This is a genomic window from Streptomyces sp. NPDC048018, from assembly GCF_043202995.1.
Classification (GTDB): Bacteria; Actinomycetota; Actinomycetes; order Streptomycetales; family Streptomycetaceae; genus Streptomyces.
In genome coordinates this window covers 57672-223854 of the sequence record NZ_JBIDBK010000010.1, presented here as the reverse complement: position 1 = coordinate 223854, position 166183 = coordinate 57672, and the positions used below count along the sequence as shown (strand labels likewise).

The 166183-nt window shown below is 72.6% G+C and carries 143 protein-coding genes and 4 pseudogenes (1 of these 147 running past the window's edge); 70 read left to right on the top strand and 77 right to left on the bottom strand.

Going from position 1 to position 166183, the window contains the following annotated elements; genetic code table 11:
* The 3 genes from ACGF1Z_RS31005 to ACGF1Z_RS30995 all read left to right on the top strand — a co-directional run.
* Nucleotides 1–95: acyl-CoA dehydrogenase family protein (locus tag ACGF1Z_RS31005; protein ID WP_132919430.1), on the top strand; the 95-nt coding region annotated here is incomplete at its 5' end.
* A gap of 36 nt (nt 96–131) precedes the next feature.
* A complete protein-coding gene (locus ACGF1Z_RS31000; RefSeq protein WP_393009349.1) occupies nt 132–917 on the top strand; it encodes an electron transfer flavoprotein subunit beta/FixA family protein in 786 nt (261 codons plus the stop codon).
* 33 nt (nt 918–950) lie between these two features.
* The gene (locus ACGF1Z_RS30995) at nt 951–1907 is read left to right on the top strand and encodes an electron transfer flavoprotein subunit alpha/FixB family protein (protein WP_393009348.1); all 957 of its coding nucleotides are present in this window, start codon (nt 951–953) and stop codon (nt 1905–1907) included.
* Nucleotides 1908–1973: 66 nt separating this feature from the next.
* Here the strand turns inward: ACGF1Z_RS30995 and ACGF1Z_RS30990 are convergent, their stop codons facing one another.
* The 4 genes from ACGF1Z_RS30990 to ACGF1Z_RS30975 form a co-directional block, all read right to left on the bottom strand.
* Complete coding sequence (locus ACGF1Z_RS30990; RefSeq protein ID WP_393009347.1) at nt 1974–2369, bottom strand: Zn-ribbon domain-containing OB-fold protein; 396 nt, start codon at nt 2367–2369, stop codon at nt 1974–1976.
* Nucleotides 2370–2497: 128 nt separating this feature from the next.
* A complete protein-coding gene (locus ACGF1Z_RS30985) occupies nt 2498–3202 on the bottom strand; it encodes a TetR/AcrR family transcriptional regulator (RefSeq protein WP_393009346.1) in 705 nt (234 codons plus the stop codon).
* A gap of 57 nt (nt 3203–3259) precedes the next feature.
* Entirely contained in the window at nt 3260–4021 is a 762-nt protein-coding gene (locus ACGF1Z_RS30980; protein ID WP_393009345.1) for an SDR family NAD(P)-dependent oxidoreductase, read from the bottom strand.
* 125 nt (nt 4022–4146) lie between these two features.
* Nucleotides 4147–5301, bottom strand: coding sequence for an acyl-CoA dehydrogenase family protein (locus tag ACGF1Z_RS30975; protein WP_393009344.1), 1155 nt, complete (start codon nt 5299–5301; stop codon nt 4147–4149).
* 125 nt (nt 5302–5426) lie between these two features.
* Here ACGF1Z_RS30975 and ACGF1Z_RS30970 point away from each other — a divergent pair, with 125 nt between their 5' ends.
* Nucleotides 5427–6032 (top strand): TetR/AcrR family transcriptional regulator, encoded by a 606-nt coding sequence (locus ACGF1Z_RS30970; RefSeq protein ID WP_393009343.1) that lies wholly within the window; start codon nt 5427–5429, stop codon nt 6030–6032.
* Nucleotides 6033–6115: 83 nt separating this feature from the next.
* On the opposite strand, the gene ACGF1Z_RS30965 is transcribed toward ACGF1Z_RS30970, so the two are convergent.
* Entirely contained in the window at nt 6116–7027 is a 912-nt protein-coding gene (locus tag ACGF1Z_RS30965) for a GlxA family transcriptional regulator (RefSeq protein ID WP_393009356.1), read from the bottom strand.
* A 138-nt stretch (nt 7028–7165) separates the two neighbouring features.
* Between ACGF1Z_RS30965 and ACGF1Z_RS30960 the strand changes: the two genes are divergently transcribed.
* On the top strand, nt 7166–7759 hold the full coding sequence (locus tag ACGF1Z_RS30960) for an MBL fold metallo-hydrolase (protein ID WP_393009342.1): 594 nt from the start codon (nt 7166–7168) through the stop codon (nt 7757–7759).
* 640 nt (nt 7760–8399) lie between these two features.
* Here ACGF1Z_RS30960 and ACGF1Z_RS30955 read toward each other — a convergent pair.
* Nucleotides 8400–9866, bottom strand: coding sequence for an NCS2 family permease (locus ACGF1Z_RS30955; RefSeq protein WP_393009341.1), 1467 nt, complete (start codon nt 9864–9866; stop codon nt 8400–8402).
* A gap of 487 nt (nt 9867–10353) precedes the next feature.
* Here ACGF1Z_RS30955 and ACGF1Z_RS30950 point away from each other — a divergent pair, with 487 nt between their 5' ends.
* Complete coding sequence (locus ACGF1Z_RS30950; RefSeq protein WP_393009340.1) at nt 10354–12048, top strand: PucR family transcriptional regulator; 1695 nt, start codon at nt 10354–10356, stop codon at nt 12046–12048.
* A gap of 178 nt (nt 12049–12226) precedes the next feature.
* Nucleotides 12227–12994 (top strand): hypothetical protein, encoded by a 768-nt coding sequence (locus tag ACGF1Z_RS30945; protein WP_393009355.1) that lies wholly within the window; start codon nt 12227–12229, stop codon nt 12992–12994.
* Nucleotides 12995–13106: 112 nt separating this feature from the next.
* On the opposite strand, the gene ACGF1Z_RS30940 is transcribed toward ACGF1Z_RS30945, so the two are convergent.
* Both ACGF1Z_RS30940 and ACGF1Z_RS30935 read right to left on the bottom strand, forming a co-directional pair.
* On the bottom strand, nt 13107–14633 hold the full coding sequence (locus ACGF1Z_RS30940) for a WD40 repeat domain-containing protein (protein WP_393009339.1): 1527 nt from the start codon (nt 14631–14633) through the stop codon (nt 13107–13109).
* A 61-nt stretch (nt 14634–14694) separates the two neighbouring features.
* Nucleotides 14695–15675, bottom strand: a complete 981-nt coding sequence (locus ACGF1Z_RS30935; RefSeq protein WP_393009338.1) for an FCD domain-containing protein — start codon at nt 15673–15675, stop codon at nt 14695–14697.
* Between the two features lie 148 nt (nt 15676–15823).
* Here ACGF1Z_RS30935 and ACGF1Z_RS30930 point away from each other — a divergent pair, with 148 nt between their 5' ends.
* Nucleotides 15824–16690: a (2Fe-2S)-binding protein gene (locus tag ACGF1Z_RS30930; RefSeq protein WP_393009337.1), complete on the top strand. Its 867-nt coding sequence runs from the start codon at nt 15824–15826 to the stop codon at nt 16688–16690.
* 289 nt (nt 16691–16979) lie between these two features.
* Nucleotides 16980–18053, top strand: a complete 1074-nt coding sequence (locus ACGF1Z_RS30925; RefSeq protein ID WP_393009336.1) for a DUF2637 domain-containing protein — start codon at nt 16980–16982, stop codon at nt 18051–18053.
* A gap of 45 nt (nt 18054–18098) precedes the next feature.
* Here the strand turns inward: ACGF1Z_RS30925 and ACGF1Z_RS30920 are convergent, their stop codons facing one another.
* The 4 genes from ACGF1Z_RS30920 to ACGF1Z_RS30905 all read right to left on the bottom strand — a co-directional run bounded on the left by ACGF1Z_RS30920 (nt 18099) and on the right by ACGF1Z_RS30905 (nt 25712).
* A complete protein-coding gene (locus tag ACGF1Z_RS30920) occupies nt 18099–18500 on the bottom strand; it encodes an ATP-binding protein (RefSeq protein WP_393009335.1) in 402 nt (133 codons plus the stop codon).
* Nucleotides 18501–18585: 85 nt separating this feature from the next.
* The gene (locus ACGF1Z_RS30915; protein ID WP_393009334.1) at nt 18586–20328 is read right to left on the bottom strand and encodes a pyruvate dehydrogenase; all 1743 of its coding nucleotides are present in this window, start codon (nt 20326–20328) and stop codon (nt 18586–18588) included.
* A 27-nt stretch (nt 20329–20355) separates the two neighbouring features.
* Nucleotides 20356–21750, bottom strand: a complete 1395-nt coding sequence (locus ACGF1Z_RS30910) for a protein phosphatase 2C domain-containing protein (RefSeq protein WP_393009333.1) — start codon at nt 21748–21750, stop codon at nt 20356–20358.
* Nucleotides 21751–21884: 134 nt separating this feature from the next.
* Nucleotides 21885–25712, bottom strand: coding sequence for a S8 family serine peptidase (locus ACGF1Z_RS30905; RefSeq protein WP_393009332.1), 3828 nt, complete (start codon nt 25710–25712; stop codon nt 21885–21887).
* Nucleotides 25713–25947: 235 nt separating this feature from the next.
* On the opposite strand from ACGF1Z_RS30905, the gene ACGF1Z_RS30900 reads away from it, so the two are divergent.
* The 4 genes from ACGF1Z_RS30900 (at nt 25948) to ACGF1Z_RS30885 (ending at nt 28427) form a co-directional block, all read left to right on the top strand.
* Entirely contained in the window at nt 25948–26931 is a 984-nt protein-coding gene (locus tag ACGF1Z_RS30900) for a helix-turn-helix domain-containing protein (protein WP_393009331.1), read from the top strand.
* Between the two features lie 76 nt (nt 26932–27007).
* Nucleotides 27008–27442, top strand: a complete 435-nt coding sequence (locus ACGF1Z_RS30895; protein ID WP_393009330.1) for a hypothetical protein — start codon at nt 27008–27010, stop codon at nt 27440–27442.
* Nucleotides 27443–27507: 65 nt separating this feature from the next.
* Nucleotides 27508–27990 (top strand): DUF456 domain-containing protein, encoded by a 483-nt coding sequence (locus ACGF1Z_RS30890; RefSeq protein WP_393009329.1) that lies wholly within the window; start codon nt 27508–27510, stop codon nt 27988–27990.
* A gap of 56 nt (nt 27991–28046) precedes the next feature.
* A complete protein-coding gene (locus tag ACGF1Z_RS30885; protein ID WP_393009328.1) occupies nt 28047–28427 on the top strand; it encodes a PPOX class F420-dependent oxidoreductase in 381 nt (126 codons plus the stop codon).
* Nucleotides 28428–28544: 117 nt separating this feature from the next.
* Here ACGF1Z_RS30885 and ACGF1Z_RS30880 read toward each other — a convergent pair whose 3' ends face one another.
* The 3 genes from ACGF1Z_RS30880 to ACGF1Z_RS30870 all read right to left on the bottom strand — a co-directional run bounded on the left by ACGF1Z_RS30880 (nt 28545) and on the right by ACGF1Z_RS30870 (nt 32372).
* Nucleotides 28545–30002 (bottom strand): AlkA N-terminal domain-containing protein, encoded by a 1458-nt coding sequence (locus tag ACGF1Z_RS30880; protein WP_393009327.1) that lies wholly within the window; start codon nt 30000–30002, stop codon nt 28545–28547.
* 181 nt (nt 30003–30183) lie between these two features.
* A complete protein-coding gene (rsgA, locus tag ACGF1Z_RS30875) occupies nt 30184–31293 on the bottom strand; it encodes a ribosome small subunit-dependent GTPase A (protein WP_393009326.1) in 1110 nt (369 codons plus the stop codon).
* Between the two features lie 260 nt (nt 31294–31553).
* Nucleotides 31554–32372 carry an SDR family NAD(P)-dependent oxidoreductase gene (locus ACGF1Z_RS30870; protein ID WP_393009325.1) on the bottom strand — a complete coding sequence of 273 codons (819 nt, stop codon included), beginning with the start codon at nt 32370–32372 and terminating at the stop codon, nt 31554–31556.
* Nucleotides 32373–32573: 201 nt separating this feature from the next.
* Here ACGF1Z_RS30870 and ACGF1Z_RS30865 point away from each other — a divergent pair.
* Nucleotides 32574–32791, top strand: a pseudogene (locus ACGF1Z_RS30865) (IS5/IS1182 family transposase); the annotation flags it as partial.
* Here the strand turns inward: ACGF1Z_RS30865 and ACGF1Z_RS30860 are convergent.
* The 5 genes from ACGF1Z_RS30860 to ACGF1Z_RS30840 form a co-directional block, all read right to left on the bottom strand.
* Nucleotides 32785–33534 (bottom strand): anti-sigma factor domain-containing protein, encoded by a 750-nt coding sequence (locus ACGF1Z_RS30860; RefSeq protein ID WP_393009324.1) that lies wholly within the window; start codon nt 33532–33534, stop codon nt 32785–32787. The pseudogene ACGF1Z_RS30865 and the gene ACGF1Z_RS30860 overlap by 7 nt on opposite strands.
* Nucleotides 33531–34124, bottom strand: coding sequence for an ECF RNA polymerase sigma factor SigK (gene sigK / locus ACGF1Z_RS30855; protein ID WP_393009323.1), 594 nt, complete (start codon nt 34122–34124; stop codon nt 33531–33533). The genes ACGF1Z_RS30860 and sigK (ACGF1Z_RS30855) overlap by 4 nt, the downstream gene beginning before the upstream one ends.
* 404 nt (nt 34125–34528) lie before the next feature.
* Complete coding sequence (locus tag ACGF1Z_RS30850) at nt 34529–35278, bottom strand: anti-sigma factor domain-containing protein (RefSeq protein WP_393009322.1); 750 nt, start codon at nt 35276–35278, stop codon at nt 34529–34531.
* A complete protein-coding gene (gene sigK / locus ACGF1Z_RS30845) occupies nt 35275–35841 on the bottom strand; it encodes an ECF RNA polymerase sigma factor SigK (RefSeq protein WP_393009321.1) in 567 nt (188 codons plus the stop codon). Before sigK (ACGF1Z_RS30845) ends, ACGF1Z_RS30850 begins: the two co-directional genes overlap by 4 nt.
* 90 nt (nt 35842–35931) lie before the next feature.
* Nucleotides 35932–36462, bottom strand: a complete 531-nt coding sequence (locus ACGF1Z_RS30840) for an ATP-binding protein (RefSeq protein ID WP_393009320.1) — start codon at nt 36460–36462, stop codon at nt 35932–35934.
* 283 nt (nt 36463–36745) lie between these two features.
* Between ACGF1Z_RS30840 and ACGF1Z_RS30835 the strand changes: the two genes are divergently transcribed.
* Nucleotides 36746–37132: a hypothetical protein gene (locus ACGF1Z_RS30835; RefSeq protein ID WP_393009319.1), complete on the top strand. Its 387-nt coding sequence runs from the start codon at nt 36746–36748 to the stop codon at nt 37130–37132.
* Nucleotides 37133–37281: 149 nt separating this feature from the next.
* Here the strand turns inward: ACGF1Z_RS30835 and ACGF1Z_RS30830 are convergent, their stop codons facing one another.
* Both ACGF1Z_RS30830 and ACGF1Z_RS30825 read right to left on the bottom strand, forming a co-directional pair.
* On the bottom strand, nt 37282–38073 hold the full coding sequence (locus tag ACGF1Z_RS30830; protein WP_393009318.1) for a DUF2071 domain-containing protein: 792 nt from the start codon (nt 38071–38073) through the stop codon (nt 37282–37284).
* A 457-nt stretch (nt 38074–38530) separates the two neighbouring features.
* On the bottom strand, nt 38531–39655 hold the full coding sequence (locus ACGF1Z_RS30825; protein WP_393009317.1) for a YihY/virulence factor BrkB family protein: 1125 nt from the start codon (nt 39653–39655) through the stop codon (nt 38531–38533).
* A gap of 17 nt (nt 39656–39672) precedes the next feature.
* On the opposite strand from ACGF1Z_RS30825, the gene ACGF1Z_RS30820 reads away from it, so the two are divergent.
* From ACGF1Z_RS30820 to ACGF1Z_RS30755, 14 genes are all read left to right on the top strand, one after another.
* On the top strand, nt 39673–41346 hold the full coding sequence (locus tag ACGF1Z_RS30820) for an acyl-CoA dehydrogenase family protein (RefSeq protein WP_393009316.1): 1674 nt from the start codon (nt 39673–39675) through the stop codon (nt 41344–41346).
* 757 nt (nt 41347–42103) lie between these two features.
* Nucleotides 42104–43405, top strand: coding sequence for a GAF domain-containing protein (locus ACGF1Z_RS30815; protein ID WP_393009315.1), 1302 nt, complete (start codon nt 42104–42106; stop codon nt 43403–43405).
* Between the two features lie 392 nt (nt 43406–43797).
* A complete protein-coding gene (locus ACGF1Z_RS30810; protein ID WP_393009314.1) occupies nt 43798–44367 on the top strand; it encodes a GNAT family N-acetyltransferase in 570 nt (189 codons plus the stop codon).
* 185 nt (nt 44368–44552) lie between these two features.
* Nucleotides 44553–44636 carry a putative leader peptide gene (locus ACGF1Z_RS30805; protein ID WP_351188065.1) on the top strand — a complete coding sequence of 28 codons (84 nt, stop codon included), beginning with the start codon at nt 44553–44555 and terminating at the stop codon, nt 44634–44636.
* Nucleotides 44637–44762: 126 nt separating this feature from the next.
* Complete coding sequence (locus ACGF1Z_RS30800) at nt 44763–46460, top strand: nitrite/sulfite reductase (RefSeq protein WP_393009313.1); 1698 nt, start codon at nt 44763–44765, stop codon at nt 46458–46460.
* Nucleotides 46457–46636, top strand: a complete 180-nt coding sequence (locus ACGF1Z_RS30795) for a hypothetical protein (protein WP_393009312.1) — start codon at nt 46457–46459, stop codon at nt 46634–46636. Before ACGF1Z_RS30800 ends, ACGF1Z_RS30795 begins: the two co-directional genes overlap by 4 nt.
* Nucleotides 46633–47340 (top strand): phosphoadenylyl-sulfate reductase, encoded by a 708-nt coding sequence (locus tag ACGF1Z_RS30790; protein ID WP_393009311.1) that lies wholly within the window; start codon nt 46633–46635, stop codon nt 47338–47340. Before ACGF1Z_RS30795 ends, ACGF1Z_RS30790 begins: the two co-directional genes overlap by 4 nt.
* Entirely contained in the window at nt 47340–47909 is a 570-nt protein-coding gene (gene cysC, locus ACGF1Z_RS30785) for an adenylyl-sulfate kinase (RefSeq protein WP_393009310.1), read from the top strand. Before ACGF1Z_RS30790 ends, cysC begins: the two co-directional genes overlap by 1 nt.
* A complete protein-coding gene (gene cysD / locus ACGF1Z_RS30780; protein ID WP_393009309.1) occupies nt 47906–48841 on the top strand; it encodes a sulfate adenylyltransferase subunit CysD in 936 nt (311 codons plus the stop codon). Before cysC ends, cysD begins: the two co-directional genes overlap by 4 nt.
* Nucleotides 48841–50187: a sulfate adenylyltransferase subunit 1 gene (locus ACGF1Z_RS30775; RefSeq protein ID WP_393009308.1), complete on the top strand. Its 1347-nt coding sequence runs from the start codon at nt 48841–48843 to the stop codon at nt 50185–50187. The genes cysD and ACGF1Z_RS30775 overlap by 1 nt, the downstream gene beginning before the upstream one ends.
* Before the next feature lie 205 nt (nt 50188–50392).
* Nucleotides 50393–51502 carry an aliphatic sulfonate ABC transporter substrate-binding protein gene (locus ACGF1Z_RS30770; RefSeq protein WP_393009307.1) on the top strand — a complete coding sequence of 370 codons (1110 nt, stop codon included), beginning with the start codon at nt 50393–50395 and terminating at the stop codon, nt 51500–51502.
* 34 nt (nt 51503–51536) lie between these two features.
* Complete coding sequence (locus ACGF1Z_RS30765) at nt 51537–52334, top strand: ABC transporter ATP-binding protein (protein ID WP_393009306.1); 798 nt, start codon at nt 51537–51539, stop codon at nt 52332–52334.
* Nucleotides 52321–53214 (top strand): ABC transporter permease, encoded by an 894-nt coding sequence (locus ACGF1Z_RS30760; protein WP_393009305.1) that lies wholly within the window; start codon nt 52321–52323, stop codon nt 53212–53214. Before ACGF1Z_RS30765 ends, ACGF1Z_RS30760 begins: the two co-directional genes overlap by 14 nt.
* Nucleotides 53215–53216: 2 nt before the next feature.
* Entirely contained in the window at nt 53217–53960 is a 744-nt protein-coding gene (locus tag ACGF1Z_RS30755) for a sirohydrochlorin chelatase (RefSeq protein ID WP_393009304.1), read from the top strand.
* Here ACGF1Z_RS30755 and ACGF1Z_RS30750 read toward each other — a convergent pair.
* The 7 genes from ACGF1Z_RS30750 to ACGF1Z_RS30720 form a co-directional block, all read right to left on the bottom strand.
* Nucleotides 53957–54523, bottom strand: a complete 567-nt coding sequence (locus ACGF1Z_RS30750; protein WP_393009303.1) for a TIGR03086 family metal-binding protein — start codon at nt 54521–54523, stop codon at nt 53957–53959. The two genes, ACGF1Z_RS30755 and ACGF1Z_RS30750, sit on opposite strands and share 4 nt — an antisense overlap.
* A gap of 86 nt (nt 54524–54609) precedes the next feature.
* Nucleotides 54610–55215, bottom strand: coding sequence for a DsbA family protein (locus ACGF1Z_RS30745; protein ID WP_393009302.1), 606 nt, complete (start codon nt 55213–55215; stop codon nt 54610–54612).
* Nucleotides 55216–55282: 67 nt separating this feature from the next.
* Entirely contained in the window at nt 55283–55840 is a 558-nt protein-coding gene (locus ACGF1Z_RS30740) for a DUF1697 domain-containing protein (RefSeq protein ID WP_393009301.1), read from the bottom strand.
* A 74-nt stretch (nt 55841–55914) separates the two neighbouring features.
* The gene (locus ACGF1Z_RS30735) at nt 55915–57120 is read right to left on the bottom strand and encodes a S8 family serine peptidase (RefSeq protein WP_393009300.1); all 1206 of its coding nucleotides are present in this window, start codon (nt 57118–57120) and stop codon (nt 55915–55917) included.
* Between the two features lie 424 nt (nt 57121–57544).
* On the bottom strand, nt 57545–58891 hold the full coding sequence (locus tag ACGF1Z_RS30730) for an ABC transporter substrate-binding protein (protein WP_393009299.1): 1347 nt from the start codon (nt 58889–58891) through the stop codon (nt 57545–57547).
* Entirely contained in the window at nt 58888–59730 is an 843-nt protein-coding gene (locus ACGF1Z_RS30725; protein WP_393009298.1) for a carbohydrate ABC transporter permease, read from the bottom strand. The genes ACGF1Z_RS30730 and ACGF1Z_RS30725 overlap by 4 nt, the downstream gene beginning before the upstream one ends.
* Nucleotides 59731–59740: 10 nt before the next feature.
* Entirely contained in the window at nt 59741–60667 is a 927-nt protein-coding gene (locus tag ACGF1Z_RS30720; RefSeq protein ID WP_393009297.1) for a carbohydrate ABC transporter permease, read from the bottom strand.
* Between the two features lie 153 nt (nt 60668–60820).
* On the opposite strand from ACGF1Z_RS30720, the gene ACGF1Z_RS30715 reads away from it, so the two are divergent.
* Entirely contained in the window at nt 60821–61678 is an 858-nt protein-coding gene (locus ACGF1Z_RS30715; RefSeq protein ID WP_393009296.1) for a phosphotransferase enzyme family protein, read from the top strand.
* A 52-nt stretch (nt 61679–61730) separates the two neighbouring features.
* A complete protein-coding gene (locus ACGF1Z_RS30710; RefSeq protein WP_393009295.1) occupies nt 61731–62552 on the top strand; it encodes an alpha/beta fold hydrolase in 822 nt (273 codons plus the stop codon).
* 5 nt (nt 62553–62557) lie between these two features.
* Here the strand turns inward: ACGF1Z_RS30710 and ACGF1Z_RS30705 are convergent, their stop codons facing one another.
* From ACGF1Z_RS30705 to ACGF1Z_RS30690, 4 genes are all read right to left on the bottom strand, one after another.
* Entirely contained in the window at nt 62558–63280 is a 723-nt protein-coding gene (locus tag ACGF1Z_RS30705) for a 3'-5' exonuclease (RefSeq protein WP_393009294.1), read from the bottom strand.
* A gap of 76 nt (nt 63281–63356) precedes the next feature.
* Nucleotides 63357–64610, bottom strand: coding sequence for an SAV2148 family HEPN domain-containing protein (locus tag ACGF1Z_RS30700; protein ID WP_393009293.1), 1254 nt, complete (start codon nt 64608–64610; stop codon nt 63357–63359).
* A gap of 140 nt (nt 64611–64750) precedes the next feature.
* Nucleotides 64751–66058, bottom strand: a complete 1308-nt coding sequence (locus ACGF1Z_RS30695; protein WP_393009292.1) for a copper amine oxidase — start codon at nt 66056–66058, stop codon at nt 64751–64753.
* A gap of 51 nt (nt 66059–66109) precedes the next feature.
* Entirely contained in the window at nt 66110–66928 is an 819-nt protein-coding gene (locus tag ACGF1Z_RS30690; RefSeq protein WP_393009291.1) for a Tat pathway signal sequence domain protein, read from the bottom strand.
* Between the two features lie 151 nt (nt 66929–67079).
* Between ACGF1Z_RS30690 and glgX the strand changes: the two genes are divergently transcribed.
* The 3 genes from glgX to ACGF1Z_RS30675 all read left to right on the top strand — a co-directional run bounded on the left by glgX (nt 67080) and on the right by ACGF1Z_RS30675 (nt 72849).
* Nucleotides 67080–69200: a glycogen debranching protein GlgX gene (glgX, locus tag ACGF1Z_RS30685; protein ID WP_393009290.1), complete on the top strand. Its 2121-nt coding sequence runs from the start codon at nt 67080–67082 to the stop codon at nt 69198–69200.
* A 414-nt stretch (nt 69201–69614) separates the two neighbouring features.
* A complete protein-coding gene (gene treY, locus ACGF1Z_RS30680; protein WP_393009289.1) occupies nt 69615–71978 on the top strand; it encodes a malto-oligosyltrehalose synthase in 2364 nt (787 codons plus the stop codon).
* A gap of 394 nt (nt 71979–72372) precedes the next feature.
* Nucleotides 72373–72849 (top strand): SsgA family sporulation/cell division regulator, encoded by a 477-nt coding sequence (locus ACGF1Z_RS30675; RefSeq protein ID WP_393009288.1) that lies wholly within the window; start codon nt 72373–72375, stop codon nt 72847–72849.
* A gap of 206 nt (nt 72850–73055) precedes the next feature.
* Here ACGF1Z_RS30675 and ACGF1Z_RS30670 read toward each other — a convergent pair whose 3' ends face one another.
* The 4 genes from ACGF1Z_RS30670 to ACGF1Z_RS30655 all read right to left on the bottom strand — a co-directional run bounded on the left by ACGF1Z_RS30670 (nt 73056) and on the right by ACGF1Z_RS30655 (nt 76609).
* Nucleotides 73056–73727, bottom strand: coding sequence for a hypothetical protein (locus ACGF1Z_RS30670; protein ID WP_393009287.1), 672 nt, complete (start codon nt 73725–73727; stop codon nt 73056–73058).
* Entirely contained in the window at nt 73724–74302 is a 579-nt protein-coding gene (locus ACGF1Z_RS30665) for an RNA polymerase sigma factor (protein WP_393009286.1), read from the bottom strand. The genes ACGF1Z_RS30670 and ACGF1Z_RS30665 overlap by 4 nt, the downstream gene beginning before the upstream one ends.
* A gap of 222 nt (nt 74303–74524) precedes the next feature.
* Nucleotides 74525–75556 carry a cytochrome P450 gene (locus ACGF1Z_RS30660; protein ID WP_393009285.1) on the bottom strand — a complete coding sequence of 344 codons (1032 nt, stop codon included), beginning with the start codon at nt 75554–75556 and terminating at the stop codon, nt 74525–74527.
* Nucleotides 75557–76051: 495 nt separating this feature from the next.
* Nucleotides 76052–76609, bottom strand: a complete 558-nt coding sequence (locus tag ACGF1Z_RS30655; protein ID WP_393009284.1) for an FHA domain-containing protein — start codon at nt 76607–76609, stop codon at nt 76052–76054.
* Nucleotides 76610–76726: 117 nt separating this feature from the next.
* Here ACGF1Z_RS30655 and ACGF1Z_RS30650 point away from each other — a divergent pair, with 117 nt between their 5' ends.
* Both ACGF1Z_RS30650 and treZ read left to right on the top strand, forming a co-directional pair.
* On the top strand, nt 76727–77698 hold the full coding sequence (locus tag ACGF1Z_RS30650; RefSeq protein WP_393009283.1) for a GNAT family N-acetyltransferase: 972 nt from the start codon (nt 76727–76729) through the stop codon (nt 77696–77698).
* 74 nt (nt 77699–77772) lie between these two features.
* Nucleotides 77773–79545, top strand: a pseudogene (gene treZ / locus ACGF1Z_RS30645) (malto-oligosyltrehalose trehalohydrolase); the annotation flags it as partial.
* A gap of 63 nt (nt 79546–79608) precedes the next feature.
* Here treZ and ACGF1Z_RS30640 read toward each other — a convergent pair.
* The 4 genes from ACGF1Z_RS30640 to ACGF1Z_RS30625 are packed head-to-tail and all read right to left on the bottom strand — an operon-like array spanning nt 79609 to nt 83243.
* Nucleotides 79609–80742 carry an aminopeptidase P family protein gene (locus tag ACGF1Z_RS30640; protein WP_393009282.1) on the bottom strand — a complete coding sequence of 378 codons (1134 nt, stop codon included), beginning with the start codon at nt 80740–80742 and terminating at the stop codon, nt 79609–79611.
* Nucleotides 80743–80799: 57 nt separating this feature from the next.
* Nucleotides 80800–81762 carry a hypothetical protein gene (locus tag ACGF1Z_RS30635; RefSeq protein WP_393009281.1) on the bottom strand — a complete coding sequence of 321 codons (963 nt, stop codon included), beginning with the start codon at nt 81760–81762 and terminating at the stop codon, nt 80800–80802.
* A 52-nt stretch (nt 81763–81814) separates the two neighbouring features.
* Nucleotides 81815–82705: a LysR family transcriptional regulator gene (locus ACGF1Z_RS30630; RefSeq protein ID WP_393009280.1), complete on the bottom strand. Its 891-nt coding sequence runs from the start codon at nt 82703–82705 to the stop codon at nt 81815–81817.
* 4 nt (nt 82706–82709) lie between these two features.
* On the bottom strand, nt 82710–83243 hold the full coding sequence (locus ACGF1Z_RS30625) for a tetratricopeptide repeat protein (RefSeq protein WP_393009279.1): 534 nt from the start codon (nt 83241–83243) through the stop codon (nt 82710–82712).
* 96 nt (nt 83244–83339) lie between these two features.
* On the opposite strand from ACGF1Z_RS30625, the gene ACGF1Z_RS30620 reads away from it, so the two are divergent.
* Entirely contained in the window at nt 83340–84131 is a 792-nt protein-coding gene (locus ACGF1Z_RS30620) for a hypothetical protein (protein ID WP_393009278.1), read from the top strand.
* 50 nt (nt 84132–84181) lie between these two features.
* Here the strand turns inward: ACGF1Z_RS30620 and ACGF1Z_RS30615 are convergent, their stop codons facing one another.
* Nucleotides 84182–84808 carry a nucleoside/nucleotide kinase family protein gene (locus ACGF1Z_RS30615; protein WP_393009277.1) on the bottom strand — a complete coding sequence of 209 codons (627 nt, stop codon included), beginning with the start codon at nt 84806–84808 and terminating at the stop codon, nt 84182–84184.
* Between the two features lie 629 nt (nt 84809–85437).
* Here ACGF1Z_RS30615 and ACGF1Z_RS30610 point away from each other — a divergent pair.
* Together ACGF1Z_RS30610 and ACGF1Z_RS30605 are read left to right on the top strand one after the other, a co-directional pair.
* Nucleotides 85438–86010 carry a GNAT family N-acetyltransferase gene (locus ACGF1Z_RS30610; RefSeq protein ID WP_393009276.1) on the top strand — a complete coding sequence of 191 codons (573 nt, stop codon included), beginning with the start codon at nt 85438–85440 and terminating at the stop codon, nt 86008–86010.
* 301 nt (nt 86011–86311) lie between these two features.
* Nucleotides 86312–86728, top strand: a complete 417-nt coding sequence (locus tag ACGF1Z_RS30605; protein WP_393009275.1) for a VOC family protein — start codon at nt 86312–86314, stop codon at nt 86726–86728.
* Nucleotides 86729–86882: 154 nt separating this feature from the next.
* Here ACGF1Z_RS30605 and ACGF1Z_RS30600 read toward each other — a convergent pair whose 3' ends face one another.
* Nucleotides 86883–87473 (bottom strand): TetR/AcrR family transcriptional regulator, encoded by a 591-nt coding sequence (locus tag ACGF1Z_RS30600; protein ID WP_393009274.1) that lies wholly within the window; start codon nt 87471–87473, stop codon nt 86883–86885.
* Between the two features lie 99 nt (nt 87474–87572).
* Here ACGF1Z_RS30600 and ACGF1Z_RS30595 point away from each other — a divergent pair, with 99 nt between their 5' ends.
* A complete protein-coding gene (locus ACGF1Z_RS30595; RefSeq protein ID WP_393009273.1) occupies nt 87573–88688 on the top strand; it encodes an NAD(P)-dependent alcohol dehydrogenase in 1116 nt (371 codons plus the stop codon).
* A 50-nt stretch (nt 88689–88738) separates the two neighbouring features.
* Here ACGF1Z_RS30595 and ACGF1Z_RS30590 read toward each other — a convergent pair whose 3' ends face one another.
* Together ACGF1Z_RS30590 and ACGF1Z_RS30585 are read right to left on the bottom strand one after the other, a co-directional pair.
* Nucleotides 88739–89488 carry an SDR family oxidoreductase gene (locus tag ACGF1Z_RS30590; protein WP_393009272.1) on the bottom strand — a complete coding sequence of 250 codons (750 nt, stop codon included), beginning with the start codon at nt 89486–89488 and terminating at the stop codon, nt 88739–88741.
* A 281-nt stretch (nt 89489–89769) separates the two neighbouring features.
* Complete coding sequence (locus ACGF1Z_RS30585; protein WP_393009271.1) at nt 89770–90219, bottom strand: ATP-binding protein; 450 nt, start codon at nt 90217–90219, stop codon at nt 89770–89772.
* A gap of 129 nt (nt 90220–90348) precedes the next feature.
* Between ACGF1Z_RS30585 and ACGF1Z_RS30580 the strand changes: the two genes are divergently transcribed.
* The 3 genes from ACGF1Z_RS30580 to ACGF1Z_RS30570 are packed head-to-tail and all read left to right on the top strand — an operon-like array spanning nt 90349 to nt 92188.
* Complete coding sequence (locus ACGF1Z_RS30580) at nt 90349–91176, top strand: Scr1 family TA system antitoxin-like transcriptional regulator (RefSeq protein ID WP_393009270.1); 828 nt, start codon at nt 90349–90351, stop codon at nt 91174–91176.
* Entirely contained in the window at nt 91173–91418 is a 246-nt protein-coding gene (locus ACGF1Z_RS30575) for a DUF397 domain-containing protein (protein ID WP_393009269.1), read from the top strand. The genes ACGF1Z_RS30580 and ACGF1Z_RS30575 overlap by 4 nt, the downstream gene beginning before the upstream one ends.
* A complete protein-coding gene (locus ACGF1Z_RS30570) occupies nt 91418–92188 on the top strand; it encodes an SDR family NAD(P)-dependent oxidoreductase (RefSeq protein ID WP_393009268.1) in 771 nt (256 codons plus the stop codon). Before ACGF1Z_RS30575 ends, ACGF1Z_RS30570 begins: the two co-directional genes overlap by 1 nt.
* 18 nt (nt 92189–92206) lie before the next feature.
* On the opposite strand, the gene ACGF1Z_RS30565 is transcribed toward ACGF1Z_RS30570, so the two are convergent.
* Nucleotides 92207–92644 (bottom strand): hypothetical protein, encoded by a 438-nt coding sequence (locus ACGF1Z_RS30565; protein WP_393009267.1) that lies wholly within the window; start codon nt 92642–92644, stop codon nt 92207–92209.
* A 153-nt stretch (nt 92645–92797) separates the two neighbouring features.
* Between ACGF1Z_RS30565 and ACGF1Z_RS30560 the strand changes: the two genes are divergently transcribed.
* Entirely contained in the window at nt 92798–94042 is a 1245-nt protein-coding gene (locus ACGF1Z_RS30560; protein ID WP_393009266.1) for a serine hydrolase domain-containing protein, read from the top strand.
* Nucleotides 94043–94153: 111 nt separating this feature from the next.
* On the opposite strand, the gene katG is transcribed toward ACGF1Z_RS30560, so the two are convergent.
* On the bottom strand, nt 94154–96379 hold the full coding sequence (katG, locus tag ACGF1Z_RS30555) for a catalase/peroxidase HPI (protein ID WP_393009265.1): 2226 nt from the start codon (nt 96377–96379) through the stop codon (nt 94154–94156).
* Between the two features lie 187 nt (nt 96380–96566).
* Here katG and ACGF1Z_RS30550 point away from each other — a divergent pair, with 187 nt between their 5' ends.
* Entirely contained in the window at nt 96567–97004 is a 438-nt protein-coding gene (locus ACGF1Z_RS30550) for a Fur family transcriptional regulator (RefSeq protein WP_393009264.1), read from the top strand.
* 57 nt (nt 97005–97061) lie between these two features.
* Here the strand turns inward: ACGF1Z_RS30550 and msrB are convergent, their stop codons facing one another.
* From msrB to ACGF1Z_RS30530, 4 genes are all read right to left on the bottom strand, one after another.
* Nucleotides 97062–97469, bottom strand: coding sequence for a peptide-methionine (R)-S-oxide reductase MsrB (gene msrB / locus ACGF1Z_RS30545; protein ID WP_393009263.1), 408 nt, complete (start codon nt 97467–97469; stop codon nt 97062–97064).
* A 44-nt stretch (nt 97470–97513) separates the two neighbouring features.
* Nucleotides 97514–98905, bottom strand: coding sequence for a UDP-N-acetylmuramate--L-alanine ligase (gene murC, locus ACGF1Z_RS30540; RefSeq protein WP_393009262.1), 1392 nt, complete (start codon nt 98903–98905; stop codon nt 97514–97516).
* A gap of 238 nt (nt 98906–99143) precedes the next feature.
* A complete protein-coding gene (locus ACGF1Z_RS30535; RefSeq protein ID WP_393009261.1) occupies nt 99144–99614 on the bottom strand; it encodes an indole-3-glycerol phosphate synthase in 471 nt (156 codons plus the stop codon).
* A gap of 106 nt (nt 99615–99720) precedes the next feature.
* Nucleotides 99721–100515 (bottom strand): pyrimidine reductase family protein, encoded by a 795-nt coding sequence (locus ACGF1Z_RS30530; RefSeq protein ID WP_393009260.1) that lies wholly within the window; start codon nt 100513–100515, stop codon nt 99721–99723.
* Between the two features lie 36 nt (nt 100516–100551).
* Between ACGF1Z_RS30530 and zapE the strand changes: the two genes are divergently transcribed.
* The 3 genes from zapE to ACGF1Z_RS30515 all read left to right on the top strand — a co-directional run bounded on the left by zapE (nt 100552) and on the right by ACGF1Z_RS30515 (nt 103613).
* Nucleotides 100552–101643 carry a cell division protein ZapE gene (gene zapE, locus ACGF1Z_RS30525; RefSeq protein WP_393009259.1) on the top strand — a complete coding sequence of 364 codons (1092 nt, stop codon included), beginning with the start codon at nt 100552–100554 and terminating at the stop codon, nt 101641–101643.
* Nucleotides 101644–101677: 34 nt separating this feature from the next.
* The gene (locus ACGF1Z_RS30520; protein WP_393009258.1) at nt 101678–102103 is read left to right on the top strand and encodes an OsmC family protein; all 426 of its coding nucleotides are present in this window, start codon (nt 101678–101680) and stop codon (nt 102101–102103) included.
* Between the two features lie 136 nt (nt 102104–102239).
* On the top strand, nt 102240–103613 hold the full coding sequence (locus ACGF1Z_RS30515; RefSeq protein ID WP_393009257.1) for an alkaline phosphatase PhoX: 1374 nt from the start codon (nt 102240–102242) through the stop codon (nt 103611–103613).
* A 71-nt stretch (nt 103614–103684) separates the two neighbouring features.
* Here ACGF1Z_RS30515 and ACGF1Z_RS30510 read toward each other — a convergent pair whose 3' ends face one another.
* Complete coding sequence (locus ACGF1Z_RS30510) at nt 103685–104617, bottom strand: oxidoreductase (RefSeq protein WP_393009256.1); 933 nt, start codon at nt 104615–104617, stop codon at nt 103685–103687.
* Between the two features lie 77 nt (nt 104618–104694).
* Here ACGF1Z_RS30510 and ACGF1Z_RS30505 point away from each other — a divergent pair, with 77 nt between their 5' ends.
* The 3 genes from ACGF1Z_RS30505 to ACGF1Z_RS30495 all read left to right on the top strand — a co-directional run bounded on the left by ACGF1Z_RS30505 (nt 104695) and on the right by ACGF1Z_RS30495 (nt 107240).
* A complete protein-coding gene (locus ACGF1Z_RS30505; protein WP_393009255.1) occupies nt 104695–105315 on the top strand; it encodes a TetR family transcriptional regulator in 621 nt (206 codons plus the stop codon).
* 28 nt (nt 105316–105343) lie between these two features.
* Entirely contained in the window at nt 105344–106198 is an 855-nt protein-coding gene (locus ACGF1Z_RS30500; protein WP_393009254.1) for a PPK2 family polyphosphate kinase, read from the top strand.
* A gap of 100 nt (nt 106199–106298) precedes the next feature.
* Nucleotides 106299–107240, top strand: coding sequence for a polysaccharide deacetylase family protein (locus ACGF1Z_RS30495; protein ID WP_393009253.1), 942 nt, complete (start codon nt 106299–106301; stop codon nt 107238–107240).
* Between the two features lie 6 nt (nt 107241–107246).
* Here the strand turns inward: ACGF1Z_RS30495 and ACGF1Z_RS30490 are convergent, their stop codons facing one another.
* The 3 genes from ACGF1Z_RS30490 to ACGF1Z_RS30480 form a co-directional block, all read right to left on the bottom strand.
* A complete protein-coding gene (locus ACGF1Z_RS30490; RefSeq protein WP_393009252.1) occupies nt 107247–108905 on the bottom strand; it encodes a hypothetical protein in 1659 nt (552 codons plus the stop codon).
* A gap of 447 nt (nt 108906–109352) precedes the next feature.
* Nucleotides 109353–109574, bottom strand: coding sequence for a hypothetical protein (locus ACGF1Z_RS30485; protein WP_393009251.1), 222 nt, complete (start codon nt 109572–109574; stop codon nt 109353–109355).
* A complete protein-coding gene (locus ACGF1Z_RS30480; RefSeq protein WP_393009250.1) occupies nt 109571–109807 on the bottom strand; it encodes a hypothetical protein in 237 nt (78 codons plus the stop codon). Before ACGF1Z_RS30480 ends, ACGF1Z_RS30485 begins: the two co-directional genes overlap by 4 nt.
* A 307-nt stretch (nt 109808–110114) precedes the next feature.
* Between ACGF1Z_RS30480 and ACGF1Z_RS30475 the strand changes: the two are divergent.
* Nucleotides 110115–110640, top strand: a pseudogene (locus ACGF1Z_RS30475) (site-specific integrase); the annotation flags it as partial.
* 780 nt (nt 110641–111420) lie between these two features.
* Here ACGF1Z_RS30475 and ACGF1Z_RS30470 read toward each other — a convergent pair.
* Nucleotides 111421–111891, bottom strand: coding sequence for an NUDIX domain-containing protein (locus tag ACGF1Z_RS30470; RefSeq protein ID WP_360378268.1), 471 nt, complete (start codon nt 111889–111891; stop codon nt 111421–111423).
* Nucleotides 111892–111893: 2 nt separating this feature from the next.
* On the bottom strand, nt 111894–112613 hold the full coding sequence (locus ACGF1Z_RS30465; protein WP_393009354.1) for an XRE family transcriptional regulator: 720 nt from the start codon (nt 112611–112613) through the stop codon (nt 111894–111896).
* A 273-nt stretch (nt 112614–112886) separates the two neighbouring features.
* Here ACGF1Z_RS30465 and ACGF1Z_RS30460 point away from each other — a divergent pair, with 273 nt between their 5' ends.
* From ACGF1Z_RS30460 to ACGF1Z_RS30450, 3 genes and pseudogenes are all read left to right on the top strand, one after another.
* Nucleotides 112887–113138, top strand: coding sequence for a hypothetical protein (locus ACGF1Z_RS30460; protein ID WP_393009249.1), 252 nt, complete (start codon nt 112887–112889; stop codon nt 113136–113138).
* Nucleotides 113126–113371, top strand: a complete 246-nt coding sequence (locus ACGF1Z_RS30455) for a hypothetical protein (protein ID WP_393009248.1) — start codon at nt 113126–113128, stop codon at nt 113369–113371. Before ACGF1Z_RS30460 ends, ACGF1Z_RS30455 begins: the two co-directional genes overlap by 13 nt.
* Before the next feature lie 605 nt (nt 113372–113976).
* Nucleotides 113977–114331 (top strand): annotated as a pseudogene (locus tag ACGF1Z_RS30450) (replication initiator); the annotation flags it as partial.
* 94 nt (nt 114332–114425) lie between these two features.
* Here the strand turns inward: ACGF1Z_RS30450 and ACGF1Z_RS30445 are convergent.
* From ACGF1Z_RS30445 to ACGF1Z_RS30410, 8 genes are all read right to left on the bottom strand, one after another.
* Nucleotides 114426–114935, bottom strand: a complete 510-nt coding sequence (locus ACGF1Z_RS30445; protein WP_393009247.1) for an SUKH-3 domain-containing protein — start codon at nt 114933–114935, stop codon at nt 114426–114428.
* 191 nt (nt 114936–115126) lie between these two features.
* Complete coding sequence (locus ACGF1Z_RS30440) at nt 115127–115570, bottom strand: hypothetical protein (protein ID WP_393009246.1); 444 nt, start codon at nt 115568–115570, stop codon at nt 115127–115129.
* On the bottom strand, nt 115570–122532 hold the full coding sequence (locus ACGF1Z_RS30435; protein ID WP_393009245.1) for an RHS repeat-associated core domain-containing protein: 6963 nt from the start codon (nt 122530–122532) through the stop codon (nt 115570–115572). The genes ACGF1Z_RS30440 and ACGF1Z_RS30435 overlap by 1 nt, the downstream gene beginning before the upstream one ends.
* Before the next feature lie 136 nt (nt 122533–122668).
* Nucleotides 122669–127081 (bottom strand): LamG-like jellyroll fold domain-containing protein, encoded by a 4413-nt coding sequence (locus ACGF1Z_RS30430; RefSeq protein ID WP_393009244.1) that lies wholly within the window; start codon nt 127079–127081, stop codon nt 122669–122671.
* A 172-nt stretch (nt 127082–127253) separates the two neighbouring features.
* The gene (locus tag ACGF1Z_RS30425) at nt 127254–128381 is read right to left on the bottom strand and encodes an acyltransferase family protein (protein ID WP_393009243.1); all 1128 of its coding nucleotides are present in this window, start codon (nt 128379–128381) and stop codon (nt 127254–127256) included.
* 148 nt (nt 128382–128529) lie between these two features.
* The gene (locus tag ACGF1Z_RS30420) at nt 128530–129180 is read right to left on the bottom strand and encodes an ABC transporter (protein WP_393009353.1); all 651 of its coding nucleotides are present in this window, start codon (nt 129178–129180) and stop codon (nt 128530–128532) included.
* Between the two features lie 5 nt (nt 129181–129185).
* A complete protein-coding gene (locus ACGF1Z_RS30415) occupies nt 129186–130091 on the bottom strand; it encodes an ATP-binding cassette domain-containing protein (protein ID WP_393009242.1) in 906 nt (301 codons plus the stop codon).
* A gap of 13 nt (nt 130092–130104) precedes the next feature.
* On the bottom strand, nt 130105–130779 hold the full coding sequence (locus ACGF1Z_RS30410; protein WP_393009241.1) for an AIM24 family protein: 675 nt from the start codon (nt 130777–130779) through the stop codon (nt 130105–130107).
* An 81-nt stretch (nt 130780–130860) separates the two neighbouring features.
* Here ACGF1Z_RS30410 and ACGF1Z_RS30405 point away from each other — a divergent pair, with 81 nt between their 5' ends.
* The 5 genes from ACGF1Z_RS30405 (at nt 130861) to ACGF1Z_RS30385 (ending at nt 137231) form a co-directional block, all read left to right on the top strand.
* The gene (locus ACGF1Z_RS30405; RefSeq protein ID WP_393009240.1) at nt 130861–131595 is read left to right on the top strand and encodes an aminoacyl-tRNA hydrolase; all 735 of its coding nucleotides are present in this window, start codon (nt 130861–130863) and stop codon (nt 131593–131595) included.
* Between the two features lie 236 nt (nt 131596–131831).
* Nucleotides 131832–133529 carry a DUF692 family multinuclear iron-containing protein gene (locus tag ACGF1Z_RS30400; RefSeq protein ID WP_393009239.1) on the top strand — a complete coding sequence of 566 codons (1698 nt, stop codon included), beginning with the start codon at nt 131832–131834 and terminating at the stop codon, nt 133527–133529.
* Nucleotides 133530–133536: 7 nt separating this feature from the next.
* A complete protein-coding gene (locus ACGF1Z_RS30395; protein ID WP_393009238.1) occupies nt 133537–134583 on the top strand; it encodes a TIGR04222 domain-containing membrane protein in 1047 nt (348 codons plus the stop codon).
* A gap of 31 nt (nt 134584–134614) precedes the next feature.
* Nucleotides 134615–135385: a TIGR04222 domain-containing membrane protein gene (locus ACGF1Z_RS30390; RefSeq protein WP_393009237.1), complete on the top strand. Its 771-nt coding sequence runs from the start codon at nt 134615–134617 to the stop codon at nt 135383–135385.
* Between the two features lie 76 nt (nt 135386–135461).
* Nucleotides 135462–137231, top strand: a complete 1770-nt coding sequence (locus ACGF1Z_RS30385) for an alpha/beta hydrolase (RefSeq protein ID WP_393009236.1) — start codon at nt 135462–135464, stop codon at nt 137229–137231.
* A gap of 22 nt (nt 137232–137253) precedes the next feature.
* On the opposite strand, the gene hemQ is transcribed toward ACGF1Z_RS30385, so the two are convergent.
* Both hemQ and hemG read right to left on the bottom strand, forming a co-directional pair.
* The gene (hemQ, locus tag ACGF1Z_RS30380; RefSeq protein WP_376628940.1) at nt 137254–137967 is read right to left on the bottom strand and encodes a hydrogen peroxide-dependent heme synthase; all 714 of its coding nucleotides are present in this window, start codon (nt 137965–137967) and stop codon (nt 137254–137256) included.
* A 17-nt stretch (nt 137968–137984) separates the two neighbouring features.
* A complete protein-coding gene (hemG, locus tag ACGF1Z_RS30375) occupies nt 137985–139652 on the bottom strand; it encodes a protoporphyrinogen oxidase (RefSeq protein ID WP_393009235.1) in 1668 nt (555 codons plus the stop codon).
* Nucleotides 139653–139790: 138 nt separating this feature from the next.
* Here hemG and ACGF1Z_RS30370 point away from each other — a divergent pair, with 138 nt between their 5' ends.
* On the top strand, nt 139791–140807 hold the full coding sequence (locus ACGF1Z_RS30370) for a DUF4349 domain-containing protein (RefSeq protein WP_393009234.1): 1017 nt from the start codon (nt 139791–139793) through the stop codon (nt 140805–140807).
* Nucleotides 140808–140812: 5 nt separating this feature from the next.
* Nucleotides 140813–142186 carry an FAD-dependent oxidoreductase gene (locus ACGF1Z_RS30365; protein WP_393009233.1) on the top strand — a complete coding sequence of 458 codons (1374 nt, stop codon included), beginning with the start codon at nt 140813–140815 and terminating at the stop codon, nt 142184–142186.
* A gap of 444 nt (nt 142187–142630) precedes the next feature.
* Here the strand turns inward: ACGF1Z_RS30365 and hemE are convergent, their stop codons facing one another.
* The gene (hemE, locus tag ACGF1Z_RS30360; RefSeq protein WP_393009232.1) at nt 142631–143707 is read right to left on the bottom strand and encodes a uroporphyrinogen decarboxylase; all 1077 of its coding nucleotides are present in this window, start codon (nt 143705–143707) and stop codon (nt 142631–142633) included.
* Between the two features lie 91 nt (nt 143708–143798).
* Between hemE and ACGF1Z_RS30355 the strand changes: the two genes are divergently transcribed.
* From ACGF1Z_RS30355 to ACGF1Z_RS30325, 7 genes are all read left to right on the top strand, one after another.
* Nucleotides 143799–144530: a DUF3000 domain-containing protein gene (locus tag ACGF1Z_RS30355; RefSeq protein WP_393009231.1), complete on the top strand. Its 732-nt coding sequence runs from the start codon at nt 143799–143801 to the stop codon at nt 144528–144530.
* A 447-nt stretch (nt 144531–144977) separates the two neighbouring features.
* Nucleotides 144978–145643 carry a response regulator transcription factor gene (locus ACGF1Z_RS30350; protein WP_017242457.1) on the top strand — a complete coding sequence of 222 codons (666 nt, stop codon included), beginning with the start codon at nt 144978–144980 and terminating at the stop codon, nt 145641–145643.
* A 144-nt stretch (nt 145644–145787) separates the two neighbouring features.
* Nucleotides 145788–147071: an HRDC domain-containing protein gene (locus ACGF1Z_RS30345; protein WP_393009230.1), complete on the top strand. Its 1284-nt coding sequence runs from the start codon at nt 145788–145790 to the stop codon at nt 147069–147071.
* Between the two features lie 467 nt (nt 147072–147538).
* Nucleotides 147539–148753, top strand: a complete 1215-nt coding sequence (locus ACGF1Z_RS30340; protein WP_393009229.1) for a thiolase family protein — start codon at nt 147539–147541, stop codon at nt 148751–148753.
* Nucleotides 148750–150888, top strand: coding sequence for a 3-hydroxyacyl-CoA dehydrogenase NAD-binding domain-containing protein (locus ACGF1Z_RS30335; RefSeq protein ID WP_376628924.1), 2139 nt, complete (start codon nt 148750–148752; stop codon nt 150886–150888). The genes ACGF1Z_RS30340 and ACGF1Z_RS30335 overlap by 4 nt, the downstream gene beginning before the upstream one ends.
* Nucleotides 150889–150958: 70 nt before the next feature.
* Nucleotides 150959–151315, top strand: a complete 357-nt coding sequence (locus ACGF1Z_RS30330; RefSeq protein ID WP_393009228.1) for an NTP pyrophosphohydrolase — start codon at nt 150959–150961, stop codon at nt 151313–151315.
* A gap of 117 nt (nt 151316–151432) precedes the next feature.
* Complete coding sequence (locus ACGF1Z_RS30325) at nt 151433–152752, top strand: phospholipase D-like domain-containing protein (protein WP_393009227.1); 1320 nt, start codon at nt 151433–151435, stop codon at nt 152750–152752.
* A gap of 64 nt (nt 152753–152816) precedes the next feature.
* Here the strand turns inward: ACGF1Z_RS30325 and ACGF1Z_RS30320 are convergent, their stop codons facing one another.
* The 9 genes from ACGF1Z_RS30320 to ngcE all read right to left on the bottom strand — a co-directional run bounded on the left by ACGF1Z_RS30320 (nt 152817) and on the right by ngcE (nt 164894).
* Nucleotides 152817–154295, bottom strand: coding sequence for an amino acid permease (locus ACGF1Z_RS30320; protein WP_393009352.1), 1479 nt, complete (start codon nt 154293–154295; stop codon nt 152817–152819).
* 158 nt (nt 154296–154453) lie between these two features.
* Nucleotides 154454–156373 (bottom strand): 1-deoxy-D-xylulose-5-phosphate synthase, encoded by a 1920-nt coding sequence (dxs, locus tag ACGF1Z_RS30315; protein ID WP_393009226.1) that lies wholly within the window; start codon nt 156371–156373, stop codon nt 154454–154456.
* A 218-nt stretch (nt 156374–156591) separates the two neighbouring features.
* A complete protein-coding gene (locus tag ACGF1Z_RS30310; RefSeq protein ID WP_393009225.1) occupies nt 156592–157902 on the bottom strand; it encodes a sugar ABC transporter permease in 1311 nt (436 codons plus the stop codon).
* A complete protein-coding gene (locus tag ACGF1Z_RS30305; RefSeq protein WP_393009224.1) occupies nt 157899–158714 on the bottom strand; it encodes an ATP-binding cassette domain-containing protein in 816 nt (271 codons plus the stop codon). Before ACGF1Z_RS30305 ends, ACGF1Z_RS30310 begins: the two co-directional genes overlap by 4 nt.
* A gap of 181 nt (nt 158715–158895) precedes the next feature.
* On the bottom strand, nt 158896–159996 hold the full coding sequence (locus ACGF1Z_RS30300; protein WP_393009223.1) for a sugar ABC transporter substrate-binding protein: 1101 nt from the start codon (nt 159994–159996) through the stop codon (nt 158896–158898).
* A 122-nt stretch (nt 159997–160118) separates the two neighbouring features.
* On the bottom strand, nt 160119–161357 hold the full coding sequence (locus tag ACGF1Z_RS30295) for an ROK family protein (RefSeq protein ID WP_393009222.1): 1239 nt from the start codon (nt 161355–161357) through the stop codon (nt 160119–160121).
* 155 nt (nt 161358–161512) lie between these two features.
* Complete coding sequence (locus tag ACGF1Z_RS30290) at nt 161513–162454, bottom strand: carbohydrate ABC transporter permease (RefSeq protein WP_393009221.1); 942 nt, start codon at nt 162452–162454, stop codon at nt 161513–161515.
* A gap of 15 nt (nt 162455–162469) precedes the next feature.
* Complete coding sequence (locus ACGF1Z_RS30285) at nt 162470–163399, bottom strand: carbohydrate ABC transporter permease (RefSeq protein ID WP_393009220.1); 930 nt, start codon at nt 163397–163399, stop codon at nt 162470–162472.
* 55 nt (nt 163400–163454) lie between these two features.
* The gene (gene ngcE / locus ACGF1Z_RS30280) at nt 163455–164894 is read right to left on the bottom strand and encodes an N-acetylglucosamine/diacetylchitobiose ABC transporter substrate-binding protein (protein WP_393009219.1); all 1440 of its coding nucleotides are present in this window, start codon (nt 164892–164894) and stop codon (nt 163455–163457) included.
* A gap of 381 nt (nt 164895–165275) precedes the next feature.
* Here ngcE and ACGF1Z_RS30275 point away from each other — a divergent pair, with 381 nt between their 5' ends.
* Nucleotides 165276–166183, top strand: partial view of a GH92 family glycosyl hydrolase gene (locus tag ACGF1Z_RS30275; protein WP_393009218.1) — the 5' portion only. The gene runs 2908 nt beyond the window's last position; the window shows 908 of its 3816 coding nt (coding positions 1–908); the start codon lies at nt 165276–165278; its stop codon lies off the right edge, out of view.

Here is a 166183-nt window from a genome sequence, read left to right as displayed (position 1 = left end):
CCGTCGAGCGCATGATGCGCGACGCCAAGATCACCCAGATCTACGAGGGCACCAACCAGGTCCAGCGCATCGTCATGGCCCGCAACCTCCCGTAACCGTCTGCCACTCGCGCCTCTTGAAAGGAGACAGGGGTGACCCTGAAGATCGCTGTCTGTGTGAAGTACGTTCCCGACGCCACCGGCGACCGCGGTTTCGCCGATGACCTCACCACCGACCGCGAGGCCGTCGACGGCCTCCTGTCGGAGCTCGACGAGTACGGCGTGGAGCAGGCGCTGCGGATCGCCGAGGAGGCGGACGACGCCGAGGTCACCGTCATCACGGTCGGCCCGGACGACGCCAAGGACGCGCTGCGCAAGGCGCTGTCGATGGGCGCCGACAAGGCCGTGCACGTCAACGACGAGGACATCCACGGCACCGACGTCATGGGCACCTCGGCGATCCTCGCCAAGGCCCTGGAGAAGACCGGCTTCGACCTGGTCGTCTGCGGCATGGCCTCGACGGACGGCACCATGGGCGTGCTCCCCGCGCTGCTCGCCGAGCGTCTGAACCTCCCCCAGGTGACGCTGCTGTCCGAGGTCACGGTGGAGGACGGCCTCGTGAAGGGCCGCCGTGACGGCGACGCCGCCAGCGAGCAGCTGGAGGCCCCGCTGCCGGCCGTCGTGTCGGTCACCGACCAGTCCGGCGAGGCCCGTTACCCCTCCTTCAAGGGGATCATGGCGGCCAAGAAGAAGCCGGTCGAGGAGCTGGACCTGGACGACCTCGGCATCGACGCCGACGAGGTCGGCCTCGGCGGCTCCTGGACCCGGGTCGAGTCGGCCGCGGCGCGCCCGGCCCGCACCCAGGGCACGATCGTCACGGACGAGGGCGACGGCGGCAAGCAGCTGGCCGCGTTCCTCACCACCCAGAAGTTCATCTGACCGACCGTCACCACACCTCAGGAGCAAGGAATCATGGCTGAGATCCTGGTTCTCGTGGACCACGCCGACGGTGCGGTCCGCAAGCCGGCCCTCGAACTGCTGACCCTGGCCCGCCGGATCGGCGAGCCGACGGCCGTCGTCCTCGGCGCCGGCGAGGCCGCCGCCGCCATCGCCGCCAAGGCCGGCGAGTACGGCGCGGCCACCGTGTACGTCGCCGACGGCGCCGAGTTCGCCGAGCAGCTCGTCGTGCCGAAGGTCGACGCGCTCACCCAGATCGCCCAGGACAAGGGCGTCGCCGCCGTCCTGGTGACCTCCTCGGGCGAGGGCAAGGAGGTCGCGGCGCGCGTGGCGCTGCGCCTGGGCTCCGGTCTGATCACGGACGCGGTGGAGCTGGAGGCCGGCGAGAACGGCCCGGTCGCCACCCAGTCGGTGTTCGCCGCGTCGTACCAGACCAAGTCGACCGTCTCGCACGGCGTGCCGGTCATCACCGTCAAGCCGAACTCGGCGGCGCCGGAGGCGGCTCCGGCCGCGGGCGCGGTCGAGAACGTGACCGTGGCCTTCACCGGCAACGCGGCCAGGGTCGTCTCGCGCACCCCGCGGGTCTCCACCGGACGTCCGGAGCTGACCGAGTCGGCGATCGTGGTCTCGGGCGGCCGCGGTGTCGGCGCGGCCGAGGGCTTCGGGGTCGTCGAGAAGCTGGCCGACTCGCTCGGCGCGGCCGTCGGCGCCTCGCGCGCCGCGGTGGACGCGGGCTGGTACCCGCACGCCAACCAGGTCGGTCAGACCGGCAAGCAGGTCTCCCCGCAGCTGTACATCGCGGCGGGCATCTCCGGCGCGATCCAGCACCGGGCCGGCATGCAGACGTCGAAGACGATCGTCGCGGTCAACAAGGACCCGGAGGCCCCGATCTTCGACCTGGTGGACTACGGCGTGGTCGGCGACCTCTTCGAGGTCCTGCCGCAGCTGACGGACGAGATCGGCACCCGCTGATCCGAAAAGCGAAGGGGCGGGTGGCACTCTGTGCCACCGCCCCTTCCGTTCGCCCTCGGGCCGCGCTCAGAACCAGCCGTCGAGCGCGACCTCCTCGCAGAGCCGGACGACCGGCCGGCGCCCGGGGCCGGAGCCGTCCTGGGACAGCCGCACCCGGACCCCGGGGCGCACCGCGTGCGGCGGCCCGTCCACCCGGCAGCGCACCACGAAGCCCTCGGCCATGTGCACCGGCCAGAGGTCGGCCTGGGCGGCCGTGAAGGCCCTGCGTACGGAGATCACGCCCTCCCCCGCGCTGAGTTCGGGGTTGAGGTCCGTCGACCCGCAGGTCGGACAGAGCAGGCGCTGGAAGGTGGTGGTGGCGCACCAGCGGCAGCGCTGGAAGTAGAGCTCGGGCTCGGCGGCCGACTCGTCGGCCAGGACGGCGGTCCCGTTCCTCATGCCCGTGGATCCGGTGTGGAACACGATGCTTCTCCTCGCACTCGGCGGCTCAACCGTGCATGGAGCAAACATATGGCACTGAGTGCCAGCAAATAAAGACCTGAGTTCCCTCAATTGACGATACTGAGATCCCCCCGTGTCCCCGGAGTCACTCAGACGTCCCCGAGGCTCGCCTCGACCTCGCGCACCACACGCCACATCGGGGTGGACCGCTTGGCGATGACCACGACCACGTCGTCGTCCTCCTGCTCCGCCGCCGCACCGGCCGCGCCGCCCCCGGGGCTCCAGTTCTCCCGGACGAACTCCAGGGCCCGGTCGACCTCCGCCAGCGGGTCGCCCTCGCCCCCGGAGCGCAGCCAGCGGCGCAGGCAGTGATTGTGCGCGGCCACCACGGACGCCGCGACGACGTTGGCCCGCAGGGTGCCGTCGCGCCGGTCGGCGAACCGCGTGCGCAGGTAGTCGCCGAGGGTCTTCTCGTACCGCCAGACCACGGAGAGCTCGTACGTCCGCAGACCGGTCACCTCGCGGGTGAGCCGGTAGCGCTGGACGGAGAAGGTGGGGTTCTCGGCGTACATCCGCATGACGAGCCGGGTGGCCTCGCAGACCCGGGCCAGCGGATCGTCGCCGTCCTCGCTCGCGGCGAGGAACGCGGTCATGTCGGCGAGGCTCTGCTCGTGGTCGGGGAAGACCACGTCCTCCTTGGACGGGAAGTACCGGAAGAAGGACCTCCGGCCGACCCCGGCCGTGCGGACGATGTCGTCGATCGTCGTCTGCTCGTAGCCGCGCTCCAGGAAGAGCTGGAAGGCCGCCGCGACGAGGGAGTCACGCATCGAGGGCTTGGCGGGCTGGGTGCTCATGTCCCGAACCTAGCACTCGGATCCCTCACGCGGCGGCACTTGGTGCCATACCGCAGGTCAGCGGGCTGCCATCCGCAGGGCGCCGTCCATCCGGATGGTCTCACCGTTGAGGTAGTCGTGCTCGGCGATCATCGTGACGAGGCGGGCGTACTCCTCGGGACGGGCCAGCCGCTGCGGGAAGGTGACACTGGCGGCGAGCCCGGCCCGGATGTCGTCGCTGAAGCCGGCCATCATCGGGGTGTCGACGATGCCGGGGGCGACGGTCACCACCCGGATGCCGAACTGCGCGAGGTCACGGGCGGCGGTGACGGTCATCCCGGCGACGCCGGCCTTGGAGGCCGCGTAGGCGATCTGGCCGACCTGGCCCTCGAAGGCCGCGATGGAGGCGGTGTTGACGACGAGCCCGCGCTGGCCGTGCGCGTCGGGCTCCTGCCGGGCGATGACCTCGGCGGCGAGCCGCATCACGTTGAAGGTGCCGACCAGGTTGACGTCGAGGACCGTACGGAACAGGGCCAGATCGTGCGGGCCCTTGCGGCCGAGCACCCGCGCGGAGGGCGCGATGCCGGCACAGTTCACCGCGAGCCGCAGTTCGGCGCCGTCCTCCTCGATCCGCGCGAGCGCGGCCCGTACCTGGTCCTCGTCGGTGACGTCGGCGCCGAGGAGGGTGACCCCGTCCGCGGGGGCCTCGGCGCCCGCGACCGCCTTGTCCAGGTCGAGGCCGTAGACGGTGGCCCCCTTCGCGGCGAGCGCGGCGGCGGTGGCGGCGCCGAGCCCGGAGGCGGCACCGGTGACGAGCGCGGCGGAACCTGCGATGTCCATGAAACTCCTCGTACGAGATTGCCTTCGGCGGAACTGTCTGCTGCGGCCGGCCGGACCCTCCGCCGTGACGGATCGGGCCCGGCTTCCGGAGTACGCCCCGGGGCCCGGCCGGGCAACCGGAGCGGTCAGGCGGTGAGCCCGCGGCTGATGACGAGGCGCTGGATCTGGTTGGTGCCTTCGAAGATCTGCATGATCTTGGCCTCGCGCATGTAGCGCTCGACCGGGAAGTCACGCGTGTAGCCGTAGCCCCCGAGCACCTGGACGGCGTCCGTGGTGACCTTCATGGCGGTGTCGGTGGCGATGAGCTTGGCCGCGCTGGCCTGCCGGCTGAAGGGCCGGCCGAGGTCGCGGCGGCGGGCTGCGTCCAGGTACGTGGCGCGGGCCGCGTCGACGGCGGCGGCCATGTCGGCGAGCAGGAAGCCGAGGCCCTGGTGGTCGATGATCTTCCGGCCGAAGGTGCTGCGCTCGTTGGCGTACGCGACGGCGGCGCTCAGCGCGGCCTGGGCGAGGCCGGTCGCGCAGGCGGCGATGCCGAGCCGTCCGGAGTCGAGGGCGCTGAAGGCGATCTGCAGGCCCTGGCCCTCGTCGCCGATGCGGCGGTCGGCCTCGATCAGGGCTCCGTCCCAGTGGGCGGAGGTGGTGGGGACGGCCTGGAGGCCCATCTTGCGCTCGGGCCTGCCGAAGCTGAGGCCCTCGGTGGCCCCGGGGGCGAGGAAGCAGGAGATGCCGTGGCTGCCGGGCGCGGTGCGGGCGAAGAGGGCGTAGAAGCCGGCCTTGCCGCCGTGGGTGATCCACGCCTTGTTGCCGGTGATGCGGTAGGCGTCGGCGCCCGTGGCGTCGGTGGTCGCCTCGGCCTTGCAGGCGAGGGCCGCGGCGTCGGAGCCGGCCTGCGGCTCCGAGAGGCTGTAACCGCCGACGAGCCTGCCCTCCAGCATCTCCGGCAGCCAGCGTTCCTTCTGCTCGGCGGTGCCGAAGGAGTGCAGCGGGTGGCAGGCGAGGGTGTGGACGCTGGTGGCGACGGCGACGGCGGCCCAGCGGGCGGCGAGCTCCTCGAGGGCCTGGAGGTACACCTCGTAGGGCTGGCCCCCGCCCCCGAACTCCTCGGGGTACGGAAGGCCGAGCAGACCGGCCTGGCCGAGGGTCGCGAACAGACCCTCCGGGTAGGTCTCGGCGGCCTCGAACTCGTCGGCGCGGGGGGCGAGCTCCTTGTCGGCGATCTCCCGCGTGAGAGCGATGAGGTCCGCTGCCTCGGGGGTGGGAAGCAGGCGGTCGACATCCATGGCGACTCCATCACGACGCGTACGGTGCTGCGAAACGGTACTGCGAAGGGTACGGCAGTACCGCTTAGCGTAGCGCAGGAGGGTGCTCCCGCAACCCCGCGCGGGTCGCCCGGCATACTGTTCGGGTGATCGAGACCTCCGCCGTCGGCGTCCCCAAGCTCACGGGCCGGGGCGCCGCCCGGCGCTCCGAGCTCTTCGAGGACCTGGTGGCGCTGCTCGTCGGCGAGGGCTTCGCCCAGCTGACCCTCGACGACCTCGCCGCCCGGCTGCACTGCTCCAAGCGGACCCTCTACGGCCTCGCCGGCAGCAAGGAGCAGCTGGTGCGGGCCGCCGTCGTGCACTTCTTCCGGCGCGCCACCGGGCGGGTCGAGGCGGTGCTCGCGGCGGCGACCGGCCCCGCCGAGCGCCTCGCCGCCTATCTGCGCGCCGTCTCCGCCGAACTCGCCCCGGTGTCCCCGCAGTTCTTCGACGACGTGGCCGCCTTCGAGCCCGCCGCCGAGGTCTACGAGCGCAATACCCGGGCGGCCGCGGGGCGGGTGCAGCAGCTCATCGAGGAGGGCGTGACCGCCGGGGTGTTCCGCGAGGTCCACGTGACCTTCGCGGCGGACGTGATCGCCTCGGTCATGGTCCGCATCCAGCGGCGGCAGGTGGCCGCCGCGACCGGGCTGGCCGACGCGGCGGCGTACGAGCAGCTCTCCGAACTGCTGCTGCACGGCCTGCGCAAGGGCTGAGGCCGCCGGGGACGCCGCCGCGCCCGCGGATCCGGCGTCGCCCCGGCCGGGGTCGCGTCGCCCCGCGTGTTCCGGAGGGCTCCCTAACCGGGCGTGGCGGTGAAGGCGCGCCGGTAGGAGCGGGGCGGAACGCCCCGGCGCCGGACGAACCGCTCGCGCAGGACGGCCGCGCTGGCGTAGCCCACCCGGTGGGCGATCTCCTCGACCGGGAGGTCGGTGGTCTCCAGGAGCTCCTCGGCCCGGCTCAGCCGCAGCTCGCGCAGCCAGGCGTGCGGGGTGCTGCCGGTCGCGGCGGTGAAGCGGCGGGCGAAGGTGCGCCGGCTCATCATGGCGCGGCGCGCGAGCTCGGTGACGGGCAGCGGCTCGTGCAGGTGGGCGCGGGCCCAGCCGAGGACCTCGGCGAGGCGTTCGTCCTGGCCGTCGGCGGGGACGGGCGCGGCCAGGTACTGGGCCTGTCCGCCGTCCCGGTGCGCGGGCAGCACCATGTCGCGGGAGACGCCGTTGGCCCGTGCCGCGCCGTACTCGCGCCGCAGCAGGTGCAGACACAGGTCGAAGCCCGCGGCCGCGCCCGCGCCGGTGACGACGTTCCCCTCGTCGACGTAGAGCGCGTCGGCCTCCACGGTGACGGAGGGGTGGCGCTCGGCGAGGAGTCCGGCGAACCGCCAGTGGGTGGTCGCCCGCAGTCCGTCGAGCAGTCCGGCGGCGGCGAGCGCGAAGGCGCCCACGCAGTGGGCCGCGACGACCGCGCCGCGTCCGTGCGCCGCCCGCAGCGCCTCGACGACGGCCGGGCCCGGCGGGGTCCGGAAACCGGCTCCGGGCAGGGCCATGACGAGGTCGGCCTCGGCGAGCCGGTCGAGACCGTGCGCGACGGACAGCGGCACCCCGCAGTCGGTGGGCACCGGGCCCGGTTCCTCGGCGCACAGGGCGAGGTCGAAGCCGGGCAGCGCCGGCCCGTGCGGGCCGAACACCTCGGTGACGACACCGACGGCGAGCATGCCGACGCCCGGCGGGGCGTAAGCGGCGACGGTCCTGAAGGGCGGCACGGCCACAGTCTCGCACGCGTGGCACGAATCCTGCGATAGTCGGCAGCCGTGCCACTCGTGAGCGCCCTTCGTGGTCGGAAGGATGGAGGCATGACAGACGCACCGCTCGGCCGCAGCGCCGTGTACAAGGTCCTGACCACCGGTTACGTAGGCTCCACCGGCCCCGGCGTGGCCGCCACCGTCTCCTATGTCTCCGACGCGGGACGGCACGTGATCTTCGACCCCGGCATGGTCGCGAGCCCCGACCGCATCCTCGGCCCGCTCGCCGCACTGGGCCTGGGCCCGGGCGACATCACCGATGTGGTGCTCAGCCACCACCACCCGGACAACACCATGAACGTGGGCCTCTTCCCCGCCGCCCGGGTGCACGACCACCAGGTGGAGTACCGGGGCGACCAGTGGAGCAACCGGGACGCGGAGGGCTACGAGCTCACCCCGTCGCTGCGCCTGATCCGCACCCCGGGCCACAGCCGCGAGGACATCACGCTGCTCGCCGGTACGGACACGGGCGTGGTGGCCTTCGCCGGCGACCTGTGGTGGCACGCGCAGGGCCCGGCGGACGACCCGGTCGCCCCGGACCGCGCGGTGCTGCGCGCCTCCCGGCTGCGCGTGCTGGCCGCGGCGGACCTGATCGTGCCGGGCCACGGCGCCCCGTTCGAGGGCGGCGAGAGCACCCCGCTCTAGAGGCGGCTCCGAGCACGCCGGTCCAGGCCACGGAGCCGGGCCGGCCGGCGGGTGCGGCCCGCGTCCAGCAGGGCGCGCGCCGCGGCGGCGATGGGGTCCGGCTCGGGCGGACGTCGGGGGGCGCGGCCGCGATGGGGTCCGGCTCGGGCGGACGCCGGGGCCGCCCCTCGTACGAGCCGCCTGGGCGGGCCGTACCGCCCGGCCGAGGAGCCTCGGGTCCGGCGCCGCCCCGGGCCCGGGGCCGCCGCCTCAGTGGGGACGGCGGCCAGGCCTGCGGGGTGGCACCGCCGCGGACCGGGGGGACGAGGACGCCGGTGGCGCCGCCGCGTCTCGGGCCGACGGCGTAGGCGTTCCCGTCGCTGGGGCCGAAGGCCTCCACGGCGGTCCTGCCGTCCTGGCGGGCCTCCCGGCACGGTGCGCATGCGGCGCCCTCCGTCTCCGGAGACGGCACGGGTCGCCTCCCCTCGGCGCCGAGGGCGGGGAGACTCCCGGGGCCGCCGGGAAACGCCGTCGCCGTCGCCACGACCGTGGCGACGGCGACCTCACGTCCCTGCCGGACCCGCCGGTGCGGTCCGCGGCGCCGCCTGGCGGCCCGTGCTCCCCGGGAAGAGGGCGTGGAGGGGACGGGCGTCCGGGGCCGTCAGCCGACGCCCAGCCAGCTCTCGATCGGGTGGATGGCGAAGTAGATGACGAACACGCCGGTCAGCGCCCACATGAAGCCGCCGATCTCCCTCGCCTTGCCCTGCGCGAGCTTGATCGCCACGTAGGAGATCACACCCGCCGCCACACCCGTGGTGATGGTGTACGTGAAGGGCATCAGGACCACGGTCAGGAAGACCGGGATCGCCACGGAGCGGTCGCTCCAGTCGACGTGCTTGGCGTTCTGCATCATCATCGAGCCGATGACGACCAGGGCCGCGGCGGCGACCTCCTGCGGCACGATCGCGGTCAGCGGCGTGAAGAAGAGGCACAGGGCGAAGAAGCCGCCGGTGACCACGGAGGCCAGACCGGTGCGGGCGCCCTCGCCGACGCCGGTGGCGGACTCGACGAAGACCGTCTGGCCGGAGGCACCGCCCGCACCGCCGAGGACGCCGCCGGCGCCGTCGATGAACAGGGCCTTGGACAGGCCGGGCATGCGGCCCTGCTCGTCCGCGAGCTTGGCCTCGGTGCCGACGCCCAGGATGGTCGCCATGGCGTCGAAGAAGCCGGCCAGCACCAGGGTGAAGACGATCATCGTGACCGTGATGTAGCCGACGTCTCCCCACCCGCTGAAGGACACGTCCCCGATCAGGGAGAAGTCCGGTGCGGAGACCGCGCTGCCGTCCAGCTCCGGCGGACCGGAGAACCAGGCCTTGCCCGGGATGTCCGCCACCGCGTTCAGGACGACCGCGACGAGCGTGCCGACGACGATGCCGATGAGGATGGCGCCGGGAACGTTGCGGGCCTGCAGAGCGAAGATCAGCAGCAGGGTGACCGCGAAGATCAGGACGGGCCAGCCCTGGAGCTCACCGGCCGGGCCGAGCGTGACGGGACCGCCGCCGGGAGCGGGGTTCTCGTGCACGAAGCCGGCCTTCACGAAGCCGATGATCGCGATGAAGAGACCGATGCCGATGGTGATGGCGTGCTTGAGCGCGAGGGGGATCGCGTTCATGATCATCTCGCGGAGGCCGGTGACGACCAGGAGACAGATCACGGCGCCGTACGCCACCGACATGCCCATGGCCTGCGGCCAGGTCATGACGGGGACGACCTGGGAGGCCATCACGCCGGAGACGCTGAGACCGGCGGCGAGTGCCAGCGGCACCTTGCCCCAGAAGCCCATCAGGAGGGTCGTGGCGGCCGCGCAGAGCGCCGTTGCCGTGATCAGCGCGGGCTGGCTGAGGACGTTGCCGTCCACATCCTTGCCGGAGAGGATCAGGGGGTTGAGCAGGAGAATGTACGCCATCGCCATGAAGGTGGTGACGCCGCCGCGAATCTCCGTCGCGACGGTGGATCCTCTCTCCGAGATGTGAAAGTACCGGTCGAGCCAAGACCTGCCGGCGGGGTTGCGCGAGCCGTTGCCCGCGTCCTCCGAGGTGGTCTTGGGCTCCACTGACGACTGGGTCATGGGGCCTACTCCCAAGGTTCAAAGGGGCACCCGCATCAATCACTGGGGACTGCGGGATTTGGGATTTCCAGTTGGCTGCACGACCCGGGGGACGGCCCGAGACGAACGGGTGAAGCGGTACTGCGGTCCTGCGGCCTCCCCGTGGAGGGGAGCCCCGGACGGGCGGCGGGAGGGAAGTGTGACGTTCCCGGAAGGCACGCACCGTCCGGAGGGTCTGGGCGAGGTGAAGGAGAGCGGTCGGTGGCCCAGGATCTCTTCACGTGCTGTTAACGCGATGTTGTGTCGCCTAGTACACAAGCCCGGCTCGGCCCGTGTGCAGCCACCGAACACATGAAGGAGTTGGCTGGCGACCGTCACCGTCTTGTAGATTCGAACGAAGAGCGCGGGAACAGTCATCTCACTGTTCCCCCGTGGAAACCGTGGCACCACGCCACCGACCACATCGCGACACCCATCCACCACCACGAGAAGGAACGGCGGCGACATCATGCGGCTGCGCGCATTGCTGGAGAACGACGCGCTGGGGCTGCGCCTGCTCGGCGGCGACGACGAGCTGGACCGGACCGTGCGTGGCGTGATGACGACGGACCTCAAGGACCCCAGCCGCTACCTTTCCGGGGGCGAGCTGGTCCTCACCGGGCTCGCCTGGCTCCATGAGCCGGCCGACGCCGAACCCTTCGTGCGCATCCTGACGGGGGCCGGGGTGGCCGCCCTGGCGGTCGGCGAGGCGGAACTCGGCGACATCCCCGGCGATCTCGTGGAGGCGTGTTCTCGCCATCGCCTGCCGCTCTTCGCGGTGAACGAGTCCGTTGCGTTCGCGACGATCACCGAACACGTTGTTCGACAGGTCTCCGGCGAGCGGGCGGGCGACCTGGCGGCCGTGGTCGACCGGCACCGGCGCCTGATGACCTCCGGCCCGGCCGGCGGCGGCCCCGAGGTCGTCCTCGACCTGCTCGGCTCCGACCTGGACCTCCGGGCCTGGGTGCTCTCTCCCACCGGCCGCCAGATCGCGGGCGCCGGGGAAGCCCTCGACGCCTCGCTCGCCGCCACCCTCGCGGGCGAACACCTGGCCGCCACCCGTACCGGCCGGCGCGGCCCGCACCGGCTGACCGCGAGCGGAAGCACCTACTCGCTCTTCCCGATCCGCAACACCGGCCGCGGCGCCGCCCCCGCCTCGCGCGACGTGCGCGAGACCGTGCTCTCCGACTGGCTGCTCGCCGTCGAGGCCGACGCCGGCGACTGGCCGGCCGCCCGCCTCGACCTGCTGCAGGGCGTCACCCAGCTGATCGCCGTCGAGCGGGACCGCCGCGACGCGGCCCGGACGGTACGCCGCCGGCTGGCCCAGGAGGTCCTGGAGCTGGTCCAGACGGGCGCCGCGCCCGCCGAGATCGCCGCCCGCCTGCGCGTCGCGGCGCCGGTGCTGCTGCCCGGCCTGGGCACCGCCCCGCACTGGCAGGTCGTGGTCGCGCGCGTCGAGTGGGACCAGGAGGCCGGCCAGAACCCGATCGACAGCGGGCCGGTCGCCCAGGCCCTGCTGGAGGAGATCCTGGTCGACCCGGCGGCCTCCGGCGCCGAGTCCGCGGACCGGATCGCCGTCGCCCACAGCGGCGACGAGGCCATCGCCCTGGTGCCGCTGGCCGCCGCGCCGCTGCCGGACAGCGAGGACGAGCTGCCTCCCGTGGCGGTGGGCCTGCACGCCGACGCGCTGCTCGCCGCCGTCCGCGCCCCGCTGTCCGCCGGACTCTCCGACGACGGCCGGCTCACCCTGGGCGTCAGCGCCGCGGTGCACTCCGCGGAGGGCCTGCGCGGGGCCCTGGAGGAGGCCCGGCACGCCCGCCGGGTCGCCGCCGCCCGTCCGGGCCGGGTCTGCGCCGCCGGGCACCACGAGCTGGCCTCGCACGTCCTGCTGCTGCCCTTCGTGCCGGACGACGTCCGCCGGGCCTTCACGGCCCGTCTGCTGGACCCGCTGCGCGACTACGACCGCCGGCACCGGGCGGAGCTCATCCCGACCCTGGAGGCCTTCCTGGACTGCGACGGCTCCTGGACCCGCTGCGCGAGCCGGCTGCACCTGCACGTGAACACGCTCCGCTACCGGGTGGGCCGCATCGAGCAGCTCACGAGCCGGGACCTGTCCCGCCTGGAGGACAAGCTCGACTTCTTCCTGGCCCTGCGGATGAGCTGACCTCCCGGTTCATCTCTTCGGGTGATCGCGGGAACTGACGGGGCGGCAGGCGACTGCCGCCCCGTTGCGGCCTCGGGCCCGTCCCGAGCGCCCCTCCCCTTGTGAATTCTTTCACCCGACCCCTTGGCCCCCGCCCCGCGCGCGTGCTGAGATGCCGTCCTACTCACAGCTCGATGGCGTGCTCGGGGAGGGCAATGTGGCGTACGGCCGGGAAACCCCACTGGAGACCGCGGTGTGGAGACTTCGCTCCCGCGGCTGCTGGACGGACGCCGCCGAACTCCTCGCCCCCCGGGCGGCCGAACCGGCCGCGGCTCTGGAGCGGGCGGCCCTGCTGATCGAGCGCTGCCTGTACACCGAGCAGGGCTGGGCCGAGGCGGAGGAGGCCCTGCGGGCGGCGGAGGCGGTGGCGAGGACCGACGAGGAGCGCGGGGCGGCGGCGTGCGAGCGCGGCTATCTCGCCTACGCCTCCACCCTGCTGGGCGTACGGGACAGGGCGGACGAGGCGCGGGCCGCGCTGGGCCGCGCGGCGGCGCTCATCGGGCCGGAGACGCCGGGCCGGGCCGTACTGGACTTCCGGCGCGGACTGATCGCGCAGAACCTGGGCGACTCGCCCCAGGCGGCCCGCGCCGCCTACCGCCGCGCCCACGCGGCGGCCACCGCCCACGACGACGCCCTGCTGCTGTCGTTCACCTGGCGGCATCTGGCCGGACTCGCCCTGCGCGAGGGCGAGTTGGCGGAGGCGCGCCACGGCTTCGCCGAATCCCTGCGCATCCGCGAGGAGTTGGGCTATCTGGTCGGGACGGCCCCGGCCCTCGCATCACTCGCCGAGGCGGAGACCGAACCCGAGGCGGGCCGCCTCCGCGCCGAGGCCACCCGCCTCTTCCGTCTGCTGGGCGGCGTCCCGACCTGGTTGGCGAGCCAGTTGACGCCCCGTCCGGCCATCTGAGGGACCCGCCTCCGACGGAGCCGGCGGTCGGCCCGGGCGGGCCGCGGACCGGCGGCCGACGCCGGTCCGCGGCCCGTGGCGGCGGGAGACGGGCGGCCGGCCGGACCCCGGCTCAGCCGGTCCGTCGCTCCAGGCGGATCAGCGCGTCCTCCAGGCCGACCACGAGGGCGCCGTCCGCCGTGACCGCGACCGCCCGGACCGGCGGCCCGGGGCGGTAGGTCAGGTGGTCGGCCTGCTCCACACGGTGGAGTTCGACCGTGCCGTCGGCCCAGGCGACGCCGAGGACCGGGCCGTGCGGGGTCTCGGTCGCGGCCAGCGAGACGACCGGCGAAGGGCGCTCCGCGAGCGGGGCCGGGTCGGGGTCACGGCCCGGCGTCCAGCGGCGGACCGCCCCGTCGGCGCCGCCGCTGCACACGAAGGGCGTGGCCGACTCGACGGCCGCCACGGCCGTGACCCGCCCGCTGTGCAGCGCCGCCTGGTGCAGCCCGGTCAGTCCGAAGGCGTGCACGGAGCCGAGCCGGTCGCCGACCACCACGGAGCCCGCGATGGCGGCGAGGGCCGTGCCGGGGTGCCGGGTCAAGGTGGCCGAGACCGCCTCCGTGAGGCGTCGCAGATACGGCGGCCGCGGCTCCCTTCCCCGTACGGTGTGCAGCCGCCCGCGTTCGTCGAGCAGCAGCACCGTGCCGTCCGGCGCCGGCGCCAGCGCGGTCACCCGTCCGGTCACCGGGTGGTCGAGCCGGCCCAGCGGGCGCGCGTCGGCGGCCGCGAGCAGCCGCACGGTACCGCCGAGGTCGGCGACGAGCAGCGTCCCGTCCTGTGCGGCGAGCGCGGCGACCGGACCGGGCCACGGCGGGGCGACGTCGCCCGTGACCCGGGTCCACCGCATCCGCCAGGCGGCCTGGGCGGACAGGTCCTCGAGCGCGGGCCGCAGCCGTGGGTCGGCGCCGTCGCCGAGGACGGCGAGCAGTCCGAGGGCCCGGTCCGCGGGGTCGGCGGCCGCGCACAGGGCCTGGCCGGCGCGCAGCCAGGCCGCGCGCAGGCCGCCGTGGGCCTCGCCCGGCTCCCGTACGTAGCCGGTGGTGACGGCCACCGGGTCGGCGGCGCACACGGCGGCGGGGTCCGAGAGTTCCACGGCGGGGCGCTCCGGCGGCTCCTGCTCGGCGGCGGACTCGTCGGCGTCCACCTCCGAGAAGCGGCCCTCGGCGAGGAGCGCGTACTCCGGGGTTCCGGGCCGCACCTCGACGACCAGCCGCACCCGCCCGAGCCGCGCCAGGTCGGCGAGCAGCGCGGCGACGGCCCCGGGCTCGGCGGCCGCGTGCAGGGCGGGGAGCAGCAGCACCGTGCGTGCGGCGCGGCCGTTGTCGGTGGTGGCGAGGGCGCGGACGAGGTCGGCGGGTGACGCGGCGACGACGCCGAGGTGGTCGGCCAGGGCCCATGCCGTGCCGAGCGCGGTGCGCCCGGTCAGCGGGACGAGCGCGCGGGCGCTGCGGTGGCGGCCGGCGGCCCGGGGCCCGTGCGCGGCGAGCCAGCCGAGCAGCCCGGGGGCTCCGGTGACGAGGCAGAGGCGGGGAGCCTCGGGGTCGGTGAGCCACCCGAGCAGGGCCGAGGCTCCGGGGCGCTCCGCGCGGACGGACGGCATGGGCACCTCTCGGTCGGCGCGGCTGGGACGGAAAGCGGGCTGACGCTGTCGACCTTAGTCGTCAGTCCTGCGCTCCGGTGAAGTGCTCCCGTACGAGTGAGGAAACCACCGGGAGATCCTGGGCGACGAGGGCGTCGAGGAGGGCGGTGTGCTCGGCGGCGTCGGCGACGAGTTCGCCGTGCCGGGTGGCCGGGGCGCTGACGAGCGGCCACTGGGAGCGCCGGTGGAGGTCGTCGGCGATGACCAGGAGCTGCTCGTTGCCGGCGAGGGAGAGGACGGCGCGGTGGAAGGCGCGGTCGGCCTCGGCGTAGTGGGCGCGGTCGCCGCGTGCGGCGGCGGTGGCGGTGGCCTCGGCGAGCGGCCGCAGCTCGGCCCAGCGGGCGGCGGGCACGGTGCGGGCGAGCCGGAGCATGACGGGCACCTCGATGAGCGCGCGCACCTCCGCCAGTTCGGCCAGTTCGCGGGGGGTCCGTTCGGTGACGCGGAAGCCGCGGTTGGGCACGACCTCGACGGCGCCCTCGGTGGCGAGCTGCTGCATGGCCTCGCGGACCGGGGTGGCGGACACGCCGAAGCGATCGCCGAGGGCGGGGGCGGAGTAGACCTCGCCGGGGACGAGCTCGCCGCCGACGAGGGCGGTGCGCAGGGCCTGGAGGATCTGTCCGCGCACGGAGTGCCGCCGCACGGTCCGGGGCGCGAGCCCGGGCAGGGGCTCCTCGCCGTGCACGTGCTCGCCGCGGACCTCGTGCCCGCGGGCCTGCTCGGGGACGCGCGCGGCGTCGCGGTGCGCCCGGGAGGCCTCGGGGGCGGGCGGACCCGGTGGGGACCGGCGGTCGCGGGAGGCCGGGGCGCGGAACGCGGAGGGGCGGGAGGGCGCGTCGCGGGTGGGCGGGCCGGGTGCTGCCGGTCCGTGATCTGCCGGGGCCGGCCCGGCCGCGTCACGGGAGGCGGGATCGCGGGGAGCGGCGCCGGGGTCCGCCTCGCCGCCCTCCGCCTGCGGGGCGGACGGTCCTGTCGTCCGCCCGCGCGTGCTGCCCTGCTCCACCCGGGTCCTCCTGCGCCTTCGTACCGGGCCCGGCTCGCGGTTCCCGGGTCCCCCGTGCACGATAGGCGGACGGCGTCGCAGTTCACACATCGAAAGCATCGGGTAAGGTAAGGCTAACCTGCCAACGATCGCGATTCGGTGGTCCCGTATGGCCCTGCCCACCCTGCTGCCGGCTCCCCCCTCCCCGCCCGCCTCGCCCGTCGCCGCCGCCTACGCCCGGCTCGCCGAGGTCTTCCCCGGACTGCACGTCGACGAACGCGCCCGGGACGCGCGGCTGCCGGACGGCGCGGACTGGATCGGCACGGAGCGGATGGCGGCCGGCGGGGCGGACCTGGACGCCTTCCTGGCCTGGGACGAGGAGCAGGTGCGACGGGACTACCAGGCCGCCGCCCGCCCCGACGTGGTGGCGAGCTTCGGACTGCACCGGTACGCATGGCCCGTCTGCCTCCTGGTGACGCTCCCCTGGTTCCTGCACCGCCGGGTGCCCCGGCTGCCCGCCCGGAACGTGGCCTTCCACCGTCCGCTGGGCCGCCTCGCGGTCCGGGTGGAGGAGTTCGCCTGCCTGCCGGGCGACCCGGCCGCCGCCCTTCCGGGAGCGCGGGTGGTCGCGGACGAGGAGGCGCTGCGGGCGGAGGTGCGGGACGCGCTGGCGGAGCACTTCGAGGAACTGCTGGTCGGCTTCGGCCCCCGGATGCGACGCGGCCGGCGCGCCCTGTGGGGCATGGTGACCGACGAGATCGTCGAGGGCCTGTGGTACATCGCGTCACTGCTCGGCGAGGAGGGCCGGGCACTCGCCGAGCTCGAACGCCTGTTGCCGGGCACGGCGAAGCCGTACGTGGGGACGGCCGGCTTCCGCGAGCTCGCCGGCTCGGCCGAGGTGTGCGGAACGACCCGCTCGACCCGCGACCGGGCGACCTGCTGCCTCTTCTACACGCTGCGCCCCGAGGACACCTGCCTCACCTGCCCCCGCACCTCCGACGCGGAGCGGGTCCACCGTCTGGCCGCGACCGCCTGACCGTCCGGTGGCACGAAGGGGCGCCGGGCCGTTCGCTCCGGCGACACCCGCGCTCCGGTCGGCTCCGTGAGACCCGCCGCGGATACGCCACCCGCCCGGGCGGTGTGAATCGAACACAACTCCCCTTCTTCGGGATCCAGTTCGAGCAGATCGCCCCTCTTCGCCCGCCGTACGGCCCCGATGGCGTGCTCTTGCCCCGAAACCCCCTGCCCGCCGCGCACGGTCGGCCAATATGGGCGGCCGTATCGCCCTAATTGCGAGGCACTACTGCGAGGCAAGGGACACCGCAATGAGACTGACCGACATATCGCTGGACTGGCTGCTTCCGGGCGGCGTGATGGTGGCGGGGGTCCTGACGGCGGTGGCGGTGCTCGCGCGCGGGAAGCGCGCCGGTGACCAGACCGCGGCCGAGGACTCCTGGGAGCGCAGCGAGGAGCGCCGCAGACGCAAGGAGGCCGTCTACGGCACCGCCTCGTACGTCCTGCTCTTCTGCTGCGCCGCGGTCGCGGCGGCACTCTCCTTCCACGGGCTGGTCGGCTTCGGCCGGCAGAACCTCAACCTCACCGGAGGCTGGGAGTATCTGGTGCCCTTCGGCCTCGACGGGGCCGCGATGTTCTGCTCGGTGCTCGCCGTCCGCGAGGCCAGCCACGGCGACGCGGCCCTCGGCTCGCGCCTCCTCGTGTGGACCTTCGCGGGCGCGGCGGCCTGGTTCAACTGGGTGCACGCCCCGCGCGGCCTGGGCCACGCGGGCGCCCCGCAGTTCTTCGCGGGCATGTCGCTGTCGGCGGCGGTGCTCTTCGACCGGGCCCTCAAGCAGACCAGGCGGGCCGCGCTGCGCGAACAGGGCCTGATCCCGAGGCCGCTGCCGCAGATCCGCATGGTCCGCTGGCTGCGGGCGCCACGGGAGACCTTCGGCGCCTGGTCGCTGATGCTCCTGGAAGGCGTGCGGACCCTGGACGAGGCCGTCGACGAGGTGCGCGAGGACCGGCGGGAGAAGGAGCAGCACCGGATCCGCCGGAGGGAGCAGGCCAAGCTGGACCGGGCGCGGCTGAAGGCGCTCAACCGGCAGCACCGCGCCTTCGGGCGGGGCGGCCGTCAGGTCGAGGTGGCGGCGCTGGGCGCCGCCCCGGGTGCGGGCTCCGCGTCGGGGCCGGTGCCGGCCGCCGTCGCGGAGCCCGCCATAGCCGACCCCGGACAGCTGCCGCTTCGACCCCGGCCCTCCCTGCAGGCCGTGAAGGGGACTGACACCCGCACGGGCGAGCCCCGGACGGTGGACCTCACCGCCGAGGACGACACCCAGACGCTGCCCCGCCTGGACTCCCTGGAGCGCAAGCTCGCGGATCTGGAGCAGCAGTTCGGCTGACAGTGCCCCTTTTTCACGGTCCGGCGGGGCCGCCCGGGGAGATCCTCAGGCGGCCCCGCCGTTCAGTTCGAACCAGACCACCTTGCCCACGCCGTGGTTCTCCACCCCCCAGGAGTCGGCGAGGGCCTGCACCAGGACGAGGCCCCGGCCGTGCGTACCGTCGTCGGCGTGCGGTACGCGCCGGCCGAGTCCGGAGACGAAGTCCCGCACCTCGACCCGGAGTTGTGCGGGGACGACGGTGGCGGTCACGACCGCCCCGTGGTCGGTGTGGAGGAGGGCGTTGGTCACGAGCTCACTGGTCAGCAGTTCCGCGACGTCGGTGGCACCGGGCTCGCCCCAGGCCCCCAGCATCGCGCGTAAGGCGTGCCGGACCTCCGGCACCGCGGTGAGATCCGCGCATCCCACCTTTCTGTGCAGTTGAGTCGGCTGTCTCGCCTCCCCGGCCATAACCCCCACCCCGTCGTCGATCGAACAGGCTCCCGGGGATGCATGCCCAAGCGCGGGGCCCGCATTCATCGGTGGGCACGGACCGTCAGGGCCGCGGCACGTTCCGCAGGTTCGACCGGGCCATCTGGAGCATCCGCCCCACTCCCCCGTCGAGCACGATCTTGCTCGCGGAGAGCGCGAATCCGGTGACCATCTCGGCGCTGATCTTCGGCGGGATGGAGAGCGCGTTGGGGTCGGTGACGACGTCCACGAGCGCCGGACCCTTGTGCTTGAAGGCGTCCTTCAGGGCGCCCGCGAGCTGCCTGGGCTTCTCCACACGAACTCCGTAGGCGCCGGCGGCGCGCGCGACGGCGGCGAAGTCGGGGTTCTTGTTCGTGGTTCCGTACGAGGGAAGTCCGGCCACCAGCATCTCCAACTCGACCATGCCGAGCGCGGAGTTGTCGAAGAGCACGACCTTCACCGGCAGGTCGTACTGGACGAGCGTGAGGAAGTCGCCCATCAGCATGGAGAACCCGCCGTCACCGGACATCGACACGACCTGCCGCCCGCGGTCGACGAACTGCGCGCCGATGGCCTGCGGCAGGGCGTTGGCCATGGAGCCGTGACTGAAGGAACCGATGATCCTGCGCCGCCCGTTGGGCGTGAGGTAGCGGGCGGCCCAGACGTTGCACATGCCCGTGTCGACGGTGAACACGGCGTCTTCGTCGGCCAGTTCGTCGAGGACCGCGGCCACGTACTCGGGGTGGATCGGGACGTGCTTCTCGACCTTGCGGGTGTAGGCCCTGACCACGCCCTCCAGGGCGTCGGCGTGCTTCTTCAGCATCCGGTCGAGGAAGCGCCGGTCGGTCTTGGCCCGTACGCGGGGAACGACACAGCGCAGGGTCTCGCGGACGTCGCCCCACACCGCGAGGTCGAGCTTGGACCGCCGGCCGAGCCGTTCCGGCCGCACGTCGATCTGCACGATCTTCACGTCGTCCGGTAGGAAGGCGTTGTAGGGGAAGTCGGTGCCGAGCAGGATCAGCAGATCGCACTCGTGGGTGGCCTCGTAGGCGGCGCCGTAGCCGAGGAGGCCGCTCATCCCGACGTCGTACGGATTGGCGTACTGGATCCACTCCTTGCCGCGCAGCGCGTGCCCGACGGGCGACTTGACCCGTTCGGCGAACTGCATGACCTCGGCGTGCGCGCCCGCGGTGCCGCTGCCGCAGAACAGTGTCACCCGTTCGGCCTCGTCGATCATCCGGACCAGGGCGTCGATCTCCCCGTCACCCGGCCGGACGGTGGGCCGTGAGGTGACGAGCGCGGTCTCGGCCGGCTTGTCGGGGGCGGGCTGCGAAGCGATGTCGCCCGGTAGGGAGACCACGCTGACGCCGCCCTGTCCGACCGCGTGCTGGATCGCGGTCTGCAGCAGTCGGGGCATCTGCCGGGGGTTGGAGATCAGCTCGCTGTAATGGCTGCACTCGCGGAACAGCTGGTCCGGGTGGGTCTCCTGGAAGTAGCCGAGGCCGATCTCGCTGGAGGGGATCTGGGAGGCGAGGGCGAGCACCGGGGCCATCGAGCGGTGGGCGTCGTACAGGCCGTTGACGAGGTGCAGATTGCCCGGACCGCAGGAGCCCGCGCAGGCCGCGAGCTTCCCGGTGATCTGTGCCTCGGCGCCCGCGGCGAAGGCGGCCGTCTCCTCGTGCCGGACCTGGATCCAGTCGATGGCGGGTTCACGGCGGATCGCGTCGACGACGGGATTCAGGCTGTCGCCGACCACTCCGTAGAGGCGCTGGACGCCCGCGCGCACGAGGATGTCGACGAACTGTTCTGCGACATTCTGTCTGCCCATGGGTCCATCAACCCATGGGCGGGGAGGTTACGCCTCCCAGACGGCCACCCCCGTACGGTCGTCGGCGTAACCGGTGACCCGCAGTTGGGTGTCGGCGAGGAAGGCGGCGAGGCCGGGTGGTTCGGCGGCCGGCGCCCAGCGGGCGGCGAGCTCGCGGGCGAGCGCCGGTTCGCCGCGCAGGGGGGCTGCCAGGCCGGGCGAGGCGAGCAGCAGGGTGTCGCCCGCCCGGGCGACGGAGGCGCGGAAGCGGAAGGGTTCGGCGGGCGGCGGCAGCGGGTCCTCGACGAAGGGCCGGCCGGGGGCGTCGGTGACGCCGAGCCGCATGGTGTGCCGGTCGCCGTCCGCACCGGCCTCGGGCACGTCGGGGACCTCGGGGGCGTGCGACGCCGCCGCCCGCGGTCCGGCACTCGGGGGCGGGGAGCCGAAGCCGACGACGGGCGCGCCGACGGTCGCCGAGGGTTCGGGCAGGAGTGGCTCGATGTCCTGCCAGGAGCCGTCGCGGAGCCGGAAAAGCCCGCCGGGCCCGATGCCGAAGAAGACCCGGGTGCGGCACTCGGGATCGGCGGAGAGCAGCAGGCAGCGCAGCCCGGCCGTGTACTCCTCGGGGTCGAGGCCGCGTTCGACGGCGCGGGAGCGGAGTCGGCCGTAGGTGCGGTCGGTGAGCCGGTGGAGGCCGGACTTGAGGTCGCCCCGGCGGCCGGAGCGGATGTCCTCGGAGAGCCGGGCGTGGCTGCGGCCCACGGCCTCGCCGATCCAGCGGCAGACGTCGGCGGCGGCGAGGTGGCTGCGTTCGGCGGCCCGCCTCCCGGCGGCGACGGCGACGAGCACGAGGGCGGCCTCGTCCTGGCCGAAGCGGGCGGTGAGGAGGGCGTCGCGGCGGGGTTCGCCGCGGAAGCGGGCGGAGTCCCCGCGGACGGACGCGGCGCGCAGGGTGTAGGCGCCGTAGCGGGCACCGTCGAGGACGGTGTCGGCGACGAGTGCTTCGAGCTCGCCGGGGTGGGCGGCGGGCAGGTGGGTGGGCTCGGCCTCGTAGGTCGGCGGCCGGGTGCCGACGTGTCCGCTCCGGGGCCTGGGCGCGGGGACCTGCACGGTGGGTGTCTCGCCGGACGCGCTCGCGGCAGGCGGGCTCCCGGCGGACGCGCCGGCGACGGGCGGGCTGCCGGCGGGCGTCGGCGCGGCTGTCCGGGCGGCCGGCCCGGGCAGCTCGGCCTCGACGGCCGGCGCCGGCGGCCGCGGGGGCGGCGGGGGTGCTTCGGCGGGCCGGGCGGGCGCCTCGGCCGTGCCCGCCGGTTCTGCCGCGGTGGTCCGGGCGGCGGAGTCGTAGCGCTCGTCGAGGCTGTCGCCGGTCGGGACGGGCCCGGTGTCGGGCGCCGCCTCGTCGTAGAGCTCGTCCCACCAGCTGGTGTCCCCCTGCTGCGTCATGCCCCTATTGTCCACCGCACGGGCCGTCGGAAAACGGGACATCCACAAAAGTGTCGCGGTGAATCGGGGGCACGAAAGGGGTCCGCCGGACGACCCCACCCCCCACGGGAAGGACGCCCGGCGGACCGGCGTGATCAGCGCACGTCGTAAGCGCGGACCACGGTCTGGGTGACGGAGTTGCCGTTGGCGTCCGTCAGTTCGGACTTCAGGGTGACCTGCTTGCCGGTGGCGCCCGCGTGGTTCACGGTCGCGGTCCAGGCGTCGCCCTGGTGGGAGACCCGTGCATCGGTCCAGGTCGTGCCGCCGTCGTAGGAGTACGAGAGCCTGACCGAGGTGAGGGCGGCGGCCTGGTAGCCCGCGTGGCCCGTCACGCCGAGGCCGATCTGCTGGCCGTCGGTCGCCGCGAGGGTCTTGAGTCCGTCCTCCGGAAGGTCGTACCGGGGGAAGAGAATCGGGATGCCTTGAGAATAGACGTTCTCGTCGAGCTTGGAGGTGAATCTCCAAACAGAGTTGACCGAGACCGAGCGGGCCCACACCTTGCTGCCGATCTTCATGGTGTTCTGCTCGAGGGTGTACGTGCCCGGCTCGGCCGGCACCTCGAAGACCCCGAACGGCCAGCCGGTCTCACCGATCTCGACTCCGTCCCTGCTCAGCCGCAGGCTGCCGATGTCGCCGAAGGAACCGGGCTCGGCTTGGTGCGTGGCGTCGCCCCACATGGCGTCGGCGAAGCCGATGAGGTTGCCCTGCCGCTCGGAGACCAGCACGGGCCGGCCGGCGGCGTCGCGCGGGGCGGTCGGGGCGATGACGCCGTCGTACCAGTTCTCGGTGCGGCGCTCGCCGGGGGTGTAGGCGTGGCGTTCGCCGACCATCAGCTCGCCGAAGGGGAAGCTGCTGCCGACGAACGACTGCCAGGCGATGTCGCCGGCGGTGTGGTACGCGGTGCGGGTGCCGGGGGCGGGGACGGTCTCCAGGGACCCGAAGCTGACGACGGTGCCGTCGGGCCGGTAGGCGGCGGGGAACTCGACGAAGTCGGTGTCGATGCCGGAGGAGCCGTAGCGGGAGTCCGTCCGGCCCAGGCCCCGGTCCTCGACCCGGTAGGTCCGGTCGTCGTGGAGGCCCCGGGTCTCCGGGAAGGCCAGGTTGTAGACGTACGGGCTCTTCGCCGTGGCCTTCCAGGCGAGCGTGACCTCGCCGGCGGCCAGCCTCCCGAGCAGCTGCGTGGCTTCCGCCGCGGGCACCGAGAGGACCGGCAGGCCGATTCCGGTGAAGCCGCCGCTCGGGTACCAGCGGCCGTCGGCCCGGTGGTACGCGAGCACGGCGACGGCGCCTGCCGCCTTGGCGTTGCGGGCGAGGACGCTCGCGCCGGTGCTGTCGTCGGGCAGGCGGACCAGGGCGACCCGGCCCTTGACCTGGGCGGCGACGAGCTCCTCGGGGGTGCCGGTGCCCGCGTCGACGAGCCGGGCGGAGCCGGTGCCGTCGAGGTTGTCGGAGGCCAGGGAGCCGGTCAGCGGGTGCAGGCGCAGCCCGTCGGACGTCCTGAGCTCGCTGATCTGGGGGGCGGCGGCCCGCCAGTAGCTGCCGAACTCGAAGGTGCCGTCCTCGGCGCGGCCTTCGACGGAGGCGTAGTAGCCGCGGATGGTGCGCGGTCCGGCGGCGGTGCCGGCGTGCAGCCAGGTGCCGTCCCAGGCCCGGCTGAACGCGAGTGTGGCGCCCCGGAGTTCGGAGGGCTGCTGGGTGCGGACCTGCAGGCGGTGGGCCCGGCGGGCGTCGAGGACGACGGTGGTGTCCTTCTTCAGCTCCAGCTGCGGGCGGGCGAGGTAGCTCACCGAGTCGTTGAGCGTGGCGCCCTGGCCCGCGTCGGGGGTGGTGACGAAGGAGGAGAGGAAGTAGCTGCCGGCGCGCAGCCGGTAGACCTGGTCGGCGGAGCCCTCGTTGAAGCGGCGCTCGCCGCGGGCGTCGTCGGTGCCGATGACGTCCAGCGAGGAGGCGCCGTCGGCGGCCTTGCCCTGACGGTCGATCAACTTGACGCGGAGGGTGAGGGTTTCGGGCTCGACGTAGAGCGCGAACGGGGTGGACACGTGGATGCCCTTGCCGGCGGCGCTGCCGGTGGCCACCACGCGTCCGGTGACGTCGCCGTACTGGGCGCGCTCCAGGCGGGCGGTGGGGTCGAGCTTGAGCGGGACCTCGACGGTGGCCCCGGCCGGAACGGTCACGGTCCGCCGGGCGAGGCGGGCGACGGGGGAACGAACGGCGGAGCCGTCGTTGCCGGTCACCTTCTCGACGGCGAGGCCGAGGGTGACGGGCGCGTCGCCGGTGTTGGTGTAGGGGACGGCGACGGTGGTGCGGTCGCTCCTGTCCTGCGGCCAGGCGAAGGTGCCGCCCTGGACGGCGGGTGCGCCGAGGACCGTCTGGTCGATCGCGGCCTTGACGTCGAGGCGGCCGCCGCCGACCTCGCGGGCGTCACCGGGGACGCCGCTGTCGGCGGAGGAGACGAGCGCGGCCTTGATCTGCTGGGCGGTCCAGTCGGGGTGGCGCTGCTTGACCACGGCGGCGGCGCCCGCGACGTGCGGGGTGGCCATCGAGGTGCCGGACATCGACCGGTAGGCGTAGACGCCGCGGCCGCCGGCCGCGGCGGCGGAGATACCGACGCCGGGGGCGGCGATCTCCGGCTTGAGGGTGTGGGCGGCGTCGGCCGCGGGCCCGCGGCTGGAGAAGGGGGCCGTGGAGTCGTCGCGGTCGGTGGCGCCGACGGTGAGGACGCTCGGCGCGCAGCCGGGCGAGGAGACCGTGTTGGTGGCGGGGCCCGTGTTGCCGGCGGCTATGACGAACAACGTTCCCTTGTTCTGGGCGAGTTGTTCGGCGGCGACGCTCATCGGGTCGGTGCAGTCGGTCTCGGAGGGATTGCCGAGACTCATGGAGACGACGTCGGCGCCCTGGGCGACGGCCCACTCCATGCCGGCGATGATCCAGGAGGTGGCGCCGGACCCGGAGTCGTTGAGGACCTTGCCGTTGAGGAGGGCCGCGCCGGGGGCGACGCCCTTCTTCCTGCCGCCGCTCGCGGCGCCGCTGCCGCCGACGGTGGAGCTGGTGTGGGTGCCGTGGCCCTGGCGGTCGTCCGCGCTGTCGGAGTCGGTGAAGTTCTCCGCGGCGACGATCCGGCCCTTGAGGTCGGGGTGCTCGGCGTCGGCGCCCGTGTCGAGGACGGCGACCTTGGTACCGGTGCCGTCGAAACCGGCGGCCCAGGCCTCGGGGGCGTGGACCTGGGCGGTCGAACGCTCCAGGGTGGCCTGCACCTTGCGGTCGAGCCACAGCTTCTTCGGGCCACCGGCGGCCGACCGGCCGGCCGCGGGGCCGGTGACGTCGGCCCAGAAGGCGGCGGCCTGCTTCTTGTCGGCCTTCAGCGCGACCGCGTCGACGCTCTTCAGGACCGGCCCGCGGGTGGCACCGCGCGGGGCGGCCGGCACCGCGCGGGCGGTGGCCAGGTCCGTGCCGTAGACGGCGATGAGGGGCAGGGTGGCCGAACCGGCGTCGTCGTAGCCCTGACGGATGAGGCCGGTGACGTTGAAGAGCTCCTCGTCGACCCGGCCGGCCGCCAGCGCGGCGGTGGCGCCCTCGGGATAGACGTAGAGGTCCCGGCCGGACCGGCGGGTCTGCAGGAACGGCACGGTGCCGTCCTCGCGGGGCAGCGCGGCGGCGGCCGCGGCGCCCGCGGCGTCGCGGGTCACCATGACCCGGTCGCCGGTCACGAGGGTGACCGTGGCGGTCCTCCTCCAGCCTTCGGCCGGGGGGACCCCCATCTCGCTTCGCTGGCCGGCGCGGGCGGCTGCCTCGCTGCCCACCAGCGGTCGCTTGCCGGTCGCCGGGTCGTCCTGCGGCGCTGCTGCCGCGGACGCCGAGACCGCGGTGACGGCCAGGACGGCGGCGGTCGCCGCCCCCAGGGCCGTACGCGAAAACGGGCGCATCGCTCTCCCCATCTGAATCCGGGCATGACGGCACAAGCTGCCCATGTCCGGAGGCTGTTGGTGCTGCGGTGGCGCCACATTGGCAGAGGTGAGGGTGGTGCAGGCAGGATGGGCGCGGCGGGAATGCGCCGTGGCCGATTCCCGCCACAGCACCAACGGAACGAATGCGTCCGGTGGGGGCCCGGGAAATGTCCCGGGTCGTCCGGGGACGTCCGCGCGAGGGGTGGGGTCAGCGATGCTGGGAGCGATAGGTCTCGACGAACGGCAGGAGTCCGCCTACCGCGCGCTGGTCGCGATGGGCGCGGCCGAGGTCTCCGACCTGGCCCATCGGCTCGCCCTGCCCGAGGGCGACACCGAACGGGCACTGCGCCGCCTGGAGGCCCAGGGCCTGGCCGCCCAGTCCTCGGCCCGCACCGGCCGCTGGGTCGCCGCCCCGCCCGGGGTGGCGCTCGGCGCGCTGCTCACCCAGCAGCGGCACGAGCTGGAGCAGGCCGAGCTGGCGGCGGCGCTGCTCGCCCAGGAGTTCCGCGCCGAGGCCACGGAGCCGGCCGTGCACGACCTGGTCGAGGTGGTGACCGGCGCGAGCGCCGTCACGCACCGTTTCCTGCAGCTCCAGCTCGGCGCGACGGAGGAGGTCTGCGCGCTGGTGACCGGCAAGCCGATCGCCGTGTCCGGCCTGGAGAACACCGCGGAGGCGCTGGCCGTCGAGCGGGGCGTCCACTACCGCGTGGTGATCGAGCGCGAGGTGCTCGGCCTGCCCTCCGGCCTGGCCGAGCTGTCCGCGGCGCTCGGCCGCCACGAGCAGATCCGCGTGGTGGACCGGGTGCCCACCAAGCTCGTGGTCGCCGACCGCACCCTGGCGATGGTTCCGCTCACCGGCCGTGGCGCCGAGCCGGCGGCGCTCGTGGTGCACGCGAGCGGCCTGCTCGAATCGCTCATGGGCCTCTTCGAGTCGGTCTGGCGCGACGCCCTGCCGCTGCGGCTCGGCGCGGGCGCGCAGGTGACCGAGGAGGAGACCGCGGGCCCCGACCCCACGGACCTGGAGATCCTCAGCCTGCTGCTCGCCGGCATGACGGACGCGAGCGTGGCCAAGCAGCTCGACCTGGGCCTGCGGACGGTGCAGAGACGGGTGAAGGGCCTGATGGAACTGACCGGGGTGACGACCCGGCTGCAGCTGGGCTGGCACGCCTACGAGAAGGGATGGGTGGCCCGCCGCTGAGCCGCGCGGGGCCGTATGGCAGGGTGAGCGCCCGGTTTTCGTCCGAGTCCACCGACGCCCCCCAGGAGCACCGCCCATGAACGGAAGGCGCCGCCGCGCCCTGCTGACCGCCGTCACCCCGATGCTGGAGCCCGGGGAGAGGGTGGAGGTCACCTCGCTCGTCAACCTGAGCTCGGTGTCGGTGCGCCGGACGGCCGCGTTCGGGATCGCGTCGGCGATCGCGAGCGGCGGCGCGCTCGCCGTGGTCCCCGTGCCGACGCCGATGTACCTGGCGATGACGGACCGCCGGATCTTCGTCTTCCGGGCGGACCCGGTGTTCGCGAAGCCGGTCGAGCACACCATGACGATCCAGCGGGAGGGCCTGTTCCGCTCGGAGATCAAGGAGCGGATCCTGAACTCCTCCTTCGTGCTCTCCTCGCCCTACAGCGAGACCACCGTGAAGGTCGTCTTCCCGCTGATCGACCGCAAGGCGCGCAATCTGGTCGCCGCGGCCCTGCCGATCGCCCGCTGACCGGCCCGTCCCCCGTCCGCCCCGCTTGACCTGCGAGAACACCGCCCGTCCTGCACCCTTGGCAGATGGGTGTGTGGCAGCTCCTGCTGATCGCGATGGTGATGCTGCTCGGCCTGTTCGGGGTCCTGACGCCCGGCGTGCCGGGAACGTGGCTGGTGTGGGCGGCGATGCTGTGGTGGTCGCTGCACGAGCAGACCGGCCTCGCCTGGATCCTCCTCGTCTCCTCCACCGGCCTGCTGCTCCTCACCCAGGTGGTCGTGTGGCAGCTGCCGCCCCGCCGCTTCCGGGGCGTCGGCATCACCCGGCGGATGGTGGCGTACGCCGGCATCGGCGCGTTGCTGGGCTTCTTCCTGATCCCGGTGCTCGGCGCGATCCCCGGCTTCGTCGGCGGCATCTACCTCTCCGAACGCCTCCGCCTGGGCGGCCACGGCCAGGCACGGGCGGCCACCCGCGCGGTGATGCGCGCCGCGGGGACGAGCGTGCTGGTGGAACTGTTCGCCTGTCTGCTGATCGTGGGGGCGTGGGCGGGGGCGGTGATCTGGGGCTGAGCGCAGTCCGCCGCGCCGCTGCACCGGGGCGGTGCCCGCGGCGCGATGCTGGGGGTATGAGGGATTTCGACGGTTTCAGCGAGGCCGAGCAGGCGTATCTGCGGACGCAGCGGCTCGGCCGGATGGCCACGGTCGACCCCACCGGGCAGCCGCAGGCCAACCCGGTGGGCTTCTTCCCGCAGGACGACGGCACGGTCCTGGTCGGCGGGCGGGCCATGGGCGGGACGAAGAAGTGGCGCAACCTCCGGACCAATCCGAAGGTCGCGCTGGTCGTCGACGACCTGGCGAGCGTCCGCCCCTGGCAGGTGCGCGGCCTGGAGATCCGCGGCGAGGCGGAGCTCCTGGTGGGCCCGCACCTCCTGGGCCCGTACTTCAGCGAGGAGGTGATCCGCATCCACCCGCGCCGGATCCACAGCTGGGGGCTCGACGAGGTCTAGGGCCTGTCCGTCTCCGGGTGGCCCGGCGCGTCGGCAGACGACCGGCAGGGTGTCCCCGGGAGTGTCCGGTCCGCCGTCCGGCGACCGGCAGGGCATCCCCCCGGGGGGTCGGGCCCGTCACGCCGGGCGCGGGCCCCGGTCGGTGCGGCCTCCCTGGCAGACCCCGAGATAGCGGCCCGCGTACGAGCGCCAGGGGCGCCATTCCGGGTGGTCGGGGAGGCCTGGGGGCGCGACGTCCGGGTCGCCGAGGGCGCGCGTGCGGATGACGGCGGCGGCCTGCGGGGTGACCCCGGGGACCGCGGCGAGGGCCGCTGCGGAGGCGTCCCGGTCCGCGCCCGGGTCGAGCCGGAGGGTCCCGTCGGCGAGCGCCGCGGCCAGCGGGCCGGCGACCGGGTGGCCGGTGAGCGCACCGGGCTCGGGGAAGACGCTGCGCAGCGTGCCGCAGGGGGTCTCCAGGGGCGTGCCGTACCGCGCGACCAGCCGCGCGGCCTCCTCCGGTCCGACGACCGTCCGCAGGGCGAACTCCTCCGGTTCGGCCGTGCCGGGTGAGCGTACGCCGGGCCGCTCGGCGACCTCGGCGGCCAGGGCCGGGTCGGCGCCGAGGCGTTCCGCGACGGCGTACGGGTCGGCGTCCAGGTCGAGCAGCCGCCGCAGCCGCTGGACGGCGGTGGTGAGGTCGCGGAGCTCGGTCAGGTGGATGCGGGCCTCCAGCCAGCGGCCCGGGGAGCGCTCGTCGACGGACACGATCCCGATGCCGTACGGGAGCCGGAGCGTGCGCCGGTACGTGCGGGCTCCGCGCGCGCCGACGACCTCCTCGATGCCCGGCACCGCCTCGGCGGCCAGCAGGTCGAAGACCTCCCCGGCGGCGTACGGCCCCCGGTGCGCGAGCCGCAGCGGGACCCCGGCGGCGAGCGCGGTGCGCGGGCCCGCGCCGGTGCCGGACTCGGTGCGCAGCTCGGTCGGGGTGCGGGCGTAGACGGCGCGCATGGTGTCGTTGAACTGCCGGACGCTGGCGAAGCCGGACGCGAAGGCGATCTCGGTGACGGGCAGCCCGGTGGTCTGCAACAGCAGCCGCGCGGTGTGTGCGCGCTGGGCGCGGGCGAGCGCGACGGGGCCCGCCCCGAGCTCGGCGGTGAGCTGCCGCTGCACCTGCCGGGCGCTGTATCCGAGGCGTACGGCGAGACCCGGCACGCCCTCACGGTCCACGACCCCGTCGCCGATCATGCGCATGGCCCGTGCGACGACGTCGGCCCGCACGTTCCACTCCGCGGAGCCGGGCACGGCGTCGGGCCGGCACCGCCGGCAGGCCCGGAAGCCGTGCCCCTGCGCGGCCGCGGCGGTGGGGAAGAAGCTGACGTTGCGCCGCTTGGGGGTGACGGCGGGGCAGCTGGGCCGGCAGTAGATGCCGGTGGTGGCGACGGCGAAGAAGAACACTCCGTCGAACCGCGCGTCCCTGCTGCTGACCGCCTCGTACCGGGTGTCCTCGTCCGGGCTCGGGCCTGCCGCCGTGTCCGGCGTCGCAGGGCCGGCCGCCGTCGCGGTCTCCTTCTCGCTCGCCGTCGCCGTGTCCGTCATGCCTCCAGTCTGCGGGAGTGCAGGGGGCCCGGCTGGCGGATTTCGGACACGGAGACGGGGGCGAGGCCGGGTGCGGGCGGCGGGAGCGGGCGGCCCCGGAGCACGCCCGCCATCCGTCAGCCGTCCCCTGCCACCCGTCAGCGCCCGGCTGCCCGCGCGGACGCGAGCAGCCGGCAACGGCTCAGCGGACGCGGCCCCGCTTGAGGGCCAGCGCCGCGCGGCCCTCGGCGCCCTTACGCTTCCAGTCCTTGAGGATCTCGGCGCGGACGCGTGCGTCGGTCTTGGCGACCAGCCGCTGGTTCTCCCGGAGGAGCTTCTGGTAGCTCTCCAGTCGCCGCTCGGGAAGGGACCCGTCGGCGATGGCGGCGGTGACCGCACAGCCGGGCTCCGACGCATGGCCGCAGTCCTGGAAGCGGCACCGCGCCGCCAGGTCCTCGATCTCGGCGAAGACCTGCCCCACCCCGGCCTCGGCGTCCCAGAGCCCCACGCCCCGCAGGCCCGGCGTGTCGATGAGCACGCCGCCGCCGGGGAGGACGAGCAGATTGCGGGTGGTCGTGGTGTGCCGGCCCTTGCCGTCCACGTCACGCGCGGCGCGGACGTCCATGACGTCGTCGCCGAGCAGGGTGTTGGCGAGGGTCGACTTGCCGGCGCCGGAGACGCCGAGCAGCACGCTCGTGCCGCCCGCCGCGACCGCGCGGAACACGTCGAGTCCCGCGCCGGTGTGGGAGCTGACGGGCAGGACCTGGACGCCGGGGGCGACCGTCTCGACGTCCTCGACCAGATAGGACAGGCCGACGGGGTCGGGCACCAGATCGGCCTTGCTGAGGACGACGAGCGGGTGCGCGCCGGACTCCCAGGCGAGCGCCAGGAAGCGCTCGATCCGGCCGAGGTCGAGCTCGACGGCCAGTGAGACGGTGATGATCGCGTTGTCGACGTTGGCGGCGAGGATCTGGCCCTCAGACCGCTTGGACGAGGTGGATCGGGCGAAAGCCGTACGGCGCGGCAGGCATGCCCGGACGTAGCGGGGGTCGCCGGCGCCGTCGGGGTCGACGGCGGCCCAGTCGCCGGTGCAGATGACACGCAGCGGATCGTGCGGGGTGACGAACGCGGTGTCGGCGCGCACGAGCCCCTCGGGGGTCACGAGATCGCACTGCCCGCGGTCGACCCGGACGACCCGCCCGGGCAGCAGTCCCTGAGCGGCGTAGGGGGCGAACTCGGCCTCCCAGCCCTCGTCCCAGCCGTAGGTACGCAGGGAGGAGAAGGAGGAAGAAGAGGAAAGCGAGGAAGACAAGGGGAGCCCTTCACAGGGTGGCCCCGGCGCTGCGCGCAGGCAGCTGGAAGAAGAGGTCAGCCGGTGGCCACGGAGGTGGAGTGAACGATCATCTGGATGCGGGCACGGCCCTTCGTGACGACAGCCATCGGTCACACCTCCTGGTCTCTGCGGTCTTCCGGACCACGGCCTTCCGGGGCCGCGGTCTTCGTGAGCGTTCACCGTAGCGCGGCCCCGGCGGGGACCGCCACGTATTTGTTCCTCCCCCGGTCCTCCTCCCTTCAGCGCCGGATCAGGCGGTGCGTCAGCTCCGTCAACCGGGCCCGGGCTTCGGTGTCGTATGCCTGCTCGTGGGCCCGGCTGTCGGTGAACCGGTCGAAGTAGCGCCCGGTGGTGCCGGCGAGTTCGGGGGCGAGGAGCAGGCGCACGGTCGGCCGGACCCCTTCCCCGGTGCCGACGGCGGGCGTCAGCCCGTACGCGCGGACGCCGGGCGTGTCCATGAGATGGGCGGGGTGCAGGGCGTTCACCGTCACCCCGGTGCCCCGCAGTTCGGCGGCGAGCTCGAAGGTGGCCATGATCAGGGCCAGCTTGCTGCGGCAGTAGGCGCGCAGGCCCTCGTAGCCGCGCTCCAGCATGACATCGTCGAAGTCGACGGCTTCCTGGCCGATGGACGCGACGTTGACGACGCGGGCGGGAGCCGAGGCCGTGAGCAGCGGCAGCAGGCCGCGGGTGAGGGCATAGGGCGCCAAGTGGTTGACGGCGAAGCGGAGTTCGTGGCCCTGGGCGCTGAGCTCACGCACCAGCGGGCGGGCTCCGCCGCCGGCCACGGCGTTGTTGATCAGACCGTCGAGACGCGGTTCCGTCGCGCGGACGCGCTCGGCGAGGGCGTGCACCTGGTCGAGGTCGGCCAGATCGGCGGCGTACGTGCGGACCGTGGTGCCCGGTGCGGCGACGGCCCGCGCCTCGGCGGCCACGGCCTCCAGCCGGTCGCGGTCCCGGCCGTGCAGCAGGAGCGTGCCGCCGCGCCCGGCCAGGTCGAGGGCGAGGGCGCGGCCCATGCCGGAGGTGGCGCCGGTGACGAGGGTGGTGCGCTGGTTCATGGCGCCGACGTTGTCAGGGCGCGGCGCGGAGTGGGGAGTGGGTGGCGCACCTGGTGTCGGCACCACCAGCCTGGACACGCTGTGCGGGGCGGGTGCGCAGGGCAAGGTGCGAGGTGGATCCAGCCCTGAAACCGGAAGCACTGCGCGCCTCGCATGGCACCACCCCCCGCGCTTACGCGCCCGGCGCCACCGATGAGCTGGGAGAACTTCCGGTACTCGGCGAATCACCAGATCGTCATCGGCGCCGACACCGGAGTGGTGGTCGCGGTCGCCCGGCCACCGCCGGGCAACCGCACGGCTGCGGGGCGCAGGAGCTGTCCGGGGCGAAGGCGGCCGCCGGGAACGCCGCAGCGATCGCCGGCGGCGGCTGTCGAGGTACCGGACTCGTCAACGGGTCGGTGAGGGCGGCCGGTCAGGCGGGAAGGGCCATCAGAAGCAGGGGGTCGGTGCTGGGCCGGGGCGAGCCTCCGGTGGGTTCGAGGGTGAGACCGACGGCGCCCGCGTTCGCAGGGCTACCGGTGAGGAGCACGGTGCCGTCGTGGTCGATGAGTCCTGCCGGGCGCATGGTGCCGTCGTGGTCGAGCCACAGCTGGTACGTCTTCCCGGCACCCGGTGCGGGCAGGTTGGCGGCGGTGAAGACCGCCTTGTCCTGCTGGTGGGAGGAGACGACCGTGGTCAAGGCTCCGTTGGCGGCCTTGCCGTGGACGGTCCGCGCATCCGGGGCGGCCAGCACGGCGCCGACCGCGTCGAGCTGCTGCTGGGCCTGGCGGGCCTGCTGCTGGAGGTCCCGTCCGTTCTGCGTCTGCCACACCGCCACTCCGCCCAGCGCGGCCGCGGCCACGCCGGCGGCCAGCGCCAGAGGCATCGCCCGGCGGCGGAGAGGGCCGCCGAGGGCGGGCGCGGGGCCGGGGTTGGCGATGCGCGGGGGCAGCTGGCGTACGCCGTCGATGGCCGCCATGACCTGTGCCTTGGCTGCCGCGGGGGGAGCCTGGGCGACGGCTGCTGCCAGACGCGTCGTGGTCGCCCGGAACTCGGCGGCTTCCTGCCGGCATGCCTCGCACAGGCGCAGGTGGGCGTCGAAGTCCAGACGTTCGGTGTCGTCGAGGGCCCCGAGGGCATAGGCGGCGACGAGGGTGTGGGCGTCGGTGGCGTGGTGGTTCATGTGGTCACCCCCATGCAGTCGCGGAGCCGGATGAGCCCGTCGCGCATGCGTGTCTTGATGGTGGGAAGGGGCGTGCGCAGGGCTTCGGCGACCTCGCGGTAGGTCAGACCCTGGTAGAAGGCCAGGGTCACGGCCTGGCGCTGGAGCTCGGTCAGGCCCCGCAGACAGCGGCGTACCTGCTCGGACTCCAGCCGGGTTTCGACCTGCTCGGCCACCTCGTCGAAGGCGGTGGTGTGCTCGCGGGCGGCCTGTGCGTGCTCCCGGTCGGATGCGGCCTGGGCGGAGCGGACCCGGTCCACGGCCCGGCGGTGGGCGATGGTGGCCGCCCAGGTCCTGACGGACCCGGCGTAGGGGCGGTAGCGGGAGGCCTGGCGCCACAGGTCGATCATGACCTCCTGCGCGACCTCCTCGGACTGTGCCCGGTCGCGCACGACTTTGATCACGATGCCGAAGACCAAGGGTGCGAGAGCATCGTAGAGAGCCGAGAAGGCCTCCTTGTCGCCGTGGGCGACCTGTTGCATGACGGCGGTGAGGTCGTTGCGTCCGGTGTGGGCGGGACTGCCGGCGCTCAAGGGGATGGGTCGGTTCACCTGTGCCACTCCGGCCGCGGGGAGAAGGCGAAGGGGAGGCCCGGGACGGCCGTCGGCGTGTGGGGCGTCCATCGCATGCCGCTCCTCATGTCGTCGCTCGTGCAGGAACGGACCGCCCCCGGCGACGTCTGCTGTAGGGAATCCGTTCGCGTGTCGCATGTTCTTCGGAGCGGACGGCCCTGCGGATGGGAGAACAGTTCGTGGGCCGCACCCTCACCGCCCCCCACCATGCCGCGGCACTCCTACCTGAGGGGGCGGCCCGGCCACCGAGGTGACGACCGGTATCCGGGTCCGTCGTGAAAGTTCGGGACGAACCGCGCCGTGGATCGGGTGAGGGGACCCGTCCGGAAGATTCCACCGCCTGGGTGATGTCGGGGCCGGGCACGGCGAACGCCACCCGGGGATCACCTCGTGAGGGGGATGATGCCGACGGGTTCGGTGGTGGGCCGCGCGGAGCCGCCGGCGGGCTCGACCGTGATGCCGACGGCCACGGCGCCGTCGAGCTGTCCCTCGAGAAGGCGGGTGTCCCGGTGGCCGGTCCCGGGCAGCAGACCGGCGGGGCGGAGGTCACCGCTTGCGGTCGCGTACCAGAGTTCGTATACGCGGGCACCGCTGAGGTCGGGCAGCTGACGGGCGGTGAAAGCCGCCCTGTTCTGGCTGCGTGAGACGACTACGGCGGCGCTGGCCCCGTCGGGCAGCCGCTCGGTGTGGAGGGTGGCGTCCGGTGCGGTGAGCACGGCGGCGACGGCAGAATTGTCATCGCGCGCCCGTTCCTCGGCCCGGACGGCCCTGGCCTGGGCGTCCTCGGCCTCGCGATGCTGCCACAGGGCGACGCCGCCGAGCGCGACAGCCGCCGCGAGGGACGCGGCCAGGGCCATGCTCGTCGCGCGGCCGCGGCGCTGCCGCGGGGGACGGAGCACGTGTTCCTGCGGGGTCGTCCTGGCCTTTTCGAGGGTGCGCCGCCGAAGCGCGGGGGACGCGGTCATGGTCTCGGCGCCGGCCAGCCGGGCCGTCACCCGCCGCAGTTCCCCGACTTCGCGCCGGCACGCCTCGCAGCCCGCGAGGTGGTCTGCGAAAGCCGCCTGTTCGGCTGGGGGAAGGGCGTGCAGGACATACGCGCCGACAGCGTCGTGCGGGTGCTCGGCAGACGTCATGATCCGCCCTCCAGACAAGCACGGAGCTTTCGCAGGGCCGTGCGCATCCTCGACTTGACCGTACCCGGCGCGGTGGAGAGGGACTCGGCCACCTCGAGGTAGGTCAGTCCCTCGTAGTAGGCGAGGACGAGAGGCACGCGGTGGGCGGGAGCAAGCTGAGCCAGGCAGCGATGGACCCGGGTGCGCTCGTCCCGGCTCTCCACGGCTTCCACGACCTCGTCGAAGGGGCGCTGTGCGGACAGCATCGCCGCACGCCGCTCCCGTTCGGCGCTCGACTGCGCGCTACGGACCCGGTCCACGGCCCGTCGGTGGGCGACGGTGAGGACCCATGCCCTGGCCGTGCCCCTCTCCGGCTGGAAGCGGTCCGCCGTCCGCCAGATCTCGATCATGACGTCCTGTGTCACCTCCTCGGCCTGCGCGATGTTCCGCAGGATCCGGAAGGTCAGGCCCATCACCGCGCCGGCGAGCGCGTCGTACACGCCGGTGAAGGCCTCGTGGTCTCCGTGGGCCGAACGGACCAGCAGCTCTTCCACCACCGTTTCGTCCGGGTGTCCCTGCGGCAAGAGCTCCTCACCGTCCTCCGTGTCCGTCGTCCGCCGGGCCCAAGGCCTGAACCTGATGCCTTGTGCAGTCCCTCTGCGCGACTCTGCCCGTCATCGCGTGAGCCTGTCGGGCCTCGGGGGCAATCGGGTGAAGCTCCGGCCGGTCCGAAACGGATGGTCCACCAGGGTCTCGTTCGTCGCCTGCCGGCCCACACCGGCGCGATGGCCGGCGCCGGAGTCCAGATCGAACACGACGTGCACGGTCTTGCCGCCGAGGGCTGGGACCACCTTGACCCGGCCCCCGAGTGCCCGGATCAACGGGAATCCCAGCCCGCCCGGCTCGTCGATCGGGGACTCCCAGGACGTCTGCGGCAGTTCTTCGCTCTGATCCGCGACGGCGATGTCCAGGAGCGTCCCGTGCAAGGTCAGCGTCAGCTCACAGGGCCCCCGCGTATGCCGAACGGCGTTCGTGACCAGCTCCGAGACGACCAGAACGGCGTCCGCGGTCCGGCCCGGCCGGCCCTGGAGGTCGTCGAGCCAGCGCGCGGCCACACGGCGGGCGCTGGCAGGTGCCCTCCAGTCGAAGGGCAACGCGATGGTGTGACGTGTCACGGCGCAGGCCGGCACGGTGCTCGTGGTCATGACCGCCCCCTGGACGGCTCGTGCTCGATGAGTCCTTTATGAGTGTTCGGAGCGGCATCGAACGGAGATGACCCAGACGTGCGCGGACAAGGGGATTCACGAAGAATGCGGTTTTCTTCATGATTCGGTTCATCCGTGGCGCATGCGGTTGCGAATGCCCTACGACGTGCACAGCGGAACGGTCCCTCTCCCGGAACCGTCGCTTCGGGCGGATTCTCCCGGGCGGCTGCCGCTCCCCCGACGTGCGCGCCCACGCCGATCCGACAGAAGGAGGTGTGTTCCCATGACCACGTCCATGCGCGTCCGCCGTCTGGTGGCCGGCGCGGCGGCGTCCGGCCTGCTGGCCGGCGGTGCAGCGCTCGGCATGTCCGGCACGGCGACAGCGGCACCCGCCGCGCCGTCGATCGCCACGACCACCGTGGCAGGTGACCACCACGACCACCACGACCGGTGCCAGTGGAAGCACGGCCACTGGGAGAAGAAGTGGGTCAAGGGCCACTGGGAGAAGAAGCGGGTCCTTCACAAGACCTGGCACCAGGGCCACAAGGACCACCACGGCAAGTGGCACCACGGCTACTGGGACGAGAGCCACATCTACAAGTGGGTGTACGTCCCGGCACACTGGGAGCACGTGTGGGTGAAGGGCCACTGGGACTGCCACCACCGGTGACGGGCGATCCCGAGGCGGGGACCGGGCAAGGTCCCCGCCTCCTCACGTCTCCCCCACGGTGGCCAGGGTCGACGGGCGCCCGAACCGCTGACCGCACCCTCTCCCGCCCGCGCGCACTGTCCCAGGGCCGGAGGGCCCGTCGCGGTCACCTAATGGATCCAGGACGGACGGCCGAAGCGTACGGACAGGCCCTGCGAGTACAGCAGGCTCGCCGGGGAGGACGCAGCGACCGTGAGACCCGTGGCGGCCTCGACGAGTTCGTCCTCCAGCAGGAGCAGCGCCGCATCCTGGAAGCGCCACGGCTCGTGGTACAGCGGCCAGTAGTACGTGCGCCCCCAGGCCCGGGCATGGAGACCCCATCTGGCGGTCAGGAAGTTCTCCAACGCGTTCGGGCCGCGCTCCTCGCCCTCGACGGCCGCCCAGAGGCGGGAGCGAGGACCTCGCCGGCTCTGACGTCGTCGAACGGCGTAGAGGATCCTCTCTTCGAAGCGGTCGCAGCGGGCGGACGCCCAGCGGTAGGGAAGCCGGAACATTCCGTTCGCGGCGATGACGGGAAGCAGCCGGTCGCAGTCCAGGCTCAGGAACAGCACCCCGCGCCGGCCGGCGGCATCGACGCTGTAGAGCCGTACGTTGATCTCCTCGAACCGGCCGGCGAAGGGCAGGACGGGACCGCGCGCCAGACGGAGATCCCGCATGCCGAAGAACACGAGGCCCACATAGGTCTTCCCGTCGAGCACGTCCGGCCGCGTTCCCGGCGGAAACAGACCGGCGACGACGTCGGGCGACACCTCCCAGTGCACGAACACCAGATCGGTCCACCGCTGGCGGAAGATGCTGCCGGAAGACAACTCGGGACCCGCCTCCGACACCGGCTGCGGCGCCGCGTCACGCGTCCCCCGGCGGACGGGCGGGCCCTCGGAACCGCGGCAGGACGTCGCCATGGCTTCCTTCTCCTCTCCACCCGACAACGCAGACACAGGCCGACCCCGGCCCCAGGGCGCAGGGACCTCCGCCTCCACCCAGCGTTCGGCAAGCACGATGCACCGACAAGTCGCATCGGTAATGCATTGAAGTCGCCAGCCCTTCGGGGGCCGGACCGGCCCGGCGCGGCCCGGGCAGCGTTCGCCAGTCGCTAGGAGTTGGTGTCAGAGCGCCAGGCCCACATCACGAGTGAGGCGAGGGTGACGGCCGCCGGGTAGGACCGGGCCGTCCTGTCGTAGCGGGTGGCGATGCCTCGCCACTGCTCGAGGCGGTTGAATCAAGGTCGTTCCCGTCAGCGTGCGCGTCTCGCGGGCCCGGTGGGCCCGGCGCGCGCAGTCCGCGCGGTCCGCCGCCTCCGCGTGGTGCACCCCGGCCGCGGACCGTCGCCTCGGCGCGCGCCCGGCGCGGTGCGGGCGGTCAGTCCTTCTCCCACCCCGAGTGCAGCCGCGACTTCACGTCGTCCGGCGGCAGGAACTTCGACCAGCGTTCCGGGAACTCCGAGGGCATGTCGGGGTCGTCCTCGTCCACGTCGTCCGCCTCCGCACGCAGGCGGGCGACCAGGTCGGCGGCCTGGGCGGCGCGGGCGCGTTCGCTGGCCTCGCGGGCGGCGGCGGTGGCGACGGAGGGCCAGACGCGGTCGATGGCCGCGTTCACCGCGGCGCCGACGAGGACGGCGAAGGCGGAGATGCCGATCCAGAGGAGGACGGCGATGGGTGCGGCCAGCGAGCCGTAGATGGTGGGGCCCTCGACCTGGCTGGTCAGGTAGATGCGGAGCAGGAAGCTGCCGAGCACCCACATCGCGAGGGCGACGAGGGCGCCGGGAATGTCCTCGATCCAGGGGGAGCGGACGGGGACGGAGACGTGGTAGAGCGTCGTCAGGAAGGCGATGGACAGAAGGATGACCGTCGGCCAGTAGAGGACCGAGACGACTTCCGTGCCCCAGGGGACGATCTCGACGATCCGGTCGGGGCCGACGACCGCGAGCGGGAGCACGACGGCGCCGATGAGCAGGGCGACGATGTAGAGCAGGAAGGCGAGGAGCCGGGTCTTCACGATGCCGCGGTGCCCGTCGAGGCCGTACATGACGGTGATCGTGTCGATGAAGACGTTGACCGCGCGGGAGCCGGACCACAGGGCGATGGCGAAGCCGAGGGAGATGAGGTCGGGGCGTTTGCCCTGGGTGACGTCCTCCAGGAGGGGGCGGGCGATCTCCCGGACACCCCGGTCGGACAGGACGGTCCCGGCGGCGTGAAGGATGTTCTCCTCGATGCTGGCGACGGTGTCGGTGTTGGTCCACTCGTCGGCGTAGCCGAGGAGGGCGATCAGGCCGAGCAGCAGCGGCGGCAGCGACAGCAGGGTGAAGAACGCGGCTTCGGCGGCGAGGCCGAGGATGCGGTACTCGATGCACGAGTTGACCGTGTCCTTGAGAAGCAGCCAGACCATCTTCCGCTTGGAGACGTTGCGGTAGAGGACGCGCGCGCGGTGGAGCCTGCTCCAGGGCCGCCGCTCGGGCCGTTCGGGTGTTTCGTTTGCTGCCTGCACCTCCTTACCGTATCGGCATGGCACCCGGCACCCACACCGTGACCAATCAGGCTCCACCCCTGGTGGGGTACGACATGTTCTCGTCCGACGCGGCCCTCACGGAGGCCGTGGAGCGGCACCTGCCGCCGGACGTCCACGACGAGGCGCGCGAGGAGCTGACGGCCTTCGGGGTCTCGGCGGGCTCGGCGCAGGCGCAGGAGTGGGGGCGGCTCGCGAACGAGCACCCGCCGCGGCTGCGGACCCACGACCGGTACGGGAACCGGATCGACGAGGTGGAGTTCCATCCGGCCTGGCACCGGCTGCTCGGCCGCGGGGTCGGCGCGGGGCTGGCGGGCGCGGCATGGGGCCGTCCGGGTGGACACGTGCGCCGGGCGGCGGGCTTCCTGCTCGCCTCCCAGGTCGAGGCGGGGCACGGCTGTCCGCTGTCGATGACCCACGCGGCGGTGCCGGCGCTCCGGGCGGAGCCCGAGCTGGCGGCCGCATGGGAGCCGCTGCTCGCCTCGCGGGTGTACGAACAGGGCCTGCGACCGCCGCTGGAGAAGTCCGGCGTGCTGCTCGGGATGGGCATGACGGAGAAGCAGGGCGGCAGCGACGTACGGGCGATCACGACCCGGGCGGAGCCGCTGGAGGCCGACGGGGAATACGTCCTGACGGGGCACAAGTGGTTCTGCTCGGCTCCGATGTCGGACGGCTTCCTGGTGCTCGCGCAGGCCTCCCCGGCCGCGGGAGGAGAGGGTCCGACCTGCTTCCTCGTCCCGCGGGTACTGCCGGACGGGAGCCGCAACGCCTTCGCGGTCCAGCGGCTGAAGGACAAGCTCGGCAACCGCTCGAACGCGTCCGCCGAGGTGGAGTTCGACGGGTCGACGTGGGCGCGCAGGGTCGGCGAGGAGGGGCGCGGGATCCGCACGATCATCGAGATGGTGGCGGCCACCCGGCTGGACTGCGTGCTGGGCTCGGCGGCGCTCATGCGGCAGGCGGTGACGCAGGCCGTCCACCACGCCTCGTACCGCGGCGCGTTCGGCGGCCTCCTCGTCGACAAGCCGCTGATGCGCAACGTGCTGGCGGATCTGGCGCTCGAGTCGGAGGCGGCGACGGTGCTGGGTCTGCGGCTGGCGGCGGCCTACGACGCCGGCACGGACGCGGAGCGGGCGCTGCTGCGGATCGCGGTGCCGGCGGCGAAGTACTGGGTGACGAAGCGGTGCACGCCGGTGGTGGCGGAGGCCCTGGAGTGCCTGGGCGGGAACGGGTACGTGGAGGAGTCGGGGCTGCCGCGGCTGCTGCGCGAGTCGCCGCTGAACTCGATCTGGGAAGGCGCGGGCAACGTGCAGGCGCTCGACGTGCTGCGGGCGCTCCGGCGGGAGCCGCAGGCCCTGAACGCCTTCCTGATGGAGGTGGGGCGGGCGCGCGGCGCGGACCACCGGCTGGACCGGGCGATCCGCGACCTGCTGACCGAACTCGCCGACCTGGAGGGCATCGAGGCCCGGGCGCGCCGGCTGGTGGAGCGGATGGCCCGGGTGCTGCAGGGTGCGCTGCTGGTGCGATGGGCGCCGCCGGCGGTCGCGGACGCGTTCTGCGCGTCGCGGCTGGGCGGCGACTGGGGCGCGGCCTTCGGAACGCTGCCGCACACGCTGGACCTGGCGACGGTGGTGGAGCGCGCGCGGGTGGTCGTCCGGGACGAGGCGGGCGCGTAGGGCGCGGGCGGGCGGCGCGGGGGCGCGGGCGGGCGACCCGGGGGCGCGGCCCGGGGGCCCGGGCGGCCAGGGTGGCCAGGGGGCGCGGGCGGCCCGGGTGGCCAGGGGGCGCGGGCGGCCCGGGTGGCCAGGGGGCGCGGGCGGGCGACCGTCCGGAGGGGCGCGCAGGAGGCGGGCACCCGGGGGCGCGGCCCGGGGGCCCGGGCGGCCAGGGTGGCCAGGGGGCGCGGGCGGCCCGGGTGGCCAGGGGGCGCGGGCGGGCGACCGTCCGGAGGGGCGCGCAGGAGGCGGGCACCCGGGAGCGCGGACCGTCGGCCAGGACGCCACGGGCGCACAGGATGGGGACGACCGGGGCGGGCGCGGGCAGAGGTACGCGGGCGACCGCTGTCGGCCCGACCGCCGCCGGGGAGGTCCCGGCCGCCGGGCACTCCGGCCGCCGAACATCGTTTCGAGAAGCCCGTCGTGCGAGTGACGCGGGGGACGGGTGGGGCGAGTGGCCGCGCGTACCAGGGGTGGACCTGAGGGGGTCGGCACGCGCGGAGAAAGCCGAGGGTGGTGCTGCGCCGACACGGCACCACCCTCCGCTTCGGGTCCACCCTCGTGGACGGGGCCGGGGGTCGCCAGAGTTGCAAAGGGTTGCAGGATTACCCGAAGCGCCCCGCGCGTGACGCTGCGGAGCGCACCATGGGCGCCTGGACTCGCACAGTGCAGAACCGATACAGCACCGATACAGCACCACGGGGGCTGGGAGGGACCGATGAACAACACTCAGCTCGACCTGAACCGGCTGGCAGCCATGGATTCCGCCCAGGCGACCCGTCTGCTGCACAAGGTCCGGGAGGAGACCCTGGCCGGCCGGACCCCTCCGGTGGCGCCCCGGCCGGTGATCGACGCGTCCTGGCAGCGGATGGCCCGGATCGGCCTCGACCCCGACCACGGGACGAGCAGCGTGCTGCTGCGCCGCGACGAGCTGGAGGAGCGGCGCCGTGCGACCGTGCTGGGCGAGGTGATGCGGACGCTCAGCGCGGGGCTCGCGGGCATCGCGGACGCCTCGATGCAGATCATGGTGGTGACGGACGAGCTGGGCCGGGTGCTGTGGCGCGAGGGCAACCTGGCCGTGATGCGCCAGGCCAACGGCATCTGTCTGGAGGAGGGCGCGGCCTGGAGCGAGCAGACCACGGGGACCAACGCGGTGGGGACGGCGCTCGCCATGGACAAGGCCGTCCAGGTCCACTCGGCGGAGCACTACGTCCAGACGCTGCACAACTGGACCTGCGCCGCGGCCCCCGTCCACGACCCGCGTGACCAGCGCCTGCTGGGCATCGTGGACGTCAGCGGCCCGGCCTCCAGCTTCCACCCGGCGACGCTCGCGCTGGTCGCGTCGGTGGCACAGCTGGCGGAGGCGGAGATGCGCCAGCGCCATCTGCGGTCGATCGAACGGCTGCGGTCGGTGGCCGCGCCGATCCTGTGCCGGGTGGGCGGCCGTGCCGTGGCCGTGGACACGCACGGCTGGACGGCGGCGGTGACCGGCCTGGCACCGGTGGACCGGCTGACGCTGCCCAAGTCCTTCCGCGCGGGCCGGGTCTGGCTGCCGTCGCTCGGCATGTGCGCGGTCGAGCCGCTCCCGGGCGGCTGGCTGCTGCGGGTCGAGGAGGAGGCCCGCCCGGCCGACGCCGCCTCGGGCGCGGCGAGCCGCGTGGTGCTCGACCTGAGCCGGCCGCGCCGCTGGACGGTCGCGGTCTCGGGCGCGGCCGGCAGCTGGTCCCAGGAGCTGAGCCCGCGGCATGCCGAACTCCTCTATCTCCTCGCGCTCCACCCGGAGGGGCGTACGGCGGCGGACCTGGCGGAGGACGTCTTCGGCGACCGGAGCCGTACGGTCACGGTCCGCGCGGAGCTGTCGCGCATCCGCCGCAACCTGGCCGGCGTCCTCGCGCACCGCCCGTACCGGTTCCGCGAGGAGGTGGCCGTGGAGCTCCGTCACCCCGCCCACCCCTCGGACCTCCTCCCCCGGTCGACGGCGCCGGCGATCCGGGCGGCCCGGGCGGTGACGACGGCGTGACCCGCCGCCGGGCGGCGGGCGGGCCCCGCGGCAGAGGCGGGAGTCGGGACCGGACCTCTTCGAGGTCCCCGGCTCGGCCGAGCAGCCGCTGTACGCCGACCCGGGCGGACACGGGGAGGTGCCATCATCCGAGATCGACGACTCTCCGGAGTTCCTCGCCCGGCATCTCGTACGGGGTGGCGGCCGCGGGAGGACCTGGGCCACGGTGGCCCGGTGCGCCCGGTGCGCCCGGTGCACCCGGTGCACCCGGTGGCCACGGTGCGCCCGGTGCGCCCGGTGCGGCAGGAGGGGGGCGCGGGGCGCGGCGTCCAGCCGTGTCCGTATGCCGGACAGCCTGTCCGCCAGGACCGAACACGGTGGGAATCCCGCGCTCCGCATGATGCGATAAGCCCATGAGCATCACTCTCACCACCTGGTCCCTGGAACAGACCTCGCCCGCCGATCTGCGTCGGGTCCCCGCCCCGGAGGGCCGGGACGTCACGATCGTGCGGGCCGGGGTGCCCTCGGCGGAGTTCAGCCGCTTCCTCTATACAGCGGTCGGCGGCGACATCCGCTGGACCGACCGCCTGTCCCTGACGTACGCGCAGTGGCAGGAGATCGTGGAGAAGCCGGGCGCCGAGATCTGGGTGGCGTACGAGCGGGGGACGCCGGCCGGGTACGTGGAGCTGGACCCGCAGGACGACGGCGTGGTCGAGATCGTCTACTTCGGGCTCGTCCCGGGCTTCCGGGGGCGCGGCATCGGCGGCCACCTGCTGTCGTACGGGGTGGAGCGCGCCTGGGACCTCGCGGAGCGCTGGCCGGACCGCGAGCCCACCAAGCGGGTGTGGCTGCACACGTGCTCCCTCGACGGGGAGCACGCGATGGCCAACTACGAGCGCCGCGGCTTCCGGCTCTTCGACACGAAGGTCGAGCAGGTCGAGGAGGTCGAGACCCCGGGTCCCTGGCCCGGCGCCCACGGCTGAGGCGGCGCAGGTCGCGCGCCGGCGCGCGGGACGTGCCACCGCACCCTCGTTCGACCCGCCGAAGGGGCCCTGAACTGGGCCCCTTTCGCGTGACCCACGCCACACCATCTCGCACAGCGAGACCACCTTGTCCACATCCTGGACGAAGCTGGACTGGGTCCAAAGTCCCGTGACACGCTTCCGTCATGTCTGGAACTGGAATTGCCTTGGTGAGTCGGCGGCACGTCGACCTAGGCCGCATGTCCAGCGCCATCTGTTCGGCGCGCTGAGCACTTCAGCACCGCCGCGCATTCTCCTGACGTCCCGTTCTCTGCGCACTGCCGCGCCACCCTCACATCCGAGCGCGAGTGTGCAGGTCAGAGCCGCCCTCCCGCAGTCCCGAAGGACATATCGCCATGGCCGCCACCCCGGAAAACCCCACTCCCGCCACCACCCGCCGCAAGGCCGGGCGGCACCGTGGCGAGGGTCAGTGGGCCGTGGGGCACTTCACCCCGCTGAACGGCAATGAGCAGTTCAAGAAGGATGACGACGGTCTCAATGTGCGGACACGTATTGAGACGATCTACTCCAAGCGCGGATTCGACTCCATCGACCCCAACGACCTGCGGGGACGCATGCGCTGGTGGGGTCTCTACACCCAGCGTCGCGAGGGCCTCGACGGCACCAAGACCGGGGTCCTGGAGCCGGAGGAGCTGGACGCCGAGTACTTCATGCTCCGGGTCCGCATCGACGGCGGCCGCCTGACCACCGAGCAGCTGCGGGTCATCGGCGAGATCTCCGAGGAGTTCGCGCGCGGCACGGCCGACATCACCGACCGGCAGAACGTCCAGTACCACTGGATCCGGATCGAGGACGTCCCGGAGATCTGGAACCGCCTGGAGGCCGTCGGCCTGTCGACGACCGAGGCCTGCGGTGACACCCCCCGCGTCATCCTCGGCTCGCCGGTCGCCGGGATCGCCGAGGACGAGATCATCGACGGCACCCCCGCCATCGAGGAGATCTACCGACGGATCGTCGGCAACAAGGACTTCTCCAACCTGCCCCGCAAGTTCAAGTCGGCGGTCTCCGGCTCGCCGCTGCTCGACGTGGCGCACGAGATCAACGACATCGCCTTCGTCGGCGTGGAGCACCCCGAGCACGGTCCCGGCTTCGACGTCTGGGTCGGCGGCGGTCTGTCCACCAACCCCAAGCTGGGCGTCCGGCTGGGCACCTGGGTCTCCCTCGACGAGGTGCCGGACGTCTACGAGGGCGTCATCTCGATCTTCCGCGACTACGGTTACCGCCGGCTGCGCAACCGCGCGCGCCTGAAGTTCCTCGTCGCCGACTGGGGCCCGGAGAAGTTCCGCCAGGTCCTGGAGGACGAGTACCTGCGGCGCAAGCTGACGGACGGGCCCGCCCCCGCGGAGCCCGCCGGCCGGTGGCGCGACCACGTGGGCGTCCACCGGCAGAAGGACGGGCGCTTCTACGTGGGCTTCGCCCCCCGCGTCGGCCGGGTCGACGGCGCCACCCTGACGAAGATCGCCGAGATCGCCGAGGAGCACGGCTCGGGCCGGGTGCGCACCACGGCCGAGCAGAAGATGATCGTCCTGGACATCGAGGAGTCGAAGGTCGAGTCGATCGTCTCCGCCCTGGAGTCGCTCGACCTGCGGGTCACCCCCTCGCCCTTCCGCCGCGGCACGATGGCCTGCACCGGCATCGAGTTCTGCAAGCTGGCCATCGTCGAGACCAAGGGCCGGGGCTCCTCGCTCATCGACGAACTGGAGCGCCGCGTCCCGGACTTCGACGAGCCGCTCACCATCAACATCAACGGCTGCCCGAACGCCTGCGCCCGCATCCAGGTCGCCGACATCGGTCTCAAGGGCCAGCTGGTCCTGGACGACGACGGCAACCGGGTCGAGGGCTACCAGGTCCACCTGGGCGGCGCGCTCGGTCTGGAGGCGGGCTTCGGCCGCAAGGTGCGGGGCCTGAAGGTCACCTCGGCCGAACTGCCGGACTACGTCGAGCGGCTGCTCAAGCGCTTCCAGGCGGAGCGCGAGGACGGCGAGCGCTTCGCCACCTGGGCGGCGCGTGCATCGGAAGAGGCCCTGTCATGAGCGAGCGGGCGGCCCCGTTCCACTGCCCGTACTGCGGCGACGAGGACCTGCGGCCGAACGAGCAGGGCCACGGCGCCTGGGAATGCGCCGCGTGCAGCCGAGCCTTCCAGCTGAGGTTCCTGGGGCTGCTCGCCCCGGGCACTTCAAGCAACTCTGGTGGAGGGAAACAGATATGACGGTCACTCAGGACGCGACCGCGGCCGACCTGAAGGCACTCGCCGAGCAGGCCGGCCGCGAGCTGGAGGACGCCTCCGCGCTGGAGATCCTCCAGTGGGCGGTCGACACCTTCGGCGAGCGCTTCTGCGTCACCTCCTCCATGGAGGACGCGGTGGTCGCCCATCTCGCCTCGCGGGCCCGGCCCGGCGTGGACGTCGTCTTCCTCGACACGGGCTACCACTTCGAGGAGACCATCGGCACCCGTGACGCGGTCGACGCCGTCATGGACGTCAACGTCATCACCCTGACCCCGCGTCAGACCGTGGCCGAGCAGGACGCCGAGTACGGCCCGGCGCTGCACGACCGCGACCCCGACCTGTGCTGCGCGCTGCGCAAGGTCAAGCCCCTCGAAGAGGGCCTGACCGCCTACACCGCGTGGGCGACCGGCCTGCGCCGCGACGAGTCCCCGACCCGGGCGAACACCCCGGTGGTCGGCTGGGACGAGAAGCGGCAGAAGGTGAAGGTCTCCCCCATCGCCCGCTGGACGCAGGACGACGTCGAGGCCTACGTCCTGGAGCACGGGGTGCTCACCAACCCGCTCCTCATGGACGGTTACGCCTCCGTCGGCTGCGCGCCCTGCACCCGCCGGGTCGCCGAGGGCGAGGACGCCCGGGCCGGCCGCTGGGCCGGCCGCGCCAAGACCGAATGCGGGCTGCACGGCTGATGACCACCACCCACCCGACCTTCCAGGAGAACCACGTGACCGGTGCCACCATCTGGCTCACGGGCCTGCCCAGCGCCGGCAAGACGACGATCGCGTACGAGCTGGCCGGCCGGCTGCGCGAGGAGGGGCAGCGCGTCGAGGTCCTCGACGGCGACGAGATCCGCGAGTTCCTGTCCGCGGGCCTCGGCTTCTCCCGCGAGGACCGCCACACCAACGTGCAGCGGATCGGCTTCGTCGCGGAGCTGCTCGCCTCGCACGGGGTGAAGGTGCTGGTCCCCGTGATCGCCCCGTACGCCGACAGCCGCGAGGCCGTCCGCAAGCGCCACCAGGCCGAGGGCACCGCCTTCGTCGAGGTGCACGTGGCCACTCCGGTGGAGGTGTGCTCGGTCCGCGACGTGAAGGGCCTGTACGCCAAGCAGGCGGCGGGCGAGATCAGCGGGCTCACCGGCGTCGACGACCCGTACGAGGCACCCGAGGCACCCGATCTCCGGATCGAGTCCCAGAACCAGACCGTGCAGGAGTCCGCGGCGCAGCTGTACGCGCTGCTCACCGAGAGGGGTCTGCTGTGACCACCGTCGCTCATGCTCACGACACCACGGACAGTCCGTTCGCGCTGTCGCACCTCGACTCCCTGGAGTCCGAGGCCGTCCACATCTTCCGCGAGGTGGCGGGCGAGTTCGAGCGGCCGGTGATCCTCTTCTCCGGCGGCAAGGACTCCATCGTCATGCTGCACCTGGCGCTGAAGGCCTTCGCCCCGGCGCCGGTCCCCTTCACGCTGCTGCACGTCGACACCGGGCACAACTTCCCGGAGGTCATCGAGTACCGCGACCGCGTGGTCGCCGAGCACGGGCTGCGGCTGCACGTCGCCTCCGTGCAGGACTACATCGACGCGGGCAAGCTGCGCGAGCGTCCGGACGGTACCCGCAACCCGCTGCAGACCGTCCCGCTGACCGAGGCGATCCAGCAGCACCGCTTCGACGCCGTGTTCGGCGGCGGCCGCCGCGACGAGGAGAAGGCCCGCGCCAAGGAGCGGGTGTTCAGCCTCCGGGACGAGTTCTCCCAGTGGGACCCGCGCCGTCAGCGTCCCGAGCTGTGGCAGCTGTACAACGGCCGGCACGCCCCCGGTGAGCACGTGCGCGTGTTCCCGCTGTCCAACTGGACCGAGCTGGACGTGTGGCAGTACATCCAGCGCGAGCGGATCGCGCTCCCGGACATCTACTTCGCGCACGAGCGCGACGTGTTCCAGCGCAACGGCATGTGGCTGACGGCCGGCGAGTGGGGCGGTCCGAAGGAGTCGGAGACCGTCGAGACCCGGCTGATCCGCTACCGCACGGTCGGCGACATGTCCTGCACCGGCGCGGTGGACTCCGACGCCACCACGCTGGATGCCGTGATCGCCGAGATCGCCGCGTCCCGGCTCACCGAGCGGGGCGCCACCCGGGCGGACGACAAGCTGTCCGAGGCCGCGATGGAAGACCGCAAGCGCGAGGGGTACTTCTAATGAGCACGTCCACCGAACAGCAGCCGACCGCCGAACTGGCGGCCACCACCCTGCTGCGCTTCGCCACCGCCGGTTCCGTCGACGACGGCAAGTCCACCCTGGTGGGCCGGCTCCTGCACGACTCCAAGTCGGTTCTCGCCGACCAGCTGGAGGCCGTGGAGCACGCCTCGCGTTCGCGCGGCCAGGAGGCCCCGGACCTCGCGCTGCTCACCGACGGCCTGCGGGCCGAACGGGAGCAGGGCATCACCATCGACGTGGCGTACCGCTACTTCGCGACCCCGCGGCGCCGGTTCATCCTGGCCGACACCCCCGGGCACGTGCAGTACACCCGCAACATGGTGACGGGCGCCTCGACGGCCGAGCTGGCCGTGGTCCTGGTCGACGCCCGCAACGGTGTCGTCGAGCAGACCCGCCGGCACGCCGCCGTCGCCGCCCTGCTGCGCGTCCCGCACGTGGTCCTGGCCGTGAACAAGATGGACCTGGTCGACTACCGGGAGTCCGTCTTCGCCGCGATCGCCGAGGAGTTCACGACCTACGCGTCGGAGCTAGGCGTCCCCGAGATCACCGCGATCCCGATCTCCGCGCTCGCCGGCGACAACGTCGTGGAGCCGTCCGCGAACATGGACTGGTACGGCGGCCCCACCGTCCTGGAGCACCTGGAGACCGTCCCGGTCAGCCATGACCTGACGGCCTGCCACGCGCGCTTCCCGGTGCAGTACGTGATCCGCCCTCAGACGTCCGAGCACCCCGACTACCGCGGCTACGCGGGCCAGATCGCGGCCGGCGCCTTCCGGGTCGGCGAGGAGATCACCGTCCTGCCCTCCGGCAGGACGTCGACGATCACCGCCATCGACGCGCTCGGCGAGCCCGTGGACATCGCCTGGGCCCCGCAGTCGGTCACCATCCGGCTCGCCGACGACATCGACATCTCGCGCGGCGACCTGCTCGCCCCGAGCGGCGACGCCCCGGCGACCAGCCAGGACGTCGAGGCGACCGTGTGCCACGTGGCGGACCAGCCGCTCTCCGTGGGCCAGCGGGTGCTGCTCAAGCACACGACCCGTACGGTCAAGGCGATCGTGAAGGAGATCCCGTCCCGGCTCACCCTGGACGACCTCTCCCAGCACCCGGACCCGGGGCAGCTCGTCGCCAACGACATCGGCCGGGTCAGGGTCCGCACCGCCGAGCCGCTCGCGCTCGACGCGTACGCCGACTCCCGCCGTACGGGCTCGTTCCTGCTGATCGACCCCGCGGACGGCACCACGCTGGCCGCGGGCATGGCGGGCGAGTCGTTCGCCACGCACAAGACCGTCACCGCGGTCGAGGACGAGGAAGGGTGGGACTTCTGAGCATGGTCGAGAACGTGTACTCCACCTTCGCCAAGGAGGGCGGCCGGGTGGGCTCCGGCGCCCTCGGGGCCGGCATGGGAGGTGTCGCGCGATGTGCGTGCTGACCTCCGTGCGCCGCTGCGGCGGCGCGATGCCGCTCCACCCGCTCCACCCCGAAAGACATAGACACCGACTGCGAAGTCGCTGAACCGAGGGGAACCCTCCCGTGCCTGCCACCACCCGTACCACCCTGCGCCGCGGCCTGGCCGCCGCCGCCGCTCTGCCGCTGCTGGTCGGGGCGCTCGCCTCGTGCGGTTACGGCTCCGAGGCCAAGAACGACGAGAAGAAGGTGGCGGCCGAGGGCAAGAAGCTCTCCGCCGACACCGTACGGCTCGGGTACTTCCCCAATCTGACGCACGCCACGGCCCTGGTCGGCGACCAGGAGGGCATCTTCCAGAAGGAACTGGGCGGCACCGCGCTGCAGTCCACCACCTTCAACGCCGGCCCGTCCGAGATCGAGGCGCTCAACGCCGGTGCGATCGACATCGGTTTCATCGGCCCCTCGCCGTCCATCAACGGCTACACCAAGTCCAAGGGCACCAACCTGCGCATCGTCGGCGGCTCGGCCTCCGGCGGCGTGAAGCTCGTGGTCAACCCCGAGAAGATCAAGACCCTGGACGACGTGAAGGGCAAGCGGATCGCCACCCCGCAGCTCGGCAACACCCAGGACGTGGCCTTCCTCAACTGGGTCGCCGAGAAGGGCTGGAAGGTCGACTCGCAGAGCGGCAAGGGCGACGTCTCCGTGCTCCGCACGGACAACAAGATCACCCCGGACGCCTACAAGTCCGGCTCCATCGACGGCGCCTGGGTGCCGGAGCCGACCGCGTCGAAGCTGGTCGCCGAGGGCGGAAAGGTCCTGCTCGACGAGTCCGACCTGTGGCCGGACAAGAAGTTCGTCATCACCAACATCATCGTGTCGCAGAAGTTCCTCACGGAGCACCCCGACGTGGTGGAGGCGGTGCTGCGCGGCTCGGTGAAGACCAACGCGTGGATCAACGCCAACCCGGAGCAGGCGAAGGCCTCGGCCAACGCCAAGCTGAAGAAGCTCTCCGGCAAGGCCCTCGGTGACAAGGTGATCAACAGCGCCTGGCCGTCGATCCAGTTCATCGACGACCCGCTGGCCGCCACCCTCCAGGCGCAGGCCGACCACGCCGTGAAGGCCGGTCTGCTCAAGCAGCCCGACCTGAAGGGGATCTACGACCTGACGGCCCTCAACAAGGTCCTGAAGGCCGCGGGCAAGCCCGAGGTCTCCGACGCCGGCCTCGGCGTCAAGTAACACAGTCCGCAGCCCAACCCAGGAGGTGACGACCATGGCCACGACCACCACGCTCGCCAAGGCCGAGGACCGCGTCCGCGCGGCCGGGCACGCCGCGCGCCTCGAGCACGTCTCGAAGTCCTTCGGCGGTCCCGCCGGCGGCCAGCTCGTCCTCGACGACATCTCCCTCGATGTCGCCCCGGGCGAGTTCGTCACCCTCCTGGGAGCCTCCGGCTGCGGCAAGTCCACCCTGCTCAACCTGGTCGCCGGGCTCGACCGGCCGTCCGCGGGGTCCATCGAGACCCCCGGCGGCCGGCCGGCCCTGATGTTCCAGGAGCACGCCCTGTTCCCGTGGCTCACCGCGGGCAAGAACATCGAACTCGCCCTGAAGCTGCGCGGCCTGCCCAAGGCGGAGCGTCGCCCGGAGGCCGAGCGGCTGCTCGAACTCGTGCGGCTCGCCGGCTCGTACGACAAGCGCGTGCACGAGCTGTCCGGCGGCATGCGGCAGCGCGTGGCGCTGGCCCGGGCGCTCGCCCAGGACAGCGACCTGCTGCTGATGGACGAGCCGTTCGCGGCGCTCGACGCGATCACCCGCGACGTGCTGCACGACGAGCTGACCCGGATCTGGCGCGAGACGCGCCTGTCGGTCCTGTTCGTCACCCACAACGTGCGCGAGGCCGTGCGGCTGGCCGAACGTGTCGTCCTGCTCTCCTCCCGGCCCGGCCGGATCGCCCGGGAGTGGACCATCGACATCCCGCAGCCGCGCCGCATCGAGGACGCCGCCGTGGCGGAGCTGTCCGTCGAGATCACCGAAGAACTGCGTGGGGAGATCCGCCGTCATGGCCAGCACTGACACCACCGCCGACGCGGTGAAGAGCGACGACCTCGCCGGCCTGGAGGCCGGGCTCGACGCCCTGGACAGCGTGCAGGTCCGCCGGACCCCGGTGCGCGAGGTCCTCCTGAAGAAGGTCCTGCCGCCGGTCCTGGCGGTCGTGCTGGTCGTCGTGGTCTGGCAGCTGCTCGTGACCGCGAAGGTCGCCGACGAGGGCAAGCTGCCCTCGCCCGGGGCGGTCTGGGACAGCCTGTCCGCCATGTGGCTGGAGGGCACCCTCCTCGACGTGCTGTGGACCAGCGTGTCCCGCGCGCTGCTCGGCTTCCTGCTCGCGCTGGCGATCGGCACCCCGCTGGGGCTGATCGTCGCCCGGGTGGGTGTCGTCCGCACCGCGATCGGCCCGATCCTGTCCGGTCTGCAGTCGCTGCCCTCGGTCGCCTGGGTCGCACCGGCGGTGCTGTGGCTGGGCCTCAACGACAGCATGATGTACGCGGTCATCCTGCTCGGCGCGGTGCCGTCGATCGCCAACGGCCTGGTGGCCGGCGTGGACCAGGTGCCGCCGCTGTTCCTGCGGGCGGGCCGGACGCTCGGCGCGACCGGGCTCAGGGGCGCCTGGCACATCGTGATGCCGGCCGCGCTGCCGGGCTATCTCGCGGGTCTGAAGCAGGGCTGGGCGTTCTCGTGGCGCTCGCTGATGGCGGCGGAGATCATCGCCTCCTCCCCCGACCTGGGTCTCGGCCTCGGCCAGCTCCTGGAGAACGGCCGCAACAACTTCGACATGCCGGGGATCTTCCTGGCGATCATCCTGATCCTGCTCGTCGGTGTCGCCATCGACCTGCTGTTCTTCAGCCCCCTGGAGCGCGCGGTGCTGCGCCGCCGCGGCCTGCTGGTGAAGGCCTGACCATGAGTGCCCCCACCCTTCTCGTCATCGCCCACGGCAGCCGCGACCCGCGGCACGCGGCGACCGTCCAGGCGCTCGTGCGCAGGGCCGGGCTGCTGCGGCCGGGGCTGCGGGTGGAGACGGCGTTCCTCGACTTCACCCTGCCGTCCGTCACGGGCGTGCTCGACCGGCTCGCCGCGGACGGGGTGCGGGAGGTCGTGGCGCTGCCGCTGCTCCTCACCCGCGCCTTCCACGCCAAGGCGGACGTCCCCGCCGTCCTGCGCCGGGCCCCCGCCTCGCTGCGGGTGCGGCAGGCGGCGGTCCTCGGCCCGTCCCCGCTGCTCCTGGCGGCGGTGGAGCGGCGCCTGTACGAGGCCGGGCTGACGCCCGGCGACAAGAGCACGACCGGGGTCGTCCTGGCCTCGGCGGGCTCCACCGACCCGGAGGCGATCGCAGTGATCGCAGAAACGGCGCGGGAGCTGCGGCGCACCGGTTGGTGCTCCGTGCGGCCTGCGTTCGCCTCCGCATCCCTTCCCCGCACGGAGGACGTGGTCCGCGCCCTGCGCGCCGAGCCCGGGGTCGGCCGCGTGGCGGTGTCCCCGTACGTGATCGCCCCGGGCCGCCTCCCGGACCGCATCGCCGGCGGCGCGGCGGAGGCCGACGTCCTCGCGGACGTCCTCGGCCCGTCCCCCGAACTGGCCCGGCTGCTGGTGGAGCGCTACGAGCAGGCCGTACGGGCCCCGGAGCGGGTGGCGGTCGCGGGTTAGGGCGTCCGGCCGCTCGCAGCGAGGGCCCGCGTGAAGGCGCCGGCCCCGGCGGGGACGGTGACCGGGGCGGCGAAGCCCTGGTACTCGCGGTACATCTCGGCGTAGCGCTCGACGACGCCGAGCAGATGCCGGCCGGTCTCCTCGGGCACGGTGAACTGCTGGTCCGTGGCGCGCGCCAGGTCCCAGCCGTGCAGGGCGAGTTCTGCCAGGAGCATGGCGGCGATCTCGGGCGCGGGCAGGGCGCTGCCGCCGAGGTCGACGTCCCCTTCCCACGCCTCGGGCTTCGCCCAGGCGGCGAGCGCCCGGTCCAGCTGGGCCGCGTACCGTTCGGACCAGTCGGCGTCCGCGGTGAAGTCGCGCCGGACGGTCTCGTCGGGGAGCTCGGTGCGCAGGGCGCGGTGTTCGAGGCCGTGGGCGGTGTAGAGGACCAGGTGGTTGGCCAGCTCGCGGACGGTCCAGTCGGTGCAGCCGGTGGGCCCGGCGAGCTGCTCGGCGGTGATCCCGCGGCTGACGCGGGCGGCTTCGGCGGCGCAGGCGGTGAGGTGAGCGTGGATCTCGTTCATGCCACCCACGGTAGGGAGCACCCCGTGGGCCGGTCTTGAAGTTTCGCGACACCCCGCACCGGCGGACTCCGCGAGCCTGACACGCCCTAGCTGAAGTCGAGCCCGCCGGTGCGGGTGCGCTTCATCTCGAAGAAGTCGGGGTGACGGGCGAGGACGCGGAAGGCGTCGAAGAGTTCGGCGGCCTCCTCCCCGCGCGGGACGGCGCGCAGGACCGGCCCGAACCAGGCGGTGCCGTCGACGTGGAGGGTGGGCGTGCCGACGTAGGCGCCGGCCTCGGGGTCCTTGCCGGCGTCGTGCCGGCGGCGGACGGCCTCGTCGTAGGCCGGGTCCTGGGCCGCGTCGGCGAGCTCGGCGGGGAGGCCGAGTTCGGCGAGGGACTCGGCGATCACGGCGTCGAAGTCCTGGTTCTTCCGCTCGTGGATGCGGGTGCCGTACGCGGTGTAGAGCGGGCGCAGGATCTCCTCGCCGGCCTTGTCGGCCGCGGCGGCGGCGACCCGGACGGGGCCGATGGAGGCGTCGACGAGGGCGCGGTACCAGTCGGGCAGGTCGTTGCCCTCGTTGTGGAGGTGGAGGCTCATGAGCCGGAAGCGGAGATCGATGTCGCGGTGCCGCTCGACTTCGAGGATCCAGCGGGAGGTGATCCAGGCGAAGGGGCAGGCGGGGTCGAAGGAGAAGTCCACGGTCGTCGTCATGAGGGAAGCGTAGTTCTGCTTTGGCCCGTCGTTCCGGGCCAATCGCGCACTCTTCCACTGGGCCACTTCAGGCGTGGGGGCCGGTCATCTCGACGAGCTTGACGACGGTGTTCCAGTTCCGCGCGGTGACCGTGAGGCCCTTGAAGAGCGCGGGCCGGGAGAGGGCCTCGCCGAGCTTGGAGCGGCCCAGTCCCTCGGGGGCGTAGAGGTAGAGCACGCGATCGCCGAGCGCGAAGTCCTCGGGCAGGTAGGCCGCCCGGTCGAGCCCGGCGAGGCGCTGCTCGTCCGGGGGACCGGAGAGGTAGAAGGCGTGCAGCTGCCTGCCCTCCAGCTCGGCGGCGGGGAAGGGGCAGTTCTCGGCGACGGCGGCGAGCCGCTCGTGGTCGAGGACGAGGCAGTCGACGTGGAAACCGAACCGCTCCTCGATCGCCCCTTCGAGTGCCGCGGTGAGTTCCTCGGGGGTGGTGTCGCCGTCGGTGGTGAAGACCGCGTTGCCGCTCTGCAGGTAGGTCCTCACGTCCCGGTGGCCGAGCTCCTCCAGGAGGGAACGGAGCTGTGCCATGGGGACCTTGCGGTGGCCGCCGACATTGATCCCGCGCAGCAGCAGCGCATAGCTCGTCGTCATGGGCACACGATAGGGCGGCCGCCGTGCCCCGTGGGGGAGGGCACGGCGGCCGCCGCATCAGGGGATCGCCGTCGCTACTCGACGATCTTCAGGAGCTTGTTGGCGGTGCCGGGGCTGGCGTTGCCGATCTTGTCGGGGGTGGCCCCCGACGTCAGCGCCTCGGCGACCTGGTCCGGGGTGGCGTCCTTGTGGGCCGCGAGGTACACGGCCGCGGCGCCCACGACGTGCGGGGTGGCCATCGAGGTGCCGGAGATGGTCTTGGTCCCGGTGTCGCTGTCGTTCCAGGCCGAGGTGATCTCCGAGCCCGGGGCGTAGAGGTCCACGACCGAGCCGAAGTTGGAGAAGTCGGACTGCTGGTCGTCCTTCGTGGACGAGGCGACGGTGATCGCCTCGGGCACCCGGGACGGCGAGCCCTGTCCGGCGTCCGCCGACTCGTTGCCGGCGGCGACGGCGAAGGTGACACCGGAGGCGATGGCCTTCTTGACGGCGTCGTCGAGGGCCGGGTCGGCGCCCCCGCCGAGGCTCATGTTGGCGACGGACGGGCCCTGGTGGTTCTTGGTGACCCAGTCGATGCCGGCGACGACCTGCTCGGTGGTGCCGGAGCCGGCGTCGTCCAGGACGCGAACGGCGACGATCTTGGCCTTCTTGGCGATGCCGTGCTCGGTGCCGGCGATGGTGCCGGCCACGTGCGTGCCGTGGCCGTTGCCGTCCTGGGCGGTGTCGTCGTTGTCGACCGCGTCGAAGCCGTTCGCGGCGCGGCCGCCGAAGTCCTTGTGGCTGATGCGGACGCCGGTGTCGATGACGTACGCGGTGACGCCCTCGCCGGCGGCGTCGGGATAGGTGTACTTGGAGTCGCCGGCCGTGTCGGCCTGGTCGACCCGGTCCAGGCCCCACGAGGGCGGGTTCTCCTGGGTGGCGCTGATGGAGAACGTGCGGTTCTGGACGACCTTGGCGACGGCCGGGTCCGCGGCGAGGCGCTTGGCCTCGGTCTCGGTGAGGCCGTTGACGGAGAAGCCGTTGACGCTGGAGTCGTAGCTGCGACGCAGGGTGCCGCCGTACTCCTTCGCCAGGTCGCCCTTGTTCGCCTTCTCGTCGAGCAGCACGACGTAGCTGCCCGCGACTGCGCCTTCGACACCGAGTCCGTAGACCGTTCCTTCGGCGGGCGTGGGGGCCGCGCCGGCGAACGGACCGGTGAGGACGGTGATTCCGGCCGCCGCGGCGATCGCGGTGGCGACGGCGATGATCCGGACGTGCTTGCGGTCACGCTTGTGTATTGCCATGAAGAGGGGTCTCCTCGTCAGGATTTGTGGGGGGTTGGGCCGTTGGAAGAAAACCTTCCGGCGACCCGTTCGAAACCCTGACCGATTGACGAGTGCAAATCAAGGCCTTCACAGAGTCATGACTTTTTCAGCAAGGTTTCTTAATAAGAAAAGGGGCGAGTCACCCCAACTCGCCCCGCCCACGTGCACGTTTGCCCGGTCCCGATTCCGCCGGCTCCGCCTCGATCAGGTCAGCGGCACGCTTGGTTACCCCTTCAATCATCATCCCTTCCGCTATCTCCCGTGCCCTGCAGACGACTTCGGGATCGCTGGAGGGGGCGGGCCCGTGCCTCGCGCAGCCGTCGCCGGGGAACGACGCAATGGCGTCGCCGAGTTCGCCGCCCCCGGCATCGGGGCGCCGTCGGCCGGGGAGCGTCGTGGAGGATCAGTCCCGTTGGTAGCGGGCGAGGACCCGGTTGCCGTCCACCACCAGCCGGTGCCTCAGCTCCGCCGTTCCGATGGCGCCGCTGTAGTACTCCTGGAACGCAGGCGTGGCGACCTTGTCCTTCCACTCCGGATAGCCGCGCACCGACTGGGCCGGGGCCGGGCGCAGGTGCCGGGCCACGGCCGCGCCGGTGGCCCAGCCGTACGCCGGGGTGTGCAGGGCGGGGTCGGCGAGGGCGGCCGTGGAGGTGGGCAGCATCCAGTCGCCGAGGGCGAGCCGGACCATGTTGCGGGGCTGGAGGAAGAAGTCGAGGAACCGCGCGGCCTCCCGCTTGTGCGGGCTGTCCTCGGCGATGGACAGGGTCTGCGGGCTGACCCCCTGCGCCGGCCCGCCCGCCCCGGCCGGGGCGGGCAGCACGGTCCAGTCGAAGCCCTCGGGTGCCTGCTGCACGATCTGCTGACGGTACGAGAAGCCCAGCGGGACCATCGCGTACCTGCCGCCGAAGAAGCCGGGCAGCGTGTCGGAGCCGCCGCTGCCGAGGGTGGCCCGGGAGGCGCTGCGGTCGGTGTCGATCATGGCCCGGATGGTGCCGGGGACGACCGCGTCGGCGTCGGTGAAGCGGAGGGTGGTCCGGCCGTCCGCGCCGCGGTGGAAGAGCCGGCCGCCCGCCGACAGGCCCAGGTTGAGCGAGACGGAGACCGGCTCCTTGAGCGGCCAGGCGACGGCGTACCGGCCCTCCCCCATCCGGGCCGTCAGGTCCCGGGCGACCTGCCGGAACTCCGGCCAGGTCCACGGGCGTTCGGCGGTCGGGATCCGGACTCCGGCGTCGGCGAGGATCCTCCGGTCGGCCATGATCACGCGCGGTTCCTGGAGGAACGGCACGCCGTAGACCCCGTCCCCGAAGGTGGTGCTGCTCCAGCTGTGCGCGGGGATGTCGGCGCGCAGCCGTTCGGGCAGCAGCGTACGCAGGTCGGCGAGGTACCCGCCGTAGGCGAAGTCCGCGAGGTCGTCGGAGGCGTCGTGGACGATGTCGGGTGCCTCGCCGCCCTCGAAGGAGGTGAGCAGCTGGTCGTGGACGGAGTCCCAGCTGCCCTGGACGTAGTCGACCTGGATGTCCGGGTGGGCCGCGTTCCACTCCCGTACGAGCTCCTTGTTGGCGTCGACCGACTCCTGCTGCCAGGCGAGCGACTGGAAGCGGAGCCGGATCACGCCGTCGCCGGCGTCGCGCGCGCCGCCGCCGGTGCAGCCGCCGAGCAGCAGGACGAGGGCGGCGGCGAGCGGGGCGAGGGTCCGCAGGCGACCGGTCCGGGCTCGGCGACCGGCGCGACCGGGCCGGGCGCGCCTCATGACTTCACCGCCCCGGCCTGCAGGCCGCCGGTGATCCGCCGCTGGACGATCGCGAAGACGACGAGCGAGGGAAGGGTAGCGAGGAAGGCCGCGGCGGCGAGCGGACCGAGGTCGGCGGCGCCCTCCGCGCCGAGGAAGTGGGTGAGGACCACGGGAAGCGTCTGTTTCTCCGGGCTCTTCAGGAGGACCAGGGCGAAGAAGAACTCGTTCCACGCGGTGACGAAGGCGAAGAGGGCGGTGGCGACGATGCCGGGGGCGAGCAGCGGGCCGGTGACCGAGACGAGGGTGCGCAGCCGCCCGGCTCCGTCGACGGCGGCGGCCTCCTCCAGTTCGGCGGGGACGGCCCGCACGTAGCCGGTGAGCATCCACAGCGCGAAGGGCAGCGACCACACCACGTACACCAGCGTCAGGCCCGCGAGGCTGTTGACGAGGTGGAGGTTCTTCAGGACCAGGAACAGCGGGATGATCAGGAGCACGAACGGGAAGGCCTGGCTGACCACGACCCAGCCGCTCGCGGCGCCGGTGAGCCGGGAGCGGTGGCGGGCGAGGACATAGGCCATGGGGGTGGCGACGAGGACCGCGACGAGGGCGGCGGCGAGCGCCGCCAGCAGGCTGTTGCCGGCGGCTCTCAGCAGGGGCTGCTCGTCGAAGGCCTGCCGGAAGTTGTCGAGGGTGGGGTCCCTCGGGATCCAGGTGGGGTGCAGCGAGCCGAGCTCCGGGGCGGGCTTGAAGGCGGTCGAGACCAGCCACAGGAACGGGAAGGCGAGGAAGGCCAGGTACGCGAGGAGTGCCGCGTACTGGCCGGCGCGGGCGGACCCGCTGGTACGGAAGGCGCTCACCGGCTCTCCCTCACTGTTCCTCCTTGAGCCGACCGACGAGATACAGGGCGAGCAGCACGGAGACGACGGCGACGAGCACACAGCCCATGGCGGCCGCGTAACCGAACTGCCCGTAGCGGAAGGCCTCCTCGTAGGCGAAGAGCATGGGGAGCCGGGTGCGGCCGCCCGGTCCGCCGTTGGTCAGCACGTAGACCAGGGCGAAGGAGTTGACGTTCCAGATGAGGTTGAGCGCGGTGACGGCGAGGGCGACCGGGCGCAGCGCGGGCCAGGTGACGGTGCGGAAGCGGCGCCAGGCGCCGGCGCCGTCCAGGGCGGCGGCCTCGTGGAGTTCGCGCGGGGTGTTCTGCACGCCGGCCAGCAGGGCGACCGTGGTCTGCGGCATGCCCGCCCAGACGCCGACCACGATCACGGCGGGCAGGGCGGTGCCCAGGCCGCTGAGCCAGGCCCTGCCGTCGCCGAGGCCGAGGTCGTGGAGGGTCTCGTTGAGGAGGCCCGCGTCGGGGTTGTAGACCAGCCGCCACATGATGCCGACGACGACCTCGGGCATCGCCCAGGGGAGGATCGCGAGCGCCCGGGCGAGCCAGCGCAGCCGGAGCCGCTGGTTCAGGAGCAGGGCGAGGCCGAGGGAGAGCAGGAACTGCGGGACGGTGACGCCGACCGCCCACAGCAGCCCGATGCGGAAGGAGTCCCAGAACAGGGTGTCGTGCAACAGGTCCTGGAAGTTGAGGGTGCCGGTCCAGCGGGTGGCCTGGGTGCGGCCGGACTGGGCGTCGGTGAAGGCCAGCGCGATGCCGTAGAGGAGGGGCCCGACGCTGAGGACCAGGATCGGCAGCAGCGCGGGCAGGACCAGGAACCAGGCGCCGAAGTCGCGGCCGGGGCCGCCGGGGGCCCGGCCCGGGGTGGTGCGCTCCGCGGACCGCCCGGGCGCGGTCGTCACACTCGCCAATGCTCCCCCTGTGCGCGGTGTGCCACCTTGCCTGGGACCCGGTCATCGTCCTGAGGGCCACCGGGTTCGTCAAGGTGACCTGCACGGATGCGAGACTTTGGCGGAATCGCATCCGCTGTGCGCACCTGCTGTGGGGAGAGAACGATGGACGAGGCCCGGGCCCGGGAGATCCTGGCCGCCGCGGGACTGCGGGCGGCCGACGCGAGCCTGCTCGCGCTGGGCGAGAACGCCGTCTTCGCGCTCGGCGACCTGGTCGTGAAGGTCGGCCGCGACCCCGATGTGCTGCCGCGCGCCGCACACGAACTGACCCTCGCGGCCTGGCTGGCATCGGCCGGTGTCCCGGCCGTCCGGGCCGCCGAGGTCGAGCCGCTGGTGGCCGAGGGGCACCCGGTCACGCTGTGGCACCGGCTGCCCGAGGCCGTGCGGCCCGCCGAACCCCGTGACCTGGCCCCGCTGCTGCGCCGGATCCACGCCCTGCCCGAGCCGGCCGGGCTCACCCTGCCGCGCCGCGAACTGCTCGGCGGGGTGGAACGCTGGCTGCGGCTCGCCGGTGACGCGATCGACCCGGCCGACGCCGCCTTCCTGCGCGAGCGCCGCGACTCCTTCGCCCCGGCGGCGGCCGCGCTCACGCCGCACCTCACGCCCGGACCGATCCACGGGGACGCGCTCCCCCGCAACGTCCACGTCGGCCCCGAGGGGCCGGTCCTGGTGGACCTGGAGACCTTCTCCTCCGATCTGCGCGAGCACGATCTCGTGGTGCTCGCGCTGTCGCGGGACCGGTACGGCCTCGACCCGGCGGCCTACGACGCCTTCACCGAGGCCTACGGCTGGGACGTCCGGGAGTGGGAGGGCTGCGCGGTGCTGCGCGGGGCGCGGGAGACGGCGAGCTGTGCCTGGGTGGCCCAGCACGCGCCGGCGAACCCGAAGGCGCGCGCCGAGTTCGAACGGCGGGTGGCCTCGCTCCGGGACGGCGATACCGAGGTGCGCTGGTACCCCTTCTGACATCATGAGCCCTGGCGAACCGGCCGGTAATGAACGGGGTGTGGGGATGCGGATGGAACTGTCGGAGGTCACGCTCGACGTCGAGGTCAGCGGTGAGGGGCCGGCCGTGCTGCTGCTGCACGGATTTCCGGACTCGCACGCGCTGTGGCGCCACCAGATCCCGGCTCTGAACGCGGCCGGCTTCCGGACCTTCACCCCGACGCTGCGCGGCTTCGGCGGCTCGGACCGGCCGGAGGGCGGCGTCCAGGCGTACCACCCGGCGAAGCACGTCGGCGACATGCTGGAGCTGCTCGCCCGTCTCGAGGTCGACCGCTGCCACGTGGTGGGCCACGACTGGGGCTCGGGGGTGGCGCAGGGCCTCGCGCAGTTCGCCGCCGAGCGGGTGGCGAGCCTGACGGTGATGTCGGTGGGCGACATCACGGCGGTCCTCGGGCCGGACGGCTGGCTGGAGCGCCAGCGCATGTGGCACATGACGATGTTCCAGTTCGAGGGGCTCGCCGAGGAGTGGCTGTCCCGCGACGACTTCGCGAACCTGCGCCAGATGCTCACCGGCCACGCCGACCTCGACGAGGTGCTGGAGCCGTTGCGCGCGCCCGGCGCCCTCACCGCGGCCCTGAGCATCTACCGGGCCGCCCTGCCCATGGAGGTCCAGCTGGGCGTGCCCCCGACGCCGTCGGCGTTCACCATGCCGGTGATGGGCGTCTGGTCCACCGGCGACCGCTTCCTCACCGAGCGCCAGATGACCGCCATGGCCGCGCGCGCCGTCGGGCACTGGCGCTACGAGCGGGTCGAGGACGCCGGTCACTGGCTCCAGCTGGACCAGCCGGAGAGGGTGAACGAGTTGCTGCTCTCCTTCCTGAAGGAGAACGGCTGACCGGCTCAGGGAGCCACGGTCACCGCGGAGCGCACCGGCCACACCGGGTCGACGACCGCGTCCGCCTCGCCCTTGCGGCGCAGGAAGGACTGGAAGTCCTCGGCCCACTCCCGGTACCAGTCGATCTGGCGCTCGTGCAGCGCCGCCGGGTCGAGCGCCGCGACCGAGGCGTGCCGCTCGGCTATCGCGATCGCGACGCGGACGGCGGCGAGCGCGTCGGCGGCCGCCTGGTGGGCGGCGGTGAGCTCCACGCCGTACTCCGCGCAGACGGCTTCCAGGGTGCGCTTGCCCCGCCGGTAGCGGTCGACGGCCCGGTCGATGGTGTACGGGTCGACGACCGGGCCGATGCCCCTGCCGCCGAGCCGCTCGTCCAGCGAGGGCAGTCCGTGCCGCCGCAGTTCGGCGGTGAGCAGGGTGAGGTCGAACGAGGCGTTGTACGCCACGACCGGGACGCCCTGGGCCCAGTAGCCGGTCAGGGTCTCGGCGACCTCGTCGGCCACCTCGCGCACCGGGCGTCCCTCGGCGGCGGCGCGCTCGTTGCTGATGCCGTGGATCGCGGACGCCTGGGCGGGGATGCGGATGCCCGGGTCGGCGAGCCAGTCGCGCTGCCGGAACACCCGGCCGCCGTGGACGCCGACGATCGAGGCCGTGACGATGCGGGCCTCCAGCGGGTCGGTGCCGGTCGTCTCCAGGTCGAAGCCGACCAGCGGTTCCCCATGCCAAGCCATCGGGTCCTCCTTACGTGATCTCCCCCGTGGTGAGGGACACCCTCGCACGGCGCACTGACAATCCGGTCCGGGGGCGTCAGGAGACCGGCCGGGAGTCGAGCCACACCGACTCGAACTCCTCCCTATATGTGGCGAAAAGTCCGGTTTCACCGTCTCGGTCGAAGCCCTGCCCGGCCCGCACCACGTTCCGTCCGCCCCCGCGCAGCACCAGCACCGGCGCCTCCATGCCGCGGGCCTTGCGGAGGTAGGACTGCACGACCCCGACCCCGTCCGGCCCGTCGCCGTCGACCAGGTAGGCGGTGAACCGCGGCGTCTCGTCGAAGACGTGGATCTGGAAGGCGCCGGGGTCGCGGAGCTTGGAGCGCACCCGGCGCATGTGCAGGATGTTCATCTCGACCGAGCGGCTGAGCTCGCCCTTCTTCAGGCCCAGTTCCCGCTCGCGCCGCTTGACGGCGCTGCTGGCCGGGTTGAGGAAGAGCAGCCTCGTGCGGCAGCCGGACTCGGCGAGCCGGACCATGCGCCGCCCGGAGAAGTTCTGCACGAGCAGATTGAGGCCTATGCCGGTGGCGTCGAGGCGGCGGGCCCCGCCGAACAGGTCCTCGGCCGGCAGCTGCCGCTGGAGCCGGACCCGGTCGGGATGGACCGAGACGACGTCCGCGTACCGGTCGCCGACCAGGTCCTCGACGGCGTCGACCGGGAGCCGCTCGGCCGAGGGCACCCCCGCCCCGCTGCCGAGGATGTCCAGGAGCCGCGCGGAGGCCCGCTCGGACTGGGCGAGCACGGTCAGCGACAGCGCACGGTTGCGGGAGACGACGTTGCGGGCCACCTCCAGCTCGTCCAGCGCCAGTTCGACCTCGCGCCGGTCGTCGAAGTAGGGCTCGAAGCAGGGCCAGTGCTGGACCACCAGCTCCCGGAGCTGCGGGAGCGTGAGGAAGCTGAGGACGTTGTCGTCCGCCGGGTCGAGGAGATAGCCCTTGCGGCGCGAGACCTCACGGACGGCCACCGCCCGCTGGACCCATTCCTGTCCGGCCGGCCCGGCCGCCGCCACGACCCAGTCCTCGCCGTGCACCGGCTCGTAGACCGGCCGCAGCACCGCCGCGACGACGGCCCGCAGCCGCTGCTCGACGAGATTCAGCCAGATGTAGGCGCGGCCGGCCCGCTGGGCCCGGGTGCGCACCTCGCTCCACGCCTCCGCGCCCCACTCCAGCTCGGCGCCGATCTCCACCGGCCGCGCCACGGAGACCGCGCCGGGCGGACCCTCCGCGGGCTCGGCCGGTCCCCCGTCGTGACCCGCCTCGCCTGGGGGCAGCTCCAGACCTCCCGAGCTCACCCGCGCACCGCCTTCTGCTCCCGGACATCCGGTCCGGCCGACTGGACGACCAGCCGACAAATCTGACAATGATCGGCAACGATCAAGGAAGGGTACTCCGGGAGCGGGAGGCGGTGCAGCAGGATCGACCGGCCCGTTGCTCAACTCCCCTGGGCGGGCTTGCCGTTCTGGCCGGCGAGATCGGCCGGAGTGAGCGGATTCATAGCGGTTACGTCCCGGGGCGCGAGCTGGAAGCCCTGCCAGTGCACGGGCATCGGCTGCTGGTCCTCGTCCCGGGCGACGTGGTGGAACCCGATGTTGACCCACACGGCCGGGTTGGTCAGCGTCTCCCCGTTGACCCACTTGTCCACGCTGTCGGGGGCGTTGCGCCCGCAGTCGAGGATGTTGTTGCTGGCGAACTGCTCGCAGGCCCGGGCCTGGGTGAAGTAGACGTCGTGCCGGGTGAAGCCGCGGCCCGCGTAGGTGTTGGTGTGGCCGGGCACGATCTCGTACGAACGGGCGTGGCCGTCCTTGTTCTTGCCGGTCGCGCTCACCACCCGCCACCAGCGCATGTTCCTGGCGTCCCCGGCGAGCTCCTTGGTGACCGGGGTGCGCTTGGTCGTCACGGTCGGGCTGCCGTCGCGGGCCGGCGGGGTGACCGTGGAGTCGTACTGCTCGACGCGGCCCTTGTCGCTGCCGTCGAGGCCGAAGTCCAGCTTCCAGAAGACGTTGTGGGCGTGGCTGGTCGCGTAGTCGCGGGCGCCCTTGCCGATGGGCCAGCCGCGTCCGTCGGTGGCGTTGTAGTCGCCGGGCGACAGGCTGCCGGTGGCGCCGACGTTGGCGGCGATGGCGCCGTCGGAGGAGAAGCGCCACTCGGTGATGTACTCGTACCAGCCGACCTTGTTGACGCTGTAGACGAGCAGGTCCTTGCCCTGGGCCTGCCAGACCTTGGTGCCCTCGTCGTTGGCCATGCGGTAGGCGTGGCCGCGGGCGCGGGTGGTGGTGCACAGGCCCTTGACCTGCCCCACGTCGGGCACCTTCACGGAGGTGATGGTGCCGCCGGGGCACTCCCCCGGCTTGAGGTTCTGCAGGCCCCAGCCGAAGCCGGCGCCGGTGAGGTCGTCGTACTCGGCGTTGCCGTCGTCGTACGGGACGTGGATCTGGGCCAGCTTGGCGCTGTTGAGGACCCGGATGGGGGCGGGCTCCCCCGGCGGCTGGTAGGTCACCTTGTCCAGGACCAGCCCGGAGTCGGTGGAGTAGCGCCAGCACATGCGCCACACGGTGCCGCCGTCGAGCTTCTGCTCGATGCGGTACGCGGCGGAGCAGTCGGCGGGCGCGGGCGCGGCAGGTGCGGCGGGGGCGGCGCTGACGGGCGTGGCGCCGCTCGTGGTGGCGACGGTGCCGAACAGGGCGCCGGCGGCGAGGACGGTGCCCGCGGTGCGGGCATGCCGAAGTCGCGGAGAGGTCATGGCGAACGTACTCCCTCGGTACGGACGTGCGGGGTGGGACCGGGCCGGTGGTCAGCCGACGCGGGTGACGCTCCTGGCGCTGAGGTCGACGATCAGGTTGCGGGTGTCGATCCAGGAGCCGTTGAGGATCTTGGTGACGAGCCGGAGGCACCGGTGCTCGCCGCACTTCCGCAGCTGCGCGGGGACGTCCGCCTCGCGGTAGGTGCGGTAGACGTCGCCGTTGAACCAGAGCTGCCGGGTGGAGGTGAGCTCCTTGCCGGTGGCGTCCTGGTAGTCCTCCTTGACGCCCTTGCCGAGCGGGCTCGCCAGGATGAGCTCCAGGGCCGCGCGCAGTTCCTCGGGGTGGGCGGAGGGCTGCACCCCGCGCTGCACGCCGGACTGCTCGATCCGGCCGGTGCCGAGGTTGACCGTGCGGGTGACGAGCTCGTCGCGCCGGTAGTCGTAGAGGCGGACGAGGGCGCGGCGCGGGCCGTCCGCCCGGTCGCCGGGGAGCGGGTCGGCGAGCTCGGTGCCGAGGCGCTGGGGACCGCGACCGCCTTCGGCGTTCCTCTGTGCGGCGGCTCCCGGCGGGGTCAGGGCCAGGGCCTCCGCCCGCTTCAGCTCGTCGTCGGTGAGCGGGTCGGTGCCGATGCCCTTCGCGCCCTCGGGCTGTGCGGAGGCGAGGGTCGCGGGGCCGGGCTCGGGTCCCTCCGTGCGCGGCGCGCCCGGGCTCCCGGGGGCCGTGCCGCCGGTGGCGGCGGCGCCGCGAGGCACCTCGTCGGCCCCGGCGTTCCCGGGCAGGGCGACCGCGACCGCGACGGCGGTTCCGGTGATCGCCATGGCCGTGCCCGCCACCACCTTCCCCAGGTGACGCCGCACTATTTCGTACATATTTCCCCCCAGTTCTTCAATTTTCCCCCTATTGAGATGAGTGGTCACCCGGTAGGACGGGTCGAAGTCCTAGGAGGTTGCGCCTGTTTCGGGCAGGATCTGGCCGAAGAACCCCCCTTACCCCCGGATCAGAAGTGGAAGAGTTTCGCCTATGCAGGTCTGGCCGGGACAGGCGTATCCCCTGGGCGCCACCTATGACGGCGCCGGTACCAACTTCGCGGTCTTCTCGGAGGCCGCCCACAGGATCGAGCTGTGTCTGCTCCATGACGACGGCTCGGAGACGGCGGTGGAGCTCCGCGAGACCGACGCGTTCGTGCGGCATGCCTATCTGCCGGGTGTGATGCCCGGCCAGCGCTACGGCTTCCGGGTGCACGGCCCGTACGCGCCGGAGCACGGGCAGCGGTGCAATCCCGCCAAGCTGCTCCTCGATCCGTACGCACGTGCGATCTCGGGCCGGGTGACGTGGGGAGAGGCGGTGTACGGCTACCACTTCGGACGGCCGGACTCGCGCAACGACCTCGACTCGGCACCGCACACGATGACCTCCGTCGTGGTCAACCCGTACTTCGACTGGGGCGACGACCGGCGCCCGCGCACCGAGTACCACCACACGGTGATCTACGAGGCCCACGTGAAGGGCCTGACCATGCTCCACCCGGACCTCCCGGAGGAGCTGCGCGGCACCTACGCGGGACTCGCGCACCCGGCCGTCATCGGCCACCTGAAGGAACTGGGCGTCACCGCACTGGAGTTGATGCCGGTCCATCAGTTCGTGAACGACCACCGGCTGTCCGACGCGGGGCTCTCCAACTACTGGGGCTACAACACCATCGGCTTCTTCGCCCCGCACAACGCCTACGCCTCCTGGGGCGACCGCGGACAGCAGGTCCTGGAGTTCAAGTCCGCCGTACGGGCCCTGCACCAGGCCGGCATCGAGGTGATCCTCGACGTGGTCTACAACCACACCGCCGAGGGCAACCACCTGGGCCCGACGCTCTCCTTCCGCGGCCTGGACAACCCCTCGTACTACCGGCTCGCCGAGGACCCCCGCTACTACACGGACACCACGGGCACCGGGAACTCGCTGCTCATGCGGTCCCCGCACGTGCTCCAGATGATCATGGACAGCCTGCGCTACTGGGTCACCGAGATGCACGTCGACGGCTTCCGCTTCGACCTGGCGGCCACCCTGGCCCGCCAGTTCCACGAGGTGGACCGGCTGTCCTCGTTCTTCGACCTGGTGCAGCAGGACCCCGTGGTCAGCCAGGTCAAACTGATCGCCGAGCCGTGGGACCTGGGCGAGGGCGGCTACCAGGTGGGCAACTTCCCGCCCCAGTGGGCCGAGTGGAACGGCAAGTACCGGGACTGCGTCCGCGACCTGTGGCGCGGCGAGCCGCGCACGCTCGCGGAGTTCGCCTCCCGGCTCACCGGGTCCTCGGACCTCTACCAGGACGACGGGCGCCGCCCGCTCGCCTCGGTCAACTTCGTGACCTGCCACGACGGGTTCACGCTGCACGACCTCGTCTCGTACAACGACAAGCACAACGAGGCCAACGGCGAGGGCAACCGGGACGGCGAGAGCTACAACCGTTCGTGGAACTGCGGAGCCGAGGGCGACACGGACGACATCGGGATCCTCGAACTGAGGGCCCGCCAGATGCGCAACTTCCTGGCCACGCTGATGCTGTCGCAGGGGGTGCCCATGCTGGCCCACGGCGACGAGTTCGGGCGCACCCAGGGAGGCAACAACAACGCCTACTGCCAGGACAACGAGGTCGCGTGGGTGCGCTGGCCGAAGTCCGGCAGCGCACCGGAGGCGACGCTCCTGGAGTTCACCCGGGCGATGGTGCGACTGCGCCGCGAACACCCGGTGTTCCGGCGGCGCCGCTTCTTCCACGGGCGGCCGGTGGAGGGCACCCACGACGAGCTCACCGACATCGCCTGGTTCACGCCCCAGGGCGAGGAGATGACCGCCCGCGACTGGCAGGCGGCCCACGCGGGGGCGCTGACGGTCTTCCTCAACGGCAACGCGATCTCCGAACCCGGCCCGCAGGGCGAGCGGATCGCCGACGACTCCTTCCTCCTGATGTTCAACGCCTCGTCGGAGGAGCTGGAGTTCGAGGTGCCCGACAGCCACGGCGAGTGCTGGAAGGTGGTCGTGGACACCTCCCACCCGGAGGGCATGCCACCGGAGCACGGCCCGGAGGTGGACGCGGGCGAGCGCGTGACCCTCGCCCCGCTCACGCTGACGGTGCTGCGCCGCCCGGCCTGAGCGGCCCGGCGGCGGGCGGCCGCGCGCTGCCGGCGGGCTCGCCCGGCGCGGCTGCCTCCGCCGGCGCCCGCCCGGGCCGCGGCGGACCGCGGCCGGGCGCACCGGTGCCGGCAGCCGGGCTGCGCGCGACCCGGTGCCGGGTCGCGGGCGGCCCGGCACCCGCCGCCGAGACCGGCGCCGACATCTTCCGGCCATGCGGCGGCGGCACGAGGGGAGGCCCCGCGCCGGGTCCGCCCGGCACCGGCAGACGGACGCCCCGGACGGGCACGTCCGTTCGGCGGCACTCGTACGGGTGATCCTCGGCCCGCTGCCGCCCAGGTCGGCCCCGGGCCGCACCCCCGCGTAACGCGCGCCACACGAACGGACGCGGAGGGCGATGACACAGACGCCTCCGAGCGGGGTACGTACGTTCGCATGACGTCCTCCTCGGAACGGGCGCTGCCCACCGCCACCTACCGGCTCCAACTCGGCCCGGAGTTCCCGTTCGCCGCGGCCGAGCAGGCCGTGCCGCATCTCGCGGAGCTCGGGATCTCGCACCTCCACCTGTCCCCGGTCCTGGAGGCGGTGCCCGGCTCCTCGCACGGCTACGACGTGACCGACCACCGCTCCGTACGGGCCGAGCTGGGCGGCGAGAGCGGACTGCGGGCGCTCGCCGCCACGGCCCGGGCGCACGGCCTCGGCCTGGTCCTCGACCTGGTGCCCAACCACATGGCGGCCTCGCCCCGGCACAACCAAGCCCTGCGCGCCGTGCTGCGCGAGGGCCCGGAATCGCCGTACGCCCGCTGGTTCGACATCGACTGGGCGGCGGGGGACGGGCGGATGCTGCTGCCGGTGCTGCCGGCCCGGCTGTCCGAGGTGCGCGAGCGGATGCGGGTCGCCGACGGGGTCCTCACCCTCGACGGACAGGAGTTCCCGCTGCGCGAGGGCACCGGGGACCTGCCGCTGGACGAGCTGCTCGACGCCCAGTGGTACCGGCTCGGCTGGTGGCGGCTGGCCCGCACCGAGCTCAACTACCGCCGGTTCTTCACCATCTCCGACCTCATCGGGGTGCGGGTCGAGGACCCGGAGGTGTTCGCCGCGACCCACGAGAAGGTCCTGGAGCTGGTCGCGGACGGGGTGGTGGCGGGGCTGCGGATCGACCATCCGGACGGGCTCGCCGACCCGGAGGGATATCTGGAGCGCCTGGAGGAGGCCACCGGCGGGCGGTGCTGGACGGTGGTGGAGAAGATCCTCACCGGCGCCGAGCCCCTGCCCCCGTCCTGGCCGGTGGCCGGCACCACCGGCTACGACGCCCTGCGCCACGTGGACGGGGTCTTCACCGACCCGGTGGGCGCCGACGAACTCGCTGACGTCTACCGCGGGTTCGTCGGCCGGGCCGGGGACCGCGGCGGCTACTGGGAGGCGACCGCACGCCGGGCCGCGTACAAGGTGGTGACGCACGAGCTGGCCGCCGAGACGGCCGCGTTGACCCGCATCGCCGACCGGATCTGCACCGCGGACCCACGGCTGCGCGACCACGCCCCCTGGGCGCTGCACACCGCGATCCGCGAACTCCTCGTCCGGGTGCCGGTGTACCGGCCGTACCGCACCGGCGGCGAGCTGGTCCTCACCCCGGAGGCGGCGCGCGGGGCGAAGGCCGCGTTCGCGGTGCCGGAGGAGGCGGCGGCGGTGGACACGGTCCGCGACCTGGCCCTCGGCGGGTGCGGGGACGGTCCGGAGCACCGGGCGTTCCGGGCCCGCTTCGCCCAGACCTCGTCGGCGCTGCGGGCCAAGTCCGTGGAGGACACGGCCTTCTACCGCTACACCCCGCTGCTCTCGGCGAACGAGGTGGGCGGCGACCCGGGCCGCCCCGCGACCACCCCCGACGAGTTCCACGCCTACTGCGCGCGGCTCGCCCGCGACTGGCCGTCCACCGGGACCGTGCTCACCACCCACGACACCAAGCGCAGCGCGGACGTACGGGCCGGGATCGCGGTCCTCGCGCAGTGCCCGCAGCGCTGGGCGGAGCTCCTGGAGGAGGTCTCCGGGGTGCCCGCGCCCGATCCGCACCTGGCGTGGACGGCCTGGCAGACGGCGTTCGGCTTCGGCAGCCCGGACGCGGCGCGGCTCGGGCCCGCGATCCTCAAGTCCGTGCGGGAGGCGGGGCTGCACACCAGCTGGACGGAGCCGGACGCCGGGTACGAGCGGGCCGTGGCGGAGTTCGTGGCGGCCGGACCGGGCCGGATCCCGCTGCGCAACGCCTCGGAGGCCGCGTTCGCCCTGGAGCCCCACATCCGGGCGCAGGTCCTCGGCGCCGCGCTCGTCCAGTTGACGATGCCGGGCGTGCCCGAGCTCTACCAGGGCACCGAGCGGGAGTACCGGGCCCTGGTCGACCCGGACAACCGGGCGCCGTTCGCGATCGGCGCGGACGACGACAAGACGGCCCTGGTCCGCGCGGCCCTGCGGCTGCGCCGCGCCCACCCGGAGTGCTTCGGCCCCGCGGGCACGTACGCCCCGCTGTCCGCGACCGGCCCGGCGGCCCCGCACTGCCTGGCCTTCGGCCGCGCGGACCGGGTCCTGACGGCCGTCACCCGGCTCTCGCTGCGGCTCGCGGAGGCCGGCGGCTGGCAGGACACCTCGCTCGCGCTGCCGGCGGGCCGCTGGCTCGACGCCCTGGACGGCATCCGGGAGTTCACGGGTGGGCCGGACACGCCGGTGAAGCTTGCGGAGCTGTTCGAGGAGCGGCCGGTGGCGCTGCTCGTGCGGGACTCCGGCGCGCCCGGCGGGGAGCCCCGTTGACGGGATGACGATCACGAGAAGTGACCGGATCGGCCGGCTCGTCGGCACGGCGTTCGGGCTCCCTTGGGGCGTCGGTCGCGCGTCGTCCTCCCCTCGCGGGCGGACGAGGCGCGCCGAGAGCGTGAGACCCCAGGGCCATCGGGCCACGTCGAACTGCCGTACGGCGGGGCCCCCTTCGCCGTCGGCCGGCTCGCCGCCCGGGACCGCCAGGCGGAGGGCGCGTCGGACGACCGGGCGTCCGGGAGCGGGACGGAGGGGTCCGGACGCGGGGTCCGGACGCAGGGGTCCGCACCCCGCCGCACGGATTCCGCCAGGTGCGCGCCGGCACGCATAGGTCGGGCGACAGCGGTTACGCGCAGAGCAGACGAGTGCAGGTGTCGAAGGGAGAACGGACATGTCGGAAGCGCGGCGACGCGGCGACCGCGCCGGGCACACGGCGGCGGCCCCGGCCGGCCCCTGGCGGACGACGGGGCGACGGGTCTACGCCGACCTGGAGTTCCCGATCGACGTGACGTTCTCCTACGATCCCGACGATCCGTGGGCGGTCCGCGCCTCCTTCGGGGAGATCGGCCGCCCGGTCGACTGGACGCTCTCCCGCGAGCTGCTCCACACCGGGACCCGGGCCTCCTGCGGGGAGGGCGACGTGCAGTTGTGGCCGCTGCGGTCCGGCGGCCGCGCCGGCCTGCTGCGGATCCGCCTCGGCGGTACGGGCGTCCCGGTGATGGTCGACGTCGACGGCACGGCGCTCCGCCAGTGGCTGTCGACGACCTTCGACACGGTGCCGGCCGGGACCGAGGCGGACCGGATCGACTGGGCGGCCGAGGCGGTCCACATCGGGCCCGGGGTGGCTCCGGTGCCTCCGGCGGACTAGGACCGGCGTTCGCCCCGGCGGCATGTCCCGGGAGGAGGCCCCACCTCGCCCCCGGGCCGTAGCCCCGTCCGCCCGTGCCGTATCCCTGGCGAGCCCCACCTCGGCCCGTGCCGCTCTCCTCCTCCCTCCCCCGTGCCGTGTCCCGGGAGAGGGCCCCGCCTCCGCCCCGGCCGTGACGCTTCGGCCCGGGGCGCAGGGGGACGGGACTACGGTCGGGTGCCCGGGGCCACGTAGCCCGCACCGATGCCGTTGTCGGACTCCGGGACGCACGCGGGGACCTCGCGCACCACCGACATCTGCAGCGTGCCGATCCGCCCGTGGCGCCCCGTCGTCGCCACGAACAGCAGGTGGTCCCCCTCCGGAACGGCATCCGGCCTGATCAGCGAGAGGCGCCCGTCGGTCGCGGCGCCCGCGCCGTCCCGGGGGAACACCTTCGTGGAGTCGGCGCGCGGGTCGTAGAGCACCGTGGCGCGGCACGAGGCGGAGAAGGTCGTCACCACCGCGGGGATGCCCGCCTCCCGCAGGGCGGCCTGCAGTCCCGGGATGCCCCTGGGGCTCATCACCTCGACGGCGATCGTGTCGCCGGGAAGGGTCTTCACCACGTAGTCGGCGGTGACGATGTCGAGGCCGGCGCTCCCGGTGCGGTGCGGAGCCGGCCGGGCCGACGGGCCGCCGGGGACCTCGCCGCCGGCGCTCCCGCCGGCCAGGGGAACGGCGACGGCCGCGGCGACGGCGGCCGCGACGGCGCCCAGGGCGAGGACCGGCCGACGGCGGACGGCGCGGACCCGGGCGGGCCGGCCGGCCGAGGCGGCCAGAGTGGTGGCGCGGGCGTCGAGTTCGGCCGCGAGCTGCTGCTTGAAGTGCAGGGGTGCGTTCACTGGGTGGCCTCCAGAACGGCTTCGCGTCGGTCGGTACGGATCTGTCCGGTGGCTCGCAGCGCCTTGCGGGCGCGGTGCAGCCTGACCCGGGCGGAGGCCGAGGTGATCCCCAGGGCCCGTGCCGCCTCGCGCGTGGTCAGCCCGTCCAGGACGACGAGGTCCAGCACCTCGCGCAGGGGGTCGGACAGTGCCGCGTGTGCGGCCGCCATCCGGCGGGCGGCGCGGGCGGCGTCGATCCGGCCCTCGATGGCGCTGATGTCCTCGTCGTCCAGGAGTCGCCGGCCGGTGATCCGGGCGACCGCGTGCGACTCGCGGGTGCTGCCCCGGAAGTGCGCGGAGATGACGTTGCGGGCTATGCCGTACAGCCAGGCGACGGGTGCGCCGCGACGGGCGTCGTAGGTGTGCGCGTTCTCCAGGGCGGCCAGGAAGATGTCGGCCGTGAGGTCGGCGGCGAGGTGCGGGCTGTCGACGCGCCGGGTGACGAAGCCGAGCACTGCGTCGAACTGCTGCTCGTAGAAGGCGGCGAACCCGGCGGGGTCACGCACGGGTGGTGCTGTCGAATGCTCCGCTGGCACGGATGACTCCTTGGGGCAGGGCGGCGTGTGGTGCCTTACACCTCTACTTGGCCGCACCGCCCCGAAGCGTTACACGCCGCTGCCCGGTGATCCGCCCTGCGGCCCCTGCCGGTCGGCGTCGGTTCCCCCGCCGGGGGCCGTCGGCGCCCTGCGCGCGGCATCTCCGCCGACCGCACGCTCCGACGCCTCCGGGGCCCGGCCTGACCCCGGGGACGCGCGCCCCTAGCCGCCCGGCCGGACGATCAGGCTCCGGGGTGCCCGGGTGATCACGCCCGTGCGCTCGGGGCGGAAGCCGTCGGCGAGGCGGAGGCGGGGCATGGCCTGGAAGAGGGCGCGCAGCGCGTACTCGGCCTCCAGGCCGGCCAGGGTGACGGCCGGGCAGAGGCCGCTGCCGTAGGTGAGCTGGCCCGGGTCGTCGCGCAGCGGGTCGTAGCGGTCCGGGTCGCGGAAGCGCTCGGGGTCTCGGCCCGCGGCGCCGATGAGCAGGGCCACGGGGGCACCGGAGGGAAGGGTGCCGCCGGACACCCGGATGTCGCCGTGGGCACGGCGCATGACGACCTGGACCGGCGGGTCGCGTCGCAGGGACTCCGTCCAGGCGCGGGCGACGAGTTCGGCGGGTGCGTCGCGGAGCGCGGCGACCTGGTCGGGGTCGGCGAGGACGTCGGCGAGGAAGCCGGCCAGGGCCTTCTCGCGGACCGCGATCTGGGCCGTGCACTGGCCGGTGAGCGCCGAGACGGCCCGGCCGCGGACCAGCCGCATCATGTCCCGGTAGGGGACGCCGACCGCGGCGGCGACGGTGCCGGCGGGCAGCCAGTGACAGAAGTCGGCGACGAGGTCGGCCCGGGGGCGGTCGGCGAGGCGGCGGGCGAGGACGAACGCGGTGCGTTCGGCGACGGCCCGCAGTTCGGCCTCGTCCACGTCCGCGTGGGTCTCGGCGCACGGCGGGTCGCCGGGCCGGTGCCCGTGGGTGAACCGGGCGTCGGTGAGCGCGCCCGCCACGTCCGCGTACCGGCTGAGCACCCAGGACCGCAGCAGCGGGTCGTAGGTGAGCGGGAACTCCTCCCGGAGCACCCGGTAGGTGCGGTACGGGTCCCGGGTGGCGCCCGGCTCCAGCGGGCTGGGCGCGACCCGGCGGGCGGTGTGGTCCGCCCCGGCGGTCGCCGCCCGGCTCCCGGCCGGTGCCATGGCGGGCACCCTGGCCCATGGGCCGCGCCACGGAGCGCGGTGCGGCGGGTGCTTCGGCTCGTCGCTCATCTGGCCCCCTCCTCGGTCAGCCGGGCGTCTGCCCAGCCCACCACCGGGTGGACCCGGTTGCAGCAGGTATACCGCCGAACGGGTGGTTCCAGGAGGCGAAGGTGCGCCACTTCGCGCCGCCGCCGGGACCGGCCGGTTCCCGGCGCGACGGGCCGGGCCGGAGCGTGGGCGCGTCGGCAGCCGGGTCCGTCGCGGGCAGCGTCGGAAGCCATCGTGGGCCCGCGCCGCCCGAGCGTGCCGGAGGAGCGCAGGGACGGGACGCAGGGCGCACCAGGTGCACGGGGCGATCGCGTGGGCGGAGACCGACCGGACCGCGCAAGACCGGACCGAGCGGGACCGAGCAGGACCGGACCGGGCGGCCGACCAGGACCGGACCGAGCAGGACCGGACCACGTACGCGAGGCGAGCGCGCCCGAGCGCGTCCGCCCACCACGCCGCCCGCCCACGCCGCCCGCCCACGCCCACGCGGCCCGCCGCGCGCCCGAGCGGCTCCGGTCAGTTCAGCGAGAGCCGGAACGCCATCTGTCCGAAGGACACCGCGTCCCCCGCCCGTACGACCACCGCGCCCGTGACCCGGCGCCCGTTGACCGTCGTACCGTTCGTGGACCCGAGGTCCCGCAGCACCCACAGGCCGCTCTGCAGCGACAGTTCCGCGTGCAGCCGGGAGACCGTCTCGTGGCTGAGCCGCAGTCCGTTCACCGGGTCGCGCCCGATCCGCAGCGGATACGGGCCCGGTTGCGGGAGCAGCAGCTTCGGCAGCCGCTCGGCCTGCCAGGCGCGCCCCAGCTTCGCCGTGAACGCGGACATCCGCTCGACCGCGTTCACGACCTTCCGCGTCCACGTCGACTCGGTGGCGAGATCGGCGGTGAGCAGCGCGAGTTCGTCGGAGCGGCGGGCGACGAGCGCCCGTTCCATCCGGAAGAGGAAGGTGTCGTGCGACAGACGTCCCTGTGCGGCGCCCTCGCGGAGCACGGCGAGCGCGCGCTCCCGCTCGGCGTCGGTCAGCCGAGGAGAGTCCGGCGGGTTCGCCGGCAGCTCGTAAGGGGTCGTCACATCCGTGATTGTCGGCCGGAAGGGGCCGGGGTGTCCAGAAGGGCCCCGACAACCCGGGTGCCTCCCGGCGTGATCGTTGCTACGGTCTGCGCCTTCGACTACCTGGGGGATCCCCGTATGACCGCTGAACCTGCGCTCGTCGTCCGGCCGCTCTCCGGACCGCAGGAGCTCGACCTGTTCACGCGTCTCCACTACGTCCTCGACCACGAGCTCGAGGACGACCTCACCACCGGCCGCCGCGTCCCGGAGTGGATGTGGGTGGCGCTGCGCGGCGACCGGCTCGTCGGCCGCCTCTCGTGGTGGACCTCACGCGCCGGAACCGGCCCGCAGGCCCTGGACTTCTTCGACCTCGATCCGGCGCTCGGGGCCGACGAGGCCGCGGAGACCGGCCGCGGCCTCCTGGAGACGGCGTCCACGGCGGTCCTCGGCGCCGGCGCGCGCCCCGAGTACGGGCGCTTCATGCCGGCGGACTGGCGCGAGGTGCCGGAGACCCGCGCGTATCTGGAGACGCTCTTCGGGGTGCTGGAGGCCTCCGGCGCCCGCCCGCTCGTCGAGCGGCTGCGCCTGGAGTGGCGGCCGGGCGCCCCGGTCCCCGAGCCGGGTGGCCGCCTGGTCTTCCGGCCGGTCCGGGACCGCGAGGACCTGCTCGCGCTGATGACCCCGGTGATGGAGGGCACCCTCGATGCCCACGGGCAGGCCGACCTGGCGTCGGGGCTCTCACCGCGCGAGGCGGCCGAGCAGTACTTCGACGAGGAGCTCGCCCACTACACCACGCCCCGCGCGTGGTGGCGGATCGCCGAGCTGCCGGGGACCGGGGAGCCGGTCGGCTTCGTCGTGCCCGCGCGCAACAACTATCACCCGATCATCGCCTACATCGGCGTCCTGCCGGACCACCGCGGCCACGGCTACGTCGACGACATCCTGGCCGAGGGCACCCGGGTGCTCGCCGCGCAGGACGTGCCGCGGATCCGGGCGGCGACCGACCTCGGCAACGTGCCGATGGCGAAATCCTTCGCCCGGGCCGGTTACGTGGCCTTCGAGCGGGCGATCAACTTCGTGTGGGACGTGCCGGGCACGCCGGGCGACTGACTGCCAGGATGGTCCCGTAGCCGTGTCCAGGCGCACGGACACCGGACCCGGGACCTGGGTCCGGTGCCCACGCGCCCTCGACGAGGGGACTTCGCGTGCTGTTCGAGGTGTGGGCGCCGCACGCCCGTGACCGGGTGACGCTGGAGCTGAACGGCGTACGGCATCCGATGGAACGGGACGCCGAGCGGCCCGGCTGGTGGACGGGGGTCGTTCCCGCCGCCGACGGCGACCGTTACGGCTTCGCCCTCGACGACGGGCCGCTGCTGCCCGACCCGCGCTCCCGGCGCCTCCCGGACGGCCCGGACGGCCTGAGCGCCGTCCTCGACCACGACACGTACACCTGGCGCCACGACACCCCGCGGCTGCGCCTGCGCAGCGGCGTCCTGTACGAGCTGCACGTGGGCACCTTCACCCCCGAGGGCACCCTCGACGCGGCCGCGGAGCGGCTGGGGGAGCTGGCGGGGCTCGGCATCACCCATGTGGAGCTGATGCCGCTGTGTCCGTTCCCCGGGGTGAACGGCTGGGGCTACGACGGGGTCGCCCCCTGGGCGGTGCACGAGCCGTACGGGGGACCCCAGGCGCTCAAGCGCTTCGTGGACACCGCCCACGGGCTCGGCCTCGGCGTGGTCCTGGACGTGGTGCACAACCACCTGGGCCCGGACGGCAACCATCTGCCCTCCTTCGGCCCCTACTTCACCGAGACCCACCACACGCCGTGGGGTGCGGCGGTGAACCTGGACGCGCCCGGCTCGGACGAGGTCCGGGCGTACTTCCTGGGCAGTGCGCTCGCCTGGCTGCGGGACTACCGGATCGACGGGCTGCGGCTGGACGCGGTGCACGCGCTCGCCGACACCCGGGCGCTGACCTTCCTGGAGGAACTGTCGGCGGCCGTCGACGCGCTGGCCGGGGAGCAGGGCCGGCAGCACTTCCTGATCGCCGAGTCCGATCTCGCCGACCCGCGCACCACCACCCCGCGCGCGGCCGGCGGGCTCGGCGTCCACGCCCAGTGGAACGACGACTTCCACCACGCCCTGCACGCCGCCCTCACCGGCGAGTCCCAGGGCTACTACGCGGACTTCGCGCGCGCCCCGATGGCCGCGCTCGCCAAGACCCTCACCCGGGTCTTCTTCCACGACGGCACCTGGTCCGGCTTCCGCGGCCGGCGCCACGGACGCCCCGTGGACCGCGAGCGCACCCCCGCGCACCGCTTCCTCGGCTACGCCCAGACCCACGACCAGATCGGCAACAGGGCGACGGGCGACCGCCTTTCGGCCACCCTCTCCCCCGGTCTGCTCGCCTGCGCGGCGGCCCTGGTCCTGACCGGCCCGTCGGTGCCGATGCTGTTCATGGGCGAGGAGTGGGGGGCGAGCACGCCGTGGATGTACTTCACCGACCACACCGACCCGGAGCTCGCCGAGGCGGTCCGGCGCGGCCGGCGGCGGGAGTTCGCGGCACACGGCTGGGCCGAGGAGGACGTGCCCGACCCGCAGGAGCAGGCGACCCGGGACCGCTCGGTCCTGGACCGCTCGGAGCGCGAACGCGATCCGCACAAGCGCCTGCTGGCCTGGCACCGGGAGCTGATCGCACTGCGCCGCACCCAGCCGGACCTCACCGACCCGGATCTGGCCGGGGTGAGGGTGGCGTACGACGAGGAGGCCCGCTGGCTGGTGTTCCGGCGCGGCTACCTCCGGGTCGCGGTCAACCTGGGCGGGGAACCCGCGGACATCGCGCTCGGCTCCAACGGCCGCGACCGGGTGCTCGCCGCGTGGGAGCGGACGGAGGCGCCCGGCCGGGACGGTCTGCTGCGGCTGCCCGCGGAGTCGGCGGTCGTCCTGGCGGACGGCTGAGGGGGCCGGGGCGCGGTGGCCCGTGCCGGCCGGCACGGCTGCCGGGCGGCCGCCCGGGTACGGCTACTCGACGATCGCCATCTCCCGCGAGGTGTTGTTGAAGCGGCGCCCGGTGCCGTCCTCGGCCAGGGTCACGATGTCCTCGATGCGCACGCCGAAGCGGCCGGGCAGATAGACGCCCGGCTCGATGGAGAAGCACATGCCGGGGACGATCCCGCGCTCCTCGCCCTCGACCATGTACGGGGGCTCGTGGGTGGTGACGCCGATGCCGTGGCCGGTGCGGTGGATGAAGTACTCGCCGTAGCCCGCGTCCGTGATGACCTTGCGGGCCGCGCGGTCCACGTCCTGGCACGCGGCCCCGGACCGTACGGCCTCGAAGCCGGCCTGCTGCGCCGCCCGGACGAGTTCGTGGACACTGCGCTCATCGTCGGTCGGCTCGCCCACGTGCACCGTGCGGGTGGTGTCGGAGCCGTAGCCGTGCTTGAGGCCCCCGAAGTCGAGGACGACCATGTCGCCGTGCCCGATGACCCGGTCGCCGGCCTCGTGGTGCGGGTTGGCGCCGTTGGGGCCGGAGCCGACGACGGTGAAGTCGACCTGGGAGTGGCCGAAGTCCAGGAGCAGCGTGGCCAGGTCGGCGGCCACCTCGGTCTCCTTGCGGCCGGCGAAGCGGACCTTCACGATCTCGCCGTACGCCTGGTCGGCGGCGGCGCCGGCGGCCTCGATCCGGGCGAGCTCGTGCGCGTCCTTGACGGCGCGGAGCATCGGCAGGGCCTCGGTGAGCGAGACGTAGGAGGTGCCGGGCAGGGCCTTCTGGAGCCCGAGCAGGTGCATGGCCCAGGCGTTGTCGCTGACGCCGAAGCGCCCGGCGGCGTCGAGCAGCGGGGCCGTGACCGCGTACGGGTCCGTGCCGTCGGTCCAGTCGCGCAGGCTGAGCGCGGCGGCCCCCGCGGCCTTCTCGGCGTCCGGGGCCTCCAGCGTGGGCACGACGAGGACCGGGTCCCGGCCGGGTGCGAGGACGAGGACGGTGAGCCGCTCGGTGATCGCGGTGGGCTGGTAGCCGGTGAGATGGACCAGGTCGGGTCCGGGGGCGACGAGGACGCCGGCGAGGCCCGCCTCGGCGGCGGATTCGGCGGCACGGTCCATCCGGGCCCGGTAGTCGTCGGCGGTGAAGGGGGCGGGTGCGGTGCTCTCGGGCATGGGGTCTCCTCCTCGACGTACGCCATCCTGCCCGGCGGCCGCCGGGGGCGCGACCCGTCAGTCGCGGCCGTCGGGGTGCCGCACGATGAGGCGTTCCAGGAGGTCCTGGAAGTCGTCGCCGACGACGATCCGCAGCTGCCCGTCCTCCTCTCCGTGCTCGCTGAGCTGGGTGAGCGTGCCGGCCCGCCACCAGAAGACGTACGGGCTGATCGCGCCGGGCGTGTCCTCGTAGCCGGAGGCGGCGAAGGAGGCCATCGCGCCGAGCGCGGGCACGATGGTGGTGTCCCGGATCGGGTGGAAGGCCAGCTGGTGCCGGAAGGGCATGGCGACGAGGGCGCCGTCCTCGGTCAGCGGCCGGCCGGTGACGCGCCGGACGACGGCGTCGAGGTCGAGGACGCGGCTCGCGGTGTAGAAGGAGTCGCCGAGGATGACCTCGAAGCGCATGCCGTCGGAGTCCTTGACGGTCTCGTGGCCCTCGACGGGCAGGTCGCGCAGATTGTGCAGGGCGCGCTCGCGCAGCCTGACCGGGTCGCCGAGCCGTTCCAGGGCCTCGTCGGTGAGCGTCATCACGCTCTCCGGCAGATCGAGGGCGAGGACCTCGTAGAGCCCGGGGGCGACGGTTCGCGCGTAGCCGAAGGCGTCGGGGTCGATGCCCTCGCCGCTGACCACCCGCGGATAGAGCTGGGCGCGGATCTGCTCGGGGGGCAGGGTGTCGAGGGCGGACGGCCCGTCGAGGGCCCGGACCACGAGCCGCACGTGGCGGGAGATCAGCTGGGGCCAGATGCGGGTGCCGCGCGGGTCCTGGTGGCAGACGGCCGCCAGATTGCCGAGGCCGAAGCGGCGCCCGGCGTCGTCGGTCACGGAGTCGGCGTAGACGGTGACTTCGAGGCCCATCTCCGCGAAGGCCGTGCGGACCCGGCCGCGGAAGAGGGCGGCCTCGCGCTCGGAGAAGTACGTGAACTCCGGGTCCCGCGGCGCGTCCTCGACATCCCGCCTGGGCCCTCGCCGGAACCACCCCACGTCGTCCCGCCTTTCGTCGCCGTTCCCGCCGCATACCCCGCCGGGGGCCAGATTAGCGACCGGCCGTGGGGCGGGTGGCGAGACGCCGGGCCAACTCGGCCGCCGGACCCTCCGGTTCGCGGCCGGGGTGGAGCAGCTCGGTGCGGTGCACCAGCCGGGGCGCGGCCAGCGGGACGGGCACCGCACCGGGGACGCCCGCGACGGCGAAGGCCGGCAGCAGCGCGAGGCCGTGCCCCGCGGCGGCCAGGGTGGCGAGGGTGCGGGCGTCGGTGCCCTCGTAGCGCAGGGCGGTACGGAAGCCGTGCCCGGCCGGACCGCCGTGGGCGGCGCGCAACCGGTCGAGGGGGAGCCCGGCGGCGGGGGCGTCGAGCCAGCGGGCGTCCACGAGGTCGGCGAGATCGAGCCCGGTGCGCCCGGCGAGCGGATGACCGGCGGGCAGGACGACGGCGAGCGGTTCCTCGGCGACCCGCCGGGCGGTGAGCGGGGCGACGTCGGGCAGCCGCAGCGGGTCGCTGGGCGCGGTGAGGCCGTCCACGAGCCCGAGGTCGGCCTCGCCGACGGCGACGGTCGCGGGGATCTCGTCGCGGGGCAGGGTGCGCAGCGTGACGCCGGTCGCGGGCAGCGCGGTGAGGACGTCGGGGTGGACGGCCAGCGGCGCGGCGGCGAGGGTGAGCGTCTCCCGGGGCGCGGCGGCGAAGCGGTCGAGGTCGGCGCGGGCCGCGTCGAGACGCAGCAGCAGCGATCCGGCGTGTTCGAGCAGGCGCTCGCCGGCCGCGGTGGGGGCGACGGGCCTGCGGGTGAGCAGGGGCAGGCCGAGGTCGGCCTCCAGGGCGGCGACGTGCTGGGAGACGGCGGACTGGGTGTAGCCGAGGTCCCGGGCCGCTTCCGAGAAGGAGGCGTTCCGCGCGACGGCGACGTACGTGCGGAGCAGGTGCGGGTCCACCGCCTCAGGACCCCTGGGGGGTCTTCAGGACGTCCTGCGCGTAGTGGGCGAGGGAGCGGTTGTAGCGGGGCAGCAGCGGGGCGAGGGCGCCGAGGGCGAGCGCCAGGGCCTCCCGGTCGCGGCCGGTGTCGGCGAGGGCGAGGGCGAGGAAGGCGTCGACGGCCGGGGCGAGGGCGGTCTCGTCGGCGTCGAGCCGCTCGGCGGGGATCGCCCGCTCCTCGGTGAGGAGTTCGACGCTCCGGTCCGGGCGGCCCAGGTTGCGCAGGCTGCTGGCGAGCTGGATGACGGCGCGGCGTCGGCGCAGTCCGGTGAGGCCGCCGTCGAGCGCCCGCCGGTAGAGGCGCACGGCCTGCTCGGGCTCGCCGGTGGAGTCGTGCGCGGCGCCCTGCTCGAAGAGGCCGGCGGGGTCGTCGGCGGGCCGCTCGGCGGCGAGTTCGGCGATGCGGGCGCGGAACGCGGCGGGGTCCTCGTGGGTGTCGAGTCCGTCCCAAGCGGCGGCGATCCGCCGTTCCCAGCCGGGGGTGTCACTGGTGGTCATGACGGCAGCCTATCGAGAGCGGGATAAGCGTTCGTGATGGCGAGTGCAGGAATCATCGTTGGACGTGAACGGGCGGGCCCGCGAAGGATGGAGGCCATGAACACGCACCCCGATCCTTCTGCGCCGGCGCCCGGTACGACGGCCCGCGCGGTCTCCCGCGTCCCCCGGATCGCCCTGGTCGGCGACCGCTCCCCGCACGTCAGGTCCCACGTCCGGATCCCCATGCTGCTGGACGCGCTGGCCGAGCGCGACGGGCTCGTCCTCGACGCCTACTGGATCCCCAGCGGCGATGCGGAGGCGCCCGGCGCGGTCGAGGGCTTCGACGCCGTGTGGCTCATCCCGGGCAGTCCGTACGCGAGCGAGGCGGGCGCGCTGGCCGCGGTCCGCACGGCCCGCGAGCGGCGGATCCCCTTCCTCGGGACGTGCGCGGGCTTCCAGCACGCGATGATCGAGTACGCGCGGGACGTCTGCGGCCTGACCCGCGCCGCGCACGCCGAGAACGACCCCGCCGCCGACCCCGGCGACCTCCTGATCGCCCCGCTCGCCTGCTCGCTCGTCGGTCACGAGGGGGCGGTGCGCGTGACGCCCGGCTCGCTCGCGGAGGCGGTCCTCGGCGCCGAGCGGACGACCGAGCGCTACCACTGCGACTACGGCCCGGACAGCCGTCATCTGAGCACGCTGCGGGCGCACGGGATGCGGTTCAGCGGCGAGGACGAGGACGGCGGGATCCGCATTCTGGAGCTGCCCGGCCACCCCTTCTTCCTGGCCACCCTCTTCCAGCCGGAGCTGGCGGGCGACGGCCGCCGCCCGCACCCGGTCGTCCTGGCCCTGGCGCGGGCGGCGGCCGCGAAGGCGGCTCTCGCGCCGGCGGCGGCCGGTCCGGCGTGACCGCCGCGGCCGGCGGGCGGAGGTCCACGTCGGCGGCGGCCCCGGCGGCTTCAGCTCATCCGGACGACGAGGTGCGCGCGATCGCGACTCCGGGCCACCAGGCGGGCGTTGGCCTCGTCGGACTCGGCGACCCAGCGTGCGGCGCGCGCCGGGTCCTTGCCGAAGCGCACGTGGCGGGCGACGAGCCTCGGGACGCGGCGCCGGTCGTCGAGGTCCAGGTACCAGGCCTCGTCGAGCAAGGGGAGCACGTGCGCCCAGGGCCCTCCCTCGTGCAGCAGGTAGTTCCCCTCGGTGATGACGAGCGGAACGTCGGGCGGCACGGGTATCGACCCGGCGACGGGCTCCTCCAGGGCGCGGTCGAAGGCGGGGGCGTAGACCGTGACGCCGGGCTCGGCGGCGCGGAGCCGGACGAGGAGGGCGGTGTAGCCCGCCGCGTCGAAGGTGTCGGGGGCGCCCTTGCGCCCGGCGCGGCCGAGCCGTTCCAGCTCGGCCTGGGCCAGGTGGAAGCCGTCCATGGGGACGAGGGCGGCGAGCCCGTCGAGGCGGGCGGCGAGCCGGGCGGCGAGCGTGGACTTCCCGGCCCCGGGCGGCCCGGCGATCCCGAGCACCCGCCGCTCCCCGCCCGCGACGAGCGCCCGCGCCCGCTCGACGAGGAGCCCCAGTTCCCGCGTGTCCATGGGGGGCATTCTCCCACCCGTACACGTGAACGACAGGGGGCGTCAGCCAAGTCGACCGGTTGGGGACGGGCGCAAACGCCGGGGCGGGGGCATGCGGGACCGGCGCGTGCTGCCGGGCCGGATGGGACGGGGTAAGGCGCGTACGCCGGGGTGGGGGGCATGCGGGACCGGCGCGTGCGCCCGGGCGGGCCGGGACGGGGCTCGGGCGCGTACGCCGGGTCCGGCCGGGACGGGGCGGGGGCGCCTGCGCCCGGGCCGGCTGAGGCGGGGGCAGGTCGCGTACGCCGTGTCGGGCCGGGACGGGGTTCGGGCGCTGGCGCCGGGTCCGGCCGAGAGCGGGCGGGGGCGCCTGCGCCCGGGCCGGCCGGGACGGGGCAGGACGCAAACGCCGGGACGGGACACGGGCGCTGGCGCGGGGTCGGGCCGAGACCGGGCGGGGGCGCCTGCGCCCGGGCCGGATGGCACGGGGCAGGACGCAAACGCCGGGGCGGGGCACGGGCGGTGGCGGCGGGTCCGGCCGGGGAGGCCGGGGGGTACGCCGAGTCGGCTGCCGCGGGGACCGGCGTGTCCGCCGGGGTCGGCCGGCGGAACAGGGGCCGTGCGTGGGCCGGCCGTGACATCGTGGGGTCATGAGCATCGACGTCCGCCCGGCCTCCGTCTTCGAGGACGTCCGCGCCGTGATCGGTCCGAAGTCGCCGACGGCCAACGTCTGTTTCTGCCTGAGCTACCGGATCGGTTCCAAGCTCAACACCTCGCTCGTCGGCCCGGCCCGCGGCGCGTACGTCGCCGAGCTGTGCCGCGCCGACCCCCCGCCGGGGGTGCTCGCCTACGACGGCGACGAGCCGGTCGGCTGGGCCGCCGTGGCGCCGCGCGCGGAGACGTCGTTCGCCCGCAGCCGCAAGATCCCCCACGTCGACGACCTGCCGGTCTGGTCCCTGTGGTGCGTCCGGGTCCGCCCCGGCCACCGCGGACAGGGCGTCTCGCACGCCCTGATCGCGGGCGCCGTCGCCTTCGCCCGTGAGCACGGCGCCCCGGTCGTCGAGGCCTATCCCCTGGACAACGGGGACGCCAGGGTCGACCTGACGATGGCGTACCCCGGCCTCCGCAAGAACTTCGCACGCGCGGGCTTCGTGCACACCGCGGACACGGCGTCGGTGCTGGCGGGGCATCCACGGATCCTGATGCGGCTGGATCTGCGCTGAGCGGGGCGCGTCGGCGCACCCGCCCGGCGCGTACGCACCAGCCGGACACACCGCATGCCCGGGGCGAGCGGCTCCCCCGGCCCGGGCCGGGCGACACCGACGGGCGACCGCGCACGGGCAGGCACACCCGGCAGGCACAACGGCAGGTACACCTGGCAGCCGCACCGGTCGCGCTCACGCCACGCCGCACGCCCGCGCCGCACGCCACGCCGCACGCCCGCGCCGGGCGCCGTGCCACCGCCGGGCACCCGCGCCGCGCGTCCGTTGGCACGGCACCCGTCATACGTATTACCTTGGCCTCATGTCCGGCACCCCGCAGCTCCCCACGCTCGCCCTGGTCACCCTCGTCGTCGACGACTACGACGAGGCCGTCGACTTCTACACCCGCGCCCTCGGCTTCGACCTCGCCGAGGACACCGACCGCGGGGACGGAAGCCGCTGGGTGGTGGTGCGCCCGCGCGGCGGGCAGGGCACGGGACTGCTGCTGGCCAAGGCGAAGGGCGAGGCACAGGCCGCGGCGGTCGGCGCCCAGACCGGCGGCCGGGTCGGCTTCTTCCTGTACACCGACGACTTCGCCCGCGATCACGCGCACATGACGGCCGAGGGCGTCCGCTTCCTGGAGGAGCCGCGCCACGAGCCGTACGGCTCGGTCGCGGTCTTCGAGGACCTCTACGGCAACCGCTGGGACCTCCTCCAGCCCGCCACCGCCACCGTCTGACCCCGCCCCCGGCGGTCGCCCCGTGACGCCGGGCGGCACGACCGAGGGCGACGACGCGCCGGCGAGGGGCCGGCCCGGGCAGGGCCGGCCCCTCGCCGGCGCCTGGGGGCCGACACGCGCTCCGCCGGGGCTCGCGGCGGCGCCGCGTCCCGGCTCAGGCCTCCGAGAGGATCATCTCCGCCAGCTCCCGCGCCGCGCCGGCCGGGTCCGCGCCGGGGCGGGTGGCCCCGACCGCGAGGACGCCGTCGACGACGAGGAGGAGCTGGGTGGCGGCGCGGGCCGGGCGGGGGTGGCCGAGGCGGGTCAGCTCGCCCTCGAAGAGGCCGCTCACGTGCGCGCGGTACGCGCGGGTGACCGCGCGTCCGGGGTGCTCCGGGTCGGGCAGGGCCAGGTCCGCCGCGAGGTAGCGGCAGCCGCGGAAGTCCGGCGCCGCGACGATGCGCCCCAGCTCGTCGAACACGGCCAGCAGCCGCGCCCGCGGGTCGTCGCCCGCCGCGTCCAGGGTCCGCGCGTACGCGGCCTCGTCCTCGTCGGCACTGCGCCGCAGCACCTCCGCGATCAGGCCGTCCTTGCCCCCGAAGTGCTCGTACAGGGAGCGGCGCGCGACGTTCGCCTCCTTCAGGAGCGCGTCGACCCCCACACCGACGCCCTGCTGATACGTCAACCGCTGCGCCGCGTCCAGGAGTCGGTCACGCGGGCCTGGTCCGGTACGGGTTCCGGTGCGGGGTCCGGTGCGGGTGTTCATGGCGCCAGTGTGCCCACCGTTGACGGGTAGATCAACCGGTCTATATATTCGCGGCATCGCACGAGTAGACCGACCGTTCTATCTCTCTGGAGCCGGATCATGACGTCGTTCAGCACCGCTCCCACCGACGCGCACCTCTCCGCCGCCACCGCCCCCCGCACCGCCTCCTCGAACGGAGCCCGGAAAGTGCGCAGTTACCACGTCGACAGCGGCGCCGGCCTCGACGGTCTCGTGCTCCGCGAGCACCCCGCCGTCCCCTCCCCCGGCCCCGGGCAGGCTCTCGTCGCCGTGCGCGCGGCCTCGCTGAGCCGTCGCGACCTGCTGGTCCTCCGCGGCACCTACGTCCTGCCCGTGAAGCCCGACGTCGTCCCGCTCGCGGACGGCGCCGGCCAGGTCGTCGCGGTGGGGCCCGGCGTCGAGTCCGTACGGGTCGGGGACCGCGTGGCGGCCTGCGTCTTCCCGAGCTGGCGGGACGGCCCCTTCGGCGTCCGGCACCTGGCCCAGCTCGGCGGCTCGCTGGACGGCCTGCTCACCGAGTTCGCCGTGCTCGACGCGGAGGCGCTGGTGCCGGTCCCCGAGCACCTGTCGTACGAGGAGGCCGCGACGCTCCCCGTCGCCGCCGTCACCGCCTGGAACGCCCTGACCGGCGACGGGGCCGGCGGACTGCGTCCCGGGCAGACGCTCGTCACCCTCGGCTCGGGGGGCGTGTCCCTCTTCGCCCTCCTGCTCGGCAAGGCCCTCGGCGCCCGCGTGATCGCCACCACCAGCGGTCCGGCCAAGGCCGCGCGCCTCCACGAGCTCGGGGCGGACGAGGTGATCGACTACCGGGCCACGCCCGACTGGCACGAGGCCGTGAGGGGATTGACGGGCGGCGAGGGTGCCGACCGCGTGGTCGACGTCGCCGGCTCGCTCGACGCGTCCCTCCGGGCGGTACGGATGGGGGGCCACGTCGCCTGCGTCGGCTTCGTCGGCGACTCCGCACCACCCCTCGACCCCCGGGTGCTGTTCGGCTCCGGCGCCACCGTGCGCGCGCTCGCCGTCGGCAGCCGCGCCCAGTTCCTGGAGATGAACGAGGTCGTCGGGCGGGAGCGGATCCGCCCGGTCCTGGACCGCACCTTCCGGTTCGACCGGGCTCCGGAGGCCTTCCGGCACTACGCCTCCGGAGCCTCCTTCGGAAAGGTCGTGATCAGCATGGCGGGCGCCGGCGACGCGTGAGCCCGCGCGCAGGCGCCCCGCGGTCCCGCCCCGGTGGCCGCCCCCGCGGGTCAGACCCGCGCGCCCGGCCGGCTCGACAGGTACTGCTCGAAGGTGATGCCGCCCTCCGTGCGCTCGGGCACGAGATGCCCGCCCTCGCGGAAGGCCCGGTACGCCTTGCCCGCGAGGGGCACGTTCAGGAGGCCGCGGCGGCGGCCGCTCGCGCGGAGATAGGCGCGGGCCAGGTCGGGGAGGGCGCGGACCTCCGGGCCGCCCATGTCGGGGACACGCCCCGCCGGGTCCCCGAGGGCCAGCGCGGACAGCCGGTCGGCGACCTCGCCCACGTCGACCGGCTGGTCGGAGACGCCGGCCGGGAGCAGCATGACGGGCAGCTTGGCCGCGTACTCGAAGACCTGCAGGACGAGGTCGTGGAACTGCGTCGCGCGCAGGACCGTCCAGCCGAGTCCCGACTCCTCGACGATCCGCTCGACGGCCAGCTTGGTGGTGTAGTAGCCGAACGGCACGCGGTCGACGCCGCAGATCGAGATGTACACCAGGTGTCCCACGCCCGCCCGGCGGGCCGCCTCGACCAGATGGCGCGCCGCCTGCTCGTCGCCGCCGCGCGGGGTGCTGGCGCAGTGCACGACGGTGTCCACGCCGTCCAGGGCCGCGTCGAGCCCCGGGCCGCCCTCGCGCAGGTCGACGGCGTACGGCTGGGCGTGCCGGCTCAGCACCCGCACCTCGTGCCCGGCCGCGCGCAGCCGCTCCGTGACGAGCCGGCCGAGGGTGCCGGTGCCGCCGGTCACCAGGATCGTGGTCATCTCGGTCGTGTCCCTTCGGTACGCGGGGCCCCCGGTGGGGCACCCGTCACCGGATAAGACCGGTGGGCGCCCGGGAATGTGACATCGGGGCGCGCTGCCGCCCCGCGAGGACCAGCTTGTCGGCGTTCGCGCCGATCCGCACCCCGGCTCTGCCGCCGTGTCCGCCCGCCCGGGGCGGCAGCAGCGCGGGGCGGGTGGCCGCCGGCGCCCGTCTGCCGCGGTCGCGTGGCGCCGCCGGGCCGGGGCGGGGGGCTCCCGCGGTCTCGCCGGTGCCGCCGGCGTCAGGCGCCGAGGGACGAGAGGTCGAGTTCGGCCCGGACCGTCTTGCCGACGGGAAGGCGGTCCAGGATCTCCCAGCGGGTCGCGAGCGCCTCGACGAGGAGGAGGCCCCGGCCGCGGTCGGAGAGCGGGGCCGCCGGCCGTACGGGGCCGGGACGGCGTTCCGTACGGGTGTCGGAGACGTCGATGCGCAGTCCCTCGCCCTGCCGGTACGACAGCGCCAGCTCGAAGTCCCGGCCGGGCACGCGGCCGTGGGTGACCGCGTTCGCCGCGAGCTCGGCGACGATCTGCGCGGCGGTGTCGGAGACGGCGCTGCCGTGCGGGACGCCCCACCGGTCCAGCTGGTGGAGTGCGAGCCGGCGGGCGAGCCGGGCGCCGCGCGGCGTCGAGCTGAAGCGCTGGGTGAACACACGTACGGTGACCGGATCTCGGTGGGTCTGCTGCGTCGTCATGGGGCCAAGGTGACGGCACCGGGAGCGGGTTCCCAGGTCAGAAACTCGTACGCTGTGTCAGCGTACGAGTGCGGAGGGTGGACAGTACTGCTCACGGCCCGTGACGATGCGGGGTGGGAGGTGCGCGTGATGACGACGGACGGAATCGCGGAACCGGAGACCTCGGACAGCCTGAAGGCGTTCGGCGAGGTGGTCAAGGCGTTCCGCAGACGGGCGGGACTCACCCAGGAGGAGTTCGCCGCGCAGGTGCGGTATTCGAGGGAGACGATCGCCTCGGTCGAGCAGGGGCGGCGCTTCCCGTCGCCCACGTTCGTCGACCGGGCGGAGCATCTGCTGGACGCGTTCGGGGTGGTGCGGGCGGCGGCGAAACACCTGTCGCGGCAGCCGGGGCTGGCCAGTTGGTTCCAGCGGTGGGCCAGGCTGGAGGCGACGGCGCTGTGTCTGTACACGTACGAGAACCGGCTGGTTCCGGGGCTGTTACAGATCGAGCCGTACGCGAAGACCCTGTTCGAGCAGCAGTTGCCGCCGCTCGGGGACGGGGAGGTCGAGGAGAAGCTCGCCGCCCGGATGGAACGGCGCGAACTGCTCCTGGAACGCCCCAACACCGCCTACAGCTTCATCATCGAGGAGCACGTGCTCCGGAGGCGGACGGGCGGGACCGAGGTGCACCGCGCACAGATCGAGCACATCCTGCGGATGTCCGAGCGGCGGAACATCGAGATCCAGGTGATGGAGCAGGGGCGGGGGCATCACGCGGGACTCGGCGGGCCCCTGCGACTGGTGGAGACGCCGGAGAACCGCTGGTACGGATACTGCGAGGGGCAGGAGAGCGGGCTGTTGATGAGCGAGGCCAAAGTCGTCGGCATCCTCCAGATGCGGTATGCCAGGATGCGCTCACAGGCTCTTACCCTGGAAGACTCCCAGAGCCTGTTGCGGCAGATGCGAGGAGCGACATGAGCACCCCAGACCTGGCCTGGTTCAAGAGCAGCTACAGCAGCAGCGGCAGCGGCGACTGTGTCGAAGTGGCGCTCTCCTGGCACAAGTCCACCTACAGCAGCGGCTCCGGCGACGACTGCGTCGAGGTCGCCTCCTGCCCCACCACCGTCCACGTCCGCGACTCCAAGCGCCCCGAGGACGCCCAGCTGGCGCTCGCGCCCGCCGCCTGGGGCGCCTTCGTCGCGCACTGCGAGCAGCTGTAATGGCTTACCTGGACGACCTGTTCTCCCTCTCCGGACGTACCGCCCTGGTCACGGGCGGCAGTTCGGGGATCGGCAAGGCCATCGCCCGCGCCCTGGCGCGGGCCGGGGCGAAGGTCGTGATCGTCGCCCGACGCGAGGCCGAGCTGAAGGCGGCCGTCGACGAGCTGACCGGGTTCGGCGCGACCGCGGCCTGGGTCAGCGGCGACCTCGGCACCCGCGAGGGCGTCCGGGCGGTCGCCGAGGAGGTCGCGGCCCTCCACGGCGAGCCGGACATCCTCGTCAACTCGGCCGGGATCAACGTGCGTCCGCCGATGTCCGACCTCTCGGACGAGGTCTGGGACCGGACGATGGCCGTGAACCTGGAGGCGCCGTTCCTGCTCGGGCAGCGCTTCGGGCCCGGCATGGCCGAGCGCGGCTTCGGACGGATCATCCACGTGACCTCGCAGCAGGCGCACCGGGCGTTCGTGCAGTCCGGGGCGTACGGCGTGTCGAAGGGCGCGCTGGAGTCGCTCGCGCGGTCGCAGGCCGAGGCCTGGTCGCCGTACGGCGTCACCGCCAACACCCTGGTGCCGGGCTTCGTGATGACCCCGCTCAACGAGCGCCTGTCGTCCGACGCCGCGAAGGTCGCCGAGCTCGCCGCGCGCACGATGGCCGGGCGCAACGGGCTCGCCGAGGACCTCGAGGGGGCCGCCGTGTTCCTGGCGAGCCGGGCCTCCGCCTACGTCACCGGACAGGCGCTCTTCGTGGACGGCGGCCTGTCCGTCCACTGACGGCGCGGGGAGCGGGCGCTACGCCGCCGGCTCCCCCGGCACGCCCGAGAACCACTGCTCCCCACCGCCGGCGGCGTCACGGGCGGGGTCGGCGGGTATGTCGGCGGGCGCCTCCTGCGGCGGGGGCACCGGGGCGGACAGCCGCGCCTTGAGGGCGGCGTTCTCGGACTCCAGGGCGACGATCCGCTTGCGCGCGAAATAGAGCTCGACGACCGCCTCCTGGAACTCCGCGACCAACTCGTCCGGGGTGAGCTGCACCATCTGTTCTTCTCTCTCTTCCTGTGCCGGGGCCATGCGGGTACGGGTGCCGGCCGAGCCGCGCCACCACAGCTCGCCGTTCCGGGCGTAGAGGGTGCCGCCGCCGGCCGCCGAGACGGTGCCGGCGGGCGCGGTCGCGGTGTTGCCGACCTCGACGCTCCCGTCGACGAGGAGGCCCGGCCTCGCCGTGCGCTGCACGACGTGGACCTGGGCGCGCGGGGTGGCGCCGCGGTCGACCCCTCCCCTTGATCCCTCTCTGCCGCGTCATTCTGACAGGACGTCCGGGTGACGTTCATGCGCGTCGGACGCCACGGGGCGGGCGTACGGAGGCGGCCCCCCGATACTCCGGCCATGAGCCCAGCCCGTCTGCCGTCGCGGCCGCGCCTCGCCGCCGCGACCGCGTTCACCGCCCTCGCCGTCCTCCTCGCCCTCGGCTCGCCCGTCCCGGCCGCGGGCGCCGCCGGGGACGGCGGAGGGCACCACCGCGGGAACTGCGTCGGTTCCCCCCGGCCCGCGCGCGGCCCGGCGCGGGAGGTCCTGCGGGTCGCCGAGCGGGCCAGGGCGGAGATGGACCTGAAGTCGGTGACCGTGCGGGTCACCGTCGGCGGACGCGAGCTCGTCACCTCCGCGCTCGGGGAGTCGATGACGGGCGTCCCGGCCGAGCCCGCCATGCACTTCCGCAACGGCAACATCGCCATCAGCTACCTGGGCACGGCGCTGCTGCGCCTGGTCGACCAGGGCAGGGTCCGGCTCGACGACCCCGTGGCGCGCTGGCTGCCCGGCCTGCCGGACGGCGAAAGGATCACCCTGCGCATGCTGGGGGCGTCCACCACCGGTCTCGTCGACTACGTCCCGCTGCCCGAGTTCCAGCGGGCCGTCACCGCCGACCCGTTCCGGCAGTGGACGCCGAAGGAGCTGGTGGATCTCGCGGCCTCCAAGCCCCGGTGGTACGAGCCGGGGACGAACTGGAGCTACTCGCACGCCAACTTCCTCCTCCTCGGTGCCGCCCTGGAGGCGATCACCCACACCCGGCTCGACGTCCTGCTGCAGCGCGAGATCACGGGCCCGCTCGGCCTGCGCGAGACCCGCAACAGCTTCACGCCCGACATCCCGCGCCCGGTGCTGCATGCGTTCACCGCCGACCGCGGGCCGTACGAGGAGTCGACCTTCTGGAACCCCTCCTGGACCACCGCTCCCGGCGCCGTGCAGACCACCGACATCTGTGACCTGGAGCGTTCGGCGGTCGCCGTCGGCTCGGGCGAGCTGCTCTCCCCGGAGTCCTACCGGGAGCTGCTGAACCCCGGCACGGTCGGCCTCGGCCACGCCACCGAGCGGTGCCCCGCGCAGGTCTGCCGGGAGCAGACCGAGGCCACCCACGACGGCCTGGGCGTGCTGGTCCTGGGCGACTGGGTCTCCCAGCACCCGCTGTTCTTCGGCTACTCCGCCTCGATGGCCTACCTGCCCTCCGAGCGGCTGGCCGTCGCGGTGTCGACCACCCAGGGCCCCGGCACGCCGCCCGGCCACACCGCCCACACCATCCTGCAGCGCATCGCCGCCGCCCTGACGCCGGACCACCCCGTGCCCGACTTCGGCTGACGGGCACGGCCGCGCCCCCACCGCCGGTGCGGCGGGGCACGGGAGACGGGAACGGGCCCCGGGCGGAGGAACCGCCCGGGGCCCGTACACGCGCCGTCAGGCGCGAGCCGTTCAGCGCAGGTCGAACCGGTCCAGGTCCATGACCTTGGCCCAGGCCGCGACGAAGTCCTGCACGAACTTCTCCTTGGCGTCGTCGGAGGCGTACACCTCGGCGACGGCGCGCAGCTCGGCGTTGGCGCCGAAGACCAGGTCGGCACGGGTGCCGGTCCACCTGACCTTGCCGGAGGCGTCGTGGGCCTCGAACGTGGTCTGGTCGTCGGAGGTGGACTTCCAGACGGTGTCCAGGTCGAGCAGGTTGACGAAGAAGTCGTTCGTCAGCTTGCCCGGGGTCTCGGTGAGGACACCGAGGGAGGACTGCGGCTGGGTGACGCCCAGGGCGCGCAGACCGCCGACGAGGACCGTCATCTCCGGGGCGGACAGGGTGAGCAGGTTCGCCTTGTCGACGAGCAGGTACTCGGCGGGGAGGCGGTGGCCCTTGCCCAGGTAGTTGCGGAAGCCGTCCGCGGTCGGCTCCAGGGCGGCGAAGGAGTCGACGTCCGTCTGCTCCTGGGAGGCGTCGACGCGGCCCGGGGAGAACGGGACCTGGACGTCGAAGCCGGCGTCCTTGGCGGCCTTCTCGACGGCCGCCGTGCCCGCGAGGACGACGAGGTCGGCGATCGAGACCTGCTTGCCGCCGGCCGCGTTGAAGGACTGCTGGACACCCTCCAGGACGCGCAGCACCTGGGCCAGCTCGTCCGGGTTGTTGACCTCCCAGCCGCGCTGCGGCTCCAGGCGGATGCGGCCGCCGTTGGCGCCACCGCGCTTGTCGCTGCCCCGGAAGGAGGAGGCGGCGGCCCAGGCGGCGGAGACCAGCTGGGTCACCGAGAGGTCGGAACCGAGGATCTGCTCCTTGAGGGAGGCGGCGTCCGCGGCGTCGATCGTCTCGCCCTGGCGCGCCGGCAGCGGGTCCTGCCAGAGCAGCTCCTCGCTCGGGACCTCGGGGCCGAGGTAGCGCACGACGGGGCCCATGTCGCGGTGGGTGAGCTTGTACCAGGCGCGGGCGAAGGCGTCCGCGAACTGGTCCGGGTTCTCGTAGAAGCGGCGCGAGATCGGCCCGTAGACCGGGTCGAGCTTGAGCGACAGGTCGGTGGTGAGCATCGTCGGCAGGTGCTTCTTGGACGCGTCGTAGGCGTCGGGGATGACCGGCTCGGCGTTCTTCGCGACCCACTGGTGGGCCCCGGCCGGGCTCTTGGTGAGCTCGTACTCGTACTCGAAGAGGTTCTTGAAGAAGCCGTTGCCCCACCGGGTCGGCGTCTCGGTCCAGGTGACCTCCAGGCCGGACGTGATGGCGTCCTTGCCGACGCCCGTGCCGTAGGAGCTCTTCCAGCCGAGGCCGAGCTGCTCGATCGGCGCGGCCTCCGGGTCCTCACCCACGTGGTCGGCGGGGCCGGCGCCGTGGGTCTTGCCGAAGGTGTGGCCGCCGGCGATGAGGGCGACGGTCTCCTCGTCGTTCATCGCCATGCGCGCGAAGGTCTCGCGGATGTCGCGGGCCGCGGCGATCGGGTCCGGGTTACCGTTGGGGCCCTCGGGGTTGACGTAGATGAGGCCCATCTGGACGGCGGCGAGCGGGTTCTCCAGCTCGCGGTCGCCGGAGTAGCGCTCGTCGGCCAGCCACTCCGTCTCGGGGCCCCAGTAGACGTCCTCGTCCGGCTCCCACTCGTCGACGCGGCCGCCGCCGAAGCCGAAGGTCTCGAAGCCCATCGTCTCCAGGGCCACGTTGCCGGTGAGGACCATCAGGTCGGCCCAGGAGATGGCCTTGCCGTACTTCTTCTTGACCGGCCACAGCAGGCGGCGGGCCTTGTCCAGGCTCGCGTTGTCCGGCCAGCTGTTCAGCGGGGCGAAGCGCTGCTGACCGCCGCCGGCGCCGCCGCGGCCGTCGCTGATGCGGTAGGTGCCGGCGCTGTGCCAGGCCATGCGGATCATCAGCGGGCCGTAGTTGCCGAAGTCGGCGGGCCACCAGTCCTGCGAGGTGGTGAGCACCTCGGCGATGTCCCGCTTGACGGCGGCGAGGTCGAGGGCCTTGAAGGCCTCCGCGTAGTCGAACTCCTCACCGAGGGGGTTCGCCACGGCGGGGTTCTTGGCGAGGATCTTCAGATTGAGCCGCTCCGGCCACCACTGGCGGTTGCCCCCGCCCTGCGTGGGGTGCGCGGCACGGCCGTGCGCGACCGGGCAGCCGCCGGTGCCTTCCGCCGCCGCCTCGTTCTCGGTGACAAGGGGATCGTGCTTCTGCTCAGACATCGGTCTTTCCTTCCGAACCATTCGGATCGCGGAGCTCGGGAACTACTGAGGCGTCGGGGTGACGACACCGGTGTGACCGGCGTACACCCTCTTGGCTACTACTGGAGTCGATCCTATGGTGGACCCAGTCCAAGTCAATACGACAGCCGGACTCATACGGATTACTCGCACAGCAAGGCTGGTGACCATGAGCAATCTGCTGGAACGGCTTCGCCGACGTGGCTGGCGGATGACCGCCCAGCGCCGCGTGGTCGCCGAGGTCCTCGACGGCGAGCACATCCACCTGACCGCGGACGAGGTGCTCTCCCGCGCCACGGCGAGACTGCCGGAGATCTCGCGCGCCACGGTGTACAACACGCTGGGCGAGCTCGTCTCGCTCGGCGAGGTGCTGGAGGTGTCGAGCGTCGGCCGCGCCAAGCGCTACGACCCCAACGCCCACCGGGCGCACCAGCACCTGGTCTGCGCGGGCTGCGGCACCGTCCGCGACGTCCACCCGGAGGGCGATCCGCTGGACGGACTTCCGGAGGCGGAACGCTACGGCTTCACGGTGACGGCGGTGGAGGTCACCTACCGCGGGGTCTGCCCGGCGTGCGGGTCCGCCGAGGAGGTGGCCGGGAACGGCTGAGCCGGCCGGCGCTCGGGGCGCCGGCCGGCTCAGGTGCGTGTCCATGGTGCGTACCGCTCAGCTCTCGTCCGGCTCCAGCCGCAGCGAGATCGAGTTGATGCAGTACCGCTGGTCGGTCGGGGTCGGGTAGCCCTCGCCCTCGAAGACGTGGCCCAGGTGGGAGCCGCAGCGGGCACAGCGCACCTCGGTGCGGACCATGCCGTGGGAGGTGTCCGCGACCAGCTCGACGGCGGAGCTGTCCTTCGGGTCGTAGAAGGACGGCCAGCCGCAGTGCGACTCGAACTTCTCCGTCGACGTGAAGAGCTCGGCGCCGCAGGCCCGGCAGGAGTAGACGCCCTTGGTCTTCGTGTCCGTGTACTCACCGCGGAAGGCGGGCTCGGTGCCGGCCAGCCGGAGCACCTGGTACTCCGACGGCGTCAGCTCCGCCTGCCATTCCTCGTCGGTCTTCTCGACCTCGTACGCCATCGTTCGCTCCCTCGGCGGTCCGGACGGCTCCGGTCCGCCCTCGATCAGCTCGACAGGTGGGCGAGGATCTTCGGACCCAGGTCCGTGACGTCACCCGCCCCCATGGTGAGAACCAGGTCACCGGGCTTCGCCATTCCCGCGACGGCCCCGGGGACGGCGGCCTTGTCGCCCACGGGCGTGACGTCGGCGCCGGCCGCCCGGGCCGCGGCGATGATCAGCTCGCTCGTGACGCCCGGGATCGGGTCCTCGCGGGCCGGATAGATGTCCAGCACCACCGAGGCGTCGGCCAGCGCGAGGGCCTCGCCCATCTCCCGGCCCAGCTCCTGGGTGCGGGAGAAGAGGTGCGGCTGGAAGACGACCAGCAGCCGTGAGGCACCGGCGGCGCCGCGCATGGCCTCCAGGTCGGCGGTCATCTCGGTGGGGTGGTGCGCGTAGGAGTCGATGACCTGGACGCCCGCGGCCTCGCCCTTGAGCTGGAGGCGCCGGCCGACACCGGTGTAGGCGGTGAGGGCCTGGGCGAGCTCGGCCGGGTCGATGCCCACGCGGGAGCCGGCGGCGAGGGCCGCGGCGGCGTTGTGGGCGTAGTGACGGCCGGGGACGGAGACGGTGAAGGTGTGCTCGGTCCCGTCGAGCGCGACGGTGACCTCGCTCTTCATGCCGTTCGGCACGATCTTCAGGATGCGGGCGTCGGAGTCCTCGGACTCGCCGACGGTGAGCACCGTCAGCCCCTCGCGGCCGGCCACCCGGCGGGCCAGCTCACGGGCGCCGGAGTGCTCGCCGACGACGAGGGTGCCGCCCGGGCGGATCTTGGCGGCGAAGGCCTCGAAGGACTCGTAGATCTCGTCCATCGACGCGTAGTTCGCGTGGTGGTCCAGCTCGACGTTGAGGACGATCGCGACCTCGGGGTCGTACTTCTGGAAGCTGCGGTCGCTCTCGTCCGCCTCGGCCACGAAGACCCGGCCGTCACCGTGCCGGGCGTTGGTGCCGGGCCCGGCGAGGTCGCCGCCGATCGCGTACGAGGGGTCGAGGCCCAGCTCGGTGAGGGCGACGGCCAGCATCGAGGTGGTCGTCGTCTTGCCGTGCGTACCGGCGACCGCGATCGCGCTCAGGCCGTCCATGAGGGAGGCGAGCGCGTCGGAGCGGTGCACGACCGGGATGCCGAGCTCCGCGGCGCGGGCCAGCTCCGGGTTGTCGGCGCGGATCGCGCTGGAGACGACGACGGCGGAGGCGTCGTCGGCCAGGTGCTCGGCGGCGTGACCGATGTGCACCGTGGCGCCCAGGGCGCGCAGCGACTCGGCGGTCGCGGAATCCCTGGCGTCACTGCCCGCGACCTTGGCGCCGCGCTGGGCGAGGATCTTCGCGATGCCCGACATTCCGGCACCGCCGATGCCGATGAAGTGCGGCCGTTCCATGGCGGCAGGGATGGCGGGTGCCATGCGGTTCTCTCCCCGGAAGTACGTGTGGATGTCGAGACTCCAGCCTAGTGGCTGCCACCGCCACCCCCGGGCGGCACGCCCTCGGGGGCGGGGCGGGGGGGGCGGGGCCTCGGCGGAGGGGGTGGCCGGAGGGCGGCAGTGCGGTCCGGCCGGGGGCCGGGCCGGGGACCCGACCGGGGCGGGGTGCCGTGCTGCCCGGGGCCGGGGGTGCGCGGGCGGCGGGCCGGCCGGTGCGCGTTTACTCGCTGTGCGCGAACAGCTTCAGGACGGGCACCCCGACCTTGTGGCGGGCCCGGGACGCCCAGTCGCGGTGGAAGAACTCCTCCACGTAGTGCGGGGCGGTCAGGACGATCACCTCGTCGGCGTTCACCTCGTCCACGACGGACCTCATCTTGTCCAGGGGATGGTCCTCGACCACCTGCCCGACGGCCTCGCAGCCCGCGTTCCTCAGTGCCTGGAGCGAGACCTCCAGGGCCTGCTCGGCGAGCGGCCGCGCCTCCTTGCCCTCGGGCTCCTCGCCCTCGCGGGTCGCTTCCTTCAGTTCGCCCATGGCGACGTCGTCGATGGCACGCAGCAGTACATCGGCCTGGTCACCGCGCGGCTGCATCAGCACGATGAAGGACACGCCCTCGTCGCCGTGCAGCGTGGTGACGAAATCCACGTCGACGGACGTGAGGGGCTTCTCGATCATCAGAACGCTTGTGAACACCTCAGGAGCCCTTCTGCGGAAACCATCCTTCCCCGTGCCCGCACGGGGACTGCGAGAGTAAGTCTGCCCAGCGGACGCTAAGCGGAACGACAAATTCCGCGGATTGTCAGATCCGACGGTAGCGGGTGAAGAGGAAGCCGTCCTGCTCCAGCACCGACGCCACGGCGAAGCGTTTCGGAACCGCCACGGCAGGGCCTCCGGCGATCCGCTGGGCGGTGCCCGCGGTCATGGTCGGCGAGACGGTGAGGCACAGCTCGTCGAGCACCCCCGCGGCCACGAACTGGCCGAGGAGACGGGGCCCGCCCTCGGTCAGCTGGCGCCGCAGACCGCGCGCCGCGAGGGCCGTGACGGCCCGTTCCGGATCGATCCCCGGGCCGTCGCCGGCGATGAGCACCTCGGCGCCCGCCCGCTCGGCCTCCGCCCGCCGCTCCGGGGAGGACGCGGCGCCCGTCAGGATCAGGGTCGGCACCAGCGGCCCGGTGAAAAGCGGAAGCGAGAAGTCCAGGTCCAGCGAGGCCGTCACGACGGCGATCACCGGCGCCGGACCCTGCCCCGCGGCCTCGCGCCGGGCCGCGAAGGCCTCCCGCGCCCGGGCCGGGCGGTAGCCCTCGCTCCGTACGGTCTCGGCGCCGACGACGACCACGTCCGCCAGACCCCGCAGGGTCCCGAAGATCCGCATGTCGGTGTCGGAGGAGAGCGGCTGGGACCGGCCCTCGTGCTGGCCGGCCCCGTCGAGCGAGGAGACCATGTTGGCGCGCAGCCAGCGCGAGCCGGCGGCGTCCGCCGGGTAGGCGTAGGCGTCGGCGAGCTCGTCGAGGGACCACTCCCGGTCGGAGGCGTCCGCCGTGCCCGCGGCACCGTCGGTGGCTGTCATGTCCGTCACAGGGAACAGGCGTCGCATCCCCGCAGTCTGACATGGCGCTTACAGTGGGGAACTGTGTCGACCCGTGCCATAACCGAAGCGGCTTCCACCGAAGCGGCCCCGCTCTCGCTGTGCTCCCGAGAGCCCCACGTCCCCGCCGACCGCCTGGTGGCGGAGATGGTGCCGCCGCCCCGGTTCGACTCCGTGCGCTTCGACACGTACATCCCGGACCCGAACCAGCCCAGCCAGACCGAGGCCGTCACGGTGCTCAGCGGCTTCGCCGAGGGTCTCGGCGGCGCCCACGCCTCCGGCGCGGGCAGGCGCCGCTGGTTCGCCAGGGCCCCGAAGAAGCCGGCCGCGACCGGCCCGCGCGGCGTCTACCTCGACGGCGGCTACGGCGTCGGCAAGACCCACCTGCTCGCCTCCCTCTGGCACGCCACCCCGGCCGAGCCCTCGCTCAAGGCCTTCGGCACCTTCGTGGAGCTCACCAACCTGGTGGGCGCCCTCGGCTTCCAGCAGACCGTGCAGACCCTGAGCGGGCACCGGCTGCTGTGCATCGACGAGTTCGAGCTGGACGACCCGGGCGACACGGTGCTCGTGTCCACCCTGCTCGGCAAGCTGGTCGACGCGGGCGTCGCACTCGCCGCCACCTCCAACACCCTGCCCGGCAAGCTCGGCGAGGGCCGGTTCGCCGCGGCCGACTTCCTGCGCGAGATCCAGGGCCTGTCGGCGCACTTCCGGCCGCTGCGGATCGACGGCGAGGACTACCGCCACCGCGGCCTGCCCGAGGCCCCCGCCCCGTACTCCGACGAGATCGTCACGAAGGCCGCGTACGCGACCCCGGGCGCCTCCCTCGACGACTTCCCGCACCTGCTCGACCACCTGGCCCGGGTGCACCCGAGCCGTTACGGCGCGCTCACCGACGACCTCACCGCGGTCTGCCTCACCGACGTGCGGCCGGTCCCCGACCAGTCGACCGCACTGCGCCTCGTCGTGCTCGCCGACCGGCTCTACGACCGCGAGATACCCGTGCTCGCCTCGGGACTGCCGTTCGACCGCCTGTTCAGCGAGGAGATGCTGAACGGCGGCTACCGGAAGAAGTACTTCCGGGCGATCTCGCGGCTCACCGCGCTCGCGCGGGACGCGAAGGGACTGGTCGCGCAGTAGCTTGGGGGCCATACCCGATCGAAAGGGATACACCATGGCCACCGTGCGTCACGCCCACACCGTCTGGGAGGGCGACCTCCTCAAGGGCAAGGGCGTCGTCACGCTCGACTCCTCCGGCATCGGTTCCTACGAGGTCTCCTGGCCCGCGCGGGCCGAGGAGCCCAACGGCAGGACCAGCCCCGAGGAGCTCATCGCCGCCGCGCACTCGTCCTGCTTCTCGATGGCCTTCTCCAACGGCCTGGCCAAGGCCGGCAACCCGCCGACCCGCCTGGAGACCAAGGCGGACGTGACCTTCCAGCCGGGCGAGGGCATCACCGGCATCCACCTGACCGTGCGCGGCGAGGTGCCGGGCCTGGACGCCGAGCAGTTCCAGGCGCTCGCCGAGGACGCCAAGAAGAACTGCCCCGTCAGCCAGGCGCTGACCGGCACGACGATCACGCTGACGGCCGAACTGGCCTGAGCGGCCGCCCCCTGAGGCACCGCGTGACCCGCACGGTTCCCGTGCCACCCCTGTGCGTGGTACACACGTGCGGGTCACGCGTCACACCACGCTCGTGCGAGTCCTGTCCGCCAACAGGAAGTGGGTCGGTCGCCTCATGTCCGCAACACGACGTCAGATCCTCGCCGGCATCGTCTTCTCCGGCGCCCTCTCCGAACTCTTCGCCGGCACCGCGGTCGCCGCACCGACGACCGGCCGCCACGCCGGGTACGGCCCCCTGGTCCCCGACCCCGACGGCCTGCTCGACCTCCCCGCCGGCTTCCGCTACAAGGTCCTGTCCCGGCAGGGCGACCCGCTCCGCTCGGGCGAGGGCCTCGTCCCCGGCAACCACGACGGCATGGGCGCCTTCGCCGGCCGCCGCGGCCGGGTGCACCTCGTACGCAACCACGAGAACCGCGTCACGGCGCCGTCCGCCGTACCCACCGTCGAGGGCCTCACGTACGATCCCGCGGCCAAGGGCGGCTGCACGGCCCTCGAACTCGACGGCCGGAACGACGTCCGGGGCGAACGGGTCGCCATCGCCGGCACCGCCGTCAACTGCGCCGGCGGGCCCACTCCCTGGAACACCTGGCTGACCTGCGAGGAGACCGAGGACCGGGCCGGCACCAACGGCTACACCAAGGACCACGGCTTCGTCTTCGAGGTCGACGGCGCCGACCCGCGCCGCACGGGCGCGGTGCCGCTCACCGCGATGGGCCGCTTCCAGCACGAGGCCGTCGCGATCGACCCGCGGAGCGGGATCGTCTACGAGACGGAGGACGCCTTCCAGCAGCCCTTCGGTCTCTTCTACCGCTTCCTGCCGAACAGACCGCTCGGCGGCACCGGTTCGCTGCGCGCCGGCGGCACCCTGGAGGCGATGCGGGTGCCGGGCGTGCCGGACCTGTCGGCGGTCCAGGAGACGGGCGCGCGCTTCGACGGCGTCGAGTGGGTGCCCGTACCGGATCCGCTGGCCACGCAGACCCCCGTCCGCCTCCAGGACTTCGGCCCGAAGGGCATCACGCACGCGCAGAAGCTGGAGGGCTGCTACTGGGGCGGGAACGGCGGCGGCCCGGGAGCGGTGTACTTCGTGTCCTCCTTCGCCCGCGCCGGGGACGGCTCCGCGGCCACCCACTTCGGGCAGGTGTGGAAGTACGAGCCGCACCGGCGCCGCCTCACCCTCGTCGTCGTCTTCGGTCCGGACACCGACGTGCGGCTGCCGGGCGAGTCCCCCGACAACATCTGTCTGGCGCCGGCCGGCGGCCTGATGGTCTGCGAGGACGGGGACGGCGCGCAGCACGTCTTCGGCGTGAGCCGGAAGGGCGAGGTGTACGCGATGGCCCGCAACGCCCAGGCGCTCGCATCGGCCACCGGCGCGGCCACGGAGTGGGGCGAGTTCGCGGGCGTCACGTTCTCGCCGGACGCGTCGACGATGTACGTGAACTGCTACACCCCGGGGACGACGTTCGCGGTGACGGGCCCATGGGGCCGGTAAGGGGCCCATGGCGCCGGTGAAGGCCGCCCGCGGGCCGGGAGCCGACGGGCCGGACCCGGCCCGGCGCCTGATCAGCCCAGCGGGTACCGCACGCCGGTGAGCCGCTCGGACAGGTCCCACAGGCGGCGGCCGGTCTCCGGGTCGGTCGCCGCCGGTGCGTAGGCGACCGGCTTGGGCGCGCCGCGCAGTTCGCCGGGGCCGTCCGGCCCGAGGAACGCGCCGCCGTCCACGCCCGGGGCGGTCGCCGCGTACAGCTGGGGCCGGGCGCCGGACTCCGGTGACTGGGCGAGCAGCGGGCCGAGGACCTTCCCGTACACCCACCGGATCAGGGCGACGGGCGTGTCGTTCTGGAGGTTGGTGGCGGTGTAGCCGGGGTGGGCGAGGACGCTGCGCACCGGGCTGCCGGCGGCGGTGAGGCGCAGGTGCAGCTCGTGACCGAAGACGGTGTTGGCGAGCTTGGCCTGGTTGTAGTGCCCCATGGGCGAGTAGCGACGGGCCCCGTCGATGTCGTCGAAGTCGATGCGCCCCTTGCGGTGCTGGAGGCTGCTGACGGTGACGACCCGCGGGTCCCGGCCGGCCGCGAGGCGGTCGAGCAGCAGCCCGGTGAGGGCGAAGTGGCCGAGGTGGTTGGCGGCGAACTGGAGCTCGTGGCCCTGGGCGCTGAGCGTGCGCGGCGGCGCCATGACACCGGCGTTGTTGACGAGCACGTCGATCCGCGGGTGCTCGGCGCGCAGCTTGTCGGCGCATTCCCGTACGGAGTCGAGGTCGGCGAGGTCGACCCGCCGGACGTCGAGCCGGGCGCCGGGGACCTGCCCGGCGATGCGCTGCGCGGCGGCGCGTCCCCTGCCCTCGTCGCGGACGGCGAGGACGACGTGCCCGCCGTGGCGGGCGAGCTCCCGGGTGGTGGCGAGGCCGAGGCCGCTGTTGGCCCCGGTGACGACGAAGATCCGCCCGGTGAGGTCGGGGATGCGGTCGGCGTTCCACTGCTCTGTCGCATGGGTCATGTGACACACGCTGCCGCCCATGACACTCGGTGTCAAGAGCTGCCCCGAGTGTCAGCACGTCGGGCTAGGATCACCGCATGACCTCCGACAACCTCTCGCTGGCCGAGCGCAAACGCCTCCTCGTGGCGACGGAGCTGACCGAGGCGGCACTCCAACTCCTCGCCCGGCGCGGCTTCGACGCCGTGACGGTGGACGAGATCGTGGCCGAGGCCGGGGTGTCGAAGCGGACCTTCTTCCGCTATTTCGCGTCCAAGGAGGACGTGATCGTCCAGTTCCTCTCCGGCATGGGCACCGAGATCCACGCGGCGCTCGCGGAGCGCCCGGCCGACGAGCCGCCGTCCGCGTCACTGCGGCACGCCGTCGCCGTACCGCTCGCCGCCTGCACCCTGGACACGCCCGAGCACGCGGCCCGCGCGCTGCGTGTGGTCCAGCTGATCCTGCGCACCCCGGCGCTGCTCGGGCGCCTGCTGGAACGGCAGGCCGAGTGGCGCGAGACCCTCGCGACCGAGCTGGCCCGCCGTCAGGGCCTGGACGCGGCCACCGACCTCTACCCGCGGCTCGCGGCCGGGACGGCCCTGGTCGCCTTCCACACGGCGCTCCAGCGGTGGGCCGACAGCGAGGCGGCGGAGGACCCGCTGCTGCTGCTCGACCGGGCCTTCGGGGTGGTGCGCCCGGCGCTCGACGCGCAGGATCGGTGAAGAGACCGCCGTACGGGAGGGCCGAGAGATGCCGAAGGACAAGAAGCGTCCGCTGAGGGACCGGCTCAGGCTCCCGGTCGGCGAGCGCGTCGACCTCGCCTCGTACGCCGCCGCCGCGACCCCGGGCGGCCCCGGCGGCAAGGCTGCCGGTCTGGCCGCCACCGCCGAGCTGGGCCCCCGGCTCGCGGACCTCCAGGAACGCCTGTACGCGGCGAGCACCGCGGGCGACCGGCGCCGGCTGCTCCTGGTGCTCCAGGGCATGGACACCAGCGGCAAGGGCGGCACGGTCAAGCACGTCATCGGCCACTTCAACCCGTCGGGCTGCCGCATCCGCGCCTTCAAGGCCCCGACGGAGGAGGAGCGCGGGCACCCCTTCCTGTGGCGCGTGACGAACGCGCTCCCCGAGGCGGGCGAGATCGGCATCTTCGACCGGTCGCACTACGAGGACGTCCTCATCGCCCGCGTGCGCGAGCTGGCCCCGCGGAGCGAGATCGAGGACCGTTACGGCGAGATCGCGGGGTTCGAGAAGGGGCTGGCGGACGGCGGCGTCACCGTCGTGAAGGTCTTCCTCCACATCTCGTACGAGGAGCAGCGCAAGAGGCTCCTGCAACGCCTGGACAACCCGGAGAAGCACTGGAAGTTCAACACGGGCGACATCGAGGAACGCGCCCTGTGGCCCGCCTACCAGGACGCCTACGAGGTGGCCCTGGAGCGCTGCGCGACCGACCGCACGCCCTGGTACCTGGTCCCCGCCGACCGCAAGTGGTACCGCAACTGGGCGATCAGCACCCTGCTGCTGGAACACCTGACGGAACTGGACCCGCAGTACCCGAGGGGCGACTTCGACGTGGCGGAGTGCCGCAGGCGGCTCCTGGAGTCGTGAGGCGCACCGGGGCGGCCCGGCGGCTCCTGAGGGCCCTCCCGTCCGAGGCGGCGCGTCGAGCCGCGCACGATGACGAAGTTCGATCGGCTAATTTCACCGAGTGACCATTTCTGCACGAAAACTATCGGCACTGGCTCTTCTGGGTGCCGTACTGGTCGGCTGCGGCGGGGGCACGGCCGACACGGCCCGGCCCGGCGACGCCACGCCCCCCGCCAGGCCTTCCGGCACCAGCGCCGGCACCACCCCCGGCGCCGAGCCGACGGGGAAGCCCGGCGGGCAGCCCAGCGCGAAGGCGGGCGCGCCACCCGCGCCGGGCCACCAGGCGGCCCCCGCGCGAAAGGCGCCGCCGACGCTCGCACCGGCCGCGGGCGGCCTGACCCCGGTCTACAGCCACCGGGCGAAGAGCACCGAGAAGGTCGTGGCGCTCACCTTCGACGCCGACATGACGGCCGACCAGGGACCGCGCGCGGCCCGCGGCGAGCACTTCGACAACCCGCAGCTGATCGCGACCCTGCGCCGGCTGAAGGTCGACGCGACCGTGTTCATGACGGGCCGCTGGGCCGAGGAGTACCCGGACCAGGCGAGGTCGATCGGCAACGACGCCCGCTTCGAGATCGCCAACCACTCGTTCAGCCACTACGCCTTCGCGAACCCCTGCTACGGGCTCCCGACCGTCGCCCGGCCCGACATGGCGGCCGACGTCCAGCGCGCCTTCGACGCCTTCCGCGACGCCGGGGCCACCAACGTCGTGCCGTACTTCCGCTTCCCCGGCGGCTGCTACGACGACGAGGCCCGCCGCGCCCTCGCCCCGGCCGGCGTCACCGCGGTGCAGTGGGACGTGGTGAGCGGCGACGCCTTCGCCAAGGACGCGGACGCGGTCGCGGACCAGGTCCTCGACGGCGTGAGGCCCGGTTCCCTCGTCGTCATGCACTGCACCCGCAGCGCGGCCCCGGTGACCGAGCGGGCGATCCGCCGGATCGTCCCGGAACTGCGCGCGAAGGGCTACCGCTTCGTGAAGGTGTCGGAACTGATGAGCCGGTAGGCGGGCCTACGGCCTGGCGAGACGGTTGAGGACGATCCACCCCTGGGGGGTCGCCTTCCGCCACGGGTACTCGCACACCATCCGGTCGACCTCGGTGAAGTTCTCGGCCACGGTGCGCGTGGGGAAGGGCTTGCACGTGCCCTTGTCGGCGTACTTCGGGCAGGAGCCGTCCGGCTTGCGGAACTGGTGGGCCTGCCAGGCCAGCGTGCCCGCGAGCTTCTCGTCGGGATGGGTCGGCAGGTACTGGTTGCTGAAGAAGGACCCGATCATGCCGCCCGCGAGCGCCATGGCGAGGAGCACACCGACCGCGGTGAACCGCTGCGGCGGCGCCTGGCACGGCCTCTCCTCGGCCCTCAGCCGCTTGACGAGGGGCACGAGCCGCTGGGCGGCGAGCACGCAGGCGAGGACGGTGAGGGCGGTGAGCGTCACCTGGATCTGGATCATGGTCCGCGGGAAGAGCTGCACCTGCTGGTCCGCCTCCATGTGGCCGGCCAGCCAGAAACGGATGAGCCAGGCGCTGCCGAAGCAGGCGAGCGGGGCGACCACCACGGCCTTGCGCAGGCCGAGCGCGACGGCGAAGCCGAGGCCGATCAGCACGATCACGGCGTACATGTGCAGCCCGGAGAACTCGCCGAAGCCCGGGTACTCGCCGGGCTCGTCCCAGGCGCGGCTGCTCAGCGGGGTGGTGCCGATGTACGCGGGCTCGGTGAGCGTGTAGCCGGAACACCACTGGTCACGCGTGCTGGTCGCCCCCAGCAGCACCCGCAGGTAGACCCCGGCGACGAGCAGGAATCCACCGAGCGCGCTGCCGAGGAGGACGAGCCCGCGCAGCGGCCCGGTCCGCCAGGGGTAGAAGAAGAGCACGGCGACGACCACGCCCGGCAGGGACCACAGGTGCCAGCCGGAGTAGACGAGGAAGAGCAGCCCGAAGAGCAGCCCGAGGAAACCGCCGCGCAGGACCGTGCCGCGCGCGGTGAAGCGCGGCGAGGCCCGCAGCCACAGCAGCAGCTTCGCGAGGAGCGGCAGGAGCAGGACGAGGACGAAGGGGCTGTAGGGCTTGTGCGGGAGCGTCTGCTGGAGGGCGGGCAGCAGGCCGAGGGCGAGCGCGGGCAGCGGCGTGAGGCACATGCGCCACAGCAGATACGCGGCGGGGCCGGTGAGGGCCACGATGGCGATGAAGACCCACTTGAACGCGAGGGCGGGCTCGCCGTCGAAGAGCCCGGCCTTGGCGAGGTAGCCGATGGTGTAGGGCACGGCCGGCGGGTAGAAGGCGTCCATGGCACCGGTGTGCAGCACCTCCTCGGCCCAGCCGAGGATGCGGTTGTTGTCACCGTAGGGACCGTTCAGCGGCCAGGGCGTGCCCCGCAGAGCGAAGACCTGCCCGGCCCCGAGGAAACCGGTGCTGAGCCCGGCGACGGCCGCGGCGGCGAGGCGGGTGGTGATCTGCCTGACCCGGTCGCTCCCCCGGACGGTGACCCACCCGACGACGGCGAGGACCACGAGCACGACGACCGCGAACCGCAACTGAAGGCTGGAGAGCCCACTGACCTGCCCCACCCGCGTGACGGGGCTGTTGTCGATGCTCAAGCCCCAGTAGGTGAAGCCGAGCGCGGCGACCCCTGCGACCAGGATCTCCCCGGCGGCGGGTCCCCAGCGACGGGCCACCCTTCTGAGCAGGTCCTGCGGCGCCGCGCGCCGGGGTCTCTGATGGGCACCGGAAACGGGCTCCGCCGCCTCCAGCGTCGTGGCTGTCTTCAACTGTCTCTCCAGAACGGCGGCCGGGCCCGGGCCCGGCGTCGCGACCGCTTATATCAAGGGGAGGCGCCGCTCAGGGCACCAGAAGTCCAGAAGTCAGATGATCCTCCACGCCGTTGGGTTGCCATCCACTGGGGTGACCTTCGCCACGCGTCACAGAGGTCAACGTCATCCTGCCGTGAGTCCGCCTCGGCATCGTTCCTCCACGCCACCACCACTCCGGCCGACAACAGCCTCCAGGCAGCACCCCCCGCTTCCCGCCGCAGCCGTGCAAACGGAGACGGCTCTGCCTACAAGCGCAAACGAGCTCCGCACCACCTGCCAGTGCTGCGCCCGCAGCATCGACGCCCTCCGCGATCAGCCCCGTTGCTGCGCCGCTGGGGCGTGCTGCTCCAAGAGGAACGCCGCTGCGACCTGGGGCCAGCGCTCGAGGAGCCAGCAGACCTCGGTCATGACCGGGCTGGGCAGCATACGGCGGCCGATCAGAGAGGTCAGCAGGGAGGCGCACTCGGGGTGGCGCCGGTCCGCCGCGTTGAACGCGGCGGCCAGGGGGCCGGTGTCCAGGACTGTGGCGATCACGCCAAGGCGCCGAAGCGCTCGCGCATCCGCTCGCGGATGTAGTCGTCGTGCCGTTCGGCGAGATCCTCTGGGCCGTTCACGCTGCCGATCAGGGCCAGCAGCCCGGCCGGGACCGACTCCTCGGTCTCGTTCGCGTCGAATGCCAGCAGCGACTGGGCGACCTGGGACCGTCCCTCATCCTGGGTGACGAGCAGGCGCAGGCGTCGCACCTGGGTCGGGGTGAGCCGGTCCACCAGGGGTCTGGCCCTTCCCCCGGCGGCCGTTCGCCGGGCAGGCCGTCCGAGGGCATCGCGGCGGGGTGGGTGCGATTGCCGGTCGGCGGCGCGGAGGCCGGGTGGGGAGGGGGGCCGCCGCGAGGGTGGGCCGCTGGGGGTCCAGCTCCCCGTTGGTGCCGGCCACCGCCCTCGGTGAGCCTGCGCGACGCACATGAAGGGTCGGTCCCCTGGTCGGCCCTTGCCTGCGATCCGGCCGTAGGACGGTCGCAGGCGATAGCTTGCAGCCAGCGCCCGCTCCAGCGCCTCGACGCGGGCGGCCGTCCCGCGCAAGGGCGAACTCCTGGGCCCCTCCACTGGGAAGATCTCGACCTCACCACCGGAACGGCCAGCATCCGGCGCTCGCTCCAGCGCACCCGAAGCGGCGGCCTCACTCACCTGCCCACCAAGACCCGCGCGTCCGAACGCCGAATCGCCCTCCCGACCGAATGCCTCCACTCCCTCAAGAAGCGCCAGGAGCGGGAAACCGCAGGGTCGGCTTGGACAGACAGCGGCCTCGTCTTCTCTACGCCCACTGGCCGCCCTCTCGACCCTGCCAACCTCATCCGCCGCTTCCTCAACCAGGCCGGGCTCCGGCGCATCCGCTTCCACACCCTCCGCCACTCGACCGCCACCCTGTTACTGGAACAAGGCGTGGACCTCATCGTCATCAAGGAACTCCTTGGCCACATCGGCGTCACTGCCTACGTCTACGCCCACATACGACTCCGCCTCCAGCACCAGCCGTCTACATCTTGGGCGATGTCCTTGGCTCGACCGACGGCGACCCACCCGCCGCGGCCGTCGTCCGCTGACGTCAGCGTTGCCGTCAAACGCCCTAGAGGCCCCACCGAATAGCTATTCGGTGGGGCCTCTCGAAATGTCTACAGAATGTTATGACCTGAGGCCGACTTACCGAGTCGCCTGAAGGTGCTCCTCCAGTGTTTCCAGTGAAATCTCACCGTGCACCCATGCCGTGACGTATTGCAGGTCATGAACCGAAAGACCGAAGGCCGATCGAAGAACTTGGGCCAGCCGGAACGGCGCCGACCTTGCTGGAAGTCCCCGTCGAGCCTCGGAACTGCGTCATCGATCCTCGCACGAGTGAAGCCATATCTGGCTGCTTGCCTTCCAGTCCAGGTTCCCTTGGCTGCCGACACAAGGCTCGCACCACCACGGACAGCTTCATTGAAGCCCCCAAGGTTATCTCCGTACACCCAGATCCCCTGGACGCCCTGAACTCGGTCCCCGAAGTGGCCCATGACCTCGTCGAACATCGCCTTACCCCGCAGCGGCGAACCCTTGTCGGGATTGTTGTGCATCATCATGGTCAGAATGCCGTCACTACAAGGTCGGCAATCACACCACTTCCACTCGCATCATGCGAAATAGAGTAAGTGCTTTCGTTTCCGCCACGCGTAACTCCGCAGTTGTGAACGAGGACCGGCGTGGCCCCCGCCAGCACATAGTACGTGTGCTACGCGCCCCCCTCTATCTGCGTATTCGCAGATCAGCGGCGGTTTCGGGTTCCGCTGGTGTCCGTGGCTGTGCGGGGAAATCCGTGGGTGTTGCCGTCGCTACTGCCGTCAGGCGGTTCAGCCCAGGTACGGCTTCTCGCGGTGTTCCAGGAAGTGCTGGAGCCTGAGTCGTTGGGTGTGGTGCATCGGCAACTGCTCGATCTCGTCCGGAGGCACGAACCGGAGCTCGGTCGACTCGTCGGAAATCTCCAGCCGGCCGCCGGTGATGCGGGCGGTGAAGCAGACGTTGAACTGTCGCCGGACCTCGCCGTCGGTGTAGGCGATGATGTGTTTCGGGTCGGTGTAGGTGCCGACCAGGCCCGTGATCTCCACGTCGAGGCCGGTCTCCTCTTTGACCTCGCGGACGGCCGTGCCTGGCAGGGAGTCGGTGAGATCCATGCCGCCGCCGGGCAGTGCCCATAGGTCGTTGTCGCGGCGGCGCTGGAGGAGGATGTGCCCGTGGTCGTCGGTGACGACGGCGGAGGCGGCGACGACCATGCTGTTCGGCTTGGGCGCGTTCGGGTCGTCGTAGTACTCGGTGCGGGCCACGGTCAGCCTTCCTCTCGCACGGGCGTTGCCGTCATCCACACAGCGTCGAAGCTCTCGGCGTAGGTGTCGAACATGCCGCCTGTCTCGTGTCGGCGAAGATGCCATACGGGGGCGGCGTAGGCGTTGACGCCCCAGACGTGTGCGTTGACGAGTTGCTGGTCGTCGGCGCGGTAGAGGGAGTTGTAGAGCGTGGTGGCGTGGGTGCGGACTTCGATGCCGGGTGTGGCGGCGAGCGGCTTGTAGTGCATGAGCGCGAGGCGGCAGCGGGATTCGATGCCGTGGCCGAACCGCTCCCCCTGGCCGCGAGCTTGGACGTTGTCGCTGTCGGCGTCCCCGATCGCGATGCGGACGGTGCAGCCTTCGGCGGCGCGCTCGGTGAGGAGTTCGTTCAGCCGCGGGTACGCCTCGTGGAGGAAGACAGCCGCGTAGACGAGGATGTCGATCCGTTCCCGGGCCTGGGCCATCAGGTCGGTGAACGCCGAGACGGGGAGGTCGGCCCGCTGCTCGTAGAGCGCCACCAACTCAGGGCTGATGGCGCGGGCAGGGCGGGCCTGGCGGAGCGCCGGCCAGAGAGCGTGCACGTCTTCTCCCAGGGCCTTGGCCGCCTGGAGGGCGGTGGCACGACGTGGGATACGCCCGAGATTCACCCAGCGCTCGACCGACTTGGGGTCGACCTCGACCTGCTGAGCGAGTGCGGCGTACGTCCAACCTCCCGCCGCCATGACGGCTCGTAGTCTCTCGTTCGGCACGAGTCTCCCCCTTCGCCTCAGGACGACACTAGGGACGTTCTACACGGTGCAGGACGTCCCGAAGTGGGGTTTGGTGGAGGTACCTTCGTCCTGGTGACCGGCGTGAGGATCGGTGCCGACCCTGCGGCACCAACAGGCCCTGGGACACGCATCAACGCCGCCGAGGAGCGTCACCGTGCGAAAGAGCACCACCCCACGTGTTCCTGCCCCGCGACTGAACGCCCGGTCACGCGCCGCCTCGCCGGGGTGGTCACGATGACGGCCCCCACCCCTGATGCCGACGGGCACACCGTCTCGCCCGATGCCAGCGCCCTGGTGGTCGACCGGCGGAACAGCAAGGTGGGCGTGGTGATGGGGCACGTGGGGCCGTACGTGCAGCTTCGGCCACCGCGCGGCGGCCGGGAGTGGGACGTGCCGCCCGGGGACGTACATCCACCGACTCCGACGGAGGAGTTGAGCGCGAAGGTGGCCGTGGCCAACCGGAGGTGGGGACGGTGACCCCTCGCTCGGTCCTGCGCTACGAGACCTGGACGCTCCAGCCCGACCGCGAGCCGGACGCGGAGCCGGTCCTGTACGCGATGCAGTGCGCCGTGGACGGAGAGACCTCACCGGCAAGCGAGGAGTTCACCGAACCGCAGGAGTGGGTGCTGCGGCACTGCGGTCAGAACCCGTCCAACCACACCTACCGGGAGATCATCACCCGCCCCTGGCGGACCTGGCGCCAGACGTGACCCGCCTCGCTCGCCCCGGCGCCGCAGCGCGCTGACCCACCTGTCTCCCGTCCCTGCCGGGCGCAGCCGATCGAGGCTCCCCCGCACTCGTCAGCCCCGGCAGGGACGGGCCCTCCGTGCGTGCCGTGCCCATGACTGTGGGGGTTCTGACCTCTGCCACAGAAAGTCAGCCACGACGGCGGGCGCGCCGACCGACCACCCGCCACGTGTGTCTCGCTCAACCCCGCACGGGCATCAGCCCAGTTATCTCCATCGTCACGGCCCCCAGTCAGGCAGCAAGCATGGGCGTCCGGGACGGCGCGAGCCCGCCGGGCAGCCTCTCAGGTGCCCGGCCACCACTGCTGCTGAGTGGTCGGGGCCGGGGCTTCCGATTGGTGGTCCGGCCTATGCTCCCGGGCTCTGCGCGCCGAGTGGTCGGCGGCCGTCGCCAGCGGGGCGGCAGACGGGAGCGGGCGGCGGTCACCGACCGCCGGCGCGCGGCGGCCCGCGTCAGCGGGACGCCCTTGATCAAGTAAAGAAACTCTGAACAGCTCACCCCGTCGAACCCGTCGAACCCACCGGTTGGGCTGCCGGGTCGAGGTCAGGGCCGCTGTTGCCGACGCTTTTTCGATTCGGCCAGCGCGGTCAACGCCCACGCAGGAGCCTTGTGGGCCCGCTTCACGATCTACCTGCGCCGGGAGATCGCCAACCCGGCTCGGTATGACGCAGAAGGCCGCCCGCGCCGTGCTGCGGGTGTCCTTCGCGAAGGTCGCCGAGTACCAGAAGCGTGGCCTGGTCCACTTCCACGCCGTGATCCGCCTCGACGGACCCGACGGCAGCACCCAGCCCCCGCCCCCGTATGTCACCGACGCCATCCGCGCTGCCGCGCCGCGCGCCCGCATCTCCGTCGACTCCGACGCGGTCGGGGAACGCGAACTCGGCTGGGGTCAGCAGCTCCCTGACATACGTACGGCAACGGCGGCGGACACTGGGTGTCCGCCGCCGTTGCCGTCAACTACTGCCGTCACCCCGGCCAGAAGCCTCGTTGCATGAAGCTCTACGCGGCCGAGATTCACTAACGAGAATCAGGTCTCGGCCAAGGATCGAGTCCCAGATCGGAGTGCAGACAGTTCAGTGGGCGATTCGCGCAGACCGCCAACTCTAGGGAGTCTTCAAAGGTGGAACCAAGCTCCCAGATCCAACCCATGCCAGCAGCAACCACCCTCCCCCCAGCTTCTACGAAAACGCTTGAATAACTGAGCCATTCACCTATGGGGAAATAGTCCCCACCGAGAACACTTTCCACCTCTGCGGCTAGATCACGCTGCCCTGATCCAGCAGCAATGGGATCGAAATTGTAAGGCTCGTCATTACTGAAGTTCGGGCCGACTCGATTTACCGGCTCGATTGAGAGCCCTCCCACCGCCGCGAGGATTTCCTTTGCCAAGGGATGGGACCGGTAGCCTTCACCCTCAAGCGGCAAGACCCATTGACCTGGGTCAACCTTCCTGTCTGCGCTCCATCCGGACGCAACAAGCGCCCCGAGCAGATCCTCGCTGAGCGAGTCGAAGCGAATCAGGGACATCAGTTGATCTCCAGGTCTTCCAGCAGTCGGCCACAACGACCACAGGGGTGAGCCGGTTCACCATGCCCATCCGTATTCGATGTCGGCATGGAGTTACATGGTTCCGCCCGTCACGCCGCACAGAAGCCCCGTCAGAATAACTCCGACGGGGCTTCATTTCTGCGATGGCTATCGCAATCGCTCTGCCACTCCTACCTCAACTCGCCTCCAAAACGCGCTCGGAGCTCTTCTGTAAGCCTGGAGCCGGCGTCGATATCACCACCTACGGCCACTTCCCAAGAACCGCTATCAATTGCCGCGAGGGTTATCAGACAGCCCCCGAAGTCATCCACAGCAAACCGATCCGGTGCCAGGTCGTCGCGCTCCTTGACCGCCACAGCTAGCAGATCGAAAAACTGACGGATTCCAGCCGCGAAACCCTGAAGCTGAGGCCACGACATTACATAGCCCTCGCGCGTTGCGAGCACCTTATCTCTGAAGTCGTGATAGTCAAGACCGTCAGGGCAGCGACCGACCCCGTCAAAATCCAGGATGCTCCACACCCAGTCGTTTTCTGGGATCACGGCCAGTACATCAGCAAGGCCTACGATTCCGCCGTGCCCATCATGCATGCGGAACTTAACTATTCCACTCACTAGTAGTCCCACCCTTCCAATGGCTCAGCTTCACCACGGCTTCGGGAGCCGCCGGTTGAATTTTCGTTGTAGGGGTGCTGGTGCGGATCGTCGTGATCCCGGGGGCGCCCGTGATCAGTGAAGTCTACGTCCTTGACGGGCTTGCCTTCCGCATCAAACTCCCGGGCCTGAGCATATGTTTCCCGCCGCCCCTTCTTCTGCCCGAGCACCGTGTGAGGGTATCCGTCAGCAGCAGGGTCGCCTACAGGCTCTCCGTGCTTGTTCCTGGGAAGTGACCTTGCCGGAAAGCCTCGCGGCCCTGTATTGCAATTGTGAACGAGTACCGGCGTGGCCCCCGCCAGCACATAGTACGTGTGCAGTTCACTGACGGTGAGATTGCGGACGTTCGCATCCGGGTTGGTCCAACGCTCGACCGCCGTGACCTGGACGAAGGTGCCTGCGCTGGTACGGAGCCACTGGCCCGGCTTCAGGTCGGTGGCCTTGATCCAGGCCTGCAGCTCCGGGACCCAGAAAGGGTGCCCCTCAGTGGCAGTGACCTTCGCCGTCTTGGAGCCGGCCTTGCCGTCGACGTCGATCGTGACCTTGACCAGGTGCTTGAGGCCTTGGCCCTTGATCTCCGCCGTTACCGTCTCGACCCGTGTCTCCCCGGTCTCGGCGTCGGTCGCAACGACCTTGTCGCCGACACGCACGTCCTCGATCGGCTTGCTCGTGCCGTCGGCGAGGAGGACTTCGGTGCCCTCGGTGAAGCTGTTCGGACACGAGGGGAGGGCCTTCTTGGTCGCCTTGGCCGCGCCCTTGCCCGCGCCCCCCACTCCAGTGAAAACCAGACCGACCGCGGTCGCGAGACCCTCGCCGTCCTCGTACGCCGGGTCGCTGGTGTCGCCGCCGACGAGGTTCACGAAGGCGTCGTAGGACTCGGTCGCCGACGGACCGAACGGTGTCGGCCGCACCAGGTCAAGACTGGACACGACACTGCGGAGCGCCCCCAGGGCCGTGTTCACGTTCCACTTGATCTTGCGCGGGGTCAGGTCGACGACCGTCCCCCAGTTGACGCCACCGTAGGTGTAGTACCGCTTGCCCTTCTTGTTCTCGACGTAGTTGCTCCACTTCCAGCCGGAGCCCGTGGGCTGCCACGATTCGTGGTAGGTCACCGACATCTCGTTGCCGGAGTCACTCGGCCGGCACGTGCTCGAGTTGCCGCCGCAGATCCCGTCCGGGCGCAGGCCCGAAGGGTCCGACAGGGTCATCGGGTTGTTGTTCGAGTACGCGTAGCCGTTGAGGGACTGGATGTCCCCCGTGGCCAGGACCGGGTCGATGCTGATGAAGCGGCCGGTGGTCGGGTCGTACTCGCGGGCTCCGAGATGTGTGAGGCCCGTCGGGTCCATCGTTCCGCCGACGAAGCCGCGCGAGCCGGCCCAGCCGCTCGGAGCGGCGCCGCGCTGTTCGCCGAAGGGCGTCATGCGGCGCTGGTCGACGACGGCCCCGGAGGCGTCGATGTCGAGGGTGCCGGTGTTGTGGTGGTCGGTGACCTGGAAGGACACCCGGTTGTCGTCGGTGCGGACCGCGACCGCCGTGCCGAGGTCGTAGTAGCGCGTCGCCGTCGGCTTCGCCGCGCCCTTGGTCAGCTTGAGTTCGGTGGTCCCGAGGTAGAGCGTCGTGGACTCCGTCTCGGGCGTCGCCGAGTCGACGTCGTGGCTCAGCAGCCGACCGCCGTCGGGCCCGTAGACGTAGTCGCTCGTCCTGGCCGTGGTGACGGTCAGACCGTCGGCCGTCCGCTTGACGGTGTCGGTGAGCTTGGTGAGCTTGCCCTGGTAGTCCCAGTCGAGGATCTGGTCACTGGTGGTGCCGGCTTCGGGCTTCAGATGTCGCTCGGTCGTGTTGCCGCCGGCGTCATACGCGTACGACTCGGTGACCGGATCGCCCGCACCACCGGTGACCGTGCTGGTGCCGAGCAGGGAGTGACGTCGCGGCTCGCCCGTCGCCGGGTAGGCGTACGTGCGGACCTTGTCGGCGGCGGCGTTGCCGGTCGGATCGTGCTCCGTCTCCGTTTTCCGGGTGCCGTCGGTGTTGTACGTCCAGCTCGTCCAGTACGGCGCCGGACCGCCGAGGTCGGAGGCCGAGGGCTGGGCCGGGCACGGCGTGCTCTTGGACGTGTACGCCTCGGTCAGCCGCGCCACGTAGTCGTACGCGAAGCACTGGCGGTCCTCGCCGTACCGGGAGATGTCGCTCAGCGACGTGACGTTGCCCGCCTCGTCGTACGTGTAGCCGGCCGCGCGCTCCGCGCCGTTACCGCCCTCCAGATCCGTCCGGCTGCCCGTGAGGCGCTGCGTGCCCCACTCCCACTCGTTGCTGATCCAGATGTTCTTGCCGCCCGCGTTGAGCGTGGACTGCAAGGGCTTGCCGGTGAGGCTGTACGTCTGGTTCGCCAGGTAGCCCGACGCCAGGCTGCTCGCGGTGACCCGACGGCGCAGCGCGTCGTAGGTGAACGCGAGGGTCTCGGCGGGAAGGCTGCCCGCGGCCGGATAGGCCAGGGATTTCACCGACCCGTCGAAGGAGTACTGGACACCGGTGACGTAGCTTCCGGCGAGGGCCTCCTGCCCCGGGACCGACGGCACGTTCAGGGTGGTACGGGTGGGGCGGTACAGAGCGTCGTAGACGTTGACGGTCGACTTGTATTCATACGTGCCGGCGCCGACCTTCACGTAACGGCTGGCACTGCCCAGCTTCCCCTTGTTGCCCGTGGGATCCCAGGTCTGGGAGGTGAGCAGGGGGCCGGTAGAACTGTCCTCTCGCGATTCGATCTGGCGTGAGAGGTTGTCGTAGCGGAAGGCGGTGGTCTTCCTCCTACCGTCCTCGCTGCTGGTCAGCTCACCCCGGTCGTTGTAGTACTTGGTCGAGGTGCCGCTGTCGGGATCGGTCGACTTACGCTGCCGCCCGAGCTGGTCGTAGGTCCAGGTCCAGTCGTTCTTCGACGGATCGGTGAGCTTGACCAGGTGACCCGCCGGGTCGTACTCGTAGGTCGTGCTGTCGGCCGGGCCCGCGGGCTCGCGGCTCCGGTACTGGAGGAGTTCGGTGACACGGCCGGCCGCGTCGGAGATCGACGTGGTGGTGGTGCCGCCCTGCGGCGGGGTCACGGTGACCCGGTCGCCACCGTAGACGGTGCTCGTCGTCGAGAGGACCTTGCCACCGATGCCGCTGCCGGTGAGCTGGGTGACCCTCGTCGGACGGCTCAGACCGTCGTATTCGGTCGTCGTCTGGGTCTCGACCCCGGTGGCGTCCTCGAGCTTGAACAGCTCGCCCGAAGGAGCCTTGGTGGCGTAGTACGTGGCGTGCGAGCGCTCCACGTTCCCGCGTGCGTCGTAGAAGTTGTCGGTGAGAAGCCTGCCGCCGTTGTCACCCGGCGCCTGGGTCTGGCGCTCGCGGCCGAATCCGTCGTAGAGGACCCAGCTCGACGCTTGCGACGCGTCGCTGTTGAGGGTGAGCGCCTCGACCGAGCGGATCTGGCCGGCGTCGTCGTGGTAGCGGTACTCGATGTTGGGCGTCTGATTGCTCGCCTTCGAGCGGTCCGGCTTCCACAGCTTGAGGTCTCGGCCGAGCGCGTCGTAAACGACCGAGGTGCGCAAGCCGTTGGTGTCATCCTCCGTCGTGGGCAGGCCGCGGACGGTGTCGTAGTACGTCGTGGACGTCTGTGCCGTGCCTGCGGCGCCCACCGTGGCGGGAGGCGTGGTCACGACCGTCTTGGTGAGGCGTCCCGTCGCCGGGGTGTAGGCCGTGGTCGTGGTCCGGGCGCCGGCGTGCGCCGTGGTGACCGGGGCCGCGGTTCCTTCGGCGGGGTCGAAGACACTGGTGGATGCGAGCTCCGTCGCGGTCAGCGGGCGTCCGTAGCCGTCGAAGGTCGCGGCGCTGTCGAGGTAGGTCGCCTTGGTACCGGTGCGCTGCTTGAGGGTCTCCACCATCGTGGGGAGGCCCTTGGTGGGCGCCACACCGTAGGCCTGGCCGTCGTAGCGCGTACGGACGTCGGACAGGACGGCCGACGTGCCGTCGGGCTGGGTGTCACGGTCGACCGTCGCGGAGCAGTTCGCCGCCACCGTCTCCTTACGGACCACACCGGTCAGGATCCACGCGCTCGTGTTGTCCGCGTACGTGGTGCGGGTGCAGGTGTCGTCCGCCGCGACGGCTACGTCACCGGAGTTCTCCGTCTTGGTGACCCGACCGTACGCGTCGAAGAAGTTCTTCGAGCGCACCTCGCGCCAGTCGGCGCCGGCTCCGCCGTCGAGCGAGGTGTACGAGCGGCTCGTCTCGGTGCTGGTGATGTTGGCGGTCGTGGTGCCCCAGTCGCGGACCCGCTTGGCGGTCTCCTTCTTCCAGGGCGTGCTGACCGTCTTGGAGAGGATCTTGCCGCCGGGAGCGTCGTACGTCTCGACCCGGTACTCGTAGCCCGCCCACGCCTGGTCGTCCGTGATCGTGCCGCCGACGCCGTCCGACGCCGTGACGGTCCGGGTCTTGCTCTTGTCCGCGGGGTCATCGCGGTCGCCGTCCATGCCCCGAAGGAACCAGTGGTCCGCCTGCGAGAGCATCTGCAGCGTGCCGCCCGTCTGCACGCGGGTGTGCTGGTAGCCGCGCCACTGCGACCAGGTCTTCAGCTTCTCCTTGGTCAGGCCGTCGTCGTCGTCGAACGCCCAGGCCGCGTCACCGAGGTAGGTGTACCGCGTGACCATGTCGGGAGAACCGCCGGTGAGGTCGGTCCCGATCACCGAGTCGACCACGTACTTGTTGAACCACTCCGTGGTCACCGGCATCTTGTTGCTCGGCTGGTACTGCTGCGGGAAGCACCGCGTGGTGTTGTTCTGAGGAGTGGGAAGAGCGCTCCAGGAGCATGCCGCGGCGGAGTAGTTGACGTCGATCTGACCGCCGGCCTCGTCGGTGACGGAAGAGAGACGTTCCTTGATGAACGGCGCCCGGCCGTCGTTCTGCTTGTCGAGACGGTTGGGCAGCTGGTCGTAGCCCAGGACGGTCGCCGGCAGGGTGATCGGGGTGGTACCCGCGAGTCCCTTGCGCACGATCGAGGAGAGGATGAGCTGGTAGTCGATGTCGGAGGAACCCCACCGGTGCTTCAGGGTCCAGGCGTCGATGTCCTTGTACGTGCCGTCCGACTGCAGCGTCTGGGTGGTGACCGCGGCGAGCCGGGTGCGGGTGAAGAAGGTCGGCGAGAAGCGGCCCGCATCGCAGTCCGTGCCCGCCTTGCAGTTCATGTCCCACGGCGTGTCGTACCAGTACTGCCGGTTCGCATCGATCTTCGCGGGGTCGCAGAGCGCGGTGTCCGTCTCCAGGCAGCGCTCGGCGGTCGCGAAGTTGACCCGGGCCATCGGCTTCGCGGTCGCCGAGTAGATGTCCGTGGCCTTCTGGCCGTACTCGATGTGGTCGAGCGTCCCGCCGCGCACGTAGGGGGTGTCGTCGGCCGCGGTCAGATAGCGGCCGTACGAGTTCGCCTCCTGGTTGTACCAGTAGGTGATGACGTTGCCCTTGGTGTCGACGGCCTTGTCGAGGTTCCAGCGCCAACCCTGCTGGCACCAGGCGCTCTTGATGTCGGCGTTGTAGCACTGTTCGCCGGCGTTGTTGCCGTAGACGGGCACGGTGAAGACGGACTTGGTCTCCGGCTTGCCCGTGGCCCAGTTGTCGAGCCGGTTGGAGCCGAACCAGTACGTGGTGCCGTCCGAGGTGACGGCCTTGAAGTACTCGCCGTCGTTGTCCCCGTTCCCGCGGGTGGTGTCCTTGACCCGGGTGACCTTGGTGCTGTCATCCCCCTTCAGCCGCCACTCGTCCGCGCCGACGGGGATCAGCTCACCGGAGTGGCCGGCGAAGCTGATGGTCGCGTTGTCGTACCCCCAGCACAGGTCGCCGATCTCGATGTCGTCCTTCTTGACGCCCTCGTCGGCGCAGGGCTTGTACGCCCGCTCGACGAAGCCGGGAGACATGTCGAAGCCGTCACCGGCCCAGGAGGCCTGGTTGTTGCTGTTGGAAGTGCGCCCGTCGAGGGTCCCGGAGGAGTAGTTCAGGGACACCTTGGGCACGAAGGAGCCCGGTACGGACGGGACGGCCATGCCGTAGGAGGTGGTGAACGTACCGGTGTTGAGCTCGGTGTTCCAGGACGAGGACGGCGCGAGCGGGCTCGCCTTGAAGTCACCGGCGAGGCTGGCGGACCCGGCCGTGGCCGCGAGTACGGTCGCCGTGGCTCCGCCCAGCTGCGCCTGCATTCCGGCGGGCGCGGCCGGGGGCACCGCAACGGCGTCGGCCGTGACGGTCTTGGCCTCGGCGTCGTTGCGGCCCGCGAGCGGGGTAGGTATGCGGCACTCGGGCTTCTCCGGAGTGGTCAGAACGCAGTCCGGCATCCTGACCAGTTGGAGACGAGAGCCGTAGTCGCCGCCCGCGGCCCTGGCGAAGCCGCTGTAGTCGACGGTGACCCTGGTCTTCAGCGGTGCCGCGGTGGTGCCGGCAGTCGCGTTGCCGAGGGTCAGCAGTACGCCGTCGATCCCGGCACGCTCCGCCGCGGAGCGGTCGAGGAGGCGCAGGTCGGCCTCGGCGGCGCGGGACGCCGCCCGGTCCGCCGAGGCGCCCCGCGCCGGGACGGCGGTGCCCAGCGTCACCGCCGTCTTCCCGGCCCGCACCGACGTCTTCGCCGCGGCGCCGCCCGACGGCAGCCGCACCCGCAGGGTGCCGGGCTTCGGCCAGTCGACCTTCGGCCGGGTGGCCCTGGAACGCTGTTCGTCACGGGCCGGCTTGGGCTTCGCAGACGAGCCCTTCGCCGGGCGCTCGGAGGAGACAGGGGCCGGGCGGTTGTCGTCGGCGGACGCCGCTGTGACGGCGGCCGGCAGGCCTTGGAGGAGCGTGCCCAGCAGGGCTCCGCTCACGACGACGGACATCCGGGCCGAGGCCCGTATCCGTCCTGATCTGTTGGGACGCACTACGGAAACTCCTCGGGTCGTCGATGAGGGAATTGAGCGAGCCCGGCGCGGAAGCCGGGCGGAGAGGGCGGGCGAGCAGTCCACCTGGTGAGGGGTGGGCGAGCACGGCTCGCCCACCCCTCGGTCGCGCGACGGACTAGAGGGCCGACGAACTGCTCAGCTCGACGCTCGGATCACCGAGCGAGATGACCTGGGCGGGGCTGAGCGCGCCCTGGAACATCCACACGTCGTCGATCTCACCCGAGAAGTACGAGCCGAAGGTGCCGTTCGACAGATCACGGCCGAACTGGACCTGACCGGTGGCCTCGAAGGGCTGCGGTGCGGACGTCCACGACACGTGGTCGGTGCAGGTGCCGCTCGTGTCTTCGTCGGAGCAGATCTGGTTCTCCAGCGCACCGTTGACGTAGAGCGAGAGCTGGTCCGCGAAGGCGTCGTAGACCACGGCGAGGTGGTTGAACCCGGTACGCATCGAGGAGTCGAAGGTATGGACGGCCGTCTTGCGGGTGGATGTGCTTCCGTCGGCGTCCGTGACACTGACCCGCCACTGGCCGACGGGGATACCGTCGACGTCCTTCACGTAGTCCCAGCCGACCTCGACCGCGCTCTGCTTGGTGCCCGCGATGGACAGTGCGGTCATGTCGCGGTTCGGTGCCGTCGGCTGCTGGACCCATCCGGCGACGCTGAAGCTCTGTCCGGTGTGGATCGGCATGGCCGTGGTGGCCGCGTAGTCGCCGTCGCCGTCGAGGACCAGGCTTCCGCTGGGGTTCCCGTCGGCGCCTGCGACGGCACCGCCCGTCGCGTTGACCGTCGCATCGCCGTTCAGCTGGGCGTTCTCCACGCTCTTGCCCGCGTCGTCGGGCGAGAGCTTCGGCGTCCCGGAAGCAGTGTTGAACTTCCACCGGGCGCCGAGCTGCGGGCGCTGCTGCACCATGGCGTGGGCCTCGTCGGCCGTGACGACCCGGTCGTAGACCCGGACGTCGTCGACGTCGCCGCCGAGAAACTCGCCGTTGACGCCCTCGCGGTTCACCGCACCGATCTGGAGCCCACCCGGGGACGCCCACGGCTTCGTCTGGGTGTACGGAACCTCACCCATCAGATAGCCGTTGACGAACAGCCGCAGCTTGTTGGTCTTGGCGTCCGAGACACCGAGGACGTGGGTCCACTGGTTGTCCGCCGGGCCGATGCAACCGGCGGTGCCCGCCGTGCACTGCTGGCCCACCGAGATCAGCGAAGCGGTCGACGAGTCCTCGGTGTAACGCCCGAAGATCCACTTATTGGCGTACGCCGAGTAGTACAGCAGGAACTCGCTCTGGTGCACACCCCGCTGGTTGGCGATCATCCGCGCGTACATGTCCGTCGGGTCGGCCATACGGACCCAGGCCGACACGGAGAAGCTGCGGGTGCCGTCCACCTGCGGACGCGTAGTGGTGATGAAGTCGTCGGTGCCGTCGAGGTGCACGCCCTTGCCCGACGCGCCGTCCGTGATGATGCTCGCGCCGTTCTGCAGCGTCGCCGTCGTCTTCTCGGAGCGGCCGAACATCAGCCCGGTCGTCGGCTCGTCCAGGGTCCACACGGCCTTGGCGGGCAGACCGGTCGTGACCGGACGTCCTGCCGCCGCCTCGTTCACCTCGGCGGCGCCGAGGGCCCGGTCGTACACCGCGATGTCGTCGATCGAACCGGACCAGGCGTCAGAGGGGTTGTCCTTCCACTTCATCAGTCCGAAGGTCATGGCCCCTCGGGCCGACCACATGTTCACGTTGGCGATGGACGCCGCGACGACGCCGTCGACGTACATCTTGAGCGTGTGGGCCGCTGAGTCGTACACGCCGGTGAGGTGAGTCCACTTGCCCTCGACCGCGGGGGTCGTCGACTGCGCGGTGAACCAGGTGTAGCCGGACAGGGCGTCGACGGAGGGCGCCTTGATCGCCCACTTGTCACCGATGAGTCCCATGGTGATGGACTGGTGCTGGCCGTTCTGGGTGATCACGGCGGTGTTACGGGTGGGGACGATGCCGACCGGCTTCGCCCATCCGGAGAAGGTGAAGCTGCGGTCGGTCTCGACGACCGCGCGGTCGGTCGTCAGATAACCGTCGGCGGTGTAGCTCATGCTCACGGCCGAACCGCTGCCGTCACGGCCGGGCCCGCTGGTGACCCCGGCCCCCGCCGTCGTCTCGAACGTGCTCTCGGAGCCGGCCAGCGTGGTCGCCCCCGGCTGCTCGTCCATGGCCCAGCCCGCGCGCTGCGGGTGGCCCGTCAGGACGTTGAAGTAGTACGTCTCGGGCTGTGAGGCGTTACCGGCGCCGTCGATGGACCGGACCGAGAGGAAGTGCGGGCCGGGGGTGTCGAGCAGCAGACTGGCGGACCGAGGGTCGCCGTTGGTGGTCGCGATGGAGTTGGCAGCCGAAGGCCCCGTGTCGAGCCCGTACTCGTACTTCACGACGTCGGCGGCGAGGCTGTCGATCTTGAAGTTGCCGTACCTGCCGACGCCGTCGGTCCAGGGAAGCGTGTCCGACTGGTCCTCGCCACCAGGGAACTCCACGGACGAAACATCGGGGCCGTCCGGGAACGTGGTGTCGATCATGATGTAACACGCCGTGGGGTCACCGTAGGAGCTCCATGGGCCCCACTCGGCTCCGTCCCATGCACGGGATTCCCAACCCACCCAGACGTTCTTGGGAACGGACGTGGGGAGCGTGACCGAGAACGGGGATCCGGACGCCTTGAAGGTGCTGGAGGCGGGCGCGGTGCCCTCGGCGCCCGTCGACCACCAGCGCCGCTTGTGACCGCCGCCGTCGCCGGAGTCCCAGGCGACCGCGAACTGCACGCCGATCTTCTCGTTGTCGGGATCCGTCGCGACCGCCGTGATCTGCGGGAAGCGGTTGATCGTGACACCGGTGGAGAGGCAGACCGAGCCCGGGGACATGGTGAGCGACTTCATCGGGATCTGGCGCGGCGGCAGGTTGTAGTTCACCCGCAGGCTCGCGTCGTCCGTGAAGCGCTTCCACGCGCCGGCATCCGACTCGTTCTCGGCCTTCAGGCCGAAGGTGATGTTGGACCAGCCGCCGTTGGCCGCCTGCTGCACGACGTTCTTCACGCCCGTGGCGCCGAACTCCAGATAGCCGGCCGCGCAGCTGGAACTCCAGCCCTTCGCGGCGGTCAGGGTCTGGAGCCAGGTCTGCCAGAAGCCGGCGGTCGTCGAGTTGTTCCAGGTGGTGCCCGACCCGATGGACTTGGTCAGGTAGAGCTGCACGGGCTTGGCGGTGCAGCTGTACGAGTGGGACTCGTACACGTTGAACTCGGCCGACAGGATGTGCTTGCCCGCGAACTTGCTCGTCACCGGGATGCGGTAGTAGACACGCTTCACGTCGGCGGCGGAACAGCCCGGAGATTCGCAGTAGCCCGTCCCGAAGTCCTTCACGTACGTGCTGTTGTACGTGAACTTGTAGTAGGGCTGCGAACCGTTGGTTCTCGAGATGCCGGCCCACGCGGAGGTGTGCGGGGTGTCCCAGGCCGGGTCGATCAGCACCGGATAGACGGTGCCGGGCGCGTCCAGCAGGGCCCGCGACGGGGTGAGGACCATGGCGTCCTCGCCACCCGTGCCCTGCCCGTCGGACGAGAGTTCGATGCCGACCTGGGCCGCGTGGGCGCCGTCGGCCGCCGGGGCGTCCACGGCGGTCGCCCCGGCCAGGGCGGAGGCGGACTTGACGGCTCGGGCGGCGGGGGCGGCCGTCTGTCCCACGGGCTTGCCGGGGCCGTCCTTCGCCGCCGCGGACGAGTCGTACATCATGGGTTCGGGGGCGGTGAACACCGTGCCGCCGGCGGCCTTGTCGACCGCTACGAGGGCGCCGTCCGGGTTCTCCCGCAGGCTGAGGCCGTCCGCGTTCAGCCCGATGCGGATGCGGTCGAGCTCCGGGTTCTTCGCCGCCTCGGGCGTCTTGACGACGAGCAGCTGGTTGAAGCCGGTGCGGGTCGCGGTCAGCCGGAGGTCGACGCCCGGGAGCACCGACGCGTAGGTGGCCGTCTCGCCGTTGAGCCGGGGTTCCGGAAGCGGCTCGGGCCAGGTCAGCTCCAGGACCTTGCCCGCACGCGTCATCCGTACCAGGGGCTTGTCGCCGCCTCCCGAGAAGGCGAGGTCCGACAGGGTCGCTCTGGGCTCGACCATCCCCTCGGTGACGCGCTTGAGGGTGGTGTCGATGTCCACCCAGGCGCCGGCCTTACGGGTGCGCACCGGCTGCGTGTGCGTGACCGACTCCAGCGTCCCGTCCGGACGCGCGGTCACCTCGCTGAACTCGGTCCGCATCGACCCCACGTCGACCGGCTTGCCCGACTTCTTGGCCTTCTCGACGGCGAGGCTCTCCGGCGTATCGGCGGCCTCGGGCTGCTGCCGTCCCTTCTCCTTGCCGTCGGTCACGCCGACCGCGGAGGCGTCCGCGGCAAGCGCTACCGACGCCCCTCCCGGCAGCACCGACACGGCGCTGATCAGACAGGCGACCGCCGTGGCGCAGGTCGCGCTGCGGATGGTTCTCCAACGTTCTCGGTCCGGTCTCACGAACCCCCCACTCCCACTGTTCATCGTGCGGGGCATGTAAGGACCTGTGGGTCCTGGGGGGCAACACGTATTCGCACGTCAGAGAGGAGGCCGAAGTCCGACCGGTCGACTCAACAGTGACATTTCCGCCTGGGCAAAAAGGGCAGTTGCCCACCCTCCCAGGTGACGTGTTTCACAAGCGGTTGAGAGTGTGTTCGTCAGGTGAAGGTTGCGTGTTCGTTCCGCGGCTGCCATCTGCCCGGTGCCGCGGAACGTCGTCGGAGCGGAAGAGCCAGCTGAGTCGTGGCTCGATGAAGGGCCGCATGATCCGGTGCACGGGGTGCGTGCAGAGCACGACGGCCAGGCCCACCGAGAGGACGGTGAGAACCGCCTGCCCCGGCACGCTCTGGACGAACTCGTGGTCGTACAGACCGCCGTGGAGGGCGGCCTGCCGGACGAAAGCGTGCAGCAGGAAGGCGGACATCGTGCCGGCCCCCAGAGCCGTGAACCAGGTACGGCGGCTCGGGACAAGGACGAGGAACGCGGCGGTGAGGACAAGCCCCACGGCATAGACGGCCGAGGCCAGCACGAGCCAGTGGACGTAGGAGACATGCAGCTCCGATGCGCCGGCACTCCGGTAGAACCACACCGCGCTGATGTCGGGGGCGATCACGTACGCGCCCACACCCGCGGTGACGAAGGCGACGACGGCGGCCGGCCGGGCCCAGGCCCTCTCCCGCAGCCACACCAGCCTCTCGGGCGACACGGTGAGGCCCAGCACGAAGAAGGGCAGGAACTGCAGGACCCGGGTGATCGAGAGCTGAGCGCCGAGCGAGAAGGCCCCCGCGGCGAGGAAGACCGCCGTGGTGGTCGTCACCGGCGCGCGCAGGTTCTGCCACAGGGGCGCGGACAGCCGCCACAGGAACAGGGCGATCAGGAACCACGTGACCCAGACGGGAGTGAGCGGCAGGATCTTGGGGTGCGTTCCCGCGAGGAAGCTGTTGAAGAGGGTGAGCAGCACGCCCCAGAGGACGAACGGGATCAGCACGCCGGTCGTCAGCCGGCGGACCTGCCGCGGCTGAGCCGTGTACGTCCTGGTGAAGTAGCCCGATATGAAGACGAACGCCGGCATGTGGAAGGCGTAGACCAGCAGGTACAGAGCCTTCACAGGGCGCTGCTCGGGCTGACCGATCAGGGGCTCCCAGAAGTGGCCGCAGACCACGAGGACGACGGCCAGCAGCTTGGCGTTGTCGAAGTAGGCGGCGCGCCCGAGCGCGGCTGTGTCGGTGGTGCCGACCTTCTGGTTCGGCAAGGCTGGCATGGACACGTAATTCCTCTGGGGGCCGGCTGGTGACAGGGCGTCCACGGCCGGGCGGCTCAGCGACGCGGCACGTGACACGGATTTTTTCGTCCGAGGCGAGAGTCAACCACGCCACGGGACCGGAGAGGTCCTGGGCGGCCCGCCGGAGCTACTCCCGCCAGGCCGTCGCCCGGCAGGCGAGGGCCACGGCTGCGGTCGCCAGGACCACGGCCGCGCCGAGCGCGGGCCACGGGAAGGTGACCGACGGCGCGCGGGCGTCGGTGACCAGGGCCGTCACGGCGGTCCGCACCGGGGAGCCGGCGGTGACCAGGGCGAGCAGCGAACCGAGCAGCAGGGCGGCGAGGGACCAGCCGCGCGAGGGGATCAGCGGGCGGGTGGTGAGGGCGCCGACAGCGGCGCCGGCCAGCACGCAGACGGCGGCCGCGAGCAGACCCTCGGCGCCCGCCGCGAGGGCGGCGACCCCGTGTCGGTCGCTGATCGCCGTCACACCGAGCGCCGTGCCGGCGCCCGTGAGCAGGGCGGCCGCCGTGCCCGTCAGGATCGCCGCCAGGTGCGCGCGGGCACGGCCGGCCGCCGCCGCGGTCACGGCGCGGGCGGCGGGCGGTTCCTGGTTCAGGCAGATCCGCACCGCCCAGGCCGTCACCGGGACGAGACCGGTCACGGCGTAACCGAGCGCGCCGAGCACCGGCTCGCCCGGGCGGATGCCGACGCCGACGTACGCCGCGTAGAGCAGGAAGGGCGCGAGCCAGCGCTGCGAGCGCAGGAGCAGGGCGGCCTGGTAGCGGAGCAGGGCGCTCATGGCCGTCATAGGGGTGCGCCTTCGGTGGTCGCCTCCGCGGTCAGCTGCTCGATGTGCCAGCCCGCGTCGAGCAGGGCCCGGAGGAGGGTGTCGGAGTGGTCCGCGCCGACCGTCGCGACGAGCCGCGGACCGCGCACCGCGCACGCCGGCGAGCCCGGCAGCCCCTCGGGGAGCCCGGTACCGCCGGAGGCGGCGATACGGATACGGGTGCCGGCGGCCGTATCGGTCGTCTCTACGCTGATGCCCACGCGGGTGCCGTTGGCGACCGGTGCGCCCGGGCCGGTCGCCGGGACGGTGCGGTCCGTGCGGTGGACCCTGCCCGCCGAGACCCGGTACTCCGCGTCCGCCTCCCCCTCCAGGCGGGCCGGGTCGTGGTCGACGAAGACGACGCGGGCGCCCGCCGCGACGCGTTCCCGCACCGCGCGGTCGAGTTCCGCGCGGGCGGCCGTGTCCAGGCCGGTCCACGCCTCGTCGAGGACGAGGAGGTCCGGCCCGGCGAGGAGCGCCTGCGCGACGGCGACCTTCTGGCTGGTGCCCTTGGAGAGGGCGGCCAGCGGGGTGTTCCCGTACGCGGACGCGCCGAAGCGGTCCAGCCACTCCCCCGCCCGGGCCCGCGCCGTACGCCCGTCCAGGCCCTGGATGCGGGCCAGGTGGACGAGGTAGCCGGTCGCGGTCAGGGGCAGGGCGGCCGGGAAGCGTTCCGGGACGTAGGCCGTGCGGGCGGGCCGGGCCGACACGCGGCCCGCGCTGGGGGCGTCGATGCCGGCGATCACCCGCAACAGGGTCGACTTGCCGGTGCCGTTGGTGCCCGTGACGCGTGTCAGGGTCCCGGCGGGCAGGTCGAGGCCCACCTCGCGCAGCACCCAGGGCCCGCGCGGTGTGTAGCGGCGTCCGACGCCCTCCAGGATCACGGTCGCGCCGGGATCAGTTGGCGGCCTTCTGGGGGGTCGCCTCGCTCGGGCGGACGATGACGAAGCCCTGGCCCTCCAGCTTCAGCTGGACCGCCTCGCCCGAACCGCCGCGCATCATCGAGCCGAAGGACTGGGAGCGGTGCAGCGAGGTCTGCAGGCGTTCGCTCCAGCCGACCACCGCGTCCGTGTCGACGAAGACCGGCTCCTGCGGGGCGACCGGGATGACGATCGGGTTGCCCTCGCACATCAGGGCGATCTTGCCGTAGCCGGTGAAGACGCTGTTGAACAGGCCGCCGCCGGTCATGCCGGCGCCCTTCACCGTCTTGATCTCGTAGTGGAGCGTGGAGTCGAAGCACAGCACGTTGCGGCCGTTGACGGTCAGGGCGTCGCCCTGCTCGATCTCCACGATGAAACAGTTCTGCGCCTCGTGGGCGAACCACGCCTCGCCCTGGCCGCGGACGGCCATCAGCGCCAGGCCCTCGCCGGTCACCGCCCGCTTGAGCAGGCCGCCGAGGCCCTGGCTCTTGTGCTCGAACTGGAGGTTCCCCCGGAAGGCGATCATCGAGCCCTGTCGGGCGTGCATCTCCCCGTTGACGGTGTACTTGACCGACTTGGCGTTCTGGAGGGTCATCCCCGGAAACGTCGCCGCCTCGGCGAGGTGCTCACTGGCGAAAAGATCACTCTTCATGGACGGCATCCTGTCCCGGAAGCCCTCATTCCCACAAGAATCGCTCGTACGGGCATCCGGGCGGGCTGGCAGACTTGCCGGGTGAGCAGCAACGACACCCGTGACGAGAAGCCGCAGTTCGTCCTCCCACTCGTGGTCCGCATCGAGAAGGCCGCACCCCCGGCCCGTACCGACGCCCTGGAGGCGGCGGCCCGCGCGGTCCTGGAGATCCTGGCCGACGAGCGGTCCCTCGGCGAGGGCGAGTGGGCGCAGGCCATGACGGACTGGCAGGACGCCCGGATCCGCAAGGTCGTACGGCGGGCCCGCGGCTCGGAGTGGCGTCGGGCGGCGGCCCTTCCGGGGATCGCGGTGACGGGCACGGGGGGCGGCGACCCCGACGGCGACGTTCCCGCCGCGGAGGTACGGGTCTTCCCGCCCGTCCCGCTCGACGGCTGGCCCAGGGAGCTGGCCAAGCTCCAGGTCTCCGGCACCGACCTCGACGACCCCGTCGAGCCGGGCCCGGTGCCGGAGGGCTCCGTCGTGCTGTGGCTGAACCCGGAGCTGGACATGTCCGCCGGCAAGACGATGGCGCAGGCGGGGCACGGTGCCCAGCTGCTGTGGTGGGAGCTCTCGGACGCCGACCGCAAGGCCTGGCGCGAGGCCGGCTTCCCGCTCGCGGTCCGTACGGCCGACGCGGCGCGCTGGGCCCGGTTGACGGCGGGCGGGCTCCCGGTCGTCCGGGACGCGGGCTTCACCGAGATCGCGCCCGGGTCGTGCACCGTCGTGGCCGAGGGCGGCGAGCAGATCGGCGCGCGGCTGCGGCTGCGCGCGCTGTAGGGCGGTTCCCCGGGATCGGGCGGGCCCCCCGCGGTCCCGAGGGCGCGCACCGGGGGGCCGCTGCACCGGAAGGCGGCGTCGCCGGGGGCCGCCACGGTTCCCGGCCGTCCCGAACAGCCGGGGCCCGCCGCGGTTCTTCGCCCGTCGAGAACCTCAAATCAACCTCTGAACGTCTCCCTGTCCGGATTCGAACGGCGGCTTCCGGGCCATCACGTGAGGGACCGAAGGAGGGGGACATGAAGGAACTCGGTATCGGCATCGGCTGGCGGCCCGAGATCGCGGACGCGGTCGAGGCGCTGCCCGGTGTCGACTGGGTGGAGGTCGTCGCCGAGAACGTCTGCGCCGGCCATCTGCCCGACTCCCTGCAGCGGCTGCGGGCCCGCGGGGTGACCGTCGTGCCGCACGGCGTCTCGCTGGGGCTGGGGGGTGCCGACCGGCCGGACGCCGGACGGCTCGCCGCGCTCGCCGAGAAGGCCACGGCCCTCGGGGCGCCGCTGGTGACGGAGCACATCGCGTTCGTACGGGCCGGGGGGCCGCTGACGGCGACGCCGCTCCTGGAGGCGGGCCACCTGCTGCCCGTGCCGCGCACCCGGGACGCGCTGGACGTGCTCTGCGAGAACGTCCGCATCGCGCAGGAAGCACTCCCGGTGCCGCTGGCCCTGGAGAACATCGCGGCCCTGATCGCCTGGCCGGGCGAGGAACTGACGGAGGGCCAGTTCCTGACGGAGCTCGTGGAGCGCACGGGGGTGCGGCTCCTGATCGACGTGGCCAACCTGCACACCAACCACGTCAACCGGGGCGAGGACCCGGCGGACGCGCTGTCCTCGCTGCCGGTCGAGGCCATCGCGTACGTGCACGTGGCGGGCGGCCTGGAGCGGGACGGCGTCTGGCACGACACCCACGCCCACCCGGTCCCCCGTCCCGTCCTCGACATCCTGGCGGACCTGGCCGCCCGGGTCTCCCCTCCCGGCGTCCTGCTCGAACGGGACGACCGCTTCCCGGCCCCGCAGGAGCTCGCCGCCGAACTCTCCACGATCCGCGCGACGGTCACCGGGGCCCGGCCCCGGCCGCTGCTCATCGGCGCGGGCGCCCGGGTCTCGGGCGGCCCCATGCCGGCGCGGGTGACGACGGGCACGGAGCCCCGCGTGCCGGCCCAGGCCGGGGCGGCTCGCCTCCCGGCCGAAGCCGGCACACCCGCCGCGCCGCCGGTCCCGGTCGCAGCCGGACGCAACGCCGCGCCGCCGATCCCGGCCGGAGCCGGAGCCCACACCGCCCCGCCGATCCCGGCCGAGACCGGAGCCCACACCGCGACGCCCATCCCGGCCGAGACCGGAGCCCACACCGCCCCGCCGACCCCGGTCGACGCCGGACCCGATGCCGCGCCGCCGCTCCCCGCCGAGACCGGAGCCGGCTCGTCCGCTCCCGGTGCGGCACCGGTGGCGGCCCCCGTCCCCGCGCCCCTCGCGGCGCACCCGCTCGCCGCGCCGCTCCGCGGCCCCGCCGCTCCGGCGGGCGCCCTCGCGGCGGCGCCGCGCCAGCGGGTCGCCGTCGCCGAGGCGGCGCTCCTGTCGGCGCTCGTGGCCGGGACGCCCTCGCCCGAGGGCTTCGACGTGCGGCGGCTCGGGGTGCAGAGCCGCGCGCTCGCGGCGAAGCGGGCGGACGTCGTGGCGAAGGTGGCGCCCGAGCTCCCGGAGATCCTGGGCGAGGGCTACCGGCCGGCGTTCCTCGCGTACGCCAGGAACCGGCCCATGACCGACGGCTACCGGCACGACGCCCTGGACTTCGTCGAGGGCCTGCTCGTGGCCGGCCGGCCCGACGACCCCGACGCCCGGCGGCGACTGACCGCCTGGTGGCGGGACCGGGCCGGCATCCGGCCGCCCGGCCCGGCGGCGCGCCTCGCGCACCGGGTCCGTACCGCACTGGGAAAGGGGTGAGGCGGCCATGATCACGACCGCTGTCGTCTTCTATGTCATCGGCGCCGCCGTCGTCGGCCTGCTCGTCACGAAGCTGAGGCGCACCCGGCGCGGGTCCGGCGGGCCCGTCCACGACCGCTACGAGGCCGCCTTCCTCAACGGCGGCCCGGCCCGGGTCGTGGACAGCGCGCTCGCCGCGCTGCAGGCCGAAGGCCGGCTCGTGATCGGCGGCCCGGGCCTGGTGTGGGCCGCCCAGCAGGGCGCCACCGCGCAGGACCCGGTGGAGCGCGCCGTGCTCGCGGAGCACACGGCGGCGGGCAACGGCGCCCTCGCCCCGCTGCGGATCGAGGTCATGCGGCACCCCGCCGTTCAGGAGATCGGCGACGCGCTGGCCGCGCGCGGGCTGCTCGTCGAGCCCCGGGCGCGGCGCTCGGCGATCCGCTGGAGCATCGGCACGGGCATCGCGAGCGTCTGCATGCTGCCGGTGACCCTGGTCGTGACGGTCATGGAGATGACGGGCCCGGGCAGCTCCGTGCCGTTCATCCTGAGGGTGCTGCCGGCGCTGTTCGGGGTCATCGTCACGGCCGTGGTCTGCGGGTCCTCGGTGGCGAGCCGGACGACGCCCGCGGGCCGGGCGGCCGTGACGGCCTTCGGGCGGGGCCACGCGCATCTCGCGGACCCGGGCACCCTGGTCGCCCTGCACGGGCTGCGGGCGCTGCCGGACCCTGCGCTGCGGGAGCAGCTGGCCACCGCGGCCCGCACCCCCGTGCACCGTCCGCGGCCGCACGCCTCGCACCGGGTCCGCTCGTCCTCGGGGTCCGACTCCTCCCACGACGCCGCCGTCCTGCCCGTGATGTGGTGCGCGTCGGCCGCCGGGGGCGAGACCGGGGGCGGCGGCTGCGGGAGTGGCAACTCCTGCTCCGGAGGCGGGAGCTCGTGCTCCGGCGGCGGGAGCAGCTGTTCCGGGGGCGGGAGCTCGTGCTCCTCGTCGTCGTGTTCCTCCTCCAGCAGCTCGTGCTCCTCCTCCAGCAGTTCCTGTTCCTCCTCCTCCAGCTCCTGTTCCTCCAGCAGCTGAGGGCACGACCCCCGGGGAGCCCGCCAATCGGGTGGCGGGCCGGTCCGTCCTGCCGTACAACCTGATCATGGTCTGGGTCCCGCTGCTCCTCGTCGCCTTCGTGGTCTCCGGTGTCGCCTGCGCGCGGGTGTGCCGGGACGCCGTCGCCGGCGACGGCCGGGGGCGCGGGGACGCGCTCTCCGTCCGCGAGGCCGCCTATCTCGCGGGCGGCCCGCTGCGGGTCGTCGACCTCACGCTGGTCGGCCTGCACCGCTCGGGGCTCGTGCTGCTCGCGCACACCGGCTGGGCGACCGTCGTGGACGGTGCGGGCGGCCGGGACGAGGTCGAGCGCGCGGCGCTCGGCGCGATCGGGCCGGGCGGCCAGGCCCGGATCGGGGACGTACGGCAGCTGGCCGCCGGCGCCGCGAGTGTCCGGGCGCTGGCCGACGGGCTGGTGGCGCGCGGGCTCGCGCTGCCCGAGGCCGAGCGGCGGGACACGGCCGCGGGGGCGCGCGGGGTGCGGGGCGCGTTCCTGCTCACGCTGCTGCTCGGGGCCGGTGCGGTGCTGCTGGGGCCGGCGGGCGAACGCGGGCCGGTGGTGGCCTGGTTCTCGCTGCCGCTCGTGGCGGCCGGGCTGTGCCTGCTGATCGCCAGGGCCGACGACCCCCGCCACGGCTGCTGGGCCTCGCCGGCCGGGCGGCGGCTGCTCTCGGGGCTGTCCCCCCACGACCCGCTGACGGCGCTCGCCCGGCGGGGCACGGAGGTCCTCGAACCGGAGCTGCGTGCCGCCTTTCGGGTACATGACAGGCGACACCCCGGCTAGGTCCTGGACGAAGCCGGGGCTCTGCGCCGACCCTCCTCGTGTCGCCCTGCTCCGCGGCCACGAAGGGAAAACGTCGATGAAGGCGGTCGCGCTGCACGCGCTGGTGCTGTCCACTCTCCTGACCCCGGCCCTGGCCGGGCCGCCCCGGCCCGACGCACCGCTCTCCGAGAGCCGCGGCGTGGCCGCCGCGGCGCGCGACGCGGCCGCCGCGGGGATCCGCTTCGGGCCGTGCCCGGCGGTCGAGAGGCTGCCGGCCCCGGTGGAGTGCGGCACCGTGCGCGTCCCGCTCGACTACGCGCACCCCGAGGGCACCCTCGTCCCGCTCACCGTCAGCCGGGTGAAGGCCTCGGGGCCCGCGGCCGACCGGCAGGGCGCGCTCGTCTACAACCCGGGCGGCCCCGGGGCCTCCTCCACGTACTTCCCGCTCGCCGCCGGGCTCCCCGCCTGGCGGCGGATCGCCGCCGCGTACGACCTGGTCGGCTACGCCCCGCGCGGGGTCGGGCGTTCCGCTCCCGTCTCGTGCCAGGACCCGGCCGACCGCGTGACGGGCCCGACCCTCGCGCCGGTCCACCCGTCCGAGGTCTTCAAGAAGGAGCGGATCGCCCGCGCCACCACGTACGCCCAGGGCTGCGCCCGCCGCACCGGGGCCGCGCTGAAGCACTACCACTCGCTGAACAACGCGCGGGATCTGGAGGTGCTGCGGGCCGCGCTCGGCGAGCGGCGCCTGACGTACATGGGCGCCTCCTACGGCACGTACTTCGGCGCGCTGTACGCGACGCTCTTCCCGCACCGCGTGCGCCGGATGGTCTTCGACGCGCCCGTGAACCCCGCGCCGCCGCAGATCTGGTACGTCAACAACCTCGACCAGTCCCTCGCCTTCGAGCGCCGCTGGGCCGACTTCCGCGCGTGGGCCGCCCGGCACGACCGGGTGTACGGGCTCGGCACGAGCGCCGACGCGGTGGGCGAGCACTACGAGAAGGTGCGCGTCGAGCTCGCGGCCGCCCCGGCGGGCGGGAAGGTCGGACCCGGACAGCTGCACGGGGCGATGCTGCAGGCGCTGTACGACGACCGCTTCTGGCCGGCCCGGGCGGCCGCCCTCGGGGCCTATCTGAAGGGCGACCCGAAGCCGCTGATCGCCCAGGCGGCGCCGGCCGCCCCGGCCCGCTCCGGCGAGGCGGCGGCCGGCGACCCCGGGAACGCGACCGCCGTCTACACGGCGGTCGAGTGCAACGACGCCCCCTGGCCGGAGGACTTCGCCGTGTGGGACCGGGACAACACCCGGCTCGCCCGCCGGGCCCCCTTCGAGACCTGGGACAACGTGTGGGCCAACCTGCCCTGCGCGTACTGGAAGGCACCGCGCCGACGCCCGCTGGACGTGCGGACCGGTCCGGGCGTGCTGCCGCCGGTGCTCATCCTGGCCGCCGAGCGGGACGCGGCGGCGCCGTACGAGGGGGCGCTGGAGCTGCAGCGGCGCCTGGCGGGCGCGGCCCTGGTGACGGAGTCGGACGCCGGTTCGCACGGCATCGGGGGCGGCGCGAACGCCTGCGTCAACGCCTATCTGGAGCGCTATCTGCTCACGGGAGCGGTGCCGGGCGCGAAGGCGGGTGGCACCCCGGGAGCGGAGTCGGGCACGGCCGGGGGCGCGGAGTCGGGCACGGAGGCCGGAGGCGACTTTGGGGAGACGACCGGCGCGTCGGCCGGCCCGGAAGGGACGCCGGTGCGGCGCGCGTCGTGCGCGCCGCACCCGGAGCCGGACCCGGTGTCGCTGGAGCGGCAGGCGGAGGTCCGCGAGCCGTCTGATCTTCCGGGTCGAGGGATCACCGCCAGGCTGGGCGCCGGACGGTGACCGTGTCGGGTGGACCGGGCCGTCAGGCCAGGCCGGCCACCAGGTCCGCCACGCTCTTGCGGCGGCCGGTGTAGAACGGGATCTCCTCGCGGACGTGCAGCCGCGCCTCGGAGGCCCGCAGGTGACGCATCAGGTCGACGATGCGGTACAGCTCGTCGGCCTCGAAGGCGAGGATCCACTCGTAGTCGCCGAGCGAGAACGAGGCGACCGTGTTGGCGCGCACGTCCGGGAAGCCGCGGGCCATCTTGCCGTGGTCGGCGAGCATGCGGCGGCGGTCCTCGTCCGGCAGCAGGTACCAGTCGTAGGAGCGGACGAAGGGGTACACCGATACGTAGTCGCGCGGGGTCTCGTCGGCCAGGAAGGCCGGGATGTGCGACTTGTTGAACTCGGCGGGGCGGTGCAGCGCCATGTTCGACCAGACCGGCTCGAGGGCGCGGCCCAGCCTGGTGCGGCGGAAGAGGTTGTACGCCTCCTGGAGCTGGTCGCTCGTCTCGGCGTGCCACCAGATCATCACGTCGGCGTCGGCGCGCAGACCCGACAGGTCGTACGTGCCGCGGACGGTGATGTCCTTGGCCGCGAGCTGGTCGAACAGCTCCTGGACCTCGTCGGCGTAGCCGCCGCGGTCCTCGGGCAGAACGTCGCGCAGCTTGAAGACAGACCACAGGGTGTAGCGGATGACCTCGTTGAGGTCCTTCGCCTTCTTACCGGCGTTCGGGATCTTTTCGGGCGCACTCATGCGTCCATTCTCGCCCGTCACGGACAGTGCCCCGCACCAGGGTCGCCCGTTTTCGACGTGGCGATGATCTCGTCCCCGATCCGGGCCGTGATCTCGTCGGCCGCGCGCCGCCCGGAGGCGATGCAGGCGGGGATCCCGACGCCCTCGTAGGCCGCGCCCGCGAGGGCCAGACCGGGCAGCGCGGCGACGGCGGCGCGGATGCGGGCGACGCGGGCGAGGTGGCCGACCGGGTACTGCGGCAGGCCGCCCGTCCAGCGGGTGACGGTGGAGGCGACGGGCCGGGCGGCGAGCCCGACGGCGTCGCCCAGGTCCTTGAGGGAGGAGTCCACCAGGTCGGCGTCCTCGCGGTCCAGCTGCGACTCCTCTCCGTGGCGGCCGACGGAGGTGCGCAGGACGAAGAGGTCGGGGGCGGCGTCGGCGACCCAGCTCCACTTCTGGCTGGAGAAGGTGGAGGCCTTGATGGTGCGGCCGTCGACGGGCGGGACGAGGAAGCCCGAGCCCGGCAGGGCGGGGAGGGCGGAGCCGGCCGGTCCGCCGGGCAGCTCGGAGCGGCGGAAGGCGAGGGTGACCAGGGCCATGGAGGCGTACTCGATCGCGGCGAGCTCGGCGGCGGCCGCGGGGGCGTGGGCCCGGAGCAGCGCGGCGGTGACCGGGGCCGGGGTGGCCAGGACGACGGCGTCCGCGTCGAGGGTCAGCGGCTCCCCGTTCGCGCGCCGGGTGAGCACCTGCCAGCCGGCCGGGGTCCGCCGCAGCCGCCCTCCGGGGACACGGGTGAGGATCTCGCCGCCGGCGGCCCGGATCGCGTCGGCGACGGCGCCCGGCAGGGTGCCGACGCCGCCGCGGAGGCCGGCGAACACGCTGCCGCCGAGGCCGGTGCCGGCGCCGGCGGCGTCGCTCGGGGTGGCGGCGCCGGCCTGCTGGACGGCGCGCACGGCCTCGGTGAGCGTGGGGTGACGGCGGGCGGCCGCGAAGAGCGCGGGCACGGCGGCCTTCATGGAGATGCGGTACGCGTCGCCCGCGTAGACGCCGCCGAGGAGGGGTTCGACGAGCCGGTCGACGACCTCGTGGCCCATCCGCTCGGCGACGTACGCGCCGATGGCGATGTCCTCGCCGATCTCGGTCGCCGGGAGCGCGAGGTCGCGGCCGATGCGGGCGACGGCCTCGGCGGACAGCAGGCCCTCGACGGCGCGGCCGTCGCCGGGCACGCCCATGACGTGGCCCTTCGGCATGGGGACGAGCGTGCCGCGGGACCAGACGGAGGCGGTGGTGGTGGCGGGGGCCTGGAGCCGGTCGCCGAGACCGACCTGCCCGGCGAGCGCGACGGCCTCGGGGCGGCGGGCGAGCAGGGACTCGGCGCCGAGGTCGACGGGGGCGCCGGCGATCTCTCCGGCGAGGAGCTTGCCGCCCAGGCGGTCGGACTCCTCCAGGAGGGTCACCCGGGCGCCCGCGGTGACCAGGCGGTGGGCGGCGGCCAGCCCGGAGATGCCGCCGCCGACCACGACGACGCGCGGTCCGCCCGGCCGCCCGCCGCCGGTCCGGGCGTCGGCGGCCCGGGCGCCGGCGGCCCGGGCCTCCGTGGCCCGGGCCTCCGTGGTCCGGGCCTCCGTGGTCCGACCGTCCGTGCGCTGCGCGTCCGTGCGCTGCGCGTCCGTGCGCTGCGCGTTCGCGTTCATGGGGCCGTTCATGGGACCACTCTCTCAAATCGCCCGCGCGGTCCCGTTCCGAGGCCCGACCGTGACCGCTTCGCGACCGCCGGACCGCAACCCCCTCCCCCGCCCCCGCGTCCAACGGGCATCACACACCGAGACCCCGGGGGGTACGGCATGCGAAGAGAGCGCACGGCCGCGGCGGCGGCGCTGCTGACGGCTTCACTCGTCCTGACCGGCTGCGCGGCCGGAGCGGACGACACGCGGGGCGACGCCAAGGGGCTGAGCGCGGGAAGGTCCGGGTACGCGGGCCCCGAGGCCGCGTCGGACGGCGCGGCGGACACCGCGTCGGGCGCCGGACGGACCACCGCGCCGCAGCCCCGGACCCCCGTCGCCGTGCGGCAGCACGTCATCCGGACCGCCGAGCTGGCCGTCGAGGTCCGGGACGCGGCGAAGGCGACGGCCGCGGCGCGCCGGGCCGCCGCGAACGCGGGCGGGCACGTCGAGAACGAGACGACCGAGCGGATCGACGACACCCACGTCACCTCGCGGCTGGTGCTGCGGGTCCCGCAGGAACGCTACGACGCCGTCCTGGCCGAACTGACGGGCGCGGGCAAGCTGCTGTCGCGCAAGGCGGACGCCAAGGACGTCACCGGGCAGGTGGTGGACGTGGAGAGCCGGATCGCGACGCAGCGGGCCAGCGTGGCGCGGGTACGGGCACTGATGGACCGGGCCACGCGACTGAGCGACGTGGTCACCCTGGAAGGCGAACTGAGCCGCCGTCAGGCGGACCTGGAGTCCCTGCTCGCCCAGCGGTCCGCGCTCGGGGACCGGACGTCGATGGCGACGATCACCCTCCAGCTCACCGAGCCGGAGACCGCGCCGGCCGCGGAGGACTCCGACCGGCCGGGCCTCCTCGACGCGCTGTCCGGCGGCTGGGCCGCGCTCGTGGCGGCCGCCGCCTGGATCCTGGTCGTCCTCGCCGCGCTCGCGCCGTGGCTGGCGGTGGCGGCGCTCGCGTACGCGGTGTGGCGGTGGGCGATCCGGCCGCGGCGGACCCGGGCCCGCTCGGCGCCGCTCGCGGGAGCGTCCGTCCCGGCGGCGCGAGGGGCCGGAAACCGGCCAGGGGCACCCGGTGAGGAGGAGCGGGCCCGCTCCGTCGCGCCCGGGGAGGAGCCGGGCCCTGAAGAATAGGGCTCATGAGCGAACGACTGGTGGTCATCGGCGGTGACGCGGCGGGCATGTCCGCCGCGTCGCAGGCGCGCAGGCTCAAGGAGCCCGGGGAGCTGGAGATCGTCGCCTTCGAACGGGGGCACTTCAGCTCGTACTCGGCCTGCGGCATCCCGTACTGGGTGGGCGGTGACGTCCCGGTGCGCGACGCGCTGATCGCCCGCGCCCCCGAGGAGCACCGGGCGCGGGACATCGACCTGCGGATGCGGACCGAGGTCACCGAGCTCGACGTCGCCGGGCAGCGGGTGCGCACCCGGGACCTGGAGTCGGGCGCGGAGTCCTGGACGGGCTTCGACAAACTGGTGATCGCGACCGGCGCCCGGCCGCTGCGGCCGCCGCTGCCGGGCATCGACGCGCCGGGCGTGCACGGCGTGCAGACGCTGGACGACGGGCAGGCGCTGCTCGACTCGCTGACGGCGGCCCGCGGCCGGCAGGCGGTGGTGGTCGGCGCCGGGTACATCGGGGTGGAGATGGCGGAGGCGCTCCTCGGCCACGGCTTCGAGGTGACGGTCCTGACCCGGGGCGAGCAGCCGATGGCGACGCTCGACCCGGACATGGGGCGGCTGGTGCACGAGGCGATGGACGGGATGGGCATCACGACCATCGCCTCGTCGCCGGTGACGAAGATCCTCACGGGCGGGGACGGCCGGGTGCGGGCGGTGGCCACGGACGAGGGCGAATACCCGGCGGACGTGGTGGTGCTCGGCACCGGCGTGGTCCCGGAGACCTCGCTGGCGCGGGCGGCGGGACTGCCGCTCGGCACGTACGACGGACTGCTGACGGACCTGTCGATGCGGGTGCGCGGGCACGGCAACATCTGGGCGGGCGGCGACTGCGTGGAGGTCCTCGACCTGGTGTCGGGGCGGGAGCGGTACGTACCGCTGGGCACGCACGCCAACAAGCACGGCCAGGTGATCGGCTCGAACGTGGGCGGCGGCTACGCGACCTTCCCGGGCGTGGTCGGGACGGCGGTGTCGAAGGTCTGCGACCTGGAGATCGCCAGGACCGGGCTGCGGGAGAGGGACGCCCGGGAGGTCGGGCTGCAGTACGTGACGGTGACCGTGGAGTCGACGAGCCGGGCGGGCTACTACCCGGGCGCGGCGCCGATGACCGTGAAGATGCTGGCGGAGCGGCGTACCGGCCGTCTGCTCGGGGTGCAGATCGTCGGCCGCGAGGGGGCCGGCAAGCGGGTGGACGTCGCGGCCGTGGCGTTGACGGCGGGGATGACGGTGGAGACCATGACGGCCCTCGACCTGGGCTACGCGCCGCCGTTCTCACCGGTCTGGGACCCGGTCCTGGTCGCGGCCCGCAAGGCGGTGGCGGCCGTACGCGCGGCGGGCTGACCGGGGCGGCCGGCGGCGGGTGCGTGCTGACGCCGTACGGGGCAGCGCACTGACCCGAGCGAGCGGCGACCGGGGCCGCCGGCGCCTCACGCGCGGAGGCCCGACGGGAGCACCGGCGCCCCTGAACCCTTACGGGCGGCGGGCTGACCGGGGCGGCCGGCGGCTGGGGTCACTCTCCGGCGTACGGCCGGGGGCCGGCCGGAGCGCTCGGTGGCGGAGGGCCTGGGCCTGTCGGCGCCGTACGCGCGGCGCGCCGCCCCGGACGGCCGGTGGGGATGACCTGCCCGCGTACGGGCCGCGGGCCGGCGCGAGCGCCCGCCGCGGAGGCCGGCCTGCTTCCGCCGGCGGCCGCGTGGCCCGGCCGCCGCCCGCCGTGTGCCGTCGGGCGGGCGGCGGGTGTCGGACGGCCGTGCGCGTGGGGACGTGTGCGCGTGTGGACGTATGTCAGACGGCCGTGCGCGTGTGGACGTAGTCGACCAGGCGCGTCAGGGCGTCCGGGTCCATCGCCGGCATGACGCCGTGGCCCAGGTTGAAGACGTGCCCCTCCAGACCCTTCGCGGCGTCGAGGACCTCGTCCGTCTTGGCCTCGACGACCTCGCGCGAGGCGAAGAGGACGGCCGGGTCCAGATTGCCCTGGAGCGCCTTGCCGGGGCCGACGCGGCGGGCGGCCTCGTCGAGCGGGACGCGCCAGTCGACGCCGACGACGTCCGCGCCGGCCTCGCCCATGAGGCCGAGGAGCTCGCCCGTGCCGACGCCGAAGTGGATGCGCGGGACGCCGTAGGAGGCGACCGCGTCGAACACCTTGACGGAGGCCGGCATCACCGAGCGGCGGTAGTCCGCCGGGGCGAGGGCGCCCACCCAGGAGTCGAAGAGCTGGACGGCGGAGGCGCCGGCCTCGATCTGCACCTTGAGGAAGGCCGAGGTGATCTCGGCGAGGCGGTCGAGCAGGTCGGCCCACAGCTGCGGGTCGCCGTACATGAGCGCCTTGGTGTGCTCGTGGCTGCGCGACGGACCTCCCTCGACGAGATAACTCGCGAGGGTGAACGGCGCACCGGCGAAACCGATCAGCGGGGTGGACCCCAGTTCGGCGGTGAGCATGCCGATCGCCTCGGTGACGTAGTGGACGTCCTCGGGGGTCAGGTCGCGCAGCCGGGCCAGGTCGGCGCGGGTGCGGATGGGCTCGGCGACGACCGGGCCGACACCGGGCTTGATGTCGAGGTCGAGGCCGATGGCCTTGAGGGGGACGACGATGTCGCTGAAGTAGATCGCCGCGTCGACCTTGTGCCGGCGCACCGGCTGCAGGGTGATCTCGGTGACCAGCTCGGGCCGCATGCACGACTCGAGCATGGGAATGCCCTCGCGGACCTTGAGGTACTCGGGCAGGGACCGCCCGGCCTGCCGCATGAACCAGACCGGCGTGTGCGGCACGGCCTCACGCCGGCACGCCTTCAGGAACGCGGAGTCGTACGTCTGCGGCTGGTGCTTCGTCGGGTTGCCCTCAGGGCGGTCATTGGCACTCACGCCCAGAATCTTCGCATGTGGCGAGAAGCCGCTCGCCCGGCCCGGGTGTCCCTCCCTGCGCACGGGCCCCGTTCCGCCTACTCTTCCCGGCATGGCTGCGGCTCAGGGACATTCTTCCGATCATTCCGACGGCATTCGAGGGACGGAGAAGGCGGCGGGCGACAGGGTGGACCCCACGACTCCGGCCCCGCCCCCGGAGGCGGACCCGGTGCCGCCCGCGTTCCGGCGGGCGGTCGAGGGACTGGGCGCGGTCCGGCTGCGGCCGGAGATCGAGGTCGACCCGACCCGGCCGCCGCAGCGGCTCGCGCCGTACGCCCACGCCCTGGAGGCGGCGGTCGTGGACGGCGAGGACGACCTGGCGGACGGGCGGCTGGTGCTGCTGCACGACCCGGCGGGGCACGACGCCTGGAAGGGCACCTTTCGCCTGGTGACCCTGATCAGGGCGGAGCTGGAGCCGGAGATGGCCTCGGACCCGCTGCTGCCGGAGGTCTGCTGGTCCTGGCTGACCGGGGCGCTGGAGGCGCGCGGCCTGTCGTACGGGGAGGCGAGCGGCACCGTCACGATGGCGGGCTCGCACTACTTCGGCGGGCTCGCGGAGCGGCGTCCGGCGACCCAGATCGAGATCCGGGCCTCGTGGACGCCGAAGGAGGGCCAGGCCGGGGTGCCGGACACCGGGACCCACCTGGCGGCCTGGTGCGATCTGCTCTGCCAGGTCGCGGGGCTGCCGCCGTCGGTGGACCCGGCCCCGGGGGCCGGCACGGGCACGGCCTCGGGCGCGGGCGTCGTCTCGCTGCCGCAGCGGCGCGGCCCGCAGCATCCCTAGCGCGGACGGCGGGTGCGCGGCCGGACGGCGAGGGCGGCGGGTGCGCGGCCGGACGGCGAGGGCGGCGGGTGCGCGGCCGGACGGCGAGGGCGTCACCCGAACGGCCGGGGCGGGACCCGGACCGCGCGTGCGCCACCCGCACCGCGACGGCGTCATCCGGCCCGCCAGGGCGTGATCCCGGCCCCGGCCGTTGACGGCGGGCTCCGTAGCGCGGACGGCGGCGTAATGAGGGTCGATTTCCGGACACTTTCGAGTGGGGCGGGCGTGAGGCTCGTACGATGATCGATCACGTATCCGAATTGCCCCAATTGTTACTCACCAAATCGTGATCTTTCCCTAAAGGCGGGCGGCCCAGCTGCCGAAGGAGTCAATGACCCCTTCACCTCGGGTCCGCCCCCGGCTTCTTCCCCGAGCCGGCTCCGTCCCCCACCTTCCCCAGGAGGCCTGGTGTCCGTTCTCCTCGAGCAGCCCGCAAGCCTGGTCGCCTACCGCCCGAACAAGCCGACGGCCATGGTCGTCGTGGCCGACCCACGCGTGCGTTCCACCGTCACCCGCCACCTGTGGGCGCTCGGAGTGCGGGACGTCATCGAGGCGTCGTCCATCGCGGAGGCCCGTCCCCGCGTCGGCAACCCGCGCGACATCTGCGTGGCCGACGTCCACCTTCCCGACGGCAGCGGGCTGACCCTGCTGTCCGAGACCCGCGCCGCGGGCTGGCCCAACGGCCTCGCCCTCTCCGCCGCCGACGACATCGGCGCGGTCCGCAACGCCCTCGCCGGGGGCGTCAAGGGCTATGTCGTCACCGGTACGCGCACCAACATCGGGCACCCCACCCGCCCCGGTGCCGCGCCCATCGGTTCCGCGGCCGCCCGCCTCGGCCACCGCCGCCCCCCGGGTGCCCCGAGCCACCCGGGCGGCTACCGCGAGCTCTCCGGCCGTGAGGTCGAGGTGCTGCGGCTGGTGGCCGAGGGACAGTCCAACAAGGCGATCGGCGTCTCCATGGGCCTGTCGGCCCTCACCGTGAAGAGCCACCTCGCCCGCATCGCCCGCAAGCTGGGCACCGGAGACCGGGCGGGCATGGTCGCCGTGGCCCTGCGCACCGGGATCATCCACTGACCGGCACGGCCTCACGAAGGGCGTGAAGCGCGGCAGTCGCCCGTCGACGGAACGTTCCCTCTCGCTCCCGCCGGTCCCCCCGGCGGTCGCGGGTTCGGGCTGTTCCGTCGATGGGCTCTTGCCATTCACAGATACCCTTGACAGGTGACCGACGCCCAAGACACCGCGAGTGACACCGCACTGCGAACCACCGGGGGCGCCCCCTCGGACGACGACGTCCCTGCGCATGGGCTGCCGATCCCGCTGCTCGAACCCCGGGAGGGCGTTCCGCCCGTCGTCGCGACCGAGGACGCCCTCGCCGAGGTGATCGCCGCCTTCGCGGCCGGCCGCGGCCCCGTCGCCGTCGACGCCGAACGCGCCTCCGGCTACCGCTACGGGCAGCGCGCCTATCTGGTCCAGCTGCGCCGGGAGGGCGCGGGCACCGCGCTCATCGACCCGGTGGGCTGCCCCGACCTGTCCGGCCTCGGCGAGGCGCTCGCCGGCACCGAATGGATCCTGCACGCCGCCACCCAGGACCTGCCGTGTCTGCGTGACATAGGCATGGTGCCGACACGGCTCTTCGACACCGAGCTCGCCGGGCGGCTGGCCGGCTTCCCGCGGGTGGGCCTCGGCGCGATGGTCGAGACGGTCCTCGGCTACGCCCTGGAGAAGGGCCACTCCGCCGTCGACTGGTCCACCCGGCCGCTCCCCGAGCCCTGGCTGCGCTACGCGGCGCTCGACGTGGAGCTCCTCGTCGACCTGCGCGACGAGCTGGAGAAGGACCTGGACCGGCAGGGCAAGCTGGAGTGGGCGCTCCAGGAGTTCGACGCCATCGCCTCCGCGCCGCCCGCGCCGCCGCGCAAGGACCCCTGGCGCCGGACGTCGGGCATGCACAAGGTGCGCCGGCGCCGCCAGATGGCGGTCGTACGGGAGCTGTGGACGGCCCGCGACAAGGTGGCACAGCGGCGGGACGTCTCCCCCGGCAAGGTGCTGAGCGACGCGGCGATCATCGAGGCCGCCCTCGCGGTGCCCCCGAACGTGGGCGCCCTCTCCGCGCTGCCCGGATTCGGGCAGCGGATGGGCCGGCGCCAGCTGGAGCAGTGGCAGGCGGCCGTGGACCGGGCGAAGGCCCTGCCGGACGCCGAGCTGCCGCAGCCGGGCCAGCAGGTGGCGGGTCCGCCGCCGCCGCGGGCCTGGGCGGACAAGGACCCGGCCGCCGCGGCCCGGCTCTCCGCGGCCCGAGCCGCGGTCTCGGCCCTCGCGGAGGAGCTGAACCTGCCGCAGGAGAACCTGATCACCCCGGACACGGTCCGCCGCGTCTGCTGGGAGCCGCCGTCCCCGGCCACCCCGGAGACGGTCGCCGCGGCACTCACCGGCCACGGCGCCCGCCCCTGGCAGGTCGGCCTGGTCACCCCGCTGCTGACGCGCGCGCTGGCGGCGCAGGCCTGAGCGCCGGACACCCGCCGTACGGGGTCCTCACTCCTCCAGGGGAATGAGGGCCCCGTCCTCGTCCCGGGCGCAGTTCCCGGTCTCCGCGCCCTCGCCCCTCCCCCGCCCGAGCCAGGGCTCGGACAGGGTGGGCACGAGCTTCGCCTGGCGCTCCCACCCTCCGAGCCGCGGGGGTGCGCCGGCGTCGCCGGGTGCCGCCAGGGCTGCCGGGGTGCCGTCGCGCCGTGGGCGTGGGGGCGGGCCCTCCCCTTCGCCCGTGCGGCCCTCCGGTGATCTCGGGCCGGTGCGCAGGAGGACCGGATGCCGTTTTCCGGTGCCTCCGTCGGTGTGACGTTCGCCGCTTGGGGCGGGGGGACTGGGCAGTCTGGTTACCCGCAAGTAGCATGGGGGGAGCAAGCGCGCGCTTAGCCGCGTGCCGGGCAGCGCGCCCGCAGCAGTGCCACCCCGCACCCTGGAGGAGAGCCATCGTGCCTCGTACCGTCAGGGACGTCGTCTTCGTCGACGGCGTCCGTACCCCGTTCGGCAAGGCGGGCCCGAAGGGCATCTACCACGAGACCCGCGCCGACGACCTCGTCGTCAAGGCCATCAGGGAGCTGCTGCGCCGGAACCCGGGTCTCGACCCCGCCAAGATCGACGAGGTCGCCATCGCCGCGACCACGCAGATCGGCGACCAGGGCCTGACCCTCGGCCGCACCGCCGGCATCCTCGCGGGCCTGCCGCAGTCCGTGCCGGGCTACTCCATCGACCGCATGTGCGCCGGTGCGCTGACCGCCGTCACCACGACGGCCGGCTCGATCGCCTTCGGCGCCTACGACGCCGTCATCGCCGGTGGTGTCGAGCACATGGGCCGCCACCCCATGGGCGAGGGCGTCGACCCGAACCCGCGCTTCGTGTCGGAGAAGCTCGTCGACGAGTCCGCCCTCTTCATGGGCATGACCGCCGAGAACCTGCACGACCGCTACCCGAGCATCACCAAGCAGCGCGCCGACGAGTACGCCGTGCGCTCGCAGGAGAAGGCCGCCAAGGCGTACGCCGACGGCAAGATCCAGCAGGACCTGGTGCCGATCTCGGTCCGCCGCACCTCGCCCGAGGGCGGCGAGACCGGCTGGGGCCTGGTCACCGCCGACGAGCCGATGCGCCCGGGCACCACGCTGGAGTCGCTGGCCAACCTGAAGACGCCGTTCCGCGTCCACGGCAACGTCACCGCGGGCAACGCGGCCGGCCTGAACGACGGCGCCACCGCCTCGATCATCGCCTCCGAGGACTTCGCCCGCGAGAACAACCTCCCGGTGAAGATGCGCCTCGTCTCCTACGCCTTCGCCGGCGTGGAGCCCGAGGTCATGGGCTACGGCCCGATCCCGGCCACCGAGAAGGCGCTGGCCCAGGCCGGCCTGTCCATCTCGGACATCGGTCTCTTCGAGATCAACGAGGCCTTCGCCGTGCAGGTCCTCGCCTTCCTGGAGCACTACGGCATCGCCGACGACGACGCCCGCGTCAACCAGTACGGCGGCGCCATCGCGTACGGCCACCCGCTCGCCTCCTCCGGCGTCCGTCTGATGACGCAGCTGGCCCGCCAGTTCGAGGAGAACCCGCAGGTCCGCTACGGCCTCAACACGATGTGCGTCGGCTTCGGCATGGGCGCGACGGTCATCTGGGAAAACCCCCACTGGGAGGGCAAGTGAGCACCACCGCTGAGCTTCTGAAGGGCGCCGCCGAGCTCTTCCCGGACGAGGTCGTCACCTCGGCCCACGTCCGTCACTTCGAACTCCCCGCGGGTGCGGGCCGGTTCGCGCTGATCACGCTGGACAACGGCTTCGACCACACCAAGCCGACCACCTTCGGCCCGCAGTCGCTCGCCAACCTCAACACGGCGATCGACCAGGTCGAGGCCGAGGCCGCGAACGGTGAGATCGTCGGCGTCGGTGTCACCGGCAAGCCGTTCATCTTCGCCGTCGGCGCGGACCTCAAGGGCGTCGAGCTGCTCAAGCAGCACTCCGACGCGCTCGCCATCGGCAAGGGCGGCCACGACGTCTTCAAGCGTCTGGCGGGCCTGGCCGTCCCGACCTTCGCGTACTACAACGGCGCGGCCATGGGCGGCGGCGTCGAGGTCGGTCTGCACTGCACCTACCGCACGGTCTCGAAGGCCCTCCCCGCCTTCTCGCTGCCCGAGGTCTTCCTCGGCCTGGTGCCCGGCTGGGGCGGCTGCACGATCCTGCCGAACCTGATCGGCGCGGAGAAGGCCGTCTCGGTCATCATCGAGAACAGCCTCAACCAGAACCGCCAGCTCAAGGGCAAGCAGGTCTTCGAGCTCGGCATCGCCGACGCCCTCTTCGAGGGCGCCGACTTCCTGGAGCAGTCCCTCATCTGGACCGCGCAGGTCCTGAAGGGTGACGTCACCGTCGAGCGCCCGGAGATCGACCGCGGCGAGGGCTGGGACCAGGCCGTCGCCAAGGGCCGTGCCATCGCCGACTCCAAGGTGCACGGCGCCGCCCCGGCCGCCTACCGCGCCCTCGACATCATCGAGGCGTCCAAGGACGGCGACCTGCAGAAGGGCTTCGACGCCGAGGACCAGGCCCTCGCGGACCTGATCATGGGCGGCGAGCTGCGCTCCGGCATCTACGCCTTCAACCTGGTGCAGAAGCGCGGCAAGCGCCCCGCCGGCGCGCCGGACAAGAACCTGGCCCGCCCGGTCACCAAGGTCGGTGTCGTCGGCGCCGGTCTGATGGCCTCCCAGCTGGCCCTGCTCTTCCTGCGCCGCCTGGAGGTGCCGGTCGTCCTGACCGACATCGACCAGGAGCGCGTCGACAAGGGCGTGGGCTACGTCCACGCCGAGATCGAGAAGCTGCTCGGCAAGGGCCGCATCAACCAGGACAAGGCCAACCGTCTCAAGGGCCTGGTCTCCGGTGTCCTGGACAAGGCCGAGGGCTTCGCGGACGCGGACTTCATCATCGAGGCCGTGTTCGAGGAGATGTCGGTCAAGCAGAAGGTGTTCGCGGAGGTCGAGGCGGTCGCCCCGGCGCACGCGATCCTCGCCACCAACACCTCCTCGCTGTCGGTGTCGGAGATGGCCTCCAAGCTCCAGCACCCGGAGCGCGTGGTCGGCTTCCACTTCTTCAACCCGGTCGCGATCCTCCCGCTGCTGGAGATCGTCCGCGGTGAGCAGACCGACGACGCCTCGCTGGCCACCGCGTTCGGTGTCGCCAGGAAGCTGAAGAAGACCGCGGTGCTGACGAAGGACGCCCCGGCGTTCGTCGTGAACCGCATCCTGACCCGCTTCATGGGCGAGATCCAGAACATCATCGACGAGGGCACCCCGGTGGCCACGGCGGAGAAGGCGGTCGAGCCGCTGGGTCTGCCGATGTCCCCGCTGGTCCTCCTGGAGCTCGTCGGCCCGGCCATCGGTCTGCACGTCTCCGAGACCCTGAACCGCGCCTTCCCGGAGCGCTTCACGGTCTCCCCCAACCTGAAGGCCGTCGTCGAGGCCGGCAAGCGCGGCTTCTACGTCTACAACGCGGAGAACGGCTTCAAGCCGGAGCTCGACCCCGAGGTCGCCGCGCTCCTGAAGCAGGGCGACGTCGTCCTGACGGAGGAGCAGGCCCGGGACCGCGTCCTGGACGCGGTGGCGCAGGAGATCGGCCTGATGCTGGAGGAGGGTGTCGTCGCCGAGGCGCAGGACATCGACCTCTGCCTGATCACGGGTGCCGGCTGGCCCTTCCACCTGGGCGGCATCACGCCGTACCTGGACCGTGAGGGCGTCTCCGAGCGCGTCAACGGCAAGCGGTTCCTGGCGCAGGGCGTGGCGAGCGTCCCGGCGTAACCCGCGCACTCACGCGTCCGTGTGAACGGCCCCGGCACCCTGGTGGTGCCGGGGCCGTCATGCTGGGTGCATGGATCTTCTGATCGTGGACGGGGCCAACGTGGTCGGGTCGGTGCCCGACGGCTGGTGGAAGGACCGGCGCGGGGCCGCGGAGCGGCTGCGGGACCGGCTCGCCGAGCGGGGCGGGCCGGCCGGGGGCGGGCCGTACGAGATCGTGCTGGTCGTCGAGGGGCGGGCCCGTGGGGTGGCCTCCGTGCCGGGGGTCCGGGTCGAGGAGGCGCCGGGCAGCGGCGACGACCTGATCGTGGAACTGGCCCGGGGGGCGGCGGACCGACCGTGCCTGGTGGTGACCGCCGACCGCGAACTGCGGCGCAGGGTGGAGGCGGAGGGCGCCCGGACCACGGGACCGCGTTCGCTGCTGCCCTGAGGCCTGCCCCTGGTCACGGGCCCGCGTTCGCTCCCGTACGAGACCGCCCCTTCATGATCGACAATGGCGGGGACCGGATCCCCGGTCCTCGTCTCCTTGTCGAACGGAAGCCTCTCGATGCGCATACGCGCCCTCAGACGCCTCGCGGCCGCCTCGGCCCTCGTCGTCGCCACCTCGCTCCTGGGCGCGCCCCAGGCGCTGGCCGAAGACCCGGTGCCCGTCACCGTACGGGCGAAGGCCGTCTTCAACGACCCGGCGACCAGCCCGAACGCCGTACGCGACGAGCTGGTGACGCTGATCCGGAACACGGAGCCGAACGGTCTGATCCGCGGCTCGATCTACCTCTTCACCGACGGCGTCGTCAGCGACGCCCTCGCCGCGGCCCACCGGGACCGCGGTGTCCGGGTCCAGATCCTGTTCGACCACGAGGCCGTGGCCGACCAGAAGCTGGAGAACGGGGTGTGGAAGGCGACCGGCAGCGAGTTCTCCACGCTGGGCGGGCGGTTCGGCCGGGTCGTGGACTTCGGGGAGAGCGTCGACGCGGACACCGCCGGCTCCTTCGTGCTCGGCTGCCCGGAGAACCGCGGCTGCATCGGCAACCGTGGGCTGAAGAAGTCCGACGGCGGTGTCGAGTACGCCATCAACCACAACAAGTACTTCCTGTTCTCCAAGGTCGGGGCCACGCCCGGGGTGGTCTTCCAGTCCTCGGCGAACCTGACGGCCAACCACCGCACCGGCATGTTCAACAACGCGGTGACCATCCCGCACGCGGGGCTCTACGACGAGTACACCCACTACTGGAAGGACCAGCTCACCCACGGGACGAGCGGGGCCGGGCTCGACGACTACTACCGGAGCACGGACGTCGGGGCCTACAAGACCTACTTCTTCCCCCGCATCGAGTCCGACCGGGACGCCCGGGACACGTCCGCCGTGGATCCCCGTGACGACGCCTCCACCGACACCGTGGTGTCCCTGCTGAAGAACGTCTCCTGCGACACGAGCCCCGCCACCGAGATCCGGGTCGCGATGTACGCCTTCACCCGGACGCAGGTCGCCGACCGGCTGGCCGCCCTCCAGGCCGCCGGCTGCCGGGTGCACGTGGTGGTGAACGGGGAGAACGGCAACGTCGGCTCGGGCGTGCGCGCCGCGCTCACCTCGGCCGGCCTGACGACCCTGCGGCAGTGCGCGGGCACCGCGGCCGGCTCGTACGGCCTGCACTCCAAGTACCTGCTGATCGACGGCTCGTACCTGGGCACCCCGCGCCGGCTGGTCTTCACCGGCAGCCACAACTACACCTACCCGAACCTGCGTTCGCAGGACGAGACGCTGCTGAAGATCGACCAGGCCGAGGTCTTCGAGGCCTACCGGCAGAACTTCGACACGACCCTGCTGGGCAGCGCCGCCTGCCGGGGCCCGCTCTCCGCGACCCCGTAGCAGGACACCCGACGACCCGGCACGCCCCGCGGGGCCTGCCGGGTCGGTGTCCCGGACCGTCGGGTCAGTACGTCGCCTCCCGGCCCGCCCGGCCCAGGCGGCTGTGGCTACGGCCGTACAGGAAGTAGACGGCCAGACCGATCACCATCCAGACCGCGAAGCGGAACCAGGTCTCGCCCGGCAGGTTGAGCATCAGCCAGAGCGAGGCCGCGATGGAGAGGATCGGCAGCACCGGCACCCACGGGGTGCGGAAGGCCCGGTGCAGGTCGGGGCGGGTGCGCCGGAGGATGATGACGCCGAAGGCGACCATGACGAAGGCGAAGAGGGTGCCGATGTTCACCAGCGTCGCGAGCTCGTTGATGCTGGTGAACCCGGCGACGATCGCGATGATCCCGCCGAGCAGGATGGTCGGGCGGTACGGGGTCCTGAAGCGCGGGTGCGTCACGGAGAAGAAGCGGGGCAGCAGTCCGTCGCGGCTCATCGCGAAGAACACGCGGGTCTGGCCGAGCAGCAGGATCAGGCACACCGTCGTGAGGCCGACGGCGGCGCCGAAGCTGATGATGCCGGCGTAGAACGGATGCCCGACCGCCTTGAAGGCGTCGGCGAGCGGCGCGCTGACGGACAGCTCCGTGTAGTGCTGCATGCCGGTCACGACGAGGGCCACCGCCACGTAGAGCACGGTGCAGATGAGCAGCGAGCCGAGGATGCCGCGGGGCATGTCGCGCTGCGGGAGCTTGGTCTCCTCGGCGGCGGTGGCGACCACGTCGAATCCGATGAAGGCGAAGAAGACCACGGAGGCGGCGGTGAAGATGCCCATGACGCCGAAGTTGCTCGGCTCGTAGCCGAAGATCAGCCCGACCATCGGCTCGTCCCAGCCGGAGATTCCACCCGGAGGAGTGACGGCCGGCGGGATGAACGGCTTGTAGTTGTCACCGACGATGAAGAACAGACCGGCGATGATCACGATCATCACCACGGTCACCTTGATGGCGACGACGATGGCGGTGATCCGCGCCGAGAGCTTCATGCCGAGGACCAGGATGGCGGTCAGCACGAGCACGAGGACGAAGGCGAGGATGTCGAAGGTGCCGCCCGGCACGTCGGGCCCTTCGAGCGCGGCCGGCAGGTGCCAGCCGATGTTGTCCATGAGCGAGCGCACGTAGCCGGACCAGCCGACCGCGACGACCGCGGTGCCGAGCGCGAACTCCAGGACGAGGTCCCAGCCGATGATCCAGGCCGGCAGTTCGCCGACGGAGGCGTACGCGAAGGTGTAGGCCGAACCGGCGACCGGCACCGTGGAGGCGAACTCCGCGTAGCACAGGGCCGCGAGCGCGCAGACGATGCCGGCGGCGACGAACGCGAGGGCGGTGGCCGGGCCCGCGTTCTCCTTCGCCACCTTGCCCGTGAGGACGAAGATGCCGGTTCCGATGATGACACCGACACCGAAGACGGTGAGGTCCCATGCGGACAGGGACTTCTTGAGCGCGTGCTCGGGCTCCTCGGTGTCACGGATCGACTGCTCGACCGTTTTCGTCCGGAACATCCCGGTGTTCGCGCGTGGCTGCTGATCCGTGCTCACGTCGTACCTCCCTGGCATGGGGCTGCCCGCCCTGAGCCCAGGATGCACGCGGAAGGGCCGGTCGGCACCCGAAGGTGTGGTCCGACCGGCCCAAAGGTGACGCCGAGTGAGGTGCTTCCGCGTCAGTCGCGCGCGGGCTCCACGGCCTGGCTGCTGCTCTCGAACCGCCCGTCCAGACGCGAGACCAGACCGGTGACCTGGCGCGCGATGTCCGGAGCGGTCAGCCCGATCTCGGCCATGACCTCGGCCCGCGAGGCGTGGTCGAGGAACCGCGGCGGGATGCCGAAGTCACGCAGCGGTACGTCCACGCCCGCGTCGCGCAGGGCCTGGGCGACGGCCGAGCCGACGCCGCCGGCGCGGCTGTTGTCCTCGACGGTGACGACCACCCGGTGCTGCTCGGCCAGCGGGGCCAGGGCCTCGTCGACGGGCTTGACCCAGCGCGGGTCGACCACGGTGGTGGAGATGCCCTGCCGGTCCAGCAGAGCGGCGATCTCCAGGCACATCGGGGCGAGCGCGCCCACCGAGACGAGCAGCACGTCCGGCGTGTCGCTGCCGGGCTCGCGCAGCACGTCCATGCCGCCGACCCGGCGCAGGGCGGGGACGGCCGGGCCGACCGCGCCCTTGGAGAAGCGCACCACGGTGGGGGCGTCGGTGACCTCGACGGCCTCGCGCAGCTGGGCGCGGACCTGGTCGGCGTCGCGCGGGGCGGCGAGCCGCAGGCCGGGCACGCACTGGAGGATCGACATGTCCCACATGCCGTTGTGCGAGGCGCCGTCGGTGCCCGTGACACCGGCCCGGTCCAGGACGAAGGTGACGCCGCACCTGTGCAGCGCCACGTCCATCAGGACCTGGTCGAAGGCGCGGTTGAGGAAGGTCGCGTAGACCGCGAACACCGGGTGGAGACCACCGGTGGCGAGGCCGGCCGCGGAGACCGCGCCGTGCTGCTCGGCGATGCCGACGTCGAACACGCGCTCGGGGAAGGCCTTGGCGAACTTGTCGAGACCGACCGGCTGCAGCATGGCGGCGGTGATCGCGACGATGTCCTCGCGCTCCTTGCCGAGCGCGACCATCTCCTCGCCGAAGACGCTGGTCCAGTCGGCCCCGGAGGACGCGATCGGCAGACCGGTGTCGGGGTGGATCTTGCCGACGGCGTGGAAGCGGTCGGCCTCGTCCTGGAGGGCGGGCTGGTAGCCGCGGCCCTTCTCGGTGAGGCAGTGCACGATGACCGGCCCGCCGAAGCGCTTGGCGCGGGTGAGCGCCGACTCCAGGGCCTCGATGTCGTGTCCGTCGATGGGGCCGACGTACTTGAGGCCGAGGTCCTCGAACATGCCCTGCGGGGCGATGAAGTCCTTCAGGCCCTTCTTGGCGCCGTGCAGGGTCTCGTAGAGCGGCTTCCCGACGACGGGGGTGCGCTCCAGGAGGTCCTTGCCGCGGGCGAGGAACCGCTCGTAGCCGTCGGTGGTGCGCAGCGTCGCCAGGTGGTTGGCGAGGCCGCCGATGGTCGGCGCGTAGGAACGCTCGTTGTCGTTGACGACGATGACGAGCGGGCGGTCCTTCGCGTCGGCGATGTTGTTGAGCGCCTCCCAGGCCATGCCGCCGGTGAGAGCGCCGTCGCCGATGACCGCGACGACGTGGTCGTCCTTCTTGAGGATCTCGTTCGCCTTGGCCAGACCGTCGGCCCAGCCGAGGACGGTCGAGGCGTGCGAGTTCTCGATGACGTCGTGCTCGGACTCGGCCTGCGAGGGGTAGCCGGACAGGCCGCCCTTCATCTTGAGCCTGGAGAAGTCCTGGCGGCCGGTGAGCAGCTTGTGCACGTAACTCTGGTGGCCGGTGTCCCACAGGACCTTGTCCCTGGGCGAGTCGAAGACGCGGTGCAGGGCGATGGTCAGCTCGACCACACCCAGGTTGGGACCGAGGTGCCCGCCGGTCTTGGAGACGGCGTCCACGAGGAAAGTCCTGATCTCTCCGGCCAGCTGGTCCAGCTGTTCCGAGGAGAGCCGGTCCAGATCTCGCGGTCCCCTGATACGGGTCAGCAGAGCCACCCGTGCCTCCTTGCGTTTGAACTGGTCGAGCTTGCCGATTTGTCGAGTCTAATGTTCCGTCTTGGATCGTGGGCAGCGGGCCGGGGGTGGCGCACCACTCCGATGGCCGACACACCGCTGATCTGTCCGGCCGTGCACTGGTCCGGACGCAGCAGCGCCCGGCGCCGGTTCTCGGCGCCGGGCGGACTGTGGCGAGCGTTACCCTCGCCGGCCGGGCATCAGGCGCGGCCCGCGGTCTTCTGCGTACGGCGGGAGACCGAGTCGATCACGACGGCGGCGAGCAGCACCGCGCCGGTGATCATGTTCTGGATCGCGTTGGACATGCCGATCATGTTCAGGCCCTGCTGGATCGACTGGATGACGATCATGCCCAGGAGCGCCGACCAGACCTTGCCGCGGCCGCCGAAGAGGCTGGTGCCGCCGATCACGGCCGCGGCGATGACCAGCATCAGCGTGTTGCCGCCGCCGAGGCTCTTGGTGGCACCGCCGGAGAGGCTGGCGATGAACAGACCGCCGAAGGCGGCCAGGGTGCCGGAGATCGCGAAGACGGCGATCCGGACCAGGTCGACGTTGATGCCGGCGCGGCGGGCCGCCTCGGCGTTGCCGCCGACCGCGAAGACCTTGCGGCCGAAGAGGGTGCGGCGGGCGACGAAGTCGGCGATCACCAGGACGGCCAGGAAGAGCACCAGGGCGAGCGGCAGGCCGCGGGCGCCGGCGGGCTCGTTCATCACGTACGCGACGAGGAAGACCAGGACGGCGACGACGGCGGCGCGCAGCACGATCTCGCTGACCGGGCGGGCCGGGAGCCGGGCGGCCTTGCGGCGGCTGCTGTCGCGCAGCAGCGAGAGCACGTAGGCGGCGACGGCGACCAGGGCCAGGCCGTAGGCGGCGATCTTGTCGGCGAAGAAGTAGTTGGTGAGGTTCTCCACCACGCTGCCGGACGGCGTGTTGATGGAGCCCTCGCCGCCCATGAGCCACTCCTGCAGGCCCATCCAGCCGAGGAAGCCCGCGAGGGTGACGACGAAGGCGGGGACGCCGATCTTCGCGAAGAAGAAGCCGTGGAGCGCGCCGATGGCGGTGCCGGAGAGCACCGCGAGCACGATGGCCACCCACTGGTTCATCCCGTTGCTGACCTGCAGGCCGGCCCAGACGGCGGCACCGACGCCGGCGACGGAGCCCATCGACAGGTCGATCTCGCCGAGGACGAGGACGAAGACGATGCCGACCGCCATGATGCCGAGGCCGGAGGCGTAGACGGCGACGTTGGCGACGGAGCTCGCGGACAGGAAGTTGCTGTTCTGGAGCTGGAAGACGATCGCGATGACGATCAGGCCCAGGATCACGGGCAGGGAGCCGAGCTCACCGCCGCGGATCTTGCGGGTGAACTCCGTCCAGTAGCCCTTGACGCCCTCCTCGCGGACGAGGAGGCGGGGGTCGACGGCCGGGACGGGCGCCGCGGACTCCTCGGCGGGCGCCTCGGGGGCCTCGGGGACCTCGGAGGCTTCGGGGGTCTTGGCGAGCTCGCTCACTTGGCGGCCCCCTTCACGGCGGTGTTCTCGGTGGTCTCGGCCTTACGGGCCTGCCTGCGGGTCACGGCGTTGTCCGTGGCGCCGGTGATGGCGGCGATGATCTCTTCGTGGCTGGTGCCGGCGACCTGGAAGTCGCCGTTGTTGCGGCCGAGGCGGAGCACGGCGACGCGGTCGGCGACGGCGCGGACGTCGGCCATGTTGTGGCTGATGAGGATGACGCCGTGGCCGCGCTCGCGCAGCCGCTCCACGAGGTCGAGCACCTGTGCGGTCTGCTCGACGCCGAGGGCGGCGGTGGGCTCGTCCAGGATGACGATCTTCGGGTCGCCGATCAGGGCGCGGGCGATGGCCACGACCTGGCGCTGGCCGCCGGAGAGGGCGGCGACGGGTATGCGGACCGACGGGATCCGGATGGACAGGGTGTCCAGGAGTTCCCGGGCGCGCTTCTCCATGGCGATCTCGTCGAGGACGGAGCCGGAGCTGAGCTCGCTGCCGAGGAAGAGGTTCGCGACGACGTCCAGGTTGTCGCAGAGCGCCAGGTCCTGGTAGACGGTCGCGACCCCGAGGTTCTGGGAGTCGTGCGGCCTGGTGATCTGGACGGGGCGGCCGTCCCACTCGATGGTGCCCTCGTCGATCGGGTGGACACCCGAGATCGTCTTGACGAGGGTCGACTTGCCGGCGCCGTTGTCGCCCACGAGGGCGACGACCTCTCCGGCGTGGATCTCCAGATCGACATCGGTGAGCACCTGGACGGCGCCGAACCGCTTGGAGACCCCGCGCAACGCCAGCACGGGCGTAGCGGACACGTGAATCATCTCCTTCGCCGCCTGACCGGCGGGGATGTGGTGCGGGGGTTCCCCCCGGCAAGGCGGAGGGGAGCAGGGGGTACGTGGGGAGTCCGGCGCCCCGCCCCCGCTTGCGGGGCGTGGAGGACGGGGCGGGGCGCCGAACCGTTTCTGCGTGGGGGGCGCGGGCAGGGCCCGGGCGCCCGGCGGGCTACTTGATGCCCGCCGCCTCGCAGGCCGCCTTGTACTCGGCGGTGCAGATGTCGGCCGCCTTGTAGACGTTGTCGGCGATGATCGTGGAGGCGATGTTCTCCTTGGTCACGACCTGCGCGTCGTACAGCTTCGCCGGGATGTCCTTGAACTCGCCGGTGAGGCTGGTGACCTTGACCGGGACGAGGTCGTCGATCTTCTCGCCCTTGAGGAGCTTGACCGCGATCTCGGCGGTCGTCTCGGCCTCGGGCTTGATCTGCTTGTAGATCGTGAAGGCCTGGTCGCCCTTCAGGATGCGCTGCAGACCCGCGAGTTCGGCGTCCTGGCCGCCGACCGGGACCTTGACGGCCTGCTTGTTGAGGGCGGTGATGATGCCGCCGGCCATGCCGTCGTTGGCGGAGTACACGCCCTGGAAGCCGGTCTTGCCCAGCGAGTCGATGGCGGCACCCATCTTCTTGTTGGCCTCGTCCGGGGACCAGTCCGGGATGTCCTGCTCGTAGACGACCTTCTTGACGCCGCCGTCGAGGACGCTGTGGGCGCCCTTCTTGAACAGCGGGGCGTTGGGGTCGGTCGGCGAGCCGTTGATCATGACAACGTTGGCGTCCTTGGCCTTGTCGCCGAGCGCCTTCACGAGCGCCTCGCCCTGGAGGCGGCCGATCTTCTCGTTGTCGTAGGAGACGTAGGCGGAGATCGGGCCCTCGGCCAGGCGGTCGTACGCGACGACCTTGACGCCCTTCTTCTCGGCCTGCTGGACCCAGGACTTGGTGGCCTTGTAGTCGACCGAGTCCAGGATGATGACCTTCACGCCCTGCGTCACGAGCGCGTCGAACTGCTTCTTCTGCGTCTCGGTGTCCTGCGCGGCGTTGTTGTACTTGACCTCGCAGTCCGAGCAGAGGGCCTTGATCTTCGCCTCGATGATCGGGCGGTCGAAGGTCTCGTAGCGCGTGGTCTTGTTCTCCGGCAGCAGCAGGCCGATGGTCTTGCCGTCGCCGCCGTTCCCGTCGCCGGAGCCGTTGTCGCCGGCCTGGCCACAGGCGGCAAGGGAGAGGGCCATGGAAACCGCGGCCGTGCCTATGACGACGCGACGCGTCACTGCGTTCATGTGGGGTTGCCTCCCTGACGAGGCCGCGACATTGCGGCCGAGGTGGCTGGAAGTCAACTCGGCCGCAGGGTCGACGTCAAGGAGTAAATCCTTAACGAGACGACAACGGTGCCATTCGTTATCTAAGTGAAGGCAGGCGTCGGCGTCGTGGCGGCGCCCGGCAGGGCACCCGCATTGCTCGCGGACCCCGCAGAGCCCTCCAAAAGCGTCGAATCACCCATCTCGCTGAGAACCAGGGCAAGGGCGCCCAGCACCTCCGCGCGGCCGCCCAGGGCCCCGGGAGCCAGCGACAGCTGCCGGGCGGCGCTGGGGATCGCGTAGCGCGAGACGGAGTCCCTGATGGGCGCCAGGACCAGCTCTCCGGCCTCCGCGAGGTCGCCGCCGAGCACCACCCGGCTGGGGTTCAGGAGATTGCAGAGGTTGGCGATGCCGCTGCCGATGTGGCGCCCGACGTCGGCGATGACCCGGCGGCAGCCCGGATCGCCCTCCCTGGCCAGCTGGACGACCCGTTCCATGGTCAGGTCGGGGCCGTGGCCGGGCTGCAGCAGCGGCAGCACGTAGCGGGCGGCCGTGAAGGTCTCCAGGCAGCCCCGGTTGCCGCAGCGGCAGACCGGGCCCGACTCGTCGAGCGTGATGTGCCCGATCTCCCCGGCCGTGCCGCCGGGGCCCCGGTAGACCCGTCCGTCGATCACCAGACCGGCGCCGACACCGCTGGCGACCTTGATGTACGCGAGGTCCTTCACGCCCCGGCCGCTGCCCCAGACCAGCTCGCCGAGCGCGCCGAGGTTGGCGTCGTTGTCGACGTGCACGGGGACGCCGAGGCGGGCGGAGAGCTCGTCGGCGGGATTGATCCCGCTCCAGCCCGGCAGGATCGACGTGGACCCCAGGGTGCCCGAGGAGACGTCGATCGGGCCGGGCACGCCGAGACCGACGCCGACGACCTTGTCCCGGCCGATGCCGGTGGCCGCGATCAGCCTGCTGACCAGCTGCTCCGCCCGGTCGAAGCCCTCCGCGGCCGAGGCGTCCACGTCCAGCGGCTCGGCCTCCTCGGCGAGCACCTGGTGGGCCAGGTTGCCGACCGCCACCCGCAGGTGGGTGTGGCCGAAGTCGACGCCGATGACGATGCCGGCGTCGCCGCTCAGCGAGACGCTGCGGGCCCGGCGGCCCCCGGCGGAGGTCGGGGTGACCTCGACCGTCCCGCCGTCCTTCAGCTCCCGCACGATGTTGGAGACCGTGGCGGCGGACAGGCCCGTCGCCCGGGCGATCTCCGCCTGGGTGAGCGATCCGGCCATCCTTACCGCCCGGACGACCCGCTCGAGATTGGCCCGGTGCAGCGAGGACTGCGACCCCGGAGTCTCCATTGACTCTCTCCACCCTACGACGTGTACAAGTTATGAACTCCAAGCTCCTTCGTAGGGCTTGTCGTCGTCAAGTCCTCGACGGTAGTCGAAAACGGACGCAAAAGGTCCGGTCCCGGGGCTGAGCCCCGGGACCGGACCGCGGATGGGCGACCTCGTTACTTGAGCGTGGCCGAAGTGAGACCCGCCTGGACCTGCCGCTGGAAGGACAGGTAGACCACGAGCATGGGGATCATGGCGATGGTCACGCCGGCGAAGAGCACCGGCAGGTCGGTCTCGTAGCCCTGCTGCTGCTGGAGCTGGATCAGGCCCTGGGTGAGCACGTAGCGCTCGGGGTCGTCGCCGCTCTGCGGCTGCATCAGCACGGTCGGCAGCAGGAACTGGTTCCACTGCCCGAGCGTGTTGAAGATGCCGACGCTGAGCAGGCCCGGCTTGGCCATCGGCAGCATCACCTGGAAGAAGGCCCGGGTGTGCGAGGCCCCGTCCAGGATGGCGGCCTCGAAGACGGCCGTCGGCAGCGTCCTGAAGAAGGAGTGCATGAAGAAGACGGTGAACGGCATCGAGTAGGCGACGTACACCAGGACCAGGCCCTGGTAGGTGTTGAGCATCCCGAGCATCTTCACCATGAAGAAGAGCGGGACGAGCGCCAGGAAGACCGGGAACATGGCGCCGGCCACGAAGAAGTAGTAGATGAGCCGGTTGCCCCAGAACTGGTAGCGCGCCAGCACGTAGGCCGCCATGGAGCCGAAGAGCATGGTCAGCGGCACCGAGAAGACCAGGACGACGAGCGTGTTCACGAAGTAGTCGCCGATGCCCTTGTTCCAGGCGCGGCCGAAGACGTCGAGGGACCAGTTGGCCGGCCAGCCGAAGGCCGACCCGGCGATCTGGGAGTCCGTCTTGAAGGAGCTCAGCACGAGCCAGATCAGCGGCAGCACGATCATCAGCGCCCAGAGGGCGAGGAAGCCGTGCGAGAAGACGTTGAGGACGGTGCCCTCGCGGGCGGGGCCCGGGGCCGGGGTGCTGCCCTTGCCGGCCGCGCGCTGCCGGGGCACGGCCGCGCTCGGGGTGGGGGCGTCGGACTTCTGGATGGGTGCAGTCATCGTGGGTTCTCCCGCTCAGAACTCGAGGCGCTCGCGGCGGGTGGCGCGCAGCGTGACCACGGACACGATCAGGGTGAGCAGCAGCATGACCACGCCCATGGCGCAGGCGTAACCGCTCTTACCGAAGTAGAGGAAGTTGCGCATCATGACCGTCGACATGGTCTCGCTGTGGTGGTCGGGGCCACCGCCGAACTCGCCCTGGGTCATGGTGGAGACCAGGACGAACATGTCCATGGCGACGATGCCGAGGTAGACCCAGGCGGTCTGCACGGCGTCCCACAGCAGCGGCAGCGTGATGCGGAAGAAGGACTGGGCCCGGCCGGCGCCGTCGATCAGCGCCGCCTCGTAGATGTCCCGGGGGATGGACTGCATGGCGGCGGAGAACAGCACCAGGTAGAAGCCCACGCCGTGCCAGACGACGACCGCCACGAGGGCCCACAGGACGAAGTTGGGCTCGTTCAGCCACTCGACCGGCCGGTCGGCCTCGATGAGGCCGAGTTTCAGCAGCAGGCCGTTGAGCATGCCGCCGGTGTCGCTGCGGTACACGGCGCCGAAGAGGACGGCGAGGATCGCGAGCGAGAGCACCTGCGGGAAGAAGTAGACGACCTTGTAGAACTTGGACCCGGCGACGCCCGCGACGCCGCCGGCCCGGCTCCGCCCGCCCGCGTTCAGCATGAAGGCGAAGAAGAGGGCGAGCAGGATGGTGATCACCGGGATGAACACCAGGAACAGGATGTTGTGCCAGACCGCTCCCAGGAAGATGTCGTCCTCGAACAGCGCGACGTAGTTGTCGAGCCCGACGAAGGAGAAGGTCTGCGACTGGCCCTTCCAGTCGGTCAGCGAGTAGCCGAACGTCTGGATGTACGGCCAGATGACGAAGACCAGATAGAGGGCCACGGGTATGAAGAGGAATCCCGTGACGAACTTGTACTGCCCTTTGCGCATGACGTTCCTGTCCCTGATGTCCCCGGCGGATTGATACGCGCGTACGTTCCGCGTGTCAGTCGCGGTGGTTGTTCTTGGACGCCGGGTCCTTGGCCGCCTTGTCGACGGCGGCCTGCGCCCGCTTGAGCCATTCCGCGGGCTGGATGCGCTTGGCCATCAGCTCGTTGGAGGCGTTCTGGATCTCGGTGTCCATCTCGCTGTACCACTCGGTGTACAGGTAGCGGAACGTGTTGGTGCCGGCCGCCTTGGACGCCTCGACCGTGGACTGGGTGCCGGGGCGCAGCTTGACGCTCGGGTCCACCCCGTCCTGCAGGATGGTGAGGGAGTTGGCCTCCTTGGCGAAGAGCGTCGACCACTCCTTCGAGAGCATCATCCGCATGAACTCCTTCGCCTCGGCCAGGTTCTTGGCCTTGGACGGGATGATGAAGGGTTCACCGGAGCCGGCGCGGATCGCCTCGTACGGCATCGCGCTGCCGGGCAGCACCGGCATCGGCATGAACTTCATGTCGAAGTCCGCCGGGGTCTGCTTGAGCTGCTCGTTCTCCAGCCAGGAGCCACAGGTGATGAACGCGGCCTTGTACTGGTTCCAGCGGGTCTGCGACTCGGTGTGGGTGAGGCCGTTGGTGCCGGGCATGAGGTAGCCCTTCTCGACCACCTCGTAGATCGCCTCGACGGCCTCCTTGGCCGCGGCGGAACCGACGAACGCCTTGGGGTCGAGGTTGTCGATCGCCTTCATGGCGTCCAGACCGCCCTTCTTGGCGATCAGGTCCATGATGGCGACGTTGATGTAGTACGGGAACTTGCCCTGGTGGGCGAGTCCGCCGATGCCCTGGGCGGTGGCGTCCTTGCAGATGGCGAGGAACTCGTCCCAGGTCTTCGGCTCCTTCCAGCCCTTCTCCTTGAAGAGCTTGCCGGAGTACCACAGACCCCACACCGTGTAGATGTAGTTGAGGGCGACGGTCTTGCCCTCCAGGACACCGGCGTCGATGGTGCCCGGGATCAGGGTGTCGCGGACCTTCTTGGCCGGGTCGTCCACGGACGGCGCGTCGAGGACCTCGGCGAGGTCCAGCAGCTGCCCGTTCTTGTGCAGGACGTCGATCTTGATCTTCTGGGCGCCGGAGTCGTCGATGATGTCCGGCGGGTTGCCGGCGTTGAAGCGCGGCTGGAGCTTTCCGGTGATCTCCTGGGTGCCGGTGTGGGTCGCGGTGACGCCCCACTTCTTGTTGAAGCTGGCCTCCCAGGCCTTGGCGTAGTCGTCGCCGTATCCGCCCTTGAAGACGACGACGTCGATCTTTCCGCCCTTGGCGACGCCGAACGGATTGTCCTTCGTCTTCTCGCCCTTGGGCTTGTCGTCGTCCGTGCTGTCGCCTCCGCTGGAGGCGCAGGCGGACAGGAAACTCATGGTGGGCACCGAGATCAGACCGAGGGCGGCGGAACGCTTGATCAGATCGCGACGGCCGAGGCCCTCATGGTGCTGGGCGGAGGTGGATCCCATGCTCAAGTCCTCGCCTTCATTCAGGACTCAGGCGGTGTACCGGTCGCCCGTTCAGAATTCGCCACAGGCGAAGGGCCCCGCCACCGCGGTCAATTGCAGCTGGGTCGTGCAGGCGTCGGGCCGTCGTCGGTGTCTACGACGGGCGGGACGCCGACAGGTATAGTCCACTTCCCGCCGCCGGAGCAAGATCGAAACCAGCTTTCCCCGGCAGTCTTCTCCGAGTTGAGACCTGCGGGATATCCGAGGCGTTTCTGCCCCGTTTCCTCCCTCGTATTGCCGTCAACACCCTTGACACCACCTGCGACTTGCCCTTCTCCTGGGTTCTTGCGCGACCGGTTTGACAACGTTGTCTATGACCAGTGGCAGGAGCGACGACACGGCATGCACCCCCATCTCAGAGCGGTCTCCCTGATGGCATCGGCGGCGCTGATCCTGAGCCTCACCCCCGCGGTGGCTCAGGCGCTTCCGGGCGCATCGGAACAACCCGGCGGATCCGGACGGGTGTTCACCACCTCCTTCGAACCGGAGGAAACCCAGCCGACCTGGCGCAACACCGTCGACACCGGACCCGACGGGAAGAAGCGCGCCTCGGGTGTCGACGGCGGCTTCGTCACCGGCATCCCGGGCAACGTCACCGACCACGTGACCACCGTGCGCGCCAGCGGTGAGAACGCGGGCTCCGGCGAGGTCAAGGAGAATCTCGTCGACCTCCAGCCGGGGACCAAATGGCTGGTGTTCGAGCCCACGGCATGGCTGGAGTTCGACCTCGACCAGCCGGTGAAGCTCGCGACGTACGCGCTGACCTCGGCCAACGACGCCGCGGAGCGCGACCCTCGCGACTGGACCCTCAAGGGCTCGGCAGACGGCAAGGAGTGGACGGTCCTCGACACCCGCGCCGGCGAGAGCTTCGCCAAGCGCTTCGAGACCCGGACGTACGACATCCCGGGCGGCGGCGCGACGGCCTACGCGCACTATCGCCTGGAGATCACCAAGAACGCGGGCGCGGGCCTCACCCAGCTCTCCGACGTTCAGTTCTCGAACGGGGACACCTCGCAGCCCGTCCCCGAGGACATGCGCAGCCAGGTCGACCGCGGCCCCAGCGGCTCCCCCACCGCCAAGGCCGGCGCGGGCTTCACCGGCAGGCGGGCGCTGCGCTACGCCGGCACCCACAAGGGCGACGGCCGGGCCTGGTCGTACAACAAGGTCTTCGACGTCGACCTCCGGATCGTCCGCAACACCCAGCTCTCCTACAAGATCTTCCCGTCGATGTCGGCGTCCGAGACCGATCT

Excerpts from the sequence above, each read along its gene's own strand:
- ACGF1Z_RS30995 (WP_393009348.1), top strand. The coding sequence starts at position 951 with ATGGCTGAGATCCTGGTTCTCGTGGACCACGCCGACGGTGCGGTCCGC.
- ACGF1Z_RS30985 (WP_393009346.1), bottom strand. The coding sequence starts at position 3,202 with ATGAGCACCCAGCCCGCCAAGCCCTCGATGCGTGACTCCCTCGTCGCG.
- ACGF1Z_RS30980 (WP_393009345.1), bottom strand. The coding sequence starts at position 4,021 with ATGGACATCGCAGGTTCCGCCGCGCTCGTCACCGGTGCCGCCTCCGGG.
- ACGF1Z_RS30975 (WP_393009344.1), bottom strand. The coding sequence starts at position 5,301 with ATGGATGTCGACCGCCTGCTTCCCACCCCCGAGGCAGCGGACCTCATC.
- ACGF1Z_RS30965 (WP_393009356.1), bottom strand. The coding sequence starts at position 7,027 with ATGCTCGCCGTCGGTGTCGTCACCGAGGTGTTCGGCCCGCACGGGCCG.
- ACGF1Z_RS30960 (WP_393009342.1), top strand. The coding sequence starts at position 7,166 with ATGACAGACGCACCGCTCGGCCGCAGCGCCGTGTACAAGGTCCTGACC.
- ACGF1Z_RS30955 (WP_393009341.1), bottom strand. The coding sequence starts at position 9,866 with ATGACCCAGTCGTCAGTGGAGCCCAAGACCACCTCGGAGGACGCGGGC.
- ACGF1Z_RS30950 (WP_393009340.1), top strand. The coding sequence starts at position 10,354 with ATGCGGCTGCGCGCATTGCTGGAGAACGACGCGCTGGGGCTGCGCCTG.
- ACGF1Z_RS30940 (WP_393009339.1), bottom strand. The coding sequence starts at position 14,633 with ATGCCGTCCGTCCGCGCGGAGCGCCCCGGAGCCTCGGCCCTGCTCGGG.
- ACGF1Z_RS30930 (WP_393009337.1), top strand. The coding sequence starts at position 15,824 with ATGGCCCTGCCCACCCTGCTGCCGGCTCCCCCCTCCCCGCCCGCCTCG.
- ACGF1Z_RS30925 (WP_393009336.1), top strand. The coding sequence starts at position 16,980 with ATGAGACTGACCGACATATCGCTGGACTGGCTGCTTCCGGGCGGCGTG.
- ACGF1Z_RS30920 (WP_393009335.1), bottom strand. The coding sequence starts at position 18,500 with ATGGCCGGGGAGGCGAGACAGCCGACTCAACTGCACAGAAAGGTGGGA.
- ACGF1Z_RS30915 (WP_393009334.1), bottom strand. The coding sequence starts at position 20,328 with ATGGGCAGACAGAATGTCGCAGAACAGTTCGTCGACATCCTCGTGCGC.
- ACGF1Z_RS30910 (WP_393009333.1), bottom strand. The coding sequence starts at position 21,750 with ATGACGCAGCAGGGGGACACCAGCTGGTGGGACGAGCTCTACGACGAG.
- ACGF1Z_RS30905 (WP_393009332.1), bottom strand. The coding sequence starts at position 25,712 with ATGCGCCCGTTTTCGCGTACGGCCCTGGGGGCGGCGACCGCCGCCGTC.
- ACGF1Z_RS30900 (WP_393009331.1), top strand. The coding sequence starts at position 25,948 with ATGCTGGGAGCGATAGGTCTCGACGAACGGCAGGAGTCCGCCTACCGC.
- ACGF1Z_RS30895 (WP_393009330.1), top strand. The coding sequence starts at position 27,008 with ATGAACGGAAGGCGCCGCCGCGCCCTGCTGACCGCCGTCACCCCGATG.
- ACGF1Z_RS30890 (WP_393009329.1), top strand. The coding sequence starts at position 27,508 with ATGGGTGTGTGGCAGCTCCTGCTGATCGCGATGGTGATGCTGCTCGGC.
- ACGF1Z_RS30885 (WP_393009328.1), top strand. The coding sequence starts at position 28,047 with ATGAGGGATTTCGACGGTTTCAGCGAGGCCGAGCAGGCGTATCTGCGG.
- ACGF1Z_RS30880 (WP_393009327.1), bottom strand. The coding sequence starts at position 30,002 with ATGACGGACACGGCGACGGCGAGCGAGAAGGAGACCGCGACGGCGGCC.
- ACGF1Z_RS30870 (WP_393009325.1), bottom strand. The coding sequence starts at position 32,372 with ATGAACCAGCGCACCACCCTCGTCACCGGCGCCACCTCCGGCATGGGC.
- ACGF1Z_RS30860 (WP_393009324.1), bottom strand. The coding sequence starts at position 33,534 with ATGAACCACCACGCCACCGACGCCCACACCCTCGTCGCCGCCTATGCC.
- ACGF1Z_RS30850 (WP_393009322.1), bottom strand. The coding sequence starts at position 35,278 with ATGACGTCTGCCGAGCACCCGCACGACGCTGTCGGCGCGTATGTCCTG.
- ACGF1Z_RS30840 (WP_393009320.1), bottom strand. The coding sequence starts at position 36,462 with ATGACCACGAGCACCGTGCCGGCCTGCGCCGTGACACGTCACACCATC.
- ACGF1Z_RS30835 (WP_393009319.1), top strand. The coding sequence starts at position 36,746 with ATGACCACGTCCATGCGCGTCCGCCGTCTGGTGGCCGGCGCGGCGGCG.
- ACGF1Z_RS30830 (WP_393009318.1), bottom strand. The coding sequence starts at position 38,073 with ATGGCGACGTCCTGCCGCGGTTCCGAGGGCCCGCCCGTCCGCCGGGGG.
- ACGF1Z_RS30820 (WP_393009316.1), top strand. The coding sequence starts at position 39,673 with ATGGCACCCGGCACCCACACCGTGACCAATCAGGCTCCACCCCTGGTG.
- ACGF1Z_RS30815 (WP_393009315.1), top strand. The coding sequence starts at position 42,104 with ATGAACAACACTCAGCTCGACCTGAACCGGCTGGCAGCCATGGATTCC.
- ACGF1Z_RS30810 (WP_393009314.1), top strand. The coding sequence starts at position 43,798 with ATGAGCATCACTCTCACCACCTGGTCCCTGGAACAGACCTCGCCCGCC.
- ACGF1Z_RS30805 (WP_351188065.1), top strand. The coding sequence starts at position 44,553 with ATGTCTGGAACTGGAATTGCCTTGGTGAGTCGGCGGCACGTCGACCTA.
- ACGF1Z_RS30800 (WP_393009313.1), top strand. The coding sequence starts at position 44,763 with ATGGCCGCCACCCCGGAAAACCCCACTCCCGCCACCACCCGCCGCAAG.
- ACGF1Z_RS30795 (WP_393009312.1), top strand. The coding sequence starts at position 46,457 with ATGAGCGAGCGGGCGGCCCCGTTCCACTGCCCGTACTGCGGCGACGAG.
- ACGF1Z_RS30790 (WP_393009311.1), top strand. The coding sequence starts at position 46,633 with ATGACGGTCACTCAGGACGCGACCGCGGCCGACCTGAAGGCACTCGCC.
- cysC (WP_393009310.1), top strand. The coding sequence starts at position 47,340 with ATGACCACCACCCACCCGACCTTCCAGGAGAACCACGTGACCGGTGCC.
- ACGF1Z_RS30775 (WP_393009308.1), top strand. The coding sequence starts at position 48,841 with ATGAGCACGTCCACCGAACAGCAGCCGACCGCCGAACTGGCGGCCACC.
- ACGF1Z_RS30765 (WP_393009306.1), top strand. The coding sequence starts at position 51,537 with ATGGCCACGACCACCACGCTCGCCAAGGCCGAGGACCGCGTCCGCGCG.
- ACGF1Z_RS30760 (WP_393009305.1), top strand. The coding sequence starts at position 52,321 with ATGGCCAGCACTGACACCACCGCCGACGCGGTGAAGAGCGACGACCTC.
- ACGF1Z_RS30755 (WP_393009304.1), top strand. The coding sequence starts at position 53,217 with ATGAGTGCCCCCACCCTTCTCGTCATCGCCCACGGCAGCCGCGACCCG.
- ACGF1Z_RS30750 (WP_393009303.1), bottom strand. The coding sequence starts at position 54,523 with ATGAACGAGATCCACGCTCACCTCACCGCCTGCGCCGCCGAAGCCGCC.
- ACGF1Z_RS30745 (WP_393009302.1), bottom strand. The coding sequence starts at position 55,215 with ATGACGACGACCGTGGACTTCTCCTTCGACCCCGCCTGCCCCTTCGCC.
- ACGF1Z_RS30740 (WP_393009301.1), bottom strand. The coding sequence starts at position 55,840 with ATGACGACGAGCTATGCGCTGCTGCTGCGCGGGATCAATGTCGGCGGC.
- ACGF1Z_RS30735 (WP_393009300.1), bottom strand. The coding sequence starts at position 57,120 with ATGGCAATACACAAGCGTGACCGCAAGCACGTCCGGATCATCGCCGTC.
- ACGF1Z_RS30730 (WP_393009299.1), bottom strand. The coding sequence starts at position 58,891 with ATGAGGCGCGCCCGGCCCGGTCGCGCCGGTCGCCGAGCCCGGACCGGT.
- ACGF1Z_RS30715 (WP_393009296.1), top strand. The coding sequence starts at position 60,821 with ATGGACGAGGCCCGGGCCCGGGAGATCCTGGCCGCCGCGGGACTGCGG.
- ACGF1Z_RS30710 (WP_393009295.1), top strand. The coding sequence starts at position 61,731 with ATGGAACTGTCGGAGGTCACGCTCGACGTCGAGGTCAGCGGTGAGGGG.
- ACGF1Z_RS30705 (WP_393009294.1), bottom strand. The coding sequence starts at position 63,280 with ATGGCTTGGCATGGGGAACCGCTGGTCGGCTTCGACCTGGAGACGACC.
- ACGF1Z_RS30695 (WP_393009292.1), bottom strand. The coding sequence starts at position 66,058 with ATGACCTCTCCGCGACTTCGGCATGCCCGCACCGCGGGCACCGTCCTC.
- ACGF1Z_RS30690 (WP_393009291.1), bottom strand. The coding sequence starts at position 66,928 with ATGTACGAAATAGTGCGGCGTCACCTGGGGAAGGTGGTGGCGGGCACG.
- glgX (WP_393009290.1), top strand. The coding sequence starts at position 67,080 with ATGCAGGTCTGGCCGGGACAGGCGTATCCCCTGGGCGCCACCTATGAC.
- treY (WP_393009289.1), top strand. The coding sequence starts at position 69,615 with ATGACGTCCTCCTCGGAACGGGCGCTGCCCACCGCCACCTACCGGCTC.
- ACGF1Z_RS30675 (WP_393009288.1), top strand. The coding sequence starts at position 72,373 with ATGTCGGAAGCGCGGCGACGCGGCGACCGCGCCGGGCACACGGCGGCG.
- ACGF1Z_RS30660 (WP_393009285.1), bottom strand. The coding sequence starts at position 75,556 with ATGAGCGACGAGCCGAAGCACCCGCCGCACCGCGCTCCGTGGCGCGGC.
- ACGF1Z_RS30650 (WP_393009283.1), top strand. The coding sequence starts at position 76,727 with ATGACCGCTGAACCTGCGCTCGTCGTCCGGCCGCTCTCCGGACCGCAG.
- ACGF1Z_RS30640 (WP_393009282.1), bottom strand. The coding sequence starts at position 80,742 with ATGCCCGAGAGCACCGCACCCGCCCCCTTCACCGCCGACGACTACCGG.
- ACGF1Z_RS30625 (WP_393009279.1), bottom strand. The coding sequence starts at position 83,243 with ATGACCACCAGTGACACCCCCGGCTGGGAACGGCGGATCGCCGCCGCT.
- ACGF1Z_RS30620 (WP_393009278.1), top strand. The coding sequence starts at position 83,340 with ATGAACACGCACCCCGATCCTTCTGCGCCGGCGCCCGGTACGACGGCC.
- ACGF1Z_RS30615 (WP_393009277.1), bottom strand. The coding sequence starts at position 84,808 with ATGGACACGCGGGAACTGGGGCTCCTCGTCGAGCGGGCGCGGGCGCTC.
- ACGF1Z_RS30610 (WP_393009276.1), top strand. The coding sequence starts at position 85,438 with ATGAGCATCGACGTCCGCCCGGCCTCCGTCTTCGAGGACGTCCGCGCC.
- ACGF1Z_RS30605 (WP_393009275.1), top strand. The coding sequence starts at position 86,312 with ATGTCCGGCACCCCGCAGCTCCCCACGCTCGCCCTGGTCACCCTCGTC.
- ACGF1Z_RS30600 (WP_393009274.1), bottom strand. The coding sequence starts at position 87,473 with ATGAACACCCGCACCGGACCCCGCACCGGAACCCGTACCGGACCAGGC.
- ACGF1Z_RS30595 (WP_393009273.1), top strand. The coding sequence starts at position 87,573 with ATGACGTCGTTCAGCACCGCTCCCACCGACGCGCACCTCTCCGCCGCC.
- ACGF1Z_RS30590 (WP_393009272.1), bottom strand. The coding sequence starts at position 89,488 with ATGACCACGATCCTGGTGACCGGCGGCACCGGCACCCTCGGCCGGCTC.
- ACGF1Z_RS30585 (WP_393009271.1), bottom strand. The coding sequence starts at position 90,219 with ATGACGACGCAGCAGACCCACCGAGATCCGGTCACCGTACGTGTGTTC.
- ACGF1Z_RS30580 (WP_393009270.1), top strand. The coding sequence starts at position 90,349 with ATGACGACGGACGGAATCGCGGAACCGGAGACCTCGGACAGCCTGAAG.
- ACGF1Z_RS30575 (WP_393009269.1), top strand. The coding sequence starts at position 91,173 with ATGAGCACCCCAGACCTGGCCTGGTTCAAGAGCAGCTACAGCAGCAGC.
- ACGF1Z_RS30570 (WP_393009268.1), top strand. The coding sequence starts at position 91,418 with ATGGCTTACCTGGACGACCTGTTCTCCCTCTCCGGACGTACCGCCCTG.
- ACGF1Z_RS30560 (WP_393009266.1), top strand. The coding sequence starts at position 92,798 with ATGAGCCCAGCCCGTCTGCCGTCGCGGCCGCGCCTCGCCGCCGCGACC.
- katG (WP_393009265.1), bottom strand. The coding sequence starts at position 96,379 with ATGTCTGAGCAGAAGCACGATCCCCTTGTCACCGAGAACGAGGCGGCG.
- ACGF1Z_RS30550 (WP_393009264.1), top strand. The coding sequence starts at position 96,567 with ATGAGCAATCTGCTGGAACGGCTTCGCCGACGTGGCTGGCGGATGACC.
- msrB (WP_393009263.1), bottom strand. The coding sequence starts at position 97,469 with ATGGCGTACGAGGTCGAGAAGACCGACGAGGAATGGCAGGCGGAGCTG.
- murC (WP_393009262.1), bottom strand. The coding sequence starts at position 98,905 with ATGGCACCCGCCATCCCTGCCGCCATGGAACGGCCGCACTTCATCGGC.
- ACGF1Z_RS30530 (WP_393009260.1), bottom strand. The coding sequence starts at position 100,515 with ATGCGACGCCTGTTCCCTGTGACGGACATGACAGCCACCGACGGTGCC.
- ACGF1Z_RS30520 (WP_393009258.1), top strand. The coding sequence starts at position 101,678 with ATGGCCACCGTGCGTCACGCCCACACCGTCTGGGAGGGCGACCTCCTC.
- ACGF1Z_RS30515 (WP_393009257.1), top strand. The coding sequence starts at position 102,240 with ATGTCCGCAACACGACGTCAGATCCTCGCCGGCATCGTCTTCTCCGGC.
- ACGF1Z_RS30510 (WP_393009256.1), bottom strand. The coding sequence starts at position 104,617 with ATGACCCATGCGACAGAGCAGTGGAACGCCGACCGCATCCCCGACCTC.
- ACGF1Z_RS30505 (WP_393009255.1), top strand. The coding sequence starts at position 104,695 with ATGACCTCCGACAACCTCTCGCTGGCCGAGCGCAAACGCCTCCTCGTG.
- ACGF1Z_RS30500 (WP_393009254.1), top strand. The coding sequence starts at position 105,344 with ATGCCGAAGGACAAGAAGCGTCCGCTGAGGGACCGGCTCAGGCTCCCG.
- ACGF1Z_RS30465 (WP_393009354.1), bottom strand. The coding sequence starts at position 112,613 with ATGGCGGCGGGAGGTTGGACGTACGCCGCACTCGCTCAGCAGGTCGAG.
- ACGF1Z_RS30445 (WP_393009247.1), bottom strand. The coding sequence starts at position 114,935 with ATGTCCCTGATTCGCTTCGACTCGCTCAGCGAGGATCTGCTCGGGGCG.
- ACGF1Z_RS30425 (WP_393009243.1), bottom strand. The coding sequence starts at position 128,381 with ATGCCAGCCTTGCCGAACCAGAAGGTCGGCACCACCGACACAGCCGCG.
- ACGF1Z_RS30420 (WP_393009353.1), bottom strand. The coding sequence starts at position 129,180 with ATGAGCGCCCTGCTCCGCTACCAGGCCGCCCTGCTCCTGCGCTCGCAG.
- ACGF1Z_RS30410 (WP_393009241.1), bottom strand. The coding sequence starts at position 130,779 with ATGAAGAGTGATCTTTTCGCCAGTGAGCACCTCGCCGAGGCGGCGACG.
- ACGF1Z_RS30400 (WP_393009239.1), top strand. The coding sequence starts at position 131,832 with ATGAAGGAACTCGGTATCGGCATCGGCTGGCGGCCCGAGATCGCGGAC.
- ACGF1Z_RS30395 (WP_393009238.1), top strand. The coding sequence starts at position 133,537 with ATGATCACGACCGCTGTCGTCTTCTATGTCATCGGCGCCGCCGTCGTC.
- ACGF1Z_RS30385 (WP_393009236.1), top strand. The coding sequence starts at position 135,462 with ATGAAGGCGGTCGCGCTGCACGCGCTGGTGCTGTCCACTCTCCTGACC.
- hemQ (WP_376628940.1), bottom strand. The coding sequence starts at position 137,967 with ATGAGTGCGCCCGAAAAGATCCCGAACGCCGGTAAGAAGGCGAAGGAC.
- hemG (WP_393009235.1), bottom strand. The coding sequence starts at position 139,652 with ATGAACGGCCCCATGAACGCGAACGCGCAGCGCACGGACGCGCAGCGC.
- ACGF1Z_RS30370 (WP_393009234.1), top strand. The coding sequence starts at position 139,791 with ATGCGAAGAGAGCGCACGGCCGCGGCGGCGGCGCTGCTGACGGCTTCA.
- ACGF1Z_RS30365 (WP_393009233.1), top strand. The coding sequence starts at position 140,813 with ATGAGCGAACGACTGGTGGTCATCGGCGGTGACGCGGCGGGCATGTCC.
- ACGF1Z_RS30355 (WP_393009231.1), top strand. The coding sequence starts at position 143,799 with ATGGCTGCGGCTCAGGGACATTCTTCCGATCATTCCGACGGCATTCGA.
- ACGF1Z_RS30330 (WP_393009228.1), top strand. The coding sequence starts at position 150,959 with ATGGATCTTCTGATCGTGGACGGGGCCAACGTGGTCGGGTCGGTGCCC.
- ACGF1Z_RS30325 (WP_393009227.1), top strand. The coding sequence starts at position 151,433 with ATGCGCATACGCGCCCTCAGACGCCTCGCGGCCGCCTCGGCCCTCGTC.
- ACGF1Z_RS30320 (WP_393009352.1), bottom strand. The coding sequence starts at position 154,295 with ATGTTCCGGACGAAAACGGTCGAGCAGTCGATCCGTGACACCGAGGAG.
- ACGF1Z_RS30305 (WP_393009224.1), bottom strand. The coding sequence starts at position 158,714 with ATGATTCACGTGTCCGCTACGCCCGTGCTGGCGTTGCGCGGGGTCTCC.
- ACGF1Z_RS30300 (WP_393009223.1), bottom strand. The coding sequence starts at position 159,996 with ATGAACGCAGTGACGCGTCGCGTCGTCATAGGCACGGCCGCGGTTTCC.
- ACGF1Z_RS30295 (WP_393009222.1), bottom strand. The coding sequence starts at position 161,357 with ATGGAGACTCCGGGGTCGCAGTCCTCGCTGCACCGGGCCAATCTCGAG.
- ACGF1Z_RS30290 (WP_393009221.1), bottom strand. The coding sequence starts at position 162,454 with ATGACTGCACCCATCCAGAAGTCCGACGCCCCCACCCCGAGCGCGGCC.
- ACGF1Z_RS30285 (WP_393009220.1), bottom strand. The coding sequence starts at position 163,399 with ATGCGCAAAGGGCAGTACAAGTTCGTCACGGGATTCCTCTTCATACCC.
- ngcE (WP_393009219.1), bottom strand. The coding sequence starts at position 164,894 with ATGGGATCCACCTCCGCCCAGCACCATGAGGGCCTCGGCCGTCGCGAT.